Here is a 222,941-nt window from a genome sequence, read left to right as displayed (position 1 = left end):
GCCGTCAGGTGTGGCCGTTGAAGCGGCTGGGGATCTGGGACCTGCCGCTGCAGCAGATACCTTTCCCCGGACGTTCCTTCGAGGTCCTGTCCATGGACTACAACATGCTCGCCAACCAGTCGGTCAACTCGACCAAGGCGCCGCCCAGTAACTACCCGGGCTGGCGGAAGCAGTCCGCCCAGGCGTACATCCAGGGATTCGAGCGGGCATACAAGACAAACCGGGCACCGTTCTTCGTCGGCAACCACTTCGAGCAGTGGAACGGCGGCATCTACATGGACTCCGTCGAGGAGGCCTTCAAGCACATCGCCCGGGAGAAGGAGAAGGGCGCGGATGTGCGCCTGGTCTCCTTCCGGCAGTTCGTGGACTGGATGGACGTCCAGAAGCCCGAGGTGCTCGCCAAGCTGCGCACGCTGGAGGTCGGGCAGCAGCCGGCCGGGGGCTGGAAGGACTTCCTGCGGGACACCAAGTCGGCCTCCTCGGACGCCGCCTGAGAAGCGGCCCGGAGGTCACGGAAGGGCGGCCGGGCGCGCCGGGGGCGCCCGGGAGTCGCGGGGAAGCCGCCGGGCGCGCCCGGGGGTCGCCGGGGAACTGCGGGGGAAGCCGCCGGAGCGGTCGCCCGGGAGCCCGTCGGGGAAGTCGGCCGAAATGTCCGGAGTAAATACCTCCTGAAATGCGGTTTTCCGCCCGGCAGGGGGGCGGGCGAGATCCCCGGAACAGGCATGCGAAACTTTTCACATGAGTACCCGTAGCCGCGCCGCCCTGCTCAGCGCCGTGGCCGCCGCAGCGGCCCTGACCCTGTCCGCATGCGGTAGTGGCGGCATCTCCGGCGGGGGCGGAAACACCAACTTCGTCACCGGCCACAACGGCATCGACACGGCCGCCAAGGGCGAGCGGGCCGCGGCGCCGGACCTGTCCGGCAAGACCATCGACGGCAAGACCCTGGACGTCGCCGACTACAAGGGCAAGGTCGTCGTGATCAACGTCTGGGGCTCGTGGTGCGGGCCGTGCCGGGAGGAGGCCAAGTACTTCTCCAAGGTCTCGCGTGCGTACGAGGGCAAGGGCGTCCAGTTCGTCGGCATCAACACCCGGGACACCAGCACCACCCCCGCGGTCGCCTTCGAGAAGGAGCACGGGATCGGCTACCCGAGCCTGTACGACCCGACGGGCAGGCTGATGCTCCGCTTCAAGAGGGGCACGCTCAACCCGCAGCTGATCCCGTCCACGCTCATCATCGACAAGGACGGGAAGGTCGCCGCGCGGGCGCTGGAGGCGCTCGACGACACCAGCCTGCTGGCGATGCTCAAGCCGGTCCTCGCGGAGAAGTGACGTGAGCGCACTCGTCACGCTGGCCGCCGAGACGGGCCGCAACCCGGTCGTCCTCAACGGGGCCCTGCTGGCCGCCCTGCCGATCGCCCTGTTCGGCGGCCTCGTCTCCTTCTTCTCGCCCTGTGTCCTGCCGCTGGTTCCCGGCTACCTCTCCTATGTCACCGGGGTCGCCGGTACCGACCTGGCCGAGGCCAGGCGCGGGCGCATGGTGGTCGGAGCCTCGCTGTTCGTGCTCGGCTTCAGCGCCGTGTTCGTCTCCGGCGGAGCCATGTTCGGCTTCTTCGGCTACACCCTGCAGGAACACAAGGACGTTCTGACCAAGGTGCTCGGCGTGCTCATGATCCTCATGGGCGTGTTCTTCATGGGGCTGATGCCCTGGCTGACCCAGCGCGAGTTCCGCTTCCACAAACGGCCGACCACCGGGCTGGTGGGCGCACCCGTGCTCGGCGCCCTGTTCGGCATCGGCTGGACGCCCTGCATCGGTCCCACGCTCGGTTCGGTCGTCGCGCTCTCCTCCCAGCAGGCGAGCGCCGGGCGCGGCGCCCTGCTGACCGTCGCCTACTGCATCGGCCTCGGCGTGCCCTTCGTGCTCACCGCGGTCGCCTTCCGCAAGGCGCTCGGCGCCTTCGGATGGGTCAAGCGCCACTATGTCTGGGTGATGCGCATCGGCGGCACGATGATGATCGTGACCGGTGTGCTGCTGCTGACCGGGGCGTGGGACAGTCTCGTGCAGGAGATGCAGGGCTGGTCCGACGGCTTCACTGTGGGGATCTGATCGATGAGCAAGACCGAAACCGACAACGGCCAGGACCAGGAGGACCTGGGAGCGGCCGGCTCCCAGCTGTCCACCGCCCCGCAGGAGGAGACCGCGGGCGGCCTGCCCGGCCTCGGCGTCATCGGCTGGGCCCGCTGGTTCTGGCGGCAGCTGACCTCCATGCGGGTCGCGCTGCTGCTGCTCCTGCTGCTCTCGCTCGGCGCGATCCCCGGCTCGCTGATCCCGCAGACCGGCGCCGACCTCAACAAGGTCGACGACTTCCGCAAGGCCCACACGACGCTCGCGCCGGTCTACGACAAGCTCGGCCTGTTCCATGTCTACAGCTCGGTGTGGTTCTCCGCGATCTACATCCTGCTGTTCGTCTCCCTCATCGGCTGCATCGTCCCGCGCACCTGGCAGTTCGCCGGTCAGCTGCGCGGCCGCCCGCCGGGCGCCCCCAAGCGGCTGACCCGGCTGCCCGCCTACACCACCTGGCGCACCACCGCGGAGCCGGAGCAGGTCCGTGAGGCCGCGCTCGCACTGCTGAAGAAGCGCCGCTTCCGCGCCCATGCGGTCGGTGACGCGGTCGCCGCCGAGAAGGGCTATGTGCGCGAGCTGGGCAACCTGGCCTTCCACATCGCGCTGATCGTGCTGCTGGTCGCCTTCGCCTCGGGCCAGCTGTTCAAGTCGGACGGCACCAAGCTGATGGTGGAGGGCGACGGCTTCTCCAACGCGCTGCCGATGTACGACGACTTCAAGTCCGGCAGCATGTTCCAGAACGACGACCTCGTGCCGTTCAGCTTCGATCTGAAGGACTTCACGGGCACCTACGAGACCAGCGGCCCCAACCGCGGCACCCCGCGCACCTACCAGGCGAAGATCACCTACAGCGAGGGCGCGTACGGCAAGGAGAAGCCGGCCACCATCAAGGTCAACCAGCCGCTGGAGATCGGCGACTCCAAGGTCTACCTGGTCAGCCACGGCTACGCGCCCGTCATCACCGTCCGCGACGGCCGGGGCACGGTCGTCTCGCACGCCGCCGTCCCCCTGCTGCCGCTCGACGGCAACGTCACCTCCAACGGCGTGATCAAGGTGATGGACGGCTACCGCAACGGCAAGGGCCAGAAGGAACAGCTCGGCTTCCAGGCCTTCTTCGTGCCGACCTTCGACCCGAAGAGCGGCACGATGCTGTCGCAGTTCCCGGCGCTGGTGAACCCGCTCCTCGCGGTGAACGCCTACCACGGCGACCTCGGCGTCGACACGGGCCCCCAGAACGTGTACCAGCTCGACACGAAGCACATGAAGCAGTTCAAGAACGCCAAGGGGCAGCAGCTGAAGCAGCTGCTCAAGCCCGGCGACACCATGCAGCTGCCGGACGGCGCCGGGTCCATCACCTTCGAGAAGGACATCAAGGAGTGGGCCGGCTTCGAGATCGTCCAGGAGCCGGGCAGCGGCTGGGCGCTCGGCGGTGCCCTCACCGCGATCTTCGGTCTGGCCGCGTCGCTGTTCATCCAGCGCCGTCGCGTGTGGGTGCGGGCGGTGCGCGGGGCGGACGGTGTGACGGTCGTCGAGATGGCCGGGCTCGGCCGCAGCGAGTCCGCCAAGGTGCCCGAGGAACTGGGCGACCTCGCCGGAACCCTCTACGAGCAGGCGCCGGGGGCAGCCGACCCCGACGGCTCTTCAGCATCCAACGAAGCAACCCCCGACCCCCAAGCCGTACCTGCCGAAGGGGCTGAGAAGTGACTCTCGCCGCCGCAACCGATCTCGCCGTCGCGACCAACGAACATCTGGCGAGCATCAGCAACACGCTGATCTACTCCTCGATGGCCGTCTACACGCTGGCCTTCTTCGCGTACATCGCCGAATGGCTCTTCGGCAGCCGCAGCAAGGTCGCCCGTACGGCCGCCGCGCTCACCGCCGAGGGTGAGAAGAAGGCGGGGGCGCCCGCCGTGACCGTCAAGCAGGCCGGCGGCACCGCCGTGCTGGAGCGGCCCCAGGTCGTCGTGCGCTCCGCGTCCGGCGCCCGGGACGTGCCGGACGGTCCCGGTGCGCACGGCGGGGACGCGCAGGGCGACCTCTACGGGCGTATCGCCGTCTCCCTCACCGTGCTCGCGTTCCTGGTGGAGCTGGCCGGGGTGGCCTCCCGCGCGGCCTCCGTGCAGCGGGCGCCGTGGGGCAACATGTACGAGTTCAACATCACCTTCTCCACGGTCGCCGTCGGTGTGTACCTCGCGCTGCTGGCCCTGAAGAAGAACGTGCGCTGGCTCGGGCTGTTCCTAATCACCACGGTCCTCCTCGACCTCGGCCTCGCGGTCACCGTGCTGTACACCGCGAGCGACCAGCTGGTCCCGGCCCTGCACTCGTACTGGCTGTACATCCACGTCTCCACCGCGATCTTCTGCGGCGCGGTGTTCTACGTCGGCGCGGTCGCCACGATCCTGTACCTGTTCAAGGACTCGTACGAGAACAAGCTGCAGACCGGCGGCAAGCCCGGCGCCTTCGCGACCTCGGTGCTGGAGCGGCTGCCCGCCTCCGCCTCGCTCGACAAGTTCGCCTACCGGGTCAACGCGGCCGTCTTCCCGCTGTGGACGTTCACGATCATCGCGGGCGCGATCTGGGCGGGCGACGCCTGGGGCCGCTACTGGAACTGGGACCCCAAGGAGACCTGGTCCTTCATCACCTGGGTCGCCTACGCGTGCTACCTGCACGCCCGCGCCACGGCCGGCTGGAAGGGCCGCAAGGCCGCCTACCTGGCGATGATCGCCTTCGGCTGCTGGCTCTTCAACTACTACGGCGTCAACATCTTCGTCAGCGGCAAGCACTCCTACGCGGGCGTGTAAGTCTCCCGGCGCCAAGGCCGGTTCCCGTGACCCGTGTCACGGGGACCGGCCTTTGCCGTAGGGCGGGTGGGCGGGCGCGGACGCGAAGGGGTGCGGATCCCCGGGGCCGGGGTCAGGCTGGTGTCATGAGCGGTTCCATCGAACAGGGCACCAGCCAGACGCACGGGAACACGCACATACTCCACTTCCTGATACGGCTCCCGCGCCCCATGGAGCAGGTCTGGTCGGCGGTTGCCACCCCCGAGGGGCTCGGCTCCTGGTTGACCGCCGCCGACGTGCTGGAGCCCCGGCTCGACGGTCTGGTCACCCTGCGCGACCTGGGCACGGGCCGGGTCACGGCCTGGGACGTGGACCGCGTCGCCGAGTACACCGTGGGGACCGGCGGCCGGATCCGTTTCCATCTGGAGCGGGACGGCGGCGAGGGGTGCGTGCTGCGCTTCACCCATGAGTTCCAGGGCGAGGGGGAGTCGGAGGCCGGCTGGCGCACCCGTTTCGAACGTCTGATCGAAACACTGAGGCTCTCCCGGTCCTAGGACGGCGGCAGGCACTCCTTCGCCGGCGGCCTGCCCTCCGGCCAGGCGATCTTCACGAACCGCGAGCCGCCCTCGGGGGTCAGCTCCACGATCGGCACCGCCTTGTCGTACGGGTTGCCGTGCACGTCCAGGCAGATCCAGCCGCTCGCCCCGCTCACCCGCAGCGAGCCCTTGACCTGCGGCCACTGCAGACCCACGTCCGCGAGCGCCGGGAAGCTCTTTCCGTCCGGCACCGCCTCGCGGATCCCGTGCACCGCCAGCTGCAGCGCGTCGTAGCCGATGATCAGCTGGCCGTCGTCCAGGGCGGCCGGACCGATCGGCCCGGACGGCTTGCGTTCGGCGGCGATCAGCAGCCCCCGCAGCACCTCGAAGTCCGCCGCCGAGCCGCCCGTCTTCGCGGGGTCCTTCATCCATGCGTCCGGGTGGGCGAGGGAGGTGTAGCGCACCGAGAGGCGGTGGCGCAGGGCGTTGCGGTCCAGGTCGCTCTCATGGGTCAGGTACGAGGCCTCGTCGCCGGTCAGCACGGTGAACGCCCGGTCCTGGCAGCCGCGTCCGCCCAGCGCGTTGATGAACTGCCGCAGCTGTGTGTGCCGTCCCGCGAACAGGATCGTGTCCGTCTCCCGGGAGGTGTCGCACACCAGGTGCGTGATCTGCCGGAAGGTGTTGGCGGTCGTCCCCTCCTCGGTGCGGTCCGCGGGCGGGGTGAACGGCTGCGGCTCGTACGGCGAACCCTTGATCAGCGCGGCGAACGAGTTCTGCAGCGTCCTGGTGTACGGGTCGCCCGGCTTGTCGTACACCAGCAGCGCCCTGCCCGCGCTCACCCGGGCGAACGAGGCCAGCGCGCGGGCCTCGTCGGTGTTGGTCGGCGAGACCCGGGCGAGCCCCGGGTAGGGGTCCTTGCCGCCCTGCCCGTTGGCCAGGTCGTCGGCGCTGATCGAGGAGCCGACCACCGGGATCCCGCGCCGGGTCAGCTCCCGGACGGCCCGCTTGTTGTTGTCGGTGCTCTGCCCGATGCCCGCCACGGCCCGCAGCCGGTCCGCACTCGTCGTCATCCGCACCAGCCGGTCCACCGTCTGCTGCCAGTACGCCCCCGTCGCACCCGGGTTGGCGAGCACCAGCCGGATCGCGGGCGCCTGGCCGTTGGCGTCGTGATTGGCCTGGTACTGCGCCACGTAGGCGCCCTGCAGCTGGTGCTGGATGTCGTTCAGACTGGTACGGGAGGCCGAGGAGTAGGGCAGCATCAGCGCCACCGTGACGTAACTCCCCGGCCTGAGACGGTCGTTCTCCCGCGCGATGGCCGTCACGACGTCCCGCAGCTGCGGGTGACCGAAGTCGTACGGGCCCGTCGCCACGCCCACGCACTCGCCGCTGCCCTGCGGCCGGTCCACCCCGGGCCCGCAGGAGCGGTCCACCCGGGTGAGCGCCCGCACCCCGAACACCGCCCCCGCCACCAGGGCCGCCGCGACCAGCAGGGCCAGATAGCGGCGCAGCGGTATCTCCCACACGCTCTCCCGCACCCAGGTGCCCACGCCTCTGCGTGCCATCACGCCTCCCCGCTCCGGTCGTCCGGGCCGTCGTCCGTGTCGTCGGGGTCCTCGGGGCACTCCAGAGGGCGCCCGGCGAGCGCCGCCGCCGGCCAGTCCCGGGACGCCCGCCACAGCAGCGCATTGCCCGCGGGCCGCAGGTTGGACAGCTGCTCCAGTTCGAAGCGGAGCCGCTCGCCCACGGTGGGGTCGGGCAGCACCAGCGGATCGGTCAGCTGCCACACCGCCTGCAGCAACCGCCGTACGCGCAGGTGCAGTACGGCGTCCACGCCGTCCGGCGGCCGGTGCCCGGCGTCCGTGCGGCCGAGCGCGACCGCGGTGCGCCGGTCGCCGCGGCCGCCGGAGTCGCGGCCCGCGGTGTCGTGCGCGTGGAAGTACGGCGCGGACGCCACGAAGCGCAGGGTGCGCAGCCAGGTGCGGGTGTCCAGCGTGGGAAAGGTGTCGCGCAGCAGCGCGACCGCCGACTCCGTGATGCCGAGGGCGAGTTCGTGATGGAGCCGGTAGCGGGCGTGCTCGGGGTCCGGGTAGTGCGCGGCCAGGGTCTCGTGCGCGGTGCGCCAGGACGCGTGGTCGGCGTCCCGCAGGTGCAGCCTGAGCAGCAGCAGGGTGCGGACGAAGGGGTCGCCGACGAACTGGCCCGGCACGGTCGCCAGACCCTCCTCGGCCAGCCGGGTCTGCAGGGCGCGTACGTCGGCCGGGCCGAAGGTGTCCGGCAGCAGGGCCGCCGCCAGTGCGCAGGCCGAGTCGTGGTCGTGGGCGGCGGCCAGCACGGTCAGCTCGTCCAGGTGCTCGGCGGGCACCAGCCGGTCCAGCAGCGCCCGGTAGGCGGGCACGGCGGGCCCGTCCTCGCCGAGTCGCACGTCCGCGGTGAGCAGGTCGCCCAGCGACGCTGCCCCGGGCAGGTTCTGCGCGGCGGACTCGGCGAGCAGGACGATGCCCAGCGGATTGCCGGCCGTCAACCGGTGGGCGGCGTGCGGCAGTTGGGGCGGCACCGCGATGTCGTCGCAGACGGCGCCGACGATGTGCAGGGTGTCGTCCGGGCTCAGCGCGGGCAGCGCGACTAGCAGCGCCCGCGAGGAGGGAGCCGCGTCCGGGGTCCAGTCGCTGCGCCGGGCCACCTCGGGCAGCACCCGCCGGACCGCGCCCGGCAGCTCGTCGCGGCCCTCGCCGCGCCGGGCCGCGATGAACGCCACCTGGTCCGTGATGCCCTCGGCGCGGTCGCGCAGCACGGCCTCCACCAGCCCGGGGCCGGGCGCGCTCTGGGTGTTGTCGAGCAGCACCAGCGGCCGCCCGAGACGCTGCATGCGCGGCAGCACCCCCGCGTACGCCTCCGTCAGGTCGGCCAGCAGCGCCCGCACCAGATACCGCTCCGCGTGCTCGCGGGAGGTGCCGCCCGCCCGGAAGTGACCGGACAGCAGGATGAGCCCCCGCTGGGCGTGCCCGCCCGCGTTCGGATACGTCCGATACCACACCGACGCCTTCTGGTGCCGGCGGCTGGTGAACCCCTCGGCGACGGACTCCAGGGTCGCCTCGATCGCGCCCGACACCAGCGGCCCGGTGCCGGTGGCCGCGGCCACCACCTTCGCCGCCACCCGGCCGGCCCAGCGCCCGGCGAACCCGCTGATCCACGAGCCGCTCTCGTTCAGCAGCAGGATCCGCTCGACCTCCCGGCGGATCCGCTCCGAGTCGGCATCGCCCCAGCCGCCCGCGGCCACCGCCACCAGGCCCGACATCAGCCGGGGAAAGGTGATCCGCCCGGCGCCCGTCACCGGCTCGGCCAGCTGCTCGGCGACGACCAGCAGCGCCTGGGCCACCGGCGACCACGACTCGGCGGGCCGGCCTTCCGGCGGCCGCGCGAACTGGTCCTCCGCGCAGTCGGCCAGCGCGACCGGCGTGTGCCCCTTGTAGGCGTCCCGTAACTCGGCGAGCACCGCGCTCTTGCCCAGACCGCGGGCACCCGTGAGCACCACGAAGGGCAGCTCGCCCGGGTGCTCGAACGGATGACTGCGGTGCTGATGGGGGCGCAGGCCCACAAGGCGCGGCACGAGACCGGCCGGATCGACATCCAACAGCGCTGCGCGCCCGTGCAACCGTCTGTGCAACCGCATCTCCCCCTCAACAGCAGTGTAAGAAGGGGAAGTTGCTCCGGACCAGAGTCAGTGATGTCCGTTGGGTTACGAAAATGACAGGAGTTACGTATCCGTCGAAAGGATCAGATCCCGTAGCCGCTCGACGTACAGCCGCATGGTCTTCGCCGCCGTGTCGGTGTCCGGGTGACGGCTCGCCAGCCACAGTCCGTCGTGCAGCCGGTTGACCCACACGCACACCTGGTCGCCGTACGACACCCGCATCAGTCCGTACGCCTTCTGCCCGGCCCACTGCGCGGCGCCGGGGATGCCGCGGGCGTCCACGAACGAGACGATGGAGTGCAGGTCGGGGGAGGTCGGCCGGAACTCCGTGCCGAGCAGGCTCAGCACCCGGGCCAGCGGCATGCGCGCGAGGGACCGGCTCGCCTGCAGCTGAGCGCGCACGGCCCGCAGGGCGGCGGCCAGGTCGGGGGTGCCGGCCACCGGCACCTCGATCGGGGCGCCGCCCACGAACCAGCCCACGGAGTCGGACCACCGTGACTTCACCCGGGTGTGGAAGGGCACCACCGTCCGGTACACCGGCTGCCCGCCGAGTTCGTGGACGATCAGACCGGTGGCCGCCAGCACACCGACCAGACTGCCTCCGTACGGCCGGCAGTACGTCTCGAACGCCGCGGCCGCGTCCACGTCCACGAGCGGTTCGCAGATCATCTTCTGCGGCGGCAGCGGGCCGCCGGGCGCGAGGCCGAGGTCCACGGGGAAGTCCGGCAGCGTTCCGCCGCCCCGCCGGATGAACTCCCGCCAGCGGGCCACGATGTCGTGACGGTCGTCGATGCGGTCCGCGTCCGCCCGCTCCAGCTCGCAGAAGTCGAGGTAGCTGGCGGGCGGCGTGCGCACCACGGCACTGCGCCCCTCCAGGCCCGCCGTGTACAGCTCGTGGATCTCGGCGGGGATGCCGTGCAGGGAGTAGGCGTCCACGTTGCTGTGGTCGAAGGCCATGTAGACGCTGGTCGAGTCGGCCCGCACGACCGCCGTGTAGATGAGGTTCGGCCAGCGCAGGGCGTCCGCGACGGTGTCGAAGCGGTCCTGGAGGTGCCCGGCCAGGGCGGCCGGGTCCGGGAAGTCGCCGACCGTCTCCCGGTGCAGGCGGACATCACCGGCGTCGAGGGTGAACCGGTGCAGCCGGTCACCCGGTCCGCCCGCCCAGCGGAATCCGCTGCGCAGCGTCTCGTGCCGTACGGTCCAGGCGCGCAGGGCCTCCTGGAGCACGCCGAGGTCGGCGGGGCCCGGGAGGTCGAAGGCGGTGCCGAGCCAGGTCGGGACGAACAGCCCGCCGTCGCGCACGCGCTTGGCGGTCCTGATGTGCGACTCCTGGATGTAGGCCGGCGGCCGGGAGTCCTCCGGCAGTCCTCCCGCCGCCGCGACGCTCGCCGGACTCAGGGTCCACTCGACGAGCCGTCCCGGCCGTACCTCGCAACGCTGGATGTCAGTGATTCGCACGCGTCTCCGATCGCAGGAAAGGGGCCCTGAACGCGGGCCCCCCTGCACAGGGCAATGCCGTCGGACGCGGCCGGGACATGCCCGTCCGGGGCATTTCAGCGGAACGGGTGGCGAGTCGAACACAGAAGTGATTTCCGAGGCCAGAACTCGGCCGGGCGGCGGAACGGCGGCACGGGTGCGAGCTCAGGGACCGACGGTGATCGAGTCGAGCTTCTCCCGCAGATAGACGTGCGAGTCGACGGGCGGGTACGCCACCCGGCCCACCGGCGCCGGCACGGACTCCACCAGCGTGCCCGGGGTGCACTCGCCGAAGTACACGAGGGACATCAGCTCCTCGGCGGGCGCGTCGGAGGGCGGCGGCAGCACCCGGTGCCGCCCCGAGCGCCACCGGTCGCCGGTCCAACGGGCCATCAGATCGCCGATGTTGACGGTGAGGGCGGCCGGATCGTAGGGCGCGTCCTCCCAGCCGGCACCGCCCTGCGCGGGGTCCGTGTACACCTGCAGACCCCCCTTCCCCGCCTGCCGGTCGAGGATGGTGACGGTCCCGAAGTCGGTGTGCGGGCCGATCCGGAACTGTCCCGGCTCGGGCTCGCCCACGACCTCGGTCCCCGGATACCAGTTGATGTTGAAGCCGTACGTCGGGTGGTCCATGTGCCGGGAGAAGAAGTCCGGTTCGAGCCCGAGGGCGTACCCCAGCAGCGTCAGCAGCTCCTTCCCCAGAGCGGCCATCCGCGCCAGGTACTCCTCGCACAGCGGCCGCAGTGCGGGGATCTCCGCCGGCCACACGTTGGGCCCGTACCACTCGGCGTTGACGACCGGATCGTCGAAGGGCTCGTGCGTGGCGAAGGTCAGCGACTCCTTCAGATCGGGCGGCGTCTCGGTTCCCTCCGCATACCCGTTGGCCTCGGCCCCCGGACCCAGCCAGCCGCGCCCGCCGACCCTGGCCCCGTACCGCCGCTTAACCCCCTCGGGCAGCAGGAAGAAGTCCCGGGCGGCCCTGCGGATCCCTGCGCGCAGGCCGGGTTCGACGCCGTGCCCGGTGACGAGCAGGAAGCCGGCGGCCTGCAGCGCCCGGTCGACGGTGCGGGCGAGGGCGGTGCGGTCCTCGGCGCCGCCGTCCAGCCAGCGCCGCAGGTCGATGGTCGGAATGCCCGTGCTACTCACCTCGACGCTCGGAATGCTCGTGCTGCTCACCGATGTCCTCGTTCCACAGGTCGGGGTTGTCGTGGATGAACGTGCGCATCAGGCCGACGCACTCGGGGTCGTCCAGGAGCACGATCTCCACACCGTGTCCGGCGAGCCAGTCCTGGCCGCCGCGGAAGGTGGTCGCCTCGCCGATCACCACCCGCGGGATCCCGAACTGGCGGACCAGGCCGCTGCAGTACCAGCAGGGGGAGAGGGTGGTGACCATCGTCGTACCGCGGTAGCTGCGCTGCCGGCCCGCCGCGCGGAACGCGGCGGTCTCCGCGTGCAGGGAGGGGTCGCCGTCCTGGACACGGCGGTTGTGGCCGCGGCCCAGCAGGGTGCCGTCGGCGCCGTAGAGTGCGGCGCCGATCGGGATGCCGCCCCCGGCGAGCCCGGTGCGGGCCTCGGCGACCGCGGTGGCCAGCCAGGCGCGGGCCAGTGCCTGATCCATGCCTTCACTGTCCCCCGGGCGGGGCCCCGGGGCAACGCGCAGCGCCCGCGTGCGGCGGGCCCGAACCGCGTCTGTACCCTGGCCCGATCACATCACGCGGGAGGGAAACGCCCATGGTCGCTGCCCCGGTTCTGGAGGAGCTGCGGGAGGTCTGCCAGCCGCACGCCAAGCTGGCGAGCCGCAACGGGGAGCACTGGGCGGGCCGGCTGTACATGCGCAGGATCTCGCTGCGGTTCACCCGGCACCTGGTGCGCACGCCGGTCACTCCGGACCAGCTGACCTGGACCATGGTGGTGTGCGGGATCGCCTCCGGCGCGGCGCTGCTGGTCCCCGGGCTGACGGGGGCCGTGCTGGCCGTCGTCCTCATGCAGTTGTTCCTGCTCTTCGACTGCGTGGACGGCGAAGTCGCGCGCTGGAAGGGGCAGAACAGCGCGACGGGGATCTACGTGGACCGGCTCGGGGCGTATCTGGCGGACGCGGCGCTGATGGTGGGGATCGGGTTCCGGGCGGCGCACGACGGGCTCGGCGGCTGGCTCTCGCTCGGTATCGCCGCCGCGCTCGGGGTCGTCCTGCTGAAGGCCTCGACCGACCTGGTGGACGTGGCCCGGGCCCGGCGCGGGCTCGGGGTGGCCGACGACGAGTCGACCCGGCCGCGTTCGCAGGGCGTGGCCACGGTGCGGCGGCTGGCGGCCGCGTTCAGGATCCACCGGGTGACCAACGGCATCGAGGCGTCCCTGGTGCTGCTGGCGGCGGCCGTCGGGGACGCGCTCACCGGCGGGGTGGACGTGACCCGCTGGGCACTGGTCGCGCTGGCCGCGATCACCTGGGTGATGGTCCCGGCCCACCTGCTGTCGATCCTGGCGTCGTCGCGGCTGCGCTGAGCCGCCCGGGCCGGATCCGCCGAACGCCGGGCGGAACCGGCCTGTGCGGTCACTGCGTGTCCGCGGAACGCCGGGCGGAACAGCCCGGGCGGTCACTGTGGGCCCATGGAACGCCGGGGGAACAGCCCGGGCGGTCACTGCGTGTCCGCGGAACGCCGGGCGGAACAGCCCGGGTGGTCACTGCGGGCCCATGGAACGCCGGGCGGAACAGCCCGGGCGGTCACTGCGGGCCCATGGAACGCCGGGCGGAACAGCCCGGGCGGTCACTGCGGGTCCGCGGCGACCGACCGCCAGATCCTCTCCGGCAGGATCAGCGCCGCTTCGTCGAGGTCGACATCGTCGATCCCGGACAGCCAGCGGCGGGAGATGCCGACGACCGGGCCGAGGATCAGCGATTCGAGCAACGCTCCCGGCAGCGGGGCGAGTTCGCCGGAGTCGACATGGGCCTGGGCCCACTGCGCGAGGGGCGACAGACGCGCCTCCTGGGCGTCGCGCAGCTCTCTGCCGTCGGCCATGCCCCGGCGGTCGGCGTGGGAGGAGTGCAGCAGCCGGGCGGCCGTCCGGTGCTCCTGGACGAAGCCCAGGTAGGCGCCGACCAGGGCCCGGATGCCGGTGTGGGCGGTCCGGGTGGCCCGCAGGGCCGTGACCAGCTCGCCCAGCAGCCGCTCCAGCCAGCGCGTCAGCAGGGCGTTCAGCAGGCCGTCGATGCTGCCGAAGTGGTGGTAGAGGCTGCCCAGGCTCACCCCGCTCGCCTTGGTGACGGCGCTGACCGTCAGACCCTGGTCGCCCGCCTCCTCGTACACGCGCAGCGCGGCGTCCAGGAGGTGCTCGACGGTGGCTTCGCCCCGCTGTTGTTTGCGGCTCATTCTGGAATACTTTTCTAGAAAGATCTTTTAGAACAGTGGTCTGTTGCACCACACTGGTGCACATCCTCACACCAAGGAGCCGCCGGTGTCGTCGTCCGGGTCGTCCGAGATACACATCTCCCTCACTCCGCAGCAGGCCGCCTCCGGAACGGTCCTGCGGCTGCCGTCGCAGGCGGGGGTGCCACCCGTCCGCATCCCGCCCGTCCGCGACGGCGATCTCGTACGGCTGCGGGCGGGCGAGCGCGAGCTGCTGTTACGGATCCACGTCACCGCGCCGGGCACGGCCGCTCCGGCCAGGGGCGGCGCGAAGGGCGGCCTGGCCTGCCTGGGCGTGCTCGGCGTCGCCGTCGTGATCGTGCTCGCCATCGCCCTGTCCGACAGGACCGCGGGCGGCGGGAGTTCGGCCGCCGACCAGGCGGACGCCTCCCCGTACTCCTCCGCGCCCGCCGCCACCTACGACCCGTACACACAGGCTCCGGCGACCGGTGACCCGTACGGGACGAGCGATCCGTACGAGAGCAGCGATCCGTACGGGACCGGCGATCCCTACGGTGGGTCGACCGCCGAACCGAGCCCGTTCACGTCCGGCACCTGCCTGAACGGCACCCTGCCGGACTCCACGACCGCGCAGGAGGTCAGCGGCGTCGATGAGGTCTCCTGCTCGGCGTCCGACGCGCACTACAAGGTGATCCAGACCTTCCCGTTCAGCTCGGACATGAGCCGCTGCAAGAGCAACCCGCGTACGCAGTACGCCTTTTCGTACCGCTACACGCTCAACGGCGCGGCCGTGAACGAATACGTGTACTGCCTGGTGGGCCTCGGCTCGTACGCGCGCTGAACTCAGGGGGAGAGAGTTGAACGGGGAACACGGCGGCATCGAGCCGCTGGAGAGCGACGACCCGGCCCGGATCGGTCCGATCCCGCTGGTCGGACGGCTCGGCGCCGGCGGCATGGGACGGGTCTACCTCGGCGTGCACGAGGGCAGGTACGCGGCCGTCAAACAGGTACTGCCCTCCGTCGCCGGCGAGGACAAGGACTTCGTCCGCCGCTTCGGACACGAGCTGGACAACCTCGCCCGGCTGCCCGCCGGGGCCACCGCACCACTGCTCGCCGGTGACCGGGACGCCCGGCCGCCGTGGTTCGCCACCGCGTACGTGCCGGGGCTGACCCTGCGCGAGGCCGTCGAACTGCACGGCGGGCCGCTGCCGCCCGAGGCGCTGTGGCTGCTGCTGCGCAAGGCCGCCGGCGGACTGGCGGCGGTGCACGAGCTGGACATGGTGCACCGGGACGTCAAGCCGTCCAACGTCATGCTGACCCTCGACGGGCTCACGCTCATCGACTTCGGCGTCGCCCGTGCCGCAGAGCAGAGCCAGCTGACCCGCACCGGCATGGTGGTGGGCACGCCCGCCTACATGTCGCCCGAACAGGCCTCGGGGGCGCGGCGGTTGACCGGAGCCGTGGACGTGTTCGCCCTGGGCTCCGTGGTGGCGTACGCGGGGTCGGGGCGGCCGCCCTTCGGCGACGAGTCCGGGCACGGCGTGCTCTACCGGATCGTGCACGAGCAGCCCGATCTGGAGGAGCTGCGGGAGGCCGACGCGGAACTGGCCGCCGTCGTCGCGTCCTGCCTGGACAAGGACCCCGAGGGCCGGCCCACCGCCGCCGAACTCCTCGAACTGGCCACGGGGCACGGGCCGTCCGGGCCTGCGTCGTGGCCCGAGGCGATCACCGAGCGCCTGGCGGAGCGGGCGGCCTTCGCCGCGGTCGTACCCGAAGCGACCGCGGTGGCGGGGGAGCCGGACCCGAAGTCCGCGGCGGGACCCGGGGGCGGGGGCGCGTCCGGGCCGGAGGGCGAGGGCGCGGGTGAGGCCGGGGCCGGGCTGAAGGGTGCGGGCGACGGGGAGGCCGGGGCCGGGCTGAAGGGTGCGGGTGACGGGGAGGCCGGTGCCGGGCCGGAGGGTGCGGGCGACGGGGAGGTCGGTGCCGGGCCGGAGGGTGCGGGCGATGGGGAGGTCGGTGCCGGGCCGGAGGGTGCGGGTGAGGCCGGGGCCGAGCTGGGGCCCGAGGTGGTCGTCCGGCCTCCTGAGCGGCGGAAGCAGGCCGAGCGGGGGCGGGAAGGGCGGCGGGAAGGGCGGCGGGAAGGGCGGCGGCCCCGGGTGCTGGTGGCCGTCGTCCCCGTCGTGGTCGTCGTCGGGGCGGCGACCCTGGCCTTCCAACTGCTGCCGTACGCCACCGGCAACGGCGCCGGCACCGGCCGGGACGGCGCTGCGGGCACCCCCGCGTCCTCCGTGTCCGCGTCGGCGGACGTGACGCCGGGCCGGTCCTCCGCCGCGAGCCCGTCCGGCACCGGGAAGCCGGGCGGGAAGGACTCGGACCCGCCGTCGGGCGGGAAGAGGTCCGGCACGGCGGGCCCGGGCAGCGGCAGGGGACGGGCGGACGGTTCCGGCGACCCGGGACCGTCGAGCGGCGCAGGCGGTGACACGGGCGGCGGCACAAGCGGCGGCCAGGGCAGCGGCAGCGGCTCCGGCTCCGGCTCCGGCTCCGGTTCGGGGAGTTCCGGAGGGTCCCACGGCTCGGGCGGCGGCTCCGGTGGCGGCTCCGGCGGCTCGGCCGGCGGTTCCCCGGGCGGCTCCTCCGGGGGCACGTCCACGACCAGCCCCGGCTCGGGCACCTTCCGGCTCCGGAACGGCGAGAACGGCGAGTGCCTGACCCAGGTCTACGGCTCCACGGGCCTCGGCGACTGCTCGTCCTCGACCGCCCGGTGGACCTTCCGCAGCGCGTCCGGCGGCAGCGTCAAGGTCGTCAATGTGTCGACCGGCGCCTGTCTGAGCGCCAACGGCAACGGCCAGGCCGTCTTCGTCGGCGACTGCTCCCTGAGCAGCAGCGTCCGGCTGTGGAGGACGGGCTCGGGCAACTCCCTGCGCACCGTCTTCGACGGCGGCTGCCTCGACCTCGCCTTCGGCGGCGGCGTGTCCGAGGCGACCTGCCAGTCGGGGGCCGCCTCCCAGAACTGGGCGAGGACCTGAGGCGGACACCCCACCCGGCGCCGCCCGAAGGCCGGGACCGTGTCCCGTCGGCGCCGCCGGTGGGCCACGGTGGACCCACCGGCCGGTCGCCCCGCGGAAGGTGCGGAGCCGCCGGAGCCGCCTGAGCCGCCGGAGTTCCAGCAGCCGCAGCCGCCGGAGTTCCGTGCGTCAGCCGTTCTCCGGGTCGTCCTGGTCGCCGTGGCCGCCCTGGTCCCCCTTGCCGCCCTGGTCTCCCTTGCCGAGGGACTTCAGGAACTCCGGGTTGTCGTCGGGGGCGACCCAGTTCGCGGCCGTGCCGCGGTGCCGCTCGGCGGGGGTCGAGCCGTTCGCCGGGGCGCGGCGCACCTTGCCGGTGATCAGCCAGGCGACCGGGCCCACCAGGACCCAGCCGAAGACCAGCACGATGATCACCCACACCACCTTCGGCAGGTGGCGCACCTCTTCCTCGGGGGTGTTCAGACAGTCCACGAACGCGTAGATCCACAGCGCCAGGACCAGCAGGGTCGGCAGATACCTGAGCATGGTCGTACGAGCTCCCGAATGAGGTGAGTCGGCCCCGGTGACGGGGCCAGGCTAGCGGGTGGCCGATACTGGGACACATGGCTTACGACGATCTTCGCTCCCTGCTGCGGGCGCTGGAGCGCGAGGGCGACCTCAAGCGCATCAAGGCCGAGGTTGACCCGTGTCTGGAGGTCGGGGAGATCGTCGACCGGGTGCAGAAGTCGGGCGGCCCGGCGCTGCTCTTCGAGAACGTGAAGGGCTCGGCGATGCCCCTCGCGATGAACGTCTTCGGGACCGACCGGCGGCTGCTGAAGGCGCTGGGCCTGAAGTCGTACGGCGAGATCTCCGAGAAGATCGGCGGGCTGCTCCGGCCCGAGCTGCCGCACGGCTTCATGGGCGTGCGCGAGGCCTTCGGGAAGCTCGGCGCGATGACGCACGTACCGCCGAGGAAGGTCAAAGAGGCTCCGGTGCAGGAGGTGGTCCTGACCGGCGACGACGTCGATCTGGACCAGCTGCCGGCCCTGTTCACCTGGCCCCGGGACGGCGGCTCCTTCTTCAACCTCGGGCTCACCCACACCAAGGACCCCGAGACCGGCATCCGCAACCTGGGCCTGTACCGGCTGCAGCGGCACGACCGGCGCACCATCGGCATGCACTGGCAGATCCACAAGGACAGCCGCAACCACTACCAGGTGGCCGCCCGGCGCGGTGAGCGGCTCCCGGTCGCGATCGCCTTCGGCTGCCCGCCGGCCGTGACCTACGCCTCCACCGCACCCCTGCCCGGGGACATCGACGAGTATCTCTTCGCCGGGTTCATCGCGGGCAAGCGCATCGAGATGGTCGACTGCAAGACGGTCCCGCTCCAGGTCCCGGCGAGCGCCGAGGTCGTCCTGGAGGGCTGGCTGGAGCCCGGCGAGATGCTCCCGGAGGGCCCCTTCGGCGACCACACGGGCTTCTACACCCCGCAGGAGCCGTTCCCGGCACTGAAGATCGACTGCGTGACCATGCGCAAGCGCCCGCTGCTCCAGTCGATCGTGGTCGGGCGCCCGCCGACGGAGGACGGCCCGCTCGGCCGCGCCACGGAACGCTTCTTCCTGCCCCTCCTCAAGATCATCGTCCCGGACATCGTGGACTACCACCTCCCCGAGGCCGGCGGCTTCCACAACTGTGCGATCGTCTCGATCGACAAGAAGTACCCGAAGCACGCGCAGAAGGTCATGCACGCGATCTGGGGGGCCCACATGATGTCCCTCACCAAGCTGATCGTGGTCGTGGACGCCGACTGCGACGTGCACGATCTGCACGAGGTCGCCTGGCGGGCCCTCGGCAACACGGACTACGCGCGCGACCTCACCGTCGTGGAGGGCCCCGTCGACCACCTCGACCACGCCTCCTACCAGCAGTTCTGGGGCGGCAAGGCGGGCATCGACGCCACGAAGAAGTGGCCCGAGGAGGGCTACACACGCGACGGCGGATGGCCGGACATGGTGGAGTCCGACCCGGATACGGCGGCCCTGGTGGACCGCCGCTGGAAGGAGTACGGCCTGTGAGCAGCGCCTCCGCGGCACTCCCGCAGCCGGGACGCACCAAGGCGTTCCTGCGCCTGGTGATGATCGAGCACTCGGTCTTCGCGCTTCCCTTCGCCTACATCGCCGCCCTGACCGCGATGTTCCAGTGGGACAGGAACATCCACTGGGGCCGGCTGCTGCTGGTCACCGTCTGCATGGTGGGCCTGCGCACCTTCGCGATGGCGGTCAACCGGATCATCGACCGCGAGATCGACGCCCGTAACCCGCGCACCGCCCACCGCGAACTGGTGACCGGCGCGATGTCGGTGAAGCACGCCTGGACGGGTGCCCTGATCGCCCTGGTGATCTTCCTGGGCGCGGCGGCCCTGCTGAACCCGCTCTGCCTGGCCCTCGCCCCCATCGCGGTGATCCCGATGGTGGTCTACCCGTACGGGAAGCGGTTCACGAACTTCCCGCAGGCCATCCTGGGCCTGGCCCAGGCGATGGGCCCGGTCGGCGGCTGGCTGGCCATCTCGGGCTCCTGGTCCTGGGACGCGGTGATCCTGGGACTGGCCGTCGGCATCTGGATCGGCGGCTTCGACCTGATCTACGCCTGCCAGGACGTCGAGACCGACCGCGAGATCGGCGTGCTGTCGGTCCCGGCGCGCTTCGGCATCCCGGCGGCGATCTGGGGCGCGCGGGTGTGCCACACCCTGACGACGGCCCTGTTCGTCTGGTACGGCCTGGCCACGCACGCCGGCGCTTTCTTCTGGCTCGGTCTGGTGATCGTCGCGGGCGCCTTCGGCTACGAGCACCGCATCGTCCGGCCGCACGACCTCTCCCGGCTCAACAGGGCGTTCTTCAGCGTCAACGGCTTCATCGGCATTGCCCTGTTCGTGTGCGCGCTGCTCGACCTGCTGGTCCGGGGTCTGACCGTCTGAGCACGGTCCGGCCGTGGACCACCTGCACGGGGCCACCCCAAGGCACCCCACCCGGCCTGAGCACGAGGCGACCCGCCGGTACGCTCAAGGTGTGAACGCAGGAGAAACGCAGCGCGCGCCTTGGATCGTGGGGGTGTCCGGAGCTTCCGGGACGCCGTATGCGGCTGCCGTGCTGCGGGGGCTGCTGGACGCGGGGGAGGCCGTCGACCTGGTCGTCAGCCGGGCCTCGCGGCTGACGCTGCTGGACGAGACGGGGATCTCGTTCCGGGACGCGCACTGGCAGGAGGACCTGCGGGAATGGCTGGCCCGGGGCGCCGACGGAAAGCCCGGGACCTTCGACGTGGACGTCAGCGGGGTGCGGTACTGGAGCGCGGGGGATCTCGCCGCCGGACCGTCCTCGGGGTCGTACCCGGCGCGGGGGATGCTCATCGTCCCGGCCTCCACGGCCTGTGTCGCGGGTGTCGCCCTCGGCCTGTCCAAGGATCTGCTCCAGCGAGCGGCGAGCGTCACACTGAAGGAGCGGCGGCCTCTCGTCGTGTCCGTACGGGAGACCCCCTTGAACGGTCAGACCCTGCGGCACCTCGTCGCGCTGGACGACGCGGGGGCGAGTGTGGTGCCTGCCTCGCCCGCCTTCTACGCGGGCGCGACCCACATCCAGCATCTGGTGGACTTCGTCGCCGGGCGGGTGCTGGACGCTGCAGGCGTCGGGCACGGGCTGTACCGGCGCTGGAAGGGCGAACTGGGCGGCGGCTCAGCGGTGCGGTAGGCGGGCACGTCGCAGTACCTCTCATCACTTCGGGAACTTCAGAACTTTCCAGGGGAAGGCTTCGATCGCATGGACGCGGTGGACAGGCAGCTCATCCAGGCCCTGAGGGAGAACGGCCGGGCCTCCTATGCGGAGCTTGGACGCCTCGTCGGCCTGTCGGGACCCAGCGTCACCGACCGCATCAACCGGCTGGAGGCGGCCGGTGTCATCACCGGCTACCGCGCCACCGTGAACGCGGCCTCCCTCGGTCTCGGCGTGACCGCGCTGATCGGCATCTCGCTGTCCGACGCGGCCGACCACGAGGACGTGGCCCAGCGGCTGAAGGAGCTCACCGAGATCGAGGACTGCTGGTTCATCGCCGGCGACGACTCCTACATGCTCAAGGTGCGCGCGACGGACGTGGACGGGCTGGAGCGGATCATCCGGCGGCTGAGCGGGACCAAGGGCGTGTCCCGGACCCGCACCACCATCGTGCTCTCCACGAAGTGGGAGAACCGGGTCGGAGAACTGCCCGAAGAGGTGTAGGCGCGCTCAGCGCCGTACGGGGGCTCCGCACGCCGGCAGGGCGGGGGAGTAAGTTTGGCCAGGCTGTCGTAGAAAGGTGTTGGCATGGACGTCGGGCTCAAGCGCGAGCTGGAGGAGAAGGTCCGCTCCGGTGAGCGGCTGACCCGCGAGGACGGCATCGCTCTGTACGAGTCGGACGACCTGGCCTGGCTGGGCGGCCTCGCGCACGAGGTGCGGACGCGCAAGAACGGTGACGTCGTGCACTTCAACGTCAACCGGCACCTGAACATGACCAACGTGTGCACGGCCTCCTGCGCCTACTGCTCCTTCCAGCGCAAGCCGGGCGAGAAGGACGCGTACACGATGCGCATCGAGGAGGCCGTCAAGCTCGCCAGGACGATGGAGTCGGAGAACCTCACCGAGCTGCACATCGTCAACGGCCTGCACCCGAACCTGCCGTGGCGCTACTACCCGCGCTCCCTGCGCGAGCTGAAGGCCGCCCTGCCGGGCGTGTCCCTGAAGGCCTTCACGGCCACGGAGATCCACCACTTCGAGACGATCTCCGGGCTGTCGGCCTCGGAGATCCTCGACGAGCTGATCGACGCCGGTCTGGAGTCGCTGACCGGCGGCGGCGCCGAGATCTTCGACTGGGAGGTCCGGCAGCACATCGTGGACCACCGCACCCACTGGGAGGACTGGTCCCGCATCCACCGCCTGGCGCACGAGAAGGGGCTCAAGACCCCCTGCACGATGCTCTACGGCCACATCGAGGAGCCCCGCCACCGGGTGGACCACGTGCTGCGGCTGCGGGAGCTGCAGGACGAGACCGGCGGCTTCCAGGTCTTCATCCCGCTGCGCTACCAGCACGACTTCGTGGACATGAAGGACGGCAAGGTGCGCAACCGCCTTCAGGCGCGCACCCAGATGGCGACCGGCGCCGAGGCGCTGAAGACCTTCGCCGTCTCCCGTCTCCTCTTCGACAACGTTCCGCACGTGAAGGTCTTCTGGGTGATGCACGGCGTGCAGACCGCCCAGCTCGCCCTCCAGCACGGTGCCGACGACATGGACGGCTCGGTGGTCGAGTACAAGATCACGCACGACGCGGACAACTACGGCACCCCGAACAAGCTGACCCGCGAGGACCTGCTGGACCTGATCCGCGACGCCGGCTTCCGTCCGGTGGAGCGCAACACCCGCTACGAGATCATCCGCGAGTACGACGGCCCGGACCCGCTGCGCCGGGAGTCGCCGCAGCCGATGCGGGTGTGAGGACCGCCTCGTACCGGCAGGGACGGCGGCATGAGCGTGCGGGTAATGGATAGCATCCCTGTATGCCCCTTACCTTCACGCTCGATCCCGGCGTCGACCGCCCCCTGCGCGACGGCATCCTCGACCTGTGGACGGACGTCTCCAACGCCGGCGGGGCCGTGGGCTTCGTGCCTCCGGTGTCCCGCGAGGAGGTCCGGCCGGAGCTGCTGCGGCACTTCACGCGCATGGCCGAGGGGCACACCCGGCTGCTCGCCGGGCACGACGGGGCCGGGCAGGTGGCCGCCACGGCGTTCTTCACCTTCAACGCCCATCCCCTGATGAGGCACTGGGTGTGGCTGTACACCGTGATGGTCCACCCGAAGCACCAGGGGCAGGGCCACGGCCGCACGCTGCTGGCGGCCGCGGCCGACGCGGCCCGCACCTTCGAGGGCATAGACGCGATCCGGCTGACCTGCCGGGGCGGCCTCGGCCTGGAAGGGTTCTACGGCTCCTGCGGCTACAAGGAGGTCGGCCGGATCCCCGGCGCCATCCGGGTGGCACCCGGCGACGACCGGGACGACATCGTCATGCTGCTGCCGCTGACCTGACCCCCCTGCAAGATCGGGGCCGCACCGTGCTTCACTGGACGATGGCCCCTTTTGGAATCGGAAGAGTGGATTGAGATGCTCCGCTACACGCTGATGCGCCTCGGAGTCTTCGTCGGCTGCCTCGTCGTCGTCTGGGGAGCCGTCTACTCCGGCATCTTCCCGCGCGGTTTCGGCGACTCCAACTTCCTGTGGGTGCTCCTGCTCTCCCTGGTGCTCTCGGCGCCGATCAGCTGGGTGGTGCTGCGCAGGGAGCGGGACCGGGCCTCCGTGCAGATCGTCGGCAGGGTCGACCGGATGAAGGCCAACCTGGAGGCCAACCGCGCCCAGGAGGACGAGGTCGACGACACCGCGCGAGCGCAGGGCCAGGCAGCCGCACCCAACTAGTCTTGCCCTCATGGGTGCCGTGAAGACCAAGCGGATGCCGAGAGCGGTTCGCGAGCAGCAGATGCTCGATGCCGCCGTGCAGATCTTCGGGCGGCGCGGCTACATGGCCGCCTCGATGGACGAGATAGCCGAACTGGCGGGCGTGTCCAAGCCCTTGGTCTATCTGTACCTCAACTCGAAGGAAGACCTCTTCACGGCGTGCATCCGCCGTGAGGCCGACGTGCTCACGGCGGCCGTGCGCGCCGGTGTCCGCCCGGGCCTGCCCGCCGACCGCCAGCTCTGGGACGGGCTGTGCGCGTTCTTCGCGCACACCGCCGAGCGTCCCGACGGCTGGTCCGTGCTGCACCTCCAGGCCCGCACCCACGGCGAGACCTTCGCCGCCGAGGTCGCCGCGATGCGCGAGGAGATCGTCGCGTTCGTCACCGAGTTGATCGCGGTCGCGGCCCGTGAGGCGCACTGTGACCCCGACCTGCCCGAGCGCGAGGTGGCCGGGCTGGCCGAGGCGCTGGTCGGCGCCGCCGAGTCCCTCGCCGCCTGGGCGAACGCCACCCCGGGGACCACGGCCCGGCAGGCGGCGGCGACCCTGATGAACTTCGCCTGGGCGGGCCTGGGCAGCCTGATGGCCGGACGGCCCTGGACTCCGCCCGCCGGCTGAGGTTCCGCTACGCGGTCCGTCGGCCGCGGTCCCATGACGCATGATGCGGCCCGCCGGTCGAGGTCCTCCCGTGACGCGGTCCGAGGCGCCGCCCGCCAACTGGGGCACCGCAGGCCAACATCACCGACGCGCATGCCGCATTTCCCCCCCATATCAGCACAAAGCGTGTCTTATTGCAGCCATGCATCTCTTTTCGCGGCGTTCCCTGCTCCGTGCCCCGTTCGCTGCCGCGGGCGTGGGACTCCTGCCCGCCCGTGCCGACTTCGCCCTCCGCCCGCAGTACGACCCCGCGGGAAGCGCGCTCAGCGAGGCCGGCCTTGCCCCGCCCGGGCCCGTCGCATATGTCGACCCGTCGGGACCGGAGGTTTTTGCCGCCGAGCGCAGACGCGGTGCCGGGCCGGTGCGCAGGTTCGGGTTCACCGCCGCCGAGTCCACGCTGGACCTGGGCGGGAGGACCGTCCGGAGCTGGGCCTACGACGAGAGGCTGCCCGGTCCGACGGTCCGCATCACCGCCGGTGACGTCCTGAGCCTCACCCTCGCCAACCGGCTCCCGGCCGGCACCACGCTGCACGCGCACGGAGTGCGGCTGCGCTGCGACATGGACGGCGTCCCCGATGTCACCCAGAACTCCGTGCGCCCGGGAGCGGACTTCACCTACCGCTTCGCCGTCTCCCACCCGGGCACCTATCTCCTCCACTCGCATGTCGGGCTCCAGCCCGACCGTGCGCTGTACGCCCCGCTCATCGTCGACGACCCGAGAGAGCCCCTCTCCTACGACCAGGAGTGGGTCGTCGTCCTGGACGACTGGGTCGACGGGGTGGACGGCTCCACCCCCGAACGCGTGCTCCGCCAACTCCGGCCCGGCGCGGGCACGTCCATGACGGGCGGAAGCATGGCCATGGACCCCGGCAGGAGCCGCCTGCCGCTCGGCCCCTCCCGGGTGCTGCGCAGGTCGCACAGCGCCCTGCTGGACAGCGCCGGGGGCAATATCGCCTACCCGTACTACCTCGCCAACGGCCGTCTGCCGGCCAGCCCCCCGGTGTTCCGGTGCCGCCCGGGCGACCGCGTCCGGCTGCGCATCATCAACGCGGGCTCCGAGACGGCCTTCCGGGTGGCGCTGGGCGACCACACCATGACCGTCACGCACACCGACGGCTATCCGGTGGAGCACACGGAGACCGACGCCCTCCTCCTCGGCATGGCCGAGCGGTACGACGTCCTCGTCACCGCCAAGGACGGCGTCTTCCCCCTCGTCGCACTCGCCGAGGGGAAGCAGGGACAGGCCCTCGCCGTGCTGCGCACCGACCGGGGAAGGTCCGTGCCCGCACGGGGCGTCCGCCCGGACGAGCTCCAAGGACAGGTCGTGTCCGCGCACGGCCTCGTACCGGACGACTCCGTGGCCCTGGACGAGCACGAACCCGACCGCGAGCTGCGCATCAGGGTCACCGGCACCATGCGGAAGTACGACTGGGGCTTCGACCACCAGCCCTACGACCCGCGCAGGCGCCACCCGGTGCGGGCCGGTGAACGGGTGCGGCTCACCCTCATCAACGCCACCGACATGTGGCACCCCCTGCACCTGCACGGCCACACCTTCGCCATGGCCGGCCTCAGCGACGCCGGCGCCCGCAAGGACACCGCGGTGGTGCTGCCCCACCGCAAGCTCGTCGTCGACTTCGACGCCGACAACCCGGGCCTGTGGATGCTCCACTGTCACAACCAGTACCACTCGGAGAGCGGCATGATGACCATCCTCGGGTACCTCAAGTGACGGGGTGATCCAGCAGGCGCCACCCGGCCGTGGTCGTCACCCCTCACGCCCGTATCGGCAGGGGGCGAGGGGGGGCGGCCGTTCGGCAGGACCGGCTGTCCTGCCGTGGCGGGTGGCGGGTGGCGGGTGGCGATGCCGGGCCGGAGGCGGCCACGGCCCCCGGTCGGCCCGCCCGGGGACCGTGCCTTCGCTACGGCAGCGGCCGTACCTCTCCGGTCAGGTGCAGCTGGTCCCGTTCGCCGCGCAGCTCGAAGCGGCCGTTGCCGTCCGTGCCGTATGCCACCGTTCCCGGCAGCAGCACCGGTGCCCGGAACCGGGCCCGGACGAGGGCCGCGCCGGGTGTGCCGTGGGCGGCCAGGCAGCGGGCCGCGGTCCACATGCCGTGCGCGATGGCCCGCGGGAAGCCGAAGGCGCGGGCGGTGAGCGGGTGCAGGTGGATGGGGTTGCGGTCCCCGGAGGCCGCGCCGTACCGGCGGCCGACGTCCTGGGCGATCCGCCACCGGGCCACCGCGGGCAGCGGGGGCGGGGGCTCGTGCGAGGGCTCGCCGGGCCCGTCGGTCCGGTGCCGGGCGAGATCGGTCCGGTGCCGGGCGAGATAGGTGCTCCGCGACTCCCATACGACGTCCCCGCCGGTCCGCAGCTCCGTGACCACCATGGCTTCGGTGCCGCGCCGGTGCGGCACCAACCCTGCGATGTGGACGGCCAGTTCGTACTCCTCTGCGGCCGGCAGGCCGGTGCGGCGGACGATCTCGATCGAGGTGTGGACCAGGCCGAGCAGCGGCAGCGGGAAGTCCCGGCCGCTCATCAGGCGCATGGCCAGCGGGAAGCCGAGGACGTGCGGGTAGGTGACGGGCAGCGCGTCCTCGCCCTCGGCGGTGCCGGTGGCGAAGCCGCACACCCGCTCGTAGGCGGCCAGCCGGTCCAGGTCCACGCGCAGGCCCGGCAGCACCAGGCGGGTGCGCGGGAAGTCCGCCTGCGGGGACGGGCGCTTGAAGGGGGAGCGCAGGGCGCCGCGGGCCAGCAGCGGGGCCAGCGCGGGTACGGAGGCCAGGGTGACGGCGGTCATCACGCCCCCGGCAGGCCGCAGCCGCAGCCGCCGCCGCAGAGAGGGACGGCCTGGCCGCCGACCGCGCCGGAGGCCGGAGGGGCGGGCCGGGCGGTGGTCTCGGCGAAGCTCGGACAGCGGTCGGCCATGTCTCGCTCCCAGGGTCCCAGGTGCTTACTCTGGAGTAAGGTTACCGGAGGTAATCCCCTCGGTCGGGCGGTGAGCACGAGAAGTTGAAGGGATGTCACGAAATTTCCGAGGCTGCACACCTCTGGCCCCGGACCACCCCCGAACCCGCACAGGCCCCCCACAGCCGGCCCGTACGATCACCTGCCTAACCGCCGGTAACCCCTTTCCATGGCCCACCGCCGGTGAACGCCTCCGCGCACGAGGTACGTACGTCATGCAGCACCAGCAGTTCACCGCTGCACGCCCCAGGAGCCGCCCGTGTCCACTGCTCATGTAGTCCACCCCACCGACTACGACGGCGCCCCGGTCCTCGTGGAGCCCGAGATCCGCCGGCTGGACGGCGCCGTACGAGAGGCGTACGTCCCGCCGTTCGCGCCGCCCGTGCGCCACGGCTCGCTCGCGGACCTTCCGTTCGACAACGCCGGGGCGGCCCCCGGCGCCGTGGTGCTCAGCCGCAGGTTCGCCGACGGCCGCTGGACCGACGTGACGGCGGCGGACTTCGCCGGGCAGGTGCTGGCGGTCGCGAAGGGGCTGATCGCGGAGGGCCTGGTGCCGGGCGACCGGATCGCCGTGATGGCCCGGACGACGTACGAGTGGACGCTCCTCGACTTCGCCGCCTGGGCGGCCGGCCTGGTCACGGTCCCCGTGTACCCCACCTCCTCCGTCTTCCAGACCCGCTGGATCCTGCATGACTCCGGCGCGGTGGCCCTGGTCACGGAGACCGCCGGCCAGGCCGCGGCGATCAGCCCCGAACTGGAGCGCATGCCCGACCTCAGGCACCTGTGGGTGATGGAGAAGGGGCACGTGGAGCGGCTGGCGGAGCTGGGCGCCCCGGTGCCGGACGGCGAAGTGGGCGTACGCCGGGGCATGCTGGGCCCCGACACCCTCGCGACCCTCATCTACACCTCGGGCACCACCGGCCGCCCCAAGGGCTGCGCACTCTCGCACGGCAACTTCTTCGCCGAGGTGGACAACGCCATCGAACTCCTCCACCCGATCTTCAAGGCGAAGTCGGGCGAGGACGTCTCGGTGCTGCTCTTCCTGCCGATGTCCCATGTCTTCGGACGGATGGTGGCGATCGCGTGCGTGCGGGCCCGAGTGCGGCTCGGACACGCGCCCAGCCTGAAGGCGGAGGAGCTGCTGCCCGACCTGGCCGCCTTCCGGCCGACCTGTCTGCTGACCATCCCGTACATGCTGGAGAAGATCTTCAACTCCGCGCGGGCCAAGGCGGAGGCGGGCGGCCGGGTGTCCGTCTTCGACCGGGCGACCACGGTCGCCGTACGGTACGGCGAGGCGCTGGAGGCCCGGCAGACCGGTGCCGGCAGCGGCCCCGGCCGGGCGCTGAGGACGGCCCGTACCTTCTACGACCCCCTCGTCTACCGGCGCATCCGTGCCGCCATGGGCGGCAGGGTCAAGTACGCCATCTGCGGCGGCTCACCGCTCGGCCGGCGCATGGCCGCGTTCTACGCGGGCGCCGGCATCGAGATCTTCGAGGGGTACGGCCTGACCGAGACCACCGCCGCCTCGACGGTGACCCCGCCGCTCAAGCCGCGCCTGGGCACGGTCGGCTGGCCGCTGCCCGGCACCCGGGTACGGATCGCCGCCGACGGGGAGATCCTGCTCTCGGGCGACCACGTCCTGCGCGGCTACTGGGACCCGCAGGCGGGCGGGGTCGTCCCCGCGACCCGGGACGGCTGGCTGCCCACCGGCGACCTCGGCGAGCTGGACGACGAGGGCTATCTGACCATCACCGGCCGCAAGAAGGAGCTGCTGATCACCGCCGGCGGCAAGTCGGTGGCGCCGGCGCCGCTGGAGAACTGGCTGCGCCAGCACCCGCTGATCTCCCAGTGCATGCTCGTCGGCGACGCGCGGCCGTACGTCGCCGCCCTGATCACCCTCGATGCCGACGGCATCACCCACTGGCGTCTGATGAACGGCAAGCACCCGGTGCCGCCGGAACTGCTGATCGGCGACCCGGAGCTGACCGCGATGCTGCAACGGGCACTGGACGAGGCCAACAAGCTGGTGTCCCGGCCGGAGACCATCCGCCGCTTCGCCGTCCTGCCCGTGGACTTCACCGAGGAGGCGGGCCATCTCACGCCGTCGATGAAGCTGCGGCGCGAGCAGATCATGCGGGACTTCGCGCCGGAGGTGGAGGGGCTCTACGAGCGCCGGGACGGGCGCTGACGCCCCTGCGGAAGACGGTCGGCACCCGCTCCTGCCGGTCCCGCCCCGGTCCGGACTCGGCGGGGGGCGTGGAGCGGGTTGCCGCCTGGGTCGATCGCGGCCCGCCACCGATCCTCGTACGGCCGCCGGGTCCAGTCAATCCTAAGATTTTCTTCGTAAACCCCAGTGTTAGCTTGGGGGTTGTGACCCTCGACGACCTTCGTGTGTTCGTGGCCGTGTGCCGGGCGGGCAGCCTCAGTTCCGTCGCCCGCGAACTGGGCTGCACCCAGTCCGCCGTCAGCCAGCACGTCAAACGGCTCGAACGGGAGACCGGCGTGGCGCTGCTGGAGCGGCAGCCGCGCGGAGTGGTGCCCACCCAGGCGGGCCGGGTCCTCGAAGCGGCGGCGGCCGAGGGGATATCGGGCCTCGATCTGGCGGTGCGCCAGCTGCGCGATCTGGTTGACGGGCACAGCGGACACGTCCGGGTGGCCACCGGAGCCACCACCGTGCGGCACTTCATGTCCGACGCCGTCGTCACCTTCCGGCGCCGCCGTCCGCAGGTCAACCTGGAGTTCCGGACCGTCAGTTCGGGCCGCGGCAGCTTCGACGCGCTCACCGACGGCACCCTGGACCTCGCGTGGATCACCCTCGGCCCACCGGTGCGCGGCATCGAGCAGCGGGCCGTGGTCGAACTGCCCTGGGTGCTCGCCGTCCCCGCCGACGACCCGCTGGCCGCGCACCCCCGTCTCGACGCGGCCGGCCTGGCCGACGTACGGCTCATCCGGCTGCCGCCGAACTCCGCCTCCGCGGCCCATCTGGACGCCGCCTGCGCCGAGGCGGGCGTCCGGTTCGCCTACGACACCAGCGTCGCCGACTGGGACACCGCCCTGCTCCTGGCCGAGCTGGGCGCGGGGCGGGCCGTCGTCCCCGCCGTACCCGGGCTGCCCGTGCCGGGCGAGGGCGCGCTCAGGCTCGTACCGCTGCCGGGGCTGCGGCCCCTGCCGGTCGGCTGGGCGGTGCGCCGCTGGGACGCGCTCAGCCCGCCGGCCCGGGCCTTCGCGGACACCGTGGTGGAGCGCTGCGGCCGGCCCGGCGGGAGCCGGCCGGCTCATGCCCCCACCCGGTGAAACTGCCGGACAGGGGCATAAACCGGGTGTTCTGTTTTTGCCGTGAATCCGCCCGCGGCAAGTGCCGGGGAGCGGGTAGCGTTCTAGATGGCGATCCACTCGTGTCCATGGTTTGTCACGCACGCGGAAGAAGTGAACGTCTTGGGTCAACGCCCTCGGGAACCGGCCGGGATCGGATCGGTAACGCCCACTCGTAGCCTGCCTTTCCACCCTCGCCGACTCCGTCCCCCGAGCAGAGGCATGAAAGAAGACAACGACGTCCGCCGGATCTTCCTGCTGAACCCGGACCCCCGCCTCGTCCGCGAGGCCGCGCTCGCGGGCGCTCAAGTGCGTTCCGTCCGGGTCGATGTGACGGATGATTCGGCGCTGCGCGTATCCCTCGCCCAGGCCGCCGAGGCCGGGCTGTGCGTCAACCCGGCCCGCGCCCTCAGGGTGCTGTCCGACCCGGCGGCCGTCGGGCGGCTGGTCCGCGACAACCGCCTGTCCCCGGGCGGCGCAGGGGCCGGGACCGGCGATCTGCGGCTGACCGTCGAGACGCTGAGTGTGCACGGCATGCACCAGGCCGTCGGCATCACCGCCCGGATGCCCTACGGCCTGCTCCACCCCGCCCCGCTCACGGACGACACCGCCGCCGAGGTGCGTGCGGTGGTGACCGCACTGCTGGATCTGGCCGGCTACCAGTACGGGCCGGCCCACGCGGAGGTCACCCTCACCCCGGGCGGACCGGTGATCACCGGCTGCCGGGCGGGCCTCGGCGACGATCCGGTGCCGGAACTGGTCAAGGTGGCCGGCGGGTTCGACCTGGCGGCCGGAGCCATCGAGGTGCTGGCCGGACGGCTGGTCCACGCGGCGCGCCCGAACCGGTTCGCCGCCGCGGCCGTGCTGGCCCCGCCGTGGCTGCTGGAGACCGCCGAGGTGGGCGTCCTGCCGCACGTCCGGTTCGTCGCCCCGCCCAAGGCCCCGCGCCCCGGGCACCTCGTCGTGCACGCCGACTCGCCCGACGTGGCGGCCCGGCGGGTGGCCTCCCTCAGAACGCTGGTCGTCGGCGACGACCACTGACCGGCCACCGGGAACGGATCGGGAACGATTCGGTACGGAACGACCGCACTGTTGATACGTCGCCGGAAGAAGGACGACGACGCCAGCGACATCAACGGGAGGCGGAGTCAGGATGCTGAAGTTCGCGATCCTCGGGGCACTGCAGATCCGTACCGTGTCCGGTCCTGCGGAGATCTCCGGCGACCTGCAGCGCACCCTGGTGCAGACCCTGCTGATCAGCGAGGGCCAGCCGGTTTCGGGGGAGAGCCTGGTCGAGGAGATGTGGGGCGACGCCGGGCCCGACAACCAGGCCAACGCCCTGCAGGCACACGTCAGCCGGCTGCGCCGCAAACTGCGCGGCCTGGAGCCGGGTCGGCCGGACTCCAGGGTGACCATCCACCCCTCCGGCTACCGGCTGACGGTGGCGGAGGGCGAGCTGGACGCCGACGAGTTCGTGCGCACGGTACGGCAGGCCGAGGCGGCCTCCCACGGCGACCCGGTCCGCACCGCCCGGCTGCTCGGCGCGGCGCTCGCGCTGTGGCGCGGTCCGGTCTTCGGCGGGTTCGCGGCCGGCGCCCTGTGCCAGCTGGCCGGCGCCCGCTACGACGAGTACCGCATGCGGGCCATGGAGCTGCGCTTCGACGCCGAACTGCGGCTCGGCCGGCACGCCGCCGTCCTTGCGGAACTGGCCGAGGCACACACCAACCACCCCCTGCGCGAGCGGTTCTGCGAGCAGCTGATGATCGCCCTGTACTGCTCGGGACGGCAGGCCGACGCCCTCGACGTGTTCCGCCGGATGCGCCGCCATCTCGACGACGAGCTCGGTATCCAGCCATCTCCGGCGCTGCGCCAAGTGGAAAGCGCCATCCTCTGCCATGACCCGGCCCTGGTGGGCGATGCGCGATCTACGCTGCTACAGCTCGCGTGAATGCGGTCGGCCGGGTGTGCGCACGACACGCAACGCGGGTAACGTGAAGTCGCCTTCCCGTGTGGCTCGTTCGGGTACAACCTAGGATTGGCCCGAATATCTCGGGCTGGCCTGGGCAACGGGGCGGGGGGACGGGTTTGTGGAGTCGGCGGCATCCGGTCTGCCTGTCTTACGGTTCAACATCCTCGGCGCGCTGGAAGGCTGGCACGGTGAACGGCGGCTGAGACTCGGCAGCCCGACCCAGGAACGCGTACTGGTCACGCTGTTGCTGGAGCCGGGCCGCATGGTCCCCATGCCCCGGCTGGTGGCCGCCGCCTGGGACGACGAGCCCCCGCAGACCGCCGGCCATCAGATCCGCAAGGCCGTCGCCGCGCTGCGCACCCGCATCCCGGACGGCGCCTCGCTGATCGTCACCGACGGCGCCGGATACCGGGCCGTCCTGGAGGACCACCAGCTGGACCTCCACGAGTTCACCCGGCGCGCGCAGGAGGCCCGGCAGGCGGTGGCCGCCGGGCGGGCCGCCGAGGCGGTCGGCCATCTGCGGGCCTGTCTGGACCTGTGGCGGGGCCCGGTCCTGGCCGGTACCGGCGGCTCGGTGATCTCCGCGGCCTCCGCCGCTCTGGAGGAGCGGCACATGGCCGTCGCCGAGCAGTACTTCGAGCTGCAGCTCGAACTCGGCCAGTCCGGCGAGCTGGTCGGACCGCTGCGCGAGCTGATCACCGCGCACCCGCTGCGGGAGACCCTGCGCGGGCGGCTGATGCTCGCCCTGTACCGGGCGGGCCGGCAGGCGGAGGCGCTGGAGGAGTTCGGCCGGGTGCGCGAGCTGCTCGTGGAGGAGCTGGGCATCGACCCGGGCGCCGAGCTGACCCGGCTGTACGAGGCCATCCTGCGGGACAGCCCGGAAGTGGCCCCGCGGGTGCCGCAGTCCGTGGCCGACCGCGCCGCCCTCCTGCTTCCCGCGCCGCTCGACCGGCCGTCCGGATCCGAGCCGGCACCCTGCACCCTGCCGTACGACCTGCCGGACTTCACCGGCCGGGACGTCGAGCTGGCCCGGCTGCTGGAGGTGGGCCGGGACCCGGCCGGCGGAGGCACCCGGATCGTCGGTGTGGACGGCATGGGCGGCAGCGGCAAGACCGCCCTCGCCGTGCACGCCGCCCATCTGCTCGCCCCCGACTACCCGGACGGACAGCTCTTCGTCGACCTGCGCGGATTCAGCCCCGGCGAGAAGGCGCAGGAGCCGAGTGTCGTGCTGCACTCCCTGCTGCGCACCCTCGGCGTCCCGGACGACCGGATACCGGACGACCTGGAACGGCGCACCGTCTTGTGGCGAACCGTTTCCGCCCAGCGCAAGCTCCTGCTGCTCCTCGACAACGCCGCCGACGTCGCCCAGGTACGGCCGCTGCTGCCCGCCTCCGAGGACTGCCTGGCCATCCTCACCGGCCGGGTCCGCATGCTCGAACTCGACGGCGCCGAGTGGCTCCCCCTCGGCCTGCTCTCCGCCGACGACAGCACCACGCTGCTCACCCGCATGCTCGGCACCGACCGCACCGACGCGGAGCCGCACGCCGTCGGTCACCTCGCCCGGCTGTGCTGCGGCCTGCCCCTCGCGCTGCGCATCACCACCGCCCGGCTGCGCAACCGGCCCCGCTGGACCGTCCAGTACCTGGTCGACCGGCTCGCCGACGAGACCCGCAGGCTGCGGGAGCTGAGCGCCGGGGAACGCAGCGTCGAGGCCACGCTCCGGCTGTCGTACCAGGCGATGGAGGAGGACCAGCGCGCCGCGTTCCGGCTGCTCGGACTGCACCCGGGCAGCGCCATCGACGTCCACTCGGCGGCCGAGCTGCTCGGCGCGAACGTCCACGACGCCGAGGACCTCCTGGAACACCTGCTGGACACCCATCTGCTGGAGCAGCACGAGGCGGGGCTGTACGGCTTCCACGACCTGGTGCGCACCTACGCGATGAGCGTGCGGGAGGCCGAGGACGACGAGGAGGCCGCCGTCGGGCGGCTGGTCTCGTACTACACCCTGGCCACCGACGTCGCCTGCGACGTCCTCTTCCCCGGCCGCAACGCCTACGGCGACCCGCCGTCCGGAGGTGCGCCCGAGCTGCCCCCGCTGGACTCCGGCGACCGGGCGCTGCGCTGGTTCGACCGCGAGTACGACGCACTGCTCGCGGTCGTCGCCCAGGCGGGAACGCAGGGCCTGCACCGCTCCGCCGCGCTGCTCGCCCGCAACCTGCTCTTCTATCTGGACCTGCGGGGCAACTACGAGGAGTTCCGGGTGGTCGGCCGCATCGGCGTCGACGCCTGCCGGCAGCTCGGCGACCCGGCGCTGCTCAGCATCAGCCTGGGCAACCTGGCCGTGGCCCACTGGTGGCTCGGTGACTTCCAGGACGGGATCACCACCGCCCAGGAGGCCCTGGAGCTGGCCTCCGGCGACGACCGCCGGGGCGAGGCCATGTGCATCGGCGTGCTCGGCCTGCTGCACGGGGCGCTCGGCAACTTCGACGAGGCCCGCGCCCACCTCACCAAGGGCATCGCCCTGCACCGGGACCTGGGCTCGGCCCGGATGGAGGCCCAGGCGCTGGACAACCTCAGCACCGTGGAGACCTGGTCGGGCCACTACGCCGAGGGCGCCCGGTACGCGGCCCGGGCCACCGAGCTCAACCGGCGCCTCGGCGACCGCAGCAACGAGATCGCCTCGCTGACCTGGCTGGCGCTGGCCCACCTCGGCACCGGCGAGGACGAGCGGGCCCGGGCCTGCCTGGCCCAGGCCCTCGAACTGTGCGACGAGTCCCGCAAACCCGCCAACGTGGCCGTCGTCCTCGCCCACTGGGCGCAGGTCTGCCAGCGCCTGGGCGAAGTGCGCTCGGCCGCCGAGCACGCCGAGCACGCCCTGGACCTGGTCTCCGCCGAGGGCACGGCCCTGCGCCAGGCGGGCGTGGTGAACGTGGTGGCCCTGGTCCACCTGCGCCGCGGCGCGCCCGAACGGGCCCTGGAGCTGCACCGCCACGCCTATGAGCTGGCCTCCCGCCTCGGCTACCGCATCGAGATCGCCCGCGCCCTGCTCGGCATGGCGGAGGCGGCGCAGGCGCTGGGCGACGAACCGGCGGCCCATCGGCACCGGCAGGCGGCCGAGGAGCTGTACGACGCGATGGGAGTGGCGGAGACCGGGCGCCGCCTGTAGCCACGGGCCCCGCCCGTAGCCACGGGCCCCGCGGACACACTCCTCGCGGACACGCGGCGCCGCCTGTGGCCACCGGCCCCCGGACACGTTCCTCGCGGACACGCTCTTCGCGGGCTCGCGGGCTCGCGGGCTCGCGGGCTTGCGGGCTTGCGGGTGGGTTCCCGGTGCTGCTTGCGGGTGGATCCGGCGGTGCTTCCGGTGGGTCCGGCGGTGCTTGCGGGTGGGTCCGGCGGTGCTTGCGGTGGGTCCGGCGGTGCTTGCGGTGGGTCCGGCGGTGCTTGCGGTGGGTCCGGCGGTGCTTGCGGGTCGGTCCCGGCGGTGATGAGAGACGGTCCCGGCGGTGATGAGAGACGGCACCGACGGGGCATGACCCCGGCCGGTGCCGTCGATGTGCCGCCGTGCGCGGTTCCGTGGGATGCGCGCGGTCAGCCCCGGACGAAGCCGGGGCCCTGGCCGTTCGCCAGGGCCGGGGCGGAGTCCGCCTGATGGCCCGACAGGCCGGAGGCGATGCGCACCAGGCCGTCCTGCACGCCGGTCGCCGGAACGGCCGCCGCGGTGCCGAGTGCCAGGACGCCTGCGCCGGTGAGCGCGGTCAGAACCGTCTTCGTACGCAGTGCGATGGTGCGCATGTGCAACCCCCAGGAAGAGACGGATCGTGCTCCGGTCGCCGGGCCCCTCCCCGACGCCGCAACCGATGCTCGTGGGAAGCGGTCCCCATGCCGTCCCTACCGGTTACCGGCCCGGGTCGGGCCCCCGGTACTCCCGGTTTCAACCGTCGTTACGGCTCCTGGGACCGGGCGGGCTTCCGGGCGAACAGGAAGGCCTGGGCGGCCGATTCGCCCCGGTGCTCGGCGGGTTCGCGCACCGTGCGGGAGCCGAGCGCGAACCCGGCGTCCGTGAGCAGCCCGGCCAGGTGCTCGGGGCGCCGCCGGTGGAAGTCCAGCGCCACCGGATGGCCCCAGGGGTCCTCGATACGGCGGGGCGCGTCCCCGACCTGGAAGGCGAGCAGAAGACGGCCGCCCGGGGCCAGGACCCGGTGGAACTCGGCGAAGAGCGCGGGCAGCCGGTCCACCGGGGTGTGGACGGCCGAGTACCAGGAGACGACACCGGCCAGCTCGCCGTCGGCGAGGGCGAGGTCGAGCATGGAGCCCTGCACGAAGCGCAGCTGCGGGTGCTCGCGGCGGGCGACCGCCAGCATGGACGCGGACAGGTCGAGCCCGAAGACGTCCAGGCCGAGGGAGGCGAGGTGCGCGGTGACCCGGCCCGGCCCGCAGCCGAGGTCGGCCACCGTCCCGCCGGCGCCGACGAGTTCGGCGTAGGCGCCGAGCAGGGCCCGGTCCAGGGGCTCGGCGGCGAGCACGTCGCGGAAGTGGTCGGCGTAGTCGTCGGCGATGGTGTCGTAGAAGGCACGGGTGTCAGCGAGGAAGTCGCGGGCGTCGGTCATGGTGAGCGACCGTAGCGGGGCGCACTGACAGCCCTGTCGACCGCTTTCCCTCCCCCCGACTCGGGCCCACGGACAGCCGTTGCGGTTGCCTCTCGCCCCGCCGAGTCGGGGTCACGGACAGTCGTGGCGCTGCTTTTCGTCCCGGCGAGTCGGGGTCACGGACAGCCGTTGCGGTTGCTTCTTTTCCCAGCGAGTCGGGGTCGGCGACAGCCGTGGGGCTGCTTTCCTTCCCGCCGAGTCGGGCTCACCGACAGTCGTTGCGGTTGCCTCTCGTCCCGGCGAGTCGGGGTCACCGGCAGTCGTTGCGGTCGCTTCTCCTCCCGGCGAGTCGGGTGGTGGGTGGGCAGGGCTGGGCTGGGGTGGGGGACGCCGTGGGCTAGGTCAGTCCGGCCAGCCGCAGTGCCGCCGTCGTCGCGGCAGCGCCCAGCACCACCACCGGGAACGGTGCCCGCCGCCACGCCAGTACGCCGCCCGCCAGCACCCCGGCCGGGCGGGCCCACCCCGCGAAGCCCCCGCCCTCGGTCAGCGCTCCGGTGGCCAGCAGGGCGACGAGCAGGACGATCGCCGCCGCCGACGCCAGTTCCTGCGCCCGGGCCGGGATGGTCACCCGCCCGTGCAGCAGCGGTCCCACCAGCCGGAAGGCGTACGTCCCGACCGCCAGGGCCAGGATCACCGCGACCGTGGCGTTCATCCGGCGGCCTCCTGCGGGCGGCGGTGCAGGACCAGCCCGGCGAGCGCCAGCAGCACCGGCACCCCGGCCGGCACCGCGGGTGTGGCGGCCAGCGCCAGGGCGGCGCCGAGCAGCGCGCACCGGCGTACCGTCGCGTCCGCGCGGACGGCGGGGAGCACCAGGGCCACGAGGACGGCGGGGAAGGCCGCGTCGAGGCCGTAGCGGGCGGTGTCGCCGAGGGCGCTCCCGGCCAGTGCCCCGGCCAGCACACCCGTGTTCCACACGGCGAACAGGCCGAGTCCGGAGATCCAGAACGCCCTGCGCCGCCGTACCGGATCGCTCTGGGCGAGGGCGAAGGCGACCGTTTCGTCGGTGACCAGATGCGCGCCCAGGAAACGGGTCGCTCGACCGGTATCGAGGATGTCGGCCACCGCCAGACCGAAGGCCGCCGTCCGGGTGTTGAGGAGCAGTCCGGTGGCCGCTGCGGCGAACGGGCCGCCGCCGGCGAGCAGCACGCCGACCGCGCTGAACTGAGCCGATCCGGCATACACCACCAGTGACATCAGCACCGGCACCCACACCGGCAGCCCCCCGGCGACGGACACCGCACCGAAGGAGACGCCGACGATCCCGCTGGCCAGCCAGACCAGGGAGCTGTCGCGGACCAGTGAACCGGTCTCGGGTGTTCGGAGTGGCGAACGCATGTTCATTATGATGGACAGCAGGACATCTGTCCGTCAAGGCGAACGATCGTACCGATGGAGCGAACGGCATGACCGAACCCCCCGCCCGGCTCCCGCTGGAGTGGATCGCCGCGTCCCTCAAGCGCGAGCGCACCCGCATCGGGCTGTCCCTGTCCGAGCTGGCCAAGCGCGCCGGGATCGCGAAGTCCACGCTGTCCCAGCTGGAGGCGGCGAGCGGGAATCCGAGCATGGAGACGATCTGGGCGCTGGCGGTGGCCCTCGGGGTCCCCTTCAGCGCGCTCGTGGAGCCGCCCGTGCCCGCCGTCCAGGTGATCCGGGCCGGCGAGGGCCCCATGGTGCACTCCGAGCGGTCCAGCTATCTGGCCACCCTGCTCTCGGCGAGCCCGCCGGGCGCCCGCAGGGATATCTATTACGTCTGGCTGGAGCCCGGGACCGTACGCGATTCCGAGCCGCACATTCCCGGGACCACGGAGCACATCGTGGTCGCCGAGGGGGGAGTCAGGGCCGGGCCGCGCGGGGAGGCGGTCGAGCTGGGGCCCGGGGATTACCTGTCGTACCGCGGGGACGTGCCGCACGCGTACGAAGCCCTCGCCGCCGGAACGAAGTTCGTGCTGATCATGCAGCACATGTGAACCGGAAATGAACGGGAAAAGGCAGGAGCCCCGTCGCCGGAAGGCGTGGGGCTCCTTGGGTACTGCACTCAGGTTCTGCGATCAGGCAGTGATCAGACGGGGGTGACGTTCTCCGCCTGCGGACCCTTCGGGCCCTGCGTCACGTCGAAGTTCACCTGCTGGTTCTCCTCGAGGGAGCGGAAGCCAGAGGCGTTGATCGCGGAGTAGTGAACGAAGACGTCGGGGCCGCCGCCCTCCTGGGCGATGAAGCCAAAGCCCTTTTCGGCGTTGAACCACTTAACGGTTCCGGTAGCCATAAGCCCTCCTTGGGCTCAAAAGGGTTGCCCTGCTCCAGAACCTGCACGTGCGAAACGGTGCTGCACAACTGCATTCGTCTGAAAACGACGAGAGCCCGCGGTTACATGCTCCGCAGGCTCTGTACTGCAAGGGAAACCAAACTGCAACTTGCGGCGAGCCTAGCACGAGGGCAGCCGAAAGCAATAGAGGTCAAGATCACGTCACCCGAATGTTTGAATCCTCGGAGGGGCGGCTTGACGGTGGGGTCGGTCCCAGCACCGTACAGCACGGGGTCTAGTCTCGCGATGTGGACAATTCCCGCACCCGGCCGCGCGTCGGCCACATCCAGTTCCTGAACTGCCTGCCCCTCTACTGGGGGCTCGCGAGAACCGGCACGCTCCTCGACTTCGAGCTGACCAAGGACACTCCGGACAAGCTCAACGAGAAGCTGGTGCAGGGCGAACTCGACATCGCACCCATCACCCTGGTCGAGTTCCTGAAGCACGCGGACGAGCTGGTCGCCTTCCCCGACATCGCCGTCGGCTGCGACGGCCCGGTGATGTCCTGCGTGATCGTCTCGCAGGTCCCGCTCGACCGGCTGGACGGCGCCCGCGTCGCCCTCGGCTCGACCTCCCGCACCTCGGTCCGGCTCGCCCAGCTGCTGCTCGCCGACCGCTACGGCGTACAGCCGGACTACTACACCTGCCCGCCCGACCTCAGCCTGATGATGCAGGAGGCGGAGGCCGCCGTCCTCATCGGCGACGCCGCCCTGCGCGCCAACCTCGTGGACGGACCCCGCTACGGCCTCGAAGTGCACGACCTGGGCGCCATGTGGAAGGAGTGGACGGGACTGCCGTTCGTCTTCGCGGTCTGGGCGGCCCGGCGCGACTACCTGGAACGCGAGCCGTTCATCACCCGCAAGGTCCACGAGGCCTTCCTCGCCTCCCGCAACCTCTCCCTGGAGGAGGTCGGCAAGGTCGCCGAGCAGGCCGCCCGCTGGGAGTCCTTCGACGAGGCGACCCTGGAGCAGTACTTCACCACCCTCGACTTCAGCTTCGGCGGTCCGCAGCTGGCGGCGGTCGCCGAGTTCGCACGCAGGGTCGGCCCGACGACCGGGTTCCCGGCGGACGTGAAGGTGGATCTGCTCCGGTCGTAGTCACTACGCTTCGGGCAGTGAGGCGTACCGGGGGGACCGGGGGAGAGGTGGACGCCATGCAGCCGCTCGGAGTCGACGAACCGGCCGCCGTCGGGCCCTACCGGCTGCTCGGCCGGCTCGGCTCCGGCGGCATGGGCCGGGTCTACCTGGGCCGCAGCGCGGGTGGCCGCACCGTCGCGGTGAAGATCGTGCACCCGCACTTCGCGCTGGACGAGGAGTTCCGGGCCCGCTTCCGGCGGGAGGTCGAGGCCGCCCGCCGGGTCGGCGGCGCCTGGACCGCGCCCGTCCTCGACGCGGACCCGGAGGCCGCCGTGCCCTGGGTCGCCACCGCCTACGCGGCCGGCCCCTCGCTCAGCGCGGCCGTCGCGGACGGCGGCCCGCTGCCCCCGCACACCGTACGGGCCCTGGGCGGGGGCCTCGCCGAGGCGCTTGCGGCGGTGCACGGGCTGGGCCTGGTCCACCGGGACGTGAAGCCCTCCAACATCCTGCTCACCCTGGACGGCCCGCTCCTCATCGACTTCGGCATCGCCCGCGCCACGGACGGCACGGCATCCCTGACCTCGACCGGCGTCTCCGTCGGCTCGCCCGGCTACATGTCCCCCGAGCAGATCCTCGGCAAGGGCGCCGGCGGGGCGGCCGACGTCTTCTCGCTCGGCGCGGTGCTGGCCTACGCGGCGACCGGCGAGCCGCCCTTCTCCGGCGACTCCTCGGCCGCGCTCCTCTACAAGGTCGTCCACGAGGAGCCCGAACTGGGACGCCTCTCCGGCGAGTTGCGCGAGGTGGCGGCCGCCTGTCTGGCCAAGGACCCGGCCACCCGCCCGGCCCCCGCCGAACTGGCCCGCCGGCTCGCGCCCGAGGGCGCCGCCCGCCTGGTCACCGGGGGCTGGCTGCCGGGCGCGCTGGTGGAACAGGTCAGCCGCGGAGCCGTACAGCTCCTCAACCTGGAGACGACGGAGACGGCACCCTCGGGCCCGGTGGCCTTCAGCGGACCGGTGGCCTTCAACGGCCCTGTGGCGGGCGGGGCACCGGAGACTGATCCGGGGCCGGGTTCAGATCCGGGTCCGGATCCGGGGCCGGGCCTGGGGAGCGGGGAGTCCGGTGCGGCCCCGGGCGAGTCGGGGCCGGCCGCAGGGGCGTTCGGACCGGCGCCGCTGATGACTCCGCCGAGGGTTCCGCCGATGCCGTCCGGGACACCCGCCGCGCAGGCGGCTGCCGCGCCCGGGCCCCGGGACGCGGTGCCGGCTCCGGGCAAGGTCAGCGTCAGCGTGGCTGCGGCCTCCGCGCCCGGGGAGAACGGGCGGGGGCGGCGGGTGAGCTGCACCGTGGCACTGGCCGTGGCGGGAGCGCTGGCCGCTGGGGTGGTCGGAGTCGGGGCCCTGCTGCGGCCGTGGGACGACGGCGGCCAGGACACGGCGGGCAGCGCCCCGGCCGCCTCCGACTCCGTCGGGCCGACGCCGACCGGCAACGCCCACTCGCCGGAGCCCGGGGACACGGCGGGCACAGATGCCCCGTCACCCGGTGCGAGCGACGGCGGCGCGGCCACGCGCTCTCCGTCCCCCGGCGCGAGCGGCGGCACGGCGGCCGCGATACCGGCCCGCTACCTCGGTACATGGGAGGGCCAGGCCACCGGACTGGGCGGCAGCCTCCCCATGGGCACCTTCCGGCTCACCGTCCACCAAGCGGGCACCGGCGAGGAACTGGGGCGGCTCACCCAGACCGACCAACTCGGTGCCGTCTGCACCGACATCCTCACCCTGAAGAAGGTCACCGGGACCCGGATCGTGGCGACGTCGGTGGGCGCCAAGGGCAACCACCCGGGCTGCGACCCCGCCCCGCACCCGGTGGAGTTGACGCCGACCGGCGACGACCTGACATACACGTCGGACAGTGCGGCCGAAGGAAATCCGGAGTCGCGGATGTCGAAGGTCGACTAGACGCGACCGGGCGACGGCTTCGCGGGACCGGGTGACGGCTTCGCGGGACCGGACGATGGCTTCGTGACCGGGCGACGGCTTCGCGGGACCGGACGATGGCTTCGCGGGACCGGGTGACGGCTTCGCGACCGGGTGACGGCTTCGCGGCCGGACGATGGCTCCGCCATCAGGTGACGTGCCGTCACCGTCGCACGTTCATGGCCCCTCCGCGATGACCCCTGCCGCCATCGCCCCTGCCGCCGAGCGGCTCGCTCGTCCGGCCCGGGCCGGGTGGTCCGGGGGCGCCTCGGCCCGGCCCGCTCCCGCCCCCGCCGCTGCCCCCTCCCCGGCTGTCACTACTGTGTCTGCGTTGGCGAACGCCAACCACGCGCAGCCAACACCCGCCCCCGGCCCGGCAGAACGGCACCGGTCGGCACTACGCAGCGCAAGGCAGGGCAGGCCGGCGCAAGGCAGCGCAAAGCGTCGCAACGGGGAAGGACGGGGAACACCCGCCATGGAGACACTGCAGCCGGACGACCCACGGGAGTTGGGCCCCTACCGCATGCTGCGCACGCTCGGAGCGGGCGGCATGGGCCGGGTCTACCTGGCCCGGTCGCCCGGCGGCCGGACCGTCGCCGTGAAGGTCGTACGCCCCGACCTCGCCGCCGACGCCGACTTCCGCCGTCGTTTCCGGCACGAGGTGGAGATCGCCCAGGCGGTCTCCGGCCACTACACCGCCTCGGTCGTGGACGCCGACCCCGACGCACCGCTGCCGTGGCTGGCGACGTCGTACGTGCTCGGCCCGGACCTGACGGACGTCGTGGCCGTGCACGGCGCGCTCCCGGAGCGCACCGTGCACGCGCTGGGTGCCGGGCTCGCCGCCGCCCTCCAGGAGATCCACGCGGCCGGACTCATCCACCGCGACCTCAAGCCGTCGAACGTCCTCCTCGCCGCGGACGGTCCCCGCGTCATCGACTTCGGCATCGCACGGGCGGTGGACGGCAACCGTATGACCCAGACGGGGGTCGTGGTCGGCTCGCCCGGCTACATGCCCCCGGAGCAGGCCCTGGGCCAGGACGTCGGCACGGCGGGCGACGTCTTCTCCCTGGGCGCCGTGCTCGCCTTCGCGGCCACCGGCCGCAATGTCTTCGGCGACGGCGCCGCCTCCCACGCGGCGATGCTCTACCAGGTCGTCCACGGCGAACCGGACCTGACCGGCACACCGCAGTCCCTGCTCGGACTGGTCCGGGCCTGTCTGCAGAAGGACCCGGCCGCCCGGCCCGCCCCCGCCGAGATCGTGGCGGCGCTGGCACCCCAGGGCGTCGAGGGCGTGCTCGGCAACTGGCTGCCCTCGGCGGTGGCATCGACCATCGCCACCCACGCGGCCGGGATCCTGGACCTGGAGGCCCCGGAGCGGCCGGCCGCACCGGCCGCCGCCTCCTTCGGCCCGGCGCCGACGATGCCGGCGGACCCCCGGACGCCGGCGGGCACACCCGCGGCGGGGTACGACTACCCGCAGCCCGGCGCCCAGCCGTCCGCCGGTGCGCCCGTCGCCGGATACGGCTATCCGCAGGGCGGTGCGCCCGCACCGGCCTACGGGACCCCCGGCCACGGCACGCCCCAGCCGGGCACCGTCCAGCTGGGCGGCACGGAAGGCTCCGCTCCGGTGCCCTCCCGCCGCCGGGTCCTCACCTACGCCCTCGGCGGTGCCGCGGCGGTCGCCGCGGTCGGCGGGGGCACCGCGTGGTGGCTCGGCCGGAACGACGGCGGCACCGGCCCGTCCACCGGCGCGGGCGGCCACGGCGGTTCGGGCCGGCCGGCCGCCGAGTCCTTCACCACCCCGCCCGCCGGGGTGGCCCCGCAGCCGCTGTGGCACGAGAGCGCCGCCGAGGACAGCACCGCGACCTCCCAGCCGCTCCTCATCCACGACGGGCTGCTGCTGGTCAGCGGCGATCCGCTGGTGGCGTACGACGTGAAGACGGGCAAGGCGCGCTGGTCCAGGAAGGGGATCTGCCCCGCCGGGGCCCAACTCCTCTTCCACGGCGGCAAGGTGTTCCTGAGCGACGGCGACTACGACGGTGTCCTGGTCGCCTACGACGTCTCCACCGGCAAGGAGGCCTGGCGCAGCCGGCTCGGCAAGCAGCTGAACATCGAGCGGACGATCGCCATCGACGACAAGAACGTCTACGTCACGCTCACCGACTACGGCCAGGCCAAGAGCGCCACCAAGTACCGCACGGCCATCGCCGCGGTCAGCCACTCCACCGGCAGGACGGTGTGGCTGCAGCGGCGCGACTGGGGCACCAAGGACTACGACGTCGAGGGCGCCGTCTGGGGCAAGTACCTCGTGTACGCCGACTCCAACTACAACCTCACCGTCCGCGACACCGCCACGGGCGGGCAGCTGTGGACCAAGAAGATCGGCGACGACTGGAGCTGGCAGCCCACGGCTGCCGACGGGGTGGTGTTCCTGCCGGGCGAGAAGCTGACGGCCGTGGAACTCGAAACGGGCAGGACCCGCTGGACGCTCTCGCCGAACGGCCGCCGCGGCTTCAAGAACCCCACCGTGATCGACGGCGTGGCCTACGTCTGTGACTACGACCGCGGCATCTGGGCCGTGAACGTCAAGGACGGCAAGCGGATCTGGCTCTGCGAGAACGGCAACCGCGCGGCGAGGGAGTCGTTCCTGAAGGCCGGGACGACGCTGTACGCGGCCGCCGGCGCGCTGGGCGGCGGCATCGTCGCCCTGGACGCCAGGACCGGCAAGGTGCGTTGGACGTGGGTCGACAGCACCGATGCCACCGACTACTGGCAGATCGCCCTGTCGGGCAGTCGGCTGCTGGTGACCGGGGGCCAGGAGGTCTACGCGATGCCGGCCGTCTGATACCGGCCCCGTCCCGCGGCCGTACTCCCTAGGATTTCCGCCATGAGCATGGGCGCGCTGGTCCTCGTCGCCGCGCTGTGGGGTGCGGCGGCGGGAGCCCTGCTGCCCCGGGCCGCATACCGCTTCGCCGTCCCGGCGGGAGAGCCGTGGCGTCAGCGGTGTGCGGGCGGGCACCCGGTCCGCGGGTGGCTCGGCGGGGCGCGCTGCGGCCAGTGCGCGGGGGGCGCGAAGGAGCGGGCGCGGGCGCAGGGGGGCACGGAGGCGCTGGCGGGCACTGAGGTGGAGCCGGGCACTGAGGTGCAGGCGGGTGCTGAGGTGCTGGCGGGCACGGAGGTGGAGCCGGGCACCGAGGCGCAGTTGGACGCAGCCGCGCGGGCGGGTGCTGAGGCGCAGGCGTCGTACGCCCCTTCCGGAGTCCTCCTCGCCACCGTCACGGCCCTCACCTGTGCCGCCTTCGCCGCCGCCACCGGTACCCGGCCCGAGCTGGGTGTCTGGCTGCTGCTCGCGCCGGTCGGGGTGCTGCTGGCGGCCGTGGACCTCCGGGTGCAGCGGCTGCCCGATCCGCTCACCCTGCCGCTCGCGGCCGCCGCCCTCGGTCTGCTGGGCCTCGTCGCGCTGCTGCCCGAGCACGCCGGCCACTGGCTCACCGCGCTGTACGGCGCCCTCGCGCTCGGCGCCGGCTACTTCGTGCTCTTCCTCGTCAACCCGTCCGGCATGGGCTTCGGCGATGTGAAGCTGGCGCTGGGCATGGGCGCCGTCCTCGGCTGGTACGGCTGGCCGACGGTCCTGCTCGGCACCTTCGCCGGGTTCCTGCTCGGCGCGCTCTACGGCGGCGCACTCGTCGTCGCCCGGCGCGCGGGACGCAAGACACACATCCCCTTCGGGCCGTTCCTCGTCGCGGGCGCCTTCGCCGGGCTGCTGATCGGCGCGTACGCGGCCTGAGCGCAGACGTCAGAAACCCCTGGCGTAGGCTGGTTCGGTCCGTCCACAACCCTTGACGAAAGGGACCTCCTGGTGACCGAGAAGGCCGACCTCCAGTCTGTCCTCGACCGTGCCGCTGCCGGTGGGCGGATCACTCCGGAAGAGGCACTCGTCCTCTACCGCGACGCCCCGCTGCACGCGCTGGGCGCCGCCGCCGACGCCGTACGCCGCCGCAAGTACGCCGGCATCGAGCACATCGCGACGTACATCATCGAGCGCAACATCAACTACACGAACGTGTGTGTCACGGCGTGCAAGTTCTGCGCCTTCTACGCCGCCCCCAAGGACACGGCGAAGGGGTGGACGCGGGACCTGGAGGACATCCTGCGCCGGTGTGCGGAGACCGTCGAGCTCGGCGGCACGCAGATCATGTTCCAGGGCGGGCACCACCCGGACTACGGCGTCGAGTACTACGAGAAGCACTTCGCCGCCATCAAGAAGGAGTTCCCGCAGCTCGTCATCCACAGCCTGGGGGCGAGCGAGGTCGAGCACATGGCGCGGATCTCCAAGGTCGGCGTCGAAGAGGCCATCACCCGGATCCACCGGGCCGGCCTCGACTCCTTCGCGGGCGCCGGTGCGGAACTGCTGCCGGAAAGGCCCCGCAAGGCCATCGCGCCCCTCAAGGAGAGCGGCGAGCGCTGGCTGGAGATCATGGAGACCGCGCACCGGCTGGGCGTGGAGTCGACGTCCACCATGCTCATGGGCACGGGCGAGACCAACGCCGAGCGCATCGAGCACCTGCGCATGATCCGGGACGTACAGGACCGCACGGGCGGCTTCCGCGCCTTCATCCCGTACACCTACCAGCCCGAGAACAACCACCTGAAGGGCCGCACCCAGGCCACGCTCTTCGAGTACCTGCGGATGATCGCGATCGCCCGCCTCTTCCTGGACAACGTGCAGCACATCCAGGGCTCGTGGCTGACCACCGGCAAGGAGGTCGGCCAGCTGTCCCTGCACTACGGCGCGGACGACCTCGGTTCGATCATGCTGGAGGAGAACGTGGTCTCCTCGGCCGGCGCCAAGCACCGCTCCAACCGCCTGGAGATCATCGACCTGATCCGCAAGGCGGGCCGCGTCCCGGCGCAGCGCGCCACGACGTACGAGCACCTGGTCGTGCACGACGACCCGGCGAACGACCCCGTCGACGACCGCGTGGTCTCCCACATCTCCTCCACCGCCATCGAGGGCGGCACGGCCCACCCCGAACTGAAGCTGCTGACGTCCAACTGAGCCGACGTGCTGACGATTCACACCGCGGATCTGCTCCTCACCGGCGATCCGTGCCGGTCCCCGATCCCCGGCGGCGCGATCCTCGTCGAGGGGCGGACGATCGCGTCGGTCGGCCCGTACGAGGAGCTGGCCGCCGCCCGTCCCTCGGCCCGGGTGCGCCGCTGGCCCGGGCTCATCGCGCCCGGCCTGCTCAATGTGTTCGGGCCCGAACTGCTGGAGCACGCCTACCATCCGGACCCGCGTGAGGCCGCCGAACTCGGATCCGAGCCGATCACGGGCGAGGCCCTGGCCGCCCTCGGAATGACCGACACCCGGTGGGCTGCCGGCGCGCGGCGCGGGGTGCAGCGGATGCTGGCCCACGGGACCGTCGCGGTGGCGGGGGAGCTGCGGCGCCCCGCCGTGGCGGACGCCGTGCGCCGGGCCGGACTGTCGGTCGAGGAACGGTTCGAGGAGCCCTCGGGGCCGCCCGGCCTCGACCCGCTCAGCGGGCACCGCGCCCTCGGCGAGGCGATCCTCATGCCGATTCCGCCGTACGCGGGCGCGGACGCGACCTTCGCCGTGTTCGACGTGCCCGACGAGGCCACCCTTGTGCACCGCGGAGCCGCCACCTGCGTCGCGACGGTCATCGGGGGCCGCCTGCTGTACCGCGGACGCTAGCTGCCCGGGGGCCGCCCCCCGGGGTCCGTTCCCCCGGCTCAGCCCGCGAACGCCTCCCCGAATGCCCCCGAACTCTGGCTGACCCCGCTGCAGTCGGTCGCCGCGTCGTCCCGCGACGACTCACCCGCCGCGCACTGCCGGTCACGGAAGCTCGACCACATCGACACCCAGGCGATCTGCTTCTCCTCGGCGAACGTCCGCACCTGCGCGGCGTCGGAGAGCGTGAACGTCTCGCCGGCCACGTCGTTGACGCCGAGCATCGAGGTGAGTGCCATGCCCCGCCAGGCGTCCGCGCCGGACAGCCCGAACACCTTCCCCAACTGGGTGTGGGCCGCCTCGGCGGAGGCGATGGCGTAGCCGCCCATGTCGCCGGTGTACGACTCGCCGTAGTTCATCGTCATGAGGTTGACGGCCGAGACCTGGACGTCGTACGTGTTCGCGGACCCCAGCAGCGCGAGGCTGTCCGCATCCAGCCCGGAGGGCATCACCGGCAGGGTGAAGGACACCTTCACCTCCGGCCGCTGCTGCTGGAGCAGGGCCATCGCCTTCGACCGCAGGGCGACCGAGGCGGAATCGGTCAGCTCGTCGCCCTCGATGTCGAAGTCGGCCTGGGCGGAGCCGGCCGCGTCCAGCGCCTTCTCGTAGGCGGTGGCCAGCGCGGAGGCACTGTCGCAGGTGGCGGCCAGTTCCCTTCCGGAGGCACCGCCGAAGGAGACACGGACCGTGGCACCGCCCTGCTTCAGCCGCGCGATCCGGGACTCCACCGCGGAGTCGCCGATCGCCTCGCTGCCGTTCCACTCCGGTGTGCAGTCATCGCCCCGGGAGATCACGAAGGCGAGGTTGTACGCGGAGGGAGAGCCGGCGGAATCGGTGGCGGCGGCCTCGGTGGCACTGACATAGGGGGCGTACGCCGTGGTGAACGCCGGGGTGTCGGACGGCGAGTGCGACGGCGAGTACGACGGGGAGTGCGGGCTGCGGGAACCGTGCGGACTGCTTTCCGCCCCCTGGGAGCAGCCTGTCACAGCGAGTGCAAACATGCAGGCGAACCCCGCCAACGGCATCAGAAATCCCCTCATGGCCCACGTACCCGCTCTCGTGATTTCTGTCTCGGGACGGAAACAGAGTTCGTTTTTCCGGGAAGAAATGTCTCACATGGCTCGGCAGTGCATGACGGCTGATTAGGCAGCATATGGCCGATTCATTCTGGCGGTATGGCCGGTTCATCCCGAGTGTCTTCATCGAATGTCTCAGGAAGACGACAGGCTGGGGAAGCTCTCATGGGTGGCTCATAAGAATCACCGAGAAAAGGTCACATAAAGGCTGTCTAATATCCGGGGAATGCATTCCGAACCCGCCGTCGAAAGTCGCGCCGCCGGGCGTGGTCGCCGTCGCAAACATGGCAACGGGTCCGCCGAAGGGCCTGTGTTCGTCGACACCTCCGGACGCCGGTCGAAGGTGCTGCGCCGGATCGGCCTGCTCATCGGCGTCGTCTGCCTCGCGTACGCGGGTGTGCTCGGCGCCGCCTTCATGGGCTGGGGTACCACCCTCACCCAGTCCTCGCTGCTTCCGTTCGGCGACGGCCCGGGCGACCGGGCCCCCGGCGGCATCCGTCCGCAGGGCGGGACCGGCCACCGGGCAGGCCTGCCGAGCGGCACCCGGCGCGGCGCCGGCGCCGCGCAGCCGTCGGGCCCGCCCGCGGGCGCCGCCACACCGTCCTCCCCGTCCCCGTCCCCGCCCCTGTCGGCGTCCCCGTCCCCGTCCCCGTCGGCGTCCCCGTCCGCGGCCGCCGACTGACCGGAAACACAGGCCACCTCCATGACTGCTCCGACCCCCGCCCGTGGCCGCCGGCGCGCCCCCACCCGCATCGAGCGGGCGGCGGGCAGGGCCGCGGCCCTGCAGAGACCGCGTGTGCTCCTCGCTCTACTGCTCCTGCTGGCGCTGACCTGCGTGATGCTGCTCGACGGCTATCTGCGCGCCGAGGTCGGCGGCGACCAGCGCGTGCGCACCGGCGCCGGCTCCGACAAGGTCCCCGGCACGGTCCTGGACGGCGGCCCGATCCTCACCTTCCGGGGCGGCCGGGCGACGACCGTCTCCGTCCCCGCCAAGACCATCGCCCTCACCTTCGACGACGGCCCGAACCCGACCTGGACGCCCCAGGTCCTCAAGATCCTTCGGCGGTACGGCGTACCGGGCACGTTCTTCCTGGTCGGCTCGATGGTGTCGCGCTACCCGGGCATCGTGAGGACGATGGTCCAGCAGGGCAACGAGGTCGGCATCCACACCTTCACGCACGTCGATCTGTCGTACCAGAGCGATGCCCGCGTCGCCCGCGAGATGGAGCAGAGCCAGCTCGCCCTCGCGGGCGCGGCCGGCATCACGACGACCCTCTTCCGCGCGCCGTACTCCTCCGAGACGGACGCCATCGACGACTACAGCTGGCCCGTCTACCGGAAGCTCGGCCAGGACGGCTACACCAGCGTCTTCGTCGACACCGACAGCGACGACTGGAAGCGGCCGGGCGTCTCGAAGATCGTCCGCTGGGCGACGCCGAAGGGCACCGCGGGCGCCTCCGTCCTCTTCCACGACGCGGGCGGCGAGCGCTCACAGACGATCAAGGCGCTGCCGCAGTACATCGAGAAGATGAAGGCCAAGGGGTACACCTTCACGACCATCAGCGGGGTCATGGAGAAACAGCGCTCGGCGGTGGGGCAGGGCTCGGCGGTGGGGCAGGGCGCGGCGGTGGGGCAGGGCTCGGCCGAGAAGCAGACGGCGCCCGGAGCCGGGGCCGGGGCCGGGGTGGGCGCCGGGGCGGGTGTCGTCTCCGGCGGCCTTCAGGCCGCCCACCGCAAGGCCACCGGCACGACCCTCTACGAGGGCAAGGCCCTGATCGCGGCCGTCGCCGTCGCCGAATGGACCGTACCCGCGCTCTCGGCCGGGCTGACCGTCGTCGGCGTGGCCGTCATGGGCCGCTTCGGGATGATGCTGATCCTGGCCCGCCGCCACTACCGGCAGCGCAACAGACGCCGCTTCAGCTGGGGGCCGCCGGTCACCGAGCCGGTGAGCGTGATCGTCCCGGCGTACAACGAGAAGGAGTGCATCGCCAACACCCTGAAGTCGCTGGCACGGAGCACCCACCCGATCGAGATCATCGTGGTGGACGACGGTTCCACCGACGACACGGCGGAGATCGCCGCATCGCTGGGCATGCCGAACCTCCGGGTCGTCCGCCAGGCCAACGCGGGCAAGCCCGCCGCGCTCAACAACGGTGTCCGCAACGCCCGTCACGCCCTCGTCGTGATGATGGACGGCGACACCGTCTTCGAGCCCGACACCGTACGGCACCTGGTGCAGCCCTTCGCGGACCCCGAGGTCGGTGCCGTCGCCGGCAACGCCAAGGTCGGCAACCGCAACACCGTCATCGGCGCCTGGCAGCACATCGAGTACGTGATGGGCTTCAACCTGGACCGGCGCATGTACGACCTGCTGCGCTGCATGCCGACGATCCCGGGCGCGATCGGCGCGTTCCGCCGCGATGCGGTCCTCCAGGCGGGCGGCATGAGCGAGGACACCCTCGCCGAGGACACCGACATCACCATCGCCCTGCACCGCGCGGGCCGCCGGGTGGTCTACCAGGAGCACGCCAAGGCCTGGACGGAGGCGCCGGGCTCCTTGAAACAGCTCTGGTCGCAGCGCTACCGCTGGTCGTACGGCACCATGCAGGCGCTGTGGAAACACCGCAGGTCCCTGACGGACAGGGGCCCCTCGGGCCGCTTCGGCCGCGTCGGCATGCCCCTGGTCGTGCTCTTCCAGATCCTCACGCCGCTCTTCGCCCCGCTCATCGACGTCTTCACCGTCTACTCGATGGTCTTCGTGGACTTCCGGGCGGCCCTGCTGGCCTGGCTCGCGGTCCTCGGCGTCCAGCTGACCTGCGCCGCCTACGCCTTCCGTCTCGACCGGGAGAAGTACCGCTACCTGCTGATGCTGCCCCTGCAGCAACTGGCCTACCGCCAGATGATGTACCTCGTCCTCATCCACTCCTGCATCACGGCCCTCACGGGCGGCCGGCTGCGCTGGCAGAAACTGAAGCGCACCGGCGAGGTCGGGACACCGGCGGGGGTGAGCTGAGTGGGTTCGCACCGCAGGGGCATGCCCCGCCGGACCGCCCCGGTCCCCACCGTCCCGCCCGCGGCGCAGGGCGCTCCCCGCGACACCGCACCGCTGCCGCGGGCCCGGCCGCCGGCGCCGGGACGAGACCGCTACTTCGACACCCTCCGCGCGGTGGCCCTCGTCCGGGTCGTCACGTACCACACCTTCGGCTGGGCCTGGTGCGGCCTGCTCTTCCCCTCGATGGGCGTCATGTTCGCCCTGGCCGGGACGCTCATGGCGAAGTCCCTGGAGCGCCCCGCCCGCAAGGTCCTCACGAGCCGCCTGCGCCGCCTCCTGCCCCCGTTCTGGTTCTGGGGCTTCTTCGTCGTCCTCGCGATGCTGGTCCACGGCTGGGTGCCGGGCCGGCAGATCGTCTACTGGATCGTGCCGCTGGGCGACCCCCCGGGCAACGCGTGGGGCGAGCAGGCCTGGGAGATCCTCTGGTACCTGCGCACGTACCTCTGGTTCGTCCTGCTCTCCCCGCCGCTGCTGCGGATCTTCCGGCTCGCCCCCGTCCCGGTGCTGCTGCTGTCCCTGGCCCCCGTCCTGGTGCTGAACTTCCTCTGGTCCGGCCCGGACAACCGCTTCGGCAGTGCCCTGTGGGACCTGTCGACGTACCTCTTCTGCTGGATCCTCGGCTTCGCCCACCGCGACGGCCTGCTCCGGCGTATGCGGCCGGCTCCCGTGATCGTCCTCGCGTCCGCCGCGCTCGGCTACGGCGGCTGGTACGCCTTCTCGCACCGGGCGGACTTCGGCACCTACGACCTGGACGAGAACCCGCTCGCGCAGGCCTTCTGGTCGGCCGGCTTCGTCCTGCCGCTGATGTGGGCGAAGGCGTACTTCCGGATCGACTTCGCCCGGCTCACCCGGTGGCGCCGCCTCGACCGGACGGTCACGGTCTTCAACGCGCGCGCGGTGACGGTCTACCTCTGGCACGAGATCGCGCTGATTCTGGCGGTCCCGCTGATCGACCGTCTCTGGGACGTGCCCGCCTTCGAGAAGTACCTGCCGCTCGACAGCCAGTGGTTCATGTTCGGCATCGCCTGGATCCTGATCGCCGGGTTCGTCCTGGTGTGCGGCTGGGTGGAGGACGTGGCCGCGAAGAAGAAGCCGCGACTGATCCCGGGAGGCCGTGCTGCAAGAATGGGCGGGTGACCCGCGCTTCCCTGAACAAGCAGCCGCACGAAGTCGCCTCGATGTTCGACGACGTGGCGGAACGGTACGACCTGACGAACGACGTGCTGTCGCTCGGCCAGGACCGGCGCTGGCGCAGGGAGGTGGCGAAGGCGGTCGACGCGCGCCCCGCGCAGAAGGTCCTCGACCTCGCGGCCGGTACGGCGACCTCCTCGCTGCCCTTCGCACAGACGGGCGCGTACGTCGTCCCGTGCGACTTCTCGATCGGGATGCTCCAGGTCGGCAAGCGGAAGCACACCTGGCTGCCGTTCACGGCGGGCGACGCGACGAGGCTGCCGTTCAAGGACGACACCTTCGACGCCGTCACGATCTCCTTCGGGCTGCGCAATGTGCAGGACACGGACGCGGCCCTGCGCGAGATGTACCGGGTGACCCGGCCCGGCGGCCGGGTGGTGATCTGCGAGTTCTCCCACCCGACGTGGCGGCCCTTCCGGACCCTCTACACCGAGTACCTGATGCGGGCCCTGCCGCCGGTCGCGCGCACCGTGTCCTCGAACCCGGACGCCTACGTCTACCTCGCCGAGTCCATCCGCGCCTGGCCCGACCAGCCCGCCCTCGCCGAGCGGCTGCGCAAGGCGGGCTGGTCGAAGGTGGCGTGGCGCAACCTCACCGGCGGTGTGGTCGCGCTGCACCGGGGCTTCAAGGAGAGCTGAACCACTCCGGCGGGTGCCGGTCTCTCACCGGTTGATCATCTCGAAGGCGTCCCCGGGCTCGCCCAGTTCACGCTGCAGCCCGCCCGAGGGAGGCCGCGGGATGCGGGGCTCGCGCACGCCCCCGCCACCCTCGCCCTCACCGAAGTCGAACCACACGTACACCATGGAGTCCGGCGGCACCTCTGCCCCGGGCTGCGGGTACTGACGTACGACGTAGTCGACGACGGTGCGGTGGAAGTCCGGGCGGTCCGGCGCATTGAGGAACAGGCCCCGCGCCCGGGCCGTTTCGCGCGCGTCGACGGCCATCAGACCGACCAGACGAGGAACGCGCACTTCGGGTGTCTTGGGTGTTATGCGCACAGATGTCACCCCCAGCGGTACTGGCAGGGTAACTCCGGCGCGAAGCCCCCGGTAGGCTCCGGTGCCTTTCTGTAACAGTTGGCTACTGTGCGTTACTTCGGACTGTCGAGGGCGAGGCGGAAGCAGAGGGCCGGCTCGTCCAGCACGGGGTGCGTGAAGGTCTCCGCCGGTGTCATGCCCAGCCGCCTGGTCACCGCGATCGACCGCTCGTTCCCGGGCCTGACCATGGCGACCACGCCCGGCACGCCCGCCGCGCGGACCCGCTCCAGGGTCTCGCGGGCGGCAGCGGTGACGTACCCCTTGCCCCAGTGCGCACGCCCGAGCCGCCAGCCGATCTCCATTTCGCCGACGGGACCCCAACCCGGCTGCCAGGGCTGGGCGCCGGTGAACCCGATGACCTCGCCGGACTCGTCGAGCATCGTCCACAGGCAGAAGCCGTGCTCCGCGTCGTGCCGCCGCTGCCGTGCGGTCAGCTCCTCGTAGGCGGACAGCTCCGCCGGCCGGCCGCCGTGGAACTCCATGACCTCGGGGTCGGCGAAGACCCGGTGCCAGGCGAACGCGTCCTCGTCGGTGGGCACACGCAGCCGTACTGCGGGGAGAGCTCTGTTCACGGGGCAGCCCTTCAGCCGGTGATCAATTCTGCTGAATAGACTGCCCATGTCCAGTGCCGGTCGGCACGCAGATTTAGAACCTTGGGGAGATCCCGCCGTGACCGAGCCCCTCTCCGACAACACCGCCGATGTGATCGTCGTGGGCGCGGGGCCAGCCGGCTCCACCACCGCATACCACCTCGCCAAGGCCGGACTCGACGTCCTCCTGCTGGAGAAGACCGAGTTCCCGCGGGAGAAGGTCTGCGGCGACGGCCTCACCCCGCGTGCGGTCAAGCAGCTCGTGGCCATGGGCATCGACATCTCCGAGGAGGCCGGCTGGCTGCGCAACAAGGGTCTGCGCATCATCGGCGGCGGCTCCCGCCTCCAGCTGGACTGGCCGGATCTCGCCGCCTACCCGAACTACGGCCTCGTCCGCAAGCGCGACGACTTCGACGAGCAGCTCGCCCGCCAGGCCCAGAAGGCGGGAGCGCGGCTGTACGAGCACTGCAACGTCAGCGGTCCCGTCATCGACGACCGCACCGGCCGCATCACGGGCGTGAAGGCCAGGCTCGGCGAGGAGAAGCGCGAGGTCACCTTCCACGCCCCGCTCGTCGTCGCCGCCGACGGCAACTCCACCCGCCTGTCCCTCGCGATGGGCCTGCACCGCCGTGAGGACCGCCCGATGGGCGTCGCGGTGCGCACCTACTTCACCTCCCCGCGCCACGACGACGACTACCTGGAGTCCTGGCTGGAGCTGTGGGACCGCCGCGGCCCCCAGGACCGCCTGCTGCCCGGCTACGGCTGGATCTTCGGCATGGGCGACGGCACCTCCAACGTGGGCCTCGGCGTGCTCAACACCTCCGCCGCCTTCAAGGAGCTGGACTGGCGCGAGATCCTCAAGGCCTGGTGCGCGTCCATGCCCGAGGACTGGGGCTACACCCCGGAGAACATGACGGGCCCGATCCGCGGTGCCGCCCTGCCCATGGCCTTCAACCGCCAGCCGCACTACACCAAGGGCCTGTTGCTCGTCGGCGACGCCGGCGGCCTGGTGAACCCCTTCAACGGCGAGGGCATCGCCTACGCCATGGAGTCCGGCCAGATCGCCGCCGACGTCATCGTCCAGGCCCATGCGCGGGCCACGCCCGCCCAGCGCGAGATCGCCCTGCAGCGCTACCCGCGCGTCCTCAAGGACACCTACGGCGGCTACTACACGCTCGGCCGCGCCTTCGTGAAGCTCATCGGCAACCCGAAGGTCATGCAGATCGCCGCCCAGCGCGGTCTGACCCACCCGGTGCTGATGAAGTTCACCCTGAAGCTGCTGGCGAACCTCACCGACCCGACGGGCGGCGACGCGATGGACCGCATCATCAACGGCCTGAGCAAGGTCGCCCCGAAGGCCTGATCACCCGGCGCGGGGCCGCCTCCGGCCCGGTCGGACCCGTGCCACCCGTGCCACCGGTCCGACCGGGGTGGCCCCGAAGGCGTGCGCGCCCGCCGGAAAGGGCCCTAGTCCCGGCTCAGCTCCCCGGCCCTGGCCGCCCGGCGGGCGAACACCTCGTCCCGCCGGGCCGCCATCAGCCGCAACGCGTCCTTTTTCTCCCGCTTGGAGAGCCGGTCCAGGTAGATCCACCCGTAGGTGTGGTCGGTCTCGTGCGCGAGACAGCGCGCGAAGTACCCCGTGCCCTCGATGACGAGCGGCCTGCCGTGCTTGTCCTGCCCGCGCACGACGGCCCGGTCCGGCCGCGGTACGGCCATCACGGCGCCCGGCACCGACAGGCACCCCTCGCCCTCGTCGATCAGCCGGCGCCCGGCCGGGGCGGACTCCAGGACAGGATTGATGATGTGTCCGACATGCCGGATTCCGTCGTCATCAGGGCAGTCGTACACGAACAGACGGAGATCGACGCCGACCTGATTCGCCGCCAGTCCCGCCCCCTCGGCGACATACATGGTGAGGAACATGTCGTCGATGAGCGCGGCGAGGTCGGGCCCGAACTCCGTGACGTCCCGGCACGGCCTGTGCAGGACCTCCTCGCCGACCTCGGTGATCCTGCGCACCGCACCGCGCCCGGCCTCGGGGGCGTGGCGAGGGTAGTGGTCGGCGGGGCTTCCCTGGACGAACACGCGTGGCATCGCGCTGTCTCCTTCACTCGTGGACGGTCCGCCGAACGGCGGCCGCACCGAGCATGCCAGGGACGACGCAAGGGCCGCTGCCCCCGAGCGGCTGCGGCCCTACGCGCGTGAGAGACGTGCTGAGGCGCTCAGAGCACCCGCACGGCGCCGGTCGGCGGGTCGTACGACAGCGGGTGCTCCCCGACGCCGCTGGAGGGGTTCTGCGCGCCGACGAACATGCCGTCGCCCACGTACACCGCCACGTGGTACGCGCTGCCCGCGCTGCCCCAGTACAGGATGTCGCCCGGCTGCAGATTGCTCAGCGACACCTGGGTGCCGGCCGTCGACTGGTCCTGGGAGACGCGCGGCAGGCTGATGCCCACCTGCTTGAAGGCCGTCTGCACCAGACCGGAGCAGTCGTAGGCCGAGGGGCCGGTGGCGCCGGAGACGTAGGCCTTGCCGATCTGCGCCTTCACGAAGGAGATGACGGCCGCGGCCGAGCCCGTCGCCGTGGAGGAGCCCGTGGACGTGCTCGTGGAGGAGTCGGTGCTCGCCGTGGTGGAGAGCGTCGTGCGCTCCGCGTTGCGCGAGGCACGCGCGGCAGCCGCCTTGCGGGCGGCCTCCTGGGCCTTCTTCTTGGCCTCCGCCGCCTTCTGCTTGGCGTCCGCGAGGTCCGCCTTGGCCTGCTTCGCGGCGTTTGCGGCGGCCTGGTCGCGCTCGGCCTGCAGCTGGTAGTTCGCGGCGGCCTGCTGCGTGGCGTCCGCGGACTGGGCGACCTGAGCGGCCAGGTCGGCCGTCAGGGTGGGCAGTTCGAGGGTCTGCGTCACCGGCTCGGCGGCGTTCGCCGAGCCGGACGCCCCGGCGACTGCCAGGGTGCTGAGGACGCCACCGGCAACTCCGGCCCGCATCGCGATGGTCGACGCGCTGCGGCGGGGCTTCCGGTGGCTGCGTATGTGAGCGGTGTGGGACATGGGGATAACGGGTACCAGGGGCTCCTTCATATCTTCAAGAAACGTGGGCTGCGCCACAGTTGTTCAATCGAGACCTCTAAGCCTGGGCACGTCACTCTTTATTGACGCCGTAACGGACATTGCGGACGCCCGTGATCAAGCCCTTGATCACGGTCTTTGATCATTACGTCCGAATTGCCCCGCACCTACCACTGGTTCGCATGGATGGCCAAGCCCGGTTCTCAGACCGCTCTCATGAATGTGGCGGAGGTCACGGAACGGTCACCGGAAGGGTGGCGTCCGACGCGGGCGCGAGTTCGTGAACGCGTGCACGCACGGTCTGGCGTCCACACCTCGTTCCCGAGCTACCTCTGATGTGTGAATGCGCCCCACTATCAGGGCGTCGCAGCCATGGCCAATTTGCATGCAGCAGAACTCTCTTGATATGGAGACGCCCGCTCCGGCCTGCGATGACGAGTGAAAATGTCACTTCTGGTGATCACCTGAACGCTTCGCGTATGAAGATCACCCATCATCCGACTTCATGATCCTTCGTCAGGTGGTGGAGATCACAAAGCTTGTGTAATACCCCGTGTCGCAGATCACAGAGCGGCGGGCATAAGATGCGAGGCAGTTGGGCTTGTGACCTGCTTCACATGTTCTCGATCTTCGCCCGGGACGAGCGGGGCTCGTGGGACCGGTGGGGCGGATGTGAGCCCAGTGCAACCGCCACCAGTCAGTGCCGACTGAGAGGAGCGAGGAGCGGTGAACGCGTATGCGCCCATCCTCGTACTGGGAGCCCTCGGGGCAGGCTTTGCGATCTTCTCCGTGGTCATGGCCACGCTGATCGGTCCGAAGCGGTACAACCGCGCCAAACTCGAAGCCTACGAGTGCGGCATCGAGCCGACCCCCACGCCGGCCGGCGGCGGGCGCTTTCCCATCAAGTACTACCTGACGGCGATGCTCTTCATCGTCTTCGACATCGAGATCGTCTTCCTCTACCCCTGGGCCGTCACCTTCGACGCCCTGGGGATCTTCGGGCTCGTGGAGATGCTGCTCTTCGTGCTCACCGTCTTCGTCGCGTACGCGTACGTATGGCGGCGCGGCGGCCTGGAATGGGACTGAGGGGCCTTTTAGGACATGGGACTCGAAGAAAAGCTGCCGAGCGGCTTCCTGCTGACCACCGTCGAGCAGGCCGCGGGCTGGGTGCGCAAGGCGTCCGTCTTCCCGGCCACCTTCGGCCTGGCCTGCTGTGCCATCGAGATGATGACCACCGGCGCCGGGCGCTACGACCTCGCGCGCTTCGGCATGGAGGTCTTCCGCGGCTCGCCGCGCCAGGCGGACCTGATGATCGTCGCCGGCCGGGTCAGCCAGAAGATGGCGCCGGTGCTGCGGCAGGTCTACGACCAGATGCCCAGCCCGAAGTGGGTGATCTCCATGGGCGTCTGCGCGTCCTCGGGCGGCATGTTCAACAACTACGCGATCGTCCAGGGCGTCGACCACATCGTCCCGGTCGACATCTATCTGCCCGGCTGCCCGCCCCGGCCCGAGATGCTGATGGACGCGATCCTCAAGCTCCACCAGAAGATCCAGTCCTCCAAGCTCGGCGTGAACGCCGAGGAAGCGGCCCGCGAGGCGGAGGAGGCGGCGCTCAAGGCCCTGCCCACGATCGAGATGAAGGGGCTGCTGCGGTGAGCGACGCGAACGGCACCAACGGCGTGAACGGGTCCTCGAACGGGGTGAACCCCGAGAAGGACCTCGCCGCCTCCAACCTCCCCGGCCAGCGCGGCCAGGGCGGTGAGGAGATCCGCGTCCAGCGCGGCATGTTCGGCGCCGCCAACGGCGGCGACACCTCCGGCTACGGCGGTCTCGTCCGCTCGCTCCGGCTCCCGGGGCCGGCGACCCGGCCCTACGGCGGCTGGTTCGACGAGGTCGCCGACGAGCTGGAGGGCGCCCTGGAGGAACAGGGACTCCTCCCCGAGAACGCCATCGAGAAGACGGTCGTCGACCGCGGCGAGGTCACCTTCCACATCGAACGCGAGCACCTGGTCCGTGTCGCCCGCACCCTGCGCGACGACCCGGCCCTGCGCTTCGAGCTGTGCACCGGCGTCAGCGGCGTCCACTACCTGCAGGACAAGGGCCGCGAGCTGCACGCCGTCTACCACCTGCGCTCGATCACCCACAACCGGCTGATCCGCCTCGAGGTGAGCGCCCCGGACAGCGACCCGCACATCCCGTCCCTGGTCTCCGTCTATCCGACCAACGACTGGCACGAGCGCGAGACCTACGACTTCTTCGGGATCGTCTTCGACGATCATCCGGCCCTGACGCGGATCATGATGCCGGACGACTGGCAGGGCCATCCGCAGCGCAAGGACTACCCCCTCGGCGGCATCCCCGTCGAGTACAAGGGCGCCCAGATCCCGGCTCCGGACCAGCGGAGGTCGTACTCGTGAGCACGCAGTCAGCATCCGCGGCCTCCGCCGCTTCGGCGCGCGAGACCACCGAGGGCACCGTATATACGGTCACCGGTGGCGACTGGGACGAGGTCGTCCAGTCCGCGGCCCGCGCCGACGACGAGCGCATCGTCGTCAACATGGGGCCCCAGCACCCTTCCACCCACGGGGTGCTCCGCCTGATCCTGGAGATCGAGGGCGAGACCGTCACCGAGGCCCGCTGCGGCATCGGCTATCTGCACACCGGCATCGAGAAGAACCTCGAGTTCCGCACGTGGACGCAGGGCACCACCTTCGTCACGCGCATGGACTACCTGACGTCCTTCTTCAATGAGACCGCCTACTGCCTCGGCGTCGAGAAGCTCCTCGGCATCGAGGACCAGATCACCGAACGCGCCAAGATCATCCGAGTGCTCCTGATGGAGCTGAACCGGATGTCCTCCCACCTGGTGTGCATCGCCACCGGCGGCATGGAACTGGGCGCCACCACGATCATGATCTACGGATTCCGTGATCGTGAAATGATTCTCGACATCTACGAGCTCATCACGGGCCTGCGCATGAACCACGCGTACATCCGGCCCGGCGGACTCGCCCAGGACCTGCCGCCCGGCGCGGTGGACCAGATCCGCGAGTTCGTGAAGAAGATGAAGAAGAACCTCCCGGAGTACGACAAGCTCGCCACCGGGAACCCCATCTTCAAGGCCCGCATGCAGGACATCGGCTACCTCGACCTGGCCGGCTGCATGGCCCTCGGCGCCACCGGCCCGATCCTGCGCTCCACCGGTCTGCCCCATGACCTGCGCAAGGCACAGCCGTACTGCGACTACGAGACGTACGACTTCGACATCCCGACCGCCGACAGCTGCGACGCCTACGGCCGCTTCCTGGTCCGCCTGGAGGAGATGCGCCAGTCGCTCAGGATCGTCGAGCAGTGCCTGGACCGGCTCCAGCCCGGCCCGGTCATGGTCGCCGACAAGAAGATCGCCTGGCCCGCCCAGCTCGCCCTGGGGCCGGACGGACTCGGCAACTCCCTCGACCACATCAAGAAGATCATGGGCACCTCCATGGAGGCCCTGATCCACCACTTCAAGCTGGTCACCGAGGGCTTCCGCGTCCCGCCGGGACAGGTGTACACGGCCGTCGAGTCGCCCAAGGGCGAACTCGGGGTGCACGTCGTCTCCGACGGCGGCACCCGCCCCTACCGGGTCCACTTCCGCGACCCGTCCTTCACCAACCTGCAGGCCATGGCGGCGATGTGCGAGGGCGGCCAGGTCGCCGACGTCATCGTCGCCGTCGCGTCCATCGACCCCGTGATGGGAGGCGTCGACCGGTGACCACCTCTTCTTCGGAGCGGGGCGTCAGCCTGGGCATGCCCGAACTGCCCGCGCCGGCCTACCCGGACGACGTCCGGGCCCGGCTGGAGGCGGACGCGCGCGAGGTGATCGCGCGCTACCCGGACTCCCGGTCCGCCCTGCTCCCGCTGCTCCACCTCGTGCAGTCCGAGGAGGGCCATGTCACGCGCACCGGCATGCGGTTCTGCGCGGACATGCTGGACCTGACCACGGCCGAGGTCACCGCGGTCGCCACCTTCTACACCATGTACCGGCGCAAGCCCTCCGGCGACTACCAGGTCGGGGTGTGCACCAACACGCTGTGCGCGGTGATGGGCGGCGACGCGATCTTCGAGACCCTCCAGGAGCACCTGGGCGTCGGCAACGGCGAGACCACCGACGACGGCAAGGTCACCCTGGAGCACATCGAGTGCAACGCGGCCTGCGACTTCGCGCCGGTCGTGATGGTCAACTGGGAGTTCTTCGACGACCAGACGCCCGGCAGCGCCAAACGCCTGGTCGACGACCTGCGCGCGGGACGGCCTGTCGAGCCCACGCGCGGGGCGCGGCTGTGCACCTTCAAGGAAACCGCGCGGATTCTGGCGGGCTTCCCCGACGAGCGGCCGGGGGCCGTCGAGGAGAGCGGCAGCGCGGGACCCGCATCGCTGGTGGGCCTTCGCCTGGCAAGGGGAGAGGCCGCACCCGCGCGCGTGGTCCATCCGCGTGTCGGCGGTCCGCACGACGGACCGCAGGACCGGCCGGTGCACGACCCGTCGCCGACCGAGCACCTCAGCTCGCACGACGCGCCGCAGGAGACATCGGCCTCCGACCCGGCTCACCCGGCAGGGCCTACCGCCGAGGAGGGGGAGTGATGACCGTGACACCTGAACTCAAGGACACCAGCCCCGAGAAGCTGCTCGCACCCGTGCTGTCGGCCTTCTGGGACGAGGACCGGTCCTGGACTCTGGACGTCTACCGGAGGCACGAGGGGTACGAGGGGCTCCGCAAGGCGCTCGCCATGTCGCCGGACGACCTGATCGCGTACGTCAAGGACTCCGGTCTGCGCGGGCGGGGCGGTGCTGGATTCCCGACCGGAATGAAGTGGCAGTTCATTCCGCAGGGTGATGGAAAGCCGCACTATCTAGTTGTCAACGCCGACGAATCGGAGCCCGGGACCTGCAAGGACATCCCGCTCCTCTTCGCGAACCCGCACAGCCTCATCGAGGGCATGGTGATCGCGTGCTATGCCATCAGGTCGTCGCATGCCTTCATCTATCTGCGTGGTGAAGTCGTCCCCGTTCTGCGGCGGTTGCACGAGGCCGTGCGCGAGGCCTACGCGGCGGGCTACCTCGGCGAGAACATCCTGGGCAGCGGACTCGACCTTCAGCTCACCGTGCACGCCGGCGCCGGCGCGTACATCTGCGGTGAGGAGACCGCACTGCTCGACTCGCTCGAAGGCCGCCGTGGACAACCGCGGCTCCGTCCCCCCTTCCCTGCGGTGGAAGGCCTCTACGCCTGTCCGACTGTGGTGAATAACGTCGAATCGATCGCGTCAGTTCCCGCCATCCTGAAAAACGGCAAGGAATGGTTCAGGTCGATGGGGAGCGAGAAGTCGCCCGGCTTCACGCTCTACTCGCTCAGCGGCCATGTCGCGAGTCCCGGCCAGTACGAGGCGCCACTCGGCATCACACTCCGCCAGCTCCTCGACATGAGCGGCGGCATGCGGCCCGGGCATCGCCTCAAGTTCTGGACGCCGGGCGGCTCCTCGACGCCGATGTTCACCGACGAGCACCTCGACGTCCCCCTCGACTACGAAGGAGTGGGCGCCGCGGGTTCCATGCTCGGCACGAAGGCCCTGCAGTGCTTCGACGAGACGACCTGCGTGGTGCGGGCGGTGACCCGCTGGACCGAGTTCTACGCCCACGAGTCCTGCGGCAAGTGCACGCCCTGCCGCGAAGGGACGTACTGGCTGGTGCAGCTGTTGCGGGACATCGAGGCCGGCAAGGGCGTCATGTCCGACCTCGACAAGCTGAACGACATCGCCGACAACATCAACGGCAAGTCCTTCTGCGCCCTGGGCGACGGCGCGGCCTCGCCGATCTTCTCCTCGCTCAAGTACTTCCGCGAGGAGTACGAGCAGCACATCACGGGCCGGGGCTGCCCCTTCGACCCGGCCAAGTCGACGGCCTGGGCGGACCGCCCGGAGGTGAACGCATGACCGTGACCACCAGTGCTCCCTCCGGCGGAGGGGAGGCGGCGGTCCCGCCGGAGGACCTCGTCACGCTGACGATCGACGGCGCCGAGATCAGCGTGCCCAAGGGCACCCTGGTCATCCGGGCCGCCGAGCAGCTCGGCATCGAGATCCCCCGCTTCTGCGACCACCCCCTCCTCGACCCGGCCGGCGCCTGCCGCCAGTGCATCGTCGAGGTCGAGGGCCAGCGCAAGCCGATGGCGTCCTGCACGATCACCTGTACGGACGGGATGGTGGTGAAGACGCACCTCACGTCCCCCGCCGCCGAGAAGGCCCAGCACGGGGTGATGGAGCTGCTGCTCATCAACCACCCGCTGGACTGCCCGGTCTGCGACAAGGGCGGCGAGTGCCCGCTGCAGAACCAGGCCATGTCGCACGGCAACGCCGAATCCCGTTTCGAGGGCCGCAAGAGGACCTACGAGAAGCCCGTCGCGATCTCCACGCAGGTGCTGCTCGACCGCGAGCGGTGCGTGCTGTGCGCCCGCTGCACCCGCTTCTCCAACCAGGTCGCGGGCGACCCGATGATCGAGCTGCTCGAACGGGGCGCGCTCCAGCAGGTCGGCACCGGCGAGGGCGACCCCTTCGAGTCGTACTTCTCCGGCAACACCATCCAGATCTGCCCGGTCGGCGCGCTCACCTCGGCGGCCTATCGTTTCCGCTCCCGCCCCTTCGACCTGGTCTCCTCGCCGTCGGTGTGCGAGCACTGCTCCGGCGGCTGCGCCACCCGCACCGACCACCGGCGCGGCAAGGTCATGCGACGGCTCGCCGCCAACGACCCCGAGGTCAACGAGGAGTGGATGTGCGACAAGGGACGCTTCGCGTTCCGGTACGCGCAGCTCAAGGACCGCCTCGACACCCCGCTCGTGCGCAACGCCGAGGGCGTCCTGGAGCCGGCCTCCTGGCCGGAGGCCCTGGAAGCGGCCGCGCGCGGGCTGACCGCCGCCCGCTCCCGGGCCGGTGTCCTCACCGGTGGCCGGCTGACCGTCGAGGACGCCTACGCGTACAGCAAGTTCGCGCGCGTGGCGCTCGACACGAACGACATCGACTTCCGCGCGCGCGTGCACAGCAGCGAGGAGACCGACTTCCTGGCGGCCCGGGTGGCAGGCCGTGGCCGCGACCTCGACGGTACGGGCGTCACGTACACCTCCCTGGAGAAGGCACCCGCCGTTCTGCTGGCCGGGTTCGAGTCCGAGGAGGAGGCGCCCGGCGTCTTCCTACGGCTGCGCAAGGCCTGGCGGGGGCGTAAGCAGCAGGTGTTCGCGCTGGCCACCCATGCCACCCGAGGGCTGGAGAAGGCGGGCGGCACGCTGCTGCCGGCCGCTCCCGGCACCGAGACCGAGTGGCTGGACGCCCTCGCGAGCGGCGTCGGCCTGGAGGGCCCCGGTGCGCAGGCCGCCGGGGCGCTGCGCACCGAGGGCGCGGTGATCGTCGCAGGAGAGCGGCTCGCCGCGGTCGCCGGCGGCCTCACCGCCGCCGCACGCGCGGCCGCCGCGACCGGCGCCCGGCTGGTGTGGATCCCGCGGCGCGCGGGCGAACGCGGCGCCGTCGAGGTGGGCGCGCTGCCCTCGCTGCTGCCGGGCGGCCGCCCGGCGACGGACCCGCGCGCGCGTGAGGAGGTCGCCGCTGTCTGGGGGCTCTCCGAACTGCCGCTGCGTTACGGCCGCGACACCCACCAGATCATCGAGGCCGCCGCCACCGGCGAACTGTCGGCACTGGTGGTCGCCGGTGTGGAGGTCGCCGACCTGCCCGACCCGGCACGCGCGCGTGAGGCACTCGACAGCGTCGGCTTCCTGGTGTCGCTGGAGCTGCGGCCCAGCGAGGTCACCGAGCAGGCCGACGTCGTCCTGCCGGTCGCCGCGGTCGCCGAGAAGGCCGGCACCTTCCTCAACTGGGAGGGCCGCGTGCGCTTCTTCGAGGCCGCGCTCAAGCCCGACCAGATGACCCGCCGCCTCGCACCGGCCGACGCGCGCGTGCTGCAGATGCTGGCCGACGCCATGGACGTCCACCTGGGCCTGCCGGACCTGCGCACCGCGCGCGCGGAGATCGACCGCCTCGGCGCCTGGGACGGCCCGCGGGCCACCGACCCCATGGAGTCCGCGGGCGCGCTGCCCCGGCCCGCGGCGGGTGAGGCCGTACTCGCGGGCCACCGGCTGCTGCTGGACCAGGGCGTCCTGCAGGAGGGCGACGAGGCACTAGCCGGCACCCGGCACGCGGCACGCGCGCGCGTGTCGGCCGCGACGGCCGCCGAGGCGGGCGTCGAGAACGGCGGCCTCCTCGCCGTCACGGGACCGGCCGGCACGACCGCGCTCCCGCTCCAGATCACCGAGATGCCCGACCGGGTGGTCTGGCTCCCGCTGAACTCCGCCGGCACGGGCGTCGCCTCCGACACCGGCGCACAGCCCGGCTCCCTCGTCCGCATCGGCCCGGCGGCACTCGCCGAAGAGGCCCCCAAGGAGGTGGAGGCATGAGCCCGTACCTCGCCGCTGAAGACCTCTCGATGTTCGGCCGCGACCCCTGGTGGCTGGTCGTCGTCAAGGCCGTCTTCTGCTTCGCCTTCCTGATGGTGACCGTGCTGTTCTCCATCGTCTGGGAGCGCAAGGTCGTCGCCTGGATGCAACTGCGCATCGGTCCCAACCGGCACGGCCCCTGGGGCATGCTCCAGTCGCTCGCCGACGGTGTGAAGCTGATGCTCAAGGAAGACATCATCGTCAAGCGCGCGGACAAGGTGGTCTACGTCCTCGCACCGATCGTCGCCGCCATCCCGGCCTTCATGGCGATCGCGGTGATCCCCTTCGGACCGGCCGACAACGAGATCTCGATCTTCGGCACGCGCACCACGATGCAGCTCACCGACCTGCCGATCGCGATGCTCTACATCCTCGCGGTCGCCTCCGTCGGCATCTACGGCATCGTGCTGGCGGGTTGGAGTTCCGGATCGACGTACCCGCTCCTCGGCGGCCTGCGCTCCTGTGCGCAGATGATCTCCTACGAGATCGCCATGGGTGCCGCGTTCGCCTCCGTGTTCCTCTACTCGGGGTCGATGTCGACCTCCACGATCGTCGAACAGCAGCACGACCGCTGGTACATCCTGCTGCTGCCGGTCTCCTTCATCCTCTACATCGTCACGATGGTCGGCGAGACCAACCGCGCCCCCTTCGACATGCCGGAGTCCGAGGGCGACCTGGTCGGCGGCTTCAACACCGAGTACTCCTCGATCAAGTTCGCGATGTTCATGCTCGCCGAGTACGTGAACATGGTGACGGTCTCGGCCGTGTCGGCCACGCTGTTCCTCGGCGGCTGGCGCGCCCCGTGGCCGGTCAGCTCCTTCTGGGAGGGCGCGAACCACGGCTGGTGGCCACTGCTCTGGTTCGTCATCAAGGTCCAGCTGCTGCTGTTCTTCTTCATCTGGCTGCGCGGCACGCTCCCGCGGGTCCGCTACGACCAGCTGATGAAGCTCGGCTGGAAGGTCCTCATCCCGGTCTCCGTGACCTGGCTGATGCTCGTCGCGACGGTGCGGGCCCTGCGCAACGAGCACTACGACTTCGCCGACATCGCCCTCTACGTCGGCGGGGGTGTCCTCGCCCTGCTGCTGATCTCCTTCGTCGCCGACATGTTCCGCGAGAAGGCGAAGACGGCCGGGCCGGCCGCCGTCCAGGAGCCCGGGTTCGACCCGATGGCGGGCGGATTCCCCGTACCGCCGCTGCCCGGACAGGAACTGCCGCCGGTGCCGAGGCGCCGCCCGCGCAACGAGCGGGAGCTGATTGTCAGTGGCGGGTCGGACACTGTCAGTGACGGATCTTCGGATGGAAAGGAGGCGTCCGATGGCTGAGGAGCCCAAGGAGACCAAACCCGGTTTCCAGAACCCCGTGGCCGGCTTCGGCGTGACCTTCAAGGCCATGTTCAAGAAGCGGCTGACCGAGCAGTACCCGGAGGAGCAGAAGACCACGGCTCCGCGGTTCCACGGACGGCACCAGCTCAACCGCCATCCGGACGGCCTGGAGAAGTGCGTCGGCTGTGAGCTGTGCGCCTGGGCCTGCCCCGCCGACGCCATCTACGTGGAGGGCGCCGACAACACCGACGAGGAGCGCTACTCGCCGGGCGAGCGGTACGGCCGCGTCTACCAGATCAACTACGCCCGCTGCATCCTGTGCGGCCTGTGCATCGAGGCGTGCCCCACGCGCGCGCTGACGATGACCAACGAGTTCGAACTGGCCGACTCCAGCCGCGCCAACCTCATCTACACCAAGGAGCAGCTGCTCGCCGGTCTGGAAGAGGGCATGGTCGACACGCCCCACGCGATCTTCCCCGGGACCGACGAACAGGACTACTACCGGGGCCTGGTGACGCAGGCCGCGCCCGGCACCGTGCAGCAGCCGGCCGTCTCCAAGGGAGAAGAGCCCCCTACGGCAGGCCCTTCGACCGCGGCCGAGGACCAGGGGGTGGAGGCATGAGCCAGCAGCTCGCCGCCTACACCACCTCCACCGGTGAGGCCTTCCAGTTCTGGGTCCTCGGCACGATCGCGGTGCTCGGCGCCCTGAGTACCGTCTTCATGAAGAAGGCCGTGCACAGCGCGCTCAGTCTCGCCGGGACCATGATCGTCCTGGCGGTGTTCTACCTCGCCAACGGGGCCTACTTCCTCGGCATCGTGCAGATCGTCGTCTACACCGGCGCGATCATGATGCTCTTCCTGTTCGTGGTGATGCTCGTCGGCGTGACGGCCGCGGACTCGCTGAAGGAGACCATCAAGGGCCAGCGCTGGCTCGCCCTTCTGTGCGGGGTCGGCTTCGGCGTCCTGCTCTTCGCCGGTATCGGGAACGCCTCCCTGAAGGAGTTCGACGGCACCGGCCAGGCGAACGCGAACGGCAACGTGGAGGGTCTCGCGGCCCTCATCTTCACCAAGTACGTCTTCGCTTTCGAAATCACCGGCGCCCTGCTGATCACGGCCGCCGTCGGCGCCATGGTGCTCACCCACCGAGAGCGCACCGAGCGGGCCAAGACCCAGCGCGAGCTGGCCGAGCAGCGCATCCGTGAGGGCAAGCACGTGCCTCCGCTGCCCGCCCCCGGCGTCTACGCCCGGCACAACGCCGTGGACGTCGCGGGTCTGCTCCCCGACGGCACCCCGTCCGAGCTGACCGTCAGCAAGACACTGCGCGAGCGCGGCCAGATCCGTGACGTGTCCGCGGAGGCGATCAACGACCTGCGGGCGCTGGAGCAGCGTGCGGAGGACCGCCTGGAGCGCACGGAGATCGAACCGGCCCACTTCAAGCGGGCCGAGGAGGCGTCGAAGTGAACCCTGTCAACTACCTCTACCTCGCCGCCCTGTTGTTCACCATCGGCGCGACCGGGGTGCTGATCAGGCGCAACGCGATCGTCGTGTTCATGTGCATCGAGCTGATGCTCAACGCGTGCAACCTCGCGTTCGTCGTCTTCTCCCGGATGCACGGCAACCTCGACGGCCAGATCATCGCCTTCTTCACGATGGTCGTCGCCGCCGCGGAGGTCGTGGTGGGCCTCGCGATCATCGTGTCGCTGTTCCGTACCCGCCACTCGGCCTCGGTCGACGACGCCAGCCTGATGAAGCTGTAAGGGGTCGGAAGAATCGTGGAGAACCTGATCGCGCTGCTCATCGCGGCGCCCCTGCTCGGAGCGGCCGTCCTCCTGGTCGGCGGCCGGCGGCTGGACGCCGTCGGCCACTGGATCGGCACCCTGTTGTCGACCGCCTCCTTCGTGTTCGGCGTGATCCTCTTCGCCGACCTGCTCGGCAAGAACGCCGAGCACCGCACCCTGATCCAGCACCTGTGGACATGGATCCCGGTCGAGAGTTTCCAGGCGGACGTCACCTTCCGCCTCGACCAGCTGTCGATGACGTTCGTGCTGCTGATCACCGGAGTCGGCTCGCTGATCCACCTGTACTCGGTCGGGTACATGGAGCACGACGAGCGGCGCCGCCGCTTCTTCGGCTATCTGAACCTGTTTCTCGCGGCGATGCTGCTGCTCGTCCTCGCCGACAACTACCTCCTGCTCTACGTCGGCTGGGAGGGCGTCGGTCTCGCCTCCTACCTCTTGATCGGCTTCTGGCAGCACAAGCCCAGCGCGGCCACCGCGGCCAAGAAGGCCTTCCTCGTCAACCGCGTCGGCGACATGGGCCTGTCGATCGCGATCATGCTGATGTTCACGACGTTCGGCTCCTTCGCCTTCGGGCCTGTCTTCAGCCACGTCGGCGACGCCTCCGAGGGCAAGCTCACCGCGATCGGCCTGATGCTCCTGCTCGCGGCCTGCGGCAAGTCGGCCCAGGTGCCTCTGCAGTCCTGGCTCGGGGACGCCATGGAGGGCCCGACCCCGGTCTCGGCCCTGATCCACGCCGCGACGATGGTGACCGCCGGCGTCTACCTGATCGTCCGCTCCGGGGCCATCTTCAACGCCGCCCCCGACGCGCAGCTGGCGGTCACGGTGGTCGGCGCGGTCACACTCCTGTTCGGTGCGATCGTCGGTTGCGCGAAGGACGACATCAAGAAGGCCCTGGCCGGTTCGACCATGTCGCAGATCGGCTACATGGTGCTGGCCGCGGGCCTCGGCCCCATCGGCTACGTCTTCGCGATCATGCACCTGGTGACCCACGGCTTCTTCAAGGCCGGGCTGTTCCTCGGCGCGGGTTCCGTCATGCACGGCATGAACGACGAGGTCGACATGCGCAAGTACGGCGGCCTGCGCACGTACATGCCGGTCACCTTCATCACCTTCGGCCTCGGCTACCTCGCGATCATCGGCTTCCCGGGCCTGTCCGGCTTCTTCTCCAAGGACAAGATCATCGAGGCGGCCTTCGCCAAGGGCGGCACCGAGGGCTGGATCCTCGGCGGCGCCGCCCTGCTGGGCGCGGCCATCACCGCCTTCTACATGACGCGCGTGATGCTGATGACCTTCTTCGGCGAGAAGCGCTGGCAGCCCGACGAGAACGGCAACGAGCCGCACCCGCACGAGTCGCCCAAGGTCATGACGATCCCGATGATCGTGCTCGCGTTCGGGTCGGTCTTCGCCGGCGGTCTGTTCAGCATCGGCGACCGCTTCCTGAACTGGCTGGAGCCGGTCACCGGCCACAGCGAGGGCCACTCGCCGCTCAGCGCGGCGGCCGTCACCGGCGGGACCATGGTGTGCCTGCTCATCGGTGTCGGCATCGCCTGGGCGCAGTACGGTCGCAAGCCCGTACCGGTCGTCGCCCCGCGCGGTTCGCTGCTCACCCGGGCCGCCCGGCGCGACCTGCTCCAGGACGACTTCAACCATGTCGTCCTGGTACGCGGCGGCGAGCACCTCACGCGCTCCCTGGTCTACGTCGACCACACCCTGGTCGACGGCGTCGTCAACGGCACGGCGGCCGGCTTCGGCGGCCTGTCCGGGCGGCTGCGCCGGATCCAGAACGGCTTCGCCCGCTCCTACGCGGTCTCGATGTTCGGCGGCGCGGCACTCCTGGTCGCCGCGACCCTGCTGATGAGGGCGGTCTGATACCGATGTCCTTTCCCCTGCTGACAGCGACGGCGGCGCTCCCGGCCATCGGGGCCGTCGCCACGGCCGCCGTACCGGCCGCGCGGCGCACCGCCGCCAAGTGGCTGGCGCTGCTGGTCTCGCTCGCCACGCTCGCCCTGGCGGTCACGGTCCTGGTCCGCTTCGACCCGGACGGCTCCCGCTACCAGCTCACCGAATCCCACGCCTGGATCGCGGACTTCGGGGTCAGGTACGAGCTGGGTGTCGACGGCATCGCGGTGGCCCTGCTCGGGCTGACCGCCCTGCTGATCCCGTTCATCGTCCTGGCGGGCTGGCACGACGCCGACCCGCTGGAGACCGGCAGCAAGAGGTGGCGGCCGACCCAGGGTTTCTTCGCCCTGATCCTGGCCGTCGAGGCGATGGTGATCATCTCCTTCGAGGCCACCGACGTCTTCCTCTTCTACATCTTCTTCGAAGCCATGCTCATCCCGATGTACTTCCTCATCGGCGGCTTCGGGGACCACGCTCATGAGCACGGCGAGGAGGCGGCCTCCAGGCAACGGTCGTACGCGGCCGTGAAGTTCCTCCTCTACAACCTGGCCGGCGGTCTGATCATGCTGGCCGCGGTGATCGGCCTCTACGTGGTCGCCGGGAACTTCAGCCTCCAGGAGATCGCGCAGGCCCGCGCGAGCGGCTCGCTGCACATGGCGACCAGCACCGAACGCTGGCTGTTCCTCGGCTTCTTCTTCGCCTTCGCGGTGAAGGCTCCGCTGTGGCCGCTGCACACCTGGCTGCCCAACGCCATGCAGGAGTCCACCACCCCGGTTGCCGTCCTCATCACCGCGGTCGTCGACAAGGTGGGCACCTTCGCGATGCTCCGCTTCTGCCTCCAGCTGTTCCCGGAGGCCAGCAAGTGGGCGACGCCGGCCATCCTCGTGCTGTCCCTGATCAGCATCGTCTACGGCGCGCTGCTCGCCGTCGGCCAGCGGGACATCAAGCGCCTGGTGGCCTATGCGTCGATCTCGCACTTCGGCTTCATCATCATGGGCATCTTCGCGATGACCAGCCAGGGCCAGTCCGGCGCCACGCTCTACATGGTCAACCACGGCATCTCCACGGCCGCGCTGATGCTGGTCGCCGGCTTCCTGATCTCCCGGCGCGGCTCCCGGCTCATCGCCGACTACGGGGGCGTGCAGAAGGTCGCCCCGGTGCTCGCCGGCACCTTCCTGATCGGCGGCCTCGCCACCCTCTCGCTGCCCGGCCTCGCACCGTTCGTGAGCGAGTTCCTGGTCCTGGTCGGCACGTTCACGCGCTACCCGGCGATCGGCATCATCGCCACCTTCGGCATCGTCCTCGCAGCGCTCTACACCCTGGTGCTGTACCAGCGGACGATGACGGGCCCGGTGAAGCCCGAGGTGTCGGCGATGCCCGACCTCCGCGCGCGCGAGCTGGTCGTCGTCGCCCCGCTGATCGTGCTGCTGATCTTCCTGGGCGTCTACCCGAAGCCCGTCACGGACATCGTCAACCCGGCGGTCAAGCAGACCATGTCCGACGTACACAAGACCGACCCCAAGCCCTCGGTGGAGGCGGCCAAGTGAGCGCAACAGCCGTCCACAGCCTGTGGACAACCGCGGCCGACCCGATCTCGAAGATCCCGGCGCCGAAGATCGAATACGGGCAATTGTCGCCGACTCTGATCGTCGTCGGCGCGGCGCTGGTCGGCGTGCTGGTCGAGGCGTTCGTTCCGCGCAAGTCCCGCTACTACGCCCAGGTGTTCGTGTCCGTCGTAGCCCTGTGCGCCGCATTCGCCGCGGTGGTCGCACTCGCGGCCGACGGCTACGGCACCACGAAGGCGCACATCGCGGCCATGGGCGCGATCGCGGTCGACGGACCGTCCCTGTTCCTGCAGGGAACGATCCTGCTGGCCGGTCTGGTTGGCCTGTTCACCTTCGCCGAACGGCGCCTCGACCCTGCGGCGCACGGCAACCGGGTCGACTCCTTCGCCGCGCAGGCCGCGTCCGTGCCGGGCAGCGACAGTGAGAAGGCGGCCGTGAAGGCCGGGTTCACCACCACCGAGGTCTTCCCGCTGCTGCTCTTCGCGATCGCCGGCATGCTGGTGTTCCCCTCGGCCAACGACCTGCTGACGCTGTTCGTGGCCCTGGAGGTCTTCTCGCTGCCGCTCTACCTGCTGTGCGCACTGGCCCGCCGCAAGCGGCTGCTGTCGCAGGAGGCCGCGGTCAAGTACTTCCTGCTCGGCGCGTTCGCCTCGGCGTTCACGCTGTTCGGCATCGCGCTGCTGTACGGCTACGCGGGCTCGGTGTCGTACGCGCGCATCGCGCAGGTCGTCGACGGCACGGTCACCAATGTCGACCCGGCGCTGGCCGGCACCATGGGCAACGACGCGCTGCTGCTGCTCGGCAGCGCCCTGATCGTGATGGGCCTGCTGTTCAAGGTGGGCGCGGTGCCGTTCCACATGTGGACGCCGGACGTGTACCAGGGGGCGCCGACGCCGGTGACCGGGTTCATGGCGGCGGCGACGAAGGTGGCGGCGTTCGGCGCGCTGCTGCGCCTGCTGTACGTCGTTCTGCCCGGGATGCGCTGGGACTGGCGGCCGGTCATGTGGGCGGTGGCGATCATCACCATGCTGGGCGGTGCGATCGTCGCGATCACACAGACCGACATCAAGCGGCTGCTGGCGTACTCGTCCATCGCGCATGCCGGATTCATCCTTGCGGGTGTCATCGCGACCTCGAAGGACGGCGTGTCGTCCGTTCTCTTCTACCTGGCGGGGTACTCGTTCGTGACCATCGGCGCCTTCGCGGTGGTCACGCTGGTGCGCGACGCGGGCGGCGAGGCGACGCACCTGTCCAAGTGGGCCGGGCTGGGCCGCCGTTCCCCGCTGGTGGCGGCGGTGTTCGCGGTGTTCCTGCTGGCCTTCGCCGGCATCCCGCTGACCTCCGGTTTCGCCGGTAAGTTCGCCGTGTTCAAGGCGGCGGCCGACGGCGGTGCGGCCCCGCTGGTCGTGGTCGGTGTGATCTCCTCCGCGATCGCCGCCTTCTTCTACATCCGTGTGATCGTGCTGATGTTCTTCAGCGAGCCGAAGCCCGAGGGCCCGACCGTGGCCGTGCCCTCGCCGCTGACGATGGCGACGATCGGCGTCGGCGTGGCCGTGACACTGGTGCTCGGTGTGGCACCGCAGTACTTCCTGAACCTGGCGAGCCAGGCGGGAGTGTTCGTGCGCTGACGCTCGCCGCGTACATGCCGCTGCCCGGCACCCCTGTTCGCAAGGGTGCCGGGCAGCGGCGCGTGTCCGACGTCACTGGCTCCTGTCGCGGCGCGCCTTGATCTGCGTGAGGTCGAGGTCCACCGGGAACGGCACGTCCAGTTTCATGCGCTCACGGAAAATTCCGGTGCTGGTGTAGGTGCCGGTTGTCGGTTCCAGCTCGAAGACGTGCACTGCGGCCCGGCCGTCCTCGTTCTCGACCCGCCAGTAGTGGGAGATCTTGGCTCGGGCGTACTTCAGCGGCTTGGTCTCGCGGTCACGGGAGACCGAGTCCTCGGAGACGACCTCGATGGCCAGGACGACGGACTCCGCCGGGAAGCGGGTCTGGTACGGGTCTTCCACCACGTCCGCGTGCACGACGACGACATCCGGCTCGGGCCGGTTCTGGCGGTCCAGGTCGATGGTGAACTCGCGGAACACCTCGAACTCCCCAGGCGCCAGCGATTGGAGCTGCCACTTGAAGAAGTCGATGGTGCGCTCATGAAAGATGGTCTGCGGACTCACGAAGACCAGGCTCCCGTCGATCAACTCCGTGTGCGGAGGAAGATTCGGGAGGCGGTCCAGGTCGTCGGCGGTCCAGCCGCCCTCCGGCGGCATCGGCCAGCTCGACGCGGACGCCTTCGGTGGGACGCTCATCAGTGCTCCCATGGGACGGAGTCTCGCCGGTGCATTCAGACTATCGGCGGGAAACGGGAGAGTCTCGCGCGAACGTGTGATCGACGGTCGCGTCTTTGACGTGAGGTTCCTCGGGCGGCCTGTGGACAACTCCGAGGTTGTCGGTCCGGACCCCTATGGTGGAGGCAGCGGTCGAGAGACGACACACGGGGGACCGGCGGGGGACAGGGCGATGGGCGCGACGGGCGGGATCAGCGAGATGGCACAGATGACCGAAGGGTCGGGCGCGGCCACGAGCGAGGCGCTGGCCACGCTGCACCGGGTCTTCGGGTATGACGCCTTCCGCGGCGAGCAGGAAGCGATCATCGAGCATGTGGTGGCGGGCGGCGATGCCCTCGTCCTCATGCCGACCGGCGGCGGCAAGTCGCTGTGCTATCAGATCCCGGCCCTGGTCAGACCCGGTACGGGCATAGTGATCTCACCGTTGATCGCGCTGATGCAGGACCAGGTGGACGCCCTGCGGGCCCTGGGCGTGCGGGCCGGCTTCATCAACTCCACGCAGGACTTCGACGAGCGGCGCGTGGTGGAGGCCGAGTTCCTCGCGGGCGAGCTGGACCTGCTCTACCTGGCCCCGGAGCGGCTGCGGGTGGAGGCCACGCTCGACCTGCTCTCCCGGGGCAAGATCTCCCTCTTCGCGATCGACGAGGCGCACTGTGTGTCCCAGTGGGGCCACGACTTCCGCCCCGACTACCTGGCCCTCTCCCTGCTCGGCGAGCGCTGGCCGGACGTCCCGCGGGTCGCCCTGACCGCGACGGCCACGCAGGCCACGCACCAGGAGATCACCCAGCGCCTGAACCTGCCGACGGCCCGCCACTTCGTCGCCAGCTTCGACCGGCCCAACATCCAGTACCGGATCGTGCCCAAGGCCGACCCCAAGAAGCAGCTGCTCGCCTTCCTGAGGGAGGAGCACGCGGGCGACGCCGGCATCGTCTACTGCCTCTCGCGCAACTCGGTGGAGCGGACCGCCGAGTTCCTGAGCAGCAACGGCATCGAGGCGGTGCCGTACCACGCGGGCCTGGACGCGGGCATGCGCGCGGCCCATCAGTCCCGGTTCCTGCGCGAGGAGGGCCTGGTCGTGGTCGCGACCATCGCCTTCGGCATGGGCATCGACAAGCCGGACGTGCGGTTCGTCGCCCATCTGGACCTGCCCAAGTCGATCGAGGGCTACTACCAGGAGACGGGCCGCGCGGGCCGTGACGGACAGCCCTCCACCGCGTGGATGGCCTACGGCCTCAACGACGTCATACAGCAGCGCAAGCTGATCCAGTCCGGCGAGGGCGACGAGGCGTTCCGCCGCCGGGCCGGTGCCCACCTCGACGCCATGCTCGCCCTGTGCGAGACCGCCCGGTGCCGGCGCGGCCAGCTTCTGGCCTATTTCGGCCAGGACCCCTCGGCCGAGGCCTGCGGCAATTGCGACACCTGCCTCACCCCGCCGGAGACCTGGGACGGCACCATCGCCGCGCAGAAGGTGCTGTCGACGGTGGTGCGGCTGCAGCGGGAGCGCGGGCAGAAGTTCGGTGCCGTGCAGATCGTCGACATCCTGCTCGGCAAGCGCACCGCCAAGGTGATCCAGTTCGACCACGACCAGCTGTCCGTCTTCGGCATCGGCGAGGACCTCGCCGAAGGCGAGTGGCGGGGCGTCGTCCGGCAGCTGCTCGCCCAGGGGCTGCTCGCGGTCGAGGGCGAGTACGGCACCCTGGTGCTCACCGAGGCAAGCGGTTCGGTGCTGCGGCGGGAGCGGGAGGTGCCGCTGCGCAAGGAGCCGAAGAAGCCGGCCACGTCCAGGTCGGGTTCGGGTGCCTCCTCCGGCCGCGGCGACCGCAAGGCCAAGGCCGCAGCCGCCGAACTGCCCGACGAGCTGCTCCCCGCCTTCGAGGCCCTGCGCACCTGGCGTGCCGAGCAGGCCAAGGAGCAGGGCGTCCCGGCGTACGTCATCTTCCACGACGCCACCCTGCGGGAGATCGTCACCCGGTGGCCCGGATCGGTGCGGGAGCTGGGCACGGTCGGCGGCGTCGGCGAGAAGAAACTGGCGACGTACGGGGAAGGGGTGCTCGGTGTCCTGGCCTCCCTGGACGGTGCGGGCCCGGCCTCCGGAGACGCACCGGCGGACGAGGCCGCGCCCGCACCCGGAGAGTCCCCGGAGGACGGCTGGCCCGAGCCGGGGGACGAGCCGGAGCCGGACGACTGGATGTAGCACGCCACAGGCAGGGGAGGCCGGTCTTCTCCTCGGGCCGCGCGCCTGAGCAGAAGGAGGAGGAAGAGGAGAGGACGGGGATCCTCACAGCCCTCGCGCCGCGTACGCCCTGACGTCCGCATCCGGGTCGGCGGTGGCGGTGGCCAGGGCCGCGCGGGCCTCCTCGGCGGCGTTGTGCCGGGTCAGGGCGAGGACCGCCGCCTTGCGCACATCGGCGTTGGGGTCGGCCAGCGCCTTGGCGAGGGCGGCGACGGCCACGCCGGCCGGTGCGACCGACAGCGCGGTGGCGGCACCGGACCTGACCTGCCAGGCCGGGTCGGACAGAGCGGCGACGGCACGGGCGGCCAGCGGAGCCGGGCAGCCGGCCGTGCCCAGCGCAGCCAGTGCGGCACCGCGCACCAGCGGGTCGGCATCCTCGGTGAGCCGGTCCAGGGCGCCGGAGAGCGGATCCCCGGCCGCCGGGTCCAGGGGCACCGGGCCGACCGCGGCCAGCGCCTTGGCCACGGCGACACGGACCTCCCGGGAGGGATCGTCCGCCGCGCCCGCCAGCACTTCGGCCGCGTCGACCGAGACGAGGGCGCGCACGGCCTCGATGCGGACGGTGACGTCCGGGTCGGCCAGCGCGGAGGCGAACACGCCGGCCTCGCCCAGCCGCAGGGCGCGCAGCAGGTCGAGGGAGGCGGCGCGGACCACCGGATCGGCCTCGGTGAGCGCACCGGTGAGCGCGGCACCCAGGGCGGGGTCGGACGGCAGCGTCTCGACCAGTTCGCGCAGTGAGGCCGCGGCAGCCGCGCGGACCTCGGCCTCGGGGTCCGCGAGGGCCCCGGCCAGTGCGTGCCCGGTGCCGGTAGGCACGGTCTCGGTGAGGACCGAGACGGCCGTACGCCGGACCGCCGGGTCGGGGTCGGACAAGTAGGGCTTCAAAGAGGCCAGTTCGGGCCCCTCCTCGGCCAGCTCCAGCAGCTCCAGGAGCCGCGGCGAGGCGGTGTCCCGGGCGCCGCTCGGGCCCGTGGAACCGGCGGCGCGGGTGGACGTCGGTCCGGTGGCGACCGGTGCCACGTCGCGCGGGCCCGCCGTCGCGACATCCTCGGGGTGGACCTCGCCCAGCTGCCGGGAGGTGCCGCCGACCGGGGCGAAGCCCTCGACCGGAACCAGATAGGGAGCCACGGGACGGGCCGTGAACTCCATCGCACCAGAGGGGGACTTGTGCAGATCGAGATGATGGAACCAGGAGGCGTCGTCGCGCCGGGGGTGGTCGATGCGGTCGTGATAGAGCCCCCAGCGGGACTCGGTGCGGGCGAGGGAGGCACGGGCGGCCATCTCCGCGCAGTCGCGGATGAAGGTGACCTCGGCGCAGCGCATCAGCTCGTGCGGGGTACGGGCGCCCATCGCGGCGATGTCGGTGCGCATCCGCTCGAACGCCTCCAGGGCGAGCGAGAGGCGGGCACCGGACTTGGGCGGTGCCACGTAGTCGTTCACGAAGCGGCGCAGCTTGTACTCGACCTGGGTCTGCGGCGGGCCGTCCGGGTTGCGCAGCGGGCGGTAGATCAGCTCGTGCGCCTCGCGCAGCTGGTCCGCGGGGAGTTCTCCGTCGTACGCCGTGTACTGGGCGGCGTCCGCGCCCGCGAGGTCGCCGAAGACGAAGGCGCCGATCATGTAGTTGTGCGGGACGCAGGCCAGGTCGCCGGCGGCGTACAGGCGGGGGACGGTCGTACGGGCGTGGTCGTCGACGCGGACGCCGGAGGCCGAGTGGCCGCCGCACAGGCCGATCTCGGAGATGTGCATCTCGATGTCGTGGGTGCGGTAGTCGTGCCCTCGGCCGGCATGGAAGGTGCCCCGGGTGGGGCGTTCGGTGGAGTGCAGGATCGACTCCAGGGCCGAGACCGACTCCTCAGGAAGATGGCTCAGCTTCAGGTAGACCGGGCCGCGGTCGCTGTCCACCTCCGCCGCGAACTCGGCCATCATCTGCCCCGACCAGTAGTCGGAGTCGACGAACCGCTCGCCGTGCCGGTTGACCTGGTAGCCGCCGAAGGGATTGGCGACGTAGGCGCAGGCCGGACCGTTGTAGTCCTTGATCAACGGGTTGATCTGGAAGCACTCGATACCGGTCAGCTCGGCCCCCGCGTGGTAGGCCATGGCGTAACCGTCGCCGGCGTTGGTCGGGTTCTCGTAGGTGCCGTAGAGGTACCCGGAGGCGGGCAGGCCGAGGCGGCCGCAGGCGCCGGTCGCGAGGATCACCGCGCCCGCGCGGACGGTGACGAAGGCACCGGTGCGGGTGTGGAGGCCGACGGCGCCCACGGCCCGGCCGTCGTCGGGCGAGGTCAGCACGCGCACCGGCATGACCCGGTTCTCGATACGGATCCGCTCCCGCATCTCCCGCCGCCGCAACTGCCGGTACAGCACCTTCTTGACGTCCTTGCCCTCCGGCATGGGAAGCACGTACGAGCCCGAACGGTGGACCTGGCGGACCGCGTAGTCGCCGTGCTCGTCCTTCTCGAACTTGACCCCGTACGACTCCAGCCGCTGGACCATCGCGAAACCGCGGGTGGCGGTCTGGCGGACGGTGGACTGGTCGACGATGCCGTCGTTGGCGCGGGTGATCTCGGCGACGTAGTCGTCGGGCTCGGCGCGGCCGGGGACGACCGCGTTGTTGACGCCGTCCATGCCCATGGCGAGCGCGCCGGAGTGACGGACGTGGGCCTTCTCCAGGAGCAGGACGTTGGCGCCGCGCTCGGCGGCGGTCAGGGCGGCCATGGTGCCGGCGGTGCCGCCGCCGATGACGAGGACGTCGCAGGTCAGCTCCTCGGCGTCGGTGACGGCGGGGATCTCCGAAAGGATCTCCGAGGGGGTCCGTGCGGGGGCGTTCGCGGGGGTGGTCACCGGGGTGCCTTTCAGGTGCCGAGCGAGGAGAGGACGGCGCGGCGCAGGGCCACGCGGGCCGGGTCGTCGAGGGCGTCACGGTCACGCGGGCGCGGTACCTCGCGTACGGCGGCCACGCGGCCGGCGCCGAGGAGGGCGACGCGGTCACCGAGGAAGAGCGCCTCGTCGACGTCGTGGGTGACGAAGACGACGGTCGCACCCGTGCCCCGCAACACCTCCACCAGCAGGTCCTGCATGCCGGAGCGGGTCTGCGCGTCGAGGGCGGCGAAGGGCTCGTCCAAGAGGACCGCGCGCGGGCTGTCGGCCAACGCGCGCGCCAACTGGGCACGTTGGCGCTGCCCGCCGGACACCCGGTGCGGCAACTGCCCGGCCTGCAGGCTGAGGCCGACGCGGGCGAGCCAGGACTCGGCCCGGGCACGGCGCTCCGCGCGCGGTACGCCACTGATGGCGAGCGGGAGTTCGACGTTCGCGCGCAGGGTGCGCCAGGGCAGCAGCGCGTCCTCCTGGAAGACCAGCGCACGGTCGGCGGACGGCCCGGTCAGTGCGCGGCCGTCCTGCTCCACCGCTCCGGACAGCGGGGACAGCAGCCCGGCGAGCGTGCGCAGCAACGTCGACTTGCCGCAGCCGGAGGGACCGACGACGGTGAGGATCTCGCCGGGCGCGACGTCCAGGCCGACGTCGTACAGGACCGGGGCGTCGGGCCGGCCGAGCACGGCGGCGCGCAGCGCGAGCCGGGTGCCGCGTACGCCCGCGGACGCCGGTGCGGCCGGTACCGGTACGGCTGATACTGCGGCTGTCCCGGCTGTCCCGGCTGTCCCGGCTGTCCTGGCTGTCCCGGCTGTCCCGGCCGTTCCGACCGTCTCAGACGAGGTGCTCATCGCGCGCCTCCTGCTCGGTGTCGTCGTGGCCCTGGTGCTGGCTCTCGGCCTGGTCCTCGGGGTCGCCGTCGGCCTTCACGGCGACCGGGGCGGCAGCCCGGGGAACCGGGGGGCGGGGCCGGCCGCCGGGGACGTACGACGTGCGGGGCAGCCAGCGGGTGAGGCGCCGGCCGAGGAGTTCCACGGCCGTGGAGGTGACCCAGCCGAGCGCACCGATCGTGACCATGCCGACGAAGACGCCCGGGTAGTTCACGACCGTGTAGTCCTGCCAGGTGCGGTAACCGACGCCGTACTGGCCGGAGATCATCTCGGCGGAGATCACACAGATCCACGAGACGCCGATGCCGACCGACAGGCCGCCGAAGATGCCGGGCAGCGCGCCCGGCAGGACCACCGAGCCGAGGATCCGCAGCCGGCCGCCGCCGAGGGTGCGCACCGCCTCCTCCCAGACCGGGGTGAGCGCGCGGACCGCGTGCCGGGTGGAGACCAGCACGGGGAAGAAAGCCGCGGTGCAGGTGATGAAGACGATGCCCTGCTCGTTGGAGGGGAACAGGAGGATCGCGACCGGGACGAGGGCGATGGCCGGGATCGGGCGGATGACCTCGAGGACCGGGCCGAGGAGGTCCTCGGCGAGGTACGAGCGGGCCACGAGCACGCCGGTCGCCACGCCCAGGACGGCCGCCAGGGCGAAGCCGGTGAGGATCCGGGTGAGGCTGTCGGTGAGGTCGGTCCAGTAGTCGGGGCCGGAGAGCCGGTCGGCGAAGGCCCGAGCCACGTCGGTGACGGTCGGGAACTGCGAGAAGCGCAGCCACAGGTCGATGTCCAGGCTGGTCAGCAGCTGCCACAGGCCGAGCGCGGCGGCCAGCGACGCCACTCGCAGCGCATACCGGGCGAGCGGCCGCCGAATCATGACGACCGCCCGAGCGCGTCGGTGTAGGAGACCGTGCGGGCGCCGTGGTGCGCTGCGATGTACGCCTGCGCTGTCGCCTGGGCCACGAAGGGCAGCAGCCGGTTGCCGTCGGCCACCCAGACCGCTTTGTCGGCGAACCAGAGGGTGCCGGTGGTGGAGTCGGGGACGTAGGCCGCGCGGATGTCGTTCCGGTGCCCGGCCACGTAGGCCAGCAGCCCCTTCGGGGACGCGAAGGAGACGGTCTTCGCGCTGCCCTTGGCCCAGACCTCGCTCGCGGCCGGTGCGGGTGGGGCGGCGAGCCGCTGGGCGTAGGCGGCGCCGAGTGCCTTCCTCACGTACTGGTCGTCGACGAACGAATCCACGTCGATGTCGCCGGTCAGCTTGGCCGCCTTCAGGACGGAGACGTCCTGCTTCAGCGCGGAGACGAGCCGGGGTTTGAGGGCCGGGTCGAAGGTGGCGATGCCGTGGGCGCCGTTGTAGAGGTAGACGACCTCGGCGGGCAGGCCGGTGGCCTCGGCGACCTTCTCCGCGGCGGCCACGGGGCGGTCGTCGAGGTAGTCCGTGGCCTGCGCCTGGGCCTTGAGGAAGGCCTCGACGACGGCCGGGTGCTTCCGGGTGAAGTCCTCACGGGCGGTGACACCGTGGAACGTGGGGAGGTTCAGCCGGGCGCCGTCGTACAGGGCCTTCGCCTTGCCCTGGTAGACGAGCAGGCCCGGCCAGGCGACGAACTGCGACAGCCCGTCCACGCTCCCGGCGGAGAGGGCCGAGGCCCCCACGGCGGGCTGCTGGTTGAGCTTCGAGATGCCGGTGTCCGGGTCGATGCCGGCGCGCTGCAGGGCCCGTACGAGGGTGCCGTCGGCGGCGGAGCCGATACTCGTGGAGACCTTCTTGCCCTTGAGGTCCGTCAGGGAGGCCAGCTTGGAGTCCGGGGCGGTGACCACGGTGTTGAGTCCGCCGCGCAGGTTGTAGCCGGTGACCGACACCAGGTGGGTGGGGCGGCCGAGCTGCTTGCCGCGGGCCGCGTTCAGCAGCAGCGGGAAGTCCCCCATCGAGCCGATGTCGATCTTCCCGGCGGTCATCTGGGCGGTGATCGGGGCGCCGGTGGCGTAGTCCTGCCAGTCGACCTTGTAGGTGTGGCCGTCGTGGAGGGCGTTCAGCTGCTTCTCGAAGTAGCCCAGGGAGCGGAGCAGGGTCCCCGCGGTGACCGTGTTGATGGTCTTGGACTGGTAGCCGACGGTCACGGTGACCGTCGAGCCGCTGCCCGCCTCCGCGCTGCCGCCGCAGGCGGACAGGGGCAGGAGGAGTGCGGCGGCGGACAGAGCAACTGCCATGCGTTTCATGGTGGTTCGGCCTCTCGCCGGAGCAGGTCGGAAGGGTCAGCGGAGCAGATAGGGCATGTTGACCGTGACGGCTCCGGTGGGGCAGCGGGCCGCGCACGGGCCGCAGTACCAGCACTCGTCGACGTGCATGTACGCCGTGCCGCTGCTCTCGTCGATGGCGAGGGAGTCCAGCGGGCACATGTCCACGCACAGCGTGCAGCCGTCGATGCACTTCGACTCGTCGATGGTCACGGGCACGTCGGCCCGCTGGGGCGCCAAAGGCATGGCTGTCTCCAGGAAACGGGTCAGGCAGGGGTCACAAGGAGGGGTTGCTCAGCAGGTGGGAGGGAGCTGCGCAGCGCGGTGCAGGATGCCGCTCATGGTGATGCGGTCGCCGCGGAAGCGGATGAACTCCAGGTCCACGGGGCGGCCGTCGGCGAGGTGTGTGAGGCGTTCCAGCATCAGCACGGCGGCGCCGCGCGGGGCCTGGAGGACGGCGGCGGAGTGGGCGTCCGCGTTCACCGCCTCCAGGGTGATCTCGGCGTGGCCGAGGCGCCGGCCGGTGATGGCCTCCAGCAGGCGGAAGACGTCGGTGTTCTCCAGGTCGGCGCCGAGCAGGGCGGTGCCGATGTCGAGCGGGATGTAGGTGAGGTCGAGGGAGAGGGGGAGGCCGTTCAGGCGGCGCAGGCGTTCGATGTAGAGGACGTCGGCGCCGGCCGGGACGCGGAGGCGTTCGGCCACCGGCGCTGGGGCGGGAGCGGGGCCCATGGTGCGGACCTCGTTGGTGACACGGCCGTGCTCGTGGAGCGTTTCCGCGAGGCCCATCAGGTGGTCGAGCCCGTGCGGGTACTTCTCGGCGACGACGACGGTGCCGACGCCGGGCAGCCGCTCCACCAGGCCCTCGGCCCGGAGCAGTTCCAGGGCTTGGCGGACGGTGTTGCGGGAGGCGCGGTAGTCGGCGGCGAGGGTGGACTCATGGGGGAGGGTGCCGTTCGTGAAGACGCCGGTGAGGAGCTGGTGGCGCAGCAGATCGGCGAGCTGCCGGGCCCGGTCCGCACGCAGCCGGCGACGCGTGCGGTGGGCAGCGACGGTGGTCGCGGCGCCCTGACCGGCATGGTCTCGGGGGCGGTCGGTGGGTGGCATGGCTGGAACCATACCGACCAGGTAGGGAATGGGGTGTTGCTGAAGTGTTGCGCCAGCTGCAAGGGCCCTGGGCAGGGCGCTGAGCTGGGGTTTCGCTGTGGAGGCGAGGAAGATCCGCCACTCGGCCGACTACCCCGACCCCCCACCACCGCCCTGGAGGCCTGGAGGCCTGGAGGCCTGGAGGTCAGGTCAGAGCCGAGAGCCCGGGGGCGAACGTGATCAGGAGCGGCAGCAACGGCACCAGCGCGGCCACCGTCGTCGTCAGTGCCCGGTGCCGGCGCAGCAGCCGCGGCGGGGGTTCCAGGAGCCGGTCCACGCGCTCGCCGAGGAGGCGGCGGCTGGAGGCGCAGGACAGCACGCCGCGGTGCTGGTTCAGCTCGATCAGGGCCAGCGCGGTGGTGAGGTGGCCGCAGCGGCGGGACGCCGCGTCGTCGGCGGCCAGTTCGACCAGCCGGTGCGTCTGGTCGCAGAAGTGGGCGAAGAGCGGGACGCGCGGGAAGCCCGTGGCGAGCGCGGTGGACAGGTGGAGCAGCCAGTCGTGGTGGGCGCGGGCGTGACCGCGCTCATGGGTGAGGACCGCATCCAGCTGAATGTCGGTGAGGCGGTGCAGTGCCCCGGTCGTCACGACCAGCTGGGGCGGGTGGCCCGGCATCCACCAGGCGTCCGGATACTCGTCCTCGAGCACCAGCATCGGGCCGCGCGCCGCAGGCAGCCCCGCGGGCAGGTCGGGGGCACGTTCGCGCAGATGCGCCCGGGTCTGGCCGCGCCGGCGGCGCACCTCGGCGAGTTCCCGGGCGAGCATGGCCGTCGTCCAGGCCGCCCCGCAGGCCAGCAGCATGGTGAGGGCGACGGCCCAGACCGGGGCGGCGGACAGGTCGTACGCGGCGGTGACGGCGGGCGGTGCGGGGGCGAACACATGGTCGCGGACGGTGTGGAAGACGGCCGCCGCGCCCAGGACCAGCGCGGTCAGACAGCACAGCAGGACCGTGGCGACCAGGCACTGCCACACCCACAACGCGACCACGGGTTCCCGCTCGGGCCAGGCGGCCCGGGTCAGTGCGCGCGGCGCCGGTACGGCGGACGTCAGGGCGACGACGCTCAGCAGGAGCAGGCAGACGGTCATGCCGGGGCTCCGGTTCCTGGTCGGAGACGGATGCAGGTGTCGGTGGTGCGGGGGCGATGCGCCGACGGCGCGCCGCGTGGTGCGGTGCGTGCCCCGTCAGTATGACGGTGCGGGGCGGCACGAGGCAGGCGTCGACGGCGATCCGCCCGCCTGCCTTTGCGCCCGGACGGCCTTCCTGCGCCTTTGGACGGCCTTACTGTGCCTTCGGGCCGCCTTCTACGCGTCCGACCCCACTCCGCGCGGACCCCGGCCGTCGTCCCTCTCCCCCCGCCGCTTCCCTACCTGCCCCACACCTACCTGTCCCGCGCCCACTTGCCCCGGCATCAGCCTGGCCCGCGCCCACCTGCCCCGGTACCGGCCCGTCCCGCACCTACCTGTCCCGCAACGCCCGCCGCACCGCCTCCACCACGTCTTCCTCACCGAATCCCAGCGCTCGTGCCCACGCCACGAAATCCCTGGTCACTTCGTCGAGTTCCGCTGTTCCGGGGCTGCGGGCCCCCGGGGGGAGCGGAGCCACCCGCGTGCCCGCCCCCCGCCGGGTCCGGATCAGGGACGCCGCCTCCAGTTCGCGATAGGCGCGGGCCACCGTCCCCGCCGCCAGGCCCAGGTCGGCCGCCAGCTGCCGTACCGTCGGCAGTCGTTCGCCCTCCGGCAGGCGGCCGGTGGTGATCAGGGCGGCGAGCTGGGCGCGGATCTGTTCGTACGGCGGGACGGGGCTCGTCGTGTCGACCCGTACGGCGGTGCCGCTCACCGGCGGCCGCCGGTGGCGGACCGGCGCCGCCAGGACGCCCGCGGCGAGCACACGGTGACCAGCGCCCACGCCACGGTCACCAGGGAGATCCCCATCAGCGGCCACAGCACCGCGTTGGCCACGGTGCCCACGGTGCCGTCGCAGGCCGTGCTCATCAGCGCGCCGGACGCCGTGGAGGCCGCGCCCAGCAGCAAGGTGGACACCACCAGGCCCCAGACTGCGACGACGGCCAGGGCCCGGTCGCGGCGGGACTGCTCGTCGCCCGGCCGGGTGGCGATGCGCCGCAGGGACCAGCCGCACGCGGCGGTCGCGACAGCGAGCGAGGCCAGCATCGGCAGGCCGTAGTGGAAGCCGGGCCAGGGGCCGTAGGACTCGGACTGGCCCCGGCAGGTCAGCGCGAGGTCGCGGCCGGCCCGGCCCAGGTCGTCCGGCGAAGCCGTCGCGCCCGCCGCCGCCAGCACCACCACCAGTGCGCCGGCCAGGGCGACGAGGAACCAGGTGAGGCGGGGCGGCACGTAGTCGCGCACCCGGCGCGGGGCGAGCCCGGCCGTGCGGACGGTGCCCCGGGCCGGCGAGGTCAGCGCGTCGCCGGCCAGGACGCCGGACACCGCGCACAATCCGAAGGCGGGGACGGCGTACAGGATCCCGTCGCCGTGGTCGAGCGGCCCCAGCCAGCGCGCGGCGAGCGTGCCGGCGATCAGGCCCGTCCAGCGGGCGTAGCGGTCGACGGGTGCGCGGGATGCCGGAGTGGCCCTCACCAGATCTGTCCTTGACCTGCCCAGATCTGTCCTACCCAGATCGGTTCCGCCCAGATCGTTCCCGGCCATGACAAACCCCCGTGAAAGCAGACATCTTGTACTCACCAGCTTGTATCAAGTGGTGAGTACAAGATGCGTCAACGGCAGGCTTGTGTCAAACAGTTGCTACAACCCGCGGCTCAGCTCGACACGACGCGCCCGGTGACCTCTCCCAGTCCGACCCGGCCCCCGTCCGCCCCCGGCGCCCACGCCGACAGTGTCACGACGTCCCCGTCCTCCAGGAACGCCCGCTTGCCTTCCGGGAGGTCGAGGGGGTCCCGGCCGTTCCAGGTCAGCTCCAGCAGCGAGCCGCGCTGGTTCTCCGCCGGGCCGCTGACCGTGCCCGAGCCGTACAGGTCGCCGGTGCGCAGCGAAGCCCCGTTCACCGTCATGTGGGCCAGCTGCTGGGCGGCGGTCCAGTACATGGTGGAGAACGGCGGCTCGGACACCGTATGGCCGTTGATCGCGACGGAGATGTGCAGGTCGTAGCCGCCGGGCTCGATCTCCGCCGGTGCGTCGTCCAGGTACGGCAGCAGCGGGTGCGTGCGCTCCGGGGGCGCCACGCGCGCGTGCTCCAGCGCCTCCAGCGGGGTGATCCACGCCGACACCGAGGTGGCGAAGGACTTGCCGAGGAACGGGCCGAGGGGGACGTACTCCCAGGCCTGGATGTCCCGTGCCGACCAGTCGTTGAGCAGGCACAGTCCGAAGACGTGCTCCCGGAAGTCGCCCAGCGCCACCGGCGTGCCCCGCTCGGAGGGCGCGCCGACCACGAAGCCGACCTCGGCCTCGATGTCGAGGCGGACGGACGGCCCGAACACGGGCGCGGGGTCGCCGGGTCCCTTGCGCTGCCCGGACGGCCGTACGACATCCGTGCCCGAGACCAGCACCGTGCCGGAACGGCCGTGGTAACCGATCGGCAGGTGTTTCCAGTTGGGGGTCAGCGAGTCCTCGGCGTCGGGGCGGAAGATCTGGCCGACGTTGCGGGCGTGGTTCTCGGAAGCGTAGAAGTCGACGTAGTCCGCGACCTCGAAGGGCAGGTGGAGGGTCACCGACGAGAGGGGGTGGAACAGCGGTTCGATGGTCGAACGGTGTGAGGGCACCGTCACCCAGGCCGTCAGTGCGCGCCGCACGTCCGACCAGGCCGTGCGCCCGGCGGCCAGCAGGGGGTCGAGGCTGGGCCGTGCGAGGAGGGAGACGTACGGCGAGCCGAGCGCGGCGGCCGCGGCGCCCGCGTCGAGGACGTGGTCACCGAGCCGGACGCCGACCCTCCGCTCCGTGCTGCCGGAAGGCGAGAACACGCCATAGGGGAGGTTGTGCGGGCCGAAGGGGTCGCCCTCGGGGACGTCGAAGGGGGGCATGGGGTGCTGCCTCGCTCTCATCCGGGCCATGCATGGCGATGCGTTCCGTGTGCTCGCGCCACACGTTACGGCCGAGGCGCGCGTCTTGGGCAGTGCCGCAAGGGGTGTACGGAAGGTTGCCCGAACAGTGTCTAAAGAGTTCGCAATGTCCGAATAGGTCTTGTCGGAGGCGGCAATTCCGGCTTAGCGTCCTTTGGGGGACACGGACGGGGTGGGTCCGGTCCGTAGGGGGGACACGTGGGGGGACCCGTGGCCGGAAACGCCGTCAGTGTGCCTTTCGAGGCGGACCGTGACGTGCCGGGGCTGATCGTCAAATTCGGCGACTATCCGCTGCACCACGGCGGTGTCGGCGCGATCCGCAGCCTGGGCCGCCTCGGCGTTCCCATGTATGCGATCACCGAGGATCCTTACACTCCCGCGGCCTCCTCCCGCTATCTCAGACGGGCGTTCGTCTGGCCGACGACCGGTGCCGAGGAGCCGGACCACCTGGTCGAGGGCCTGCTGCGCATCGGCCGCCGGATCGGCCGTCCGACCGTTCTGATCCCGACGGACGAGGAGGCGGCCGTCCTGATCGCCGAGCACCAGGACGATCTGGCCGGTCCCTTTCTCTTCCCGCGTGTCGACCCCGCACTGCCCCGCCGGCTGGCCAGCAAGCAGGGCCTGCACGAGCTGTGCGTGGAACACGGCATCGCGAGCCCCTCGGCCGCGTTCCCCGAGTCGTACGACGAGATCGCCGCCTTCGCCGACGCGGCCCGCTTCCCGGTGGTGGCCAAGAACCGGGAGGCGTTCGTGCGGCGCAGACGGCCCGCCGTCAACGGCACCACGAGGATCGCCACCCGTGAGGGCCTGCTCACCCTCGCCCGCGACTGGGGCGAACAGCCCGGCGTGATCCTCCAGGAGTACCTGCCGAGGGAGGAGGCCGAGGACTGGATCGTGCACGCCTGCTTCGACGCCGACTCCAGCCCGCTGGCCCTCTTCACCGGCGTCAAGGTCCGCTCCTGGCCGCCGCACGCGGGTATGACGGCGAACGCGTACGTCGTCGACAACCCGGAACTCGCCGACCTCGCCGCGCGTTTCATCAAACAGATCGGCTTCAGCGGCATCATCGACCTCGACCTGCGCTTCGACCGGCGCGACGGACAGTACAAGCTCCTCGATTTCAACCCGCGCATGGGCGCCCAGTTCCGGCTCTTCGAGAACGAGTCGGGAGTGGACGTCGTCCGCGCCATGCACCTGAACCTGACCGGCCGGCCCGTTCCGGAGGGGGAGCAGCGCGCCGGCCACCGCTACATCGTGGAGAACATCGACCTGCCCGCCCTCCTCGCCTACCGCCGCAGCGGCTATACGACGCCGCACGCGCCGGCGAGGCCGAGCGGGACGGAGCTGGCCTGGCTCGCGGGGGACGACCCGCTGCCGTTCCTCACGATGCTCGCCCGCTTCGTGCGCCCGGGCGCGAAGCACCTCTATCAGCTGTGGCGGACCAACCGCCGAGGCAGCACCACCACCGCCACGAAGTAGGCAAGGCCACCACTGTGGCGCACCGTGTCTCTGGGGAGGGACTTCGTGATTCGACCGGTTGCAGTCATCGGGGCCGGGCCGTACGGCCTGTCCACCGCCGCCCATCTGCGGGCGCGCGGCATCCCCGTCCGCGTCTTCGGCGACCCCATGGTCAGCTGGCGCGAGCACATGCCCGCGGGCATGCTCCTCAAGTCGACCCCCGCCGCCTCCAACCTCGACTGCCCGCAGCCCGGACACACCCTCGCCGACTACTGCGACGCGGCCGGCATCCGCCGGCTGGTCACCGACGAGGACATCATCCCGGCGGAGACCTTCGTCGCCTACGGCGAGTGGTTCCAGCAGAAGCTGCTGCCCGAACTGGAGCGGGTCCGCGTCGTCTCCGTCGACCGGGACAAGAGCGGCGGGTTCGAACTCAAGCTGGACTCGGGAGAGTTGTTCACCGCCCGCGCGGTCGTGGTCGCCACCGGCCTGTCGGGATTCGCCCACTTCCCGGCGGAGCTGGCGGGAGCGGCGGCCGACGGACCCGCACCCACCGGGCCGGTCTCCCACAGCTCCCAGCACCACGACCTCACCCGCTTCGCCGGCAAGGAGCTGATCGTCGTCGGCGCCGGCCAGTCCGCACTGGAGACGGCGGCGCTCGCCGCCGAGGCCGGAGCCCAGGTGCGCGTGGTCTCGCGCGGCCGCGGCCGGGTCGCTTTCGGGGCCCCGCCCTGGGACCAGCCGAAGCTGCGCCCCGAGTCCCCCTTCGGCCGTGCCTGGTCCCTGTGGGCGCTCAGCTACTACCCGCAGCCGTACCGCTTCCTGCCCGCCCGGACCCGCCACTACCTGGTCCGCCGGGTCCTCGGCCCGCTCGGCGCCTGGTGGCTGCGCGACCGCTTCGAGGACAAGGTCCAGGTCCAGGAGGTCGAGCGGGTGCTGGGCGCCGAGGCCCAGGACGGCACCCCGGTCCTCACCGTCCGCACGCACGGCGGACCCGTCGAGCAGCTGCCCGCCGACCACGTCATCGCGGCCACCGGCTACCGGGTGAACATCGCCGCGATGGACTTCCTCGGCCACGAACTGCGCACCCGCCTCGCGGTGAGCAGGGGCGCCCCCAGGCTCGGCGCCGGCTATGTCTCCTCGGTCCCCGGTCTGTACTTCACCGGCCTTCCGGCGGCGTCCTCCTACGGCCCGGTGATGCGCTTCGTCTGCGGCACGGAGTTCGCCTCGCCGCGCCTGGCCCAGCACCTGGCGGCGGCGCACCGCTGAGACCGGCGGGCAGCACATCACCGAACGGGTGACGGTCGTCGTCCAGGCGCCGGATGCGGAAGAGGAGGGCGTGGACGGGGGAGGACGTGGATCCCCGGTCCCCGCCGGCCGGGGAAGACCAACGGCTGCAGCGCCTGTGTGCACGCCGCGCGGTCGGCCCGCGCGGGGCCGGTGCGAGCGAGGAGCGGATCGCGGCCGTCTGCGCCCGGCCCGAGGCGCCCCGGTTCTCCGGGGCCGCGCGGGCGGCGCCGCAGCCGACCGAGCGGGTCACGCGGCGCGCCGACCGCTCCGAGGTGCGGTGCCGCACGCCCTGTGGGCTGAAGCGGCCGGTTGCTTCGGCGAGGCGAGAAGCAGCTCTCCGCGCGGATGCTCACCATCCCGCTCACCGCCAGGCCCGACCGTATCAACACCGCCATCAGGGAGCCCGCAGGCACCACTTGGGGGTGAGAAGCGCACAAGTCGGCGGACAACAGGGTGAGTCGGCGGGGTGCGCTGTCCGTATTCTCTGATCATGGCTGCACCCCCCGCATACGCACTGATCGCCACTGACCTGGACGGGACACTGCTGCGTGGTGACGACACCGTCTCGGACCGGTCGCTCGCCGCGCTCACGAGGGCGGCAGGGGCCGGCGCCCGGCATCTGGTGGTGACGGGCCGCCCGGCCCCCCGGGTGCGGCCCCTGCTGGACGGCCTCGGGTGCACGGGGCTCGCGGTCTGCGGGCAGGGCGCGCAGGTCTACGACGCCGGAGCCGGTCGTCTGCTGTGGTCGGTGCGCCTCGACCGGGAGCTCGCCGAGACCGCGCTCGGCAAGATCGAGGCCGAGGTGGGGCAGGTCTACGCGGCCGTCGACCAGGACGGGGTGGACGGCCTCACGCTGATCGAGCCGGGGTATCTGATGCCGCACCCGACCCTGCCCGCCGTGCGGGTCGGCCGGCGCGACGACCTGTGGTGCGAGCCCATCAGCAAGGTGCTGCTGCGCCATCACGCCCTGTCCGACGACGAGTTGGCGACGATCGCGCGCTCGGTGGTGGGCTCGCTGGCGACGGTCACGATGTCGGGGCCGGGGACCGTGGAACTCCAGCCGTGCGGTGTCACCAAGGCGACGGGGCTGGCGCTGGCGGCCGACCACCTGGGGATCGCCGCCGGCCGGGCCCTGGCCTTCGGCGACATGCCCAATGACATCCCCATGTTCGACTGGGCCGCGCACGGTGTCGCCATGGCCAATGCCCACCCGGAACTCAAGGCGGTCGCCGACGAGGTCACCCTGTCGAACGAGGACGACGGCATTGCCGTCGTCCTCGAAAGACTGTTCCCGACCGACTGACCGGGATATCAGTAGGGCCCGCCGCGGACGCTCGTCAGTAGGCGCCGTTGACGTTGTCGATCGACCCGTAGCGCGCGGCCGCGTAGTTGCAGGCGGCGGTGATGTTCGCGACCGGGTCGTAGATGTCGAAGGACGTTCCGGCCACGTGGTAGGTGTTGAACGTCGGGTCGATGACCTGGAGCAGGCCCTTGGACGGGATGCCCTTGGCGGCGTTGGAGTCCCAGAGGTTGATGGCGTTCGGGTTGCCCGAGGACTCGCGGATGATGTTGCGGTGGATGCCGTTGTAGGTGCCCGGGATCTTCTTCTCGGCCATGATCGCGAGCGACTCGTGGATCCAGCCGTCGAGGTTGTTCGGGTACCCGGCGAGCGTGGTGGACGGCGTGGTGGCCGTGGGGGTGGCTGCGGAGGCGTCGGCCGCGCCGATGAGCGGCAGGGCGAGGACCGCGGCGCCGGTGCCGGCGACGGTGAGCGTGCGGATGAGGCGGTTGGTGCGAATGCGGAGGTGCTGAGCGGCAGCAGGCATGGCGATGTCCTCTCCGTCGCCTACGAGGTGAGCTGTCGGGTTCGGGCGCGGGGAGTTGCCCGGCCGGACCTCCGGGGAGGCCTGGCTTCACCCCTAGCCGTTCCGGTGACGACATGTGCGTCTGCAACATGTGCCGCCCGGTCCAGCGGCTTACCTGGGTCCCCCGCTCCTGCCGTACGAATGAGTTCGTCGATGGGTGGTGTCAGACGCGGCAGGATTCGGCGTTCGCCTGACAGGCCCGGAAGCTATGCGAGAGCACATGTCCGGAACAAGTAGTGGATTCACACAACGTGCCAGTTGACCTTGGTCTGTCCCGTATGGGGTACTTGATCCTTTGCTGTTGCCAACGCTCAACTGGCCGGTGCCGCAAGGGGGAACGGTGGTGGTGCCGGGTGGCTGGATATGTCGGCCCGCGTGACCCAACTCACGAAATAGCAAACTGCATCAAATAGGACATGAGGGATTAGAGGGATTAGCTGACTGTGACACGGAAGGAGTAATTTGCTCACGGCCCGGTTCGCGACAAATCGGACGAGTTCCTGTTAAGTCAATGCATGTCTGTCGTTATCAGATGATCAAGAACATACCGGCCGTGATCCGATACCGCCCGGGCTGGACCGGTGGGCGCTATCGGTGATCGAAACAGGACCGGATACGCTGACTTGAGTGATGGCAGCGACCTATCGACAAACCGTGTAACCGCCAGCAGACACCAGCAGACAGGAGACCCCTCGTGACCGTCGTCGGGCCGTTCGGGCTGAGCGTGCGGGACCAGGCTCTGGAAGCCGATGTCCAGGCCGGATTGGCGGCTGTCGAGGAAGGCTTGCTCGAAGCCACCAAGAGCGAGGTCCCGTTCATCACGGGGGCCGCGCAGCACCTCGTACGGGCCGGTGGGAAGCGGTTCCGGCCGCTGCTCGTGATGCTCGCGGCACAGTTCGGCGATCCGTACGCGCCGGGCGTCGTACCGTCTGCCGTCGTCGTGGAGCTGACCCATCTGGCCACGCTGTACCACGACGACGTCATGGACGAGGCGGCCGTGCGGCGCGGTGTGGACAGCGCCAACACGCGCTGGGGCAACTCCGTCGCGGTCCTGACCGGCGACTTCCTCTTCGCCCGTGCCTCCCAGATCCTCGCCGACCTCGGCCCCGAGGCGGTCCGGGTGCAGGCCCTCGCGTTCGAGCGGCTGGTCACCGGGCAGATCCTGGAGACCGCGGGTCCCTCGGACGGCCGCGACCCGGTCGAGCACTATCTGGACGTGCTCGGCGGCAAGACGGGATCGCTGGTGGCGGTCTCCTGCCGGTTCGGCGCGATGATGTCCGGCGCCGACGAGACGGTCGTCGACGTGCTCACCCAGTACGGCGAGCGGCTCGGGGTCGCCTTCCAGCTCGCCGACGACGTCCTGGACATCGCCTCCGACTCGCGCGAGTCCGGCAAGACCCCGGGAACCGACCTGCGCGAGGGCATCCCGACGCTGCCCGTGCTCCGGCTGCGCGAGCGCGCCGCACGCCTCGGCCTGCCCGAGGACCTCGCCCTGTGCGAGCTGCTGGACTCCGACCTCAGCGACGACGCCCGGCTCGCCGAGGCGCTCACCGCCCTGCGGGCGCACCCCGCGCTGGAGCAGGCCCGCCGGGACACCGTCCGGTACGCGGAGGAGGCGCGGTCCGTGCTGGCCCCGCTGCCGGAGTGCGACTCCAAGGCGGCGCTGATCGAGCTGTGCGACGCGGTGGTGCACCGGGCCGGCTAGGCCTGTCGAACGGAACGGGCCAGGCTCGTCGGTCGGAACAGGTCAGGCCGGTCGGGCGCATCGGGCGAGGCCGGTCGGGCGCATCGGGCGAGGCCGGTCGGTTGGATCGGGCCAGGCCGGTTGCGTGCATCGGGCAAGGCCGGTCGGGCGGATCAAGACGGGATCGCGGGGGCTGCCCGCGGTGAGTGCGAGGGCGGTGTCTCCCACCGGACCCCTACGGGTCGGGGGAGGTGCCGCCCTCGCTTGTCATACCGCAGGCGTACACGGAGTTGCCTCCGAGGTCTGACGCTTCCGCGCGGCCGATTTGGTCAGATGGAAACCACGGAAATCACCACTCCTCACCGATTCGGGTGAGAATGGCGGCTCAGGTGGACCAGAGTGAGGACAGCCGCCGCCGACGACGGAGGTAAGGCACAGATGGCACCGTACGAATCCGACGACGCAGCGGGCGCCACGCCGGACGAGGACCTGCGCTCGGGCCGCCGCAAGGCCGCCCGGTACGTGGTCCCGGTCGCGGTGGTGGGGGTGGCGGCGGCCACGATCGGGCTGGTCCCGGCGCTTGCCGACTCCGGTGACCCCGACCTGCCCAGGATCACCGCCCAGCAGCTCATCGAGAAGATCGCCAAGTCGGACGTGCAGCAGCTGTCCGGCACGGTGAAGGTCAGCACCGACCTCGGCCTGCCGGACCTCGGCGGCCTGGAGAGCAGCCTGGCCTCGGGGGCTGCCCAGGGCGGCGGTGACGGCTCCTCCGCGGACCCGAAGTCCAAGCTCACCGAGCTGGTATCCGGCACGCACACCCTGCGCGTGGCCGTCGACGGCCCGGACCGGCAGAAGCTGTCGCTGCTGGAGAGCGGCGCCGAGTACAGCCTCATCCACAGCGGCAAGGACGTGTGGGGCTACGACAGCAAGAGCAACGAGGTCTACCACGGCACCGAAGCCGCCTCCGGCAAGGAGCACCGGGCCGAGCGGCCGGCCACGCCCAAGGACTTCGCCGACGAGGCCCTGAAGTCGGTCGACGACACCACGTCCGTGACCGTCGACGGCACCGCCCAGGTCGCCGGACGCGACGCCTACAAGCTGCTGATCAAGCCCAAGCAGTCCGGCACCACGGTCGGCGCGATCAGCATCGCCGTGGACGCGAAGACGGGGCAGCCGCTGAAGTTCACGCTGACGCCGAAGAGCGGCGGCGCCGCCGTGCTCGACGCGGGCTTCACGCAGGTCTCCTTCGCCGAGCCGGCCGCCTCCACCTTCGACTTCACCCCGCCCAAGGGCGCGAAGGTCACCGAGGAGAAGCCGGGGTCCAAGGCGCCGGAGCACGCCCCGAAGTCCGGCGAGGACCTCGCCAGGGGCCTGGACGGTGCCACCGTGCTCGGCAAGGGCTGGACGTCCATCGCCACCTTCGGCACCGGCGCCAAGGGCGGCCTGCCGTCCGGCTCCGAGGGCGGCGCCTTCGGCGGCTTCCTCGGCTCGCTCGGCGACCAGGTGTCCGGCAAGTTCGGCAAGGGCACGGTCTTCTCCACCCGACTGGTCAACGCCCTGATCACCGACGACGGCAAGGTGTACGCCGGCGCGGTCACCAAGGACGCACTGGTGAAGGCGGCGAACGAAGGGAAGTGACCTCCCGGGGCCCGCGGGGTGCCCGGACAGGGTCCGGACACCCCGGTGCGCTCCGGGGACACGACGAATCGAGGGACCGATGCACGAACCGTCCGCCGCGGAGCGGCACTCGGGGGACACGGCGGAGCGGGACGCGGGGGGCCCGGCGGAGCGGGACGCGGGAGATACGGCGGAGCAGGCCGCGCAGGACGCGCGGGCGCACGTCATCGCCACGCGCGGCCTCACCAAGCGCTACCGCGGCGGGCAACTCGCCGTCGACGGCCTCGATCTGACCGTCCCTGCGGGCAGCGTCTTCGGCTTCCTCGGCCCGAACGGCTCCGGCAAGACCACCACCATCCGCATGCTGATGGGCCTGATCGAGCCGACCTCGGGCACGGCCCGGGTACTGGGCCTCCCCATGCCCCGGGCCGGCCGCGCCGTCCTCCCGCAGGTCGGCGCCCTGATCGAGGGCCCGGCCCTGTACGGCTTCCTCTCCGGCCGGGACAACCTGCTGCGCTACGACGCCGCCGACCCGACCGCCGACCCGCGCACCCGGCGCGCCCGCGTCGGCGCCGCCCTGGAACGGGTGGGCCTCGCAGCCGCCGCGGGCAAGAAGGCCAAGGCGTACTCGCTCGGCATGAAGCAGCGTCTGGGCCTGGCCGCCGCACTTCTCCAGCCGCGCAGACTGCTCGTCCTGGACGAGCCGACCAACGGCCTCGACCCGCAGGGCATGCGGGAGATCCGCGCCCTGATAAGGGAGTTGGCCTCCGACGGCACGACCGTCTTCCTCTCCTCGCACCTCCTCGACGAGATCGAGCAGGTGTGCACGCACGCGGCGGTGATGGCACAGGGCCGCCTCGTCACACAGGGCGTGGTGGCCGATCTGGCGGCCGGGGCGCGCGGCCGGCTGGTGGTGACCACGCCGGATCCGGGCGAGGCGGCCCGGGTGCTGAAGGAGCAGGGCATCGGGGACGTCACCGCGGACGGCGACCGGGTGTCCGGCGAGCCGCCCGCACAGGACCTCGCCGAGGTGAACGCGGCACTGGTCGCGGCGGGTGTCCGGGTCCGGGGCTTCACGCTCGAACGGGCCTCTCTGGAGGACGCGTTCATGGCACTGACGGGGGAGGGATTCGATGTCGCGGGCTGAGGCGCTCAGGACACCGGCCGCCGCGGGCCCCGGCCGTCCGAGTCCCCTGTGGACCTTCGGGCTGCTGCGCAGCGAGCTGGTCACCACCGTGCGCCGCTGGCGCACGCTCGCGCTGCTGGGGGTGCTGGCGGCGGTGCCGGTGCTGATCGGGATCGCGGTGAAGAGCCAGACACGGGACGGCTCGACGGCGGGCCCGGGCGGCGGCGACGGACCGGCGTTCATCGCGCAGGTCACCGACAACGGCCTGTTCCTGGTGTTCACGGCCCTGGCCGCGACCCTGCCGTTCTTCCTGCCGATGGCCGTCGGCGTCGTCGCGGGTGACGCGATCGCGGGCGAGGCGGGCGGCGGCACCCTGCGCTATCTGCTCGTCGCCCCGGCCGGCCGCACTCGTCTGCTGCTCGCCAAGTACACGACCGTCATGGCCTTCTGCGTGCTGGCCACCCTGGTCGTGACCGTCTCCGCGCTGATCGTCGGCGCGCTGCTCTTTCCGCTGGGCGAGCTGACGACCATCTCCGGCACCCGCATCAGCTTCGGTGAGGGGCTCGGCCGGGCGCTGCTGATAGCCCTGGTCGTCGCCGCCTCGCTGATCGGCGTCGCGGCCCTCGGCCTGTTCGTGTCGACCCTGACCAACAGCGGTATCGCGGCGATGGCGACCACGGTGGGTCTGCTCATCACCGTCCAGATCCTGGACCAGATACCCCAGTTGCACGCACTCCAGCCGTACCTCTTCTCCCACTACTGGCTGTCCTTCGCCGACCTGGTGCGCGACCCCGTCTACTGGGACGACCTGGTGAAGAACCTCGGCCTTCAGGCGTTGTACGCGGCCGTGTTCGGCTCGGCGGCCTGGGCGCGGTTCACGACGAAGGACATCAGCGTGTAGGCCGATGGGCATCAGCGTGCAGGGCGAGGGGCACCAGCGTGCGGGGCGAAGGACACCAGCGTGCAGGACGGAGCGGGCGCGCGGTGCGCGTCAGGGCGCGGGGGCGTGCCTCAGGCGTTCTGGCGCGGGAAGGCGGCTCGGCTCGGGCATCCCGGTGCGGCAGGGCGGCGGCGCCTGCTCACGCGTCCTGGTGCGGGAAGCGGGCGAGCGGTGCCTCCTGCGCGAAGAACGTCTTCGCGCGGGTCAGCGCCTCGGTGTCCCTGCGCACGTCCCCGGGCCCGCTGCCGTTGCCCAGCAGGACCCCGCCGAAGCGCATCCCCATGTAGGCGGCCGAGTTGTTGAGCGTGCCGATCAGGGGACCGGCGACGGAGGGCTCCCGGTCCGCGAGCGCCGTGACACCCCACAGCGTGCGTCCGGCCAGGGTGGCCTTGAAGCCGATGCTCGGGATGCGCAGCCAGCCCGACCAGTGGTCCAGGTAGCGCTTGGTGAGGCCGGACACCGAGTACCAGTACAGCGGCGAGGCGATCACGATGTCGGTCGCGGCGAGGGTGGCCTCGAGCAGCAGACCGGCGGTGGTGTCCGGGGCGGGCCGTACGTGGTCGCTGTCGTGGCGCAGGTCCACGAAGTCGGGCAGCGAGTGGTCGGCGAGGCGGATCCACTCCTGCTCCACCTCCCCGGGCAGCTGCTCGGCGGCCTCGCGGGCCAGCAGTTCGGTGTTGCCGTCCAGACGGGCGCTGCCCAGGACGAAGAGGAAGCGGCGGCTCATGGGTCCCCCAGAGTGAGCGTTGGCGTACCAGGAAAGCAAGCACGTGCATTATATGCACACACAACAATCATTCTCCAGGGTGCGGCTGGTGCGATGCTGTGACGTCGCGGTGACGCGGGAGCCGCGCGGAACAGACAGACTGGTTGGTAGGACGCGTACGACCGGATCGCGGCGCCGGGGGAGTGAGGGAACACCGATGTCTCGACTCAGCTTCGAGAAGAAGCGGGCGCAACAGCCCGCGGCACACCCTGCGGCGGTGCATGTCCGGGTGTCCGGCGCGGACAGCGCGTCGGTGGGCGGTACGGCGATCGTCGCCGCACCGGGCGAGGACATCCAGCAGGCCGTGCTGAACCACCTCCAGCGCCTGGCGATCAGCCTGGGTGCCCCCATACGCGCCACGGTCCACGACGACCTGGCCGGCTGCATGGTCCCCCTGGAGGTCGCGGCGGACGGCTCCAGCCGGGTGGCGGGGGATCCGGTGCGGGTCGCTCCGCGGGCGGTGCCGAGCGGGACGCAGCCGCAGGCGGCGCGGCCGGGCCCGTTGGGTTCGGTGCAGGTGCCCACGGGGGAGTTCGGGCCGGCGCCCGTCATGGGCCCGCCCTCGACTCCGACCCCCGCGCCGACCTACGCGTCGGCAACCGAGCCGGCAACCGAGCCGGCAACCGAGCCGGCAACCGAGCCGGCCGCCGAGCCGGCCGCCGAGCCGGCCGCCGAGCCGGCCGCCGAGCCGGCCGCCGAGCCGGCAACCGCGCCGGCTGCGGAGCCGGCAGTCGTTCCGTCCGCCGGGCCGAGCGCCGAGCCCAGCGCCGGGCCGGCCGCCGTGGATGCCCGCCCTGCCGCCGTCGCCGTACCCGAACGAGTCCCCGCGTCCGCACGTACACCGGAGCCCGCCCCCTTGCCGGTCACGGAGGCTCCCGTGGCGGTCACGGAGGCTCCGCTGCCGGTCATGGAGGCACCCTTGCCGGTCACTGAGGCCCCCCTGCTCGTCCCGGAGACCATGCTGCTCCTCCCGGAGGCCATGCTGGAGCCCGCTCCGGCCACGTCCTCCTCGCCCACCCCCGCCCGCGGCTTCGACGCCGTGGCCGAGGAGGTGCTCGGGGACGAGCCCGTCACCGAGACCGCGGAGGGCGCCGCGCTGCTCACCGCTCCGATGGCGCGGATCAACGAGGCCGTGCGGGACGGCCGTATCGCCGCCGCGGCCGAACTCGCCGACCGCACGGTCATCGAGGCGTCCGGTGTGCTGGGCCCGCGCCACCCCGAGGTGCTGCACCTGCGTGAACTGACCGCCTATATCGCCTACTTGGCGGGCGAGCCGGACCGCTCCTTCCACCTCTCCCTGGACCTTGCCCGGCTGCGCCGCCAGGCCATGGACGCGGAGGCGGCCTACGGCAACGTGCAGAGCGCGGCCACGGCCTGGCGTGCCGTGCGCGACCCGGAGGAGGGTCTGCGCCTCGGCCGTGACCTGATCGACCTGTGGACGGATCTCATGGCGGAACCGGGGCCCGCCGCCGACGACCCGGGGCCGCTGGAGTCCGCCCGCGCCCGCATGGCCCGCCTGACCGACCGTGCGGCCAGGGCGGCACAGGTGTAGTCGGCCGTGGAACGCCTCGGGCGGCACAGGTGTGACCGGCCGTGGAACGCCTCGACGGTGCAGGTGTGACCGGCCGTGGAACGCCTCGGGCGGCGCGTGTGTGACCGGTCGGGGCACCCCTCGGCGGCCAGGGCGCAGGGCCCTTCGGCAGGGGGTCTAGTGCACGCAGAACTCGTTGCCCTCGGGGTCTGCCATCACCACCCACGCGCCGGCGGGCTCCTTCGCCTCGTGCAGGATGCGCGCCCCGAGGGCCTCCAGCCGTGCCACCTCGTCCGCGCGGCGCCCGTCGCCGGGGTGCAGATCGAGGTGGAGCCGGTTCTTGACGGTCTTGGACTCCGGGACGCGCTGGAACAGCAGCCGTCGCCCCAGCCCGGTGCCGGTCTCCGGGTCGTGGGGATCGTCGGGATGCCGTACCGCGATCAGATCACGGAAGGCGGGGCGGCCGTGGTACTCGGCGGTGGCCTCGCCGGGCAGCGCGCCGAGGGCCAGCAGCCGTTCCACGAGGGCGCTGTTGTCCTCGGCCTCGTAGTGCAGTGCCGCGGCCCAGAAGTCGGCCTGGGTGTGCGGGTCGGCCGCGTCGATGACGAGCTTCCAGTGCAGGGGGGCAGGCGTATGCGTCGGCATGGCCCACTTATAGCGCCCGCCTCTGATACTCGGCCTCCGTCAGGCGTCCACCGGAGCGGAGCTGGGCGTGTCGACGCGGGGCGGTGCGGCCATCGCCCGCGGCCGGCGCGCGGAGCGCAGGGCGTTCCAGGTGAGCAGCCCCAGTGCCAGCCAGACCAGCGCGAAGCCGGCCCAGCGCTCGGGCGGCATCGCCTCGTGGAAGTAGAGGATGCCGAGCAGGAACTGGAAGACGGGGGCCAGGTACTGGAGCAGCCCCAGCGTGGACAGCGGCACGCGGATCGCCGCCGCGCCGAAGCAGACCAGCGGCAGCGCGGTGACGATGCCGGTCGAGGCGAGCAGGGCGGAGTGCCCGGCGCTGCCGGTGGCGAACGTGGCCTCGCCGCGCGCGGTGAGCCAGAGCAGATAGCCGAGCGCGGGCAGGAACTGCATCGCGGTCTCGGCGGCGAGTGACTCGATGCCGCCGAGGGCGACCTTCTTCTTCACCAGCCCATAGGTCGCGAACGAGAGGGCGAGGCAGAGGGAGATCCACGGCGGGCGGCCGTAGCCGATGGTCAGGACGACCACGGCGGCGAAGCCGACCCCGACCGCCGCCCACTGTGCCGGCCGCAGCCGTTCCTTCAGGAGCAGGACGCCCATCGCGATGGTCACCAGCGGGTTGATGAAGTACCCGAGGGAGGCCTCGACCACATGGCCGGAGTTCACGGCCCAGATGTAGACGCCCCAGTTCACGGTGATCACGGCCGCGGCCGCCGCGATGAGCGCCAGCCGCCGCGGCTGCCGCAGCAGTTCCCCGGCCCAGGCCCAGCGCCGTACGAAGAGCAGGGCGACCGCGACGAAGCCGAGGGACCACACCATGCGGTGGGCCAGGATCTCCATGGCCCCCGCGGGCTTCAGCAAGGGCCAGAACAGGGGGACCAGCCCCCACATGCCGTAGGCGGCGAAGCCGTTCAACAGGCCTGTCCGGTGCTCACTCCTGGATGTCCCGGCCATGGGCCCCTCCCTCTCACTCCACGCACGCGAGAACGAAGGTAGCGTCGGACACCCCCGGATGTCATGCCCGTATCGCCATACGGTCATGACAGCCGAGGGTGGCGGCGCTCAAGCGGCCACTGGCCCCAGGCGACCACTGGCCCCAGGCGACCACGGGCCCCTGAGCGATCACGGGGCGCTCACGCGATCACGGGTGTTCAAGTGCCCGCAGCGAAAGCCGTCAGCCCTTGAGCGCGGCGGTGACCGCCTCGGCGAGCGGGGTGGTCGGGCGGCCCGCCAGGCGGGAGAGGTCACCGGTGGAGACGACCAGCTCGCCCTTCCCGATGGAGGCGTCCACGCCGACGAAGATCTCCACGAAGTGCGCGGGCAGTCCGGCGCCGGCCAGGATGCCCTGCAGGACCTCGCCGGTGACGGCGTTGTAGGCGATCTCCTTGCCGGTCTGCCGGCTCAGCTCGGCCGCGTACTCGGCGAACGCCCACGCCTCGTCGCCGCCCAGCTCGTACGTCTTGTTCTCGTGGCCCTCGCCGGTCAGTACGGCGACCGCGGCGGCGGCGTAGTCGGCGCGGGAGGCGGAGGAGACCCGGCCCTCACCGGCCGCCGCGACGACCGCGTTGTGCTCCAGCACCGGGGCCAGGTTCTCGGTGTAGTTCTCGTGGTACCAGCCGTTGCGCAGCAGCGTGTACGGCAGGCCGGAGGCGAGCAGCACCTCCTCGGTGGCCCGGTGGTCGTCGGCGAGCGCGGCCGTGAGGCTGCCCGGGGCGCTGGTGTACGCGAGCAGCGCCACGCCCGCCGCCCTGGCGGCCTCGATGACGACCGTGTGCTGCTGCACCCGGCCCTTGTCGAACTCGTTGCCGGAGATCAGCAGGACCTTGTCACCGGCGGTGAACAGTCCGCCGAAGGTCTCGGGGGTGTTGTAGTCGGCGACGGCGAGCCGCACTCCGCGGGCCTCGAAGTCGGCGGCCTTGGCCTCGTCGCGCACGACGGCGGTGATCCGCTCCGCCGGAACCTTCTCCAGCAACTGCTCCATGACGTGACGGCCGAGGTGTCCGGTGGCTCCGGTGACGACGATGCCCATGCTTCAGAACTCCTTGAGGGGGTGGCTTTGACACTCACCCTAGGAGCTGCACTAACTGAGTGAAAGTACCCACTTTGAAGTAAGGTACTGGCATGGCGGTAAGTAAATATCGGCCGCGTACCGGCGCCGAGGCCGAGGCCCTGTGTCCCTACCGGCTCGTCCTGGAGCACGTCACCAGTCGCTGGGGCGTCCTCGTGCTGATCGAGCTGCTGGAGGGCTCGCGGCGGTTCAGCGAGCTGCGCAGGTCCATCGACCGGGTGGGCCGCATCAGCGAGAAGATGCTCACCCAGACCCTTCAGACCCTGGAGCGCGACGGCCTGGTCCACCGGGACGCCAAGCCGGTCATCCCGCCCCGCGTCGACTACTCGCTCACCGGCCTCGGCCGCGAGGCCGCCGAGCAGGTGCGGTCCCTGGCCCAGTGGACGCACGAGCGCATGGGCGAGGTGGAGAAGGCCCGCGTCGTCTACGACGAGGCCCGGGAACTGCGCTCCCGGGCCTCATGATCGAACGCGGTGGCGAGGGCGGTGCCGACGGCGACCGCCCTTGATCCCGGTGGTGCGCCGGCCGACGACCGACCCTGGTCCCCGGTGCGCCGGCCGGCGACTGCCCTTGGTCCCCGGTGGCGCTGGCCGGCGACCGCACTTGGTCCCCGGTGGTGTCAGCCGACGACCGTCCAGGTGTCGCCGCCGGCCAGCAGCGCGGCCAGGTCGCCCTTGCCGCGCTGTTCGACGGCCGTGTCCAGCTGCTCGGCCATCTGGGTGTCGTAGACCGGCCGTTCCACGGAGCGGAACACGCCGATCGGGGTGTGGTGCAGCGTGTCGGGGTCGGCCAGCCGGGAGAGGGCGAAGGCGGTGGTGGGGGACGCGGCCCGCGCGTCGTGCACCAGGATGTCCGCCTCGTTCTCCGCGGTCACCGTCACCACCTTCAGGTCGCCGGTCAGGCGGTCCCGGACGACCCCGCGCGTGCCGTCGGCCCCGAAGCGGATCGGCTGCCCGTGCTCCAGCCGGATCAGCGCCTCGTCGGCCTGCTGCTTGTCCTTCAGGGCGTCGAAGGCGCCGTCGTTGAAGATGTTGCAGTTCTGGTAGATCTCGATCAGGGCCGTGCCCGGGTGCCCGGCGGCCGCGCGCAGTACCTCGGTCAGGTGCTTGCGGTCGGAGTCGATCGTCCGGGCGACGAAGGACGCCTCCGCGCCGATCGCCAGCGACACCGGGTTGAAGGGCGCGTCCAGGGAGCCCATCGGGGTCGACTTGGTGATCTTGCCGACTTCGGAGGTGGGGGAGTACTGGCCCTTGGTCAGGCCGTAGATCCGGTTGTTGAACAGCAGGATCTTGAGGTTGACGTTGCGGCGCAGGGCGTGGATCAGGTGGTTGCCGCCGATGGACAGGGCGTCGCCGTCACCGGTGACCACCCACACGCTCAGGTCCCGCCGCGAGGCGGCGAGGCCGGTGGCGATCGCCGGGGCGCGGCCGTGGATGGAGTGCATCCCGTAGGTGTTCATGTAGTACGGGAAGCGGGAGGAGCAGCCGATGCCGGAGACGAAGACGATGTTCTCCTTGGCCAGGCCCAGCTCCGGCATGAACCCCTGGACGGCGGCGAGGATCGCGTAGTCACCGCAGCCGGGGCACCAGCGCACTTCCTGGTCGGACTTGAAGTCCTTCATCGACTGCTTGGCCTCGGCCTTGGGGACGAGCTGTAGCAGCCCGTGCGTGGCGTCAGTCATCGATGGCCTCCTTCAGCGCGGCGGCGAGCTGCTCCGCCTTGAACGGCATGCCGTTGACCTGGTTGTACGAGTGGGCGTCGACCAGGTACCTCGCCCGGATCAGGGTGGCCAGCTGCCCGAGGTTCATCTCGGGGATCACCACCTTGTCGTACCGCTCCAGCACCGCGCCGAGGTTGCGCGGGAACGGGTTGAGGTGGCGCAGATGGGCCTGTGCGATCGACTCGCCGGCCGCGCGCAGCCGTCGTACCGCCGCGGTGATCGGCCCGTAGGTCGAGCCCCAGCCCAGGACCAGCGTCTTCGCCTCGTGCGGGTCGTCGACCTCGATGTCCGGGACCTCGATGCCGTCGATCTTGGCCTGCCGGGTGCGGACCATGAAGTCGTGGTTGGCCGGGTCGTAGGAGATGTTGCCCGTGCCGTCCTGCTTCTCGATGCCGCCGATGCGGTGCTCCAGGCCCGGCGTGCCCGGGACCGCCCACGGGCGGGCCAGCGTCTGCGGGTCCCGCTTGTACGGCCAGAAGACCTCGGTGCCGTCCTCCAGGGTGTGGTTCGGGCCGGAGGCGAACTGCACCCTGAGGTCCGGCAGCTCGTCCAGGTCCGGGATCCGCCAGGGCTCGGAGCCGTTGGCCAGGTAGCCGTCGGAGAGCAGGAAGACGGGGGTGCGGTAGGTCAGCGCGATCCGGGCCGCCTCCAGGGCCGCGTCGAAGCAGTCGGCCGGCGTCTTCGGGGCGATCACCGGGACCGGCGCCTCGCCGTTGCGCCCGAACATGGCCTGCAGCAGGTCCGCCTGCTCGGTCTTGGTGGGCAGGCCGGTCGAGGGGCCGCCGCGCTGGATGTCCACGACCAGCAGGGGCAGCTCCAGGGAGACCGCGAGCCCGATCGTCTCGCTCTTGAGCGCGACACCGGGACCGCTCGTCGTCGTGACCGCGAGCGAACCGCCGAAGGCCGCCCCGAGCGCCGCGCCGATGCCGGCGATCTCGTCCTCGGCCTGGAAGGTACGCACACCGAAGTTCTTGTGCCGGCTCAGCTCGTGCAGGATGTCGGAGGCCGGTGTGATCGGGTACGAACCCAGGAACAGCGGCAGATCCGCCTGCTGCGAGGCGGAGACCAGGCCGTAGGCGAGGGCCAGGTTCCCGGAGATGTTGCGGTAGGTGCCGACCGGGAATGCCTTGGCGGCCGGGGCGACCTCGTAGGAGACCGCGAAGTCCTCGGTCGTCTCGCCGAAGTTCCAGCCCGCGCGGAAGGCCGCGATGTTGGCCGCCGCGATGTCCGGCTTCTTCGCGAACTTCGACTGCAGGAACTTCTCGGTGCCCTCGGTGGGCCGGTGGTACATCCAGCTCAGCAGGCCCAGCGCGAACATGTTCTTGCTGCGCTCGGCCTCCTTGCGGGAGAGGGCGAACTCCTTCAGCGCCTCCACCGTGAGGGTGGTCAGCGGCACCGGGTGCAGGCTGTAGCCGTCCAGCGAGCCGTCCTCCAGCGGGGAGGCCGCGTAGCCGACCTTCTGCAGGGCACGCTTGGTGAACTCGTCCGTGTTGACGATGATCTCGGCGCCGCGCGGCAGATCGCCGATGTTGGCCTTCAGGGCGGCCGGGTTCATCGCGACCAGCACGTTCGGCGCGTCGCCCGGGGTGAGGATGTCGTGATCGGCGAAGTGGAGCTGGAACGAGGAGACGCCGGGCAGGGTGCCGGCGGGGGCGCGGATCTCGGCAGGGAAGTTCGGCAGGGTGGAGAGGTCGTTGCCGAAGGACGCGGTCTCCGAGGTGAAGCGGTCACCGGTGAGCTGCATGCCGTCACCCGAGTCCCCCGCGAACCGGATGATGACCCGGTCCAGACGCCGGACATCCTTGGTTCCGCCCGGTTTGCGCTGCTCTCCCACGACGGTTCCGTCGGCCTGCTCCGCTGGGCTGCTGACCTGGCTGGTCACTGAACTGGACCTCCTTCGAGGCGGCTGTCCGGGCATGGTCGTCCCACGGACCATCCCAGGATCAACCCTACGTCGGTTAGGGTCGCCTTCCCGGGGCCATCCGCAGAATGGACGGCGTTTCGAGACGGCCTGTCGCGCTGATTTGTCATGTTTCCCGCACCACTGGAGCGTCGTGGGGGACGCTTCCCGCGCTTCCCGCGTCGTTCGGTTCCCGCAGCCGGCCTGTCACCCGGACATCCGGCCTCCACAGAAGCCGGACGGACTGACACGGTGCTGACACAGTGTCAGGCCGTCACGAGTTGAGATAGGTCAGGACGGCCAGAACACGCCGGTGATCACCGTCGCTCTGGGACAGGCCGAGCTTCAGGAAGATGTTGCTGACGTGCTTCTCCACGGCTCCGTCACTGACCACCAGCTGGCGGGCGACGGCCGAATTCGTCCTGCCCTCGGCCATCAGCCCCAGCACCTCGCGCTCACGCGGAGTGAGGCCCGCCAGGACGTCCTGCTTGCGGCTGCGCCCGAGCAGCTGCGCGACGACCTCCGGGTCCAGCGCCGTGCCGCCCCCGGCCACCCGCACCACCGCGTCGACGAACTCGCGTACCTCGGCGACCCGGTCCTTGAGCAGATAGCCCACGCCCCGGCTGGAACCGGCCAGCAGTTCGGTGGCGTAGCGCTCCTCCACGTACTGCGACAGCACCAGCACCCCGAGGCCCGGATGCGTCTTGCGCAGCAGTACGGCCGCCCGCACGCCCTCGTCCGTGTGCGTCGGCGGCATCCGTACGTCCGCCACCACCACGTCGGGCAGCGCGCCCTGCGCATCCAGGTCGGCAATGGTCTTGACCAGCGCCTCCGCGTCCCCGACGCCCGCCACCACATCGTGCCCGCGGTCGGTCAGCAACCGGGTCAGGCCCTCTCTGAGCAGCACCGAATCCTCGGCGATGACCACCCGCACCCTGTCCTCCACGATCTCCCGGCCCCCCACTGCCCGACCTTCCGGCGACGGTTTTTTCGTACGGAAGTCCAGCATTCCAGCAATCGGGCCGCTCCGCGCAGGGGGCAGGGAAACAGGGCCGGGGTGTCGTGAAGCACACGGGGGCGTGGGCGCTCAGGCCCGCCAGGGCAGTTCGGCGATCACGCGGGTGGGGCCGCCCGCCGGCGAGTCCACGACGAGGACTCCGTCCACCGCGCCCAGGCGGCCGGCCAGGCCCGCCAGGCCCGAGCCCCGGGAGGCGTCCGCGCCGCCCACCCCGTCGTCCATCACCTGGATGAGCAGCCGGTCCGCCGCGCGCCACACGTCGACCGCGGCGGAGCGTGCCCCGCTGTGCTTGCTGATGTTCTGCAGCAGCTCGGAGACGGTGAAGTAGGCGATGCCCTCGATGGCCGGCGCCGGCCGGGCCGGCAGGTCGACCTCCACCTGCACCGGCACCGTGCAGCGGGAGGCGACCGAGGACAGGGCCGCGTCCAGACCGCGGTCGGTGAGCACGGCCGGATGGATGCCCCGGGCCAGGTCGCGCAGCTCCTGCAGGGCCGTCTTCACCTCGCCGTGGGCGTCGTCCACCATCCGGGCCGCCGCCTTCGGGTCCTCCCGCAGCTTCTCCTTCGCCAGACCCAGGTCCATGGCCAGGGTCACCAGCCGGGCCTGCGCCCCGTCGTGCAGATCCCGCTCGATGCGGCGCAGGTCGGCGGCCGCCGTGTCCACCACGACCCCCCGGTCCGACTCCAGCTCCACGACCCGCGCCGACAGCCGCGACGGGCCGAGCAGACCGCGCACCAGCAGCCCGTCCACCGTCGTCAGCGCCCGGACGATCCACGGCGTGGCCAGCGTGAACAGCAGCCCGACCAGCGCGGTCACGGTGATCTCGAACGGGTTGTCGAGATAGACGCTGTGGTGCGCGTCGCCGTACAGCTGCAGGCCGCCCTGGCCGCCGTACATCGGGAACACCCAGAACCACAGCGGGTACGTCAGCAGCGCCCACCCGTACGTCCAGAAGCTCAGCGCCACGACGAACGAGAACACCGCCCAGGGGAACTGCAGCAGCGCGTACAGCAGAGCCCGCCAGGAGCTCCCGCTCTTGAGCACCGCGCCCACCCAGGCGAGTACCCCTGGCTTGCCGGGCCGCAGTGGTTCCGGCTCGGCCACGTCCAGGCGCAGCAGCGCGCGCGCCCGCGTGCGCTCCAGGGCGCCGAAGCCCCGGCAGCCGGCGAGCGCCGCCGCCAGCACCGGGATCCCGAGGAAAGTCACCAGCAGGCCGGCGCCCAGCGCCACCATCGTGACCGACCAGCAGAACAGCACCACCGCGATCGGCAGGCCCAGCAGCACGTACCCGAACTCGCGCCAGCTGCGGGCCTCGACGGGCGCCCGCAGCGGGGCGGGCAGCAGATGGCGCCGTTCCCCGCCGGGGGCGGCGTGGCCCGATCCGGCCGGATGCCCGTGTCCCCGCCCGTACCCCTGTCCGTACTCCGTGGCCATCGGTGTCGTCCCGTTTCTGCTCGTCCTGCACGGCGGTGCTGCCGTGTATCCCAGCCTGGTACGCCGCGACGCACCGGGCCATGGAGGCCGTCGGCGTCTTGAGCGGGGGGTTTTCCCCACCCTCCGGGGGCGCCGGCTGCCTTTCGCCTCCCGCGGGGGTGCCGCCGGCGCCGGCCGTCCATCGCCTTCCGAAGGGTCCCGGCCGCTTCACGCCCTTCGCGGTGGGTGCGCCGGGTGGTTTCTGTGGTTGGTGGGTGCGGTGGGTGCGGTGGGTGCGGTGGGTGTGTCGGGTGGTTTCTGTGGTTGGTGTGGTGGGTGTGCTGTGTCGGGTGGTTCCTGTGGTTCGTTCGGGGGGCGTGCCGGGTGCCTCTCGCTCTGTGGTGGGCGGCCGGTCAGTCGTCAGTCCTTGCGGTCCCGCCAGGGCAGCTCCGCGGTGACCACCGTGGGCCCGCCGGCCGGGGAGTCGACGACGAACAGGCCGTCCACGGCGCCCAGCCGCTCCGCCAGGCCCCGCATGCCGCTGCCGCCCTCCAGCCGGGCGCCGCCGTGACCGTCGTCCCGGACCTGGATGAGCAGCCGGTCCGCCGACCGCCACACGTCCACGGATGCGGAACGCGCCCCGCTGTGCTTGCTGATGTTCTGCAGCAGCTCGGAGACGGTGAAGTAGGCGATGCCCTCGATGGCCTGCGCCGGCCGGGCCGGCAGGTCCGCGGTCACCTTCACCGGCACCGTGCAGCGGGAGGCGACCGAGGACAGGGCCGCGTCCAGGCCGCGGTCGGTGAGCACGGCCGGATGGATGCCCCGGGCCAGGTCGCGCAGCTCCTGGAGCGCGAGCTTCACCTCGCCGTGCGCCTCGTCCACCATCGCCGCGACGCTGTCGTCGACCTGGCCCTCCAGCAGCTTCTCCTTGGCCAGACCGAGCCCCATGGCCAGGTTCACCAGCCGGGCCTGCGCCCCGTCGTGCAGGTCCCGCTCGATGCGCCGCAGGTCGGCCGCCGCGGTGTCGACCACCACCCCGCGGTCCGACTCCAGTTCGGCGATACGGCGTTCCAGCTCGTCGGAGGGCGACAGCAGCCCGCGCACCATCGCACGGTCCACGTTGGCCAGCCCCCGCGCGATGAACGGAAGTACCGGCCACAGCACGAACAGCGAGGTCAGCACGGTGCAGAAGGTGAGGATGCCCCAGGGCAGCCGGATGAAGTCGTACAGCAGCGTCCGCCAGCCCACCGGGTCCTTCAGCGCCAGCCGCAGCCGCTGCACCGGCCCGCCGCCCCGGGAGATCGGCAGCGGTGACGGCTCCTCCACGTGCACCCCGAGCAGCGCCCGGGACCGGCTCCGCTCCAGCTTGCCGAGCCGCCGGGCACCCAGCAGCGAGACGGCCAGCAGCGGGAGCCCGATCACCGTGAGGGTGAGGACTGAGCCGGTGAGTACCGTCGTGCACGCGTAGACGAAGCCGAACACCGACACCGGCAGGTTCAGCAGGAGATGCGCGATCTCCTTCCAGGTGTGCCGGTCGTAGGCGAACCGGACCGGAGGAAGGCGGTCGGGGCCGTCGGTGCGGTCGGCGGCGGAGGCGGGAACGGTCATACGGGCCAGCCTGCCGTGCCCGGTACCTCCTGCGCCATGCGGTCCGCCGCCTCCGTGTCCTGGGGAAAACCCCACCCCTCGCACGGTCCACGTGTCTCACGCAGTGACGGGCCGCTTACCGTGTCTTTATCAGGGCCTAGACTCCCGTGCGTACAGATCCTCGAATCACGGTGCGGCACAGGGTTCACAAAGGTCACGAGGTCAGGGAGCGAGGCGGACGGTGCGGGAGACGTTGGGGGACTCGACGGTCGCCGCGGCGGACGTTGCGGCGGGCTACTTCCGGTCCTACTCGGTCGTGGGACTGCTCGCCGTCGTGGGCGTGCTCTTCGTCGCGGTCGCCTTCGGCGCGGGCCGCCTGCTGCGCCCGGTCGTACCCACCCCCGAGAAGCTTCTGACGTACGAGTGCGGTGTCGACCCCGTCGGCGAGGGCTGGGCCCACACCCAGGTCCGCTACTACGTCTACGCCTTCCTCTACGTGATCTTCGCGGTCGACTCGATCTTCCTCTTCCCCTGGGCGACGGTCTTCGCCGCCCCCGGCTACGGCGCGACGACCCTGGTGGAGATGTTCATCTTCCTCGGGTTCCTCGCCGTGGGCCTGCTGTACGCCTACAAGAAGGGAGTCCTGGCATGGACGTGAACGCCTCGACTCCGTCGGTCTCCGAGCCCGTGCTGCTTCCCGAGCCCAAGCGGCTGGGCGCGCTCGCCCGGCTTGCGCCCGAGCCGATGAAGGTCGTCCTGAACTGGGGCCGCCGCTACTCGCTGTGGGTGTTCAACTTCGGTCTCGCCTGCTGCGCGATCGAGTTCATCGCCGCGTCGATGGCCCGCCACGACTTCATCCGCCTCGGCGTGATCCCCTTCGCGCCGGGCCCCCGCCAGGCCGACCTGATGGTCGTCTCCGGCACGGTGACGGACAAGATGGCACCGGCCGTCAAGCGCCTGTACGAGCAGATGCCGGAACCGAAGTACGTCATCTCCTTCGGCGCCTGCTCCAACTGCGGCGGCCCGTACTGGGACTCGTACTCCGTCACCAAGGGCGTCGACCAGATCATCCCGGTCGACGTGTACGTCCCCGGGTGCCCGCCGCGTCCCGAGGCGCTCCTGCAGGGCATCCTCAAACTCCAGGAGAAGATCGCCCGCGAGTCGCTGAGCGAGCGGTACGGGACGTCCAGGCCGTCCGCGGCCGCCCTGCAGAGCGGCTTGGTGAAGCCCCCGGCCCCTGCTTCTGCTTCTGCCTCTCCAACTGCTCCTGCTCCTGCTTCTGCTTCTGCTGCGGGTTCTGCTGCTGCTCCTGACCTCGGCTCCGGCACCGGCTCAGGTTCCGACTCGGGTTCCGGTTCGGGCTCGGGTTCCGGTTCGGGTTCCGGTTCGGGCTCGGGCTCCGTCGAGGGGGACGCGCGATGAGCACGGCCGGCTGGCTGCCCGCCCCCGCCGAGGAACTCTTCGGCGCGCAGGCCACGGCCGAGGAGTCGTACGAGGTCCTGACGGTGGACGTCCCGCCGTCCGCCTGGCTCACCGCTCTGGAGACGGCCCGTACGACCCTGGCCTGCACCTACTTCGACTGGCTGAGCGCGGTCGACGAACCGGGCACGGGCTTCCGCGTGTCCGCCCACGTCGTCGCCCTCTCCCCGGTCCGCCGGCTCCTGCTGCGGACGACGGTCCCGCACGAGGCGGCGACGCTGCCCTCCGCCGTCGGCATCTACGCGGGAGCGGCCTGGCACGAGCGCGAGACCCACGAGATGTTCGGGGTCGTCTTCGAGGGCCACCCGGGACTGGAACACCTCCTCCTTCCGGAGACCTTCGAGGGTCACCCCCTGCGCAAGGACTTCGTCCTCGCGGCCCGTGTGGCCAAGGCGTGGCCGGGGGCCAAGGAGCCGGGCGAGTCCGAGCACGGCGGGCCCAAGCGCCGCCAGATGCTGCCGCCGGGCGTCCCGGACCCGAACGAGTGGGGCCCGCTGAAGGGCCAGCTGCCTCCGGCCCCGGCACGCCCGGCCCGGGGCACGGCACGCGCGGCGGGTGCGGCGGGAGAGCGTCCCGCACGTGCGGCCGGGGAGCGTCCGGCGCGCGCGGCCGCGGGCGAGCGTCCGGTACGGCGGTCACGTACGGCGGCGGAGGGCTCGGCGAGCCAGGCGGCGGCGGAAGGCGCCGCCGAGGCCCCGGCGGCACCCGAGCCCCGTCCGGCGCCGACCGGTCCGCGCCGCGCGCGCAGCGCCTCGCAGGGCTCGGCCTCGCAACGCACCGGCACCCCCGAACCGCAGGCGCCCACCGAGCCGCCGGAACCGGACGGCTCCGCCCGCCGGAGCACGGCCCCGCACACCTCGGACGCCCCCTGGCACCATGCGCGCCCGGCATTCGACGAGCACCGGACGCCGGAAGGACAGCCGGAGCCGAAGCAGACACCGGAAGGGCAACAGGCGCCGGAGCAGGCCCCGGAGCCGAGGCAGACGCCCGAAGCGCAGGAGTCGCCCGAAGCACAGCAGGCACCGAAGCCGAAGCAGACACCGGAATCGGAGCCGGCGCCGAAGCAGGTACCGGAGTCGGAAGGGGCCCCGGAGGAGAACCGGGCGTCCGAACCGCAGCCCGGCGCCGCCAAGGCGCCCGAAGTCGAGGCATCTGAAGCTGCCGAGGCATCTGAAGTCGCCAAGGCATCCGAAGCCCCCGAGGCATCCGAAGCCCCCGAGGCACCCGGAGCCCCCGAGGCGCCCGAAGCTGCCAAGGCGCCCGAAGTCGCCAAGGCGCCCGAAGCTGCCAAGGCGCCCGAAGTCGCCAAGGCGCCCGAAGCTGCCAAGGCGCCCGAAGTCGAGGCATCCGAAGCTCCCGAGGCCCCCGAAGACCACAGCACCCCCGACGACCCCACTGGAGGCCCGCAGTGAACGACGCGCTGGACGTCGCCCTGCGACTCCTGGTCGTGTTCGTCGTCTTCCTCACCTTCCCCCTGATCGTCGGCCAGACCGAACACAAGGTGATGGCCCACATGCAGGGCCGCCTCGGCCCGATGTACGCCGGAGGCTTCCACGGCTGGGCCCAGCTCATCGCCGACGGCGTGAAGTTCGCGCAGAAGGAGGACGTGGTCCCGGCAGGAGCCGACCGCCGTGTCTTCCAGCTGGCCCCCGCCGTGGCCCTGCTGCCGTATCTGCTCGTCCTGCTCGCCATCCCGATCGGGCCGAGCGAGGGAGCGGTCGGCCAGGTCCTGGACGCGGGCATCTTCTTCGTGCTCGCGGTGATGGGCGTCGGCGTCCTCGGCTCGCTGATGGCCGGCTGGGCCAGCGCCAACAAGTTCTCCCTGCTCGGCGGCCTGCGCACGGCCGCCCAGCTGCTCGCCTACGAACTTCCGATGCTGCTCGCCGCGGCCTCCGTCGCCATGGCGGCCGGAACCGTCTCCCTCCCGGGCATCCTGCACGCCTTCCACTGGTGGTGGCTGCCCTGGCAGATCGTGGGCGCGGTCGTGTTCTTCGTGGCCGGCCTCGCCGAGCTGCAGCGCCCGCCCTTCGACATGCCCGTCGCCGACTCGGAGATCATCTTCGGCGCGTACACCGAGTACACGGGCCTGCGCTTCGCCCTGTTCCTGCTCGCCGAGTACGCCGGCATCGTCGTCCTGTGCGGTCTGACCACCGTCCTCTTCCTGGGCGGCTGGCACGGCCCCTGGGGCACCGACGGCCTGGGCTGGCTGTGGACCCTGCTGAAGACCGCGATCCTCGCCTTCGTCGTCATCTGGCTCCGCGTGACCTACCCCCGGCTGCGCGAGGACCAGCTCCAGAAGCTCTCCTGGACCCTCCTCGTGCCCCTCTCCCTCGCCCAGATCGCCCTCACCGGCATCGTCAAGGTGGTGATCTCCTAATGGCCCCCCTTCCCGGCTCCGGCCTCGCCAAGGGCCTCGCCGTCACCCTCCGCACGATGACGAAGAAGACGGTCACCGAGCAGTACCCGGACGCCCAGCCCGAGCTGCCGCCCCGTACCCGCGGTGTGATCGGCCTGTTCGAGGAGAACTGCACGGTCTGCATGCTGTGCGCCCGCGAGTGCCCGGACTGGTGCATCTACATCGACTCCCACAAGGAGACGGTCCCGCCGGCCGCCCCCGGCGGGCGCGAGCGCAGCCGCAACGTCCTCGACCGGTTCGCCATCGACTTCTCCCTGTGCATGTACTGCGGTATCTGCATCGAGGTCTGTCCTTTCGACGCGCTGTTCTGGTCCCCGGAGTTCGAGTACGCCGAGACCGACATCCGCGAGCTGACCCACGAGCGCGACAAGCTCCGCGAGTGGATGTGGACCGTCCCGGCCCCGCCCGCCCTGGACGCCGGCGCGGAGGAGCCGAAGGAGATCGCCGCCGCCCGCAAGACCGCCGAGAAGCTGGCCGCCGCACAGGCCGAACCGCAGGAGGGAGAGTCGTGAGCCTCGCCGCAGCACAGCACGGCTTCCTGTCCCCGACCGGTGTCGAGATCGCCTTCCTGCTCGTCGGCCTGGTCACCTTCGGCGCCGCCGTCGTCACCGTCACCACCCGGCAGCTGATCCATGCCGCCCTGTGGCTGGTGGTCACCCTCGGCGGCCTCGCCGTCGAGTACCTCCTGCTCACCGCCGAGTTCATCGCCTGGGTGCAGGTCCTCATCTACGTCGGTTCCGTCGTCGTCCTCCTCCTGTTCGGTCTGATGCTCACCAAGGCCCCCATCGGCCGCTCCCCGGACGCCGACTCCGGCAACCGCTGGATCGCCCTCGCCGTCGCGGTGGCCGCCGGCGGCGCCCTGGTGTGGGTGGTCGTCGACGCCTTCCGCACGACCTGGATCGACCTGAACGGCCCGGCTGCCGGCACCACCCGCGTCACCGGCGAGAGCCTCTTCCAGAACTGGGTCCTGCCTTTCGAGGCCCTCTCCGTCCTCCTCCTCGCGGCCCTGGTCGGTGCGATCGTCCTGTCCCGCAGGGCGAAGGCGGACGCGGACTACGGCACACCGGCGTCCGGCACACCGGCCGGCGCGGACACCCCTGTGGTCCTCCCCGGTGAGAAGGAAGGCGCCCGCTGATGCATCTCGCCTATCCCGCGGTCCTCTCCGCCCTCCTCTTCTGCACCGGCCTGTACGGCGTCCTCGCCCGTCGCAACGCGATCCTGGTCCTGATGTCGGTCGAGCTGATGCTCAACGCCGTCAACCTCAACCTGGTCGCCTTCGACGTCTGGCTCAGCCGGGCCACCGAGGAGACCCTGCACTCCGGCCAGGCGCTGACCCTGTTCACCATCGCCATCGCCGCCGCCGAGATCGGCATCGGCCTCGCGATCGTGCTCGCCGTCTACCGCAACCGCGGCACCTCCGACATCGACAAGCTCCGCGACACCGCCGAGGGCCCCGACAGCGAAGGCCCCGACAGCGACACCTCCGCGGCCGAGAAGGCTGAGGCCACCGCGTGACCACGACCACCCTCGCCGTCCTCGTCCCCCTCCTGCCGTTCCTGGGCGCCGCGGCCGGTCTGCTCCTGGGCCGTACCGCCCCCGGGTTCGTCCGTCCGCTCGCCGTCCTGCCCACTTTGGCCGCGCTGGTGCTGGCGGCACTGATCGCCGTACGGCAGGGCGGCGGCCGGACGATCGAGGCCCACACCGAGCTGACCCCGACCGGCTCGGTGCCGATCGAGCTGGCCCTGGACATCGACGGCTTCGCCGCGCTCGTCGCCGTCCTGGTCGCCCTCATCGCCACCTGCGTGCAGATCTACTCGACCGGCTACCTGCGCGACGACCCGCGCTATCCCTCCTACGCGGCCCTCGTCTCCCTGTTCACCTCCGCGATGCTCGTGGTCGTCTACTCCGGCGACCTGATCGTGCTGCTGGTCGGCTGGGAAGTCATGGGCATCTGCTCCTACTTCCTCGTCGGCCACTACTGGGAGACCCCGGAGGCCCGCGCCGCCTCCCTGAAGGCCTTCCTCGTCACCAAGCTCGGTGACGTGCCGTTCCTCATCGGCCTCTTCGCCCTGGGCACGGACGCCGGATCGTTCCGGATCACCCGTGTCCTCGGCACCGTGGCGAGCGGCGGCATCGATCACCCGACCCTGATCGCCCTGCTGCTGCTCGCCGGCGTGGCGGGCAAGTCGGCCCAGTTCCCGCTGCACACCTGGCTCCCCGACGCGATGGCGGGCCCGACGCCCGTCTCGGCTCTGATCCACGCCGCGACGATGGTCGCCGCCGGTGTCTACTTCGTCGCCCGTCTCCTCCCGGTGTTCGAGGCGTCCCAGGCCGCGATGGTGGTCCTCGCCGTCATGGCCGCCGTCACGATGACCGGCTCCGGCCTCGCCGCGCTCGCCCAGGACGACATCAAGCGCGTCCTCGCCTACTCGACGATCGGCCAGCTCGGCTACATGACCGGCGCCCTCGCCGTCGGCGACCGCGGTGCCGCCGTCTTCCACCTCCTCGCGCACGGCGCCTTCAAGGCGCTGCTGTTCCTCGCGGCCGGCGTGATCATCCACGCCGCCGGAACCAACTCGCTGGCCGCCATGTCCCGGATGAGCCACCTGCGCGACCGCATCCCGGACGCCTACTGGACGATGACCGTGGCGCTGCTCGCGCTCGCCGCGATCCCGCCGTTCAGCGGCTTCTTCTCCAAGGAGTCGGTCCTCGGCGCCGCCGAGCACGTGGCCACCGGCCACACCGACCACGCCCCCGGCGCGGCGGGCTGGATCGTCCTCGTCGCCGGTCTGCTCGCGGCCCTGCTCACCGCCGCCTACGCCGCCCGGCTGTGGCTGCTGGCCTTCCGCGGCCGGGGCGCCGAGGCTCCCGACCACGGCCGCCAGCCGCTGGCCATGACCGCGGTGCTGTGGGTCCTCGCCGTGCCGTCCCTCGCCTTCGGCGGGCTGGCCTACCGCTCGCTGCCCGGCTGGTTCGACGGCCGCGACCTGACCCCGACCCTCCTCACCTCCATCCTCGGCACCGGTCTCGCGCTGGTCGGCGGACTCCTCGTGTACGGCGCCTGGCAGCGCACCGGCGCGCTCGCCGCCCGCACCCCGGCAGCACCCGCGCCCTCCTTCGACTGGGAGCGGCTCCAGGGCGAGGCCGCCGCGCACCCGGAGGGCGACGCGAGCCTGGTCGAGGCCCACACCCTCGGTGAGCACGGGCCGGCCTACCGCGACCTGGCCCACGCGCCCGACCCCGGCCGGCTGCTGCTCGGCCCGTTGTACCGGCACGCGGCCGTCGGCTTCCACCTGGACGCCGTCTACTCGGCGCTGTTCGTCCGCCCGGTCCAGGCCGGAGCGAGTCTCGTCCGGTTCCTCGACCGCGAGGTCGTCGACACCTACGTACGCGGCGCGGCCGCCCTGCCCCGCCTGCTCGGGGCCGCCGTACGGCGCGCGCAGACCGGCAATGTGCAGACCTATGTGAGCGCGCTGCTCGCCGGCACCGTCGTCCTGGCGGTCGCCGTCCTCCTCGTCGCCACGGGAGCGTGAGCAGGCGTGATCGATATCAACGAGTCCGTGATGCAGGTTCTTCTGGCATTCATCGTCGTCGGCCCGCTCCTCGGCGCCGTCGCCGCCCTCCTCCCCGCCCCGCCCGGACTGAAGGGGAAGTCCCCCGAGCAGGCCGTGCTGCGGCACGGCGTGACCGTCACCGGCGCGATTCTCATCGCCGCGATCGTCCTGGCGCTCGGCTTCGACCACGACCATCCGTCGAAGATGCAGGCCACGACCGACATCAGCTGGATCCCCGCACTCGACGTGCGGATCCACCTCGGCATCGACGGCATCTCCCTCCCCCTTGTGGTCCTGACCGCGCTGCTGACCTTCCTCTGCGCGCTCTACTCGTACTTCAAGCCGCCGTCGGGCCCGTCCCCGAAGGCGTTCGTCGCGCTGCTGCTCCTGCTCGAGTCCGGCACCCTCGCGACCTTCGCCGTCCTCGACCTGCTGCTCTTCTTCCTCGCGTTCGAGACGGTGCTCATCCCGATGTACTTCCTCATCGCCCGCTGGGGCGGCGAGGGCCGGACCCGGGCCGCGTGGAAGTTCATCCTGTTCACGCTGCTCGGCTCCGTCGTCATGCTGCTCGGCCTGCTCCTGATCGGAATCAAGGCGGGCACATTCGACATGGTGGCACTCGCCACTGACAACGGCCGGTCACTGACCGCATCCGTGCAGGTCATCGCCGTTTTGGCGATCGGTGTCGGGCTCGCGGTCAAGACGCCGATGTGGCCGCTGCACAGCTGGCTGCCCGACGCCCACACCTCCGCCCCGACCGTCGGCTCGGTCCTGCTGGCCGGTGTCCTGCTGAAGATGGGTACGTACGGTTTCGTCCGCATCCTGCTGCCGGTGGCGCCGGACGGCTTCCACACCTTCGCGCCCTACCTCGCCGCGTTCGCCGTCGTCGGCATCATCTACGGATCACTGGCCTGCCTGGCCCTCGCCAAACAGGGCGCGAAGGGCGACCTGAAGCGTCTGATCGCCTACTCCTCCGTCGGCCACATGGGCTTCGTCCTGCTGGGCATCGCCACCATGACCCCGACCGGCGTGAACGGTGCCCTCTTCGCCAACATCGCCCACGGCCTCATCACCGGCCTCCTCTTCTTCCTGGTCGGCGCGCTGAAGGACCGCACCGGCAGCACCGACCTCGACACCCTCGCCGAAGAGTCGGGGGCCGCGCTCTACGGCAGGACCCCGCGCCTCGGCGGGCTGCTCGCCTTCGGCGCCGTCGCCTCGCTCGGCCTGCCCGGACTGGCCGGGTTCTGGGGCGAGATGCTGGCCCTGTTCGGCGCGTTCAAGCCCGCCGCCGACCTCAGCCGGCCCGCGTTCCTCACCTTCATGGCGATCGGAGCGTTCGGCACCCTGCTGACGGCCGCGTACATGCTGATCGTGGTCCGCCGGGTGTGCATGGGCCCCGCACCGCAGGACATGCCGAAACTCGCGGACGTCCACGGCTACGAGTTCGCAGCCTGGACCCCGCTCGTCGCCCTCACCGTCGTCGCCGGACTGTGGCCGAGGGCCCTGCTCGGCCTGACCGGCCCGGCCGTCCAGCAGCTCCTCGCAGGAGGCACCCGATGAGCGCCCTGGCCCAGTCCGCGGCCCAGTCGGCGGTCCAGTCCGTCGACTGGCTCGCCATCGCCCCGCCCACCATCGCCGCGGTGGTCGCGCTCGCCGTGCTCGTCGCCGACCTGTTCGTGCCCGAGGCGCGCAAGCCCCTTCTCGGCTGGGCCTCCGTGGCCGGCCTCGCCGCAGCCACGCTGATGCTGCTGCCCCTCCTGGACGGCGACCGCAGCACCTTCTGCCTGGCCGGCCACGCGCGCGTGTGCAGCTACACCGCCGACCGCTTCACCCTCGTCATCCAGTTCCTCGTCCTCGGCGGCGCCCTGCTGGCGGCCCTGCTGTCGGTCACGAACCTCAAGGACGAGCAGCGGCGCGTCCCGGCGGGGGAGTTCTGGTTCCTGCTGCTCTCCTCCGCGGCCGGCGCCGCCCTGCTGCCCGCCTCCCGCGACCTGGCCACCCTGATCGTCGCCCTGGAGGTCGCCTCCCTGCCGGCCTTCGCCCTCGTCGGCATCCGGCACGGCGACAAGAGGTCCTCCGAGGCGGCCCTGAAGTTCTTCCTGTCCTCGGTCACCGCCACCGCGGTGAGCCTGATGGGCATCAGCTTCGTCTACGCCTGCACCGGCACCCTCTACCTCACCCAGGTCGCCCAGCGCATCCAGCACGTCGACGGGCAGCTCCACACCCTCGCCCAGACCGGCGTCGTCCTGACCCTCGTCGGCTTCGCCTTCAAGACGGCCGCCGTACCGTTCCACTTCTGGGTGCCCGACACCTACGTGGGCGCGCCCCTGCCCGTCGCCGCCTACCTCTCGGTCGTCGGCAAGGCGGTCGGCTTCTCCGGCCTGATCCTGGTCACCGTCGTGGCCCTCCCGTCGTACGCCGACGTCTGGGGGCCCGCGCTCGCCGCCCTGGCCGCCCTCACCATGACCGTCGGCAACGCCGCCGCCCTGCGCCAGCAGGCCACGCGCGCGTACAGCGCCGTACGGCTGCTCGCCTGGTCCTCCGTCGGCCAGGCCGGCTACCTCCTCGTACCGATCGCCGCAGCCGGGTACGCCAAGGACGCCCAGAAGGCCATCGGCTCCACGGTCGCGTACGCCCTCATGTACGCCGCCGTGAACCTCGGCGCCTTCGCGGTGGCCGCCCTGGTGGGCCGTACGAAGTCCCTCAACCGGATCAGCGACTACCGGGGCCTGTACGCGTCCAACCCGGCCGCGGCGCTGCTCCTGGCCTTCTTCCTGCTGTGCCTCGCCGGCCTGCCGCCGGGCGTGATCGGCCTGTTCGCCAAGGTCACCGTGTTCTCGGCCGCCGTCGACGCGGGACTGGGCTGGCTCGCCGTGGTGATGGCCGTCAATGTGGTGATCGCCCTCTTCTACTACCTCCAGTGGACGGCCCTGCTGTTCCGCGCCCCCGAGGGTGTACCCGCGCGGCACCGGGTCCCGGCACCCGTGACCGCGGCGCTCGCCCTCACCGGAGTCCTCGGCGTGGCCCTCTCCGGCGCGCCCCAGCTGGTCCTGCGCTTCGCGGCCACCGGCCTGTTCTGAGCACCTCTCCGGAAGGCCGTAAGCCCACGTCACCCGTACGGTCGACGCCCGCGGTCGCCTGCACCAGGGAACTTGCGGCGGCCGCCTGGCGTTGACCAGAGCGGGAGGGTCCACTGGACCAAAGGGTTCCCCTGCTGCACGACTTGGAGGGCGTACCGTGCACCGCCGGCACAACGGGCTGAGGACCGCAGTACTCCTCGGGGGACTGTCCGCACTCATCATCGTCATCGGCAGTTTCTTCGGCCGCGTTGGACTGATCGTGGCGCTCGTGATCGCGCTGGGAACGAACGCCTGCGCGTACTGGAACAGCGACAAGCTGGCGCTGAAAGCGATGCGTGCCCGCCCGGTGAGCGAGTTCGAGGCCCCAGCGCTGTACCGAATGGTCCGCGAGCTGTCCACGCAGGCCCGCCAGCCCATGCCCCGCCTGTACATCTCCCCGACGGAGGCGCCCAACGCCTTCGCCACGGGCCGCAACCCGCGCAACGCCGCCGTGTGCTGCACGGACGGCATCCTGCGCCTGCTGGACGAGCGTGAGCTGCGCGGTGTCATCGGCCACGAGCTGAGCCATGTCTACAACCGCGACATCCTGATCTCCTCGGTGGCCGGCGCCCTCGCCTCGGTGATCATGTTTCTGGTCAACTTCGCCTGGCTGATCCCGATCGGCCGCTCGGACGACGACGAAGGCCCCGGCCTGCTCGGCATGCTGCTGATCATGATCCTCGGCCCGCTCGCCGCCGGCCTCATCCAGCTGGCCATCAGCCGCTCCAGGGAGTACGAGGCCGACGCCTCGGGCGCCCAGCTCACCGGCGATCCGCTGGCCCTCGCCAGTGCCCTGCGCAAGCTGGAGACCGGCACCAAGCAGCTCCCGCTGCCCCCCGAGCCCCGGATCGAGACCGCGAGCCACATGATGATCGCGAACCCCTTCCGCCCGGGTCAGGGATTGTCCAGGATGTTCTCCACGCACCCGCCCATGGCGGAACGCATCGCCCGGCTCGAGGAGATGGCAGGTCGTCACCGGTGAAGATCATCCAGGCGTGCCCTGCCAGTGCGTCCGCGTTGATGTACGAGCAGCCGCAGGACTACTGGCTCAGGTCCCTGGGCGCGTTGACCGAGCACCGGTAGTAGCGGGCGCCGTCCCGTTCGGCTTCACGGCTGATGCCTGCCGGCAGAGACCGATCACCCGACCGGTCAGCGGGGGAACGCTCGCCGACCGCCAGTGCGCCTCGCCGTCTCAGCGACCTTGCGATCCGTGATCGCATCCGGGATCTCAAGGCGGCCCATGTGGCCGGCGCGTACGGCGCGGAGAGCCGCACAGGTCGTCGAACAGGCACGGACTCGGTGAGTATGTGGCCCCGACAGCCGACGGCGTGAGCCCAGTCCCGGAGCCGGGGAGGGGCGTACTCCGGGAGGCCGCCAAGCCTCCGGCAAGCACGCATGAGAGTGCGGACGTGTTCGCCGACGGGGCCCTGTCGACCTCGGTCCAGGCGGAGAGCGGGTGGTCGGTGCCGACGCCTGTTCCCCCCGCGCCTCCGGTTACGTACTGGGCGACGTACGCGGCAACCGCGTCGTCATCGGGTCCTTCACCCGTGGTGCGCAGGGGCCGGACATCGACCTGGGCTCCCAAGGCAGGCGGAGCGGATTCGGCCTGTCGGCGGGCGGTGGCCCGCAGGCGCTGGTGCGGGCGCCAGCTGACGACCCGGTCGCGCTTGGGCGTGGTGCACCGGGCTCGCAACCCTGGCCTCAGGAAAGGGCCGCGAAGCAGGACATCGCGGGCCCCTCGCCACCCGGCCCCGAGATCCTTGTCGGTCTTCTGTGGCGGGATGAACACGACGAAGCCGCCCGCAGGTATCCCCCGTGGCGGGCGGCTCGTGCCAGGCGTTCAGAGATCGAAGTCGGCGACGGCGACGTATGGCGTCCTGGGCCGCTAGACGACACCGGCGAGACGCCGGCGGCGGGATTCGAACCCGCGTCACCCTCTTGACAGGAGAAGTAGCCGCAGCCTTCGCACCTGAACGGATCCCACCGTAGTGCGATCCCCTCTCGTCCGGCACCCGATTTATCGCCAGTGCCCTCCAGCAGCCGGATCCCAGCTCGCAACGTTCTCCCTGACCTCGTGTGCTTCAGCTTTTGGCGTCGCCACATTGGGCAAATGGAGGCATTGAAAGGCCCCCTCCATCCCTTGTTGGAGGGGCATCGTCGTGGGGGGCGTCGTCCCTCGTCAGCCAGGCCACGAGCTGCGGCCGACCAGACGGATCCGCTGATCGCAGGGAGCCGGAGCGAGGTCAGCGTCCGCCGAATGCCTCGTCCGTGGGGACAACCTCACGCCCCAGCGGCATGAGCGAAATGGGGATCATCTTCAGGTTCGCCCAGCCGAAGGGGATCCCGATGATCGACAGGAACAGGGGGATGCTCGTGATCAGGTGGGCCAGCGCCAGCCACCATCCCGCGAGGACCACCCAGATCACGTTGCCGACGCACGACGGCGCCCCGGCGTCCGGCCGCTCCACAGTGGTGCGGCCGAATGGCCACAGGACGAAGCCGGCGATGCGCAGCGACGCGATGCCGAACGGGATGGTGATGATCAGGACGAAGCAGATCAGCGCGGCGATCAGGTAGCCGATCGCCATCCAGAGGCCGCAGAAGACGAGCCACAGGATGTTGAGAAGCAGGTTGAACACCTTCATGATCGGTACCTTTCCCGGCCGCTCCGTCGGCATGCCTGCTGCCACAAGTATCAGCGGATCATGCGCTCAGGCGGAATCGGAGCGTCGTTGTGGCGTGATCAGGAAGGTCCGGTGACGATCCCGTTCGGAACAGCGGCCTTCCTTATCGGCGTCTGCGCCCTGTGGCCCATCGGGTACACCACGGTCGAGCGCCGGGAGGCGGGCGAGCCCTCCTGCGTCGGAAACGTGCTGTGGCTGGTGCCGGCCGGCTGGTGGCTGGCGCTCGCCCACATCACCACCGGCATCGTCCTGTGCCTGACGATCATCGGCATGCCGTTCGGCATCGCCAACTTCAAGCTGATCCCGGTCTCCCTGCCGCCGCTGCGCCGCGAGATCGTCCCCACGGACCAGCCGTTCGCGACCCGCTGACGGGACGTCGGCAGCGAGGGGCGCGTAGGCCGATCAGCCGGCGACGCGTGAGTCGGTCCGTCGGCGACGCGTAGGCCGGTCCGCCGGCGACGCGTGAGTCGGTCCGTCGACGACACGGAGGCCGGTCCGCGGGGGACGCGTAGGCCGGTCTGCCAGGACGCGCGAGTCGGTCCACCGGTGTCGCGCAGCCCGCCCCGCCAAAGGACGCGCAGGGCGGGCCTTTAGGGGCGCGTAGGTCCGGTCGGGCCGCGTCCCGCCCACCACCGTCGTACGCCGTAGGCCGCCACCCCCCACGGCCAGGACACCCGCACCCGCGGCGACCGAGGCCGCCGGGAGCGCGAACGCCAGCGTCGCGCAGCCCAGCAGTCCCACCGCCGGCACCACCCGTGCCGACAGGGCCGGGCGCAGTGTCCGCGCGTACCCGGCGACATGTACGTCCCACCCGACGCCGGACAGCGGGCGGCCAGGCGGGCCGATGAGATGGCGTTGCAGTACGCCACCACGGCCAGCCCGAGCCGCAGCCTGGGCCCGGCGGCGCGTGCGGCCGGGCCCGGAGCGGAGAAGACGCCGGCGCCGAGCATCGAGCCGAGGCCGACGACCACGGCGTCCCGTACGCCCAGGGTGCGGCGCGGGCGGTGCCGGATGCGGTCATGCGCCGGACCTTGCTGAGCGCCGCAACCGGGTGGTGGACCCGTGGCGTCCTCTTCATCGACAGAGCACGAACACACGCGCGACGTACAGCCGATCCTCACCGGATTCTCAAGGGCCGGACAGCGCGGGTACAGCGCGGGAGGGCAGGTTCACGACATGACGATCATCGGTTGGATCACCCTGGGGCTCCTGGCCGGAGCCATCGCCAAGGTCCTGCTGCCGGGCCGTGACCCGGGCGGCTTCATCGGCACGACCCTCATCGGCATCGCGGGCGCGTTCATAGGCGGCTGGATCTCGGCACGCTGGCTGGACCACCCGATCACGAAGAACTTCTACGACGGTGCGACCTGGGCCGCCGCCATCGGCGGCTCGCTCGCCCTGCTGGTCGTCTACCGCCTGCTGTTCGGCAACTCGCGCAACTGACGAGTCCCGCGCGGACGACCGAAGACCGAAGGGTGGGCACCGCCGGGTGCCCACCCTTGCCTGCTCGGCTCCTACCGACGTCCTGCCGACGACCTAGCGGTAGTTCACGAACTGCAGCGCGAAGTCGAAGTCCTTGCCCTTCAGGAGGGCGATCACGGCCTGCAGGTCGTCGCGGCTCTTGGAGGTGACCCGCAGTTCTTCACCCTGGACCTGGGCCTTCACGCCCTTGGGGCCCTCGTCGCGGATGATCTTCGCCACCTTCTTCGCGTTGTCCTGGGAGATGCCCTCCTGGATCGACGCGAAGATCTTGTACTCCTTGCCGGAGAGCTGGGGCTCGCCCGCTTCCAGCGCCTTCAGCGAGATGCCGCGCTTGATCAGCTTGGACTGGAAGACGTCGAGGACGGCGTTGACCCGGTCCTCGGAGTTCGCCTCCATGAGGATCTTGTCACCGGACCACGAGATCGAGGCACCCACGCCCTTGAAGTCGTAGCGCTGCGAGATCTCCTTGGCGGCCTGGTTGAGGGCGTTGTCGACCTCCTGCCGCTCGACCTTCGAGACGATGTCGAAACTGGAGTCGGCCATGTCCTGTGGCTCCTTGTATCGGGGTGCGGATCGGGTGCGTGGCGGCGGCCGCCGAGCCCAGCTTGCCGCCGGGCCGCATCCGCCCCAGCCTAGCCACCTCGCGACCCGAGGGGTGGAGATCAATCGGGTGGCGAAGCACCCCTCGGCATCGGGTATTGTTTACGTCGTTGCCAGGGAGCGCCGCCGCAAGCGGGCTCGACAGCAGCAAACCCCGGCGGTGTGCCCGAGCGGCCAAAGGGAGCAGACTGTAAATCTGCCGGCTCAGCCTTCCCAGGTTCGAATCCTGGCGCCGCCACACTGGGGAAAGCCCCCTCTGATCTGTTGTGAAACAGATCAGAGGGGGCTTCTTCGTGATCGGACGCAAACGTTCGTGAAATCGGAGAAGAGGACGACGAGGCCGTGGCCGGCGGCGCGGGCCACCTCCGCCGGGTTCATGCCGGAGCCGAGCCTCTTCCTGCTCAGGAGCAGAGATTCACGTGTCGGACGGCCAGGACGTGACCCGCCGCGTCGATGAGGCGGCTGCGGGTGAGGTGTCCGCCGGCCACCGCATTGGTGATCGCCGTGGCGATCGAGGAGGTTTGGGCGCTGACGTTGCCCTTCAGGTCGAACATGACCATGTCGGCGCCGGAGCGCAGGGCCTGGACGGCGGCGGAGGGCACGCTGAAGCCGGCGGCGGAGATCGCCTTGGCGCTGAGTGAGTCGGTGACCACCAGCCCCTTGAAGCCCAGCTTGCCGCGCAGCTCGGAGCTGATGACGGTGGGGGACAGGCTCGCCGGATTGGTGCCCAGGCCCGGAACGACGTTGTTGGAGACCATGATGGCCGGGGCGCCGGCCTTGATGGCCGCTGTGAACGGTGGGATGGCCACCTTTTGCAGGGTGGACCAGGGCAGCGTGCGGGCGGGGCCGAAGTCGGAGTTGTAGCTGGAACCGCCGAGGCCCGGGAAGTGCTTGACGACGGGTATCACACCTCCGGCGCGCAACCCGTTCATGTACGCGACACCGTCCTTGGAGACCACCGAGGTGCTGCCGCTGAAGGACCGCCATCCGTCGGGGTTGGTCTTGCTGGGGGCCACGTTCCTGCCGTCGACGTCGACCACCGGCGCGAGGTCCATGTTCACCTGGGCGGCCGCCATCTTGGCCGCGACCTCGGTGACGTTCTGCTGGATCTGTGCCGGGGTCCAGTGCGTCCCCATGTAGGCGGCCCAGGGCAGGGACCCGACGAGGTTCGCCATGCGCTGGATGCCACCGCCCTCCTCGTCGGTCATCACCAACAGGCCCAGACGGTCCGGTACATGTGTCTTCAGCGTGTTCAGCCTGGAGCCGAGGTCCGACGGCGCCTTGCTGCCGAACAGCAGCACACCGCCCGCACCGGCGCTCACCTCGGAGGTGACGTCGGACACCGAGGTCTCCGACACCGGGACAGCGACGGTCAGCATGGCCAGCCGGCGGGTCGACCACCCGGCCAGCTTCGTGCTGTTGGTGCACGCGGTGGCGGCGCTGGCGGCGGTGGAGAGGTCCGGGGCGAGGGACGGGTGGGGCGAGGAAGGCCCGGCGGACGAGGTGCGGGACACGCCGGGGCCACTGGAGTGCGGGGGCGCCTTGGGGGTGCTCGTGCCACAGCCCGCCAGGAGCATCGCCGCCATGGCGGCGGTGCCCAGAATTCGTGCGTTCCCGGCCCGGCCCGGGAGCGGCAGCGGTGCTGTCGTTCTTCTGCGGTCACAGTACGACGGGAAATTCATCGCACGGCCTCCTTCGGGGGGCTGAGGGCCGTATGAGCATGAGGTGGGCTTTACGGCGCCTGAGACGCGCACCAGCCGGCGTTCGTTCGCCGGTCCACCGTCGGACTGCCAGGATCTCGCGCCTCGGGGTCGAACGAAAGTCCAGCGGACGTGAGTGTGGCCGCTCAGGAATGGACTTCGATCACGCTTCCCCCTGGGCGCAGCGCCGGTCACGGTGGGGCGAGTGCGGGGCGGCGACGCCGCGGGGCCGGGAAACGGCAGGTCAGAGCAGAACCCCGGCGCGGCCTGTAAATCTGCCGGCTTCGCCTTCCCCGGTTCGAATCCTGGCGCCGCCCCACTGGGGAAGTGCGTGTCCCCCAGGTTGCGCGTCCCCCAGGTCTCCCCCGGAGGAGAGGTTGATCACTCCGGTGCTTTCCGCCTGGTACAGGCGACATCGTCCGGGGCCTGGTGCCTACCGTCCGGCGGTGAGGGACCATCGGACGCTGGACGGCGCGGTCACGCTGACTGTGCCGTGAGCGCGGCCGCCCTTCAGGTTCAGTTGGTTGTAGGTGCTGCGGACCTCTGTGTCCACGCAGGCGAGAGGGAACTTCAGGCCGACCGGTTGCACGAGGACGGTCAGTTCTCCCTTGCCCCGGCAGTTCACGAGAACGGAGAGCGGGCCGCTCTTCAGGCCGCCGCGCAGGTCCATCTCCTGGTTTCCGCTGGCGTCTGCCGCCTGGGCGACGACCTCCCCCTCCGGCAGGGCCGGGGCCTTGGTCACGGATTCCCCGGGAACGTGCTCGGGCCGGTCGGATGCCGACGCTCGCGCCGAAGGCGTTGGAGAAGCGGGGGCAGGGGTGTGGGGCGCTTTCGATGCGTCGTCAGAGCCGCTGCCGCAGCCGGCGGCGAGGGCGGCAAGAGCGGCCAGGGCCAGTGCCGTTGTCAGCGTGTTCAGCTTTCCCACAGGTACCACCCGAGTCGGAAGGGGGAGCAGCCGGCGACGGTGTGCTCCGGTGAGGTCGTGCAGCCGGCGTGGAGGTGGTGGCTCGTCACCGCGCGCTTGGATCGCCAGGCACCGTACCCGGCGTGCATGATCTTGTGCCGCAGCGTATCCGCGAATGGTGAGTCGCCGGATCCGGCCACGGATCGGCTGTGTCCCGCGCGGGGCACACTGACGGCATGTCCTCCCGTCGCAGAACCTGTCCCGTGTGCCGCCGCGAAATCGCCGTCGTCGCGGGGCGCTTCGCGCGGCACGACCCGCCCGGAGCCCGCGAGATCGGGGAACTCGTCTCCTGCGCAGGGTCTCGGCGACAGGCGCAACTCGGGGCGGTCCAGCCGTCGTTGGACGGGTACGCCGTGCCGGACTTCCCCGGGCAGCTGCCTCTCTTCTGACGGGTGAACGGACGGCGGCCGGGCTCAGTTCCCCGCGACCGACTTCACGGCGACCGACACCGGCGCCGAGCCGCTGATCAGCTCCAGCGTCAGGCCGGCCGTCGCCGAGGTGTCCACCAGCTCCGCCAGCACGGCCGCCACGTCGTCCCGGGGGATCGGGCCGCGCCCGGTGTGTGCCTCCAGGCGGACCAGGCCCGTGCCCGGCTCGTCCGTCAGGGCGCCGGGCCGCAGGATCGTCCAGTCGAGCGCCTCCTGGCGGGTGACGTGCGCGTCGGCCTCGCCCTTGGCGCGCAGATACGCGTCGAAGACGCCGTCGCCCTGGTGCGCGGGGTTCGCACCCATCGAGGAGACCACGACGAAACGGCGTACGCCCGCGCGGACGGCCGCGTCCGCGAACAGGACCGCCGTGGCCCTGTCCACCGTGTCCTTACGGGCCGTGCCGCTGCCCGGGCCCGCACCTGCCGCGAAGACTGCGGCGTCCGCGCCCTGCAGGTGTGCCGTGACGTCCTCCACCGAGGCGGACTCCAGGTCGAGCAGGATCGGTTCGGCGCCGGCCGCCCTCAGCTCGTCGCCCTGTTCGGCCCTGCGGATGATCCCCGCGACCTCGTCCCCGCGCGCGGAGAGCAGCCGCTCCAGCCGCAACGCGATCTGACCATGACCACCAGCGATGACAATGCGCATGATTCCGACCGTACGCCCGAAGAGCCGCATCCGCCGTACGACTTCAGGGCGGTTGGGGGAGCGAGGGAAGTGAGGGAGGGGGCGTGGGGCGGTGCGGGTGGAGTGGGATGACGTGGGGTGCCGGATGTGCGCTCCCGAGCGGTGTGTCCCGGCCGTACGCCCGGTTGAGAGTTCCGGTCACACGCCACCGACCCTGTCCCAGGGCCGTGCGCCACGACCGCGTCTCTCGGCCTGTACGCCCCGACCGCGTGCGCCCCGGCCGCGTCTCCCGGCCCGTGCGCCCCGACCGCGCTACCGGCCGCGTCTCACGACCATTGAGCCCCGGCCGCGCGCTCCAGGCCCCGTGGCCCGGTCCGTGTGCCGTCGTTACGACAGTTCTCCCCGCCCCTGCCGGGGCAGCCCCAGTTCCGCCGCTGCCGCTGAGTTGCAGTACTCGCGGACCGCGCTCGTCCGGGCCACCACGCGCCCCCGGTGCACCACGATGCGGCTGTAGGCCAGGGAGAGGACGCCGGCCAGGCGGTCGCCGCGTACGGCGAGGAGTTCGGCGGGGAAGCCGGCCTCCACGCGCACCTCGGGGAGGCCGAGGGCCGTGCGGGCCGAGGCGCTCACCGTGTCGTACGCGTCCTCGGGGCGCAGGCCGTGGGCGGAGGCCAGGAGATAGGCCGCCTCCAGGGGGTCACCGCGGCCGACGGGGTTCGAGACGTCCCGCAGGGCACCGCTGCCGGCCGCCACCCGCACCCCGGCCGCGCGCAGCAGCCGTACCGGGGCCGTACCGCGTCGTTCGGCGCTGCCGCAGCCGCCCTGGGGCAGGCACACCACCGTCACGCCGGCTGCCGCGAGCTGGTCCGCGAGCCGGGAGACGGCTTCGGCGGGCAGGCGCGCGAGGCCGGTGCACGGGCCGATGGCGACGCCGGGGCGCAGGCCGCCCGCCATGGCCGAGAGCCGGGAAAGCCGCGCCGGGTCGGCTGCGTCCGTGTGCAGGTCCACCGGGCAGCCGTGCTCGGAGGCCACCTCCAGGACGGCCTCCACGTAGCCCGTCGGATCCGGGTCCAGGTCCGGGCAGCCGCCCACCACGGAGGCGCCCATCTTCACCGCGTCCCGCAGTATGGCGAGCCCGTCGGCCCCTGCCGCCCCGGTCAGCAGCCGGGGCATGGCCACCGTGGTCAGTTCCGCGAGCCCCCGAAGGGAGCGGCGGGCGTGCAGCACGGCGCCGAGCGCGCCCAGGCCCTGGACGTCGCCCACGCGCACGTGCGCGCGTGCCGCCGTCGCACCGTGCCCGAGCTGGAGCAGGGCCGCCTCGGTGGCCCTGCGCTGGACGTCCTCGGGGGTGTACGAGACCGGCCCCGGGTACTCGGCGGACAGCGCGGTGTCGCCGTGGGCGTGCGGTTCGGCGGGAGCCGGCAGGAGGAGGTAGCCGCTGAGGTCCACGCGCGTGGCGCCCGCCCGGGCCGGACCCGGTGTCAGGCTGCCCGCCGTGCCGACCGCCTCGATGCGCCCGCCGCCCAGCCGTACGTCCACGGTCCGGCCGTCGGTGAGCCGCGCCCCGCACAGCAGCAGCGGGGCCGGGTCGGGCTGTCCGGTGGACCCCGACGGGTTCGACGACGAGGGGGGCGGCTGCGGCTGGCTGTCGGGCATCGGACTCCAGGGGTCGGGCCGGGGGCTCGGGGCAGGGCCGCGTGAGGGGCTCGAGGCGGCTACGGACTCAAGATCACGCAGAGTGGGTCGAGCCTAGGGTGGGGAGCCGTGCAGGACGCGGAGGAGCGCAATAGTCGTACCGGTGTGGTCCGCCCGCGGAGGACGCCTGCCCGCGTCGCCCACGCGCGCGTGGGCGCATCGCGCGGGGCCCGCGGGACTGCCGGGAGGGGCGGGAAGGAGCCTGCGACCGGTGCCCGGATACGGATTTGGGTGAACGGCGGCGGACCGTGTAATGTCTTCATCGCTCGCCCCAATAGCTCAGTCGGCAGAGCGTCTCCATGGTAAGGAGAAGGTCAACGGTTCGATTCCGTTTTGGGGCTCTGGTGTGAGAGGTCCCCGTCGCAAGGCGGGGCCGATCTCATCAAAGCGGTGTAGCTCAGTCGGTAGAGCAAGCGGCTCATAATCGCTGTGTCACCGGTTCAAGTCCGGTCACCGCTACTGACAGTAGCCGATTGCGGGGTCGGTCCTTCGATCGGCTACTCTTTCTTGCGTTGAATTAGTCCATCCGTTCGTCTTAGGAGCACTCACGTGGCTGCCACCGACGTCCGCCCGAAGATCACGCTGGCCTGCGTGGAGTGCAAGGAGCGGAACTACATCACCAAGAAGAACCGGCGTAACAACCCGGATCGTCTTGAGATGAAGAAGCACTGCCCGCGTTGCAACGCGCACACTGCGCACCGCGAAACGCGATAAAACAGGCTCGTACGTGAGGCCGTCCCCGCTTGTCGGGGGCGGCCTCACGTCGTTTCGTTCCACCCGCTGCTGAGAGCAGAAGCGCTGCTGAGAGCAGACACGTCGCCGAGACCAGCCGAGACCAGGAGGTGCCGGGCCATGGCGCTCGACCAGTCCTTCGTGGGGCGGACCTACCCGCCCACCGCGCCCTATGAGGTGGGCCGGGAGAAGATCCGTGAGTTCGCCGAGGCGGTCGGGGAGAGCAATCCCGTCTACACCGATCCGGAGGCCGCAAAGGCGTTCGGTCACCCCGACGTGATCGCCCCGCCGACCTTCGTGTTCTCCATCACCTTCCGGGACGCCGGACAGGTCGTCCGGGACCCGCAGCTCGGCCTCGACTACAACCGCGTGGTGCACGGCGACCAGAAGTTCGTCTACAGCCGCCCGGTGCGCGCGGGCGACCGGCTCACGGTGACGTCCACCATCGAGGCGGTCAAGTCGATGGCGGGCAACGACATCCTGGACATCCGCGGCGAGGTGCACGACGAGGCGGGCGAGCACGTCGTGACCGCCTGGACCAAGCTCGTGGCCCGCGCGGCCGAGGAGGCCTGAGGAAGCGATGACGGCGAAGATCGCGTACGACGACGTCGAGGTCGGCACCGAGCTGCCGGTCCAGACCTTCCCGGTGACCCGCGACACCCTGGTGCGGTACGCGGGCGCCTCCGGGGACTTCAACCCGATCCACTGGAACGAGAAGTTCGCCAAGGAGGTGGGCCTGCCGGACGTCATCGCGCACGGCATGTTCACCATGGCCGAGGCGATCCGCGTGGTCACCGACTGGACCGGCGACCCGGGTGCGATCGTCGAGTACGGCGTCCGCTTCACCAGGCCGGTCGTCGTCCCGAACGACGACGCGGGTGCGGAGATCGAGGTCAGCGGCAAGGTCGCGGCCAAGCTCGACGACAGCACGGTGCGCGTGGACCTGACCGCGAAGAGCGGCGGGCAGAAGGTGCTGGGCATGTCCCGCGCGGTCGTCCGACTGGCCTGAACGGGCATGAGCGGTAAGGGGCGTTCGGCCATGGCCGGGCGCCCCTTACGCGCAGGGCGGGCGTTCCGTCGCCGGCCGACCCTCCCTTGACTAAGTTAGTGATTGAGTACTAACTTACGTCTCATGGTCAGGATGAGCGCAGAAGAGCGGCGCGAGAGCGTCATCCGCGCGGCGACGAGCGAGTTCGCGCGGGGCGGCTACCACGGCACGTCCACCGAGGCGATCGCCAAGCGGGTCGGCGTCTCGCAGCCGTATCTCTTCCGGCTCTTCCCGGGCAAGAAGGCGATCTTCCTGGCCGCGGCCGAGCGCTGTGTGGAGGACACCATCCGCACCTTCGAGGAGGCCGCCGAGGGCCTCGAGGGCAAAGAGGCGCTGCAGGCCATGGGGGACGCGTACACCAAGGTCATTGCGGAGCAGCCCGAGCGGCTGATGATGCAGATGCAGATGTACGTCGCGGTGGCCGCCGCGGAGGAGGCCGGCGAGCGCGAGTTCGGAGAGATCGTCCGGGCCGGGTGGATGCGCCTGTGGGACACCGTGCGCGTGTCGCTGGGTGCCGACGTCGACGGGACGACGACCTTCATGGCGCAGGGGATGCTCATCAACTGCCTTCTGGCCATGGGATTCCCTCCGGAGCACCGGGTCTGGGAGGGGCTCCAGCCGTCGGCGCCGATCGACGACCGCGCGGAGGAGTGAGTACCGGGGGCGGGGTCCTGCTTCTTTCCGGCCTCCCCTTCAGGTGCGTTCTTGGTCCGCGTTCCCAACCTGCTTGCTGCTGTTGCGTTCCAGTTCCGCGTTCTTCATGGGCGCGAAAGTTAGTCATCAATTACTAACCATCGATCACGGTCATGCTCTGGGGGAGCGATGTCACAACAGACCGCACGTCGTGGGGGCGCCGTCTGGGCCCTCGTCATCACCAGCGTCGCCGGGTTCATGGCGGCTCTCGACAATCTCGTCGTCACCACCGCCCTGCCCTCCATCCGCAAGGACCTCGGCGGCGCGCTGGACGACCTGGAGTGGACGGTGAGCGCCTACACGCTCACCTTCGCCGTCCTGCTGATGTTCGGTGCCGCACTCGGCGACCGCTTCGGGCGCCGACGGCTCTTCCTCGCCGGGCTCACCGTCTTCACGGGCGCCTCCGCCGCCGCGGCCATGGCCCCCGGCATCGGCTCCCTCATCGCCGCCCGCGCGGTCCAGGGCGTCGGCGCGGCCGTGATGATGCCGCTGACGCTCACCCTGCTGACCGCGGCCGTGCCCGCCGCCAAGCGCGGTATGGCGTACGGCATCTGGGGCGCCGTCAATGGGCTCGCGGTCGCCTCCGGGCCGCTGATCGGGGGCAGCCTCACCGAACACGTCTCCTGGCACTGGATCTTCTGGCTGAACGTCCCGCTCGGCGTCGTGCTGCTGCCGCTGGCCCGGCTGCGCCTTGCCGAGTCCCACGGCGCCGGTGCCCGGCTCGACCTGACCGGCACCCTGCTGGTCAGCGGCGGCCTCTTCGGCATCGTCTACGGGCTGGTGCGCGGCCCGGTCGACGGCTGGACCGGCTCCGTCGTACTCACCGGCCTGTTCGCGGGCACCGCGCTGCTCGCCGGTTTCGTGTACCACGGCATCCGCGGGAAGCACCCCATGCTGCCCATGCGGCTGTTCCGCTCCCGCGCCTTCTCCGGGATCAACGCCGCGAGCATGCTGATGTTCCTCGGGATGTTCGGCTCCATCTTCCTGCTCAGCCAGTACATGCAGGGCGTGCTCGGCTACTCGCCCACCGAGGCGGGCCTCAGGATGCTGCCGTGGACCGGCATGCCCATGCTCGTCGCGCCGATCGCCGGCATCCTCTCCGACCGCATCGGCGGCCGCCCGGTCGTCGCCACCGGCCTGTTCCTGCAGGCCGCCGGCCTCGGCTACCTGGCCTCCGTGGTCACCGCGGACGTCTCCTACGCGGACCAGCTGCCCGGCCTGATCGTCAGCGGCATCGGTATGGCGCTGTTCTTCGCACCGGCCTCCAACCTGGTCATGTCCAGCGTCCTCCCCGCGGAGCAGGGCATCGCCTCCGGCGCCAACAACGCCCTGCGTGAGGTGGGCGGCGCGCTCGGCATCGCGGTCATGTCGTCGATCTTCTCCGCACAGGGCGGCTACGACAGCGCGCAGCACTTCGTGGACGGGCTGCGGCCCGCGCTGGTCGTCGGCTCCGGGGCGGTCGCCCTCGCCGGGATCGCGGCCCTGCTGACCCCGTCCCGGCGCCGGACGGTCCGGGCCGCGGGCGCGACCGGGCCCGCACCGGTCCTCGAGACCACGGCCTCCTGACCGCACGACGACCAAACGGACGGAGAACGGCCATGCCCACCCTGCCCTGGACCGTGCCGAACACCCCGCAGCCCGGCACCGAGGTCCACGTCTTCGCCTCCCGGTTCGAGACCCGCACCCTCTGGGGCGCCCTCCGGTTCCTGGTGCGCACGCCTGGCGTGTGGCGGCAGGTCAGCCACGCCCCGGGCGCCTACGGCGCGTCCCTGAGGGCACAGCCTCTCCGGCGGACCTTCTGGACCGTGTCGGCCTGGGAGACGCCGGAGGCGCTGCACGCCTTCGCCCGCTCCGGCACCCACGCGCCGGCCTCCCGAGGCCTTGCCCCGCAGATGCGGGACGCGCAGTTCACCACCTGGCGGACGTCGAGCGATGAACTGCCGGTGAGCTGGCCGGAGGTCCGTCGGCGCCTGACCTGAGCCGGCGCCCCCCGTACCCGTACCCGCACGCGCGCGTGGGCCTCTCGTGGCCCCCGCGCGCGTGCCGCTGTCCGACGCCCGGCGCCGCCCGGGCTGTCCGGGCCGTCGCGCAGAGCCCCGCGCGGGAGCACCACCCCGCGCGGAGTCGTGCTCCGTCCGTGCCGTCTCGCAGGGCTGTCGGCGGCGTCTCGTAGTCTTGAGCGCGTGCAGGAACTCCACGACGCCCCCCTCGCCCCGCTGACCACGTTCCGGCTGGGCGGCCCCGCCACCCGGCTGGTCACCGCGACCACCGACGCCGAGGTGATCGCCGCCGTCCGTGATGCCGACGACACGGGGACGCCGCTGCTGATCATCGGCGGCGGGTCGAACCTGGTCATCGGCGACAAGGGCTTCGACGGCACCGCCTTGCGCATCGCCACGCGAGGCGTCGAACTGCAGGGCACCACGCTGGAGCTGGCGGCCGGTGAGGTGTGGACGGACGCCGTGGCCCGCACCGTCGAGGCCGGACTCGCCGGGATCGAGTGCCTGGCCGGGATCCCCGGTTCCGCGGGCGCCACCCCGATCCAGAACGTGGGTGCCTACGGCCAGGAGGTCTCCTCGACGATCACCGAGGTGATCGCGTACGACCGCAGGGCCGGCCGGACCGTCACGCTGACGAACGAGGAGTGCGCCTTCTCGTACCGGCACAGCCGCTTCAAGGTCGACCCCGAGCGCTATGTCGTGCTGCGCGTCCGCTTCGGGCTGGAGGCCGCGGACGGGCTGTCGGCGCCGGTCAGGTATGCCGAGGCGGCCCGTGCGCTCGGTGTGGAGCCGGGCGGGAGGGCGCCGCTCGAGGCGGCCCGCGAGACCGTGCTCAAGCTGCGCGCCGGCAAGGGCATGGTCCTCGACCCCGAGGACCACGACACCTGGTCCGCCGGGTCCTTCTTCACCAACCCGATCCTCACCGGCGAGCAGTTCGCGGCTTTTCGCGCGCGCGTGGCGGAGCGGCTCGGCGACGGGGCCGAGCCGCCCGCGTACCCCGTGGGGGAGGGGCACACCAAGACGTCGGCCGCGTGGCTGATCGACAAGGCGGGCTTCACCAAGGGGTACGGCATCGGGCCCGCCCGTATCTCCACGAAGCACACCCTCGCGCTCACCAACCGGGGCGAAGCGACCACCGAGGACCTGCTGGCCCTGGCCCGCGAGGTGGTCGCCGGAGTCCGCGACGCCTTCGGGATCACGCTGGTCAACGAGCCGGTGACGGTCGGCGTGCGCCTGTAGCCGCGCCGGCTCAGTACGCCACTCCCACCCCCTGCTTCACCGTCCCCGGGTCGTCGGCCATCGCCAGCATGGCGTGGGCGACGTCCGCGCGGGCGATGAAGCGGCCCCCGCGCGGAAAGCCCCCGACGACCGTGCGGTAGCGGCCGGTGAGCGGCTTGTCCTGCAGACGCGGCGGCCGTACGGACGTCCAGTCCGTGCCGCTGCGCGCCAGTTCGGCCTCCATCTCCCGCAGGTCGTCGTAGACGTCCTTGAGGATCGCCGACACCAGGCCCCGCATCCCGCGGTCCAGGAGGCCGTCGTTCTCGGAGGCCGGTCCGACCGGACCGGCACTGACCACGAGCAGCCGCCGTATCCCCTCCGCGTCCATGGCGCCGAGCACCGTGCGCGTGAGCCGGGCGGCCACCCCGGCGTCCTTGCGGCTGCGCGCGCCCAGGCCGGACAGCACCGCGTCCCGGCCGCTGACGGCGGAGCGCAGCTCCTCGGGAGCGGCGAGTGCGGAGCGCACGACCTCCAGCCGCCCGCCGGTGACGGTGAGCCGGGCCGGGTCCCGTACGACGGCCGTGACCTCGTGACCTGCGTCCAGAGCCTGGCGGACGATCTCCCGGCCGATCCCTCCGGTGGCACCGAAAACGGTCAGCTTCATGGTGTGGTTCCCCCTGTTTCCCTGAGGTGGGTGAGCACTTACTCACCCCGATGTCCTCTAGGGTGGGTAAACACTCACCCACCCGTCAAGCCCGATTGGACGTTTCATGGAGACGAAGCCGGCGCGTGTCCGCATCCTCGACGCCGCCCACGAGCTGATGCTCACCGTCGGACTCGCCCGCGCCACCACCAAGGAGATCGCCAGGGCGGCCGGCTGCTCCGAGGCGGCGCTCTACAAGTACTTCGACAGCAAGGAGGATCTGTTCGTCCGGGTGCTCACCGAGCGCCTGCCCCGGCTCACCCCCCTGCTGAGCAGCCTGGAGGCCGAGCCGGGACAGGGCACCCTGGAGGAGAACCTCACCGGGATCGCCCGGCAGGCGGCCCTCTTCTACGAGCAGAGCTTCCCGATCGCCGCCTCCCTGTACGCCGAGACCCAGCTCAAACGGCGGCACGACGACGCCCTGCGGAAGATCGGTTCCGGCCCGCACGTGCCGATCGAGGGCCTGGACGCCTATCTGCGCGCCGAGCAGGCCGCCGGCCGCGTCCACGCCGAGGCCGACACCTTCGCGGCCGCCTCCCTCCTCCTCGGCGCCTGCGCCCAGCGCGTGTTCGCCTACGAGGCCACCGAGAGCGGCGCACGACCGCCCGTGGACGCGTTCGCGTCCCGGCTCGCCCGGACCCTGCTGGGCGGGATCGCCGCGGAAAACTCCGTTGCGGAGGACGGCGGCCGGCCCCGAACCTGATGCCATGAGGCAGCACACATGCGGCTGAGGCTGCGCGAGTTCAGGCCCAGGACAGGGCCGCACGAGCACCGGGTCGTCCAGCCCTGGCATCCCCTGCGCCACACCTCGCTGCGCGCCCCCGACCCCATCGGCCTGCTGTACGGCGACCACGACGGCCTGAACCGGCTGGCGGGCCTGTTCTCCCTCGCCGCCTGCTCCCGGCACACGATCGTCCACGTACCGCTGCGCGACGGCGTCCCGCCCGACGAGGGCGTGGGCGACCGGGTCGACCTCGTCCTGGCCCACCACACGCTCGGCCTGCGCCCCAGTCAGTGGCCCGAACTGCGCCGCAGGCTACGTCACGGAACCCCGCTGACCGTCCGCACCGACGAGGCACGCACCGCGCGGGACGCCGGGTCCTGGCGGGCGCGCCAGGAGCGGCCGGACGTCCGGGACGAGCTGCGGCACGCCACCCATGCCCGCACGTTCTTCCTCTTCGGCAGGCGGGACGTGTTCGCCGAGGTCGCCACCGGCCTCGCCCGCGCGGCAGGCTGGGGACCGCGCCAGAAGGGCGCCGGCAGAGGCCACTCGGTACTGATGGCGGGGCTGCCGCTGGTCCAGCCGCCCGGCGGCGGGCATCCTCTCGAGGTGCTGATCTGCTTCAAGGCCTATCCGCCCTACGCCCACTTCAGACGGCCGGGCGAGCCAGCCAGTCGTCCACGCCGGCCAGCAGCCGCGCCCTGACGCCCTCCGGCGCCGCGGAGCCCCGGATCGACTGACGGGCCAGTTCCGCCAGCTCCGCGTCCGTGAAGCCGTGGTGGTGCCGGGCGATCTCGTACTGGGCGGCCAGCCGGGAACCGAAGAGCAGCGGGTCGTCCGCGCCGAGCGCCATCGGGACGCCCGCCTCGTAGAGGGTGCGCAGCGGGACGTCCTCGGGCTTCTCGTACACGCCGAGGGCCACGTTCGACGCCGGGCACACCTCGCAGGTCACCCCCCGGTCGGCCAGCCGCTTCAGCAGCCGCGGGTCCTCCGCCGCCCGCACGCCGTGTCCGATCCGGGTGGCGTGCAGGTCGTCCAGGCAGTCCCGCACGGACGCCGGACCGGTCAGCTCGCCGCCGTGCGGGGCCGACAGGAGACCGCCGTCACGCGCGATGGCGAAGGCCCGGTCGAAGTCCCGCGCCATGCCCCGCCGTTCGTCGTTGGACAGTCCGAAACCGACCACTCCCCGGTCGGCGTACCGCACCGCCAGCCGGGCCAGCGTGCGTGCGTCCAGCGGGTGCTTCATGCGGTTCGCGGCGACCAGGACGCGCATCCCGAGCCCGGTCTCCCGCACCGCCGTGTCCACCGCGTCCAGGATGATCTCCAGCGCCGGGAGCAGACCGCCCAGCCGGGGCGCGTAGGAGGTCGGGTCCACCTGGATCTCCAGCCAGCGCGAGCCGTCCTTGAGGTCCTCCTCCGCGGCCTCCCGCACCAGCCGCTGGATGTCCTCGGGCGTGCGCAGGCAGGAGCGCGCCGCGTCGTACAGCCGCTGGAAGCGGAACCAGCCCCGCTCGTCGGTCGCGCGCAGTTTCGGCGGCTCGCCACTGGTCAGTGCTTCGGTCAGTGTCTCGGGCAGGCGCACGCCGTGCTTGTCGGCCAGCTCCAGGACGGTTCCCGGCCGCATCGAGCCGGTGAAGTGCAGGTGCAGATGGGCTTTCGGTAGCTCAGAGAGATCACGTACACGCTCCATTCCAGGATCCTGCCGCACGTCACCGCCGCGCCGGTAGCTCTTTCTCCGAACGTGGCCTTGCTCGCACATGCGAACGGGCCGCTTCCCCGGAGGGAAACGGCCCGTGCACACGCGTGAAGACGGAACCCGAGACGGAAGGGACCTGTCAGACCTCCGGACCCCCAGCCCTTCAGGCCCACCAAGCCTTTCAGGCTCACCAGACCCACAGGCCTTTCAGGCTCACCAGACCCACCGAGCCCTTCGGCCCTGTCGGTCTCTCCAGTCCCGTCGGTCCCGTCGGACCGACGGTCCGGTCAGTCCCGCGCTTCCGCCAGCAGCTTCTGCATCCGGCTCACGCCCTCGACGAGATCCTCGTCACCGAGCGCGTACGACAGCCGCAGGTAGCCCGGGGTGCCGAAGGCCTCGCCCGGGACGACCGCGACCTCGGCCTCCTCCAGGATCAGCGCGGCCAGCTCGACGCTGTCCTGCGGACGCCTGCCGCGGATCTCCTTGCCGAGCAGCGCCTTGACCGACGGATAGGCGTAGAAGGCGCCCTCGGGCTCCGGGCAGAGCACGCCGTCGATCTCGTTGAGCATCCGCACGATGGTCCTGCGGCGCCGGTCGAAGGCCTCCCGCATCTTCGCCACGGCCTCCAGGTCGCCGGAGACGGCGGCCAGGGCGGCGACCTGCGCCACGTTGGAGACGTTCGACGTGGCGTGCGACTGCAGGTTGGTGGCCGCCTTGACGACGTCCTTGGGGCCGATGACCCAGCCGACCCGCCAGCCGGTCATGGCGTAGGTCTTCGCCACACCGTTGACGACGATGCACTTGTCGCGCAGCTCGGGCAGGATCGCCGGCAGCGAGGTGAACCTCGCGTCGCCGTAGACGAGGTGCTCGTAGATCTCGTCGGTCAGCACCCACAGGCCGTGCTCGACGGCCCAGCGGCCGATCGCCTCGGTGTCGGCCGCGCTGTAGACCGCGCCGGTCGGGTTCGACGGGGAGACGAAGAGCACGACCTTCGTCTTCTCGGTGCGCGCCGCCTCCAGCTGCTCGACGGAGACGCGGTAACCGGTGGTCTCGTCGGCGACGACCTCCACCGGGACGCCGCCGGCCAGGCGGATCGACTCCGGGTACGTCGTCCAGTACGGCGCCGGGACGATGACCTCGTCGCCCGGGTCGAGGATCGCGGCGAACGCCTCGTAGATGGCCTGCTTGCCGCCGTTGGTGACGAGGACCTGGGAGGCGTCCACCTCGTAGCCGGAGTCGCGCAGCGTCTTCGCGGCGATGGCGGCCTTCAGCTCGGGCAGACCGCCGGCCGGCGTGTAGCGGTGGTACTTCGGGTTCTTGCAGGCCTCGATGGCCGCCTCGACGATGTAGTCCGGGGTCGGGAAGTCGGGCTCACCGGCGCCGAAGCCGATCACCGGACGCCCGGCGGCCTTCAGGGCCTTGGCCTTGGCGTCCACGGCGAGGGTGGCGGACTCGGAGATCGCGCCGACTCGGGCGGAGACCCGGCGCTCGGTGGGAGGGATTGCAGCGCTCATGGGGCCATGGTTCCAGACAGGAAATGTCCGCGGCACACGGGTTTCACAGACTGAACAGCAAGGGGGCGAGACGTGAACAGGTATCCGAATCCGGCCTCCGGCCAGGACGATCTTCGGTCGGGGGACTCCGGTCAGGCACTTTCTGTTCGACGCCGGGCCGCGGACCACGTACACTCACACCTCGTTGGCCTTCAGCAGCCGCGGTACAGCCGGTGCACACCGAGCACCCGACCGGATGCGGTACGTTGGGGGACACACAAAGGGTCGTAGCTCAATTGGTAGAGCACTGGTCTCCAAAACCAGCGGTTGGGGGTTCAAGTCCCTCCGGCCCTGCTACACACACCGCCAGGATGTGTGCGCATGTACGTACAGCAATGCACCGCCGTGCGGCTCAGAAACCGGGCGCGGCACGGCCACGACCCGGGATCAGGTGAGGACGAATGACGGACGCCGTGGGCTCCATCGACACGCCTGATGCCCAGGACGAGGTGCCCGAGTCCAAGAAGAAGGCCCGCAAGGGCGGCAAGCGCGCCAAGAAGGGCCCGCTGAAGCGCCTCGCCATCTTCTACCGCCAGATCGTCGCGGAACTCCGCAAGGTCGTCTGGCCGACGCGCAATCAGCTGACGTCGTACACCACTGTGGTGATCTTCTTCGTCGCGATCATGATCGCCCTGGTGACCGTGATTGACTATGGGCTCAACCACGCGGCCAAGTACGTCTTCGGCTGAGCCAAGAGCGAAGGGCGCCGTGGTACCGGCGCCCGTTTTCGCATGTTCCACCCCTATGTATCCAGGAAGAAGCAGCCATCGTGTCTGACCCGAACCTGAACGACGCCACCGAGCCTCGCGAGAATGCCGCCGAGACGGTGGACGACGAGCTCGACATCGTCGAAGGCGCGGACGAGCAGGACGAGTTCGAGGCTGCCGAGGCCGAGTCGGGCGTGCCGGCCGAGGAGAGCGCACTGCACGTCGAGGACGAGGAAGACGGCGACGCCGAGGACGCCTCGGCCGACGAGCCCGTCATCCTGGCCGACGAAGCCGAAGAGGCCGACGAAGCCGAAGAAGCCGTCGAGGAAGAGCCCGCCGAGCCCGTCGACCCGGTCGAGGCCCTGCGCACGGAACTGCGTTCCCTGCCCGGCGAGTGGTACGTCATCCACACCTACGCCGGTTACGAGAACCGCGTGAAGACCAACCTCGAGCAGCGCGCCGTCTCGCTGAACGTCGAGGACTACATCTTCCAGGCCGAGGTGCCGCAGGAAGAGGTCGTCCAGATCAAGAACGGCGACCGCAAGACGATCAAGCAGAACAAGCTGCCGGGTTACGTCCTGGTCCGCATGGACCTGACGAACGAGTCCTGGGGCGTCGTCCGCAACACCCCGGGTGTCACCGGCTTCGTCGGCAACGCCTACGACCCCTACCCGCTGACCCTGGACGAGATCGTCAAGATGCTCGCCCCGGAGGCGGAGGAGAAGGCCGCCCGCGAGGCCGCCGAGGCCGAGGGCAAGCCCGCCCCGCAGCGCAAGGTCGAGGTCCAGGTGCTGGACTTCGAGGTCGGCGACTCGGTCACCGTCACCGACGGCCCGTTCGCCACGCTCCAGGCGACCATCAACGAGATCAACGCCGACTCCAAGAAGGTCAAGGGCCTGGTGGAGATCTTCGGCCGCGAGACGCCGGTCGAGCTCTCCTTCGACCAGATCCAGAAGAACTGAGCACGCCCCCAGAGAGCGCCCCGCCGGTGAGCACCGGACCGGGGCGCTCTCGCCGTGTCCGGCCCGCCGTCGTCGGCACAGTGGCCGCTGTGGCGCTGCTGGCGCTGGCGTACGCCGTCTTCTTCCCGGCGGCCTGGCTGCGGACCGAGGTGCGGGGCGCGGAGCCGGACAGGGGCACGTTCCACGACGGGGCATGCGTCCTGGGCGGCTGCAGCGTGACCTTCTCCGTGGCGGGCGAGGAGCTGACGGCGGACCTCCCGTTCGGCACGCGCGCGCGTGGCCGCGCCGAGGGTGACACCGTGGAGGTGTTCCACGCGCCCGGCGAGCCGGAACGGGTCGCGCTCGCCGACGACACCGGCCCGGGGAGCGTCGCCGCGCTGCTCGCCGTGCCGGGCGCCGCGACCGTGCTCGTCCTGCTGGCGGCAGCCGTGCACGCGCTGCGCGACCGACGGTCCGAAGGCCCCGCGCAGCCCGCTTGACCAGGCCGATTACTGGTCTCGGGGCCAGAGCGGCTATCGTTGTGCGGTATGCCATCTGCGGGATCTTGCCCCGGATGGGCGCAGGTCGAAGGCGCGGATGGCAATCAACCTCTCAGTAAGGACCCGGAGAGAGCATGCCTCCCAAGAAGAAGAAGGTCACGGGGCTCATCAAGCTCCAGATCCAGGCCGGCGCCGCCAACCCGGCTCCGCCGGTCGGCCCCGCGCTGGGTCAGCACGGCGTCAACATCATGGAGTTCTGCAAGGCCTACAACGCCGCGACCGAGTCGCAGCGCGGTTGGGTCATCCCGGTGGAGATCACGGTCTACGAAGACCGCTCCTTCACCTTCGTCACCAAGACGCCGCCGGCCGCGAAGATGATCCTCAAGGCCGCGGGCATCGAGAAGGGCTCCGGCGAGCCGCACAAGACCAAGGTCGCCAAGATCACCGAGGCGCAGGTCCGCGAGATCGCCACCACCAAGATGCCCGACCTCAATGCGAACGACCTGGACGCGGCCGCGAAGATCATCGCCGGCACCGCGCGCTCCATGGGCGTCACGGTCGAGGGCTGAAGCCACCCCTAGCAGTCATGCGGCCGTAGCCGGTCGCGCGTGGCAGGGCCTGCTCGGCCCGTACCACGACTCCTTTCAGAACACACAGGAGCAGTTGTGAGCAAGCGCAGCAAGGCTCTCCGCGCTGCGGACGCCAAGATCGACCGGGAGAAGCAGTACGCCCCGCTCGAGGCCGTCCGTCTCGCCAAGGAGACCTCCACGACCAAGTTCGACGGCACCGTCGAGGTCGCCTTCCGTCTGGGTGTCGACCCGCGCAAGGCCGACCAGATGGTCCGTGGCACCGTGAACCTTCCGCACGGCACCGGTAAGACCGCCCGGGTCCTGGTCTTCGCGACCGGTGACCGTGCCGAGGCCGCGCGTGCCGCGGGCGCCGACATCGTCGGTGCCGACGAGCTGATCGACGAGGTGGCGAAGGGCCGTCTGGACTTCGACGCCGTCGTCGCCACCCCGGACCTCATGGGCAAGGTCGGCCGCCTCGGCCGCGTCCTCGGCCCGCGTGGTCTGATGCCGAACCCGAAGACCGGCACCGTCACCCCCGACGTGGTCAAGGCCGTCAACGACATCAAGGGCGGCAAGATCGAGTTCCGCGTCGACAAGCACTCGAACCTGCACTTCATCATCGGCAAGACGTCCTTCGAGGACGCCCAGCTGGTGGAGAACTACGGCGCCGCGCTGGAGGAGATCCTCCGTCTGAAGCCGTCCGCCGCCAAGGGTCGCTACATCAAGAAGGCCGCCATCAGCACCACGATGGGCCCCGGCATTCCGGTCGACTCGAACCGCACCCGCAACCTCCTCGTCGAGGAGGACCCGGCCGCCGTCTGAGCCCCGCGCTCACCCCGGTAGCCGCGTCAGGTACGCGTCAATAGCACGGGCCCTGCAACCTTCCAGGTGCAGGGCCCGTCCTATGTGTGCGACCTTTTGTACGACTGTCAGTGGCCTGAGTTACCGTGCCAGGCACAGGACATGCATAGGGGTGGGACATGAAGAGCACGACCGTACGCCGGGTGACCCTTTCCGTGGCGGTGGTGACCGCGCTGACCGGAGTGGCCGCCTGCGGCTCCGGGGACTCCGGCAAGGGGGACAAGGCTGTCGGGAAGAGCGTCACGCACGTCAGCCCCCTCGCCGCCCTGCGCTCCGCGGAGAAGTCCACCGACAAGGCCGAGTCGGCCAAGGTGCGCTCCACCACGTCGATCGGCGACACCATGTCGATGACGGCGAACGGCGCCCTTGCCTGGGGCAACGGCCTCAAGGGCAACCTCACCATCACGTACACCGGCGGCCAGATGGCCGAAGCCATGCGCAAGGCCGGTACGACGTCGATGGAGGCCCGGTACCTGCCGGACGCCTACTACGCCAAGATGAGCGAGAAGTTCGCCCAGCAGACGGGCGGCAAGCACTGGCTCAAGTACGCCTACGACGACCTCGCCAAGCTCGGCGGCGGCTCCGGCGCGTACATGAAGGACCAGATGCAGAACAACACCCCCAACCAGTCGGTGAAGATGCTGCTGGCCTCCGGGGACGTGAAGAAGGTCGGCGAGGAGACGGTCTCGGGCCAGCACACCACGCACTACGCGGGCACGGTGAACGTCGGGGACCTCGTCGGCAGGACCGGCGGGGACCTCAGCCCCTCCCAGCTGGCGGACATGAAGAAGCAGCTCAACCAGGCCGGCATCACCACGGACCACGTCGACATCTGGGTCAACGACCAGAGCCTGCTGGTCAAGAAGACCGAGAAGGCGGACATCGCGAACGGCCCCATGGCCGGGACCATGACCAGCACGGCCCTCTACAGCGACTACGGCGTGAAGGTCGATGCCCAGGCGCCCCCGGCCGGCGACACCAAGAACTTCACGGACCTCCTGAAGTCCGGCGGAAGCGCGTCGGGCAGCAGCACGACCGTCTCCTGAGTCCCCGCCGGATCCCCGGCGCAAAGGGACCGGGGCGGCCCCGAGGGGCCCGATTTGCTCGACAGCGCCCCGGTCCCGTACTCTCCTAACGAAGCCAAAGACCGCTGGTCGTTGCCGCGCGCTTGTACGAGGGTGCGGTGGCCGAAGGATCCGCTGAAAAGTGGACGACCCGCGCAGGTGACTGTGGAAGTACTCCCGGGGCACACGCTCGCACGTGTGCAATCGGTCGAGTCCGCCCCGTGCGCCTGCGCCGGGGCGTTTCGTTTTGCCCAGTCCTCCTTCGGGTCCGCGCGGTCCGAATCACCCGGAAGGAGGCCGAGGCTCTATGGCGAGGCCCGACAAGGCTGCCGCGGTTGCCGAGCTGACGGACAAGTTCCGCAACTCGAACGCTGCCGTGCTGACCGAGTACCGCGGTCTCACCGTGGCGCAGCTCAAGACGCTGCGCCGGTCGCTCGGTGAGAACGCCCAGTACGCCGTGGTGAAGAACACGCTGACCAAGATTGCGGCCAACGAGGCCGGGATCACGACGCTGGACGACCACTTCAATGGTCCGACGGCTGTCGCCTTCATCACCGGTGACCCGGTGGAGTCGGCGAAGGGTCTCCGTGACTTCGCCAAGGACAACCCGAATCTCGTCATCAAGGGCGGTGTCCTTGACGGCAAGGCGCTGTCCGCCGACGAGATCAAGAAGCTTGCGGACCTCGAGTCCCGCGAGGTTCTGCTCAGCAAGCTGGCGGGTGCCTTCAAGGGCAAGCAGTCCCAGACTGCTCAGCTCTTCCAGGCGCTTCCCTCGAAGCTCGTCCGCACCGTGGACGCCCTTCGCGCCAAGCAGGCAGAGCAGGGCGGTGCCGAGTAACTCGGCTCGCTTTCTGACCTGCGCCGCCTGAGCGGCAAGGGTCGCAGCGGGCCGAAGTACGCCCGCCTTACCCAGTACATCCGGCACCAGCCGAATTAGTGGAAGGATCGCCCATCATGGCGAAGCTCAGCCAGGACGACCTGCTCGCGCAGTTCGAGGAGATGACCCTCATCGAGCTCTCCGAGTTCGTGAAGGCCTTCGAGGAGAAGTTCGACGTCACCGCCGCCGCCGCGGTCGCCGTCGCCGGCCCCGCCGGTCCCGCCGCCCCGGCCGAGGCCGCTGAGGAGAAGGACGAGTTCGACGTCATCCTCACCGGTGCCGGCGACAAGAAGATCCAGGTCATCAAGGTCGTGCGTGAGCTGACCTCCCTGGGTCTGAAGGAGGCCAAGGACCTCGTGGACGGCGCCCCGAAGCCCGTTCTCGAGAAGGTCGCCAAGGACGCCGCCGAGAAGGCCGCCGAGTCCCTCAAGGGCGCCGGCGCCTCCGTCGAGGTCAAGTAAGACCTTTCGGAGTCACAGCGACTCCCTCCGCGCGCTGAGTACGGCCTCCTAGGGCTGTAACGCGAACGCACCGAAGAGCGATCATCCATCCGGGTGGTCGCTCTTCGGCGTATCCGGAGGTGCGACCAGGGTTGCCTTGCACTCGTCGTGGCGGCGGGTATGGTGATCTTCGTTGTGTCTCCCGACAGCCCCCGTTTGGGCTGGGGGGCCTTGACGAACCGCACGCAGCGCGCAATTCTCAGGACGCGTCGTCACAAGGATCCGAATCCGAGGCATGGATCGACGACGGAGAGGGCAGTATCAACGTGCGTTGAGGGCAGGCATGCCGAGGGCGATGACGAGGGCGTTGAGAACAACGAGGGTCTCGCAAAACCCGAACTGGACATCAGTGTGCCAAGTGGCTACACTGACCCTTTGCGCTGCCTGTTAGCTGTCCCCTGCCCGTCACCAGGGGTCTGCCCTCACCCGAGCATCGATGACCGAAGCCCCCTTGACCTGGGGTTTCCGTCTCTGTGTATGGGAGAGGGGCCGGCACGCGCGTAGTGAGTCCGAGCCCTCGGAAGGACCCCCTCTTGGCCGCCTCGCGCAATGCCTCGACCGCGAATATGAACAACGGCGCCAGCACCGCCCCGCTGCGCATCTCCTTTGCAAAGATCAAGGAGCCTCTCGAGGTTCCGAACCTGCTCGCGCTGCAGACCGAGAGCTTCGACTGGCTGCTCGGCAACACCGCCTGGCAGAGTCGGGTCGAGGAGGCTCTTGAGAACGGTCAGGACGTCCCCACCAAGTCCGGTCTGGAGGAGATCTTCGAGGAGATCTCCCCGATCGAGGACTTCTCCGGGTCGATGTCCCTGACGTTCCGGGACCACCGCTTCGAGCCGCCGAAGAACTCCATCGACGAGTGCAAGGAGCGCGACTTCACGTACGCGGCCCCGCTCTTCGTCACCGCCGAGTTCACCAACAACGAGACCGGCGAGATCAAGTCCCAGACGGTCTTCATGGGCGACTTCCCGCTCATGACGAACAAGGGCACCTTCGTCATCAACGGCACCGAGCGTGTCGTGGTGTCTCAGCTGGTCCGTTCCCCCGGTGTCTACTTCGACTCCTCCATCGACAAGACGTCCGACAAGGACATCTTCTCCGCCAAGATCATCCCGTCCCGGGGTGCCTGGCTGGAGATGGAGATCGACAAGCGCGACATGGTCGGTGTCCGTATCGACCGCAAGCGCAAGCAGTCGGTCACCGTACTGCTCAAGGCGCTCGGCTGGACGACCGAGCAGATCCTCGAGGAGTTCGGCGAGTACGAGTCGATGCGCGCCACCCTGGAGAAGGACCACACCCAGGGCCAGGACGACGCGCTGCTCGACATCTACCGCAAGCTGCGTCCGGGCGAGCCCCCCACGCGTGAGGCCGCGCAGACGCTCCTGGAGAACCTGTACTTCAACCCGAAGCGCTACGACCTCGCCAAGGTCGGCCGCTACAAGGTGAACAAGAAGCTCGGCGCGGACGAGCCGCTGGACGCCGGCGTGCTCACCACCGACGACGTCATCGCCACCATCAAGTACCTGGTGAAGCTGCACGCCGGTGAGACCGAGACGACCGGCGAGTCCGGCCGCTCGATCATCGTCGAGACCGACGACATCGACCACTTCGGCAACCGTCGTATCCGCAGCGTCGGCGAGCTGATCCAGAACCAGGTCCGTACGGGTCTCGCCCGTATGGAGCGTGTCGTGCGCGAGCGCATGACCACCCAGGACGTCGAGGCGATCACGCCGCAGACCCTGATCAACATCCGGCCGGTCGTCGCCTCCATCAAGGAGTTCTTCGGCACCAGCCAGCTGTCCCAGTTCATGGACCAGAACAACCCGCTGTCGGGCCTGACGCACAAGCGTCGTCTCAACGCCCTCGGCCCGGGTGGTCTCTCCCGTGAGCGGGCCGGCTTCGAGGTCCGCGACGTGCACCCGTCGCACTACGGCCGCATGTGCCCGATCGAGACGCCCGAAGGCCCGAACATCGGTCTGATCGGCTCGCTGGCCTCCTACGGCCGGGTCAACGCGTTCGGCTTCATCGAGACGCCGTACCGCAAGGTCGACGAGCACGGTGTGGTCACGGACGAGGTCGACTACCTGACTGCCGACGAGGAGGACCGCTTCGTCATCGCGCAGGCCAACGCGCCGCTGACCGACGAGCTGCGGTTCGCCGAGGCCCGCGTGCTGGTCCGCCGCCGTGGCGGCGAGGTCGACTACGTCGCCCCCGAGGACGTCGACTACATGGACGTCTCGCCGCGCCAGATGGTGTCGGTCGCGACGGCCATGATCCCCTTCCTCGAGCACGACGACGCCAACCGTGCCCTCATGGGCGCGAACATGATGCGTCAGGCCGTGCCGCTGATTAAGTCCGAGGCGCCGCTCGTCGGCACCGGCATGGAGTACCGCTCCGCGGTCGACGCCGGCGACGTGGTCAAGGCCGAGAAGGCCGGTGTGGTCCAGGAGGTCTCCGCGGACTACATCACCACCGCCAACGACGACGGCACGTACATCACGTACCGCCTGCACAAGTTCGCCCGGTCCAACCAGGGCACCTCGGTCAACCAGAAGGTCGTCGTCAACGAGGGCGACCGGATCATCGAGGGCCAGGTCCTCGCCGACGGTCCGGCCACCGAGAACGGTGAGATGGCCCTCGGCAAGAACCTGCTCGTGGCGTTCATGCCGTGGGAGGGTCACAACTACGAGGACGCGATCATCCTGTCGCAGCGCCTCGTGCAGGACGACGTCCTCTCCTCGATCCACATCGAGGAGCACGAGGTCGACGCCCGTGACACCAAGCTCGGCCCCGAGGAGATCACCCGGGACATCCCGAACGTCTCCGAGGAGGTCCTCGCGGACCTCGACGAGCGCGGCATCATCCGGATCGGTGCCGAGGTCGTCGCCGGCGACATCCTCGTCGGCAAGGTCACGCCCAAGGGTGAGACCGAGCTGACGCCGGAGGAGCGCCTGCTGCGCGCGATCTTCGGTGAGAAGGCCCGTGAGGTCCGTGACACCTCGCTGAAGGTCCCGCACGGCGAGATCGGCAAGGTCATCGGCGTCCGCGTCTTCGACCGCGAAGAGGGCGACGAGCTGCCGCCGGGCGTGAACCAGCTGGTCCGCGTCTACGTCGCGCAGAAGCGCAAGATCACCGACGGTGACAAGCTCGCCGGCCGTCACGGCAACAAGGGCGTCATCTCCAAGATCCTGCCGATCGAGGACATGCCGTTCCTGGAGGACGGCACCCCGGTCGACATCATCCTCAACCCGCTGGGTGTCCCGTCCCGAATGAACCCGGGACAGGTCCTGGAGATCCACCTCGGCTGGCTCGCCAGCCGCGGCTGGGACGTCTCCGGTCTCGCCGACGAGTGGGCCCAGCGCCTGCAGGCCATCGGCGCCGACCAGGTCGACCCGCGCACCAACGTCGCCACCCCGGTGTTCGACGGTGCCCGCGAGGACGAGCTGGCGGGTCTGCTGCAGCACACCATCCCGAACCGCGACGGTGACCGCCTGGTCCTCCCGTCCGGCAAGGCGCGGCTGTTCGACGGCCGCAGCGGTGAGCCGTTCCCGGACCCGATCTCGGTCGGCTACATGTACATCCTGAAGCTGCACCACCTGGTCGACGACAAGCTGCACGCCCGCTCGACCGGTCCGTACTCCATGATCACCCAGCAGCCGCTGGGTGGTAAGGCGCAGTTCGGTGGCCAGCGGTTCGGCGAGATGGAGGTGTGGGCGCTGGAGGCGTACGGCGCCGCCTACGCCCTCCAGGAGCTGCTGACCATCAAGTCCGACGACGTCACCGGCCGCGTGAAGGTCTACGAGGCCATCGTCAAGGGCGAGAACATCCCCGAGCCCGGCATCCCCGAGTCCTTCAAGGTGCTCATCAAGGAGATGCAGTCGCTCTGCCTGAACGTGGAGGTGCTGTCCAGCGACGGTATGTCCATCGAGATGCGTGACACCGACGAGGACGTCTTCCGCGCTGCGGAGGAGCTCGGCATCGACCTGTCCCGGCGCGAGCCGAGCAGCGTCGAAGAGGTCTGACGGGAGTCCGGCGGGGCCCTCACCCACAGGGCCCCGCCGACCCCCAGGCCCCCGTTTCAGACCAAAGACTTTCGACCCTGAGAGGGATTGACGCATAGTGCTCGACGTCAACTTCTTCGACGAGCTCCGGATCGGCCTGGCCACCGCTGACGACATCCGTCAGTGGAGCCACGGCGAGGTCAAGAAGCCCGAGACCATCAACTACCGCACCCTCAAGCCCGAAAAGGACGGACTCTTCTGCGAGAAGATCTTCGGTCCGACCCGGGACTGGGAGTGCTACTGCGGCAAGTACAAGCGTGTCCGCTTCAAGGGCATCATCTGTGAGCGCTGTGGCGTGGAGGTCACGCGCGCCAAGGTGCGCCGTGAGCGGATGGGCCACATCGAGCTGGCCGCGCCCGTCACGCACATCTGGTACTTCAAGGGTGTTCCCTCGCGCCTCGGCTACCTGCTGGACCTGGCGCCGAAGGACCTCGAGAAGGTCATCTACTTCGCCGCGTACATGATCACGTACGTCGACGAGGAGCGCCGTACCCGCGACCTGCCCTCCCTGGAGGCGCACGTCTCGGTCGAGCGCCAGCAGATCGAGAACCGCCGCGACGCCGACCTGGAGGCCCGCGCCAAGAAGCTCGAGGCCGACCTGGCCGAGCTGGAGGCCGAGGGTGCCAAGGCCGATGTGCGCCGCAAGGTGCGCGAGGGTGCCGAGCGCGAGATGAAGCAGCTGCGCGACCGTGCGCAGCGCGAGATCGACCGCCTCGACGAGGTGTGGACCCGCTTCAAGAACCTCAAGGTCCAGGACCTCGAGGGCGACGAGCTGCTCTACCGCGAGCTGCGGGACCGCTTCGGCACGTACTTCGACGGTTCGATGGGTGCCGCGGCGCTGCAGAAGCGCCTGGAGTCCTTCGACCTCGAGGAGGAGGCCGAGAAGCTCCGCGAGATCATCCGCACCGGCAAGGGCCAGAAGAAGACCCGTGCCCTCAAGCGGCTGAAGGTCGTCTCCGCGTTCCTGCAGACCTCCAACAGCCCCAAGGGCATGGTCCTGGACTGCGTCCCGGTCATCCCGCCGGACCTGCGTCCGATGGTGCAGCTGGACGGTGGCCGCTTCGCGACCTCCGACCTGAACGACCTGTACCGCCGTGTGATCAACCGCAACAACCGTCTGAAGCGGCTTCTCGACCTCGGTGCGCCCGAGATCATCGTGAACAACGAGAAGCGCATGCTCCAGGAGGCTGTTGACGCCCTCTTCGACAACGGTCGTCGCGGCCGCCCGGTGACGGGCCCCGGCAACCGCCCGCTGAAGTCCCTCAGCGACATGCTGAAGGGCAAGCAGGGTCGATTCCGTCAGAACCTGCTCGGCAAGCGAGTCGACTACTCGGCGCGTTCCGTCATCGTCGTCGGCCCGCAGCTGAAGCTGCACCAGTGCGGTCTGCCCAAGGCCATGGCCCTGGAGCTCTTCAAGCCGTTCGTGATGAAGCGCCTGGTCGACCTGAACCACGCGCAGAACATCAAGAGCGCCAAGCGCATGGTGGAGCGCGGCCGCACGGTCGTGTACGACGTCCTCGAAGAGGTCATCGCCGAGCACCCGGTTCTGCTGAACCGTGCTCCCACCCTGCACCGCCTCGGCATCCAGGCCTTCGAGCCGCAGCTGGTCGAGGGCAAGGCCATCCAGATCCACCCGCTCGTCTGCACCGCGTTCAACGCGGACTTCGACGGTGACCAGATGGCCGTGCACCTGCCGCTGTCCGCGGAGGCGCAGGCCGAGGCCCGCATCCTGATGCTGTCCTCGAACAACATCCTCAAGCCGGCCGACGGCCGTCCGGTGACGATGCCGACCCAGGACATGGTCCTCGGTCTGTTCTTCCTCACCACCGACGGCGAGCTGCGTGACACCAAGGGCGAGGGCCGCGCGTTCGGCTCCACGGCCGAGGCGATCATGGCGTTCGACGCCGGCGAGCTCGCGCTGCAGTCGGCGATCGACATCCGCTTCCCGGTGGGCACCATCCCGCCGCGCGGCTGGATGCCGCCGGCCCGTGAGGAGGGCGAGCCCGAGTGGCAGCAGGGGGACTCGTTCCGCCTGCGCACCACCCTGGGCCGCGCGCTCTTCAACGAGCTGCTGCCCGAGGACTACCCGTTCGTCGACTACTCGGTGGGCAAGAAGCAGCTCTCCGAGATCGTCAACGACCTGGCCGAGCGCTACCCCAAGGTCATCGTGGCGGCGACGCTCGACAACCTGAAGGCGGCCGGCTTCTACTGGGCGACCCGTTCCGGCGTCACCGTGGCCATCTCCGACGTCGTCGTTCCCGAGGCGAAGAAGGAGATCGTCCGCGGGTACGAGGCGCAGGACGAGAAGGTCCAGAAGCAGTACGAGCGCGGTCTGATCACCAAGGAAGAGCGCACTCAGGAGCTCATCGCGATCTGGACCAAGGCGACCAACGAGGTCGCCGAGGCGATGAACGAGAACTTCCCCAAGACGAACCCCATCTTCATGATGGTTGACTCGGGTGCCCGAGGAAACATGATGCAGATGCGGCAGATCGCCGGTATGCGTGGTCTGGTGTCGAACGCGAAGAACGAGACCATCCCGCGTCCGATCAAGGCCTCGTTCCGTGAGGGCCTGTCCGTGCTGGAGTACTTCATCTCCACCCACGGTGCCCGTAAGGGTCTGGCGGACACCGCCCTGCGTACCGCCGACTCGGGTTACCTGACCCGTCGTCTGGTGGACGTCTCGCAGGACGTCATCATCCGCGAGGAGGACTGCGGCACCGAGCGCGGTCTCAAGCTCAAGATCGCGGACCGCGGCGCGGACGGCGTGCTGCGCAAGGCCGACGACGTCGAGACCAGCGTGTACGCACGTGCGCTGGCCGAGGACATCGTCGTCGACGGTGTGGTGCTGGCCCCGGCCAACACCGACCTGGGCGATGTGCTCATCGACGAGCTGGTCAAGCACGGCGTCGAGGAGGTCAAGACCCGCTCGGTCCTGACCTGCGAGTCCGCCGTCGGCACCTGCGCGATGTGCTACGGCCGTTCGCTGGCCACCGGCAAGCTGGTCGACATCGGTGAGGCGGTCGGCATCATCGCCGCCCAGTCCATCGGTGAGCCCGGTACCCAGCTGACGATGCGTACCTTCCACACCGGTGGTGTGGCCGGTGACGACATCACCCAGGGTCTGCCCCGTGTCGTCGAGCTCTTCGAGGCCCGTACCCCGAAGGGTGTCGCCCCGATCTCCGAGGCCAACGGCCGCGTGCGGATCGAGGAGACCGAGAAGACCAAGAAGATCGTCGTCACCCCGGACGACGGCAGCGACGAGACGGCGTTCCCGATCTCGAAGCGTGCCAAGGTCCTGGTCCGCGACGGCGACCACGTCGAGGTGGGCCAGCAGCTCACCGTGGGTGCCACCAACCCGCACGACGTGCTGCGCATCCTGGGTCAGCGTGCCGTCCAGGTCCACCTGGTCGGCGAGGTCCAGAAGGTGTACAACTCGCAGGGTGTGTCGATCCACGACAAGCACATCGAGATCATCATCCGGCAGATGCTGCGCCGTGTGACGATCATCGAGTCCGGCGACGCCGAGCTGCTGCCCGGCGAGCTGGTCGAGCGCTCGAAGTTCGAGACCGAGAACCGTCGTGTGGTCCAGGAGGGCGGTCACCCGGCCTCCGGTCGTCCGCAGCTGATGGGTATCACCAAGGCCTCGCTCGCGACGGAGTCCTGGCTGTCGGCCGCCTCCTTCCAGGAGACGACCCGAGTTCTGACGGACGCGGCGATCAACGCCAAGTCCGACAGCCTCATCGGCCTCAAGGAGAACGTCATCATCGGTAAGCTCATCCCGGCCGGTACGGGCCTGTCCCGCTACCGCAACATCCGGGTCGAGCCGACCGAGGAGGCCAAGGCCGCGATGTACTCGGCCGTCGGCTACGACGACATCGACTACTCGCCGTTCGGCACCGGCTCCGGCCAGGCCGTTCCGCTGGAGGACTACGACTACGGTCCGTACAACCAGTAAGCGGGCAGCTTGAACCGAAGGGCGGTCACCCCGTGGGGTGGCCGCCCTTCGGCGTGCTCAGCGCGCGGTCAGTTCCCAGGCCGTGACGGCCACCGTGGCCACGGCGGCCAGGGCGCCGATGCTGGCCAGCGGCCAGCGGGTGCGCTCCAGGGCGTCCAGCCGCTGTTCGTGGTCGGCGAGCTGCCTGTCGGTCTGGTCGCTGCGCTGGACCAGCAGTGCCAGCGAACCGTCGACCCGGGCGAACCCGGCCTCGACGGTTCCGCGCAGCCGCTCCAGCTCCACGGCGACGGCGGCCGGGTCGGAGAGGGAGGAGGGTTCGATCATGCCTCCCTCCGCTCCGTGGGTGCCTCGGACAGCGACAGCAGGTCGGCGTCGGTGTTGGGCCGGGTGTCCGTACGCAGCCAGGCGGGCAGCAGGGCCTGGACGCCCGGCAGGGCCATCAGCCGGGTCACGGCCGCGGCGGCGGCCAGGGCTCCCGCGGCCCAGGGGAGCGTCCTCGGGATGCCGGCGGTGTCGACGAGGGTCGGCAGCAGCACGCACAGGCCGACAGCGGTCTGCAGGACGGTACGGGCGGTGCGCTTGGCGGCCTCTGACATGGGGAACCTCGCTCTTTCGGGGGTGCTCAGGAGCTGTGGGGGACCTTCAGCGCGGCCCAGGACGTCGGACCCGGCCAGCCGTCGGCGGCGGAGCCGGTGTAGCCGAGCTTGCGCTGCCAGGCGGCGTACGACGTGCGGTCGGCCTCGCTCCAGTGGGAACCCGGGCCCACGCGGTAGCGGCCGCAGCCCTCGGCGACCAGGCGGCGGCCCATCGCCGTGACGATCGGGGAGTCGGGCTGGGCCTTGAAGAAGGAGACCCCGGGGAACGGCTCGTACTGGGGCGGGCGCGGGGGCTGCGGGGGCTGCGGGGGAGTCCCGCCGCCGTGGGAGGAGGCGAGCCGGGTCTGGACCCGCCGGCGCATGCCGGTCATGGAGAAGCCGCGCGGATCGCTCTTCCAGTCGGACCACTCCAGGTGTCCGATCACGGACTTGGCGCCCCAGCCGTGGGCCCGGCACAGCGCCGCCGAGACCCGCTCGATGGCGTCGAGCTGCTCGGCGGGCCAGGGGTCGTGGCCGTCGCCGAGGTTGATGCACTCGAAGCCGTAGAAGCGGGAGTTGCCGTCGACGGCGCCCGGGCTGCCCTCGTGCTCGTGCGGCACCGGCGGCCGGTCGCCGTACGTCTCGGTGATCACGGCCTGCAGGACCGCCGGGTCGCCGCCGCCGGCGTGGTTGGCACGGCCGTTGCCGACGAGGTGGACCGTGCCGTCCTTGGCGATGACGCCGTGGCACAGCGGGCCGGGCAGGGCGGAGTCGCCGTTGAAGCACAGGCTGACGCTGGAGCCGGTGCCGGAGCTGACGGTGTGGTGGATGACGACGCCGCTGACCGGGCCCCAGCTGCCCTTCTGATTGCGGTTGTGGGTGCGCCAGCCGGGGTGTTCGACGACGGAGACGCCCTCGGCCCGCAGGGCGGAGACGAGGGCGTCGGCGGACAGGGGTGTGGCCATGTGGACTCCAGACATGAAAAAACCCCGGCCGGTGGGCTCGGGGCGGGGGCGGGGAACGTACGGGGATCAGGCGCCGGGGTCCGTGCCGGTGGTGCTGTCGGTGCCGGTGCCGGTGGTGCCTCGGTCGTCCGAACCACCCCCGTCGGCCGCCCACTTGGCGCACAGCTCGGCGTACGCGGCCGCCCCGGCCTGGAAGTCGGCCAGGCAGCCGGCGACGGCCCGCTGGACCGCCGTCTGGTCCGGGACGACCGGGTCGGTGCCGACCGGCATCACCGTCACACGCCCCCAGCCCCGCAGGACGGCGTCGTTCGCGCCGGTCTCGGTGAACTGGGCCTCGACGGTGACCGGGGAGTAGGTGCCGGTGATGGAGTCCGGCCCGATGACGCCGCTCAGACTGGTGTCGGAGACGTTGATGTGGATGGTGTGGCCCGCCTCGGTGATGGTGGCGCGTCCCGCGTAGTCGATCGCGAGACCCCAGGGCTGGCTGGTGTCGATGTTCATGCGTGTGCTGCCTTCCTCAGGGCTTGATCGTCTGACTGCCGTGCATGAGCACCGGGTTGGCGTAGACGTATGCGGAGGCGCTGGAGACGTACGCCTGGACCTCGACCTTGATCTGCTTGCCGAAGACCGAGGTGAAGTCGGCGGCGACCGGACCCGTGTAGTCGAAGTCCGCCGGTGCGGTGACGGTGCTGCCCCACGGGGCGCCGTTGACGAGCACCCGGACGTAGCCGGTGGCGCCGGAGCCGGCCCGGGTGTTCACCAGCAGGCGCATGTACGGCTGCCAGACCACGTTGTAGGACATCGCGATCGTCGTCCACGCGGTCGCGTTGGTCTGCGGCCAGCGTGCGGTGCTGGTGTCCTGCGGGGGCAGCATGGGCAGCCAGGGCCGGGCGAGGCCGCCGGTGGCGATGTCGTCGGAGAACAGCTCGCGGTCCCCGGAGGAGTCGAAGATGCGCAGCGGCTGCGCCGAGGTGCTGGTGCCGTCGCCGTTCTGCAGGGTCAGTGCCCTGGCGCCGGTCTGGCGACGGATCGCCAGGCCGTACTCGTCACCGCTCCAGCGGCCGACCGCGAAGACGGCGTCACCGCCGCTCGGCGGCCGGACGGCGAGGTAGCCACCGTCGGAGATCTCCACACCGCCACCGGAGATCTTGTTCAGGGCGGGGCGGGTGTTCACGGCGGTGGCCAGCTGCTGGATCCGCCGCTCCATCTGGGTGAGCCGGTCGATGATGTCTTCGGGCAACTGGGGCATCAGGCCTCCTCCAGGTAGAGGTCCGCGGTGTCGGGACGCCCGCGCTGCGCCGGGTCGACCTTGACGCCGACGATCCGGTACCGGGCGTCGAGGCCCTCGGCCCACCACGCGTCGGTGATCCGGATGCGGGCGGTCCGGCCGAGGAGCGCGTTGGGCACGAGGTCGTCCAGGCGGATGGTGATCTCCGGGATCACCACCGCCCCGGTCGCCGCGGCCAGTTCGGCACGGGCGAGGGAGTCCAGGGCCGCCGCGTCGGTGATGTCGTTGTGGTCGGAGGACAGGTCGATGCGGGGATAGCCGGCCTGGCCGATCAGGGCGGAGTGGATCGCGACGCCGGAAGCGAGCGGACGGGACTCCGAGGCCTGGTTGGTGTTGACGGACGCCCCGCGGGCCCGGGCGGTGGTACCCCCGCGGGTGGCGTCCCGCGGGAAGGAGTACGCGAGGATCGAGCCCGGCCGGTCCAGCACGAGATCGCTGCTCCCGGTGAGGATCTTCGGGCTGCCCAGCCGTAGCCGGCGTACGCGTGCCCCGGTGGCCGGATCGGTGTAGACGGCGATGTAGTGCTCGAAGCCGTTCTCCGTCGCCGCGAGGGTGTTCAGGGCGTCCAGGTAGACGGTCTCGTCGCCGTCGCGGTAGCTCACGACGCGGTACTGCGGCGGCTGGGACACCTCGCTTCCGTAGGTGACGCCGATGTCCCCGCCGGGCAGCCTCTTCTGCATGTCCTCCCACAGGCCGCGGGCGATGTCCAACTGGTCGACCTGCAGGCCCTGGCGCGGGAAGAAGGCCAGCGCGTAGGCGGGGTCGTACGCGTTGTAGTTGGGATCGTCCCCCTTCTGGGGACTTGCCCGGATCATCCGGCGGCCCGCGTACGACTCGAAGGTGGCTGCCTGGATGCCCAGGGTGATCACGCCGTGGTCGTCGCTCTGCAGGGTGCTGGTCCAGACGATCCCGCCCCACCACAGGTCGTCACCGCGCTGGAGGTAGACCGAGGTGCGGCCTTCCTCGATGCGGCGGACCCGGGCGGCCATCGCCGTGTCGGGGACGGGGATGGTGCCGGAGAGCGACCCGGGCTTGCCGATGTAGTCGTCGACGGTGACGTCGCGCAGGGGAAGGATGTCGATGGTCCGGTCGGTGCGCAGATCGCAGAAGATCGCGCGGTAGGGGGTGTTCGTGGTCATGCGGCTGTCAGCTCCTCGGCACGGTCGTCACAGCACGTAACAGGCGGACAGCCGCAGATAGTTGCCGGTCTGGATGACACCGCTGGTGGCCCAGGTGAGCAAGTAGACGGAGCCGTCGGGGAGGATGCGGACGGAGCCGTCGGCGTATCCGTCCGTGGCAGTCGCGATGGTCTCGCCGGCCGGCCGCCAGCCCGCCGGGAGGGTGGCGATCAGCTGGTCGGTCAGGTTGCCCGGGTTGGTGGTGCCGGCGGCGGTGGCCGTGATGGCGGCGCCACTGCGGGTGAGCCCCAGGGTGAAGGAGCACACGCCGCGGGTGCGGCGGGCGCTGTACGCCGTCAGCGTCCAGTCGGTGGCCGCGGTGGCGCCCGTGGTGGCCGTCTCCACGGCGACCGGGGGCTGGTAGTCGGCCCAGGCGGTGCCGTTCCAGCGCTGGAGCACGCTGCCCAGGTCGCGGTACTGGCCCGGGTAGGCGCCGTTGGCGGTGTCGGTGGTGACCGGCAGGATGCCGCCGAGCGCGACGGTGGTGGTCCGCAGCCCGGTGAGCGCCGAGGACCAGGTGGGCGCCTTGGCAGCGCTCGACCCCTTCGGGATGACGGCCTGGTACAGCGGGATCGCCAGGGCGGGTGTGGCCGGCACCGCGGGGACGGCGGCCGGGGTGCCCGGGACGATCTCGACCGCGGCCTCGGTGCGGCCGGAGCCGTCGTAGGCGTCGTCGTAGATCCGCAGTACGACCAGGTCGATCCGGTCGTACTGGGCGTCGCCGTCGGCGAAGGCCAGCGGCAGGTATTCGGTGAGGGCGACCGGGTAGGCGCCGCGGCTGTCGGCCCCCTGGATGACGGCGCGGCCCGGGCTGACCGTGGCGCTCATGGTGTTGGGCGTGCCGGTCACGGTGAAGCCGGAGATACGGAACTGGCCGTCCGCGGAGCCCGGCAGGATGCCGGAGCGGGTGGCGACGGGCGAGAGCGGGGTCAGCGCGCCGAGCGACACGAGGCGGGTGTCCTCCCGGGACTGACTGCCGGGGGAGAGCCAGCCGGAGCGTACGGGCATGACGGCTCCTTTCGAGTGAGGAGAATCAGTTGGCCGGGTCGACGCGCATGAAGAAGTTGTCGAACCAGCAGGTCACGGCAGCGTCGCTGGAGCGGTAGTGGGCGGTCATCGTGTAGAGCAGACCGGGGGCCAGCCCGTACAGCCGCCACATGGTGGCCACCGAGGCGCCCACGGTGCCGCCGTGCGAGCAGGAGTTCTCGTCGTCCGGGCTGAAGATCACGGTGCTGCCCTGGGTGATCTTCGGGGCCATGAACCCGGCGGCGGTGGTGCTGCCGGCGGTCGAGATGCGCGCGCCGAAGTGCAGCAGCACCGCGCCGGTGGGCGGTGCGGTGAAGTTGAGGGTCAGCGAGGTGACGGTGGTGTCCGTGAGGGTGGGCGTGTAGGTGGCCGACTTGGTGGACCCGGCATCCAGGGACGACGTGAACGCGGGCGTCACCACGGCCGGCGTCCAGGCCGCACCGTTCCAGCGCTGCAGTACGCCGTTCGGCGCGTCGCGGTACTGGCCGGTGTAGCCGCCGGTGGTCACGGCGGAGGGGGCGATACCGCCGAAGCCCTTCGGATAGGCGACCCAGGCCGTGCCGTCCCAGCGCTGCAGCGTGCCGTCGAGGTCCCGGTACTGGCCCGGATAGGCGCCGGCCACGGTGTCGGCGGCGGTGGTCGGCAGGATGCCGCCGAGGGACACGGTGGGGGTGCGCAGGTCGGTCAGCGCCGTGTCCCAGTTGATGCCGCCGTGCCCGGTGCTCGCCCCGGCCGGGACCCTGACCTGGAACAGCGGCAGGGCCAGGCCCTGCGCGGTGGGCGGGGTCGCCGGGGAGCCGGGCGTGCCGCGGACGATCTCGACCACGGCCTCGGTGCGGCCGGTGCCGTCGTAGGCGTCGTCGTAGACGCTCAGGACGACCAGGTCGATGCGGTCGTTCGTGGCGTCGCCGTCGGCGAAGGTGAGGGCCGGCTGGTCCACGACCGCCACCGGGTAGGCGCCGCGCGACTCCCCGGCCTGGATGACGGCACGGCCCGCGTTGACCACGGCCGTCATCGCCCCCTTGTTGCCGGTCAGCGTGAAGCCGGAGATCCGGTACTGGCCCTGGTAGGAGCCGGGCAGGACACCGGAGCGGCTGCTCGCGGGCGAGGTCGGGGTGAGGGCGCCGAGTGCGGTGAGCCGGGTGTCCTCCCGGGTCTGGCCGGTGAGCGGCAGCCATGCGGAGCGTACGTTCATGCGCGGGTCCTTTCGTGCGACCGGATCAGGAAGCGGATTCGTAGGTGCCGTGGATGGACAGCACGTCCCCGGCGGCCCAGGTGAAGGGCAGCGACTTGTCCCAGAGGCCGGTGCTGCCGGCGAGGGTGTCGCGCAACGAGCGGACGACGCCGCCGTCGGCCGTCGCGAGCAGTCCCGAGCCCTGGAAGAGGAGGTTGGCGGAGGCGTCGAACGCCTCCGCGCGAAGGACACGGCCGTCCAGCTTCCAGACGGGCAGCGCGGGCGGCGGGGCGGGCAGCGAGAACGTCCAGTTGGCATCGGCGTTCTGGGCCGGCAGGTTGGTCGTCGAACCGATCTTGAGATAGATCCGCACGTGCACGACCGTGCCGAGCTTGGCGTACGAACCCGCCAGCGTGCCGTTGCCGATGCCGGGGGCGGTGCCGTTCTCGGCGCGCCACACCGGCGTGTAGTCGGTCCAGGCCGGGACGGGCTGGTACGTCACCCACGAGGAACCGTTCCAGCGCTGCAGTCCGCCGGGTGTGTCCCGGTACTGGCCGGTGTAACTGGCCGTGGTGACACCGCCGTTCGGGGCGATGCCACCGAGCGCGCTCGGATAGGACACCCACGCCGAGCCGTCCCAGCGCTGCAGGGCGCCCCCGGCGTCGCGGTACTGGCCCGGGTAGGCACCGGGGCCCGTGTCGCCGTAGGCGGGCAGGATGCCGCCGACCGCGACGGTGGTCGAGCGCAGGTCGGTGACGTCGGTGCTCCAGTTGATACCGCCCTTGCCGGCGCTGGCCCCGGCGCGGACGAGCACCTGGTGGACCGGCAGTCCGATGCCGGGGACCGCGGGGACCACGGGGGCGGCGGAGGCGGTGCCCGGGACGATCTCCAGGGAGGCCATGGTGAGGGCGGAGCCCTGCTGGTCGTACTGGGCGTCGTAGATCCGCAGGACGACGAGGTCGATGCGGTTGTTCACGGGATCGCCGTCGGCGAAGGTGACGGTCATCGGCTCGGCCAGGGTGACCGGGTAGGCGCCCTGGGTGGCGCCGGCCTGGACGACGGCACGGCCCTCGTGGACGGTGGCGGTCATGCTGCCCGAGCGGCCCTCCAGCCAGAAGCCGGAGACACGGAAGGTGCCGTCGTAGGAGCCGGGCAGGACGCCGGACCGGACCTGGAGCGGGTTGACCGGGGTGGTCGCGCCCAGCTGGGTCAGGCGGGTGTCCTCGCGGGTCTGGCCGGTCGAGGCGACCCATGAGCTGCGCAGGTTCATATCAGGATCTCCTGGTGTCTGCGGAGCGGACGATGAGGGCGAGGCGCTGGTGCGGCGGCCGCCCCGCGCGTCCGCGCTGTGCTCACCACTCCGCGGACCGCCAGCGGACCGTCAGCTGCGCGCCGGGCCCGAAGTCGTCGGGGCGGAAGGCCAGTTGGGCGCGTCCGGGTTCGAAGGCGAACAGCTCCTCGGGGCTGCTGTCGGCCGCGGCGGTGTGGCGGCGCGAGGCAGTGCCGTTGAGGGTGACCGTGCCGGCCGAGGTGTCGATGACCAGCTCGTCGCCGGCGGCGAGCGGGATGTCGTAGCTCAGCCGGCGGCCCGAGACCCGGTCGGTGACCGTCGGGTTGACGCACGGGCCGGTGAAGACGATCACCGGGTGGGTGGGCGCGGAGCCGTCGTTGTCGGCGTCGACGTCACCGGTGGAGGCCGCCTGCCCCCAGTACAGCGGCCAGGTCAGCGGCCAGGTCAGACCGCTCTCCGGCTGTGGAGGGCCGGTCACCGCGGCCTGCTCGGTGACCGCGTAGCGGCGCGGGTCGGTGGCGTACCACTGCACGGACGCCTTGGAGACGCCCTGCGTGGTGTAGGTCCGGTCGGCGGCCAGCACCCGCTGGCTGACCCGGGCCCGCACGGCCAGCGTCTCGCCGTGCAGCCGGACCGCGAGCCAGCGTTCGGCGTCGCCGAGGAGCAGCGCCTGGCGCAGCGCACGCATCGCGGCGAGCGAGGAGGCGGTGTCGTCCTGCGGCGGTACGGTCCACACCGTGCCGCCGACCTTGCGGGGCTTGGCGTAGCGGGCGCCCGGCCAGGCGCCGTGCGAGGTGGGGTGGTCGGCGTCGGAGGTGTCGTAGTCGGGCAGGTCCTCCCAGCCGGTGAGGCCGCCGCTGTCGATCTCGTACGGCGTGCCGGGGCCCATCAGCAGTCCGGCCCACTGCATCTGCCCGTCGAGGGTGATGAGTGAACCGGGGGGAACGTCGTCGGTGTATGCGGTTGTGATCGTCTCGGCCATCGGGCCGTCACCTCACTGTCGTGACTGTCATGCGCAGGCGTGGGCGGAGGCCAGGAAGAGGAGGTCTTCTGCCGTGCCGAAGGCGCCGGCGCCCCGGCTCTCGTGGAACTCCTCGATGCGGTGGCGGGGTCGGGTGGTCATCCGGTGCCGGGCGGCGAGCGCCCGCTGCCGCTCCAGGTCGCTGAGGGGCAGCACCCGGCCGGCGCGGGGGTGGGCGCCCGGTACGGCGATGCCGCCTTCCGCGAGCATCGGGATCTTGTTCAGATGGATGCCGAACTTCTTGCCGAAGAAGCTGAAGCTGAGGCTGTTGAGCCCGTCGATGATCCAGTTGGCGAAGGCGATCAGGCCCTGGATCGGGCCCTTGACGACCCCGGCGACGGTCTGGGCGCCGGTGGTGACGAACCGGCCCATGCCGCGCAGGGTGCCCGAGACGGCGTCCTTGACGCGCTGGAACATCTGGGGGACGTTCTTGCCGATCCAGTCGGTGACCGGCCGGACGGCGTCCTTGAACCCGTGCCAGATCGCCGAGACCCTGCCGCTGAGGGCGTGGGTGTCGCCGGTGGTGAGGGCCTTCAGGACGGCGAACCCGGTGCCGATCAGCGTGCTGAGGGCGGTGAGCGTGCCGGCGATGATGTGCAGGTAGCCGGTCACGTAGGTGCTCACCACGGTCGCGATGACCTTGAGGACGGGCGCGAGGAAGGCCAGGACGCCCTCGACGTACTTCAGCACGAGCGTGGCGAGCTGCTCCATCAGCCGCTGCCCGGTCTCGGAGTTCATCGCGAGATCGAGCAGCCAGCCGGCGACCGGGAGCAGGATGCCGGTGACGAAGCCGATGGGGTTGGCGCGGGTGATGAGGTTGATCAGCATCATCACGCCGGAGCCGATGGTCATGGCGGTGCCGAACTTGTCCATGAGTGTGCCGAGAGGGCCGGCGACGTCGATGAGGCTAGCGACCAGGGCCAGGACACCGCCCAGTCCGGTCGCCAGCTTGCCGAGAGAGCGAGCGGTGGCCTTGGCCCGGCTGCCGACCGACTTCACGCCGGACGCCGACGTGGCGGCGGTCCGCCCTGCCTTGGCGACGGAACGGGTGGCGGTCTCGGCACCCTCCTTCACCTGGCGCACGGCCGTGGTGCTCTGGCCGGCGGCGGAACGCACGCGGTCGACCCCGCCGGAGGCGCCTTTGATGCGGGATGTGAGAGAACGCAGCGCGCCGTCTGCCTGGCCGGTGCCCTTCCCGAAGGAGCGCAGGGCGGCCGGGACGCCCTGGAAGAGAGCGGCCACCGAAGGCGCCGCGGCGCTCATCCGCGTGCCTTCGCCAGGAACATCAGGGCGTCGGCGGTCCGCTGCGGGCTGCTCTGCTCGGCCGCGTAGTAGTGCTCGATGTGCAGTGCGCCTTCGCCGGAGCCGCCGGCGTACGCCCGGCCCTGCGCGGCAGCCCTGCGCAGCAGCCGGTCGAGCTTGCTGAGCGGCAGCACGGCCTCGGCTTCACCGGCCTCCGCCAGGAGTGCGGGTACACCGCCGGAGCGGGGCATGACGACACCACCGGTGGCGAGGGCGGGGATGTGCGGCAGGCTCACGCCGAAGGTCTTGCCGCCGACCATCGGCACCCAGCCCGGGATGGACACATGGATGCCGTTCAGGGCGCTGATCGCACGGTTGATGATGCCGATGACGGCGTTGATCGGGCCGGTCACCGCGCTCTTGATGCCGTTGAAGGCGTTGCTCGCGATGCCCTTGAGGCCGCCCCAGATGCTGGAGAGCCGGTCCTTGACGGCCCGGAACGCGTTCGGGATCGCGGACTTGATCCAGTTGACGACCGGTGAGATGACGGCCTTGATGCCGTTCCAGACGCCGGAGACGACCGACTTGATCGCCTTGAGCGCGTTGCCGATGACCGACTTCCAGGCGTTGACGCTGGACCGGATGACGTTGACGATCGCCGTGACGACGGACGAGATCGCCGACTTGATGCCGGACCAGACCGACTTGATCAGCTTCGCGGCGTTCTTCATGATCGGCCCGATGGCCTTCATGACGCTGCCGATCACGGACTTGATGACGGTGAAGGCCTGCTTCATGACCTTCTGCATCGTCTTCGAGTGGGTCGCCATGTCGACGACCTTCTCGATCAGCGGCTGGAGCAGGCCCATGAGCATGCCGAAGAAGTTGCCCTTCATCGACTTGTTCATCTTGTCCTGGCCCTTGGCCGCCTTACTCGCCCCGGACTCGTACTTCCCGAGGTTCTTCCCGGCGCTGGAGCCGGTCTTGCCGGCCTTTCCGAGGGACTTCTCGGCCTGGTCGGTGGCGGTTTTGAGGGATTTTAGTTCTCTCGCGGACGACTGGGCAGAAGACTTGACGCGGGTCAGTCCGCTGTTTCCGGCCGTGGCTTTGTCGCCGAGTTCCTTCGCGGCCCGGGCCGAGGCGTCCGACTTGCTCTTGAAGTCACCGAGTGCGGTGGACGAACGGCGCAGAGATTGCACAAGAGACATGGAGCCTCCGTTGGTTGATGAACGTCTGGACGATTCCCTGTCCGCTTAACCCAGAGCGTCCGTGAGCAGGTTCACTCGGGTCTCCAGGATGCGGAGTCTGTCCGTTTCTCCGGCCAGCGCGGGAGAAGCGGGGCTGTGCCGCACCTGCTGCCGAGTGGTGTTCGCTTGTCTTTTGAGCTTTCCGACAGTCTCTTCCAGCAGATTGACCCGACGATTTGTTCCCTTCAGTTTGTCGAAGATGGGCCGTATCTGTTGCCGTGTCGCCGACTTTCTTTTGAGCTTCGCGACAGACCGCTCCAGCAGATTGATCCGGCCGTTTGTTCGCTTCAGTTTCTCCGGCAGGGCCTGCCGGCGCGTGTCCTCGGACTGGCGCCAGAGGAAGCCCCACTTGTTGCGGGTGATGTTGAACTTGCTTTCCAGATACTTTTCGATGATCGAGCTGGATGTCCAGAACGCAGGCGCGCCGATGGTGATGAGCAGCGTGGGCGCAAGAATCTTCATGAAGTCGTCCCTGTACTGTTTCTCCAGGGCCTTCAACATGTACTTGTCTTTTATGTCCTCGGCGAGATTCGCCACCTTTTTTTCTAGCTCGACGATCGGGTCTTCACTGTTCTTTTTCTTGGTCGTCTGGCCGCTCAAGACCCTTTCCTTCCTCTTTGCGGTGTGTTAGGCTGCCCCATTGTCTGCCGGGGAGGGGAAATGCTGGTCGGGTATTTACTGCCGTTGTTCTTTGTGGTGATGGGTGTCTCTGGAATTTCCGCGCGAGTGCGGCTGAGTAAGCGCGGGGTCCGTACGAGGGCTCACCGGGGCGGGGAGAGTTGGGTCGGTGGTATCTACTCTGCGGATTTCAACTACAAGGACACCGAGGGGCGAAGGCATCGACTGGACGTCAGTCCCGGTGACATACCCGATATCGGCAGGAGTTCGATCGAGGTCGTCTATGACCCGAAGAGGCCCAGACGGGCCAAGTCGCTCTTTGAACTCCAGCGCCCGTTCTGGAGGACCACCGAGGGCGTGTTCGGTCTCGTCGGGGTCCTGATCGCCGTGGCTTACACCGCGTATCTGCTCTGGCGGTGAAGCCGGAGGTGAATGCTGCTGTTGCGGTGGGTGTCCCGGGTGGTCACCTGCATTTCCTGGCAGCAGACGGTGCCAGGTTCGCGCTACGGCCGGCGGAGACCGAGTTCGGCGGGGTGGACGCGGGTGTCTGGTTCTTCGTCCGACGAGCCGGTCAGAGTCCGCGCTCCAGAGCCGGATGGCCTCGATGCCTGGGCGGATGACTGGCTCGACGAGCGAACGCCGACGGAGAGACTGCGTGGCGCGTCCCGGGACAACGCTCCGCAGCGCTTGCTGAAGAAGGAGCCGTTCCGCGACACGTACGCGCTGCGCCTGGCTCCCACTCTGGAAGCGGTCCTCGACGCATCGGGGAGCTTTGAAGGTCACACGGTGGTCGTCGTTCTCATGACGGAAGCGCCGGCCGACGGTGCGGCGGTCATGGCCACGATGAAGCGTGCGGCGGCGCTATCCCGTCTTCTGGGTGTTCATCGGGGCACGTCCAGGAATACCGGCCGCCACCGGTCGGCGGCAGCCCGGCGGTCCCTGAGAAACGTCTCTTCCGTCGCGGCCGACCGTCGGGGAGTGCCGGCCGCCACGGCTCCGGCCGCAGCCGGCCCGTCCGCAGGGCGCCGGTGAACTCCGTCCACGCCTGCAGGCCCACGGTGGCCCAGGGCAGTTCCGGGTGCTTGGAGTCGCGGATCGCGATGTGGGGGCCGGTTTCCCTCTCCTCCAGGTGAGCTGTGCGCGAACGCCGTACGGCATGGGGGCGGGCTTGCCGGGTTGGAACTCGTGCTGGGCTCGGGGCGGGAGTCCGTGCCTCCGTTGCTGCGGGTGATGGTGCTGGATCACGCCCCGGACCGGGCGCCTGAACTGCCTGGCAGCGCCGATCCGTTGGGCGAGGGCGGACGGGGTCTTCGGCTCGTCGAGGCGGTCTCTCGGCGGTGGGGGTGGCACCGTACCGGGTTCGACGCGAAGCAGGTCTGGTGCACGTTCGTGCTCGCCTCCCGCAGAGCCGCCGCGCCTGCCGGGCCGCGAGCGTGATCGGCGGCGGTCGCCGCCTGGGGCCGGTCAGGAGAGCTGTCGGCCCCGCCGCGCGCGCCGTGCCTCCGTCAGCGCGTCCGACCACCCCGCCGCGTACGCGCGTGACTCCCGGGTGAGCAGTTCCGCGTACAGCCGGTCGAGCAGGGCCTCGCCGTCGGGCGCGGGGGAGCGCAGCAGGTCGGCGAGGTGGGTGTAGGTGTCGATCGGCTGCTGCGGGGAGTTGCTCGGGCCAGTCGCCATGTCGTCCTGCTTTCCGTTCCGTCCGCTGGGCTGTGCTGCGTGGTACAGGCGGCGCTCCTGTGGCGTTCGAAGCGTCTGTTCGAACTAGTGTACGAGTAATCCTGTGGTGCCGTTCCGTGTTTGCCGAGAACTCTCCGTGGCCGCGCAGGCACGGCCCGCGGTGTTGTGGGGGTGGGGTGGAGGGTGTGGCAAAGCCGTGGAGTAGGATCCGGCCGTTCCTCCCGTCGGTGAACCAAGAGCGAACAGCAAGGTCTTGCAGGGGGTCTGAGGGCCAGTCACACGACGGTGGACGGCGACGGGGCGGCCGTTCTCGCGCGGGGGGCGCGATGGGGCAGGGACGAGAGCAAGGCCAACGGGGTGGACGGGGACGCGAGCAACGCGCGACAACGGCACGTGATCGATTGGCTCGAACAGGCCTCCGATCTGCCACATCTCATCGCACGTCTGTCGGAGCTCGTCCTGCGCCTCGGCCACGAGCCGGAAGATCTCGTGATCCTTCCGCGCGCCGAGCTCGACCGGCGTGAGCTGGCCGCCTACAGCGCGGGCTGGGCCGATGTCGTCGACGAGCAACTTCCGGCCATCCGGCAGGCGTACGAGCAGCGGATCACGGCCGCCTACCTCCAGGGGCAGGAGGACGCCCGTACCGGCCGCCGGCCGCGCCGGGACCGTCGGCCGGAGGGCGAGCGGGAAGGCAACGGCGGCGGAGAGGTCATTCAGCTGCCCTACGTCCAACTGCTCCGCCCTCCCTCGGAAGTGACGCGAGTAGAGCAGCGCGGCGAACGGGAGCGGTCCCTGGCGGACGGGACCCCGGTGCCCGTGTTCGAGGGCGGCACCGGTGCGGGCGCCGATCCGGCACCCGTGCGCGACGAGCGGGCGTACGACGAGACGGACGGCCCGGTGCGGGTCGCTGCGGACGGTGAAGCCACCGACGGTCCGGGCGGAACGGAGACGGAGACCGGATCCGGCTCCACCGGCGACTTCCTGATCTCCGCCCGCGAGGTACGGGAGAAACGGCCGGCCCCGTCGGAACGGCGACCGGTCGTCCGGCGCAACGGCCGCCCCAGCGTGCCTCCGCTGGCCCGGCAGGGCGATGCGGGTGCCGGCCGGGACAAGGGACGCCGTGCGGAGACGCAGGAACAGCCGGCCCCGCCCCTCGCCCGTGGCGAGGACCGGCCCCGTCTCTCCGACAAGGCCCGCGCCCTCGCCGAGGAGATGGAGGGCAGGGCCCCGGCCCGCCGACGCGACGACCCGCCGGGTCCGCCGGGGCGGCGCTGAGCCCGGCGGGCCGGCCGGTCAGCCGAAGAAGCGGGCCAGTTGGCTCGCGGACGGGGCCTGCCCGCCCGGCGAACCCTGGCCGGGCACCGGCCGCTCCGTGTCCCGGGGAGCCTCCTCGGCTTCCTCGTCCTCCTCGCTGTCCCGGTACTCCGGGCGCGGCACCGGCGCCGGTGGCTCCGGCTGGTCGCCCTCGTCCGAGTTGACGCAGGTGAACATCCAGTTGGCGGCCGCCAGATGGTCCACGGCCGCCGCCAGCAGATGGTCCGTCACCGACCAGTCGGCCGCCTCGCCGTGCAGCTCGCGGTTGAGCGCGCTGTCGCGCGGCAGGTGCTTGACGAGCACCGCGAGCCGCCGGGCGGAGAGGCGGTCGCGGTGCCAGTCGAGCAGATCGATGCCGTAGTAGCGGAGCAGGTCCGCTTCGAGGGCCTCGGCGTGTTCGTCGACGAACCCGACGAGGCTCAGTCTTCCCCCAGGCCGAGCCCGGTCTCCTTGCCGTAGGCCTCCAGGACGGCCGCGATGTCCTGCATGGTGACCTCGTGCTGCTCGAAGCGGGCGAACTGCTTCTCGCCCATGAGCAGCCTCAGCAGCCCGTCGACGTCGTTGTCGTCGAGCTTGCGCAGCGCCTTGGCGGTGGCGCGGGTCAGCTCCGTGGGCAGGGTGTAGCTCTCGCCGTCGAGGTCGAACGACCAGGTACGGCCGAGGGCTTCGAGGCGCTGGGCGCGGGCTGCGTTGACGTCGAAACCGGCCATGGTGATGGGTGCTCCTTGAAGTCCGTGGGACAGATGACGAAGAAGGGGTGGCGGGGGGGGGCGTGGCCCGCCCCGCCGTGGTCCGGCTGGATCAGCCGGCGGCGTACGCCGCGTCCTTCATGACGAAGGTGGCCAGCGGCGAGGTGTCGCCCGGGGACATCGCCGTGAAGGTGATGCCGAGCTGGGAGGCCGACTTGCGGGCCAGCTTGATGTCGTCCGCCGCCGTGACCTGGCCGCGCGGGATGCCGAAGCGGTAGGTCACAGCGGTGCCGTCGCTCGCCCGGACGTCGGTGAACTCCAGGCCGAGGGCGCGCACGTCGGCGAACGGCCGTCCGGCGATGTCGTACTTGTAGACGCCGGTGGAACCGGTCACCGCGTCGACGGTGCCGCCGCCCATGAAGAACGGCAGCGTGTCCTCGTTGAACTGCAGCAGCGAGAACTTCAGCGTCAGGTCGCGGTCCGAGTACACGAAGTGCACCGGGCTGACGGCCTGCCACACGTCGATCGGCTCCAGCTTGTCCTTCTTGCTGAAGGTGACGCCGTCACCGGTGGTGAAGCCGAGGTTCTTCCAGCTGGCCCAGTCGGTGGAGGTGTCGGTGGAGAAGGTCGTCGGGACCTTGGTGTCGGCGGTGGCGACGTAGAGGCGGCCTACGCCGGCGACGCGGATCTCGGACGAGTTGGTACCTGCCATGGTGGTGTCTCTCCTTGGAATGAAGGGTGGAGCGGGGTGTGCCGCACCCGGCTGCTCCGGGTACGGCGAAGGCCCCGCCGGGTCGGCGGGGCCTTCGGTCTGTGGGGTGCGGCGGCCGTCGGAAGCCGTCCGGGTGTGCGTCAGTAGACGTCGAGGTACACCTTGTGGACGCTCACATAGCGGTTGGCCGCGTGGTAGAGGTAGTCCGGCAGCCAGCGCGGGCCGTCCTGCTCCTCCACCTCGGTGACGAGGTTGGTGCCGTAGCGATTGCCGGCCGTGGCCAGCAGCGCGCGGCGGGCCGCGTTGGCCAGGACGTGCGCGGCCTGCTTCGTCGGGCCGTACACCTCCAGCTCGATCAGCGGCTGGTCGACGTGGAGTTCGCCGATCCATGCGCCGCCGCGCCGGTTGACGAGGACGGCGGCGGTCGTGCCGTTGAAGTCGGACGGCGGCTGGACGGTGACGAGCGCCGTGGCGAGCGCGGGATCCTGCTTCAGGATGTCGACGACCAGGGCCTCGACGTCCGGGAACGCGCTCGGTGGAGTGGGTGTGGTCATGCCGGGTCACCTCGTGGCTGCAGGGCGCGCGGGGCGCGCGGTGGGTGGCGGGCGCGGGGCCCGGGACCCCGGCACCGGGAAGCGGTGAGCCGCCGGGCGGGCGCCGCGCGGGGGCGGCGGGGGAGGCGCGGCGCCTCGGCCCGGCGGGTGCGGGGAGCCGTCTCCGGCCTGCGGGCACAGCTCCGCCGCTGCACCAACTGTGACAGACGAGCGTGCGCGCACGCAACTAAATCGGAGAAGGGATTCTCTTCGGCGGTGTGAACAGGTGGGGGCGGGCGCTTCTGAGCGCCGGGGTCTCGGGTGCCCTGGGGCCGATGGGGGGCCGATGGGGGCGGGGTGATCAGGGGTCCTGGGACCGGTGGGGGCGGGGTGATCAGGGTTCCGGGGCCGGTGGGGGCGGGGTGGCCAGGGGCCTGGACATGCCGATGCACCCGTTGGCTCACGGGTGCTGTGGGTGTCGGCGGCCGCGGGGGATCGGTCGCGGGGGAGGTGATCGGTCGGGTGCGCGCCGGGGGGACCGGACCGGCGGCGCGGGTGGTCGCCGGGAAGGTCAGTCGCCGGCGCGCGCTGCGCCGGCGGTCGCCTCGACCGGGATCCGCGGCTCCTGCGGGGCCTGCGGGGCCTGCGGTACGGCCTCCGCCTCGTTCGGCAGGAACTGCTCCACGACCCGCACGAACATCTCGCGCCGGTCGGCGGGCACGCCCAGCAGCTCGGCCACCTCCTCCAGCGTGGGCCGGCGGCCGAACTCGGCGCTGGGGGCGGGGGCGGCCAGGTAGTCATGGGGGTCGGCCAGTTCCTCGGCGGTCAGCCGGCCGGAGCGGATGAGCATCTCGCGCACCGGGACACCCAGCACCCGGGCCAGCCGGCGCGTGGTCTCGAGGTCCGGCATGCTCTGCCGCTGCAGCAGGCGTGTGACGGCGGCCCGGTGCACCCCGGCCTCGTCCGCGATCCGCGACTTCCCGCCCCCCCGCGGGCTGTCGATGTCGTATCCGCGGTCGCGCATCAGGTCTTCGACCCACGCGGCGAACGCGTCCAGATCCTGGCTGGTCATGTTGTGCTCGCTTCCCTTCGGAGGCCACGAGTTTATCTTGCTTGCGCGCGCGGTATTACGTGCTTTCGTGCAAGCACTGTGAAAAACGGGTGTGACTGGCGCGGGAAAACAGGTGTAGATGGTGCGATTGCGGCTTCGCGCAGGGTGAAAGTTCGTTGCGAGCGCGCGCGCAATCTGTAAGGGTGGGCGGCGCTCGTGCCCCACCCGCCCCATCAGGAGGCCCCCATGTCCGTCTCCGGCTCGTGCCCACCGCCACCCCCGCAGGCCCTCCGGGCGCCTCGCCGCTTCGACCCGCTCGAACCTCCGGGCTGGCAGTCCGCCGCGGCCTGTGCCGGGCTGCCGCCCCGGGTCGTCTTCTCCAAGAAGGCCAAGGAGGCCGCTCCCGCGCTGCGTGCCTGCGCCGGCTGCACGGTCCGACGCCACTGCGAGGAGGCGGTCGCCCCGGCGGAGAGCTGGTTCGACGGCGTCTGCGGCGGCCGCCTCTGGCGCTCCGGCCGCCCGGTTCCCCTCCCGGTGAACGGCAAGAAGCGCGCCGCCCGCGACGGAGGCCACGTTGCTTGACGAACGCCCGACCGCCGACGACCGCCCCGCCACCCACGCCGCCCTCTGGATCGGCACGCTCCTCCAGCAGTTCCCCGAGCTGTCCGTCGAGCTCGCCCCGGGCCGCACCGCCCCGGGCAACAGCCCCGCCCCGCCGCCCCCGCCTCCCGCCGACCTCGGCCGGCGGCTCCGCGAGGAACGCGAGGAAGCCCTGCTCCTCCAGCAGCGGCACGGACTGGTCGCCCCCGGACACAGCGCGGCACCCCTGCGCCTGCACATCTCCGACACCATCCGCGACATCACCGACGGCGTGGTCGAACTGGAGGAGGCCGTCCGCGACCGGCTCGGTCTGCCGCGCGCCCGCCGCGCCCCGGTGCCCGAGCGGCTGCGCCGGATCGCCGCTCTGCTCGACGCCGTGGGCGCCGACCCGGTCCTGGCCGCCCACGTCCGGGACGAGACGCGGCGCATGGCCCGCCGCTGCGCCCGCGCGCTCGGTGACACCGAGACCGTCGTACGAGTGCCCGGCCGCTGCCCCTGGTGCGACTCGGTCTCGCTGCGCGCCTTCCCCGACCGCGGCGCGGTGCTCTGCATCAACCCCGGGTGCCGCTGCGCGGACGCCCTGTGCGGCTGCCACGACGACCCGGCCTACCGCCACACCTGGGACGACGGCGAGTGGGAGCGTACGGCGACCCGGCGGGAGAGCACCCGATGAGCGGATGCGCGATGAACGGACGCCCGGCGCGCGGAGGCCGGACGAACGCGGGCCCCGGCCTGCCCACCCTGATCCCCGGCCCACTCGCGGCGCACGAGGCCGGAGTCGCGCCGGCCACCATCCGCAAGTGGGTCCAGCTGGGCCACCTCGAGGCCGCCGGAAAGGCGGGCCGGGCCCAGCTCTTCCGGCTGGAGGACGTCTTCGCGGCCGAGCGGGCGGCCCGCGGCACGGCCCGCAGGGCCCGGGCGGCCGATGAGCCCCGCTCGCCCCAGGGGCCCGCGTCCCCCTGAACTCCCCGCCGCGTGTCCCACCGCTTCTTCGGCGCGGAGACCGCACCGCGGGCGTACCCGCAGAACCGCACTGACCCAGGGGGCGGCGCCAGGGTGTGAATCCGTCTCCCGATTCGCGTCTCGCCGCCCCTTGTGATACTGGGCGGAGATCCCGGCGAAACCCCAGGTCGGACTGGCCGCATGCCGCCGGTTCCCGGCCGCGTCGCTTTTGTTTTGACCGGAGTCTGTGCGGTAGGTACGCTCAGACCTTGTGCCTGGGGTGTGCCCTGGCTCTTGTGCGTGCCTTCGAACCGCACAGCGAGCCGTCACCGGCCACCGTAATCTGCGCCCTTTTCGCTCAGCGGCAAGGGTCCGCCGGATTCGACACACCCGACCGCGTGGGTCGGTGACGTTCCAGGTTAGCTGTACCTATCGGCACACAGAAACCGGAGAAGTAGTGCCTACGATCCAGCAGCTGGTCCGTAAGGGCCGGCAGGACAAGGTCGAGAAGAACAAGACGCCCGCACTCGAGGGTTCCCCTCAGCGTCGTGGCGTCTGCACGCGTGTGTTCACGACCACCCCGAAGAAGCCGAACTCGGCCCTGCGTAAGGTCGCGCGTGTGCGTCTGACCAGCGGGATCGAGGTCACCGCTTACATTCCGGGTGAGGGACACAACCTGCAGGAGCACTCCATCGTGCTCGTGCGCGGCGGCCGTGTGAAGGACCTGCCGGGTGTTCGCTACAAGATCATCCGTGGTTCGCTCGACACCCAGGGTGTCAAGAACCGCAAGCAGGCCCGCAGCCGCTACGGCGCCAAGAAGGAGAAGTAGAAATGCCTCGTAAGGGCCCCGCCCCGAAGCGCCCGGTCATCATCGACCCGGTCTACGGTTCCCCTCTGGTGACCTCCCTGATCAACAAGGTGCTGCTGAACGGCAAGCGCTCCACCGCCGAGCGCATCGTCTACGGCGCCATGGAGGGTCTGCGTGAGAAGACGGGCAACGACCCGGTCATCACGCTGAAGCGCGCGCTGGAGAACATCAAGCCGACCCTCGAGGTCAAGTCCCGCCGTGTCGGTGGTGCGACGTACCAGGTTCCGATCGAGGTCAAGCCCGGTCGCGCCAACACGCTCGCGCTGCGCTGGCTGGTCGGTTACTCCCGCGCCCGTCGCGAGAAGACCATGACCGAGCGTCTGCTCAACGAGCTTCTCGACGCTTCGAACGGCCTCGGCGCGGCCGTCAAGAAGCGCGAGGACACGCACAAGATGGCCGAGTCCAACAAGGCCTTCGCGCACTACCGCTGGTAGTCGCTACCCACATCGAGACCGAGAGAAGACTGAAGCCTTATGGCTACCACTTCACTTGACCTGGCCAAGGTCCGCAACATTGGGATCATGGCCCACATCGACGCGGGCAAGACGACCACCACCGAGCGGATCCTGTTCTACACCGGTGTGTCGTACAAGATCGGTGAGGTCCACGACGGCGCTGCCACCATGGACTGGATGGAGCAGGAGCAGGAGCGTGGCATCACGATCACCTCTGCTGCCACCACCTGCCACTGGCCGCTGGAAGACGTCGACCACACCATCAACATCATCGACACCCCGGGGCACGTCGACTTCACCGTCGAGGTGGAGCGCTCCCTGCGCGTGCTCGACGGTGCCGTGACGGTGTTCGACGGCGTCGCCGGCGTTGAGCCCCAGTCCGAGACGGTGTGGCGTCAGGCGGACCGCTACGGCGTTCCGCGTATCTGCTTCGTCAACAAGCTCGACCGGACCGGTGCCGAGTTCCACCGCTGCGTCGACATGATCTCTGACCGCCTCGGCGCTCAGCCGATCGTGATGCAGCTGCCGATCGGTGCCGAGGCCGACTTCAAGGGCGTCGTCGACCTCGTGACGATGAAGGCCCTGGTCTGGTCCGCCGAGGCCACCAAGGGCGAGATGTACGACACCGTCGACATCCCGGACACGCACACCGAGGCTGCCGAGGAGTACCGCGGCAAGCTGCTCGAGGCCGTGGCCGAGAACGACGAAGAGATCATGGAGCTGTACCTGGAGGGCACCGAGCCCTCCGTGGAGCAGCTGTACGCCGCGATCCGTCGTATCACCATCGCGTCCGGCAAGGGCACCGGCACCACCGTGACCCCGGTGTTCTGCGGTACCGCGTTCAAGAACAAGGGCGTCCAGCCCCTGCTCGACGCGGTCGTGCGCTACCTGCCGTCCCCGGTCGACATCGAGGCCATCGAGGGCCACGACGTCAAGGACCCCGAGGTCGTCGTCAAGCGCAAGCCGTCCGACGACGAGCCGCTGTCCGCGCTGGCGTTCAAGATCATGAGCGACCCGCACCTCGGCAAGCTCACCTTCGTCCGGGTTTACTCGGGCCGCCTGGAGTCCGGCTCTTCGGTGCTGAACTCCGTCAAGGGCAAGAAGGAGCGCATCGGCAAGATCTACCGCATGCACGCCAACAAGCGTGAGGAGATCGAGTCGGTGGGCGCCGGCGACATCGTCGCCGTCATGGGCCTGAAGCAGACCACCACCGGTGAGACGCTGGCCGACGACAAGAACCCGGTCATCCTGGAGTCCATGGACTTCCCGGCGCCGGTCATCCAGGTCGCCATCGAGCCCAAGTCGAAGGGCGACCAGGAGAAGCTCGGCGTCGCGATCCAGCGCCTGGCCGAGGAGGACCCCTCCTTCCAGGTCCACTCGGACGAGGAGACCGGCCAGACCATCATCGGCGGTATGGGCGAGCTGCACCTCGAGGTGCTGGTCGACCGTATGCGCCGTGAGTTCAAGGTCGAGGCCAACGTCGGCAAGCCGCAGGTCGCTTACCGCGAGACGATCCGCAAGGCCGTCGAGCGCGTGGACTACACCCACAAGAAGCAGACCGGTGGTACCGGTCAGTTCGCCAAGGTGCAGATCGCGATCGAGCCCATCGAGGGCGGCGACGCCTCGTACGAGTTCGTGAACAAGGTGACCGGTGGCCGCATCCCGAAGGAGTACATCCCTTCGGTCGACGCCGGTGCGCAGGAGGCCATGCAGTTCGGCATCCTGGCCGGCTACGAGATGACCGGCGTCCGCGTCATCCTCATCGACGGTGGCTACCACGAGGTCGACTCCTCCGAGCTCGCCTTCAAGATCGCCGGTTCGCAGGCCTTCAAGGAGGCCGCGCGCAAGGCCAGCCCCGTGCTGCTCGAGCCGATGATGGCCGTCGAGGTCACCACGCCCGAGGACTACATGGGTGAGGTCATCGGCGACATCAACTCCCGCCGTGGTCAGATCCAGGCCATGGAGGAGCGGGCTGGTGCCCGTGTCGTCAAGGGCCTCGTGCCCCTGTCGGAGATGTTCGGCTACGTCGGCGACCTCCGCAGCAAGACGTCGGGTCGCGCAAGCTACTCGATGCAGTTCGACTCCTACGCCGAGGTTCCGCGGAACGTCGCCGAGGAGATCATCGCGAAGGCCAAGGGCGAGTAACGCACCGCGTTCCCACGCTTTAGGCTTGACTCCGGAGCCTCGCGGGGCAAACAGCCGCACACACGGATGTTTGCCCCCGAATCCGGGCTTTCCAGCAAAGATCACCTGGCGCCGATGAAGCAAGGCGTTCAGAACCACTCCACAGGAGGACCCCGTGGCGAAGGCGAAGTTCGAGCGGACTAAGCCCCACGTCAACATCGGCACCATCGGTCACATCGACCACGGTAAGACGACCCTCACGGCCGCCATTACCAAGGTGCTGCACGACGCGTACCCGGACCTGAACGAGGCCACCGCGTTCGACAACATCGACAAGGCTCCCGAGGAGCGCCAGCGCGGTATCACCATCTCCATCGCGCACGTCGAGTACCAGACCGAGGCGCGTCACTACGCCCACGTCGACTGCCCGGGTCACGCGGACTACATCAAGAACATGATCACCGGTGCCGCGCAGATGGACGGCGCGATCCTCGTGGTCGCCGCCACCGACGGCCCGATGCCGCAGACCAAGGAGCACGTGCTCCTGGCCCGCCAGGTCGGCGTTCCGTACATCGTCGTCGCCCTGAACAAGGCCGACATGGTGGACGACGAGGAGATCCTGGAGCTCGTCGAGCTCGAGGTTCGTGAGCTCCTCTCCGAGTACGAGTTCCCGGGCGACGACCTGCCGGTCGTCAAGGTCTCCGCGCTGAAGGCGCTGGAGGGCGACCCCGAGTGGACCCAGACCGTCCTCGAGCTGATGAAGGCCGTCGACGAGAACATCCCGCAGCCCGAGCGTGACGTCGACAAGCCGTTCCTGATGCCGATCGAGGACGTCTTCACGATCACCGGTCGCGGTACGGTCGTCACCGGCCGTATCGAGCGTGGTGTCCTCAAGGTCAACGAGACCGTCGACATCGTCGGTATCAAGAACGAGAAGACCACCACCACGGTCACCGGCATCGAGATGTTCCGCAAGCTGCTCGACGAGGGCCAGGCCGGTGAGAACGTCGGTCTGCTGCTCCGCGGCATCAAGCGCGAGGACGTCGAGCGCGGCCAGGTCATCATCAAGCCGGGCTCGGTCACCCCGCACACCGAGTTCGAGGCGCAGGCCTACATCCTCTCCAAGGACGAGGGTGGCCGCCACACGCCGTTCTTCAACAACTACCGTCCGCAGTTCTACTTCCGTACGACGGACGTGACCGGCGTCGTGACCCTCCCCGAGGGCACCGAGATGGTCATGCCGGGTGACAACACCGAGATGAAGGTGGAGCTCATCCAGCCCGTCGCCATGGAAGAGGGCCTGAAGTTCGCCATCCGTGAGGGTGGCCGGACCGTGGGCGCCGGCCAGGTCACCAAGATCAACAAGTGATCTTGAGCTGATCCGGCCCGGGTCTTCGACCTGGTAGCTGTCGGAGGGGCCCGTACGACTTCGGTCGTACGGGCCCCTTCGCGTTGCCGTCCGGTGACGGCCGGGCGCCCGCGCCACCGCCCGCCCGGCCCGCGGTCACCGTCACGGCCCACACCGACCCCGCTGCACGCGGTTGCCGTACGATGCGGCATCGTGGCCATACAGACCCCCTGGGGAGCACCGTACGGCGGCCCGCCGCCTCCGCCGCCGAACATCCCGGCGAAGGACCTGCGGCCCCGGCGCATCTGGTACCTGGTAGCCGCAGTGCTGGGGCTCGTCCTGGCCGGCACCGGTGTCGCCTTCATCGCGGTGACGGTGAAGGACACGCTGGACTCGGTCGACTCCGCCCACAGCTTCTCCAGCGGTGACGCGCGGACGTTCACCTTCGTCCAGGGGAAGACCAAGGCGATCTACGTCTCCCAGTCCGGGGAGGGCCGGGTCGACTGCCGGATCCCCGGGATGGGATCCGGGTCGATCACCCATCCGGACAGCACCTTCCGCATCACCTCCGGGTCCCGCACCTGGGAGCGCATCTTCGAGGTGAAGCCCAGCAGGAGCGGCGACTACACGCTCACCTGCGCCTCGGAGCGGCCGGCCGAGTTCGCGCTGGGCGACAGGCCCCGGGTGGGCACCACGATCGGCAGCATCGCCGCGGGCGTCGTCTGCTTCCTCGCCGCGTTCGTCGTGGCCGCGTCCATCGTCGTCGTCACCGCCGTCCGCCGCAGCCGCCACCGCCGGCGGCTCGTCGCCGCGTCGGCTCCCGCGCCGCAGTGGGGCCCGCCACCGCAGTGGGGTCCGACGCCGCAGTGGGGCCCACCGCCCGCCGGTCCACCGCCCTCCGGCCCCGCCCCGGGGCCCCAGCCCGGCCCGCGGCCGTAATACGTTGCGCCAGACCGAACCCCTGCTCGATGAGCAGGGGTTCGGTCGTCTGTGAAGCGCGTACGGCGTACGAGATACGGCCTATGAGGCAAGGCCTGACGAGGCAAGGCCTGACGAGGCAAGGCCTGCAAGGGATGGCCTACGACGTGCGACGCACGACGTCAACGCGGCTACCGCCGAACACACCGTGACGAAGATCGGCGTGCACCGGTTGAAGTTCTGGACGGTGGATCCGACGGCGGCAGCTGCAGGGCTGGGCTATGGCGAGGGGTGGGACGGTGGGCGGTCTGTTCGGTGGCCCGGCGGCGAGGGGGCTGGCGTCCTCGCCCGCACAGAAGCGGGCGGCGGCGAGGGCCGTGGGGGATCACGTCGAGCCGGACACCCGTAGGTCCGGGGCGTGGGCGGACGACGAGACCGGGGCCGCGGTGAAGGCGTTCGGCGCGCGGGACGGGGACGGCTGGCAGACCTCGGCGGCGCTGCGGAAGGCCCACGAGACCTGGGGCGACCAGGTGAAGAACCTGATGGACCGGCTGGGCGCCGAGAAGGACGCGCTGGGCGCCACGAACACCGTGCTGACCGGCACGGACCTGGCTGTCGGTTCGCGGCTGCGGCCGCTGTCGGCGCTGGACCGGTACTGACGGGCGGCGGCCGGGAATGCCCACGTACCACGAGATCATGAGCGCCGACCTCTCCGCACTGACCGCCGCGGCCGATCGCTGGGACGGGATGGCGGGCGAGTTCGCGAAGCAGGAGCATGCGTACCGCCGTGACGTCCACGGCATCACGACGGGGCCGGCCTGGGCGGGCATGAGCGCGGAGGCCGCCCACGGACGCTTCGACATCACGCTCAAGGAGTTCCAGTACGCGCAGACGGAGGCGAAGGCGATCGCCTCGCTGCTGCGGGACGCACACGCGCAGTTCACGGAGTTGAAGGGCCGGCTGACGGCGGCACGGCGGGAGGCGGTGGCGGCCGGCATGCGGGTGTCGGAACGGGGGCTGGTGAGCGTGGACCCCGAGCGGGCCGAGGAGCGGGCCGGCGAGGGGGAGCACGACGGGGGACGCGATGGGGTGCACGACGGGGCGCGCGATTCCCGGGCCCGCGCCCGCGCGGCGTCGGCCGTACGGTCCTGGCAGGACCGGATCGACACAGCGGTACGGGACGTGACGGACGCGGACACCGGCGTGCACGTCGCGCTGACGGCGGCGGTCGTGGACTCCGGTCCGCTCGTCGCGGGCCGGGGCTTCAACGCCGGGGCGATGGGGGACGTCGAGAAGTACGAGGCGCTGGAAGCCGAGGACGCGCTGGAGAAACTGCGCCGTGGCGGCCACCTGTCGCGGCGCGAGCTGGCGGAACTGGAGCGGGTGTTCCGCGACGACTCCGGCGACGAGGCGTTCTCCCGCACCCTGCTGGACGATCTGGGCGCGACGGGCACGATCGGCCTGACGAACGAGCTGAACGACCTGATCCATGTGCGGGGCGGCGGTCGCGCCGGCGACTACTCGGCGATCGAGACGGGCCTGGCGGACACGCTCGCGACGGCGACCAGGGACACGGGATCGCCCTGGTACAAGCGCTGGCGCGCCGATATGCGCAAAGCCGGCGTCGCGCGCCACGCCACCGAGGCGCAGGGGGCCCAGCTGGACAAGGCGGTCGGCTACCAGTCGCTGGTCACGCTGATGAGCAAGGGCCACGGATATGCTCCGCGGATGCTCGGGGACCTCACCGACGACATGATCGCGGCGGAGAGGAGGGAGCCCGGGATCTGGCGGCTCAAGACGCAGTACAGCGGCGAGCACGGGGGCTGGTTCGCCAACGATCCCGTGGACGGCGCGCTGGGCATCATGAGCCGGGACCCGCGTGCCGCCGCGGACTATCTCGGCTCCGATGCCCGCATGAAATACCTCATGAAGGAGCGGGACTGGAACGTCACCCTCCATGAACACGAGGGCCCCAAGGCCAGCACGTACACACCGGGCTTGGACGGGGACGACCGCGCGGGCTTCGGCAAGGCGTTGCAGGCGGCGACGACGGGGATCGATCCGTCGGACGGGCATGCGCACTATGTCGCACATTCCAAACAGAACGACGCAATCTTCAAGTCGACGCTGAGCTATCTGGCCGAGAGCGGCGACGAGTTCCCACCGTCGTTGCGCCAGCCGGTCGCCAGCATCCTGGTCAACCATGGCGCCACGGTTCATGCGTCTATGAGTGAGATCGACATCTCACAGTCCCCCTTGAAACAGGATCAGCTCTTCGAGGTTGTGAAACAGGTGTCGAAGGGGCAAGAGGCCTACGGCACTCTGAACGGAGGCCTCAACCAAGCGATGGTGGCCAACATTCATTCCGATCACTCCAAGTCGGCAGAGCCTTTGCTCCGCGCGGGCCGCACAGTCGGATTTCTGGAGGAAGCTCGTATTCAGGCCCAGGGTGACCCAAAATCTGCGACGTTCGAAGCGAAGCCGATCTTCGACAAGGCGATTAGTTATATCCCCATCGCAAGCGATGATGTGCAGCAAGGATTCGACTATGTTAGCGAGAAGTGGTTGGAGGATGAGCAGAAGAGATTGGATGAGAAGCAGTCCGAAGAAAATATTAAAGCTTACGACACGAGGAACGGTCAGCTGATGGGGCTCGCGACGGAGTGGAGGAAGACGCGTGAACCGGCTGGGAAGCTGGATTTCGACACCAAGACGGAGATTGGCAGGGCCGCTCAGGACGGTATGGCCCACGCTACTGGTGTATCGGGAGCTCGATGAGTTCGCACGTGCGTAGGCGCATTCTCGGGGTGATCGCGTCGCTGCTCGCCGTTGCGGGCGTGTCCTGTGGTTGTTCCGCTGCCCCCGGGATTCCTAGAACGATCTGCGGCACGCGTATCAACCCCGATCTCGTGCGTCCCCTCATCACTTCGTCGAATGGATGGAACGAGTATGATCGAGTTGATCGTTCAGAGGCAATCACTGCTCCTTGCCTGATTCTAGTGCAGCGTGATGTTGCCATTCGATTCCGTTTCTCATGGGATGAGAGTGCGACAAGCCTCATGTACTTGGCGAAAGATACTGGGACGATCTCGGGTGTCAGTGGCCCCCGTTACGTAGATGACTCCCCCTACAGGGTGCTGGTCGGTACCGATGGTGCAATCTCTCAGACCCCCTGTAAAACCGATGGCGGCGATTATTTCACCCTCACTCTCCAGCTCCCCCAGATCAAGCTGACGGACCAGACCCACCGCAAGGACATCGCGAAGTTCATGCGTGCTTACTTTCCGGCGACCGTCAGAACTCTCGGTTGTGCGTGAGCGGTGGCGGCGGCCATCGGTTCCTCCGGAGGGACAGGCGCCCCACCCGCAAGCCGCACCGCAGCGCCGGTCACCGCTCCGCGGACCGTTTCTGACCCGGGCTCACCTCCCGCCCGTCCCGCGCCTCGACACGCCCCTCACCCCCGTGGCTCATCCGAGTGGCAGTTCGGTTGCTGATCGTCAAGATTTCATTGCAGAGCGTGGCGTCCTCGAGGAATCCGCTGCTCTTCGCGGGTGTGTGGACACGCCGCACCACGACGGCTCACTCAGCAACGACGAAGGGTGTCGACATGACACATCCAGGCCGCTCCGTGCGGCATCCATCCCGGTCCGGCATAGCCGCGCTGGCCGCCGCCGCCGCGCTGCTGGCGACCGGCCTGGCGCAGCCGGCACCCGCGGCCGCGGTGCCGTCCACCGCCGCTGCCACGGCTGACGTCCGAACCGCCGCCGACGGCGGTGCACCGGCCGGTGTCACCACCCTCTCCACGGGATGGCAGACGCCCTGGGGCATCACCTTCATGCCGGACGGACGCTCCGCGCTGGTGACCGAGCGGCTTTCCTACCAGGTCTACCGACTCGACCGGAACGGCGCCAAGAAGCGGGTCGGCGAGGTGCCGTACACGGTCCCGGAGCCCTATGAGGAGGGCGCCGGCGGGCTGCTGGGCGTCGCGCCGTCACCGACCTGGAACGGCAAGACGGACAAGCAAGTGTTCTTCATGCACACCACGCAGACCGAGACCCGTGTCGTCAGGATGGACTACGACGGCAACTCGCTCAGCCACTACACGCCGGTGCTCACCGGGATCAGGCGCGGAGGGGACCACAACGGCGGCAAGATCGCCTTCGGCCCCGACGGATACCTCTACGTCGCGACCGGAGACGCCCTGCAGTCGAAGCTCGCGCAGGACAAGAACTCGCTCAACGGCAAGATCCTCCGGATCACCAAGACCGGCGCCCCGGCCCCCGGCAACCCGTTCGGCAGCCACATCTACAGCTACGGCCACCGCAATCCGCAGGGTCTGACCTGGGACCGCAACGGCCGGCTGTGGTCGGCGGAGATCGGTAACCAGACCTGGGACGAACTCAACCTGATCAAGCCGGGCGCCAACTACGGCTGGCCCACCTGCGAGGGCTCCTGCACCGTCAAGGGCATGACCAACCCCAAGGCCACCTTCGCCCCGGAGCAGGGTGTGCCCGCGCAGGTCGCCGTCGTGAACAACGTCCTGTACATCTCCTCGCTCCGCGGCCAGCGGCTGTGGCGTGTCCCGATCGACGGGAACAACGAGCGCGTCGGGACGAAGACCGCCTTCTACTCCGGCCAGTACGGCCGGCTGCGCGCCATGGCCAAGGTCCCCGGCACGAACGAACTGTGGCTCGGCACCAGTGACCTCGGATACGGCAAGGACAAGATCCTCCGCGTGACCGTCAAGTAGCCCCCGCCCCGGCAAGCAGCACCTCTGCAAGCAGCACCTCTGCAAGCAGCACCTTTGCAGGCACCCACTGCAAGAAGCGCCCACCGCAAGAGAGACCCCCGTCAGTAAGCACCCCCAGGAGAAAGGACGTACCCCCCATGAGCGAGGCCAAGGAACAGCTCAAGCCGGTCGAGCAGATGCCCTCGAAGGAGACGGACAACGCCGGCTGGCAGACGCCCGGCTATGAGGTCGTCGACACCGCGCTCGAGGTCACCGCCTACTCCCTCAGCTCCCGCTAGCCGGTGCCATGCTGCTGCTGGTACTCGGCACCGCCGCCGGCGGCGGCATCCCCCAGTGGAACTGCGCGTGCTCCGGATGCTCCGGGGCACGCGCCCACCCGCGCCGGCGCCGCCGTCACGCCTCCCTGGCCGTACGGACGGACGACGGCCGCTGGTACATCGTCAACGCGACCCCGGACATCGGCGACCAGATCGAGGGCCGGCCCGAACTCCACCCGGGTCCCGGCCCGCGGCAGACCCCGGTCGCCGGACTGATCCTCACCGACGCCGAACTCGACCACACCCTGGGCATCGCCAGGCTACGCGAAGCCGACCGCCTCCAGGTGATCGCGACCGACCCGGTCCGCCGGGCGCTCCTGGACCGCCTGCACCTCGGCGACGTACTGGCGCCGTACACGTCCGTGACCTGGCGCGAACTGCCCCGGCGCGGCGCCGGCCCGCCGGACGGCGACACCTCCGGTCTGCGGCTCGGCGCCGTCCCGGTGTCGGGCAAGCGCCCGCGCTACGCCGCCGACGCGCCGGACGACGACGCGTGGGTCGTGGCGCTGCGCCTGTACGACCCCTCCACCGGCGCGACCGCGCTCTACGCTCCCGCCCTGGCCGCCTGGCCGGACCGCTTCCAGCAGGCGGCCGCCGAGGCCGACTGCGTCATCGTGGACGGCACCTTCTGGGACGACGAGGAGCCCCGCCGCACCGGCATCTCCGAGCGCACCGCCACCGGCATGGGCCACCTGCCCATCGAGGGACCGGGCGGCACCGCCGAGCGCCTGGCCGCCCTCTCCGCCCGGTGCCTGTACACGCACCTCAACAACACCAACCCCCTCGTCGACCCGGCGGCGCCCGAGCACAAGCGGCTCGCACGGCTGGGCATCGAGGTGGCGTACGACGGGATGGTGATCGAGCTGTGACCACGGCACTCGCCCCGCTCGCGGAGCCCTGGAGCCCCGCGGAGCTGGAGGCACGACTTCGCGCGGTGGGGGAGGAGCGGTACCACGACCGCCACCCCTTCAACCTCCGGATGCACAGCGGCGACCTCAGCCCGGAGGAGCTGCGCCGCTGGATCGCCAACCGCTTCCACTACCAGCGCCACATCCCCGTCAAGGACGCCCTGATCACCGCCAAACTGGGCACCCCCGCGCTCCGCCGGATGTGGCTGCGCCGCATCCAGGACCACGACGGGCAGCAGGAGGGCGAGGGCGGCATCGAGCGGTGGCTGCGGCTCGGTGAGGCGGCCGGCCTGGACCGGGAGACGCTGGTGAGCGCCGACACCGTTCTGCCGGGGGTACGGCTGGCGGTCGAGGGATACGTCAACTTCTGCCGGCTGCGCCCGCGGCTCGAAGCCGTCGCGGCGTCGCTGACCGAACTGTCCGCCCCGGACCTGATGCGCACCCGCATCGACGCCTTCGAACGCCACTACCCGTGGATCCGGGCCGACGGCCTCGCCTATTTCCGCGCCCGTGTCTCCCAGGGGCGGCGCGACAGCGGAGAGGCGCTCGACCTCGTACTGAGCTGGGCCCGTACCCGGGACGACCAGGAACGGGCCGTGGCCGCACTGCGCTTCAAATGCGACGTCCTGTGGTCGCTCCTCGACGCCGTGGACCGTGCGGGCACCGACGCCGTGGACCGGCCGGGCACTGACGCCATCGAACGGGCGGGCCCCGACGCCGTGGACCGGGCGGGTTGCGGGGAGCGGGCATGAGGGCGGCGACCGGAGTCGGCTGGCGGCCCGCTCCGGCCCCCGCCATCGTGCGGCGGCACGACTCCGTACGCGACGCGGACCTGCTGGTCCTGCCCGAACGCGTGGTCGTTCTGACCGGCCGGGCCGAGGCCGTCCTCGCCCTGTGCGACGGCACCCGCAGTGTCGACGGCATCGTCGACGTACTGTCCGAACGCTTCCCCGGCGCCCCGGTGGCCACCGACGTCCCCCTCTTCCTCGAACGGCTCCGCAAGGAGGGCTGGCTCCGATGACCCCCGCCGAGCCGACAGCCCGCACCGGGCCGACAGCCTCCACCGACCCGTCAGTCCTCGCCGACCCGACGCCCCGCGCTGCTGCCGATGCCGATACCGGTGTCGCCGCTGCTGCCGCTACCGCCGTCTCCGCATCCGCATCCGCATCCGTGTCCGCATCCGCGCCCCCGTCCGCGCCCCCGTCCGCGCCCGGCCGCCCCTGGGCGCTGCTGGCCGAACTCACCCATGCCTGCCCGCTGCACTGCGGGTACTGCTCCAACCCGCTGGAGCTGACCCGGCGCTCGCGCGAGCTGACCACCGTGCAGTGGACGGACGTGATGCGTCAGGCGGGGGAGTTCGGCGTGGTCCACACCCATCTCTCGGGCGGCGAGCCGCTGCTGCGCCAGGACCTGGCAGAGATCGTCACCGCGGCGGAGGCCGCCGGGATCTACACCCAGCTCGTCACCAGCGGGGTGGGCCTGGACCGGGCCCGGCTGTCCTCGCTCGTCGCCGCCGGGCTGCGCAGCGTCCAGCTGTCCGTCCAGCACGCCGACCCGCGCGCCTCGGACCGGATCGGCGGACGCCGTTCCTTCGCCGAGAAGGAACGGGCCGCCGGGCTCGTACGGGAGGCCGGCCTCCCGCTGGGCCTCAACGTCGTCCTGCACCGTGAGAACCTCGACGCCGTCGAAGCCGTCGTCGAGCTGGGCCTGTCCTGGGGCGTGGACCGCATCGAACTGGCCAACACGCAGTTCTACGGCTGGGGGTTGCTCAACCGCGCCGCACTGCTGCCCACCCGTGACCAGCTCGCCCGGGCCCGGGACACCGTCGAGCGCCTGCGGGAGAGGCTCGCACCGGACGGCCCCGACCTGGTCTGGGTCGTCCCCGACTACTTCGACGGCGTCGCCAAGCCGTGCATGGGCGGATGGGGAGCGGTCTCGCTCACCGTCACCCCGGACGGCACCGTCCTGCCCTGCCCCGCCGCGGCCTCCCTGCCGGACCTGGACCCGCCGAACATCCGCGACCACCCGCTGGCCTGGATCTGGGACCACTCCAAGGCGTTCACCCGTTACCGCGGCACCGACTGGATGCCCGACCCCTGCCGCAGCTGCTCCCGCCGCGAGGAGGACTTCGGCGGCTGCCGCTGCCAGGCGTACGCCCTGACCGGCGACGCCACCCGCACGGACCCGGCGTGCCGGCTGTCCCCCGACCACGACCTGATCCGCTCACTGGCCGACGACGGTACGAACGGGAGGGGGCTGATCAGACGCCGGGCACCGGGCCGCGCCGAGGCCGTCGAGCGGCATCCCTGATCCCGCTCGGCGCACCGACTCATGCGCCGATTCCCCGGGGGCGGCCCGAAGGCGCCTCGGGCGACGTCCGAGAGGCCGCCGCCAGGTCGCCATGTGGCTCCCCGGACCAGGCCGGCTGTTTCGACACCTCACGGAACGTCTAGGACGCCGTAAAGGAAACGCCTAAGCCACAGCTCAACTGGCTTATGGGGCCGAGCCGTTTGCTAGCGTGACGAGGTCACGTCAGAGCAGTTAGACGGGGGTCGACCATCGTGGCGGGAAAAGGCGGCGAACACGCCGTGGGAATGCGGCTCAACCATCTGCCGGACGGTCCGGGTGGTGGCGGGCCGGACCTCGCGCACTCATCGGACGAGAAGAAGGCCGCGGCGGACACGCTCCACAACAACATCGAGCCGGATACCAAGGCGGCGGGGGCTTGGGCGGACGATGAGACGGGCGCCGTGGTGAAGGCGTTCGATGCGAAGGGCGGGCATGGCTGGCTCACGTCCGGTGCCGTGAGCAAGGCGCACAAGACCTGGGGTGAACAGGTCCAGGACTTCCTGAACCGGCTGGCGGGGGACGAATCGGCGCTCCGGTACAACAACACCTTGTTGACCGGCACGGACTTCGGAGTGGGAAGTTCGGCGCGCAAGGTGTCCGTGTTGGACACGTACTCACCCCCACCGCAGCACTGACAGACCGCAGAGCCTTCTCGCAGACCACCGGATTCACTGCATTCAACGGGGACCCATGCCGACCTACCACGAGATCCTGACGACCGACCTGTCCACGCTCACCACGGCCGCCGCACGCTGGGACGGCATGGCGAAGGAGTTCGACAAGCAGGAGACCGCGTACCGGCGGGACGTCCACGGCATCACCCTGCGCCCGACGTTCGTGGGTGAGAGCCAGCAAGCCGCCAACGCGCGCTTCGGTGTCAGGCTCACGGAGTTCCAGAGCGCCCAGACCGAGGCCAAGGCGATCGCCTCGCTGCTGCGTGACGCGCACACCCAGTTCGTGAACCTGCGCAAGAAGCTGGAGTCGGCGCGGGACGACGCCATCGCCAAGGGGATGAAGGTTTCGGACCAGGGTGTGGTCTCCTACGACACCGGCAAGTTGAGCCAGGGGGACAAGCAGGCGCTGGCGCACGACCCCGACTACCAGGACAGCATCCGCAAGGACGTCGCTTCCTGGCAGAGCCGCATCGACCAGTGCGTGCGGGACGTGGACGATGCCGACAAGGGTGTCGAGGTCGCCTTCACGGCCGTCGTGAAGGGCCCAGACCAGGGCTTCGGCACGGTCCCCGACTTCAACGGCAAGGCGCAGGGCGACATCGAGAAGTACGAGGCGGACGAGGCCAAGGACATCGCGCAGCGCGTCAACTCCGGTGACGCCTCGGCGGCCGACTACCAGGAGCTGCAGAGGCTCTTCCGCGACAACTCCGGCGACAAGGCCTTCAGCCAGACCCTGCTGGACGAGCTGGGCGCCAAGGGCACACTGCAGCTCTCCAACAGCCTCGACGGTCTCGCCTACCACGGCGACAAGCAGCACAGCGACCGGTACCTGGACATCCAGAAGGGGCTCGCCACCACGCTGGCGACCGCGACCCAGGATCCGAACTCGGCCTTCTACAAGCACTTCCGCGAGGACATGCAGAAGGCCGGCACCGAGCAGTTCAAGGTCGACGGCCTCAGCCCCATCCCGGATGAGAAGGTCCGCGGCTACCAGAGCCTCGTCACACTGATGCAGCAGGGGCACGGCTACAACGGGCAGTTCCTGGAAGACACGGCCGACGACATCCGGCACGCCGAGGAGTCGTACGTAGCAAAGGGGGGCAACCCGACCGAGTCCATCTGGGCCCTGCGGGACAAGTTCAGCGGCAAGGACCGGGGCTGGTTCGCCAACGACCCGCTCGACGGCGTGCTCGGCATCATGTCGCAGGACCCCAAGACCAGCACCGCGTACCTGGATCCGGCCCACAACGACAACCTGGACTATCTGCTCCACGGGCGGGACTGGGACACCGTCATCGACCACTTCGCGACGCCGCCCGGCGGGACCACCACGGGCATCCCGGTCATGGCGCCGGACGGCGACGACCGTAAGGGTTTCGGAGACGCCCTGGCCGCGGCGGCCACCGGCATCGCCCCGGATGGCCAGCGCCCCATGGCACCGACGCCGCACACCGACGCCAACAACCGGGTGTTCGTACATGCATTGGACGTCCTGTCCAAGCAGGGCAACGACATGCCGGCCTCGCTGCGTGACGACATAGCGAAGATCATGGTCAATCACGGCCAGGAGACGTACGTGGCGATGAGCGACCCGAGTGGCGAGCGGCATCCTGCCGACGGCCCGAACCTGGACCGTCAACAGGTCCTGGAGATGACGAAGCAGATCTCTCGGAGCCAGGACTCCTACAACATGTTGCACGAGGGCATGAACTACTCGATCATGAACGACATCCACGATCCTTCGCGCCATCCGGAGGACACTCTCCACTCGGCCGGCACCGCGATCGGATTCATGGAGGAGGGACGGTACCTGGCGCTCAAGGGCGACCAGCACGACTACACCTGGGACAAGGCGTGGAGTTACCACGCGTCCGGAGCGCTGCTCAATTTCATCCCGGTGTACGGGGACATCGCTCAGCGCGGTGCCGACGCGCTCACCAGTGCGTGGGTCATGGACGAACAGCAGGATCAGGCGGCCAAGCTGACCAGCGACAGCCAGGCCACCTACCACCTGCGCCAGAATCAGCTCAACGAAATCGCCCACAAGTGGTACGCGGCCAACTCGGACTGGGCCGACAGCCACACCGACTACTCGCACGAGCAGGGCATGTACGATCAGATCAACGGGGCGGCCAATAACGGCAATGCACTGGCCCGCGGCATGGCGGGAGCTCAGTGATGACAATGAGGCGCATGGCGGCGGCCCTGTTGTACAGCGTCGTCCTGGGAGCGGCGGCGGGTTGCAGTGGCAGCACCCATCCCGCTGTCCCCGCCGAGTTCTGCAAGGTCCCAGTGTCGAAGGCGGCCTTGTCACCACTCATCCCGGACAACGGATCAGTGAAGCAGACGTACACGGCCTTGGAAGCTCAGCAGGGTGCGGGCTGTGCCCTGAGCGCGGGCGGCAACCGGGTGTTGTTCGTCGCCATCACGCGTGTGGACCGGGCCCCGGACCCGGCGGACTGGAAGCCCACAGCAGCGCCGTACAAGTACGCCGCCGAGCGGGCCGTGTCCTTCCCGGGACACGCGGCGATCGGAAGCAACGGCGCCACGGTCCAGGCCACCTGCACCTCTCGGAACGCGTACATGTCCTTCGGGGTCTATTTCTTCGGAGACCGAGTCGAGAACACCCCCACGGGCTACAAGAAACTCGTGCCTTTCGTGAACGACCTCGTCCCCAAGGAGACCAGGAAGTTCGGCTGCACCAAGTAGTCGGTGCGACTCGCCGATGTTCCGGCCGGGGCCAAGGGGGACGATCTGTCGACCCTGCTCGTGGCTGACGCTTTGGCGCGGGGAGCTCCCGACGGCATCGTGGCGGACGAACAGGCGCTGCCCGCCGTTCACGGACAGGCGCGGACCGCGAATACCGGGAGACGGGTCGCGGTGCTGACGAAGGGCGGTGGGTCGTGACCACCCGGATCGGACCGAGACCACTCCACACGGACAGGTCCCGCCTGAAGATCGCGGTCACTGCGGCCTGTCTGGCCGTGGCCGCAGGCATCGGAGCCTGGCTGTGGGGCGGCGCGGGCAAGGGCCCCGGCGCAGGCCAAGGGCTCCTGGCGGACAAGAGGGTGCGGTCGGCTCTGGGGGCGGAGTACCGGAGCGATCTCAGCTGCTCGGCGCTGGGCGCGGCCGTCGAGCACGCCACCACGGGGGCGACGCCGGGCAGGCATTCCCTGCGGCAGGCGCGATCCACGCAGAACCTGCTGCTGGCCGTGGACGACGAGGCCGGGACCGGCGGTCGGAAGGCCGATGCCGCCCTCGCCGTTCCCTTCGCCCAGGCGTTCGCCGACTGCGCGGACGACACGGACCAGATCCTGACCTCGGTGAACGTGGACTACATCCGCGCGGACACCCAGTCGGCCTCCCCGTGGCAGGACCGGACCGGCGTCCACATGTCCGTGTCGGTGGACACCGTCATCCATGTCGTACGGGCGGTGTCCGACAGCTCCGAGGCCTACGCCGCGATCCGTGACGCCGCCACCCGGCGGATCGCCGCCGATCTCGCCGCCGCCCCCGCAACGGCGGGCAAGGAGACGCTCACTCTGCGTGCAAAGCTCTGCGGGCGTGTCCTCGGCTCGCTGGACGGGGTGGCGGAAGAGACGGCGGCGAGCATGGGGCAGACCGGGGCGCGGAAGTGGGGCGAGGACGTCGCCGCACGTCTGTCGGCACACGCGGCGGCCCCGCCCGCCTGCAGCCAGGACCCCGCCGACCATCTGATCGACTCGTGGAAGTGGGAGCTGAAGCAGGCCGGCACGGAGAACACGCTCGCGCGGCTGGAGGCCCAGAGCATGGAGATGAGCCGCGTCTGGGGCAAGGCGCTCGGTGTCGACAGCGGGCTGCGGGACGCGCTGGCGTACGGCTCCCGGGACAGCGCGGCCGCTGCTCGGAGCGACGCACTCGACAAGCTTCGGTGACCGCGTCAGCCGAGAAGCCCGACGACCGTGCCGCACTGCCGCACCCGGAAATTCCATGGTCGGTCAATCTCAGCAAAGGGGAAAAGTGACACACGGATCAATAGCCCGCACCAGCTCTGCTGCCCGTGCCCTTGCGGCGGCCGCCCTGCTCGGCGCGACCCTGCTCGGCTGTGGCTCCGGGGCTGGTTCCAGCGGGGATACGGCAGCGACCGGCCCCGGCAGCGACGCGCCCACAGTCGGCGCACCTGCTGACCCGGCAGCCGGCGGCGCCCCGGCCGCAGAACGGATCAAGCAGGTCAACGAGACGATGCGCAGGACGCCGTTCAGCGGGATCGGCACAACCACGGCCTTCGAGGGCGCGGGACTGCAGATGATCGTGTGGAATCCCGATCAGGGGCTGCGCATCACCTACAACGGGACCTCCGGCGGAAACATGTACTGCAAGGACGGCACCACGTACATGAGCGTGGGTCTGCTGGCCCAGAGCCTCAAGTCCCAGGGGACCGAGGTCACCGTCCCGGACAGGCTTGCCGACTTCTACGTGACCACGCGGAGCGGGCAGGACTGTGGCACCTACTTCGCCCTGCCGCCCTCGGGCACCTTCGCGCCCAAGAACGACACCACCGTCGGGGGAGTGCGGGCCCGGGCCGTCGTGGCGGGGGACGGGGCCACCTCGGACACCTATTTCGTCAGCGCGCAGGGCCCCGCCAGGCTCCTGAAGATGAAGTCCGTCCGCGGCGGGCGCACCAGCAGCACGACGTACGACGACTTCGGCAAGAAGGAGGACGTCACGCTGCCGAGCCCGGACAAGATCATGACCATGGAGAATTTCCGCGCGCAGGTGGACGCCGGATGACGCTGGGCAACCGGGGACAGGCGGGCGTGGGCTCCGGGATGCGCATCCCGGACTGACCGGCGTCGGCCCGCGTACTGCCCCCGGTTTGACCTACATCACTCCCGGGGTATTCTCTCCGGCTCGATTGGCGGAGCCCCCGCCCCATATGGCAGACTGTCGGAGTTGCTCGGTCGAGTGTTGATGCTGCGCGCCTCCCGCCGGGAGGACCGGAAGCGAGTCCCACAGTACTCGTCGTCCTAACTGCCTGATGGCAGCACTGGGACGGACGTACGGGAATCTTTCGGGAAGTGGAGTGCGGCACCGGCCAGGCGCCCGGTGGGCCTTTCGCCCTCGGCTTGCGGTACCGGAAGGGCCGTGCGCATTCCCCGCAGGGATGTTCGAACAAGGGACATCTGTGTCAGCGGGAGCGCGACACGCCCGACCGCGTGGGTCGGAGAGCGGTAGTACGGAACACCGGGTTCCAGAGCGTTAAAAGAGACAGGACTACTGAGTAGCCATGGCGGGACAGAAGATCCGCATCCGGCTCAAGGCCTACGACCACGAGGTCATCGACTCCTCGGCGAAGAAGATCGTCGAGACGGTGACCCGCACTGGTGCGTCGGTCGCGGGCCCGGTGCCGCTGCCCACTGAGAAGAACGTGTACTGCGTCATCAAGTCGCCGCACAAGTACAAGGACTCGCGCGAGCACTTCGAGATGCGCACGCACAAGCGCCTGATCGACATCCTCGACCCGACCCCCAAGACCGTTGACTCTCTGATGCGACTCGACCTCCCGGCCGGTGTCGACATCGAGATCAAGCTCTGAGGGCTGGTGATCTGAGAATGGCTAAGCAGATCAAGGGCATCCTGGGCGAGAAGCTCGGCATGACGCAGGTGTGGGACGAGAACAACCGCGTTGTTCCCGTCACCGTCGTCAAGGCCGGCCCCAACGTCGTCACCCAGGTCCGTACGAACGATGTCGACGGCTACGAGTCCGTCCAGATCGCGTTCGGCGAGATCGACCCGCGCAAGGTGAACAAGCCCCTCAAGGGCCACTTCGCCAAGGCCGACGTCACTCCCCGCCGCCACCTCGTCGAGATCCGTACCGCTGACGCCAGCGAGTACACCCTCGGCCAGGAGATCACCGCCGAGGTGTTCGAGGCCGGCATCAAGGTCGACGTGACCGGCAAGAGCAAGGGCAAGGGCTTCGCCGGTGTCATGAAGCGTCACAACTTCAAGGGCCTCGGCGCCGGACACGGCACCCAGCGCAAGCACCGCTCGCCCGGTTCCATCGGTGGCTGCGCCACCCCGGGCCGTGTGTTCAAGGGCCTCCGCATGGCGGGTCGTATGGGCAACGAGCGGGTCACCACCCAGAACCTGACCGTCCACGCCGTTGACGCGGAGAAGGGTCTGCTGCTCATCAAGGGCGCGGTTCCCGGTCCGAACGGCGGCCTCGTCCTGGTCCGCACCGCGGCCAAGGGGGCCTGAGGTAACCGATGAGCACTGTTGACATCCTTTCGCCGGCGGGCGACAAGGCCGGTACCGTCGAGCTCCCCGCGGAGATCTTCGACGTAGAGAAGATCAGCGTTCCGCTGCTTCACCAGGTCGTCGTCGCGCAGCTGGCCGCTGCCCGTCAGGGCACGCACAAGACCAAGACTCGTGGCGAGGTTCGCGGTGGCGGCAAGAAGCCGTACCGCCAGAAGGGCACCGGCCGCGCCCGTCAGGGCTCGACCCGTGCGCCGCAGTTCGCAGGCGGTGGCGTCGTCCACGGCCCGCAGCCGCGTGACTACTCGCAGCGGACCCCGAAGAAGATGAAGGCCGCGGCCCTGCGCCACGCCCTCACCGACCGGGCCCGCCACAACCGCATCCACGTCGTCTCCGGCGTGGTCGAGGGCGAGAACCCCAGCACCAAGGCCGCGAAGGGCCTGTTCGGCAAGATCAGCGAGCGCAAGAACCTGCTCCTGGTCGTCGAGCGCGCCGACGAGGCCGCGTGGCTGTCCGCCCGCAACCTGCCCCAGGTCCACATCCTGGAGCCGGGCCAGCTGAACACGTACGACGTTCTCGTCTCGGACGACGTGGTCTTCACCCAGGCCGCTTTCGAGTCCTTCGTGTCTGGCCCCAAGGCCGCTGACACCGAAGGGAGCGAAGCCTGATGGCTACGCGTCACCCGAGCATTGCCTCGAAGGCCGCCAAGGCCGCCAAGGCCGCGCGCGTCGCCAAGGCGCGTCGCCACGCCACCGAGGGCAAGAACACCGTCGAGACCCCGCTGAGCAAGTCCTTCACGGACCACCGTGACGTGCTGCTCAAGCCGGTCGTCTCGGAGAAGAGCTACGCGCTCCTCGACGAGGGCAAGTACACGTTCATCGTCGCCCCGGGCGCCAACAAGACCCAGATCAAGCAGGCCGTTCAGGCGGTCTTCGACGTCAAGGTCACCGGGGTCAACACCCTCAACCGCCAGGGCAAGCGCAAGCGCACCAAGACCGGTTTCGGTCAGCGCGCGGGCTCGAAGCGCGCGATCGTGACCCTCGCCGAGGGCGACCGTATCGACATCTTCGGCGGTCCGACCGCCTAAGGGCGGTCCGGATCGTCCGATATCGGACGAGGACTGAGAAATGGGAATCCGCAAGTACAAGCCGACTACGCCGGGCCGTCGTGGCGCCAGCGTCGCCGACTTCGTCGAGGTCACGCGGTCCACGCCGGAGAAGTCGCTGGTCCGCCCGCTGCACAGCAAGGGCGGCCGTAACAACGCCGGTCGTGTGACCGTTCGCCACCAGGGTGGCGGACACAAGCGCGCCTACCGTGTGATCGACTTCCGTCGTCACGACAAGGACGGCGTGCCGGCGAAGGTCGCGCACATCGAGTACGACCCCAACCGCACCGCGCGCATCGCGCTGCTGCACTACGCCGACGGCGAGAAGCGCTACATCCTCGCCCCGCGCAACCTGCAGCAGGGTGACCGCGTCGAGAACGGTCCCGGGGCCGACATCAAGCCGGGCAACAACCTGGCCATCCGCAACATCCCGGTCGGTACGACGCTCCACGCGATCGAGCTCCGTCCCGGTGGCGGTGCCAAGTTCGCCCGCTCCGCCGGTGCCTCCGTGCAGCTGCTCGCGAAGGAGGGCTCGATGGCCCACCTGCGCATGCCGTCCGGTGAGATCCGCCTGGTCGACGTCCGCTGCCGCGCCACCATCGGCGAGGTCGGCAACGCCGAGCAGAGCAACATCAACTGGGGTAAGGCCGGCCGTAAGCGGTGGCTGGGCGTTCGCCCGACCGTCCGTGGTGTGGTCATGAACCCGGTTGACCACCCGCACGGTGGTGGTGAGGGCCGGACCTCCGGTGGTCGCCACCCTGTGTCCCCGTGGGGCAAGAAGGAAGGCCGTACTCGTTCGCCCAAGAAGGCGTCGAACAAGTACATCGTCCGCCGCCGCAAGACGAACAAGAAGCGCTAAGGACGGGTTGAGATGCCTCGTAGCTTGAAGAAGGGACCCTTCGTCGACGACCACCTGATCAAGAAGGTGGATGTCCAGAACGAAGCCGGTACCAAGAACGTCATCAAGACCTGGTCCCGTCGCTCGATGATCGTCCCGGCCATGCTCGGTCACACGATCGCGGTGCACAACGGCAAGACCCACATCCCGGTGTTCGTCACCGAGTCGATGGTCGGCCACAAGCTCGGCGAGTTCTCGCCGACCCGCACCTTCCGCGGCCACGTCAAGGACGACCGGAAGTCGAAGCGCCGCTAGTAGCGGATCGCATTCAGACACGTAAGTAACTGAGAGGGACAACCATGGAAGCCAGGGCCCAGGCGCGGTACATCCGCGTTACGCCCATGAAGGCCCGCCGCGTGGTGGACCTTATCCGTGGCATGGATGCCACGGAGGCTCAGGCTGTTCTGCGATTCGCTCCGCAGGCAGCCTCCGTGCCGGTCGGCAAGGTGCTCGACAGCGCCATCGCCAACGCCGCGCACAACTACGACCACACCGACGCCGACAGCCTCTTCATTTCCGAGGCGTACGTCGACGAGGGCCCGACCCTGAAGCGGTTCCGGCCGCGTGCCCAGGGCCGTGCCTACCGGATCCGCAAGCGGACCAGCCACATCACCGTGGTCGTCAGCAGCAAGGAAGGAACCCGGTAATGGGCCAGAAGGTTAACCCGCATGGGTTCCGGCTCGGTGTCACGACCGACTTCAAGTCGCGTTGGTACGCCGACAAGCTGTACAAGGACTACGTCAAGGAAGACGTCGCCATCCGTCGGATGATGACGTCCGGCATGGAGCGCGCCGGTATCTCGAAGGTTGAGATCGAGCGCACCCGTGACCGCGTGCGGGTGGACATCCACACCGCTCGTCCGGGCATCGTCATCGGCCGCCGTGGCGCCGAGGCCGACCGCATCCGCGGCGACCTCGAGAAGCTCACGGGCAAGCAGGTCCAGCTGAACATCCTCGAGGTCAAGAACCCCGAGACCGACGCTCAGCTGGTTGCCCAGGCCGTTGCCGAGCAGCTCTCCTCCCGCGTCTCCTTCCGCCGCGCCATGCGTAAGAGCATGCAGTCGGCGATGAAGGCCGGCGCCAAGGGCATCAAGATCCAGTGCGGCGGCCGCCTCGGCGGCGCCGAGATGTCCCGCTCGGAGTTCTACCGCGAGGGCCGTGTGCCCCTGCACACGCTCCGTGCGAACGTGGACTACGGCTTCTTCGAGGCCAAGACGACCTTCGGCCGCATCGGTGTGAAGGTCTGGATCTACAAGGGCGACGTGAAGAACATCGCCGAGGTCCGCGCCGAGAACGCTGCGGCCCGTGCGGGTAACCGCCCGGCCCGTGGCGGTGCCGACCGCCCGGCCCGTGGTGGCCGTGGTGGCGAGCGGCGCGGTCGCAAGCCGCAGCAGGCTGCCGGCGCCGAGGCCCCCAAGGCCGAGGCTCCCGCGTCCGCTCCGGCTGAGAGCACCGGAACGGAGGCCTGACCGACATGCTGATCCCCCGTAGGGTCAAGCACCGCAAGCAGCACCACCCGAAGCGTCGCGGTGAGGCCAAGGGCGGTACGACGGTTGCGTTCGGCGAGTACGGCATCCAGGCCCTCACGCCGGCGTACGTGACCAACCGCCAGATCGAGGCGGCCCGTATCGCGATGACCCGCCACATCAAGCGTGGCGGCAAGGTCTGGATCAACATCTACCCGGACCGCCCGCTGACGAAGAAGCCTGCCGAGACCCGCATGGGTTCCGGTAAGGGTTCTCCGGAGTGGTGGATCGCGAACGTGCACCCGGGCCGGGTCATGTTCGAGCTGTCCTACCCCAACGAGAAGATCGCCCGTGAGGCCCTTACTCGCGCAGCCCACAAGCTGCCGATGAAGTGCCGGATCGTCAAGCGCGAGGCAGGTGAAGCGTGATGTCGGCCGGTACCAAGGCGTCCGAGCTGCGCGAGCTGGGCAACGAGGAGCTTCTGAACAAGCTCCGCGAGGCCAAGGAAGAGCTGTTCAACCTCCGCTTCCAGGCGGCGACGGGCCAGCTCGAGAACCACGGTCGGCTCAAGGCCGTCCGTAAGGACATCGCGCGGATCTACACCCTGATGCGTGAGCGCGAGCTGGGCATCGAGACGGTGGAGAGCGCCTGATGAGCGAGAGCAACGTGACTGAGAACACCGAGGCCCGTGGCTTCCGTAAGACCCGTGAGGGTCTGGTCGTCAGCGACAAGATGGACAAGACCGTCGTCGTCGCCGTCGAGGACCGTGTGAAGCACGCGCTGTACGGCAAGGTCATCCGCCGTACCAACAAGCTCAAGGCTCACGACGAGCAGAACGCCGCGGGCGTCGGCGACCGTGTCCTCCTCATGGAGACCCGGCCGCTGTCCGCGACGAAGCGCTGGCGCGTCGTCGAGATCCTCGAGAAGGCCAAGTAATTCCCGTAAGGGAATTCCTTAAGCAAGGTTCCTGCGGGGCTAACCCCGCAGGTCAGTTCCGCCAGGCTCGGCAGGGGCTCTCGTACTGAGGCCCCTGCCGGGAACCGGCAGACAAACAGGAGATAGACGTGATCCAGCAGGAGTCGCGACTGCGCGTCGCCGACAACACTGGTGCGAAGGAAATCCTTTGCATCCGTGTGCTCGGTGGCTCCGGTCGCCGCTACGCGGGCATCGGTGACGTCATCGTCGCCACCGTCAAGGACGCGATCCCCGGTGGCAACGTGAAGAAGGGTGACGTCGTCAAGGCGGTCATCGTTCGCACCGTCAAGGAGCGCCGCCGTCCGGACGGCTCGTACATCCGCTTCGACGAGAACGCCGCCGTCATTCTGAAGAACGACGGCGACCCTCGCGGCACCCGCATCTTCGGCCCGGTCGGCCGTGAGCTGCGCGAGAAGAAGTTCATGAAGATCATCTCGCTCGCGCCGGAGGTGCTGTAAGCATGAAGATCAAGAAGGGCGACCTGGTCCAGGTCATCACCGGTAAGGACAAGGGCAAGCAGGGCAAGGTCATCGCGGCCTACCCCCGCGAGGACCGTGTCCTGGTCGAGGGTGTCAACCGGGTCAAGAAGCACACCAAGGCCGGCCCGACCGCCAGCGGTTCCCAGGCCGGCGGCATCGTGACCACCGAGGCCCCTGTCCACGTGTCCAACGTCCAGCTGGTCGTGGAGAAGGACGGCCAGAAGGTCGTCACGCGTGTCGGTTACCGCTTCGACGACGAGGGCAACAAGATCCGCGTTGCCAAGCGGACGGGTGAGGACATCTGATGGCTACCACCACTCCGCGTCTGAAGCAGAAGTACCGCGAGGAGATCGCGGGCAAGCTGCGTGACGAGTTCAAGTACGAGAACGTCATGCAGGTTCCCGGCCTCGTCAAGATCGTGGTCAACATGGGTGTCGGCGACGCCGCCCGTGACTCGAAGCTCATGGACGGTGCCGTCCGTGACCTGACCACCATCACCGGTCAGAAGCCGGCCGTCACCAAGGCCCGCAAGTCCATCGCGCAGTTCAAGCTGCGTGAGGGTCAGCCGATCGGTGCCCACGTCACGCTCCGTGGCGACCGCATGTGGGAGTTCCTGGACCGCACCCTGTCGCTCGCGCTGCCGCGCATCCGCGACTTCCGCGGCCTGTCCCCCAAGCAGTTCGACGGCCGTGGCAACTACACCTTCGGTCTCACGGAGCAGGTCATGTTCCACGAGATCGACCAGGACAAGATCGACCGTACCCGGGGTATGGACATCACCGTGGTGACCACGGCGACCAACGACGCTGAGGGCCGCGCGCTCCTTCGTCACCTCGGCTTCCCGTTCAAGGAGGCGTGAGCGAGATGGCGAAGAAGGCTCTGATTGCCAAGGCTGCTCGCAAGCCCAAGTTCGGTGTGCGTGGCTACACGCGCTGCCAGCGCTGCGGCCGTCCGCACTCCGTGTACCGCAAGTTCGGCCTCTGCCGCGTGTGCCTTCGTGAGATGGCTCACCGTGGCGAGCTGCCGGGCGTGACCAAGAGCTCCTGGTAATCCCCGCTTTTAGGGATTCCTGAAGCTCTCGGTAAGCATCTGGGTCGGCAGGGGCCCTTCTCCGCATGCCTTAAGCTTGTGGGGTTGGGCGTCTGCCGCCCGTACGACTTACTACGCCGTAGGTCCACCGCGCCGCACCCGTCCCGTCTCGGATCGGGGAGAGGGATGGCGCACCAGGAAACCCCGGCGAGAGAGGCCGAAGGCCAATTCATGACCATGACTGATCCGATCGCAGACATGCTTACGCGTCTGCGGAACGCGAACTCGGCATACCACGACTCCGTGACGATGCCGGCATCGAAGATCAAGTCTCACATCGCGGAGATCCTCCAGCAGGAGGGCTTCATCACGGGCTGGAAGGTCGAGGACGCCGAGGTCGGCAAGAACCTCGTTCTCGAGCTGAAGTTCGGCCCGAACCGTGAGCGCTCCATCGCGGGCATCAAGCGGATCTCCAAGCCCGGTCTCCGGGTGTACGCGAAGTCCACCTCCCTGCCCAAGGTGCTGGGCGGCCTCGGCGTGGCGATCATCTCCACGTCGCACGGTCTCCTCACCGACAAGCAGGCCGGCAAGAAGGGCGTAGGCGGAGAAGTCCTCGCCTACGTCTGGTAACGGAAGGGAACGGAGGAAACAGCTATGTCGCGTATTGGCAAGCTCCCCATCACGGTTCCCGCCGGCGTGGACGTCACCATCGACGGCCGTACGGTCTCGGTCAAGGGCCCCAAGGGCTCGCTGACCCACACCGTCGTGGCGCCGATCGACATCGCTAAGGGCGAGGACGGCACCCTTCAGGTGACGCGCCCGAACGACGAGCGTCAGAACAAGGCCCTGCACGGCCTGTCCCGCACGCTGGTGGCGAACATGATCACCGGCGTGACCCAGGGTTACGTGAAGAAGCTCGAGATCAGTGGTGTCGGTTACCGCGTGACCGCCAAGGGTTCGAACCTCGAGTTCGCTCTCGGCTACAGCCACCCGATCGTCGTCGAGGCCCCCGAGGGCATCACCTTCAAGGTGGAGGCCCCCACCCGGTTCTCGGTCGAGGGCATCGACAAGCAGAAGGTCGGCGAGGTTGCGGCCAACATCCGCAAGCTGCGCAAGCCTGACCCGTACAAGGCCAAGGGCGTCAAGTACGAGGGCGAAGTCATCCGCCGCAAGGTCGGAAAGGCGGGTAAGTAAGCCATGGCATACGGGCAGAAGATCCTCAAGGGCGACGCCTACAAGCGCGCCGCGATCAAGCGCCGTCACATCCGGATCCGCAAGAACCTTTCCGGTACGGCGGAGCGTCCCCGTCTGGTCGTGACCCGCTCCAACCGCCACATCGTGGCGCAGGTGATCGACGACCTCAAGGGCCACACCCTGGCGTCCGCGTCCACCCTGGACGCGTCCGTCCGCGGTGGCGAGGGCGACAAGTCCTCGCAGGCCAAGCAGGTCGGCGCCCTGGTCGCCGAGCGTGCCAAGGCCGCCGGTGTCGAGGCTGTCGTGTTCGACCGTGGTGGCAACCAGTACGCCGGGCGCATCGCCGCCCTGGCGGACGCCGCCCGCGAAGCCGGGCTCAAGTTCTGAGCCTGCCGTAGCTAGCGGAAACAGAGAGAGGTAATTCCAATGGCTGGACCCCAGCGCCGCGGTGGCGGTGCCGGTGGCGGCGAGCGGCGGGACCGGAAGGGCCGTGACGGCGGCGCTGCTGCCGCCGAGAAGACCGCGTACGTTGAGCGCGTTGTCGCGATCAACCGCGTCGCCAAGGTTGTGAAGGGTGGTCGTCGCTTCAGCTTCACCGCGCTGGTCGTGGTGGGCGATGGTGACGGCACCGTCGGTGTCGGTTACGGCAAGGCCAAGGAGGTGCCGGCCGCCATCGCCAAGGGTGTTGAGGAGGCCAAGAAGCACTTCTTCAAGGTCCCCCGTATCCAGGGCACCATCCCGCACCCGATCCAGGGTGAGAAGGCTGCCGGCGTCGTGCTGCTCAAGCCCGCGTCCCCGGGTACCGGCGTTATCGCCGGTGGTCCGGTGCGTGCGGTGCTCGAGTGCGCCGGTATCCACGACATCCTGTCGAAGTCCCTCGGCTCCGACAACGCGATCAACATCGTGCACGCGACCGTGGAGGCCCTGAAGGGCCTGCAGCGTCCCGAGGAGGTCGCGGCCCGCCGTGGTCTGCCGCTCGAGGACGTCGCGCCCGCGGCTCTGCTGCGTGCCCGTGCCGGAGTGGGTGCGTGATGGCTCAGCTGAAGATCACGCAGGTCAAGTCCTACATCGGCAGCAAGCAGAACCACCGTGACACCCTGCGCTCCCTTGGTCTCAAGGGCATCAACACGCAGGTCGTCAAGGAGGACCGCCCCGAGTTCCGCGGCATGGTGCACACCGTCCGCCACCTCGTGACGGTCGAGGAGGTCGACTGATCATGGCGGAGAACAACCCGCTCAAGATCCACAACCTCCGTCCCGCCCCGGGCGCCAAGACCGCCAAGACCCGTGTGGGTCGTGGTGAGGCGTCCAAGGGTAAGACGGCCGGTCGTGGTACCAAGGGCACGAAGGCCCGCTACCAGGTTCCGGAGCGCTTCGAGGGTGGCCAGATGCCGCTCCACATGCGTCTCCCGAAGCTGAAGGGCTTCAAGAACCCGTTCAAGACCGAGTTCCAGGTCGTGAACCTCGACAAGCTGGCCGCGCTCTACCCTGAGGGTGGAGAGGTCACGGTCGAGGGTCTGGTGGCCAAGGGTGCCGTTCGCAAGAACAGCCTCGTCAAGGTCCTCGGCCAGGGCGAGATCTCCGTGGCGCTGCAGGTGACGGTGGACGCCGTCTCCGGTTCCGCCAAGGAGAAGATCACCGCCGCGGGCGGTACGGTCACCGAGCTCGTCTGAGTTTTTCAGACGCCTTGATGACGTAAACGATCCCGACCGGGGATACCTCACAATGGGGTATCCCCGGTTGGTCGTTCCTAGGGAGGCAGTGTCGCCGGTAAGGTGGCCTGCACTGTTCTTTTTTCTGTATCCGTCGAACCTCAAGACCGTCACCCTTGACGCAGTTGCGCGGGGGTCGCAGGAGGCACCGTGCTCACCGCGTTCGCCCGGGCGTTCAGGACGCCCGACCTGCGCAAGAAGCTGCTCTTCACGCTGGGCATCATCGTGGTCTACCGGGTCGGTACCCACGTCCCGATCCCCGGCGTCAACTACAAGGCCGTCCAGCAGTGTGTCAGCGAGGCGGGCGCCAATCAGGGCCTGTTCGGTCTCGTGAACATGTTCAGCGGTGGAGCGCTGCTGCAGATCACGATCTTCGCGCTCGGGATCATGCCGTACATCACGGCCAGCATCATCCTCCAGCTGCTCACCGTGGTCATCCCGCGCCTGGAAGCCCTGAAGAAGGAGGGCCAGGCCGGTACGGCAAAGATCACGCAGTACACCCGATACCTGACGGTCGCGCTCGCCATCCTGCAGGGCACCGGCCTGGTGGCCACCGCCCGCAGCGGCGCCCTCTTCAACGGCTGCTCGGTCGCCTCGGGCATCGTCCCGGACCAGGCGATCTTCACGACGATCACGATGGTCATCTGCATGACCGCCGGCACGGCCGTCGTCATGTGGCTCGGTGAGCTGATCACGGACCGCGGCATCGGCAACGGCATGTCGATCCTGATGTTCATCTCGATCGCCGCGACCTTCCCGTCCGCGCTGTGGGCGATCAAGAAGCAGGGTTCGCTGGCCGGCGGCTGGATCGAGTTCGGCACCGTCATCCTGGTCGGTCTGGTCATGGTCGCGCTCGTGGTCTTCGTCGAGCAGGCCCAGCGCCGCATTCCGGTGCAGTACGCGAAGCGCATGATCGGGCGCCGTTCCTACGGTGGTACGTCCACGTACATCCCGCTCAAGGTGAACCAGGCGGGTGTGATTCCCGTCATCTTCGCCTCCTCGCTGCTCTACATTCCGGCGCTGGTGGCGCAGTTCGCGGGCGGCAACTCGGGCTGGAAGACCTGGGTCACCCAGAACCTGACCAAGGGCGACCATCCGATTTACATCACTCTGTACTTCTTGCTCATCGTTTTCTTCGCGTTCTTCTACGTGGCGATCTCCTTCAACCCCGAGGAAGTCGCCGACAACATGAAGAAGTATGGTGGCTTCATCCCGGGCATCCGGGCTGGCCGACCGACCGCTGAGTACCTGAGCTACGTGCTCAACCGGATCACCTGGCCGGGTTCGCTGTATCTGGGTCTGATTGCTCTCGTGCCAACAATGGCGTTGGTCGGGTTCGGGGCGACGAACAACTTCCCGTTCGGCGGGACCAGCATCCTGATCATCGTGGGTGTCGGTCTTGAGACGGTGAAGCAGATCGAGAGCCAGCTCCAGCAGCGCAATTACGAAGGGTTCCTCCGCTGATGCGTATCGTCCTCGTCGGGCCGCCGGGTGCCGGTAAGGGAACGCAAGCCGTCCGGCTCGCAGAGAAGCTGGCCATTCCGCACATCTCCACGGGCGACCTGTTCCGCGCCAACATCAGTCGGCAGACCGAGCTGGGCAAGCTCGCCAAGTCCTACATGGACCGCGGCGAGCTGGTGCCGGACGAGGTCACCATCGCGATGGCCAAGGACCGCATGGAGCAGCCGGACGCGGAGAACGGCTTCCTGCTGGACGGCTTCCCGCGCAACGTCTCGCAGGCCGAGGCCCTGGACGCGCTGCTGGAGTCCGAGAGCATCAAGCTGGACGCCGTCCTGGACCTGGAGGTCCCGGAGGACGAGGTCGTCAAGCGGATCGCCGGCCGGCGCATCTGCCGCAACGACTCGTCCCACGTCTTCCACGTGACCTACAGCCCGGCGAAGCAGGAGGGCGTCTGCGACGTCTGCGGCGGCGAGCTGTACCAGCGTGACGACGACTCCGAGGAGACCGTCCGCAAGCGGCTGGAGGTCTACCACACGCAGACCGAGCCGATCATCGACTACTACAAGGCGCAGGGCCTGGTCGTGACGATCTCCTCCCTGGGCCCGGTGGACGAGATCACGCAGCGGGCGCTGGAAGCGCTCAAGCGTGAGAAGGCCGAGAACAAGTAGATCGCGGTCCCTCCGGCCGCGGTGCCCTCCCCCGGACTGCGTCCGGTGGGACCCACAGGGCGCCGCGGCCGTAGTGTTGTGTTCGTAACCCAGCCGATGTGAGTGACGGAGAGCGCAGGCGCCCATGGTGCAGATCAAGACCCCCGAGCAGATCGCCAGGATGCGGGCGGCGGGCCTGGTCGTCGCCGCGATCCACGCGGCCACCCGGGAGGCGGCGGTACCGGGCGCCAGCACCAGGGACCTGGACGAGGTCGCCCGCAAGGTGCTCGCGGAGCACGGCGCCAAGTCGAACTTCCTGGGTTACGGCGGTTTCCCCGCGACCATCTGCACCTCGGTCAACGAGGTCGTCGTCCACGGCATCCCCGCGGAGGACGTCGTCCTGAAGGACGGCGACATCATCTCCATCGACTGCGGCGCGATCATCGACGGCTGGCACGGCGACGCGGCTTACACGGCCTTCGTCGGCTCCGGTCACGCACCGGAGCTGATCGAGCTCTCCCGGGTGACCGAGGAATCGATGTGGGCCGGCATCGCGGCCATGAAGCAGGGCAACCGCCTGGTCGACGTCTCCCGGGCCATCGAGACGTACATCCGCCGCCAGCCCAAGCCGGGCGGCGGCAAGTACGGGATCATCGAGGACTACGGCGGCCACGGCATCGGCACCGAGATGCACATGGACCCGCACCTGCTGAACTACGTCGACCGCCGCCGAGGCAAGGGCCCCAAGCTGGTCCCCGGCTTCTGCCTGGCCATCGAGCCGATGATCTCTCTCGGCACTCCGCGCACCGAGGTCCTCGAGGACGACTGGACGGTCATCACCACCGACGGCACCTGGTCCTCGCACTGGGAGCACTCGGTCGCGCTGACCGAGCAGGGCCCGCTCGTGCTGACCGCTCCGGACGGCGGCAGGGCGAAGCTGGCGGAGCACGGTGTGACGGCCGCGCCGGACCCGCTGGCATAAGGATCAGGCACATGGGGCAGACTTCCCCGATTCGTGTTTCACGGTGCGCTGACGTAGACTGACTCGTCGGCTCTCGTGCACCCGCATGTCCGCATGCGCTCGCACCTTTCCCTCTGGGGCAAGGAAGAGAGTCGATCAAGGTAGTCGATTCGAAGGGCGAAGCGTGGCCAAGAAGCAAGGTGCCATCGAGATCGAGGGCACTGTCGTCGAGTCTCTGCCGAACGCCATGTTCAAGGTCGAGCTCCAGAACGGCCACCAGGTCCTGGCACACATCAGCGGCAAGATGCGCATGCACTACATCCGCATCCTCCCTGACGACCGGGTCGTGGTGGAGTTGTCTCCGTACGACCTGACGCGTGGCCGGATCGTCTACCGGTACAAGTAGATCTTGCCCGCATCCCGGCTCGCCGGGGTGATGGCACTGACCCGGAGAACCTCACCCATGAAGGTCAAGCCGAGCGTCAAGAAGATCTGCGACAAGTGCAGGGTGATCCGCCGTCACGGTCGGGTCATGGTCATTTGCGAGAACCCGCGCCACAAGCAGCGCCAGGGCTGACGCACGACCGATCCCTCTGCATCCATCGCAGAGATTCGCGCGACGCAAGCTGAATTTGTTCATACGCAGGACCCGAGCCCACCAGCTCGACACCCCCGGCTCGGAGGCCGGGGACCCGGTTCGTACCTGGTACGGCGGCCGGGAGCCGGTTCTGCGGAAGACCTCCGAAGATTCACCAGGAGCCATTGAATGGCACGCGTTTCCGGTGTTGACATCCCGCGCGAAAAGCGCGTGGAGGTCGCCCTCACCTACGTGTTCGGCATCGGCCGGACCCTTTCCCAGCTGACGCTGGCCGAGACCGGCATCGACCCGAACACTCGCGTCCGTGACCTGACCGAAGAGCAGCTGGTCGCGATCCGCGAGTACGTCGACAACAACATCAAGACCGAGGGTGACCTCCGTCGCGAGATCCAGGCCGACATCCGCCGCAAGGTCGAGATCGGCTGCTACCAGGGTCTCCGTCACCGTCGCGGTCTGCCCGTCCGCGGTCAGCGCACCAGCACCAACGCTCGTACCCGCAAGGGCCCGCGTCGCGCCATCGCCGGCAAGAAGAAGCCGGGCAAGAAGTAGTCCGCAGCGGACCTCTGTCCACGGTCTTCGCTGTAGGACCGACCACCTCCCGTAGGAGTTAAAGGATGCCCCCCAAGGGACGTCAGGGCGCTGCCAAGAAGGTGCGCCGCAAGGAAAAGAAGAACGTCGCTCACGGCCACGCGCACATCAAGAGCACGTTCAACAACACGATCGTGTCGATCACGGACCCGTCCGGCAACGTGATCTCCTGGGCCTCCGCCGGCCACGTCGGCTTCAAGGGCTCGCGGAAGTCCACGCCGTTCGCCGCGCAGATGGCCGCCGAGTCGGCTGCCCGCCGCGCTCAGGAGCACGGCATGCGCAAGGTCGACGTGTTCGTCAAGGGCCCGGGCTCCGGTCGTGAGACCGCGATCCGCTCCCTGCAGGCCACGGGCCTCGAGGTCGGCTCCATCCAGGACGTCACCCCGACCCCGCACAACGGCTGCCGTCCGCCGAAGCGCCGCCGCGTCTGACGCACGGTTGCACCGAGGATTCGGGCGGTACGGCTCCGTACACGGGGGCGTATCGCCCGTACCCTTGCAGTACCCGCACTTTTCACGGGTGCGGTTTCCGTCGGGCGTCAAATAGCGGGCGTCCACGAATGAAGGATCTGATCCACACATGCTGATCGCTCAGCGTCCCTCGTTGACCGAAGAGGTCGTCGACGAGTTCCGCTCCCGGTTCGTGATCGAGCCGCTGGAGCCGGGCTTCGGCTACACCCTCGGCAACTCCCTCCGCCGTACCCTCCTGTCCTCGATCCCGGGTGCCGCTGTCACCAGCATCCGCATCGACGGCGTGCTGCACGAGTTCACCACCGTGCCGGGCGTCAAGGAGGACGTCACCGACCTGATCCTCAACATCAAGCAGCTGGTCGTCTCCTCGGAGCACGACGAGCCGGTCGTGATGTACCTGCGCAAGCAGGGCCCGGGTCTGGTCACCGCCGCCGACATCGCGCCCCCGGCCGGTGTCGAGGTGCACAACCCCGACCTGGTCCTCGCCACGCTCAACGGCAAGGGCAAGCTGGAGATGGAGCTGACCGTCGAGCGTGGTCGCGGCTACGTCTCCGCCGTGCAGAACAAGCAGGTGGGCCAGGAGATCGGCCGTATCCCGGTCGACTCGATCTACTCGCCGGTTCTGAAGGTCACGTACAAGGTCGAGGCCACGCGTGTCGAGCAGCGCACCGACTTCGACAAGCTGATCGTCGACGTCGAGACCAAGCAGGCCATGCGCCCGCGTGACGCCATGGCGTCGGCGGGCAAGACCCTGGTCGAGCTGTTCGGTCTCGCCCGCGAGCTGAACATCGACGCCGAGGGCATCGACATGGGTCCGTCCCCGACGGACGCCGCTCTCGCCGCCGATCTGGCGCTGCCGATCGAGGAGCTTGAGCTCACCGTTCGGTCGTACAACTGCCTCAAGCGTGAGGGCATCCACTCCGTGGGTGAGCTCGTCGCCCGCTCCGAGGCCGACCTCCTGGACATCCGCAACTTCGGTGCGAAGTCCATCGACGAGGTCAAGGCGAAGCTGGCCGGCATGGGCCTGGCCCTGAAGGACAGCCCGCCCGGATTCGACCCGACCGCCGCCGCCGACGCGTTCGGTGCCGACGACGACGCGGACGCCGGTTTCGTGGAGACCGAGCAGTACTGAGCGCTCCGCCAGGAGGGCCCGCTGTGACTGCGGGTCCGCCGTGGCTGGTCGCGCAGTTCTCCGCGCCCCTTCGGGGGCGCGGATCTTCCGGGCGTCCGAAAGGGCGCCCGGATCTCCGACAGACAACCGTCTGCTCGGATACTGACTCCGGTACCTGATACGGCCGGGGCAGACACACAGGAGAAGAACCATGCCGAAGCCCACCAAGGGTGCCCGTCTGGGCGGCAGCGCCGCGCACGAGAAGCTGCTCCTCGCGAACCTCGCGAAGTCGCTGTTCGAGCACGGCCGCATCACCACCACCGAGGCGAAGGCCCGCCGCCTGCGCCCGTACGCCGAGCGTCTGGTCACCAAGGCGAAGAAGGGCGACCTTCACAACCGCCGTCAGGTGCTCCAGGTCATCACGGACAAGAGCATCGTCCACACGCTCTTCACCGAGATCGGCCCGCGGTACGAGAACCGTCCCGGTGGCTACACCCGCATCACCAAGATCGGTAACCGCCGTGGCGACAACGCGCCCATGGCCGTCATCGAGCTGGTCGAGGCGCTGACCGTGGCGCAGCAGGCGACCGGTGAGGCCGAGGCCGCCACCAAGCGTGCGGTCAAGGAGGCCGACGCGGCCAAGGTCGAGGAGACCAAGGTCGAGGACGCCGCCGAGGCTCCGGCCGAGGAGTCCAAGGACGCCTGAGGCTCTGCCTGACGCTGGAAGCGGGTCCGCCCTTCGGGGCGGGCCCGCTTTCGCGCTTTTCGGAAGGCTCTGCCCGCAGCGGTGCCAGCGCCTGAGAGGATCTGTTTGTGAGTGAAGTACAGCCCGGTCACGTCCGTATCCGCCTCGACCTGTCGTACGACGGCTCCGACTTCCACGGCTGGGCCAAGCAGGCCGGCGGCAGGCGGACCGTGCAGGGGGAGATCGAGGACGCCCTGCGCACGGTCACGCGGTCCAAGGAGACCTACGAGCTGACCGTGGCCGGCCGGACGGACGCGGGGGTGCACGCGCGCGGTCAGGTCGCCCATGTCGATCTGCCCGGGGAGCTGTGGGCGGAGCACCGCGAGAAGCTGCTCAAGAGGCTCGCCGGGCGGCTCTCCAAGGACGTACGGGTGTGGAGCCTGACCGAGGCCCCGCCCGGCTTCAACGCCCGTTTCTCGGCCGTCTGGCGGCGCTACGCGTACCGCGTCACCGACAACCCCGGGGGAGTGGACCCCCTCCTGCGGGGCCACGTCCTGTGGCACGACTGGCCGCTCGACGTGGACGCCATGAACGAGGCCGCACGGGCGCTGCTCGGCGAGCACGACTTCGCCGCGTACTGCAAGCGGCGTGAGGGCGCGACCACGATCCGTACGCTCCAGGAGCTGAGCCTGGAGAGGGACCCGGACGGGATCATCACCGCGACCGTCCGCGCGGACGCCTTCTGCCACAACATGGTGCGCTCGCTGATCGGCGCGCTGCTGTTCGTCGGGGACGGGCACCGCGGCCCCGAGTGGCCCGGGAAGGTGCTGGCCGCGGGCGTGCGTGACTCGGCCGTGCATGTCGTACGACCGCACGGGCTGACCCTGGAGGAGGTCGGCTACCCCGCCGACGAGCTGCTGGCCGCGCGGAACCTGGAGGCGCGGAACAAGCGCTCGCTTCCGTCGGCGGGGTGCTGCTGAGGACAGCCGGCGGGGTGCTGCTAGGACTGCCGGCGGGGTGCTGCCGGGACCTACTGGGCCGCGGCCGCCGAGGCCTGGGCCTCGCCGCGGCGGTTGATCTGGCGGAAGGTGAACTCCGCCAGGTCGTCGCCGGCGGAGAACACCTTGGTGTCCTTCTTGGTCGCGTCCTTGCCGTTGGTGAAGCCGGTGATCGTGAAGTAGGCGTAGCGGCCGTAGGCGTTTCTCGTCGAGCGGCAGAAGGCCCCGTCGCAGAAGGGCTTGACGCCCTTGCCGAACAGCGAGCGCACGATGCTGCTGTCGTTGGTCTGGGACTTGGCCTTCGTCGCCTGGGCCTCGGTGTCGAAGAGGGCGACGCCGACCGTGACCGCGACGCCGCCGTTGGTGTAGGTGGCGCGCATCAGGCGGGTGCAGCCGTTGGTGGTGAGGACCTTGGGCAGGGTGCCGCCCGCGGCGCTGGTGCAGTTCTTGGTGTCGGCCGTCGGGCCCTTCTTGTACACCGTGCTGCCCATGGTCAGCTGCGTGCCCGGGAACAGGGTGTCGGGGCTGAGCGCGGCGGTGTCCTTCTTCGCGCTGGAGACGAAGTCCTTCGGGTCCAGCGGGGGCGGTGCGCTGGTGGGGGCGAAGGACGGCGCCGTGGCCGAGCTGCTCGGCAGCGAGGCGCTGGCGGGGAGCTTGGTGGGGTTGCCGGAGGCGTTGTTGTCGCCGTTCGCGGAGACGACGGCCATGGCGACGGCCGTGCCCACCCCGATGGTGGCCAGCGCCCCGCCGCCTATGAACAGCAGCCTGCGGCGCTTGTTCCGGGTCTCCGAGGCCTCGGCGAGCGCGGCCCAGTCCGGAGACCCGTCGTCACCGCCGCTGCTCCAGGGCTGCTGGGAATGCGGTTTCCAGGGATCCCACTGAGACTGGGGTCCCCCCTGCCCGTAACTCATGGGGCGCATCTTAGACGGGGGCCGGGGGATGCTGGAGTGCGTCGGGCGGCATGCCTTGTTTGTCCGGGGTGCATCCGTCGGCATGCCTCGTTTTGACCCGTCCGGGGGCGTCCAGGTATTCTGCCTCTTCGTTGTGTATTGGCTTGCTCATTCTCACGGGACGGGCCCTTACACCGGTCCACCGGGCCGATGACCAGCGATCAGCACGCGGTTTGCGTCACCGCGGTGCGGTCGAGGCTGTCGTGATCGTTTCGGTGACCTGTTCAGGACCATTCACTCGAAGCGAAGGCTACGAACCGTGCGTACGTACAGCCCCAAGCCCGGCGATGTGACGCGCCAGTGGCACGTCATCGACGCTCAGGACGTTGTCCTGGGCCGTCTCGCCAGCACCACCGCCTCCATCCTGCGGGGCAAGCACAAGCCGATCTACGCGCCCCACGTCGACACCGGTGACTTCGTCATCATCATCAACGCCGACAAGGTGCACCTGTCCGGCAACAAGCGGACCCAGAAGATGGCGTACCGCCACTCCGGCTACCCGGGTGGTCTGCGCTCCGTCCGTTACGACGAGCTGCTCGACAAGAACCCCGAGAAGGCCATCGAGAAGGCCGTCAAGGGCATGCTCCCCAAGAACTCCCTGGGCCGTCAGATGCTCTCGAAGCTGAAGGTCTACAAGGGTGACCAGCACCCGCACGCTGCCCAGCAGCCGGTGCCGTTCGAGATCACCCAGGTCGCGCAGTAAGTCCGGCCACCCCCTAAGACTGAAGAGAATCTGAGGAGAATCGTGGCCGAGACCACTGCCGAGCAGCCGATCGAAGAGATCGACATCGAGAGCTACACCACCGAGTCCGAGGTCCCCGTCGAGGGTGAGTACACCTCGGAGTCCATGGCTTCCCGCTTCGGCGAGCCCCAGCCGGCCGCCGGCCTGGGCCGTCGCAAGAACGCCATCGCCCGCGTCCGGATCGTTCCGGGCACCGGCAAGTGGAAGATCAACGGTCGCACCCTCGAGGACTACTTCCCGAACAAGGTGCACCAGCAGGAAGTCAACGAGCCCTTCAAGGTGCTCGAGCTCGAGGGTCGCTACGACGTCATCGCCCGCATCGCGGGTGGCGGTGTCTCCGGTCAGGCCGGTGCGCTCCGTCTCGGTGTCGCCCGTGCGCTGAACGAGGCCGACGTCGACAACAACCGTGGCCCGCTGAAGAAGGCCGGCTTCCTCAAGCGCGACGACCGTGCGGTCGAGCGCAAGAAGGCCGGTCTCAAGAAGGCCCGTAAGGCTCCGCAGTACAGCAAGCGCTAAACAGGAGCTGCTGCTCGTACTCCGAACGCCCCGGCGGCACGCCACATGTGCCGTCGGGGCGTTCGTTTATCCCGGCCAAGGGCGTATAACGACACAAGACGCTCAAAGGCTGGTGTGATCGGATGACCCGGCGTCTGCCACCATTCATGGCAGCCAGGACGCTTCCTCAGGAGGACAAGTGGGACGACTCTTCGGCACGGACGGCGTGCGCGGTGTCGCCAACGCGGACCTGACGGCCGAGCTGGCCCTCGGTCTCTCCGTCGCGGCGGCGCACGTGCTCGCCGAGGCGGGTACCTTCGCGGGCCACAGGCCGACGGCGGTGGTCGGACGGGATCCGCGCGCGTCCGGGGAGTTCCTGGAGGCGGCCGTGGTGGCCGGCCTGGCCAGCGCCGGCGTGGACGTGCTGACCGTGGGCGTGCTGCCGACGCCGGCCGTGGCTTTCCTGACCGGCGCACTCGGCGCCGACCTCGGCGTGATGCTCTCCGCGAGCCACAACGCCATGCCGGACAACGGCATCAAGTTCTTCGCCCGCGGCGGCCACAAGCTCGCCGACGAGCTGGAGGACAGGATCGAGGCCGTGTACGAGTCCCACCGCCACGGCGAGCCCTGGGAGCGGCCCACCGGTGCCGGGGTCGGGCGGGTGCGGTCGTACGACGCGGGCTTCGAGCGCTACGTCGGTCATCTGCTGTCGGTGCTGCCGAACGAGCTGGACGGCCTGAAGGTCGTCCTGGACGAGGCGCACGGCGCGGCCGCGGGGGTCTCGCCGGAGGCGTTCTCCCGGGCCGGCGCGCAGATCGTCACGATCGGCGCGGAGCCGGACGGGCTCAACATCAACGACGGCTGCGGCTCCACCCACCTGGACAAACTGAAGGCCGCGGTCATCGAGCACGGCGCCGACTTCGGTATCGCGCACGACGGGGACGCCGACCGCTGCCTGGCCGTGGACCACACCGGCGAGGAGGTGGACGGCGACCAGATCCTGGCCGTGCTCGCGCTGGCGCTGCGGGAGCGGGGCGAGCTGCGCTCCGACACCGTCGTCGCCACGGTCATGTCCAACCTGGGCTTCAAGCTGGCGATGGAGCGGGCCGGCATCCGGCTCGTGCAGACCGCCGTGGGCGACCGGTACGTGCTGGAGGAGATGAAGGAGCACGACTTCGCCCTCGGCGGTGAGCAGTCCGGGCACGTGATCATCCTCGACCACGCCACCACCGGCGACGGCACGCTGACCGGGCTGCTGCTGGCGGCGCGGGTCGCCCACACCGGCCGTTCGCTGCGTGAGCTGGCCTCCGTGATGGAGCGGCTGCCGCAGGTGCTGATCAACGTCCCGGACGTGGACAGGTCCCGGGTGCGGACGTCCGCGGACCTCGCTGCCGCCGTCGCCGAGGCCGAGCGCGAACTCGGTGCGACGGGACGGGTGTTGCTGCGGCCCTCCGGTACGGAGCCGCTGGTGCGGGTGATGGTCGAGGCGGCCGACATCGACCAGGCGCGGTCGGTCGCGGGCCGCCTGGCCGACGCGGTGAAATCGGCGCTGGGCTAGTCCGCGGGACGCGCTCCGGGGCTGGTCCGTTTCCGGCCCCGGCGGTGCCCGGCACACCCGGTCGCACCCGGGGCGTCACCCGAAGGTACGCAACAAAGAGTGCATGAGTGGTTACTGGTTGTTTCACTTACGTCGAGAGGGCCTCGCGTGGCGCCCTGCCTCGACGAAAGTGAGCAACACAGCATGAAGATATTCAGCAGCACCCTGAAGCGAGCGGCCGGTCCGGCCCTGGTCGCGGGTCTCGTCGCCGTTTCGTTCGCCGCACCGGCCGCAGCCGCCCCGGCCGCCGCCGCCCCCGCACCGGGCTCCACGGCATTCCGCCTCTTCGGCAGCCTTGCCGGGCTCCAGGCGCGCAGCGGCGTGCAGAACCACGTCACGGCCGCCGTCTCCGGCACCAACCATCTGCTCCTCAGCGACACCACGGGCGTCGCGATCGGTCCCGGCTGCACCCGGGTGTCCGCCAACACCGCGGACTGCGGCGCCATCAGCACCGTCAACCGGGTCGCCATCGCGCTGGAGGACCAGAACGACAGCGCCACGGCCAACGTTCCGGTCAACACCACCGTCGACGCCGGCACGGGCGTGGACAGCGTGACCACCGACGGCGGCAACGACGTGATCGACGTGGAGGACAACGCCGGCGGTGACTCGGTGAACTGCAACGGCGGCAACGACGTGGTGTTCGCCGACTCCGGCGACACCGTCGCCGCGAACTGCGAGAGGCGGCTCTAGCCGCCGTAGGCCCTCGCCGTACGCTCGCGCTGCCTGGCCCAGAGCCACTTCTGGGTCAGCAGCGTCAGGGTTCCGGCCAGGACGATGCCCAGCAGGTTCAGCAGCAGCTGGACCGTGGAGCCCCAGGCCTGGCGGTACTCGGTGTAGGTGAAGGCCACCGCCGCGTTGGCCGCCGCGGGGACCGTGGTCACCGAGATGGCCACGCCGACCAGCGCGCCCGACTTCGCCGAGGTCAGCGAGAGGGTGCCGGCGATGCCGGCCAGGACCGCGACGACGAACGAGAAGGCGTCGGGGCGGTAGATGAAGTTGGTGTTGGGGCGTTGCGCCTCCAGCTGGACCTTGGTGAACAGGTCGACGCTCCCCATGAAGTAGGCGAAGCCGACCGTCATCAGCATCGCCACCGCGAAGCCCACCAGCAGCGCGGTCAGCGAGCGCAGGGCCAGTCGCGGGTGGCGCTGCACCAGGGCCGTGCAGAAGCCGGCCAGCGGACCGAACTCCGGGCCCACCGCCATCGCGCCCACGATCAGGATCGCGTTGTCCAGCACCACACCGCAGGCCGCGATCATGGTGGCGATGGTGAGGAAGGCGACGTAGGTGACCGACAGGGTCGACTCCTCGTGGGTCGCGTCCGTCAGGTGCTCCCACAGCACCGCGTCCGCGCCCTCGCCGGGCGCCTCGTCCTCCGCCTTGTCGGCGCGCCGGGACAGCGAGAGGTCGATGTTCTCGACGGCGATCGAGCCGGTGTCGTCCAGCCCCAGGAGACGCAGCCCGCCGATGAGTTCATCACCCGCCTCGCGGGCCACGTCGCACATCACCACGTCCCCGGCCGGGTTGCGGGCGGCACCCGGCACGACGACGAGGTGCGTGGTGCCCACGGTGTTCTCTATCAGTCGGACCACGTCCTCGGTCCGGTCGGCCGGGGTGATCAGGCGCAGATGCAGCATGGCGCCTTTCTAACAGGCGCTCCTACAGTTTGCGCAGGCGCAGGCGCTGGACCTTGTGGTCCTGGCCCTTGCGGACGACGAGGGTGGCGCGGCCGCGGGTGGGAGCGATGTTCTCCACGAGGTTGGGCTTGTTGATGGTGCGCCACAGCGTGCGCGCGTAGTCGAGCGCCTCCTCCTCGGACACCTGGGTGTACTTGCGGAAGTACGAGTCCGGGTTCTGGAAGGCGGTCTGGCGCAGCTTCTTGAAGCGGTTGAGGTACCAGCGCTCGATGTCCTCGGCGCTCGCGTCGACGTACACGCTGAAGTCGAAGTAGTCGACGAGGCCGACCCGGGTGCGGCCGTCCTTGCCGGGCAGGGCGGGCTGGAGGACGTTCAGGCCCTCGACGATCAGGATGTCGGGGCGGCGGACGGTGAGGCGCTGGTCGGGGACGATGTCGTAGATGAGGTGGGAGTAGACGGGGGCCGTCACCTCGTCCTTGCCGGCCTTGATGTCCGCGACGAAGCGGGTCAGCGCACGGCGGTCGTACGACTCGGGGAACCCCTTCCGCGACATCAGGCCGCGGCGCTCCAGCTCCCTGGTGGGCAGCAGGAAGCCGTCCGTGGTGACCAGTTCGACGCGCGGATGCTCCGGCCAGCGGGACAGGAGGGCCTGGAGCAGACGGGCCACGGTGGACTTGCCCACCGCCACGGACCCGGCGACGCCTATGACGAACGGCGTGCCGGACTGGGAGCCCTGCTCGCCGAGGAACGTGTTCAGCGCCCCTCTGAGTCCGTCCGTGGCGCCGACGTAGAGATTGAGGAGCCGGGAGAGCGGGAGGTAGATGTCCCGCACCTCGTCGAGGTCGATGACATCGCCGAGGCCGCGCAGCTTCTCGACCTCCTCGGCGGTGAGGGGCAGCGGAGTCTTGTCGCGCAGCGCGCTCCACTCGGCGCGGGTGAGGTCGACGTAGGGAGTCGCCTCCGGCCTTGACCGGTGGGCGCTCCGGGGCATCGAAGAGACCGGAGAGATCACAGTCCATTGTTAACGGAGTTTGAACGGCGCGGCGGGGTGGGGTACGTCACGTGCGGCCGGGCAGAGCCGGACACGGCCTGGCGCGGCCGGGCGTATGGGCCGGGCGGCCCCGAGATCACGCCTGCGTCACGGTCGGATACCGGGTGGTAATTGCGTGATCAACTGTGGGTTCGCTGTGTCTAAAGTGCGAGCAAAGATCCACCGGGGCCGACGCGGGCCGGAGCCCGCTCTCGTGGATCGTGCGCATCGCAAGAGAAAGAGCACTGACTTGAGACGTACCGTCGTTCGCCGGACCGCCGTCGTCGCCTCCGCCGCCGCGCTCGCCCTGCTCGCCACCGCCTGCGGCGGTTCCGGCGGCGGCGACAAGGCGGACGACGGCAAGGCGCCGCACGCGGACAAGAGCGCCCCGGCGGCCCCCGCGAAGGCGCTGAGCGCCGCCGAGCTGGAGAAGGCCGCGCTCACGCAGGCGGACGTCAAGAGCGGCAAGGTGGTCACCAAGGTGCCGGCGCAGGACGACATCGCGCAGGACAAGGTGACGGCGGACGACCCCGCGTGCAAGCCGCTGGCCTACCTCCAGGTCGGCTCCTACGTCGGCAAGCCCGCGGTCACGGTGAAGCGGTCGTGGACGGGTGACGCGAAGAAGCCCGCCGCGGGCGCGAGCGCCGAGGACAAGATGCTCGCCATCACCGACCGGTCGAAGACCGTCGAGACACTGGCCTCCTACGACAACGGCGGCGCCGAGCAGGCCGTCAAGGACCTCCGGGCGGCCGCGACGAAGTGCGCCGGGGGCTTCTCCTTCACCGTCGACGGCGACAAGACCAAGATCGTCAAGGTGACCACGGGCACCGCACCCCGCGGCGCCGACGAGGCCGTCGCCCTGACCTGGTACATCGACGCCGAAGGCAGCGGACAGGCGCCGATGAAGGGCGTCGTCGTGCGCAAGGGTGCCACCCTCGCCTACTTCCCCGTCCTCAACATCGCGGCGGCCGCCTCCGGCAAGGACTTCGACTTCCCGACCGAGATCGTCGACGCACAGCTCGCCAAGCTCGGCTGAAAGCAGCCCGCCGGGGTCATCGGACCCCGGCGGGAATTTCCGATTTCGGGCACGCGGTGGCTCTTTTTGAGAGTTCCTGGCCCGTAGGCTGCCGCTCATGTGCGGAATCGTGGGATACGTAGGATCGCAGTCGGCGCTCGATGTCGTGATGGCCGGGCTGAAGCGGCTGGAGTACCGGGGGTACGACTCGGCGGGCGTCGCCGTGCCGGCGGACGGCGGACTGGCCGCGGCGAAGAAGGCCGGCAAGCTGGTCAATCTGGAGAAAGAGCTGGTCGAGCGGCCGCTGCCGGCGGGTCCGACGGGCATCGGCCACACCCGCTGGGCCACCCACGGCGGTCCGACGGACGCGAACGCGCACCCGCACCTGGACAACGCGGGCCGGGTGGCCGTCGTCCACAACGGCATCATCGAGAACTTCGCGGTGCTGCGGGCCGAACTGGCGGAGCGGGGCCACGAGCTGACCTCCGAGACGGACACCGAGGTCGTCGCCCACCTGCTCGCCGAGGAGTTCTCGGCCTGTGCCGACCTGGCGGAGGCGATGCGTCTGGTGTGCCGGCGCCTGGAGGGCGCGTTCACGCTGGTCGCGGTGCACGCGGACGCGCCGGACGTGGTCGTGGGCGCCCGCCGCAACTCCCCGCTCGTGGTCGGCGTCGGCGAGGGCGAGGCGTTCCTGGCCTCCGACGTCGCCGCGTTCATCGCCCACACGCGCTCGGCGATCGAGCTGGGCCAGGACCAGGTGGTGGAGCTGCGCCGCGACGGTGTGACGGTGACCGGCTTCGACGGCCGCCCCGCGGAGGTCCGTTCGTACCACGTCGACTGGGACGCCTCGGCCGCCGAGAAGGGCGGCTACGACTACTTCATGCTCAAGGAGATCGCCGAGCAGCCGAAGGCGGTCGCCGACACCCTGCTGGGCCGCATCGACGCGGCCGGTTCGCTGACCCTGGACGAGGTCCGGATCTCGCCGTCCGAGCTGCGCGAGGTGGACAAGGTCGTCATCGTCGCGTGCGGTACGGCCTTCCACGCCGGGCTCATCGCCAAGTATGCCATCGAGCACTGGACGCGGATCCCCTGCGAGGTGGAGCTGGCGAGCGAGTTCCGCTACCGCGACCCGATCCTCGACTCCCGCTCCCTGGTGATCGCCATCTCCCAGTCCGGCGAGACCATGGACACCCTCATGGCTCTGCGGCACGCCCGTGAGCAGGGCTCCAAGGTGCTGGCGATCTGCAACACCAACGGCTCCACGATTCCGCGCGAGTCGGACGCGGTGCTGTACACGCACGCGGGTCCCGAGGTGGCCGTCGCCTCCACCAAGGCGTTCCTGACGCAGCTGGTCGCGTGCTACCTGGTGGCTCTGTACCTGGGCCAGGTGCGGGGGACCAAATGGGGCGACGAGATCGGTGCGGTGATCCGGGACCTCTCGAAGATCTCGCACGAGGTCGAACGGGTCCTGGAGACCATGGAGCCGGTACGGGCGCTGGCGCGTTCCCTGGCCGACAAGAACACGGTGCTGTTCCTGGGCCGGCACGTGGGCTACCCGGTCGCCCTGGAAGGCGCCCTCAAGCTCAAGGAACTCGCCTACATGCACGCCGAGGGCTTCGCGGCGGGCGAGCTGAAGCACGGGCCGATCGCGCTGATCGAGGAGGACGTGCCGGTGGTCGTGGTCGTGCCGTCGGCCCGGGGCCGGTCCGTCCTGCACGACAAGATCGTCTCCAACATCCAGGAGATCCGGGCGAGGGGCGCGCGCACCATCGTGATCGCGGAGGAGGGGGACGAGGCGGTCGTCCCGTACGCCGACCACCTGATCCGGATCCCGGCGACTCCGACCCTGCTGCAGCCGCTGGTGGCGACGGTGCCGCTGCAGGTGTTCGCCTGCGAGTTGGCCACCGCCCGGGGGAACGAGGTGGACCAGCCCCGGAACCTGGCCAAGTCGGTGACGGTGGAGTAGCGGAAAGGGGCGAACGGCTGCACGCCGTTCGCCCCTCGATCAGCCGTGTGACCGTCCGGGTGACCGGCTGTTCGGCCGACCGGTCCTTCGGTCAGCCGGTCACGCAGGTCTTCGGGACCCAGCCGGTCTTCTTGTCACCGCCGTAGTACCACTGGTTGCTCGTCTTGCCGCAGGCCGTGTACGAGCCGCCCTTGTACGACTTCCCGTCGTTGCAGATCGCGCCGCTCTTGCCCTTGCCCCAGATGCCGATGGCCGTG

The 222,941-nt window shown here is 70.4% G+C and carries 225 protein-coding genes, 4 tRNA genes, 2 pseudogenes and 1 riboswitch (2 of these 232 only partly in view); of the genes and pseudogenes, 158 read left to right on the top strand and 73 right to left on the bottom strand.

Annotated features, from left to right (window positions below; translation table 11 throughout):
• The 6 genes from ACZ7P3_RS20965 to ACZ7P3_RS20940 all read left to right on the top strand — a co-directional run.
• Positions 1-494 carry the 3' portion of a polysaccharide deacetylase family protein gene (locus tag ACZ7P3_RS20965; protein ID WP_472083719.1) on the top strand. Its footprint begins 805 nt before the window's first position, so the window shows 494 of its 1,299 coding nt (coding positions 806-1,299); the start codon falls outside the window, past its left edge; its stop codon occupies positions 492-494.
• Between the two features lie 244 nt (positions 495-738).
• Positions 739-1,329, top strand: a complete 591-nt coding sequence (locus tag ACZ7P3_RS20960; RefSeq protein WP_472083718.1) for a TlpA family protein disulfide reductase — start codon at positions 739-741, stop codon at positions 1,327-1,329.
• A gap of 1 nt (position 1,330) precedes the next feature.
• Positions 1,331-2,104 carry a cytochrome c biogenesis CcdA family protein gene (locus ACZ7P3_RS20955; RefSeq protein WP_472083716.1) on the top strand — a complete coding sequence of 258 codons (774 nt, stop codon included), beginning with the start codon at positions 1,331-1,333 and terminating at the stop codon, positions 2,102-2,104.
• A 3-nt stretch (positions 2,105-2,107) separates the two neighbouring features.
• On the top strand, positions 2,108-3,826 hold the full coding sequence (resB, locus tag ACZ7P3_RS20950; protein ID WP_472083714.1) for a cytochrome c biogenesis protein ResB: 1,719 nt from the start codon (positions 2,108-2,110) through the stop codon (positions 3,824-3,826).
• The gene (ccsB, locus tag ACZ7P3_RS20945; protein WP_472083712.1) at positions 3,823-4,923 is read left to right on the top strand and encodes a c-type cytochrome biogenesis protein CcsB; all 1,101 of its coding nucleotides are present in this window, start codon (positions 3,823-3,825) and stop codon (positions 4,921-4,923) included. Before resB ends, ccsB begins: the two co-directional genes overlap by 4 nt.
• A 125-nt stretch (positions 4,924-5,048) precedes the next feature.
• The gene (locus tag ACZ7P3_RS20940) at positions 5,049-5,456 is read left to right on the top strand and encodes an SRPBCC family protein (RefSeq protein WP_472083710.1); all 408 of its coding nucleotides are present in this window, start codon (positions 5,049-5,051) and stop codon (positions 5,454-5,456) included.
• On the opposite strand, the gene ACZ7P3_RS20935 is transcribed toward ACZ7P3_RS20940, so the two are convergent.
• The 5 genes from ACZ7P3_RS20935 to ACZ7P3_RS20915 form a co-directional block, all read right to left on the bottom strand.
• Positions 5,453-7,000, bottom strand: coding sequence for a type 1 periplasmic-binding domain-containing protein (locus ACZ7P3_RS20935; RefSeq protein WP_472083708.1), 1,548 nt, complete (start codon positions 6,998-7,000; stop codon positions 5,453-5,455). The genes ACZ7P3_RS20940 and ACZ7P3_RS20935 overlap by 4 nt on opposite strands.
• Positions 7,000-9,108, bottom strand: coding sequence for a hypothetical protein (locus tag ACZ7P3_RS20930; RefSeq protein ID WP_472083706.1), 2,109 nt, complete (start codon positions 9,106-9,108; stop codon positions 7,000-7,002). The genes ACZ7P3_RS20935 and ACZ7P3_RS20930 overlap by 1 nt, the downstream gene beginning before the upstream one ends.
• Before the next feature lie 84 nt (positions 9,109-9,192).
• Positions 9,193-10,587: a condensation domain-containing protein gene (locus ACZ7P3_RS20925; protein ID WP_472083704.1), complete on the bottom strand. Its 1,395-nt coding sequence runs from the start codon at positions 10,585-10,587 to the stop codon at positions 9,193-9,195.
• Between the two features lie 183 nt (positions 10,588-10,770).
• Positions 10,771-11,781: an isopenicillin N synthase family dioxygenase gene (locus tag ACZ7P3_RS20920; RefSeq protein ID WP_472083702.1), complete on the bottom strand. Its 1,011-nt coding sequence runs from the start codon at positions 11,779-11,781 to the stop codon at positions 10,771-10,773.
• Positions 11,744-12,223, bottom strand: coding sequence for a nucleoside deaminase (locus tag ACZ7P3_RS20915; RefSeq protein ID WP_472083700.1), 480 nt, complete (start codon positions 12,221-12,223; stop codon positions 11,744-11,746). The genes ACZ7P3_RS20920 and ACZ7P3_RS20915 overlap by 38 nt, the downstream gene beginning before the upstream one ends.
• A gap of 113 nt (positions 12,224-12,336) precedes the next feature.
• Between ACZ7P3_RS20915 and ACZ7P3_RS20910 the strand changes: the two genes are divergently transcribed.
• The gene (locus ACZ7P3_RS20910) at positions 12,337-13,104 is read left to right on the top strand and encodes a CDP-alcohol phosphatidyltransferase family protein (protein WP_472083698.1); all 768 of its coding nucleotides are present in this window, start codon (positions 12,337-12,339) and stop codon (positions 13,102-13,104) included.
• 263 nt (positions 13,105-13,367) lie between these two features.
• On the opposite strand, the gene ACZ7P3_RS20905 is transcribed toward ACZ7P3_RS20910, so the two are convergent.
• A complete protein-coding gene (locus ACZ7P3_RS20905) occupies positions 13,368-13,970 on the bottom strand; it encodes a TetR/AcrR family transcriptional regulator (RefSeq protein ID WP_472083696.1) in 603 nt (200 codons plus the stop codon).
• Positions 13,971-14,055: 85 nt separating this feature from the next.
• On the opposite strand from ACZ7P3_RS20905, the gene ACZ7P3_RS20900 reads away from it, so the two are divergent.
• The 3 genes and pseudogenes from ACZ7P3_RS20900 to ACZ7P3_RS20890 all read left to right on the top strand — a co-directional run bounded on the left by ACZ7P3_RS20900 (position 14,056) and on the right by ACZ7P3_RS20890 (position 16,993).
• Positions 14,056-14,808 carry an LppU/SCO3897 family protein gene (locus ACZ7P3_RS20900; protein WP_472083694.1) on the top strand — a complete coding sequence of 251 codons (753 nt, stop codon included), beginning with the start codon at positions 14,056-14,058 and terminating at the stop codon, positions 14,806-14,808.
• 16 nt (positions 14,809-14,824) lie between these two features.
• Positions 14,825-15,799 (top strand): annotated as a pseudogene (locus ACZ7P3_RS20895) (serine/threonine-protein kinase); the annotation flags it as partial.
• A 234-nt stretch (positions 15,800-16,033) separates the two neighbouring features.
• Positions 16,034-16,993: an RICIN domain-containing protein gene (locus ACZ7P3_RS20890; protein WP_472083886.1), complete on the top strand. Its 960-nt coding sequence runs from the start codon at positions 16,034-16,036 to the stop codon at positions 16,991-16,993.
• A gap of 168 nt (positions 16,994-17,161) precedes the next feature.
• Here the strand turns inward: ACZ7P3_RS20890 and ACZ7P3_RS20885 are convergent, their stop codons facing one another.
• Entirely contained in the window at positions 17,162-17,515 is a 354-nt protein-coding gene (locus ACZ7P3_RS20885; protein WP_472083692.1) for a PLD nuclease N-terminal domain-containing protein, read from the bottom strand.
• Between the two features lie 77 nt (positions 17,516-17,592).
• On the opposite strand from ACZ7P3_RS20885, the gene ACZ7P3_RS20880 reads away from it, so the two are divergent.
• The 9 genes from ACZ7P3_RS20880 to ACZ7P3_RS20840 all read left to right on the top strand — a co-directional run bounded on the left by ACZ7P3_RS20880 (position 17,593) and on the right by ACZ7P3_RS20840 (position 25,879).
• Positions 17,593-19,044, top strand: coding sequence for a menaquinone biosynthesis decarboxylase (locus tag ACZ7P3_RS20880; protein ID WP_472083690.1), 1,452 nt, complete (start codon positions 17,593-17,595; stop codon positions 19,042-19,044).
• A complete protein-coding gene (gene mqnP, locus ACZ7P3_RS20875) occupies positions 19,041-19,943 on the top strand; it encodes a menaquinone biosynthesis prenyltransferase MqnP (protein ID WP_472083688.1) in 903 nt (300 codons plus the stop codon). The genes ACZ7P3_RS20880 and mqnP overlap by 4 nt, the downstream gene beginning before the upstream one ends.
• Before the next feature lie 91 nt (positions 19,944-20,034).
• Positions 20,035-20,709, top strand: a complete 675-nt coding sequence (locus tag ACZ7P3_RS20870) for a UbiX family flavin prenyltransferase (RefSeq protein ID WP_472083686.1) — start codon at positions 20,035-20,037, stop codon at positions 20,707-20,709.
• Positions 20,710-20,778: 69 nt separating this feature from the next.
• Entirely contained in the window at positions 20,779-21,234 is a 456-nt protein-coding gene (locus ACZ7P3_RS20865; protein ID WP_361118479.1) for an Lrp/AsnC family transcriptional regulator, read from the top strand.
• Between the two features lie 84 nt (positions 21,235-21,318).
• Positions 21,319-22,482 carry an aminofutalosine synthase MqnE gene (mqnE, locus tag ACZ7P3_RS20860; RefSeq protein ID WP_472083683.1) on the top strand — a complete coding sequence of 388 codons (1,164 nt, stop codon included), beginning with the start codon at positions 21,319-21,321 and terminating at the stop codon, positions 22,480-22,482.
• A 62-nt stretch (positions 22,483-22,544) separates the two neighbouring features.
• Positions 22,545-23,069 carry a GNAT family N-acetyltransferase gene (locus ACZ7P3_RS20855; protein WP_472083681.1) on the top strand — a complete coding sequence of 175 codons (525 nt, stop codon included), beginning with the start codon at positions 22,545-22,547 and terminating at the stop codon, positions 23,067-23,069.
• Between the two features lie 75 nt (positions 23,070-23,144).
• Positions 23,145-23,453 carry a DUF4229 domain-containing protein gene (locus ACZ7P3_RS20850; RefSeq protein WP_472083679.1) on the top strand — a complete coding sequence of 103 codons (309 nt, stop codon included), beginning with the start codon at positions 23,145-23,147 and terminating at the stop codon, positions 23,451-23,453.
• A gap of 10 nt (positions 23,454-23,463) precedes the next feature.
• Positions 23,464-24,108, top strand: coding sequence for a TetR/AcrR family transcriptional regulator (locus ACZ7P3_RS20845; RefSeq protein WP_472083677.1), 645 nt, complete (start codon positions 23,464-23,466; stop codon positions 24,106-24,108).
• Between the two features lie 181 nt (positions 24,109-24,289).
• Positions 24,290-25,879: a multicopper oxidase family protein gene (locus ACZ7P3_RS20840; protein ID WP_472083675.1), complete on the top strand. Its 1,590-nt coding sequence runs from the start codon at positions 24,290-24,292 to the stop codon at positions 25,877-25,879.
• Positions 25,880-26,069: 190 nt separating this feature from the next.
• Here the strand turns inward: ACZ7P3_RS20840 and ACZ7P3_RS20835 are convergent, their stop codons facing one another.
• A complete protein-coding gene (locus tag ACZ7P3_RS20835) occupies positions 26,070-26,945 on the bottom strand; it encodes a MaoC family dehydratase (protein WP_472083673.1) in 876 nt (291 codons plus the stop codon).
• Positions 26,945-27,073, bottom strand: a complete 129-nt coding sequence (locus ACZ7P3_RS20830; RefSeq protein ID WP_472083671.1) for a hypothetical protein — start codon at positions 27,071-27,073, stop codon at positions 26,945-26,947. The genes ACZ7P3_RS20835 and ACZ7P3_RS20830 overlap by 1 nt, the downstream gene beginning before the upstream one ends.
• Before the next feature lie 298 nt (positions 27,074-27,371).
• On the opposite strand from ACZ7P3_RS20830, the gene ACZ7P3_RS20825 reads away from it, so the two are divergent.
• The 5 genes from ACZ7P3_RS20825 to ACZ7P3_RS20805 all read left to right on the top strand — a co-directional run bounded on the left by ACZ7P3_RS20825 (position 27,372) and on the right by ACZ7P3_RS20805 (position 35,559).
• Entirely contained in the window at positions 27,372-29,300 is a 1,929-nt protein-coding gene (locus ACZ7P3_RS20825) for an AMP-dependent synthetase/ligase (protein ID WP_472083669.1), read from the top strand.
• A gap of 182 nt (positions 29,301-29,482) precedes the next feature.
• Entirely contained in the window at positions 29,483-30,406 is a 924-nt protein-coding gene (locus tag ACZ7P3_RS20820) for a LysR family transcriptional regulator (RefSeq protein WP_472083667.1), read from the top strand.
• 240 nt (positions 30,407-30,646) lie between these two features.
• A complete protein-coding gene (locus ACZ7P3_RS20815) occupies positions 30,647-31,465 on the top strand; it encodes an ATP-grasp domain-containing protein (protein ID WP_472083665.1) in 819 nt (272 codons plus the stop codon).
• Positions 31,466-31,577: 112 nt separating this feature from the next.
• Positions 31,578-32,372 (top strand): AfsR/SARP family transcriptional regulator, encoded by a 795-nt coding sequence (locus ACZ7P3_RS20810; RefSeq protein WP_472083663.1) that lies wholly within the window; start codon positions 31,578-31,580, stop codon positions 32,370-32,372.
• 139 nt (positions 32,373-32,511) lie between these two features.
• Entirely contained in the window at positions 32,512-35,559 is a 3,048-nt protein-coding gene (locus ACZ7P3_RS20805; RefSeq protein WP_472083661.1) for an AfsR/SARP family transcriptional regulator, read from the top strand.
• Positions 35,560-35,984: 425 nt separating this feature from the next.
• Here ACZ7P3_RS20805 and ACZ7P3_RS20800 read toward each other — a convergent pair whose 3' ends face one another.
• The 4 genes from ACZ7P3_RS20800 to ACZ7P3_RS20785 all read right to left on the bottom strand — a co-directional run bounded on the left by ACZ7P3_RS20800 (position 35,985) and on the right by ACZ7P3_RS20785 (position 38,377).
• Positions 35,985-36,188 (bottom strand): hypothetical protein, encoded by a 204-nt coding sequence (locus ACZ7P3_RS20800; protein ID WP_472083659.1) that lies wholly within the window; start codon positions 36,186-36,188, stop codon positions 35,985-35,987.
• A gap of 149 nt (positions 36,189-36,337) precedes the next feature.
• Positions 36,338-37,003, bottom strand: a complete 666-nt coding sequence (locus ACZ7P3_RS20795; protein ID WP_472083657.1) for a class I SAM-dependent methyltransferase — start codon at positions 37,001-37,003, stop codon at positions 36,338-36,340.
• Positions 37,004-37,379: 376 nt separating this feature from the next.
• The gene (locus tag ACZ7P3_RS20790; RefSeq protein WP_472083655.1) at positions 37,380-37,694 is read right to left on the bottom strand and encodes an AzlD domain-containing protein; all 315 of its coding nucleotides are present in this window, start codon (positions 37,692-37,694) and stop codon (positions 37,380-37,382) included.
• Complete coding sequence (locus ACZ7P3_RS20785; RefSeq protein WP_472083653.1) at positions 37,691-38,377, bottom strand: AzlC family ABC transporter permease; 687 nt, start codon at positions 38,375-38,377, stop codon at positions 37,691-37,693. The genes ACZ7P3_RS20790 and ACZ7P3_RS20785 overlap by 4 nt, the downstream gene beginning before the upstream one ends.
• Positions 38,378-38,445: 68 nt before the next feature.
• Here ACZ7P3_RS20785 and ACZ7P3_RS20780 point away from each other — a divergent pair, with 68 nt between their 5' ends.
• Complete coding sequence (locus ACZ7P3_RS20780; protein WP_472083651.1) at positions 38,446-39,009, top strand: helix-turn-helix domain-containing protein; 564 nt, start codon at positions 38,446-38,448, stop codon at positions 39,007-39,009.
• 92 nt (positions 39,010-39,101) lie between these two features.
• On the opposite strand, the gene ACZ7P3_RS20775 is transcribed toward ACZ7P3_RS20780, so the two are convergent.
• A complete protein-coding gene (locus ACZ7P3_RS20775) occupies positions 39,102-39,305 on the bottom strand; it encodes a cold-shock protein (RefSeq protein WP_046908818.1) in 204 nt (67 codons plus the stop codon).
• A gap of 287 nt (positions 39,306-39,592) precedes the next feature.
• Here ACZ7P3_RS20775 and ACZ7P3_RS20770 point away from each other — a divergent pair, with 287 nt between their 5' ends.
• The 6 genes from ACZ7P3_RS20770 (at position 39,593) to ACZ7P3_RS20745 (ending at position 48,109) form a co-directional block, all read left to right on the top strand.
• Positions 39,593-40,441, top strand: a complete 849-nt coding sequence (locus ACZ7P3_RS20770) for a menaquinone biosynthetic enzyme MqnA/MqnD family protein (protein ID WP_472083649.1) — start codon at positions 39,593-39,595, stop codon at positions 40,439-40,441.
• 56 nt (positions 40,442-40,497) lie between these two features.
• On the top strand, positions 40,498-42,375 hold the full coding sequence (locus ACZ7P3_RS20765; RefSeq protein ID WP_472083885.1) for a serine/threonine-protein kinase: 1,878 nt from the start codon (positions 40,498-40,500) through the stop codon (positions 42,373-42,375).
• Between the two features lie 493 nt (positions 42,376-42,868).
• On the top strand, positions 42,869-45,238 hold the full coding sequence (locus ACZ7P3_RS20760) for a protein kinase domain-containing protein (RefSeq protein ID WP_472083647.1): 2,370 nt from the start codon (positions 42,869-42,871) through the stop codon (positions 45,236-45,238).
• Positions 45,239-45,280: 42 nt separating this feature from the next.
• A complete protein-coding gene (locus tag ACZ7P3_RS20755) occupies positions 45,281-46,180 on the top strand; it encodes a prepilin peptidase (protein ID WP_472083645.1) in 900 nt (299 codons plus the stop codon).
• A 72-nt stretch (positions 46,181-46,252) separates the two neighbouring features.
• On the top strand, positions 46,253-47,452 hold the full coding sequence (gene mqnC / locus ACZ7P3_RS20750; RefSeq protein ID WP_472083643.1) for a cyclic dehypoxanthinyl futalosine synthase: 1,200 nt from the start codon (positions 46,253-46,255) through the stop codon (positions 47,450-47,452).
• A gap of 6 nt (positions 47,453-47,458) precedes the next feature.
• Positions 47,459-48,109 (top strand): amidohydrolase family protein, encoded by a 651-nt coding sequence (locus ACZ7P3_RS20745; protein ID WP_472083641.1) that lies wholly within the window; start codon positions 47,459-47,461, stop codon positions 48,107-48,109.
• Positions 48,110-48,147: 38 nt separating this feature from the next.
• Here the strand turns inward: ACZ7P3_RS20745 and ACZ7P3_RS20740 are convergent, their stop codons facing one another.
• Positions 48,148-49,146 carry a chitinase gene (locus ACZ7P3_RS20740; RefSeq protein ID WP_472083639.1) on the bottom strand — a complete coding sequence of 333 codons (999 nt, stop codon included), beginning with the start codon at positions 49,144-49,146 and terminating at the stop codon, positions 48,148-48,150.
• A 385-nt stretch (positions 49,147-49,531) separates the two neighbouring features.
• Between ACZ7P3_RS20740 and ACZ7P3_RS20735 the strand changes: the two genes are divergently transcribed.
• The 4 genes from ACZ7P3_RS20735 to ACZ7P3_RS20720 are packed head-to-tail and all read left to right on the top strand — an operon-like array spanning position 49,532 to position 54,102.
• Positions 49,532-49,903 (top strand): hypothetical protein, encoded by a 372-nt coding sequence (locus ACZ7P3_RS20735; protein WP_472083637.1) that lies wholly within the window; start codon positions 49,532-49,534, stop codon positions 49,901-49,903.
• A 21-nt stretch (positions 49,904-49,924) separates the two neighbouring features.
• Positions 49,925-52,234: a bifunctional polysaccharide deacetylase/glycosyltransferase family 2 protein gene (locus ACZ7P3_RS20730; RefSeq protein WP_472083635.1), complete on the top strand. Its 2,310-nt coding sequence runs from the start codon at positions 49,925-49,927 to the stop codon at positions 52,232-52,234.
• A gap of 21 nt (positions 52,235-52,255) precedes the next feature.
• The gene (locus ACZ7P3_RS20725) at positions 52,256-53,410 is read left to right on the top strand and encodes an acyltransferase family protein (RefSeq protein WP_472083633.1); all 1,155 of its coding nucleotides are present in this window, start codon (positions 52,256-52,258) and stop codon (positions 53,408-53,410) included.
• Positions 53,407-54,102, top strand: coding sequence for a demethylmenaquinone methyltransferase (locus tag ACZ7P3_RS20720; RefSeq protein ID WP_472083632.1), 696 nt, complete (start codon positions 53,407-53,409; stop codon positions 54,100-54,102). The genes ACZ7P3_RS20725 and ACZ7P3_RS20720 overlap by 4 nt, the downstream gene beginning before the upstream one ends.
• A gap of 24 nt (positions 54,103-54,126) precedes the next feature.
• Here the strand turns inward: ACZ7P3_RS20720 and ACZ7P3_RS20715 are convergent, their stop codons facing one another.
• Positions 54,127-54,435: a PASTA domain-containing protein gene (locus ACZ7P3_RS20715; RefSeq protein WP_472083883.1), complete on the bottom strand. Its 309-nt coding sequence runs from the start codon at positions 54,433-54,435 to the stop codon at positions 54,127-54,129.
• Between the two features lie 119 nt (positions 54,436-54,554).
• Positions 54,555-55,073 carry a GNAT family N-acetyltransferase gene (locus ACZ7P3_RS20710; protein WP_472083631.1) on the bottom strand — a complete coding sequence of 173 codons (519 nt, stop codon included), beginning with the start codon at positions 55,071-55,073 and terminating at the stop codon, positions 54,555-54,557.
• 46 nt (positions 55,074-55,119) lie between these two features.
• Here ACZ7P3_RS20710 and ACZ7P3_RS20705 point away from each other — a divergent pair, with 46 nt between their 5' ends.
• Entirely contained in the window at positions 55,120-56,454 is a 1,335-nt protein-coding gene (locus tag ACZ7P3_RS20705; RefSeq protein ID WP_472083629.1) for a geranylgeranyl reductase family protein, read from the top strand.
• 104 nt (positions 56,455-56,558) lie between these two features.
• On the opposite strand, the gene def is transcribed toward ACZ7P3_RS20705, so the two are convergent.
• Together def and ACZ7P3_RS20695 are read right to left on the bottom strand one after the other, a co-directional pair.
• Entirely contained in the window at positions 56,559-57,185 is a 627-nt protein-coding gene (def, locus tag ACZ7P3_RS20700) for a peptide deformylase (RefSeq protein ID WP_472083627.1), read from the bottom strand.
• Positions 57,186-57,313: 128 nt separating this feature from the next.
• A complete protein-coding gene (locus tag ACZ7P3_RS20695; RefSeq protein ID WP_472083625.1) occupies positions 57,314-58,135 on the bottom strand; it encodes a C40 family peptidase in 822 nt (273 codons plus the stop codon).
• A 744-nt stretch (positions 58,136-58,879) separates the two neighbouring features.
• On the opposite strand from ACZ7P3_RS20695, the gene ACZ7P3_RS20690 reads away from it, so the two are divergent.
• Genes ACZ7P3_RS20690 through nuoN form a run of 14 tightly spaced genes read left to right on the top strand, consistent with a single transcriptional unit; the run spans position 58,880 to position 74,875 of the window.
• Positions 58,880-59,239 (top strand): NADH-quinone oxidoreductase subunit A, encoded by a 360-nt coding sequence (locus ACZ7P3_RS20690; RefSeq protein ID WP_003992243.1) that lies wholly within the window; start codon positions 58,880-58,882, stop codon positions 59,237-59,239.
• Positions 59,240-59,254: 15 nt separating this feature from the next.
• Positions 59,255-59,809 carry a NuoB/complex I 20 kDa subunit family protein gene (locus tag ACZ7P3_RS20685; RefSeq protein ID WP_030742960.1) on the top strand — a complete coding sequence of 185 codons (555 nt, stop codon included), beginning with the start codon at positions 59,255-59,257 and terminating at the stop codon, positions 59,807-59,809.
• Complete coding sequence (locus tag ACZ7P3_RS20680; protein WP_472083622.1) at positions 59,806-60,570, top strand: NADH-quinone oxidoreductase subunit C; 765 nt, start codon at positions 59,806-59,808, stop codon at positions 60,568-60,570. The genes ACZ7P3_RS20685 and ACZ7P3_RS20680 overlap by 4 nt, the downstream gene beginning before the upstream one ends.
• Positions 60,567-61,907 carry an NADH-quinone oxidoreductase subunit D gene (locus ACZ7P3_RS20675; RefSeq protein ID WP_472083620.1) on the top strand — a complete coding sequence of 447 codons (1,341 nt, stop codon included), beginning with the start codon at positions 60,567-60,569 and terminating at the stop codon, positions 61,905-61,907. Before ACZ7P3_RS20680 ends, ACZ7P3_RS20675 begins: the two co-directional genes overlap by 4 nt.
• On the top strand, positions 61,904-62,776 hold the full coding sequence (gene nuoE, locus ACZ7P3_RS20670) for an NADH-quinone oxidoreductase subunit NuoE (RefSeq protein WP_472083618.1): 873 nt from the start codon (positions 61,904-61,906) through the stop codon (positions 62,774-62,776). The genes ACZ7P3_RS20675 and nuoE overlap by 4 nt, the downstream gene beginning before the upstream one ends.
• Entirely contained in the window at positions 62,776-64,122 is a 1,347-nt protein-coding gene (gene nuoF / locus ACZ7P3_RS20665) for an NADH-quinone oxidoreductase subunit NuoF (RefSeq protein WP_472083616.1), read from the top strand. The genes nuoE and nuoF overlap by 1 nt, the downstream gene beginning before the upstream one ends.
• Positions 64,119-66,623, top strand: coding sequence for an NADH-quinone oxidoreductase subunit G (locus tag ACZ7P3_RS20660; RefSeq protein WP_472083614.1), 2,505 nt, complete (start codon positions 64,119-64,121; stop codon positions 66,621-66,623). Before nuoF ends, ACZ7P3_RS20660 begins: the two co-directional genes overlap by 4 nt.
• Positions 66,620-67,984: an NADH-quinone oxidoreductase subunit NuoH gene (gene nuoH, locus ACZ7P3_RS20655; protein ID WP_472083612.1), complete on the top strand. Its 1,365-nt coding sequence runs from the start codon at positions 66,620-66,622 to the stop codon at positions 67,982-67,984. Before ACZ7P3_RS20660 ends, nuoH begins: the two co-directional genes overlap by 4 nt.
• Positions 67,977-68,606 carry an NADH-quinone oxidoreductase subunit NuoI gene (gene nuoI / locus ACZ7P3_RS20650; RefSeq protein ID WP_472083610.1) on the top strand — a complete coding sequence of 210 codons (630 nt, stop codon included), beginning with the start codon at positions 67,977-67,979 and terminating at the stop codon, positions 68,604-68,606. Before nuoH ends, nuoI begins: the two co-directional genes overlap by 8 nt.
• Entirely contained in the window at positions 68,603-69,445 is an 843-nt protein-coding gene (locus tag ACZ7P3_RS20645; protein WP_472083608.1) for an NADH-quinone oxidoreductase subunit J, read from the top strand. Before nuoI ends, ACZ7P3_RS20645 begins: the two co-directional genes overlap by 4 nt.
• Complete coding sequence (nuoK, locus tag ACZ7P3_RS20640; RefSeq protein ID WP_073901863.1) at positions 69,442-69,741, top strand: NADH-quinone oxidoreductase subunit NuoK; 300 nt, start codon at positions 69,442-69,444, stop codon at positions 69,739-69,741. Before ACZ7P3_RS20645 ends, nuoK (ACZ7P3_RS20640) begins: the two co-directional genes overlap by 4 nt.
• A gap of 15 nt (positions 69,742-69,756) precedes the next feature.
• On the top strand, positions 69,757-71,652 hold the full coding sequence (gene nuoL, locus ACZ7P3_RS20635) for an NADH-quinone oxidoreductase subunit L (protein ID WP_472083606.1): 1,896 nt from the start codon (positions 69,757-69,759) through the stop codon (positions 71,650-71,652).
• A gap of 5 nt (positions 71,653-71,657) precedes the next feature.
• The gene (locus tag ACZ7P3_RS20630; protein WP_472083604.1) at positions 71,658-73,229 is read left to right on the top strand and encodes an NADH-quinone oxidoreductase subunit M; all 1,572 of its coding nucleotides are present in this window, start codon (positions 71,658-71,660) and stop codon (positions 73,227-73,229) included.
• Complete coding sequence (gene nuoN, locus ACZ7P3_RS20625; RefSeq protein ID WP_472083602.1) at positions 73,226-74,875, top strand: NADH-quinone oxidoreductase subunit NuoN; 1,650 nt, start codon at positions 73,226-73,228, stop codon at positions 74,873-74,875. Before ACZ7P3_RS20630 ends, nuoN begins: the two co-directional genes overlap by 4 nt.
• Positions 74,876-74,947: 72 nt before the next feature.
• Here nuoN and ACZ7P3_RS20620 read toward each other — a convergent pair whose 3' ends face one another.
• A complete protein-coding gene (locus ACZ7P3_RS20620; protein ID WP_472083600.1) occupies positions 74,948-75,550 on the bottom strand; it encodes a Uma2 family endonuclease in 603 nt (200 codons plus the stop codon).
• 211 nt (positions 75,551-75,761) lie between these two features.
• Here ACZ7P3_RS20620 and recQ point away from each other — a divergent pair, with 211 nt between their 5' ends.
• Complete coding sequence (recQ, locus tag ACZ7P3_RS20615) at positions 75,762-77,783, top strand: DNA helicase RecQ (protein ID WP_472083598.1); 2,022 nt, start codon at positions 75,762-75,764, stop codon at positions 77,781-77,783.
• Positions 77,784-77,867: 84 nt separating this feature from the next.
• Here recQ and ACZ7P3_RS20610 read toward each other — a convergent pair whose 3' ends face one another.
• The 10 genes from ACZ7P3_RS20610 to fahA all read right to left on the bottom strand — a co-directional run bounded on the left by ACZ7P3_RS20610 (position 77,868) and on the right by fahA (position 88,942).
• On the bottom strand, positions 77,868-80,663 hold the full coding sequence (locus ACZ7P3_RS20610; RefSeq protein WP_472083596.1) for a fumarate reductase/succinate dehydrogenase flavoprotein subunit: 2,796 nt from the start codon (positions 80,661-80,663) through the stop codon (positions 77,868-77,870).
• 11 nt (positions 80,664-80,674) lie between these two features.
• Positions 80,675-81,541: an ABC transporter ATP-binding protein gene (locus ACZ7P3_RS20605; protein ID WP_472083594.1), complete on the bottom strand. Its 867-nt coding sequence runs from the start codon at positions 81,539-81,541 to the stop codon at positions 80,675-80,677.
• The gene (locus ACZ7P3_RS20600; protein WP_472083592.1) at positions 81,525-82,451 is read right to left on the bottom strand and encodes an ABC transporter permease; all 927 of its coding nucleotides are present in this window, start codon (positions 82,449-82,451) and stop codon (positions 81,525-81,527) included. Before ACZ7P3_RS20600 ends, ACZ7P3_RS20605 begins: the two co-directional genes overlap by 17 nt.
• Entirely contained in the window at positions 82,448-83,791 is a 1,344-nt protein-coding gene (locus ACZ7P3_RS20595; RefSeq protein ID WP_472083590.1) for an ABC transporter substrate-binding protein, read from the bottom strand. The genes ACZ7P3_RS20600 and ACZ7P3_RS20595 overlap by 4 nt, the downstream gene beginning before the upstream one ends.
• Before the next feature lie 36 nt (positions 83,792-83,827).
• Positions 83,828-84,055: a 4Fe-4S dicluster domain-containing protein gene (locus ACZ7P3_RS20590; RefSeq protein ID WP_066995505.1), complete on the bottom strand. Its 228-nt coding sequence runs from the start codon at positions 84,053-84,055 to the stop codon at positions 83,828-83,830.
• 48 nt (positions 84,056-84,103) lie between these two features.
• On the bottom strand, positions 84,104-84,913 hold the full coding sequence (locus ACZ7P3_RS20585) for a GntR family transcriptional regulator (RefSeq protein WP_472083588.1): 810 nt from the start codon (positions 84,911-84,913) through the stop codon (positions 84,104-84,106).
• A gap of 184 nt (positions 84,914-85,097) precedes the next feature.
• The gene (locus ACZ7P3_RS20580; protein WP_472083586.1) at positions 85,098-86,036 is read right to left on the bottom strand and encodes a M56 family metallopeptidase; all 939 of its coding nucleotides are present in this window, start codon (positions 86,034-86,036) and stop codon (positions 85,098-85,100) included.
• 370 nt (positions 86,037-86,406) lie between these two features.
• Complete coding sequence (locus ACZ7P3_RS20575) at positions 86,407-86,787, bottom strand: GntR family transcriptional regulator (RefSeq protein WP_472083584.1); 381 nt, start codon at positions 86,785-86,787, stop codon at positions 86,407-86,409.
• Complete coding sequence (locus tag ACZ7P3_RS20570; protein WP_472083582.1) at positions 86,784-87,545, bottom strand: hypothetical protein; 762 nt, start codon at positions 87,543-87,545, stop codon at positions 86,784-86,786. The genes ACZ7P3_RS20575 and ACZ7P3_RS20570 overlap by 4 nt, the downstream gene beginning before the upstream one ends.
• Before the next feature lie 179 nt (positions 87,546-87,724).
• A complete protein-coding gene (fahA, locus tag ACZ7P3_RS20565) occupies positions 87,725-88,942 on the bottom strand; it encodes a fumarylacetoacetase (protein WP_472083580.1) in 1,218 nt (405 codons plus the stop codon).
• A gap of 270 nt (positions 88,943-89,212) precedes the next feature.
• Between fahA and ACZ7P3_RS20560 the strand changes: the two genes are divergently transcribed.
• The 3 genes from ACZ7P3_RS20560 (at position 89,213) to ACZ7P3_RS20550 (ending at position 93,032) form a co-directional block, all read left to right on the top strand.
• Entirely contained in the window at positions 89,213-90,460 is a 1,248-nt protein-coding gene (locus ACZ7P3_RS20560; protein ID WP_472083578.1) for a carboxylate--amine ligase, read from the top strand.
• A gap of 45 nt (positions 90,461-90,505) precedes the next feature.
• Complete coding sequence (locus ACZ7P3_RS20555) at positions 90,506-91,708, top strand: FAD-dependent oxidoreductase (protein WP_472083576.1); 1,203 nt, start codon at positions 90,506-90,508, stop codon at positions 91,706-91,708.
• 511 nt (positions 91,709-92,219) lie between these two features.
• Positions 92,220-93,032, top strand: coding sequence for an HAD family hydrolase (locus ACZ7P3_RS20550; RefSeq protein WP_472083574.1), 813 nt, complete (start codon positions 92,220-92,222; stop codon positions 93,030-93,032).
• A gap of 34 nt (positions 93,033-93,066) precedes the next feature.
• Here ACZ7P3_RS20550 and ACZ7P3_RS20545 read toward each other — a convergent pair whose 3' ends face one another.
• Positions 93,067-93,555 (bottom strand): transglycosylase SLT domain-containing protein, encoded by a 489-nt coding sequence (locus ACZ7P3_RS20545; RefSeq protein WP_472083572.1) that lies wholly within the window; start codon positions 93,553-93,555, stop codon positions 93,067-93,069.
• A gap of 4 nt (positions 93,556-93,559) precedes the next feature.
• Positions 93,560-93,757, bottom strand: a riboswitch (cyclic di-AMP (ydaO/yuaA leader).
• A 531-nt stretch (positions 93,758-94,288) separates the two neighbouring features.
• Between ACZ7P3_RS20545 and ACZ7P3_RS20540 the strand changes: the two genes are divergently transcribed.
• The 4 genes from ACZ7P3_RS20540 to ACZ7P3_RS20525 all read left to right on the top strand — a co-directional run bounded on the left by ACZ7P3_RS20540 (position 94,289) and on the right by ACZ7P3_RS20525 (position 98,922).
• Positions 94,289-95,299, top strand: a complete 1,011-nt coding sequence (locus ACZ7P3_RS20540) for a polyprenyl synthetase family protein (RefSeq protein ID WP_472083570.1) — start codon at positions 94,289-94,291, stop codon at positions 95,297-95,299.
• Positions 95,300-95,716: 417 nt separating this feature from the next.
• On the top strand, positions 95,717-96,916 hold the full coding sequence (locus tag ACZ7P3_RS20535; protein ID WP_472083568.1) for a LolA family protein: 1,200 nt from the start codon (positions 95,717-95,719) through the stop codon (positions 96,914-96,916).
• 79 nt (positions 96,917-96,995) lie between these two features.
• On the top strand, positions 96,996-98,042 hold the full coding sequence (locus tag ACZ7P3_RS20530) for an ABC transporter ATP-binding protein (RefSeq protein ID WP_472083566.1): 1,047 nt from the start codon (positions 96,996-96,998) through the stop codon (positions 98,040-98,042).
• A complete protein-coding gene (locus tag ACZ7P3_RS20525) occupies positions 98,029-98,922 on the top strand; it encodes an ABC transporter permease (RefSeq protein WP_472083564.1) in 894 nt (297 codons plus the stop codon). The genes ACZ7P3_RS20530 and ACZ7P3_RS20525 overlap by 14 nt, the downstream gene beginning before the upstream one ends.
• A gap of 178 nt (positions 98,923-99,100) precedes the next feature.
• Here ACZ7P3_RS20525 and ACZ7P3_RS20520 read toward each other — a convergent pair whose 3' ends face one another.
• Positions 99,101-99,688: a flavodoxin family protein gene (locus ACZ7P3_RS20520; protein WP_472083562.1), complete on the bottom strand. Its 588-nt coding sequence runs from the start codon at positions 99,686-99,688 to the stop codon at positions 99,101-99,103.
• A gap of 196 nt (positions 99,689-99,884) precedes the next feature.
• Here ACZ7P3_RS20520 and ACZ7P3_RS20515 point away from each other — a divergent pair, with 196 nt between their 5' ends.
• A complete protein-coding gene (locus tag ACZ7P3_RS20515; RefSeq protein WP_472083560.1) occupies positions 99,885-101,279 on the top strand; it encodes a tetratricopeptide repeat protein in 1,395 nt (464 codons plus the stop codon).
• 156 nt (positions 101,280-101,435) lie between these two features.
• Here ACZ7P3_RS20515 and ACZ7P3_RS20510 read toward each other — a convergent pair whose 3' ends face one another.
• From ACZ7P3_RS20510 to ACZ7P3_RS20500, 3 genes are all read right to left on the bottom strand, one after another.
• Complete coding sequence (locus ACZ7P3_RS20510; RefSeq protein ID WP_472083558.1) at positions 101,436-101,903, bottom strand: VOC family protein; 468 nt, start codon at positions 101,901-101,903, stop codon at positions 101,436-101,438.
• Between the two features lie 39 nt (positions 101,904-101,942).
• The gene (gene rarD, locus ACZ7P3_RS20505; RefSeq protein ID WP_472083556.1) at positions 101,943-102,893 is read right to left on the bottom strand and encodes an EamA family transporter RarD; all 951 of its coding nucleotides are present in this window, start codon (positions 102,891-102,893) and stop codon (positions 101,943-101,945) included.
• Between the two features lie 220 nt (positions 102,894-103,113).
• The gene (locus ACZ7P3_RS20500; protein ID WP_472083554.1) at positions 103,114-103,968 is read right to left on the bottom strand and encodes an SDR family oxidoreductase; all 855 of its coding nucleotides are present in this window, start codon (positions 103,966-103,968) and stop codon (positions 103,114-103,116) included.
• 92 nt (positions 103,969-104,060) lie between these two features.
• Between ACZ7P3_RS20500 and ACZ7P3_RS20495 the strand changes: the two genes are divergently transcribed.
• Complete coding sequence (locus tag ACZ7P3_RS20495; protein WP_472083552.1) at positions 104,061-104,471, top strand: winged helix-turn-helix transcriptional regulator; 411 nt, start codon at positions 104,061-104,063, stop codon at positions 104,469-104,471.
• Between the two features lie 155 nt (positions 104,472-104,626).
• Here the strand turns inward: ACZ7P3_RS20495 and ACZ7P3_RS20490 are convergent, their stop codons facing one another.
• From ACZ7P3_RS20490 to ACZ7P3_RS20470, 5 genes are all read right to left on the bottom strand, one after another.
• On the bottom strand, positions 104,627-105,688 hold the full coding sequence (locus tag ACZ7P3_RS20490; protein ID WP_472083550.1) for a 2-oxoacid:ferredoxin oxidoreductase subunit beta: 1,062 nt from the start codon (positions 105,686-105,688) through the stop codon (positions 104,627-104,629).
• Positions 105,681-107,609: a 2-oxoacid:acceptor oxidoreductase subunit alpha gene (locus tag ACZ7P3_RS20485; protein WP_472083548.1), complete on the bottom strand. Its 1,929-nt coding sequence runs from the start codon at positions 107,607-107,609 to the stop codon at positions 105,681-105,683. Before ACZ7P3_RS20485 ends, ACZ7P3_RS20490 begins: the two co-directional genes overlap by 8 nt.
• A gap of 292 nt (positions 107,610-107,901) precedes the next feature.
• The gene (locus ACZ7P3_RS20480) at positions 107,902-108,561 is read right to left on the bottom strand and encodes a LuxR C-terminal-related transcriptional regulator (protein ID WP_472083881.1); all 660 of its coding nucleotides are present in this window, start codon (positions 108,559-108,561) and stop codon (positions 107,902-107,904) included.
• A gap of 153 nt (positions 108,562-108,714) precedes the next feature.
• Positions 108,715-110,079, bottom strand: coding sequence for a sensor histidine kinase (locus ACZ7P3_RS20475; RefSeq protein ID WP_472083546.1), 1,365 nt, complete (start codon positions 110,077-110,079; stop codon positions 108,715-108,717).
• A 399-nt stretch (positions 110,080-110,478) separates the two neighbouring features.
• Complete coding sequence (locus ACZ7P3_RS20470) at positions 110,479-111,666, bottom strand: sensor histidine kinase (RefSeq protein ID WP_472083544.1); 1,188 nt, start codon at positions 111,664-111,666, stop codon at positions 110,479-110,481.
• A 220-nt stretch (positions 111,667-111,886) separates the two neighbouring features.
• Between ACZ7P3_RS20470 and ACZ7P3_RS20465 the strand changes: the two genes are divergently transcribed.
• The 11 genes from ACZ7P3_RS20465 (at position 111,887) to htpX (ending at position 123,195) form a co-directional block, all read left to right on the top strand.
• A complete protein-coding gene (locus tag ACZ7P3_RS20465) occupies positions 111,887-112,303 on the top strand; it encodes an NADH-quinone oxidoreductase subunit A (protein WP_361114917.1) in 417 nt (138 codons plus the stop codon).
• On the top strand, positions 112,294-113,067 hold the full coding sequence (locus tag ACZ7P3_RS20460; RefSeq protein WP_472083542.1) for an NADH-quinone oxidoreductase subunit B: 774 nt from the start codon (positions 112,294-112,296) through the stop codon (positions 113,065-113,067). Before ACZ7P3_RS20465 ends, ACZ7P3_RS20460 begins: the two co-directional genes overlap by 10 nt.
• On the top strand, positions 113,064-114,536 hold the full coding sequence (locus ACZ7P3_RS20455; RefSeq protein WP_472083540.1) for an NADH-quinone oxidoreductase subunit C: 1,473 nt from the start codon (positions 113,064-113,066) through the stop codon (positions 114,534-114,536). The genes ACZ7P3_RS20460 and ACZ7P3_RS20455 overlap by 4 nt, the downstream gene beginning before the upstream one ends.
• Positions 114,533-115,501, top strand: coding sequence for a complex I subunit 1/NuoH family protein (locus ACZ7P3_RS20450; RefSeq protein WP_472083538.1), 969 nt, complete (start codon positions 114,533-114,535; stop codon positions 115,499-115,501). The genes ACZ7P3_RS20455 and ACZ7P3_RS20450 overlap by 4 nt, the downstream gene beginning before the upstream one ends.
• On the top strand, positions 115,501-116,052 hold the full coding sequence (locus ACZ7P3_RS20445) for a NuoI/complex I 23 kDa subunit family protein (protein ID WP_472083536.1): 552 nt from the start codon (positions 115,501-115,503) through the stop codon (positions 116,050-116,052). The genes ACZ7P3_RS20450 and ACZ7P3_RS20445 overlap by 1 nt, the downstream gene beginning before the upstream one ends.
• Complete coding sequence (locus tag ACZ7P3_RS20440; protein ID WP_472083534.1) at positions 116,049-116,675, top strand: NADH-quinone oxidoreductase subunit J family protein; 627 nt, start codon at positions 116,049-116,051, stop codon at positions 116,673-116,675. The genes ACZ7P3_RS20445 and ACZ7P3_RS20440 overlap by 4 nt, the downstream gene beginning before the upstream one ends.
• The gene (gene nuoK / locus ACZ7P3_RS20435; RefSeq protein ID WP_472083532.1) at positions 116,675-117,055 is read left to right on the top strand and encodes an NADH-quinone oxidoreductase subunit NuoK; all 381 of its coding nucleotides are present in this window, start codon (positions 116,675-116,677) and stop codon (positions 117,053-117,055) included. Before ACZ7P3_RS20440 ends, nuoK (ACZ7P3_RS20435) begins: the two co-directional genes overlap by 1 nt.
• The gene (locus tag ACZ7P3_RS20430; protein WP_472083530.1) at positions 117,052-119,073 is read left to right on the top strand and encodes an NADH-quinone oxidoreductase subunit 5 family protein; all 2,022 of its coding nucleotides are present in this window, start codon (positions 117,052-117,054) and stop codon (positions 119,071-119,073) included. Before nuoK (ACZ7P3_RS20435) ends, ACZ7P3_RS20430 begins: the two co-directional genes overlap by 4 nt.
• Before the next feature lie 6 nt (positions 119,074-119,079).
• Positions 119,080-120,654, top strand: a complete 1,575-nt coding sequence (locus ACZ7P3_RS20425) for a complex I subunit 4 family protein (RefSeq protein WP_472083528.1) — start codon at positions 119,080-119,082, stop codon at positions 120,652-120,654.
• The gene (locus tag ACZ7P3_RS20420; RefSeq protein WP_472083526.1) at positions 120,651-122,174 is read left to right on the top strand and encodes an NADH-quinone oxidoreductase subunit N; all 1,524 of its coding nucleotides are present in this window, start codon (positions 120,651-120,653) and stop codon (positions 122,172-122,174) included. Before ACZ7P3_RS20425 ends, ACZ7P3_RS20420 begins: the two co-directional genes overlap by 4 nt.
• Positions 122,175-122,331: 157 nt before the next feature.
• Positions 122,332-123,195 (top strand): zinc metalloprotease HtpX, encoded by an 864-nt coding sequence (gene htpX / locus ACZ7P3_RS20415; RefSeq protein ID WP_472083524.1) that lies wholly within the window; start codon positions 122,332-122,334, stop codon positions 123,193-123,195.
• Positions 123,196-124,456: 1,261 nt separating this feature from the next.
• Here the strand turns inward: htpX and ACZ7P3_RS20410 are convergent.
• The gene (locus ACZ7P3_RS20410) at positions 124,457-124,858 is read right to left on the bottom strand and encodes a YccF domain-containing protein (RefSeq protein WP_472083522.1); all 402 of its coding nucleotides are present in this window, start codon (positions 124,856-124,858) and stop codon (positions 124,457-124,459) included.
• A 60-nt stretch (positions 124,859-124,918) separates the two neighbouring features.
• On the opposite strand from ACZ7P3_RS20410, the gene ACZ7P3_RS20405 reads away from it, so the two are divergent.
• Positions 124,919-125,266 carry a YccF domain-containing protein gene (locus ACZ7P3_RS20405; protein ID WP_472083520.1) on the top strand — a complete coding sequence of 116 codons (348 nt, stop codon included), beginning with the start codon at positions 124,919-124,921 and terminating at the stop codon, positions 125,264-125,266.
• Between the two features lie 428 nt (positions 125,267-125,694).
• On the opposite strand, the pseudogene ACZ7P3_RS20400 reads toward ACZ7P3_RS20405, so the two are convergent.
• Positions 125,695-125,910 (bottom strand): annotated as a pseudogene (locus ACZ7P3_RS20400) (amino acid permease); the annotation flags it as partial.
• Positions 125,911-126,073: 163 nt separating this feature from the next.
• Here ACZ7P3_RS20400 and ACZ7P3_RS20395 point away from each other — a divergent pair.
• Positions 126,074-126,340 (top strand): GlsB/YeaQ/YmgE family stress response membrane protein, encoded by a 267-nt coding sequence (locus ACZ7P3_RS20395; RefSeq protein ID WP_472083518.1) that lies wholly within the window; start codon positions 126,074-126,076, stop codon positions 126,338-126,340.
• A gap of 93 nt (positions 126,341-126,433) precedes the next feature.
• Here ACZ7P3_RS20395 and ACZ7P3_RS20390 read toward each other — a convergent pair whose 3' ends face one another.
• Positions 126,434-126,922, bottom strand: coding sequence for a YajQ family cyclic di-GMP-binding protein (locus tag ACZ7P3_RS20390; RefSeq protein WP_472083516.1), 489 nt, complete (start codon positions 126,920-126,922; stop codon positions 126,434-126,436).
• A 213-nt stretch (positions 126,923-127,135) separates the two neighbouring features.
• Here ACZ7P3_RS20390 and ACZ7P3_RS20385 point away from each other — a divergent pair.
• Positions 127,136-127,217 (top strand) — tRNA-Tyr (locus tag ACZ7P3_RS20385).
• Positions 127,218-127,380: 163 nt separating this feature from the next.
• On the opposite strand, the gene ACZ7P3_RS20380 is transcribed toward ACZ7P3_RS20385, so the two are convergent.
• Together ACZ7P3_RS20380 and ACZ7P3_RS20375 are read right to left on the bottom strand one after the other, a co-directional pair.
• The gene (locus ACZ7P3_RS20380; protein ID WP_472083514.1) at positions 127,381-128,661 is read right to left on the bottom strand and encodes a glycoside hydrolase family 3 N-terminal domain-containing protein; all 1,281 of its coding nucleotides are present in this window, start codon (positions 128,659-128,661) and stop codon (positions 127,381-127,383) included.
• Between the two features lie 451 nt (positions 128,662-129,112).
• Positions 129,113-129,421, bottom strand: coding sequence for a hypothetical protein (locus tag ACZ7P3_RS20375; protein WP_472083512.1), 309 nt, complete (start codon positions 129,419-129,421; stop codon positions 129,113-129,115).
• A gap of 398 nt (positions 129,422-129,819) precedes the next feature.
• Here ACZ7P3_RS20375 and ACZ7P3_RS20370 point away from each other — a divergent pair, with 398 nt between their 5' ends.
• The gene (locus ACZ7P3_RS20370; RefSeq protein ID WP_472083510.1) at positions 129,820-130,032 is read left to right on the top strand and encodes a hypothetical protein; all 213 of its coding nucleotides are present in this window, start codon (positions 129,820-129,822) and stop codon (positions 130,030-130,032) included.
• Positions 130,033-130,056: 24 nt separating this feature from the next.
• On the opposite strand, the gene ACZ7P3_RS20365 is transcribed toward ACZ7P3_RS20370, so the two are convergent.
• A complete protein-coding gene (locus tag ACZ7P3_RS20365) occupies positions 130,057-130,713 on the bottom strand; it encodes an SDR family oxidoreductase (RefSeq protein WP_472083508.1) in 657 nt (218 codons plus the stop codon).
• Positions 130,714-131,079: 366 nt separating this feature from the next.
• Positions 131,080-132,348, bottom strand: a complete 1,269-nt coding sequence (locus tag ACZ7P3_RS20360; protein ID WP_472083506.1) for an amidohydrolase family protein — start codon at positions 132,346-132,348, stop codon at positions 131,080-131,082.
• Positions 132,349-132,655: 307 nt separating this feature from the next.
• Between ACZ7P3_RS20360 and ACZ7P3_RS20355 the strand changes: the two genes are divergently transcribed.
• The 9 genes from ACZ7P3_RS20355 (at position 132,656) to ACZ7P3_RS20315 (ending at position 138,099) form a co-directional block, all read left to right on the top strand.
• A tRNA-Thr gene (locus tag ACZ7P3_RS20355) sits at positions 132,656-132,728 on the top strand.
• Between the two features lie 45 nt (positions 132,729-132,773).
• A tRNA-Met gene (locus tag ACZ7P3_RS20350) sits at positions 132,774-132,846 on the top strand.
• 90 nt (positions 132,847-132,936) lie between these two features.
• Complete coding sequence (rpmG, locus tag ACZ7P3_RS20345) at positions 132,937-133,101, top strand: 50S ribosomal protein L33 (protein WP_003948671.1); 165 nt, start codon at positions 132,937-132,939, stop codon at positions 133,099-133,101.
• A gap of 138 nt (positions 133,102-133,239) precedes the next feature.
• Positions 133,240-133,692 (top strand): FAS1-like dehydratase domain-containing protein, encoded by a 453-nt coding sequence (locus ACZ7P3_RS20340; protein ID WP_472083504.1) that lies wholly within the window; start codon positions 133,240-133,242, stop codon positions 133,690-133,692.
• A 7-nt stretch (positions 133,693-133,699) separates the two neighbouring features.
• Entirely contained in the window at positions 133,700-134,128 is a 429-nt protein-coding gene (locus ACZ7P3_RS20335) for a MaoC family dehydratase (RefSeq protein ID WP_472083502.1), read from the top strand.
• A gap of 123 nt (positions 134,129-134,251) precedes the next feature.
• A complete protein-coding gene (locus ACZ7P3_RS20330; protein ID WP_472083500.1) occupies positions 134,252-134,821 on the top strand; it encodes a TetR/AcrR family transcriptional regulator in 570 nt (189 codons plus the stop codon).
• Between the two features lie 168 nt (positions 134,822-134,989).
• Positions 134,990-136,426: a DHA2 family efflux MFS transporter permease subunit gene (locus ACZ7P3_RS20325; protein WP_472083498.1), complete on the top strand. Its 1,437-nt coding sequence runs from the start codon at positions 134,990-134,992 to the stop codon at positions 136,424-136,426.
• A gap of 32 nt (positions 136,427-136,458) precedes the next feature.
• Positions 136,459-136,839 carry a DUF3291 domain-containing protein gene (locus ACZ7P3_RS20320; RefSeq protein ID WP_472083496.1) on the top strand — a complete coding sequence of 127 codons (381 nt, stop codon included), beginning with the start codon at positions 136,459-136,461 and terminating at the stop codon, positions 136,837-136,839.
• 147 nt (positions 136,840-136,986) lie between these two features.
• Complete coding sequence (locus ACZ7P3_RS20315; RefSeq protein WP_472083494.1) at positions 136,987-138,099, top strand: UDP-N-acetylmuramate dehydrogenase; 1,113 nt, start codon at positions 136,987-136,989, stop codon at positions 138,097-138,099.
• Positions 138,100-138,109: 10 nt separating this feature from the next.
• Here ACZ7P3_RS20315 and ACZ7P3_RS20310 read toward each other — a convergent pair whose 3' ends face one another.
• On the bottom strand, positions 138,110-138,742 hold the full coding sequence (locus ACZ7P3_RS20310) for an NAD(P)-dependent oxidoreductase (protein ID WP_472083493.1): 633 nt from the start codon (positions 138,740-138,742) through the stop codon (positions 138,110-138,112).
• Between the two features lie 106 nt (positions 138,743-138,848).
• Here ACZ7P3_RS20310 and ACZ7P3_RS20305 point away from each other — a divergent pair, with 106 nt between their 5' ends.
• On the top strand, positions 138,849-139,484 hold the full coding sequence (locus tag ACZ7P3_RS20305) for a TetR/AcrR family transcriptional regulator (RefSeq protein WP_472083491.1): 636 nt from the start codon (positions 138,849-138,851) through the stop codon (positions 139,482-139,484).
• 18 nt (positions 139,485-139,502) lie between these two features.
• On the top strand, positions 139,503-140,207 hold the full coding sequence (locus ACZ7P3_RS20300) for a hypothetical protein (protein ID WP_472083489.1): 705 nt from the start codon (positions 139,503-139,505) through the stop codon (positions 140,205-140,207).
• Here the strand turns inward: ACZ7P3_RS20300 and ACZ7P3_RS20295 are convergent.
• Together ACZ7P3_RS20295 and ACZ7P3_RS20290 are read right to left on the bottom strand one after the other, a co-directional pair.
• Entirely contained in the window at positions 140,152-141,192 is a 1,041-nt protein-coding gene (locus ACZ7P3_RS20295; RefSeq protein ID WP_472083487.1) for an adenosine deaminase, read from the bottom strand. The genes ACZ7P3_RS20300 and ACZ7P3_RS20295 overlap by 56 nt on opposite strands.
• 293 nt (positions 141,193-141,485) lie before the next feature.
• Complete coding sequence (locus tag ACZ7P3_RS20290) at positions 141,486-142,712, bottom strand: pyridoxal phosphate-dependent aminotransferase (RefSeq protein WP_472083485.1); 1,227 nt, start codon at positions 142,710-142,712, stop codon at positions 141,486-141,488.
• 260 nt (positions 142,713-142,972) lie between these two features.
• Between ACZ7P3_RS20290 and ACZ7P3_RS20285 the strand changes: the two genes are divergently transcribed.
• The 11 genes from ACZ7P3_RS20285 to ACZ7P3_RS20235 all read left to right on the top strand — a co-directional run bounded on the left by ACZ7P3_RS20285 (position 142,973) and on the right by ACZ7P3_RS20235 (position 156,789).
• A tRNA-Trp gene (locus ACZ7P3_RS20285) sits at positions 142,973-143,045 on the top strand.
• Between the two features lie 107 nt (positions 143,046-143,152).
• Positions 143,153-143,440: a preprotein translocase subunit SecE gene (gene secE, locus ACZ7P3_RS20280; RefSeq protein ID WP_066995645.1), complete on the top strand. Its 288-nt coding sequence runs from the start codon at positions 143,153-143,155 to the stop codon at positions 143,438-143,440.
• Between the two features lie 80 nt (positions 143,441-143,520).
• Positions 143,521-144,420, top strand: coding sequence for a transcription termination/antitermination protein NusG (nusG, locus tag ACZ7P3_RS20275; protein WP_472083483.1), 900 nt, complete (start codon positions 143,521-143,523; stop codon positions 144,418-144,420).
• An 89-nt stretch (positions 144,421-144,509) separates the two neighbouring features.
• On the top strand, positions 144,510-144,899 hold the full coding sequence (locus ACZ7P3_RS20270) for a hypothetical protein (RefSeq protein ID WP_472083481.1): 390 nt from the start codon (positions 144,510-144,512) through the stop codon (positions 144,897-144,899).
• Between the two features lie 134 nt (positions 144,900-145,033).
• Positions 145,034-145,468, top strand: coding sequence for a 50S ribosomal protein L11 (gene rplK / locus ACZ7P3_RS20265; RefSeq protein ID WP_033528316.1), 435 nt, complete (start codon positions 145,034-145,036; stop codon positions 145,466-145,468).
• A gap of 96 nt (positions 145,469-145,564) precedes the next feature.
• The gene (rplA, locus tag ACZ7P3_RS20260; protein WP_472083479.1) at positions 145,565-146,290 is read left to right on the top strand and encodes a 50S ribosomal protein L1; all 726 of its coding nucleotides are present in this window, start codon (positions 145,565-145,567) and stop codon (positions 146,288-146,290) included.
• 158 nt (positions 146,291-146,448) lie between these two features.
• Positions 146,449-147,375, top strand: coding sequence for an SCO4651 family lipoprotein (locus tag ACZ7P3_RS20255; RefSeq protein WP_472083477.1), 927 nt, complete (start codon positions 146,449-146,451; stop codon positions 147,373-147,375).
• 325 nt (positions 147,376-147,700) lie between these two features.
• Positions 147,701-148,231 (top strand): 50S ribosomal protein L10, encoded by a 531-nt coding sequence (rplJ, locus tag ACZ7P3_RS20250; protein WP_472083475.1) that lies wholly within the window; start codon positions 147,701-147,703, stop codon positions 148,229-148,231.
• 116 nt (positions 148,232-148,347) lie between these two features.
• Complete coding sequence (gene rplL / locus ACZ7P3_RS20245) at positions 148,348-148,731, top strand: 50S ribosomal protein L7/L12 (protein WP_386312494.1); 384 nt, start codon at positions 148,348-148,350, stop codon at positions 148,729-148,731.
• A gap of 572 nt (positions 148,732-149,303) precedes the next feature.
• Positions 149,304-152,792 carry a DNA-directed RNA polymerase subunit beta gene (gene rpoB, locus ACZ7P3_RS20240; RefSeq protein ID WP_472083473.1) on the top strand — a complete coding sequence of 1,163 codons (3,489 nt, stop codon included), beginning with the start codon at positions 149,304-149,306 and terminating at the stop codon, positions 152,790-152,792.
• 97 nt (positions 152,793-152,889) lie between these two features.
• Entirely contained in the window at positions 152,890-156,789 is a 3,900-nt protein-coding gene (locus ACZ7P3_RS20235) for a DNA-directed RNA polymerase subunit beta' (protein ID WP_472083471.1), read from the top strand.
• A gap of 57 nt (positions 156,790-156,846) precedes the next feature.
• Here ACZ7P3_RS20235 and ACZ7P3_RS20230 read toward each other — a convergent pair whose 3' ends face one another.
• The 13 genes from ACZ7P3_RS20230 to ACZ7P3_RS20170 all read right to left on the bottom strand — a co-directional run bounded on the left by ACZ7P3_RS20230 (position 156,847) and on the right by ACZ7P3_RS20170 (position 168,396).
• Positions 156,847-157,113 carry a hypothetical protein gene (locus tag ACZ7P3_RS20230; RefSeq protein WP_472083469.1) on the bottom strand — a complete coding sequence of 89 codons (267 nt, stop codon included), beginning with the start codon at positions 157,111-157,113 and terminating at the stop codon, positions 156,847-156,849.
• Positions 157,110-157,385, bottom strand: a complete 276-nt coding sequence (locus ACZ7P3_RS20225) for a hypothetical protein (protein WP_472083467.1) — start codon at positions 157,383-157,385, stop codon at positions 157,110-157,112. Before ACZ7P3_RS20225 ends, ACZ7P3_RS20230 begins: the two co-directional genes overlap by 4 nt.
• A 26-nt stretch (positions 157,386-157,411) precedes the next feature.
• Positions 157,412-158,329, bottom strand: coding sequence for a peptidoglycan-binding protein (locus tag ACZ7P3_RS20220; RefSeq protein ID WP_472083465.1), 918 nt, complete (start codon positions 158,327-158,329; stop codon positions 157,412-157,414).
• Positions 158,330-158,395: 66 nt separating this feature from the next.
• Positions 158,396-158,830: an ATP-binding protein gene (locus ACZ7P3_RS20215; RefSeq protein ID WP_472083463.1), complete on the bottom strand. Its 435-nt coding sequence runs from the start codon at positions 158,828-158,830 to the stop codon at positions 158,396-158,398.
• A 16-nt stretch (positions 158,831-158,846) separates the two neighbouring features.
• Entirely contained in the window at positions 158,847-159,578 is a 732-nt protein-coding gene (locus ACZ7P3_RS20210) for a hypothetical protein (protein WP_472083461.1), read from the bottom strand.
• Entirely contained in the window at positions 159,578-160,756 is a 1,179-nt protein-coding gene (locus ACZ7P3_RS20205) for a hypothetical protein (RefSeq protein ID WP_472083459.1), read from the bottom strand. The genes ACZ7P3_RS20210 and ACZ7P3_RS20205 overlap by 1 nt, the downstream gene beginning before the upstream one ends.
• A 27-nt stretch (positions 160,757-160,783) precedes the next feature.
• Positions 160,784-161,803 (bottom strand): hypothetical protein, encoded by a 1,020-nt coding sequence (locus ACZ7P3_RS20200; protein WP_472083457.1) that lies wholly within the window; start codon positions 161,801-161,803, stop codon positions 160,784-160,786.
• 25 nt (positions 161,804-161,828) lie between these two features.
• Entirely contained in the window at positions 161,829-163,016 is a 1,188-nt protein-coding gene (locus tag ACZ7P3_RS20195) for a hypothetical protein (RefSeq protein ID WP_472083455.1), read from the bottom strand.
• Between the two features lie 25 nt (positions 163,017-163,041).
• The gene (locus ACZ7P3_RS20190; RefSeq protein WP_472083453.1) at positions 163,042-164,265 is read right to left on the bottom strand and encodes a hypothetical protein; all 1,224 of its coding nucleotides are present in this window, start codon (positions 164,263-164,265) and stop codon (positions 163,042-163,044) included.
• A gap of 82 nt (positions 164,266-164,347) precedes the next feature.
• Positions 164,348-165,268, bottom strand: coding sequence for a phage distal tail protein (locus tag ACZ7P3_RS20185; RefSeq protein ID WP_472083451.1), 921 nt, complete (start codon positions 165,266-165,268; stop codon positions 164,348-164,350).
• Positions 165,269-165,295: 27 nt separating this feature from the next.
• Positions 165,296-166,570: a phage tail family protein gene (locus ACZ7P3_RS20180; RefSeq protein WP_472083449.1), complete on the bottom strand. Its 1,275-nt coding sequence runs from the start codon at positions 166,568-166,570 to the stop codon at positions 165,296-165,298.
• Complete coding sequence (locus tag ACZ7P3_RS20175; RefSeq protein ID WP_472083447.1) at positions 166,567-167,757, bottom strand: phage tail protein; 1,191 nt, start codon at positions 167,755-167,757, stop codon at positions 166,567-166,569. Before ACZ7P3_RS20175 ends, ACZ7P3_RS20180 begins: the two co-directional genes overlap by 4 nt.
• Before the next feature lie 45 nt (positions 167,758-167,802).
• Positions 167,803-168,396 (bottom strand): hypothetical protein, encoded by a 594-nt coding sequence (locus tag ACZ7P3_RS20170; RefSeq protein WP_472083445.1) that lies wholly within the window; start codon positions 168,394-168,396, stop codon positions 167,803-167,805.
• 60 nt (positions 168,397-168,456) lie between these two features.
• Here ACZ7P3_RS20170 and ACZ7P3_RS20165 point away from each other — a divergent pair, with 60 nt between their 5' ends.
• Complete coding sequence (locus ACZ7P3_RS20165) at positions 168,457-168,834, top strand: hypothetical protein (protein ID WP_472083443.1); 378 nt, start codon at positions 168,457-168,459, stop codon at positions 168,832-168,834.
• A gap of 1,044 nt (positions 168,835-169,878) precedes the next feature.
• Here the strand turns inward: ACZ7P3_RS20165 and ACZ7P3_RS20160 are convergent.
• The gene (locus ACZ7P3_RS20160; RefSeq protein ID WP_472083441.1) at positions 169,879-170,091 is read right to left on the bottom strand and encodes a hypothetical protein; all 213 of its coding nucleotides are present in this window, start codon (positions 170,089-170,091) and stop codon (positions 169,879-169,881) included.
• A 285-nt stretch (positions 170,092-170,376) separates the two neighbouring features.
• Between ACZ7P3_RS20160 and ACZ7P3_RS20155 the strand changes: the two genes are divergently transcribed.
• Complete coding sequence (locus tag ACZ7P3_RS20155) at positions 170,377-171,366, top strand: hypothetical protein (protein WP_472083439.1); 990 nt, start codon at positions 170,377-170,379, stop codon at positions 171,364-171,366.
• Between the two features lie 18 nt (positions 171,367-171,384).
• Here ACZ7P3_RS20155 and ACZ7P3_RS20150 read toward each other — a convergent pair whose 3' ends face one another.
• From ACZ7P3_RS20150 to ACZ7P3_RS20130, 5 genes are all read right to left on the bottom strand, one after another.
• Complete coding sequence (locus ACZ7P3_RS20150) at positions 171,385-171,759, bottom strand: hypothetical protein (RefSeq protein ID WP_472083879.1); 375 nt, start codon at positions 171,757-171,759, stop codon at positions 171,385-171,387.
• A 65-nt stretch (positions 171,760-171,824) separates the two neighbouring features.
• Positions 171,825-172,115 carry a hypothetical protein gene (locus ACZ7P3_RS20145; protein ID WP_472083438.1) on the bottom strand — a complete coding sequence of 97 codons (291 nt, stop codon included), beginning with the start codon at positions 172,113-172,115 and terminating at the stop codon, positions 171,825-171,827.
• 91 nt (positions 172,116-172,206) lie between these two features.
• Positions 172,207-172,806 carry a phage tail tube protein gene (locus ACZ7P3_RS20140; protein ID WP_472083436.1) on the bottom strand — a complete coding sequence of 200 codons (600 nt, stop codon included), beginning with the start codon at positions 172,804-172,806 and terminating at the stop codon, positions 172,207-172,209.
• A 140-nt stretch (positions 172,807-172,946) separates the two neighbouring features.
• The gene (locus tag ACZ7P3_RS20135) at positions 172,947-173,360 is read right to left on the bottom strand and encodes a hypothetical protein (protein WP_472083434.1); all 414 of its coding nucleotides are present in this window, start codon (positions 173,358-173,360) and stop codon (positions 172,947-172,949) included.
• A 550-nt stretch (positions 173,361-173,910) separates the two neighbouring features.
• The gene (locus ACZ7P3_RS20130; protein ID WP_472083432.1) at positions 173,911-174,411 is read right to left on the bottom strand and encodes a helix-turn-helix domain-containing protein; all 501 of its coding nucleotides are present in this window, start codon (positions 174,409-174,411) and stop codon (positions 173,911-173,913) included.
• 225 nt (positions 174,412-174,636) lie between these two features.
• On the opposite strand from ACZ7P3_RS20130, the gene ACZ7P3_RS20125 reads away from it, so the two are divergent.
• The 53 genes from ACZ7P3_RS20125 to truA all read left to right on the top strand — a co-directional run bounded on the left by ACZ7P3_RS20125 (position 174,637) and on the right by truA (position 213,234).
• Complete coding sequence (locus ACZ7P3_RS20125) at positions 174,637-174,972, top strand: WhiB family transcriptional regulator (protein ID WP_472083430.1); 336 nt, start codon at positions 174,637-174,639, stop codon at positions 174,970-174,972.
• Complete coding sequence (locus ACZ7P3_RS20120) at positions 174,965-175,663, top strand: hypothetical protein (RefSeq protein WP_472083428.1); 699 nt, start codon at positions 174,965-174,967, stop codon at positions 175,661-175,663. Before ACZ7P3_RS20125 ends, ACZ7P3_RS20120 begins: the two co-directional genes overlap by 8 nt.
• Positions 175,664-175,674: 11 nt before the next feature.
• Positions 175,675-175,953: a hypothetical protein gene (locus ACZ7P3_RS20115; RefSeq protein WP_472083426.1), complete on the top strand. Its 279-nt coding sequence runs from the start codon at positions 175,675-175,677 to the stop codon at positions 175,951-175,953.
• 436 nt (positions 175,954-176,389) lie between these two features.
• Positions 176,390-176,761, top strand: a complete 372-nt coding sequence (gene rpsL / locus ACZ7P3_RS20110) for a 30S ribosomal protein S12 (RefSeq protein ID WP_003948652.1) — start codon at positions 176,390-176,392, stop codon at positions 176,759-176,761.
• A gap of 2 nt (positions 176,762-176,763) precedes the next feature.
• Positions 176,764-177,234: a 30S ribosomal protein S7 gene (rpsG, locus tag ACZ7P3_RS20105; RefSeq protein ID WP_003974303.1), complete on the top strand. Its 471-nt coding sequence runs from the start codon at positions 176,764-176,766 to the stop codon at positions 177,232-177,234.
• Positions 177,235-177,273: 39 nt separating this feature from the next.
• A complete protein-coding gene (gene fusA / locus ACZ7P3_RS20100; RefSeq protein ID WP_472083424.1) occupies positions 177,274-179,400 on the top strand; it encodes an elongation factor G in 2,127 nt (708 codons plus the stop codon).
• Between the two features lie 154 nt (positions 179,401-179,554).
• Positions 179,555-180,748 (top strand): elongation factor Tu, encoded by a 1,194-nt coding sequence (gene tuf / locus ACZ7P3_RS20095; RefSeq protein WP_472083422.1) that lies wholly within the window; start codon positions 179,555-179,557, stop codon positions 180,746-180,748.
• Between the two features lie 192 nt (positions 180,749-180,940).
• Positions 180,941-181,666 (top strand): serine/arginine repetitive matrix protein 2, encoded by a 726-nt coding sequence (locus tag ACZ7P3_RS20090; protein WP_472083420.1) that lies wholly within the window; start codon positions 180,941-180,943, stop codon positions 181,664-181,666.
• A gap of 278 nt (positions 181,667-181,944) precedes the next feature.
• The gene (locus tag ACZ7P3_RS20085) at positions 181,945-182,304 is read left to right on the top strand and encodes a hypothetical protein (protein ID WP_472083419.1); all 360 of its coding nucleotides are present in this window, start codon (positions 181,945-181,947) and stop codon (positions 182,302-182,304) included.
• A 37-nt stretch (positions 182,305-182,341) separates the two neighbouring features.
• Positions 182,342-184,423, top strand: coding sequence for a hypothetical protein (locus ACZ7P3_RS20080; protein ID WP_472083417.1), 2,082 nt, complete (start codon positions 182,342-182,344; stop codon positions 184,421-184,423).
• A complete protein-coding gene (locus ACZ7P3_RS20075; protein WP_472083415.1) occupies positions 184,420-184,962 on the top strand; it encodes a hypothetical protein in 543 nt (180 codons plus the stop codon). The genes ACZ7P3_RS20080 and ACZ7P3_RS20075 overlap by 4 nt, the downstream gene beginning before the upstream one ends.
• 290 nt (positions 184,963-185,252) lie before the next feature.
• Positions 185,253-186,395: a PQQ-dependent sugar dehydrogenase gene (locus tag ACZ7P3_RS20070; RefSeq protein WP_472083413.1), complete on the top strand. Its 1,143-nt coding sequence runs from the start codon at positions 185,253-185,255 to the stop codon at positions 186,393-186,395.
• 137 nt (positions 186,396-186,532) lie between these two features.
• Positions 186,533-186,673, top strand: a complete 141-nt coding sequence (gene pqqA / locus ACZ7P3_RS20065) for a pyrroloquinoline quinone precursor peptide PqqA (protein ID WP_472083411.1) — start codon at positions 186,533-186,535, stop codon at positions 186,671-186,673.
• Between the two features lie 8 nt (positions 186,674-186,681).
• Positions 186,682-187,581, top strand: coding sequence for a pyrroloquinoline quinone biosynthesis protein PqqB (gene pqqB / locus ACZ7P3_RS20060; RefSeq protein ID WP_472083409.1), 900 nt, complete (start codon positions 186,682-186,684; stop codon positions 187,579-187,581).
• On the top strand, positions 187,578-188,372 hold the full coding sequence (gene pqqC / locus ACZ7P3_RS20055) for a pyrroloquinoline-quinone synthase PqqC (protein ID WP_472083408.1): 795 nt from the start codon (positions 187,578-187,580) through the stop codon (positions 188,370-188,372). Before pqqB ends, pqqC begins: the two co-directional genes overlap by 4 nt.
• A complete protein-coding gene (gene pqqD, locus ACZ7P3_RS20050; protein WP_472083406.1) occupies positions 188,369-188,641 on the top strand; it encodes a pyrroloquinoline quinone biosynthesis peptide chaperone PqqD in 273 nt (90 codons plus the stop codon). The genes pqqC and pqqD overlap by 4 nt, the downstream gene beginning before the upstream one ends.
• A gap of 149 nt (positions 188,642-188,790) precedes the next feature.
• Positions 188,791-189,930 (top strand): pyrroloquinoline quinone biosynthesis protein PqqE, encoded by a 1,140-nt coding sequence (pqqE, locus tag ACZ7P3_RS20045; RefSeq protein ID WP_472083404.1) that lies wholly within the window; start codon positions 188,791-188,793, stop codon positions 189,928-189,930.
• A 284-nt stretch (positions 189,931-190,214) separates the two neighbouring features.
• The gene (locus ACZ7P3_RS20040) at positions 190,215-190,604 is read left to right on the top strand and encodes a hypothetical protein (protein WP_472083402.1); all 390 of its coding nucleotides are present in this window, start codon (positions 190,215-190,217) and stop codon (positions 190,602-190,604) included.
• Positions 190,605-190,659: 55 nt separating this feature from the next.
• Positions 190,660-192,822 (top strand): hypothetical protein, encoded by a 2,163-nt coding sequence (locus ACZ7P3_RS20035; RefSeq protein WP_472083400.1) that lies wholly within the window; start codon positions 190,660-190,662, stop codon positions 192,820-192,822.
• Positions 192,822-193,352, top strand: a complete 531-nt coding sequence (locus tag ACZ7P3_RS20030) for a hypothetical protein (protein WP_472083398.1) — start codon at positions 192,822-192,824, stop codon at positions 193,350-193,352. The genes ACZ7P3_RS20035 and ACZ7P3_RS20030 overlap by 1 nt, the downstream gene beginning before the upstream one ends.
• A gap of 194 nt (positions 193,353-193,546) precedes the next feature.
• Entirely contained in the window at positions 193,547-194,557 is a 1,011-nt protein-coding gene (locus ACZ7P3_RS20025) for a hypothetical protein (RefSeq protein ID WP_472083397.1), read from the top strand.
• Between the two features lie 85 nt (positions 194,558-194,642).
• Complete coding sequence (locus tag ACZ7P3_RS20020) at positions 194,643-195,413, top strand: hypothetical protein (protein WP_472083396.1); 771 nt, start codon at positions 194,643-194,645, stop codon at positions 195,411-195,413.
• Positions 195,414-195,909: 496 nt separating this feature from the next.
• On the top strand, positions 195,910-196,218 hold the full coding sequence (rpsJ, locus tag ACZ7P3_RS20015) for a 30S ribosomal protein S10 (protein WP_003948644.1): 309 nt from the start codon (positions 195,910-195,912) through the stop codon (positions 196,216-196,218).
• Positions 196,219-196,235: 17 nt separating this feature from the next.
• A complete protein-coding gene (rplC, locus tag ACZ7P3_RS20010) occupies positions 196,236-196,880 on the top strand; it encodes a 50S ribosomal protein L3 (protein ID WP_020135811.1) in 645 nt (214 codons plus the stop codon).
• A gap of 8 nt (positions 196,881-196,888) precedes the next feature.
• A complete protein-coding gene (rplD, locus tag ACZ7P3_RS20005; protein WP_472083394.1) occupies positions 196,889-197,545 on the top strand; it encodes a 50S ribosomal protein L4 in 657 nt (218 codons plus the stop codon).
• Positions 197,545-197,964: a 50S ribosomal protein L23 gene (gene rplW, locus ACZ7P3_RS20000; RefSeq protein ID WP_472083392.1), complete on the top strand. Its 420-nt coding sequence runs from the start codon at positions 197,545-197,547 to the stop codon at positions 197,962-197,964. Before rplD ends, rplW begins: the two co-directional genes overlap by 1 nt.
• Before the next feature lie 40 nt (positions 197,965-198,004).
• Positions 198,005-198,841 (top strand): 50S ribosomal protein L2, encoded by an 837-nt coding sequence (gene rplB / locus ACZ7P3_RS19995; RefSeq protein WP_235456332.1) that lies wholly within the window; start codon positions 198,005-198,007, stop codon positions 198,839-198,841.
• 12 nt (positions 198,842-198,853) lie between these two features.
• Positions 198,854-199,135, top strand: a complete 282-nt coding sequence (gene rpsS, locus ACZ7P3_RS19990; RefSeq protein ID WP_003948639.1) for a 30S ribosomal protein S19 — start codon at positions 198,854-198,856, stop codon at positions 199,133-199,135.
• Between the two features lie 44 nt (positions 199,136-199,179).
• On the top strand, positions 199,180-199,527 hold the full coding sequence (gene rplV / locus ACZ7P3_RS19985; protein WP_003974262.1) for a 50S ribosomal protein L22: 348 nt from the start codon (positions 199,180-199,182) through the stop codon (positions 199,525-199,527).
• Complete coding sequence (gene rpsC / locus ACZ7P3_RS19980) at positions 199,527-200,348, top strand: 30S ribosomal protein S3 (RefSeq protein WP_003998826.1); 822 nt, start codon at positions 199,527-199,529, stop codon at positions 200,346-200,348. Before rplV ends, rpsC begins: the two co-directional genes overlap by 1 nt.
• Positions 200,349-200,353: 5 nt before the next feature.
• A complete protein-coding gene (gene rplP / locus ACZ7P3_RS19975) occupies positions 200,354-200,773 on the top strand; it encodes a 50S ribosomal protein L16 (RefSeq protein ID WP_030788270.1) in 420 nt (139 codons plus the stop codon).
• Positions 200,773-200,997, top strand: coding sequence for a 50S ribosomal protein L29 (rpmC, locus tag ACZ7P3_RS19970; protein ID WP_010036720.1), 225 nt, complete (start codon positions 200,773-200,775; stop codon positions 200,995-200,997). The genes rplP and rpmC overlap by 1 nt, the downstream gene beginning before the upstream one ends.
• Entirely contained in the window at positions 200,997-201,281 is a 285-nt protein-coding gene (gene rpsQ / locus ACZ7P3_RS19965) for a 30S ribosomal protein S17 (protein WP_014674375.1), read from the top strand. The genes rpmC and rpsQ overlap by 1 nt, the downstream gene beginning before the upstream one ends.
• A 128-nt stretch (positions 201,282-201,409) precedes the next feature.
• Positions 201,410-201,778, top strand: coding sequence for a 50S ribosomal protein L14 (rplN, locus tag ACZ7P3_RS19960; protein ID WP_003998823.1), 369 nt, complete (start codon positions 201,410-201,412; stop codon positions 201,776-201,778).
• A gap of 2 nt (positions 201,779-201,780) precedes the next feature.
• Positions 201,781-202,104, top strand: coding sequence for a 50S ribosomal protein L24 (gene rplX, locus ACZ7P3_RS19955; RefSeq protein WP_472083388.1), 324 nt, complete (start codon positions 201,781-201,783; stop codon positions 202,102-202,104).
• A complete protein-coding gene (gene rplE / locus ACZ7P3_RS19950; RefSeq protein ID WP_472083877.1) occupies positions 202,101-202,658 on the top strand; it encodes a 50S ribosomal protein L5 in 558 nt (185 codons plus the stop codon). The genes rplX and rplE overlap by 4 nt, the downstream gene beginning before the upstream one ends.
• Positions 202,659-202,663: 5 nt before the next feature.
• Positions 202,664-202,849: a type Z 30S ribosomal protein S14 gene (locus tag ACZ7P3_RS19945; protein WP_003948630.1), complete on the top strand. Its 186-nt coding sequence runs from the start codon at positions 202,664-202,666 to the stop codon at positions 202,847-202,849.
• Positions 202,850-203,059: 210 nt separating this feature from the next.
• Positions 203,060-203,458 carry a 30S ribosomal protein S8 gene (rpsH, locus tag ACZ7P3_RS19940; protein WP_013001411.1) on the top strand — a complete coding sequence of 133 codons (399 nt, stop codon included), beginning with the start codon at positions 203,060-203,062 and terminating at the stop codon, positions 203,456-203,458.
• Positions 203,459-203,482: 24 nt separating this feature from the next.
• Entirely contained in the window at positions 203,483-204,022 is a 540-nt protein-coding gene (gene rplF, locus ACZ7P3_RS19935) for a 50S ribosomal protein L6 (RefSeq protein WP_472083386.1), read from the top strand.
• 3 nt (positions 204,023-204,025) lie between these two features.
• Complete coding sequence (gene rplR / locus ACZ7P3_RS19930) at positions 204,026-204,409, top strand: 50S ribosomal protein L18 (protein WP_073901437.1); 384 nt, start codon at positions 204,026-204,028, stop codon at positions 204,407-204,409.
• A gap of 39 nt (positions 204,410-204,448) precedes the next feature.
• Positions 204,449-205,054: a 30S ribosomal protein S5 gene (rpsE, locus tag ACZ7P3_RS19925; RefSeq protein WP_361119948.1), complete on the top strand. Its 606-nt coding sequence runs from the start codon at positions 204,449-204,451 to the stop codon at positions 205,052-205,054.
• Positions 205,054-205,236, top strand: a complete 183-nt coding sequence (rpmD, locus tag ACZ7P3_RS19920) for a 50S ribosomal protein L30 (protein WP_003974250.1) — start codon at positions 205,054-205,056, stop codon at positions 205,234-205,236. The genes rpsE and rpmD overlap by 1 nt, the downstream gene beginning before the upstream one ends.
• Positions 205,237-205,238: 2 nt before the next feature.
• The gene (gene rplO / locus ACZ7P3_RS19915; protein WP_003974249.1) at positions 205,239-205,694 is read left to right on the top strand and encodes a 50S ribosomal protein L15; all 456 of its coding nucleotides are present in this window, start codon (positions 205,239-205,241) and stop codon (positions 205,692-205,694) included.
• A 189-nt stretch (positions 205,695-205,883) separates the two neighbouring features.
• Complete coding sequence (gene secY / locus ACZ7P3_RS19910; RefSeq protein ID WP_472083383.1) at positions 205,884-207,197, top strand: preprotein translocase subunit SecY; 1,314 nt, start codon at positions 205,884-205,886, stop codon at positions 207,195-207,197.
• Positions 207,197-207,862, top strand: coding sequence for an adenylate kinase (locus tag ACZ7P3_RS19905; RefSeq protein WP_472083382.1), 666 nt, complete (start codon positions 207,197-207,199; stop codon positions 207,860-207,862). Before secY ends, ACZ7P3_RS19905 begins: the two co-directional genes overlap by 1 nt.
• Before the next feature lie 124 nt (positions 207,863-207,986).
• A complete protein-coding gene (map, locus tag ACZ7P3_RS19900) occupies positions 207,987-208,823 on the top strand; it encodes a type I methionyl aminopeptidase (RefSeq protein WP_472083380.1) in 837 nt (278 codons plus the stop codon).
• A 163-nt stretch (positions 208,824-208,986) separates the two neighbouring features.
• Positions 208,987-209,208, top strand: a complete 222-nt coding sequence (gene infA / locus ACZ7P3_RS19895) for a translation initiation factor IF-1 (protein WP_003948620.1) — start codon at positions 208,987-208,989, stop codon at positions 209,206-209,208.
• Between the two features lie 57 nt (positions 209,209-209,265).
• Positions 209,266-209,379, top strand: coding sequence for a 50S ribosomal protein L36 (gene rpmJ / locus ACZ7P3_RS19890; protein ID WP_003998809.1), 114 nt, complete (start codon positions 209,266-209,268; stop codon positions 209,377-209,379).
• A 189-nt stretch (positions 209,380-209,568) separates the two neighbouring features.
• The gene (gene rpsM, locus ACZ7P3_RS19885) at positions 209,569-209,949 is read left to right on the top strand and encodes a 30S ribosomal protein S13 (RefSeq protein ID WP_020941684.1); all 381 of its coding nucleotides are present in this window, start codon (positions 209,569-209,571) and stop codon (positions 209,947-209,949) included.
• 65 nt (positions 209,950-210,014) lie between these two features.
• Positions 210,015-210,419, top strand: a complete 405-nt coding sequence (gene rpsK, locus ACZ7P3_RS19880; protein ID WP_003956432.1) for a 30S ribosomal protein S11 — start codon at positions 210,015-210,017, stop codon at positions 210,417-210,419.
• 148 nt (positions 210,420-210,567) lie between these two features.
• The gene (locus tag ACZ7P3_RS19875; RefSeq protein WP_003966937.1) at positions 210,568-211,590 is read left to right on the top strand and encodes a DNA-directed RNA polymerase subunit alpha; all 1,023 of its coding nucleotides are present in this window, start codon (positions 210,568-210,570) and stop codon (positions 211,588-211,590) included.
• 190 nt (positions 211,591-211,780) lie between these two features.
• Positions 211,781-212,275 carry a 50S ribosomal protein L17 gene (gene rplQ / locus ACZ7P3_RS19870; RefSeq protein ID WP_472083378.1) on the top strand — a complete coding sequence of 165 codons (495 nt, stop codon included), beginning with the start codon at positions 211,781-211,783 and terminating at the stop codon, positions 212,273-212,275.
• A gap of 107 nt (positions 212,276-212,382) precedes the next feature.
• Positions 212,383-213,234, top strand: a complete 852-nt coding sequence (gene truA / locus ACZ7P3_RS19865) for a tRNA pseudouridine(38-40) synthase TruA (protein WP_472083376.1) — start codon at positions 212,383-212,385, stop codon at positions 213,232-213,234.
• 50 nt (positions 213,235-213,284) lie between these two features.
• Here truA and ACZ7P3_RS19860 read toward each other — a convergent pair whose 3' ends face one another.
• Positions 213,285-214,163: a hypothetical protein gene (locus ACZ7P3_RS19860; protein ID WP_472083374.1), complete on the bottom strand. Its 879-nt coding sequence runs from the start codon at positions 214,161-214,163 to the stop codon at positions 213,285-213,287.
• A 298-nt stretch (positions 214,164-214,461) separates the two neighbouring features.
• Between ACZ7P3_RS19860 and rplM the strand changes: the two genes are divergently transcribed.
• The 4 genes from rplM (at position 214,462) to ACZ7P3_RS19840 (ending at position 217,729) form a co-directional block, all read left to right on the top strand.
• Positions 214,462-214,905 carry a 50S ribosomal protein L13 gene (gene rplM / locus ACZ7P3_RS19855; RefSeq protein ID WP_472083372.1) on the top strand — a complete coding sequence of 148 codons (444 nt, stop codon included), beginning with the start codon at positions 214,462-214,464 and terminating at the stop codon, positions 214,903-214,905.
• A gap of 42 nt (positions 214,906-214,947) precedes the next feature.
• Positions 214,948-215,460: a 30S ribosomal protein S9 gene (rpsI, locus tag ACZ7P3_RS19850; RefSeq protein WP_161162943.1), complete on the top strand. Its 513-nt coding sequence runs from the start codon at positions 214,948-214,950 to the stop codon at positions 215,458-215,460.
• A gap of 178 nt (positions 215,461-215,638) precedes the next feature.
• Positions 215,639-216,997 (top strand): phosphoglucosamine mutase, encoded by a 1,359-nt coding sequence (glmM, locus tag ACZ7P3_RS19845; protein ID WP_472083370.1) that lies wholly within the window; start codon positions 215,639-215,641, stop codon positions 216,995-216,997.
• A gap of 183 nt (positions 216,998-217,180) precedes the next feature.
• Positions 217,181-217,729, top strand: a complete 549-nt coding sequence (locus tag ACZ7P3_RS19840; RefSeq protein ID WP_472083368.1) for a hypothetical protein — start codon at positions 217,181-217,183, stop codon at positions 217,727-217,729.
• Here ACZ7P3_RS19840 and ACZ7P3_RS19835 read toward each other — a convergent pair.
• A complete protein-coding gene (locus ACZ7P3_RS19835; RefSeq protein ID WP_472083366.1) occupies positions 217,726-218,673 on the bottom strand; it encodes a DUF389 domain-containing protein in 948 nt (315 codons plus the stop codon). The genes ACZ7P3_RS19840 and ACZ7P3_RS19835 overlap by 4 nt on opposite strands.
• 22 nt (positions 218,674-218,695) lie before the next feature.
• Positions 218,696-219,664, bottom strand: coding sequence for a type I pantothenate kinase (gene coaA / locus ACZ7P3_RS19830; RefSeq protein WP_472083364.1), 969 nt, complete (start codon positions 219,662-219,664; stop codon positions 218,696-218,698).
• Between the two features lie 289 nt (positions 219,665-219,953).
• Between coaA and ACZ7P3_RS19825 the strand changes: the two genes are divergently transcribed.
• The gene (locus tag ACZ7P3_RS19825) at positions 219,954-220,739 is read left to right on the top strand and encodes a hypothetical protein (protein ID WP_472083362.1); all 786 of its coding nucleotides are present in this window, start codon (positions 219,954-219,956) and stop codon (positions 220,737-220,739) included.
• A 97-nt stretch (positions 220,740-220,836) separates the two neighbouring features.
• Entirely contained in the window at positions 220,837-222,684 is a 1,848-nt protein-coding gene (gene glmS, locus ACZ7P3_RS19820; protein ID WP_472083360.1) for a glutamine--fructose-6-phosphate transaminase (isomerizing), read from the top strand.
• A gap of 91 nt (positions 222,685-222,775) precedes the next feature.
• Here glmS and ACZ7P3_RS19815 read toward each other — a convergent pair whose 3' ends face one another.
• On the bottom strand, positions 222,776-222,941 hold the 3' end of the coding sequence (locus ACZ7P3_RS19815; RefSeq protein WP_472083358.1) for a hypothetical protein. Its footprint extends 185 nt past the window's final position; 166 of the gene's 351 nt are visible here — the last part of the coding sequence; its start codon lies off the right edge, out of view; the stop codon is at positions 222,776-222,778.

The sequence above is a fragment of the Streptomyces sp. NPDC107581 genome (assembly GCF_055657175.1).
The sequence above is the reverse complement of the archived record's forward strand: the minus strand, read 5'-3'. Positions and strand labels throughout refer to the sequence as shown.

What these genes read in the sequence shown, in the direction of transcription:
- ACZ7P3_RS20175 (WP_472083447.1), bottom strand. Translation starts at nt 167,757, where the DNA reads ATGTCTCTTGTGCAATCTCTGCGCCGTTCGTCCACCGCACTCGGTGAC.
- ACZ7P3_RS20390 (WP_472083516.1), bottom strand. Translation starts at nt 126,922, where the DNA reads ATGGCCGACTCCAGTTTCGACATCGTCTCGAAGGTCGAGCGGCAGGAG.
- ACZ7P3_RS20140 (WP_472083436.1), bottom strand. Translation starts at nt 172,806, where the DNA reads ATGGCAGGTACCAACTCGTCCGAGATCCGCGTCGCCGGCGTAGGCCGC.
- nuoI (WP_472083610.1), top strand. Translation starts at nt 67,977, where the DNA reads ATGGCTGAGGAGCCCAAGGAGACCAAACCCGGTTTCCAGAACCCCGTG.
- resB (WP_472083714.1), top strand. Translation starts at nt 2,108, where the DNA reads ATGAGCAAGACCGAAACCGACAACGGCCAGGACCAGGAGGACCTGGGA.
- ACZ7P3_RS20730 (WP_472083635.1), top strand. Translation starts at nt 49,925, where the DNA reads ATGACTGCTCCGACCCCCGCCCGTGGCCGCCGGCGCGCCCCCACCCGC.
- ACZ7P3_RS20855 (WP_472083681.1), top strand. Translation starts at nt 22,545, where the DNA reads ATGCCCCTTACCTTCACGCTCGATCCCGGCGTCGACCGCCCCCTGCGC.
- ACZ7P3_RS20080 (WP_472083417.1), top strand. Translation starts at nt 182,342, where the DNA reads ATGAGCGCCGACCTCTCCGCACTGACCGCCGCGGCCGATCGCTGGGAC.
- ACZ7P3_RS20225 (WP_472083467.1), bottom strand. Translation starts at nt 157,385, where the DNA reads ATGTCAGAGGCCGCCAAGCGCACCGCCCGTACCGTCCTGCAGACCGCT.
- ACZ7P3_RS20380 (WP_472083514.1), bottom strand. Translation starts at nt 128,661, where the DNA reads ATGAATTTCCCGTCGTACTGTGACCGCAGAAGAACGACAGCACCGCTG.
- ACZ7P3_RS20755 (WP_472083645.1), top strand. Translation starts at nt 45,281, where the DNA reads ATGAGCATGGGCGCGCTGGTCCTCGTCGCCGCGCTGTGGGGTGCGGCG.
- ACZ7P3_RS20580 (WP_472083586.1), bottom strand. Translation starts at nt 86,036, where the DNA reads ATGACCGTCTGCCTGCTCCTGCTGAGCGTCGTCGCCCTGACGTCCGCC.
- ACZ7P3_RS20165 (WP_472083443.1), top strand. Translation starts at nt 168,457, where the DNA reads ATGCTGGTCGGGTATTTACTGCCGTTGTTCTTTGTGGTGATGGGTGTC.
- ACZ7P3_RS20295 (WP_472083487.1), bottom strand. Translation starts at nt 141,192, where the DNA reads ATGGAGCGTGTACGTGATCTCTCTGAGCTACCGAAAGCCCATCTGCAC.
- rplJ (WP_472083475.1), top strand. Translation starts at nt 147,701, where the DNA reads ATGGCGAGGCCCGACAAGGCTGCCGCGGTTGCCGAGCTGACGGACAAG.
- ACZ7P3_RS19840 (WP_472083368.1), top strand. Translation starts at nt 217,181, where the DNA reads ATGAAGATATTCAGCAGCACCCTGAAGCGAGCGGCCGGTCCGGCCCTG.
- mqnE (WP_472083683.1), top strand. Translation starts at nt 21,319, where the DNA reads ATGGACGTCGGGCTCAAGCGCGAGCTGGAGGAGAAGGTCCGCTCCGGT.
- fahA (WP_472083580.1), bottom strand. Translation starts at nt 88,942, where the DNA reads ATGCCCCCCTTCGACGTCCCCGAGGGCGACCCCTTCGGCCCGCACAAC.
- ACZ7P3_RS20395 (WP_472083518.1), top strand. Translation starts at nt 126,074, where the DNA reads ATGACGATCATCGGTTGGATCACCCTGGGGCTCCTGGCCGGAGCCATC.
- ACZ7P3_RS20515 (WP_472083560.1), top strand. Translation starts at nt 99,885, where the DNA reads ATGTCTCGACTCAGCTTCGAGAAGAAGCGGGCGCAACAGCCCGCGGCA.
- ACZ7P3_RS20495 (WP_472083552.1), top strand. Translation starts at nt 104,061, where the DNA reads ATGGCGGTAAGTAAATATCGGCCGCGTACCGGCGCCGAGGCCGAGGCC.
- ACZ7P3_RS20145 (WP_472083438.1), bottom strand. Translation starts at nt 172,115, where the DNA reads ATGGCCGGTTTCGACGTCAACGCAGCCCGCGCCCAGCGCCTCGAAGCC.
- ACZ7P3_RS20410 (WP_472083522.1), bottom strand. Translation starts at nt 124,858, where the DNA reads ATGAAGGTGTTCAACCTGCTTCTCAACATCCTGTGGCTCGTCTTCTGC.
- rpsE (WP_361119948.1), top strand. Translation starts at nt 204,449, where the DNA reads ATGGCTGGACCCCAGCGCCGCGGTGGCGGTGCCGGTGGCGGCGAGCGG.
- rpsK (WP_003956432.1), top strand. Translation starts at nt 210,015, where the DNA reads ATGCCCCCCAAGGGACGTCAGGGCGCTGCCAAGAAGGTGCGCCGCAAG.
- ACZ7P3_RS20215 (WP_472083463.1), bottom strand. Translation starts at nt 158,830, where the DNA reads ATGAACATCGACACCAGCCAGCCCTGGGGTCTCGCGATCGACTACGCG.
- ACZ7P3_RS20595 (WP_472083590.1), bottom strand. Translation starts at nt 83,791, where the DNA reads ATGAAACGCATGGCAGTTGCTCTGTCCGCCGCCGCACTCCTCCTGCCC.
- ACZ7P3_RS19875 (WP_003966937.1), top strand. Translation starts at nt 210,568, where the DNA reads ATGCTGATCGCTCAGCGTCCCTCGTTGACCGAAGAGGTCGTCGACGAG.
- rpmD (WP_003974250.1), top strand. Translation starts at nt 205,054, where the DNA reads ATGGCTCAGCTGAAGATCACGCAGGTCAAGTCCTACATCGGCAGCAAG.
- pqqB (WP_472083409.1), top strand. Translation starts at nt 186,682, where the DNA reads ATGCTGCTGCTGGTACTCGGCACCGCCGCCGGCGGCGGCATCCCCCAG.
- ACZ7P3_RS20905 (WP_472083696.1), bottom strand. Translation starts at nt 13,970, where the DNA reads ATGAGCCGCAAACAACAGCGGGGCGAAGCCACCGTCGAGCACCTCCTG.
- ACZ7P3_RS20530 (WP_472083566.1), top strand. Translation starts at nt 96,996, where the DNA reads ATGCACGAACCGTCCGCCGCGGAGCGGCACTCGGGGGACACGGCGGAG.
- map (WP_472083380.1), top strand. Translation starts at nt 207,987, where the DNA reads ATGGTGCAGATCAAGACCCCCGAGCAGATCGCCAGGATGCGGGCGGCG.
- pqqA (WP_472083411.1), top strand. Translation starts at nt 186,533, where the DNA reads ATGAGCGAGGCCAAGGAACAGCTCAAGCCGGTCGAGCAGATGCCCTCG.
- rplP (WP_030788270.1), top strand. Translation starts at nt 200,354, where the DNA reads ATGCTGATCCCCCGTAGGGTCAAGCACCGCAAGCAGCACCACCCGAAG.
- ACZ7P3_RS20320 (WP_472083496.1), top strand. Translation starts at nt 136,459, where the DNA reads ATGCCCACCCTGCCCTGGACCGTGCCGAACACCCCGCAGCCCGGCACC.
- ACZ7P3_RS20335 (WP_472083502.1), top strand. Translation starts at nt 133,700, where the DNA reads ATGACGGCGAAGATCGCGTACGACGACGTCGAGGTCGGCACCGAGCTG.
- ACZ7P3_RS20630 (WP_472083604.1), top strand. Translation starts at nt 71,658, where the DNA reads ATGTCCTTTCCCCTGCTGACAGCGACGGCGGCGCTCCCGGCCATCGGG.
- ACZ7P3_RS20800 (WP_472083659.1), bottom strand. Translation starts at nt 36,188, where the DNA reads ATGCGCACCATCGCACTGCGTACGAAGACGGTTCTGACCGCGCTCACC.
- ACZ7P3_RS20545 (WP_472083572.1), bottom strand. Translation starts at nt 93,555, where the DNA reads ATGCCTGCTGCCGCTCAGCACCTCCGCATTCGCACCAACCGCCTCATC.
- ACZ7P3_RS20290 (WP_472083485.1), bottom strand. Translation starts at nt 142,712, where the DNA reads ATGAGCGCTGCAATCCCTCCCACCGAGCGCCGGGTCTCCGCCCGAGTC.
- ACZ7P3_RS20780 (WP_472083651.1), top strand. Translation starts at nt 38,446, where the DNA reads ATGACCGAACCCCCCGCCCGGCTCCCGCTGGAGTGGATCGCCGCGTCC.
- ACZ7P3_RS20360 (WP_472083506.1), bottom strand. Translation starts at nt 132,348, where the DNA reads ATGCCCGACAGCCAGCCGCAGCCGCCCCCCTCGTCGTCGAACCCGTCG.
- ACZ7P3_RS20195 (WP_472083455.1), bottom strand. Translation starts at nt 163,016, where the DNA reads ATGAACGTACGCTCCGCATGGCTGCCGCTCACCGGCCAGACCCGGGAG.
- ACZ7P3_RS20455 (WP_472083540.1), top strand. Translation starts at nt 113,064, where the DNA reads ATGAGCACGGCCGGCTGGCTGCCCGCCCCCGCCGAGGAACTCTTCGGC.
- ACZ7P3_RS20030 (WP_472083398.1), top strand. Translation starts at nt 192,822, where the DNA reads ATGACAATGAGGCGCATGGCGGCGGCCCTGTTGTACAGCGTCGTCCTG.
- ACZ7P3_RS20960 (WP_472083718.1), top strand. Translation starts at nt 739, where the DNA reads ATGAGTACCCGTAGCCGCGCCGCCCTGCTCAGCGCCGTGGCCGCCGCA.
- ACZ7P3_RS20685 (WP_030742960.1), top strand. Translation starts at nt 59,255, where the DNA reads ATGGGACTCGAAGAAAAGCTGCCGAGCGGCTTCCTGCTGACCACCGTC.
- fusA (WP_472083424.1), top strand. Translation starts at nt 177,274, where the DNA reads ATGGCTACCACTTCACTTGACCTGGCCAAGGTCCGCAACATTGGGATC.
- rplO (WP_003974249.1), top strand. Translation starts at nt 205,239, where the DNA reads ATGGCGGAGAACAACCCGCTCAAGATCCACAACCTCCGTCCCGCCCCG.
- ACZ7P3_RS20885 (WP_472083692.1), bottom strand. Translation starts at nt 17,515, where the DNA reads ATGCTCAGGTATCTGCCGACCCTGCTGGTCCTGGCGCTGTGGATCTAC.
- ACZ7P3_RS20935 (WP_472083708.1), bottom strand. Translation starts at nt 7,000, where the DNA reads ATGGCACGCAGAGGCGTGGGCACCTGGGTGCGGGAGAGCGTGTGGGAG.
- rplR (WP_073901437.1), top strand. Translation starts at nt 204,026, where the DNA reads ATGGCATACGGGCAGAAGATCCTCAAGGGCGACGCCTACAAGCGCGCC.
- ACZ7P3_RS20830 (WP_472083671.1), bottom strand. Translation starts at nt 27,073, where the DNA reads ATGGCCGACCGCTGTCCGAGCTTCGCCGAGACCACCGCCCGGCCCGCC.
- ACZ7P3_RS20590 (WP_066995505.1), bottom strand. Translation starts at nt 84,055, where the DNA reads ATGCCTTTGGCGCCCCAGCGGGCCGACGTGCCCGTGACCATCGACGAG.
- ACZ7P3_RS20255 (WP_472083477.1), top strand. Translation starts at nt 146,449, where the DNA reads ATGAAGAGCACGACCGTACGCCGGGTGACCCTTTCCGTGGCGGTGGTG.
- ACZ7P3_RS20180 (WP_472083449.1), bottom strand. Translation starts at nt 166,570, where the DNA reads ATGAGCGCCGCGGCGCCTTCGGTGGCCGCTCTCTTCCAGGGCGTCCCG.
- secE (WP_066995645.1), top strand. Translation starts at nt 143,153, where the DNA reads ATGACGGACGCCGTGGGCTCCATCGACACGCCTGATGCCCAGGACGAG.
- rpsS (WP_003948639.1), top strand. Translation starts at nt 198,854, where the DNA reads ATGCCTCGTAGCTTGAAGAAGGGACCCTTCGTCGACGACCACCTGATC.
- ACZ7P3_RS20620 (WP_472083600.1), bottom strand. Translation starts at nt 75,550, where the DNA reads ATGAGCGTCCCACCGAAGGCGTCCGCGTCGAGCTGGCCGATGCCGCCG.
- ACZ7P3_RS20705 (WP_472083629.1), top strand. Translation starts at nt 55,120, where the DNA reads ATGTCCAGTGCCGGTCGGCACGCAGATTTAGAACCTTGGGGAGATCCC.
- recQ (WP_472083598.1), top strand. Translation starts at nt 75,762, where the DNA reads ATGGGCGCGACGGGCGGGATCAGCGAGATGGCACAGATGACCGAAGGG.
- ACZ7P3_RS20845 (WP_472083677.1), top strand. Translation starts at nt 23,464, where the DNA reads ATGGGTGCCGTGAAGACCAAGCGGATGCCGAGAGCGGTTCGCGAGCAG.
- ACZ7P3_RS20490 (WP_472083550.1), bottom strand. Translation starts at nt 105,688, where the DNA reads ATGACTGACGCCACGCACGGGCTGCTACAGCTCGTCCCCAAGGCCGAG.
- ACZ7P3_RS19835 (WP_472083366.1), bottom strand. Translation starts at nt 218,673, where the DNA reads ATGCTGCATCTGCGCCTGATCACCCCGGCCGACCGGACCGAGGACGTG.
- ACZ7P3_RS20550 (WP_472083574.1), top strand. Translation starts at nt 92,220, where the DNA reads ATGGCTGCACCCCCCGCATACGCACTGATCGCCACTGACCTGGACGGG.
- ACZ7P3_RS20940 (WP_472083710.1), top strand. Translation starts at nt 5,049, where the DNA reads ATGAGCGGTTCCATCGAACAGGGCACCAGCCAGACGCACGGGAACACG.
- ACZ7P3_RS20500 (WP_472083554.1), bottom strand. Translation starts at nt 103,968, where the DNA reads ATGGGCATCGTCGTCACCGGAGCCACCGGACACCTCGGCCGTCACGTC.
- ACZ7P3_RS20775 (WP_046908818.1), bottom strand. Translation starts at nt 39,305, where the DNA reads ATGGCTACCGGAACCGTTAAGTGGTTCAACGCCGAAAAGGGCTTTGGC.
- ACZ7P3_RS20405 (WP_472083520.1), top strand. Translation starts at nt 124,919, where the DNA reads ATGCGCTCAGGCGGAATCGGAGCGTCGTTGTGGCGTGATCAGGAAGGT.
- ACZ7P3_RS20190 (WP_472083453.1), bottom strand. Translation starts at nt 164,265, where the DNA reads ATGAACCTGCGCAGCTCATGGGTCGCCTCGACCGGCCAGACCCGCGAG.
- ACZ7P3_RS20765 (WP_472083885.1), top strand. Translation starts at nt 40,498, where the DNA reads ATGCAGCCGCTCGGAGTCGACGAACCGGCCGCCGTCGGGCCCTACCGG.
- rpsC (WP_003998826.1), top strand. Translation starts at nt 199,527, where the DNA reads ATGGGCCAGAAGGTTAACCCGCATGGGTTCCGGCTCGGTGTCACGACC.
- ACZ7P3_RS20660 (WP_472083614.1), top strand. Translation starts at nt 64,119, where the DNA reads ATGACCGTGACCACCAGTGCTCCCTCCGGCGGAGGGGAGGCGGCGGTC.
- rarD (WP_472083556.1), bottom strand. Translation starts at nt 102,893, where the DNA reads ATGGCCGGGACATCCAGGAGTGAGCACCGGACAGGCCTGTTGAACGGC.
- rpsM (WP_020941684.1), top strand. Translation starts at nt 209,569, where the DNA reads ATGGCACGCGTTTCCGGTGTTGACATCCCGCGCGAAAAGCGCGTGGAG.
- ACZ7P3_RS20035 (WP_472083400.1), top strand. Translation starts at nt 190,660, where the DNA reads ATGCCGACCTACCACGAGATCCTGACGACCGACCTGTCCACGCTCACC.
- ACZ7P3_RS20470 (WP_472083544.1), bottom strand. Translation starts at nt 111,666, where the DNA reads ATGACCGTTCCCGCCTCCGCCGCCGACCGCACCGACGGCCCCGACCGC.
- ACZ7P3_RS20185 (WP_472083451.1), bottom strand. Translation starts at nt 165,268, where the DNA reads ATGGCCGAGACGATCACAACCGCATACACCGACGACGTTCCCCCCGGT.
- ACZ7P3_RS20585 (WP_472083588.1), bottom strand. Translation starts at nt 84,913, where the DNA reads ATGCCACCCACCGACCGCCCCCGAGACCATGCCGGTCAGGGCGCCGCG.
- ACZ7P3_RS20740 (WP_472083639.1), bottom strand. Translation starts at nt 49,146, where the DNA reads ATGTTTGCACTCGCTGTGACAGGCTGCTCCCAGGGGGCGGAAAGCAGT.
- ACZ7P3_RS20535 (WP_472083568.1), top strand. Translation starts at nt 95,717, where the DNA reads ATGGCACCGTACGAATCCGACGACGCAGCGGGCGCCACGCCGGACGAG.
- ACZ7P3_RS20840 (WP_472083675.1), top strand. Translation starts at nt 24,290, where the DNA reads ATGCATCTCTTTTCGCGGCGTTCCCTGCTCCGTGCCCCGTTCGCTGCC.
- rplF (WP_472083386.1), top strand. Translation starts at nt 203,483, where the DNA reads ATGTCGCGTATTGGCAAGCTCCCCATCACGGTTCCCGCCGGCGTGGAC.
- ACZ7P3_RS20070 (WP_472083413.1), top strand. Translation starts at nt 185,253, where the DNA reads ATGACACATCCAGGCCGCTCCGTGCGGCATCCATCCCGGTCCGGCATA.
- ACZ7P3_RS20475 (WP_472083546.1), bottom strand. Translation starts at nt 110,079, where the DNA reads ATGGCCACGGAGTACGGACAGGGGTACGGGCGGGGACACGGGCATCCG.
- ACZ7P3_RS19905 (WP_472083382.1), top strand. Translation starts at nt 207,197, where the DNA reads ATGCGTATCGTCCTCGTCGGGCCGCCGGGTGCCGGTAAGGGAACGCAA.
- ACZ7P3_RS20930 (WP_472083706.1), bottom strand. Translation starts at nt 9,108, where the DNA reads ATGCGGTTGCACAGACGGTTGCACGGGCGCGCAGCGCTGTTGGATGTC.
- ACZ7P3_RS20135 (WP_472083434.1), bottom strand. Translation starts at nt 173,360, where the DNA reads ATGACCACACCCACTCCACCGAGCGCGTTCCCGGACGTCGAGGCCCTG.
- rplK (WP_033528316.1), top strand. Translation starts at nt 145,034, where the DNA reads ATGCCTCCCAAGAAGAAGAAGGTCACGGGGCTCATCAAGCTCCAGATC.
- ACZ7P3_RS20760 (WP_472083647.1), top strand. Translation starts at nt 42,869, where the DNA reads ATGGAGACACTGCAGCCGGACGACCCACGGGAGTTGGGCCCCTACCGC.
- ACZ7P3_RS20210 (WP_472083461.1), bottom strand. Translation starts at nt 159,578, where the DNA reads ATGCCCCAGTTGCCCGAAGACATCATCGACCGGCTCACCCAGATGGAG.
- ACZ7P3_RS20340 (WP_472083504.1), top strand. Translation starts at nt 133,240, where the DNA reads ATGGCGCTCGACCAGTCCTTCGTGGGGCGGACCTACCCGCCCACCGCG.
- nuoK (WP_472083532.1), top strand. Translation starts at nt 116,675, where the DNA reads ATGCATCTCGCCTATCCCGCGGTCCTCTCCGCCCTCCTCTTCTGCACC.
- rplD (WP_472083394.1), top strand. Translation starts at nt 196,889, where the DNA reads ATGAGCACTGTTGACATCCTTTCGCCGGCGGGCGACAAGGCCGGTACC.
- ACZ7P3_RS20200 (WP_472083457.1), bottom strand. Translation starts at nt 161,803, where the DNA reads ATGCCCGTACGCTCCGGCTGGCTCTCCCCCGGCAGTCAGTCCCGGGAG.
- ACZ7P3_RS20230 (WP_472083469.1), bottom strand. Translation starts at nt 157,113, where the DNA reads ATGATCGAACCCTCCTCCCTCTCCGACCCGGCCGCCGTCGCCGTGGAG.
- ACZ7P3_RS20040 (WP_472083402.1), top strand. Translation starts at nt 190,215, where the DNA reads ATGCGGCTCAACCATCTGCCGGACGGTCCGGGTGGTGGCGGGCCGGAC.
- ACZ7P3_RS20605 (WP_472083594.1), bottom strand. Translation starts at nt 81,541, where the DNA reads ATGAGCACCTCGTCTGAGACGGTCGGAACGGCCGGGACAGCCGGGACA.
- rpmC (WP_010036720.1), top strand. Translation starts at nt 200,773, where the DNA reads ATGTCGGCCGGTACCAAGGCGTCCGAGCTGCGCGAGCTGGGCAACGAG.
- ACZ7P3_RS20645 (WP_472083608.1), top strand. Translation starts at nt 68,603, where the DNA reads ATGAGCCAGCAGCTCGCCGCCTACACCACCTCCACCGGTGAGGCCTTC.
- ACZ7P3_RS20815 (WP_472083665.1), top strand. Translation starts at nt 30,647, where the DNA reads ATGAAAGAAGACAACGACGTCCGCCGGATCTTCCTGCTGAACCCGGAC.
- ACZ7P3_RS20810 (WP_472083663.1), top strand. Translation starts at nt 31,578, where the DNA reads ATGCTGAAGTTCGCGATCCTCGGGGCACTGCAGATCCGTACCGTGTCC.
- ACZ7P3_RS20115 (WP_472083426.1), top strand. Translation starts at nt 175,675, where the DNA reads ATGAACGGACGCCCGGCGCGCGGAGGCCGGACGAACGCGGGCCCCGGC.
- rpsJ (WP_003948644.1), top strand. Translation starts at nt 195,910, where the DNA reads ATGGCGGGACAGAAGATCCGCATCCGGCTCAAGGCCTACGACCACGAG.
- def (WP_472083627.1), bottom strand. Translation starts at nt 57,185, where the DNA reads ATGCCACGCGTGTTCGTCCAGGGAAGCCCCGCCGACCACTACCCTCGC.
- ACZ7P3_RS20325 (WP_472083498.1), top strand. Translation starts at nt 134,990, where the DNA reads ATGTCACAACAGACCGCACGTCGTGGGGGCGCCGTCTGGGCCCTCGTC.
- ACZ7P3_RS20310 (WP_472083493.1), bottom strand. Translation starts at nt 138,742, where the DNA reads ATGAAGCTGACCGTTTTCGGTGCCACCGGAGGGATCGGCCGGGAGATC.
- ACZ7P3_RS20850 (WP_472083679.1), top strand. Translation starts at nt 23,145, where the DNA reads ATGCTCCGCTACACGCTGATGCGCCTCGGAGTCTTCGTCGGCTGCCTC.
- ACZ7P3_RS19945 (WP_003948630.1), top strand. Translation starts at nt 202,664, where the DNA reads ATGGCGAAGAAGGCTCTGATTGCCAAGGCTGCTCGCAAGCCCAAGTTC.
- rplQ (WP_472083378.1), top strand. Translation starts at nt 211,781, where the DNA reads ATGCCGAAGCCCACCAAGGGTGCCCGTCTGGGCGGCAGCGCCGCGCAC.
- ACZ7P3_RS20445 (WP_472083536.1), top strand. Translation starts at nt 115,501, where the DNA reads ATGGCCCCCCTTCCCGGCTCCGGCCTCGCCAAGGGCCTCGCCGTCACC.
- rpsH (WP_013001411.1), top strand. Translation starts at nt 203,060, where the DNA reads ATGACCATGACTGATCCGATCGCAGACATGCTTACGCGTCTGCGGAAC.
- ACZ7P3_RS20305 (WP_472083491.1), top strand. Translation starts at nt 138,849, where the DNA reads ATGGAGACGAAGCCGGCGCGTGTCCGCATCCTCGACGCCGCCCACGAG.
- ACZ7P3_RS20460 (WP_472083542.1), top strand. Translation starts at nt 112,294, where the DNA reads ATGGACGTGAACGCCTCGACTCCGTCGGTCTCCGAGCCCGTGCTGCTT.
- ACZ7P3_RS20420 (WP_472083526.1), top strand. Translation starts at nt 120,651, where the DNA reads ATGAGCGCCCTGGCCCAGTCCGCGGCCCAGTCGGCGGTCCAGTCCGTC.
- ACZ7P3_RS20365 (WP_472083508.1), bottom strand. Translation starts at nt 130,713, where the DNA reads ATGCGCATTGTCATCGCTGGTGGTCATGGTCAGATCGCGTTGCGGCTG.
- ACZ7P3_RS20865 (WP_361118479.1), top strand. Translation starts at nt 20,779, where the DNA reads ATGGACGCGGTGGACAGGCAGCTCATCCAGGCCCTGAGGGAGAACGGC.
- ACZ7P3_RS20075 (WP_472083415.1), top strand. Translation starts at nt 184,420, where the DNA reads ATGAGTTCGCACGTGCGTAGGCGCATTCTCGGGGTGATCGCGTCGCTG.
- ACZ7P3_RS20130 (WP_472083432.1), bottom strand. Translation starts at nt 174,411, where the DNA reads ATGACCAGCCAGGATCTGGACGCGTTCGCCGCGTGGGTCGAAGACCTG.
- coaA (WP_472083364.1), bottom strand. Translation starts at nt 219,664, where the DNA reads ATGCCCCGGAGCGCCCACCGGTCAAGGCCGGAGGCGACTCCCTACGTC.
- ACZ7P3_RS20125 (WP_472083430.1), top strand. Translation starts at nt 174,637, where the DNA reads ATGTCCGTCTCCGGCTCGTGCCCACCGCCACCCCCGCAGGCCCTCCGG.
- rplW (WP_472083392.1), top strand. Translation starts at nt 197,545, where the DNA reads ATGGCTACGCGTCACCCGAGCATTGCCTCGAAGGCCGCCAAGGCCGCC.
- rplX (WP_472083388.1), top strand. Translation starts at nt 201,781, where the DNA reads ATGAAGATCAAGAAGGGCGACCTGGTCCAGGTCATCACCGGTAAGGAC.
- nuoH (WP_472083612.1), top strand. Translation starts at nt 66,620, where the DNA reads ATGAGCCCGTACCTCGCCGCTGAAGACCTCTCGATGTTCGGCCGCGAC.
- ACZ7P3_RS20160 (WP_472083441.1), bottom strand. Translation starts at nt 170,091, where the DNA reads ATGGCGACTGGCCCGAGCAACTCCCCGCAGCAGCCGATCGACACCTAC.
- ACZ7P3_RS20510 (WP_472083558.1), bottom strand. Translation starts at nt 101,903, where the DNA reads ATGCCGACGCATACGCCTGCCCCCCTGCACTGGAAGCTCGTCATCGAC.
- rplL (WP_386312494.1), top strand. Translation starts at nt 148,348, where the DNA reads ATGGCGAAGCTCAGCCAGGACGACCTGCTCGCGCAGTTCGAGGAGATG.
- ACZ7P3_RS20600 (WP_472083592.1), bottom strand. Translation starts at nt 82,451, where the DNA reads ATGATTCGGCGGCCGCTCGCCCGGTATGCGCTGCGAGTGGCGTCGCTG.
- nuoF (WP_472083616.1), top strand. Translation starts at nt 62,776, where the DNA reads ATGACCGTGACACCTGAACTCAAGGACACCAGCCCCGAGAAGCTGCTC.
- ACZ7P3_RS20910 (WP_472083698.1), top strand. Translation starts at nt 12,337, where the DNA reads ATGGTCGCTGCCCCGGTTCTGGAGGAGCTGCGGGAGGTCTGCCAGCCG.
- ACZ7P3_RS20785 (WP_472083653.1), bottom strand. Translation starts at nt 38,377, where the DNA reads ATGCGTTCGCCACTCCGAACACCCGAGACCGGTTCACTGGTCCGCGAC.
- ACZ7P3_RS20725 (WP_472083633.1), top strand. Translation starts at nt 52,256, where the DNA reads ATGCCCCGCCGGACCGCCCCGGTCCCCACCGTCCCGCCCGCGGCGCAG.
- ACZ7P3_RS20915 (WP_472083700.1), bottom strand. Translation starts at nt 12,223, where the DNA reads ATGGATCAGGCACTGGCCCGCGCCTGGCTGGCCACCGCGGTCGCCGAG.
- ACZ7P3_RS19860 (WP_472083374.1), bottom strand. Translation starts at nt 214,163, where the DNA reads ATGAGTTACGGGCAGGGGGGACCCCAGTCTCAGTGGGATCCCTGGAAA.
- rpsQ (WP_014674375.1), top strand. Translation starts at nt 200,997, where the DNA reads ATGAGCGAGAGCAACGTGACTGAGAACACCGAGGCCCGTGGCTTCCGT.
- ACZ7P3_RS20795 (WP_472083657.1), bottom strand. Translation starts at nt 37,003, where the DNA reads ATGACCGACGCCCGCGACTTCCTCGCTGACACCCGTGCCTTCTACGAC.
- rplC (WP_020135811.1), top strand. Translation starts at nt 196,236, where the DNA reads ATGGCTAAGCAGATCAAGGGCATCCTGGGCGAGAAGCTCGGCATGACG.
- rplV (WP_003974262.1), top strand. Translation starts at nt 199,180, where the DNA reads ATGGAAGCCAGGGCCCAGGCGCGGTACATCCGCGTTACGCCCATGAAG.
- rpsG (WP_003974303.1), top strand. Translation starts at nt 176,764, where the DNA reads ATGCCTCGTAAGGGCCCCGCCCCGAAGCGCCCGGTCATCATCGACCCG.
- rpmJ (WP_003998809.1), top strand. Translation starts at nt 209,266, where the DNA reads ATGAAGGTCAAGCCGAGCGTCAAGAAGATCTGCGACAAGTGCAGGGTG.
- ACZ7P3_RS20525 (WP_472083564.1), top strand. Translation starts at nt 98,029, where the DNA reads ATGTCGCGGGCTGAGGCGCTCAGGACACCGGCCGCCGCGGGCCCCGGC.
- ACZ7P3_RS20695 (WP_472083625.1), bottom strand. Translation starts at nt 58,135, where the DNA reads ATGTCCCACACCGCTCACATACGCAGCCACCGGAAGCCCCGCCGCAGC.
- ACZ7P3_RS20220 (WP_472083465.1), bottom strand. Translation starts at nt 158,329, where the DNA reads ATGGCCACACCCCTGTCCGCCGACGCCCTCGTCTCCGCCCTGCGGGCC.
- ACZ7P3_RS20330 (WP_472083500.1), top strand. Translation starts at nt 134,252, where the DNA reads ATGGTCAGGATGAGCGCAGAAGAGCGGCGCGAGAGCGTCATCCGCGCG.
- rplB (WP_235456332.1), top strand. Translation starts at nt 198,005, where the DNA reads ATGGGAATCCGCAAGTACAAGCCGACTACGCCGGGCCGTCGTGGCGCC.
- ACZ7P3_RS20300 (WP_472083489.1), top strand. Translation starts at nt 139,503, where the DNA reads ATGCGGCTGAGGCTGCGCGAGTTCAGGCCCAGGACAGGGCCGCACGAG.
- glmS (WP_472083360.1), top strand. Translation starts at nt 220,837, where the DNA reads ATGTGCGGAATCGTGGGATACGTAGGATCGCAGTCGGCGCTCGATGTC.
- ACZ7P3_RS20880 (WP_472083690.1), top strand. Translation starts at nt 17,593, where the DNA reads ATGGCTTACGACGATCTTCGCTCCCTGCTGCGGGCGCTGGAGCGCGAG.
- ACZ7P3_RS20205 (WP_472083459.1), bottom strand. Translation starts at nt 160,756, where the DNA reads ATGACCACGAACACCCCCTACCGCGCGATCTTCTGCGATCTGCGCACC.
- ACZ7P3_RS20790 (WP_472083655.1), bottom strand. Translation starts at nt 37,694, where the DNA reads ATGAACGCCACGGTCGCGGTGATCCTGGCCCTGGCGGTCGGGACGTAC.
- ACZ7P3_RS20370 (WP_472083510.1), top strand. Translation starts at nt 129,820, where the DNA reads ATGTCCTCCCGTCGCAGAACCTGTCCCGTGTGCCGCCGCGAAATCGCC.
- ACZ7P3_RS20520 (WP_472083562.1), bottom strand. Translation starts at nt 99,688, where the DNA reads ATGAGCCGCCGCTTCCTCTTCGTCCTGGGCAGCGCCCGTCTGGACGGC.
- pqqD (WP_472083406.1), top strand. Translation starts at nt 188,369, where the DNA reads ATGAGGGCGGCGACCGGAGTCGGCTGGCGGCCCGCTCCGGCCCCCGCC.
- ACZ7P3_RS20835 (WP_472083673.1), bottom strand. Translation starts at nt 26,945, where the DNA reads ATGACCGCCGTCACCCTGGCCTCCGTACCCGCGCTGGCCCCGCTGCTG.